Source organism: Micromonospora sp. NPDC000442 (genome assembly GCF_042898635.1).
Lineage (GTDB): Bacteria > Actinomycetota > Actinomycetes > Mycobacteriales > Micromonosporaceae > Micromonospora.
The window spans coordinates 1-230686 of record NZ_JBIAYZ010000006.1; the positions used below are offsets into that span (position 1 = coordinate 1).

206 protein-coding genes and 3 pseudogenes (1 of these 209 cut by a window edge) are annotated in these 230686 nt (G+C 70.8%); 139 read left to right on the plus strand and 70 right to left on the minus strand.

Features of this window, described 5'->3' with window-relative positions; all coding sequences use genetic code 11:
* Positions 1-506, plus strand: a 506-nt coding sequence (locus ACFY2A_RS11185) for a hypothetical protein (protein ID WP_387170745.1), incomplete at its 5' end; no start/stop codon positions are given.
* A 103-nt stretch (positions 507-609) separates the two neighbouring features.
* Here the strand turns inward: ACFY2A_RS11185 and ACFY2A_RS11190 are convergent.
* Positions 610-1452, minus strand: a complete 843-nt coding sequence (locus tag ACFY2A_RS11190; protein ID WP_387170747.1) for a YybH family protein — start codon at positions 1450-1452, stop codon at positions 610-612.
* A 40-nt stretch (positions 1453-1492) separates the two neighbouring features.
* The gene (locus ACFY2A_RS11195; RefSeq protein ID WP_387171294.1) at positions 1493-2509 is read right to left on the minus strand and encodes a sigma-70 family RNA polymerase sigma factor; all 1017 of its coding nucleotides are present in this window, start codon (positions 2507-2509) and stop codon (positions 1493-1495) included.
* Between the two features lie 329 nt (positions 2510-2838).
* Here ACFY2A_RS11195 and ACFY2A_RS11200 point away from each other — a divergent pair, with 329 nt between their 5' ends.
* The 3 genes from ACFY2A_RS11200 to ACFY2A_RS11210 all read left to right on the plus strand — a co-directional run bounded on the left by ACFY2A_RS11200 (position 2839) and on the right by ACFY2A_RS11210 (position 5789).
* Positions 2839-4140 (plus strand): TrkH family potassium uptake protein, encoded by a 1302-nt coding sequence (locus tag ACFY2A_RS11200; protein ID WP_387170748.1) that lies wholly within the window; start codon positions 2839-2841, stop codon positions 4138-4140.
* Positions 4133-4813, plus strand: coding sequence for a TrkA family potassium uptake protein (locus ACFY2A_RS11205; protein WP_363924687.1), 681 nt, complete (start codon positions 4133-4135; stop codon positions 4811-4813). Before ACFY2A_RS11200 ends, ACFY2A_RS11205 begins: the two co-directional genes overlap by 8 nt.
* A gap of 118 nt (positions 4814-4931) precedes the next feature.
* Positions 4932-5789, plus strand: a complete 858-nt coding sequence (locus tag ACFY2A_RS11210; protein ID WP_363924686.1) for a DUF4253 domain-containing protein — start codon at positions 4932-4934, stop codon at positions 5787-5789.
* Between the two features lie 12 nt (positions 5790-5801).
* On the opposite strand, the gene ACFY2A_RS11215 is transcribed toward ACFY2A_RS11210, so the two are convergent.
* Positions 5802-6647: an endonuclease/exonuclease/phosphatase family protein gene (locus ACFY2A_RS11215; protein WP_387170750.1), complete on the minus strand. Its 846-nt coding sequence runs from the start codon at positions 6645-6647 to the stop codon at positions 5802-5804.
* Between the two features lie 128 nt (positions 6648-6775).
* A complete protein-coding gene (locus tag ACFY2A_RS11220; RefSeq protein WP_387170752.1) occupies positions 6776-8170 on the minus strand; it encodes a short-chain fatty acyl-CoA regulator family protein in 1395 nt (464 codons plus the stop codon).
* 217 nt (positions 8171-8387) lie between these two features.
* Here ACFY2A_RS11220 and aceA point away from each other — a divergent pair, with 217 nt between their 5' ends.
* A complete protein-coding gene (gene aceA, locus ACFY2A_RS11225) occupies positions 8388-9659 on the plus strand; it encodes an isocitrate lyase (RefSeq protein ID WP_363924683.1) in 1272 nt (423 codons plus the stop codon).
* Positions 9656-11266, plus strand: coding sequence for a malate synthase A (aceB, locus tag ACFY2A_RS11230; RefSeq protein WP_387170754.1), 1611 nt, complete (start codon positions 9656-9658; stop codon positions 11264-11266). The genes aceA and aceB overlap by 4 nt, the downstream gene beginning before the upstream one ends.
* A 62-nt stretch (positions 11267-11328) precedes the next feature.
* Here the strand turns inward: aceB and sthA are convergent, their stop codons facing one another.
* From sthA to ACFY2A_RS11255, 5 genes are all read right to left on the minus strand, one after another.
* The gene (sthA, locus tag ACFY2A_RS11235; RefSeq protein WP_387170756.1) at positions 11329-12732 is read right to left on the minus strand and encodes a Si-specific NAD(P)(+) transhydrogenase; all 1404 of its coding nucleotides are present in this window, start codon (positions 12730-12732) and stop codon (positions 11329-11331) included.
* A gap of 131 nt (positions 12733-12863) precedes the next feature.
* Positions 12864-13835 (minus strand): ATP-binding protein, encoded by a 972-nt coding sequence (locus ACFY2A_RS11240; protein ID WP_387170758.1) that lies wholly within the window; start codon positions 13833-13835, stop codon positions 12864-12866.
* Positions 13836-13856: 21 nt separating this feature from the next.
* A complete protein-coding gene (locus ACFY2A_RS11245; RefSeq protein WP_387170760.1) occupies positions 13857-15005 on the minus strand; it encodes an LLM class flavin-dependent oxidoreductase in 1149 nt (382 codons plus the stop codon).
* The gene (locus tag ACFY2A_RS11250; RefSeq protein ID WP_387170761.1) at positions 14995-15387 is read right to left on the minus strand and encodes an SCO5389 family protein; all 393 of its coding nucleotides are present in this window, start codon (positions 15385-15387) and stop codon (positions 14995-14997) included. The genes ACFY2A_RS11245 and ACFY2A_RS11250 overlap by 11 nt, the downstream gene beginning before the upstream one ends.
* Before the next feature lie 99 nt (positions 15388-15486).
* Positions 15487-16446, minus strand: coding sequence for a TIGR03557 family F420-dependent LLM class oxidoreductase (locus ACFY2A_RS11255; protein ID WP_387170763.1), 960 nt, complete (start codon positions 16444-16446; stop codon positions 15487-15489).
* Positions 16447-16609: 163 nt separating this feature from the next.
* Here ACFY2A_RS11255 and ACFY2A_RS11260 point away from each other — a divergent pair, with 163 nt between their 5' ends.
* From ACFY2A_RS11260 to ACFY2A_RS11270, 3 genes are all read left to right on the plus strand, one after another.
* On the plus strand, positions 16610-16972 hold the full coding sequence (locus ACFY2A_RS11260; RefSeq protein WP_387170765.1) for a metalloregulator ArsR/SmtB family transcription factor: 363 nt from the start codon (positions 16610-16612) through the stop codon (positions 16970-16972).
* Positions 16969-17466 carry an SRPBCC family protein gene (locus ACFY2A_RS11265; RefSeq protein ID WP_387170767.1) on the plus strand — a complete coding sequence of 166 codons (498 nt, stop codon included), beginning with the start codon at positions 16969-16971 and terminating at the stop codon, positions 17464-17466. Before ACFY2A_RS11260 ends, ACFY2A_RS11265 begins: the two co-directional genes overlap by 4 nt.
* A 102-nt stretch (positions 17467-17568) precedes the next feature.
* On the plus strand, positions 17569-19830 hold the full coding sequence (locus ACFY2A_RS11270) for a catalase (protein ID WP_387170769.1): 2262 nt from the start codon (positions 17569-17571) through the stop codon (positions 19828-19830).
* Positions 19831-19912: 82 nt separating this feature from the next.
* Here the strand turns inward: ACFY2A_RS11270 and ACFY2A_RS11275 are convergent, their stop codons facing one another.
* The 5 genes from ACFY2A_RS11275 to ACFY2A_RS11295 form a co-directional block, all read right to left on the minus strand.
* Entirely contained in the window at positions 19913-22546 is a 2634-nt protein-coding gene (locus tag ACFY2A_RS11275) for a DUF6493 family protein (protein WP_387170771.1), read from the minus strand.
* Positions 22543-23880, minus strand: coding sequence for an SWIM zinc finger family protein (locus ACFY2A_RS11280; protein ID WP_387170773.1), 1338 nt, complete (start codon positions 23878-23880; stop codon positions 22543-22545). Before ACFY2A_RS11280 ends, ACFY2A_RS11275 begins: the two co-directional genes overlap by 4 nt.
* 60 nt (positions 23881-23940) lie before the next feature.
* On the minus strand, positions 23941-25167 hold the full coding sequence (locus ACFY2A_RS11285) for a multidrug effflux MFS transporter (RefSeq protein ID WP_387171296.1): 1227 nt from the start codon (positions 25165-25167) through the stop codon (positions 23941-23943).
* A 288-nt stretch (positions 25168-25455) separates the two neighbouring features.
* Complete coding sequence (locus tag ACFY2A_RS11290; RefSeq protein ID WP_387170775.1) at positions 25456-27141, minus strand: sodium:solute symporter family protein; 1686 nt, start codon at positions 27139-27141, stop codon at positions 25456-25458.
* A complete protein-coding gene (locus tag ACFY2A_RS11295; protein ID WP_363920269.1) occupies positions 27138-27491 on the minus strand; it encodes a DUF4212 domain-containing protein in 354 nt (117 codons plus the stop codon). The genes ACFY2A_RS11290 and ACFY2A_RS11295 overlap by 4 nt, the downstream gene beginning before the upstream one ends.
* A gap of 394 nt (positions 27492-27885) precedes the next feature.
* Here ACFY2A_RS11295 and ACFY2A_RS11300 point away from each other — a divergent pair, with 394 nt between their 5' ends.
* The 10 genes from ACFY2A_RS11300 (at position 27886) to ACFY2A_RS11345 (ending at position 38774) form a co-directional block, all read left to right on the plus strand.
* Positions 27886-28299, plus strand: coding sequence for a hypothetical protein (locus ACFY2A_RS11300; RefSeq protein ID WP_387170777.1), 414 nt, complete (start codon positions 27886-27888; stop codon positions 28297-28299).
* 176 nt (positions 28300-28475) lie between these two features.
* Positions 28476-29174, plus strand: coding sequence for a hypothetical protein (locus ACFY2A_RS11305; protein ID WP_387170779.1), 699 nt, complete (start codon positions 28476-28478; stop codon positions 29172-29174).
* 44 nt (positions 29175-29218) lie between these two features.
* Positions 29219-29737 (plus strand): sigma-70 family RNA polymerase sigma factor, encoded by a 519-nt coding sequence (locus ACFY2A_RS11310; RefSeq protein WP_363920276.1) that lies wholly within the window; start codon positions 29219-29221, stop codon positions 29735-29737.
* Positions 29727-30488, plus strand: a complete 762-nt coding sequence (locus ACFY2A_RS11315; protein WP_387170781.1) for a hypothetical protein — start codon at positions 29727-29729, stop codon at positions 30486-30488. The genes ACFY2A_RS11310 and ACFY2A_RS11315 overlap by 11 nt, the downstream gene beginning before the upstream one ends.
* Before the next feature lie 222 nt (positions 30489-30710).
* Entirely contained in the window at positions 30711-31472 is a 762-nt protein-coding gene (locus ACFY2A_RS11320) for a DeoR/GlpR family DNA-binding transcription regulator (protein ID WP_363920280.1), read from the plus strand.
* A gap of 57 nt (positions 31473-31529) precedes the next feature.
* The gene (locus ACFY2A_RS11325; protein ID WP_387170784.1) at positions 31530-32900 is read left to right on the plus strand and encodes an ABC transporter substrate-binding protein; all 1371 of its coding nucleotides are present in this window, start codon (positions 31530-31532) and stop codon (positions 32898-32900) included.
* Positions 32901-32956: 56 nt separating this feature from the next.
* Entirely contained in the window at positions 32957-33889 is a 933-nt protein-coding gene (locus tag ACFY2A_RS11330; RefSeq protein WP_387170786.1) for a carbohydrate ABC transporter permease, read from the plus strand.
* Positions 33886-34728 (plus strand): carbohydrate ABC transporter permease, encoded by an 843-nt coding sequence (locus ACFY2A_RS11335; RefSeq protein ID WP_387170788.1) that lies wholly within the window; start codon positions 33886-33888, stop codon positions 34726-34728. Before ACFY2A_RS11330 ends, ACFY2A_RS11335 begins: the two co-directional genes overlap by 4 nt.
* On the plus strand, positions 34725-35711 hold the full coding sequence (locus ACFY2A_RS11340) for a zinc-dependent alcohol dehydrogenase family protein (protein WP_387170790.1): 987 nt from the start codon (positions 34725-34727) through the stop codon (positions 35709-35711). The genes ACFY2A_RS11335 and ACFY2A_RS11340 overlap by 4 nt, the downstream gene beginning before the upstream one ends.
* A 222-nt stretch (positions 35712-35933) precedes the next feature.
* Positions 35934-38774, plus strand: coding sequence for a DEAD/DEAH box helicase (locus tag ACFY2A_RS11345; protein ID WP_387170792.1), 2841 nt, complete (start codon positions 35934-35936; stop codon positions 38772-38774).
* A gap of 239 nt (positions 38775-39013) precedes the next feature.
* On the opposite strand, the gene ACFY2A_RS11350 is transcribed toward ACFY2A_RS11345, so the two are convergent.
* The 3 genes from ACFY2A_RS11350 to ACFY2A_RS11360 all read right to left on the minus strand — a co-directional run bounded on the left by ACFY2A_RS11350 (position 39014) and on the right by ACFY2A_RS11360 (position 41084).
* Entirely contained in the window at positions 39014-39382 is a 369-nt protein-coding gene (locus ACFY2A_RS11350; RefSeq protein ID WP_387170794.1) for a hypothetical protein, read from the minus strand.
* 25 nt (positions 39383-39407) lie between these two features.
* Positions 39408-39833 carry a hypothetical protein gene (locus ACFY2A_RS11355; protein ID WP_387170796.1) on the minus strand — a complete coding sequence of 142 codons (426 nt, stop codon included), beginning with the start codon at positions 39831-39833 and terminating at the stop codon, positions 39408-39410.
* Between the two features lie 78 nt (positions 39834-39911).
* Positions 39912-41084 (minus strand): MFS transporter, encoded by a 1173-nt coding sequence (locus tag ACFY2A_RS11360; RefSeq protein WP_387170798.1) that lies wholly within the window; start codon positions 41082-41084, stop codon positions 39912-39914.
* Positions 41085-41125: 41 nt separating this feature from the next.
* Here ACFY2A_RS11360 and ACFY2A_RS11365 point away from each other — a divergent pair, with 41 nt between their 5' ends.
* On the plus strand, positions 41126-41581 hold the full coding sequence (locus tag ACFY2A_RS11365; RefSeq protein WP_387170800.1) for a MerR family transcriptional regulator: 456 nt from the start codon (positions 41126-41128) through the stop codon (positions 41579-41581).
* 136 nt (positions 41582-41717) lie between these two features.
* On the opposite strand, the gene ACFY2A_RS11370 is transcribed toward ACFY2A_RS11365, so the two are convergent.
* Together ACFY2A_RS11370 and ACFY2A_RS11375 are read right to left on the minus strand one after the other, a co-directional pair.
* Positions 41718-42524, minus strand: coding sequence for an SDR family NAD(P)-dependent oxidoreductase (locus ACFY2A_RS11370; RefSeq protein WP_387170802.1), 807 nt, complete (start codon positions 42522-42524; stop codon positions 41718-41720).
* Positions 42521-43369, minus strand: coding sequence for a fumarylacetoacetate hydrolase family protein (locus tag ACFY2A_RS11375; RefSeq protein WP_387170804.1), 849 nt, complete (start codon positions 43367-43369; stop codon positions 42521-42523). The genes ACFY2A_RS11370 and ACFY2A_RS11375 overlap by 4 nt, the downstream gene beginning before the upstream one ends.
* Before the next feature lie 246 nt (positions 43370-43615).
* Between ACFY2A_RS11375 and ACFY2A_RS11380 the strand changes: the two genes are divergently transcribed.
* The 8 genes from ACFY2A_RS11380 to ACFY2A_RS11415 all read left to right on the plus strand — a co-directional run bounded on the left by ACFY2A_RS11380 (position 43616) and on the right by ACFY2A_RS11415 (position 50876).
* Entirely contained in the window at positions 43616-44080 is a 465-nt protein-coding gene (locus ACFY2A_RS11380) for a universal stress protein (protein ID WP_387170806.1), read from the plus strand.
* Between the two features lie 31 nt (positions 44081-44111).
* A complete protein-coding gene (locus ACFY2A_RS11385) occupies positions 44112-44744 on the plus strand; it encodes a M23 family metallopeptidase (RefSeq protein WP_387170808.1) in 633 nt (210 codons plus the stop codon).
* Between the two features lie 35 nt (positions 44745-44779).
* Entirely contained in the window at positions 44780-45241 is a 462-nt protein-coding gene (locus ACFY2A_RS11390; protein WP_363920314.1) for a hypothetical protein, read from the plus strand.
* 199 nt (positions 45242-45440) lie between these two features.
* Positions 45441-46976, plus strand: coding sequence for an ABC transporter substrate-binding protein (locus ACFY2A_RS11395; RefSeq protein WP_363920316.1), 1536 nt, complete (start codon positions 45441-45443; stop codon positions 46974-46976).
* Between the two features lie 18 nt (positions 46977-46994).
* Positions 46995-47939: an ABC transporter permease gene (locus ACFY2A_RS11400; RefSeq protein ID WP_164447131.1), complete on the plus strand. Its 945-nt coding sequence runs from the start codon at positions 46995-46997 to the stop codon at positions 47937-47939.
* Positions 47936-48826, plus strand: coding sequence for an ABC transporter permease (locus ACFY2A_RS11405; RefSeq protein WP_387170810.1), 891 nt, complete (start codon positions 47936-47938; stop codon positions 48824-48826). The genes ACFY2A_RS11400 and ACFY2A_RS11405 overlap by 4 nt, the downstream gene beginning before the upstream one ends.
* Complete coding sequence (locus tag ACFY2A_RS11410) at positions 48823-49806, plus strand: ABC transporter ATP-binding protein (RefSeq protein WP_387170812.1); 984 nt, start codon at positions 48823-48825, stop codon at positions 49804-49806. Before ACFY2A_RS11405 ends, ACFY2A_RS11410 begins: the two co-directional genes overlap by 4 nt.
* The gene (locus tag ACFY2A_RS11415; protein WP_387170814.1) at positions 49803-50876 is read left to right on the plus strand and encodes an ABC transporter ATP-binding protein; all 1074 of its coding nucleotides are present in this window, start codon (positions 49803-49805) and stop codon (positions 50874-50876) included. Before ACFY2A_RS11410 ends, ACFY2A_RS11415 begins: the two co-directional genes overlap by 4 nt.
* 28 nt (positions 50877-50904) lie before the next feature.
* On the opposite strand, the gene ACFY2A_RS11420 is transcribed toward ACFY2A_RS11415, so the two are convergent.
* From ACFY2A_RS11420 to ACFY2A_RS11430, 3 genes are all read right to left on the minus strand, one after another.
* The gene (locus ACFY2A_RS11420) at positions 50905-52101 is read right to left on the minus strand and encodes an epoxide hydrolase family protein (protein ID WP_387170816.1); all 1197 of its coding nucleotides are present in this window, start codon (positions 52099-52101) and stop codon (positions 50905-50907) included.
* A 156-nt stretch (positions 52102-52257) separates the two neighbouring features.
* Complete coding sequence (locus tag ACFY2A_RS11425; RefSeq protein WP_387170818.1) at positions 52258-53205, minus strand: glycosyl hydrolase family 32; 948 nt, start codon at positions 53203-53205, stop codon at positions 52258-52260.
* A 76-nt stretch (positions 53206-53281) separates the two neighbouring features.
* Positions 53282-54307 carry a LacI family DNA-binding transcriptional regulator gene (locus ACFY2A_RS11430; RefSeq protein ID WP_363920330.1) on the minus strand — a complete coding sequence of 342 codons (1026 nt, stop codon included), beginning with the start codon at positions 54305-54307 and terminating at the stop codon, positions 53282-53284.
* 376 nt (positions 54308-54683) lie between these two features.
* On the opposite strand from ACFY2A_RS11430, the gene ACFY2A_RS11435 reads away from it, so the two are divergent.
* The 5 genes and pseudogenes from ACFY2A_RS11435 to ACFY2A_RS11455 form a co-directional block, all read left to right on the plus strand.
* Entirely contained in the window at positions 54684-56045 is a 1362-nt protein-coding gene (locus tag ACFY2A_RS11435) for an ABC transporter substrate-binding protein (RefSeq protein ID WP_387170821.1), read from the plus strand.
* Positions 56042-57010: a sugar ABC transporter permease gene (locus ACFY2A_RS11440; protein ID WP_363920334.1), complete on the plus strand. Its 969-nt coding sequence runs from the start codon at positions 56042-56044 to the stop codon at positions 57008-57010. The genes ACFY2A_RS11435 and ACFY2A_RS11440 overlap by 4 nt, the downstream gene beginning before the upstream one ends.
* On the plus strand, positions 57010-57837 hold the full coding sequence (locus ACFY2A_RS11445; RefSeq protein WP_210936882.1) for a carbohydrate ABC transporter permease: 828 nt from the start codon (positions 57010-57012) through the stop codon (positions 57835-57837). Before ACFY2A_RS11440 ends, ACFY2A_RS11445 begins: the two co-directional genes overlap by 1 nt.
* Positions 57838-57841: 4 nt before the next feature.
* Positions 57842-58990 (plus strand): serine hydrolase domain-containing protein, encoded by a 1149-nt coding sequence (locus tag ACFY2A_RS11450; protein ID WP_363920337.1) that lies wholly within the window; start codon positions 57842-57844, stop codon positions 58988-58990.
* Between the two features lie 109 nt (positions 58991-59099).
* A pseudogene (locus ACFY2A_RS11455) lies at positions 59100-59498 on the plus strand (inositol monophosphatase family protein); the annotation flags it as partial.
* A gap of 57 nt (positions 59499-59555) precedes the next feature.
* Here the strand turns inward: ACFY2A_RS11455 and ACFY2A_RS11460 are convergent.
* Entirely contained in the window at positions 59556-60017 is a 462-nt protein-coding gene (locus ACFY2A_RS11460; RefSeq protein ID WP_387170824.1) for a VOC family protein, read from the minus strand.
* A 667-nt stretch (positions 60018-60684) separates the two neighbouring features.
* Here ACFY2A_RS11460 and ACFY2A_RS11465 point away from each other — a divergent pair.
* The 4 genes from ACFY2A_RS11465 (at position 60685) to ACFY2A_RS11480 (ending at position 65727) form a co-directional block, all read left to right on the plus strand.
* Positions 60685-61752 carry a sugar ABC transporter substrate-binding protein gene (locus tag ACFY2A_RS11465; RefSeq protein ID WP_387170826.1) on the plus strand — a complete coding sequence of 356 codons (1068 nt, stop codon included), beginning with the start codon at positions 60685-60687 and terminating at the stop codon, positions 61750-61752.
* On the plus strand, positions 61749-63290 hold the full coding sequence (locus ACFY2A_RS11470; RefSeq protein ID WP_387170828.1) for a sugar ABC transporter ATP-binding protein: 1542 nt from the start codon (positions 61749-61751) through the stop codon (positions 63288-63290). The genes ACFY2A_RS11465 and ACFY2A_RS11470 overlap by 4 nt, the downstream gene beginning before the upstream one ends.
* A complete protein-coding gene (locus ACFY2A_RS11475; protein WP_363920347.1) occupies positions 63283-64326 on the plus strand; it encodes an ABC transporter permease in 1044 nt (347 codons plus the stop codon). Before ACFY2A_RS11470 ends, ACFY2A_RS11475 begins: the two co-directional genes overlap by 8 nt.
* Before the next feature lie 72 nt (positions 64327-64398).
* Positions 64399-65727, plus strand: a complete 1329-nt coding sequence (locus ACFY2A_RS11480) for an enolase C-terminal domain-like protein (protein ID WP_363920875.1) — start codon at positions 64399-64401, stop codon at positions 65725-65727.
* A gap of 230 nt (positions 65728-65957) precedes the next feature.
* Here ACFY2A_RS11480 and ACFY2A_RS11485 read toward each other — a convergent pair whose 3' ends face one another.
* Positions 65958-66653 carry a FadR/GntR family transcriptional regulator gene (locus ACFY2A_RS11485; RefSeq protein WP_387170830.1) on the minus strand — a complete coding sequence of 232 codons (696 nt, stop codon included), beginning with the start codon at positions 66651-66653 and terminating at the stop codon, positions 65958-65960.
* Positions 66654-66822: 169 nt separating this feature from the next.
* On the opposite strand from ACFY2A_RS11485, the gene ACFY2A_RS11490 reads away from it, so the two are divergent.
* Both ACFY2A_RS11490 and ACFY2A_RS11495 read left to right on the plus strand, forming a co-directional pair.
* Entirely contained in the window at positions 66823-67158 is a 336-nt protein-coding gene (locus ACFY2A_RS11490; protein WP_387170832.1) for an L-rhamnose mutarotase, read from the plus strand.
* 416 nt (positions 67159-67574) lie between these two features.
* On the plus strand, positions 67575-70577 hold the full coding sequence (locus ACFY2A_RS11495) for a glycoside hydrolase N-terminal domain-containing protein (protein WP_387170834.1): 3003 nt from the start codon (positions 67575-67577) through the stop codon (positions 70575-70577).
* A gap of 131 nt (positions 70578-70708) precedes the next feature.
* On the opposite strand, the gene ACFY2A_RS11500 is transcribed toward ACFY2A_RS11495, so the two are convergent.
* Positions 70709-72019 (minus strand): hypothetical protein, encoded by a 1311-nt coding sequence (locus tag ACFY2A_RS11500; protein ID WP_387170836.1) that lies wholly within the window; start codon positions 72017-72019, stop codon positions 70709-70711.
* Between the two features lie 581 nt (positions 72020-72600).
* On the opposite strand from ACFY2A_RS11500, the gene chvE reads away from it, so the two are divergent.
* From chvE to ACFY2A_RS11560, 12 genes are all read left to right on the plus strand, one after another.
* Positions 72601-73731 carry a multiple monosaccharide ABC transporter substrate-binding protein gene (gene chvE / locus ACFY2A_RS11505; RefSeq protein WP_387170838.1) on the plus strand — a complete coding sequence of 377 codons (1131 nt, stop codon included), beginning with the start codon at positions 72601-72603 and terminating at the stop codon, positions 73729-73731.
* Between the two features lie 79 nt (positions 73732-73810).
* Positions 73811-75358: a multiple monosaccharide ABC transporter ATP-binding protein gene (mmsA, locus tag ACFY2A_RS11510; RefSeq protein ID WP_363920359.1), complete on the plus strand. Its 1548-nt coding sequence runs from the start codon at positions 73811-73813 to the stop codon at positions 75356-75358.
* A complete protein-coding gene (gene mmsB / locus ACFY2A_RS11515; protein ID WP_363920361.1) occupies positions 75355-76602 on the plus strand; it encodes a multiple monosaccharide ABC transporter permease in 1248 nt (415 codons plus the stop codon). Before mmsA ends, mmsB begins: the two co-directional genes overlap by 4 nt.
* A 119-nt stretch (positions 76603-76721) precedes the next feature.
* On the plus strand, positions 76722-77978 hold the full coding sequence (locus ACFY2A_RS11520) for an ROK family protein (protein WP_387170840.1): 1257 nt from the start codon (positions 76722-76724) through the stop codon (positions 77976-77978).
* Positions 77979-78145: 167 nt separating this feature from the next.
* A complete protein-coding gene (gene araB, locus ACFY2A_RS11525; protein ID WP_387170842.1) occupies positions 78146-79816 on the plus strand; it encodes a ribulokinase in 1671 nt (556 codons plus the stop codon).
* Positions 79813-80505: an L-ribulose-5-phosphate 4-epimerase gene (locus ACFY2A_RS11530; protein ID WP_387170843.1), complete on the plus strand. Its 693-nt coding sequence runs from the start codon at positions 79813-79815 to the stop codon at positions 80503-80505. The genes araB and ACFY2A_RS11530 overlap by 4 nt, the downstream gene beginning before the upstream one ends.
* 122 nt (positions 80506-80627) lie before the next feature.
* A complete protein-coding gene (locus ACFY2A_RS11535) occupies positions 80628-81635 on the plus strand; it encodes an ABC transporter substrate-binding protein (RefSeq protein WP_387170845.1) in 1008 nt (335 codons plus the stop codon).
* Positions 81636-81813: 178 nt separating this feature from the next.
* On the plus strand, positions 81814-83355 hold the full coding sequence (locus ACFY2A_RS11540) for a sugar ABC transporter ATP-binding protein (protein WP_387170847.1): 1542 nt from the start codon (positions 81814-81816) through the stop codon (positions 83353-83355).
* Positions 83352-84422 (plus strand): ABC transporter permease, encoded by a 1071-nt coding sequence (locus tag ACFY2A_RS11545; protein ID WP_387170849.1) that lies wholly within the window; start codon positions 83352-83354, stop codon positions 84420-84422. Before ACFY2A_RS11540 ends, ACFY2A_RS11545 begins: the two co-directional genes overlap by 4 nt.
* Entirely contained in the window at positions 84419-85408 is a 990-nt protein-coding gene (gene yjfF, locus ACFY2A_RS11550) for a galactofuranose ABC transporter, permease protein YjfF (RefSeq protein ID WP_387170851.1), read from the plus strand. Before ACFY2A_RS11545 ends, yjfF begins: the two co-directional genes overlap by 4 nt.
* 27 nt (positions 85409-85435) lie before the next feature.
* The gene (gene araA / locus ACFY2A_RS11555) at positions 85436-86938 is read left to right on the plus strand and encodes an L-arabinose isomerase (RefSeq protein WP_387170853.1); all 1503 of its coding nucleotides are present in this window, start codon (positions 85436-85438) and stop codon (positions 86936-86938) included.
* Positions 86939-87321: 383 nt separating this feature from the next.
* Positions 87322-89418: an RICIN domain-containing protein gene (locus ACFY2A_RS11560; RefSeq protein WP_387170855.1), complete on the plus strand. Its 2097-nt coding sequence runs from the start codon at positions 87322-87324 to the stop codon at positions 89416-89418.
* A 411-nt stretch (positions 89419-89829) separates the two neighbouring features.
* Here ACFY2A_RS11560 and ACFY2A_RS11565 read toward each other — a convergent pair whose 3' ends face one another.
* Both ACFY2A_RS11565 and ACFY2A_RS11570 read right to left on the minus strand, forming a co-directional pair.
* Entirely contained in the window at positions 89830-91626 is a 1797-nt protein-coding gene (locus ACFY2A_RS11565) for a family 43 glycosylhydrolase (protein ID WP_387170857.1), read from the minus strand.
* Positions 91623-93275, minus strand: coding sequence for a glycoside hydrolase family 27 protein (locus ACFY2A_RS11570; protein ID WP_387170859.1), 1653 nt, complete (start codon positions 93273-93275; stop codon positions 91623-91625). Before ACFY2A_RS11570 ends, ACFY2A_RS11565 begins: the two co-directional genes overlap by 4 nt.
* Before the next feature lie 564 nt (positions 93276-93839).
* Here ACFY2A_RS11570 and ACFY2A_RS11575 point away from each other — a divergent pair.
* The gene (locus tag ACFY2A_RS11575) at positions 93840-94829 is read left to right on the plus strand and encodes a LacI family DNA-binding transcriptional regulator (protein WP_363920881.1); all 990 of its coding nucleotides are present in this window, start codon (positions 93840-93842) and stop codon (positions 94827-94829) included.
* A gap of 120 nt (positions 94830-94949) precedes the next feature.
* Here the strand turns inward: ACFY2A_RS11575 and ACFY2A_RS11580 are convergent, their stop codons facing one another.
* Positions 94950-96323 (minus strand): endo-1,4-beta-xylanase, encoded by a 1374-nt coding sequence (locus ACFY2A_RS11580; protein WP_387170861.1) that lies wholly within the window; start codon positions 96321-96323, stop codon positions 94950-94952.
* 478 nt (positions 96324-96801) lie between these two features.
* Complete coding sequence (locus tag ACFY2A_RS11585; protein ID WP_387170863.1) at positions 96802-99546, minus strand: beta-L-arabinofuranosidase domain-containing protein; 2745 nt, start codon at positions 99544-99546, stop codon at positions 96802-96804.
* Positions 99547-99885: 339 nt separating this feature from the next.
* On the opposite strand from ACFY2A_RS11585, the gene ACFY2A_RS11590 reads away from it, so the two are divergent.
* From ACFY2A_RS11590 to ACFY2A_RS11610, 5 genes are all read left to right on the plus strand, one after another.
* The gene (locus ACFY2A_RS11590) at positions 99886-101259 is read left to right on the plus strand and encodes an MFS transporter (protein WP_387170865.1); all 1374 of its coding nucleotides are present in this window, start codon (positions 99886-99888) and stop codon (positions 101257-101259) included.
* A 15-nt stretch (positions 101260-101274) separates the two neighbouring features.
* Complete coding sequence (locus ACFY2A_RS11595; protein ID WP_387170867.1) at positions 101275-102156, plus strand: GNAT family N-acetyltransferase; 882 nt, start codon at positions 101275-101277, stop codon at positions 102154-102156.
* Between the two features lie 81 nt (positions 102157-102237).
* Complete coding sequence (locus tag ACFY2A_RS11600) at positions 102238-103542, plus strand: M48 family metallopeptidase (RefSeq protein WP_387170869.1); 1305 nt, start codon at positions 102238-102240, stop codon at positions 103540-103542.
* 122 nt (positions 103543-103664) lie between these two features.
* A complete protein-coding gene (locus tag ACFY2A_RS11605) occupies positions 103665-104264 on the plus strand; it encodes a TetR/AcrR family transcriptional regulator (protein ID WP_387170871.1) in 600 nt (199 codons plus the stop codon).
* A complete protein-coding gene (locus ACFY2A_RS11610) occupies positions 104261-105889 on the plus strand; it encodes an isovaleryl-CoA dehydrogenase (protein WP_387170873.1) in 1629 nt (542 codons plus the stop codon). The genes ACFY2A_RS11605 and ACFY2A_RS11610 overlap by 4 nt, the downstream gene beginning before the upstream one ends.
* Positions 105890-105934: 45 nt before the next feature.
* Here ACFY2A_RS11610 and ACFY2A_RS11615 read toward each other — a convergent pair whose 3' ends face one another.
* Complete coding sequence (locus ACFY2A_RS11615) at positions 105935-107017, minus strand: glycoside hydrolase family 19 protein (protein ID WP_363920393.1); 1083 nt, start codon at positions 107015-107017, stop codon at positions 105935-105937.
* A gap of 323 nt (positions 107018-107340) precedes the next feature.
* Here ACFY2A_RS11615 and ACFY2A_RS11620 point away from each other — a divergent pair, with 323 nt between their 5' ends.
* From ACFY2A_RS11620 to ACFY2A_RS11695, 16 genes are all read left to right on the plus strand, one after another.
* Positions 107341-109452, plus strand: a complete 2112-nt coding sequence (locus ACFY2A_RS11620) for a cellulose binding domain-containing protein (RefSeq protein ID WP_387170875.1) — start codon at positions 107341-107343, stop codon at positions 109450-109452.
* A 194-nt stretch (positions 109453-109646) separates the two neighbouring features.
* Positions 109647-110477, plus strand: coding sequence for an alpha/beta hydrolase (locus ACFY2A_RS11625; RefSeq protein ID WP_363920885.1), 831 nt, complete (start codon positions 109647-109649; stop codon positions 110475-110477).
* Positions 110478-110593: 116 nt separating this feature from the next.
* A complete protein-coding gene (locus ACFY2A_RS11630; RefSeq protein WP_387170877.1) occupies positions 110594-111751 on the plus strand; it encodes an acyl-CoA dehydrogenase family protein in 1158 nt (385 codons plus the stop codon).
* A complete protein-coding gene (locus tag ACFY2A_RS11635) occupies positions 111748-112869 on the plus strand; it encodes an acyl-CoA dehydrogenase family protein (protein WP_387170879.1) in 1122 nt (373 codons plus the stop codon). Before ACFY2A_RS11630 ends, ACFY2A_RS11635 begins: the two co-directional genes overlap by 4 nt.
* 87 nt (positions 112870-112956) lie before the next feature.
* Positions 112957-113739 carry an ABC transporter ATP-binding protein gene (locus ACFY2A_RS11640; protein ID WP_387170881.1) on the plus strand — a complete coding sequence of 261 codons (783 nt, stop codon included), beginning with the start codon at positions 112957-112959 and terminating at the stop codon, positions 113737-113739.
* The gene (locus ACFY2A_RS11645; RefSeq protein ID WP_363920405.1) at positions 113739-114458 is read left to right on the plus strand and encodes an ABC transporter ATP-binding protein; all 720 of its coding nucleotides are present in this window, start codon (positions 113739-113741) and stop codon (positions 114456-114458) included. Before ACFY2A_RS11640 ends, ACFY2A_RS11645 begins: the two co-directional genes overlap by 1 nt.
* A gap of 15 nt (positions 114459-114473) precedes the next feature.
* Positions 114474-115352 carry a branched-chain amino acid ABC transporter permease gene (locus ACFY2A_RS11650; protein WP_387170884.1) on the plus strand — a complete coding sequence of 293 codons (879 nt, stop codon included), beginning with the start codon at positions 114474-114476 and terminating at the stop codon, positions 115350-115352.
* Positions 115349-116452 carry a branched-chain amino acid ABC transporter permease gene (locus ACFY2A_RS11655; protein ID WP_387170886.1) on the plus strand — a complete coding sequence of 368 codons (1104 nt, stop codon included), beginning with the start codon at positions 115349-115351 and terminating at the stop codon, positions 116450-116452. The genes ACFY2A_RS11650 and ACFY2A_RS11655 overlap by 4 nt, the downstream gene beginning before the upstream one ends.
* Positions 116453-116517: 65 nt before the next feature.
* Entirely contained in the window at positions 116518-117798 is a 1281-nt protein-coding gene (locus ACFY2A_RS11660) for an ABC transporter substrate-binding protein (RefSeq protein ID WP_387170888.1), read from the plus strand.
* 195 nt (positions 117799-117993) lie between these two features.
* Positions 117994-118605 (plus strand): TetR/AcrR family transcriptional regulator, encoded by a 612-nt coding sequence (locus ACFY2A_RS11665; RefSeq protein ID WP_387170890.1) that lies wholly within the window; start codon positions 117994-117996, stop codon positions 118603-118605.
* A gap of 64 nt (positions 118606-118669) precedes the next feature.
* Positions 118670-121459: a LuxR C-terminal-related transcriptional regulator gene (locus ACFY2A_RS11670; RefSeq protein ID WP_387170892.1), complete on the plus strand. Its 2790-nt coding sequence runs from the start codon at positions 118670-118672 to the stop codon at positions 121457-121459.
* A 166-nt stretch (positions 121460-121625) separates the two neighbouring features.
* On the plus strand, positions 121626-122597 hold the full coding sequence (locus ACFY2A_RS11675) for an ABC transporter substrate-binding protein (protein WP_363920887.1): 972 nt from the start codon (positions 121626-121628) through the stop codon (positions 122595-122597).
* 66 nt (positions 122598-122663) lie between these two features.
* Positions 122664-123464: an ABC transporter permease gene (locus ACFY2A_RS11680; protein ID WP_387170894.1), complete on the plus strand. Its 801-nt coding sequence runs from the start codon at positions 122664-122666 to the stop codon at positions 123462-123464.
* Positions 123461-124285 carry an ABC transporter permease gene (locus ACFY2A_RS11685; RefSeq protein WP_387170896.1) on the plus strand — a complete coding sequence of 275 codons (825 nt, stop codon included), beginning with the start codon at positions 123461-123463 and terminating at the stop codon, positions 124283-124285. The genes ACFY2A_RS11680 and ACFY2A_RS11685 overlap by 4 nt, the downstream gene beginning before the upstream one ends.
* Positions 124278-125078 (plus strand): ABC transporter ATP-binding protein, encoded by an 801-nt coding sequence (locus ACFY2A_RS11690; protein ID WP_387170898.1) that lies wholly within the window; start codon positions 124278-124280, stop codon positions 125076-125078. The genes ACFY2A_RS11685 and ACFY2A_RS11690 overlap by 8 nt, the downstream gene beginning before the upstream one ends.
* A 37-nt stretch (positions 125079-125115) precedes the next feature.
* Positions 125116-126003 carry a PaaX family transcriptional regulator C-terminal domain-containing protein gene (locus ACFY2A_RS11695; protein WP_387170900.1) on the plus strand — a complete coding sequence of 296 codons (888 nt, stop codon included), beginning with the start codon at positions 125116-125118 and terminating at the stop codon, positions 126001-126003.
* On the opposite strand, the gene ACFY2A_RS11700 is transcribed toward ACFY2A_RS11695, so the two are convergent.
* From ACFY2A_RS11700 to ACFY2A_RS11715, 4 genes are all read right to left on the minus strand, one after another.
* Complete coding sequence (locus ACFY2A_RS11700) at positions 126000-127526, minus strand: long-chain fatty acid--CoA ligase (RefSeq protein ID WP_387170902.1); 1527 nt, start codon at positions 127524-127526, stop codon at positions 126000-126002. The two genes, ACFY2A_RS11695 and ACFY2A_RS11700, sit on opposite strands and share 4 nt — an antisense overlap.
* 64 nt (positions 127527-127590) lie before the next feature.
* On the minus strand, positions 127591-128043 hold the full coding sequence (locus ACFY2A_RS11705) for a MaoC family dehydratase (protein WP_093402242.1): 453 nt from the start codon (positions 128041-128043) through the stop codon (positions 127591-127593).
* A gap of 16 nt (positions 128044-128059) precedes the next feature.
* On the minus strand, positions 128060-128941 hold the full coding sequence (locus tag ACFY2A_RS11710) for an amidohydrolase family protein (RefSeq protein WP_387170904.1): 882 nt from the start codon (positions 128939-128941) through the stop codon (positions 128060-128062).
* 24 nt (positions 128942-128965) lie between these two features.
* Positions 128966-129892, minus strand: a complete 927-nt coding sequence (locus tag ACFY2A_RS11715; protein ID WP_387170905.1) for an SDR family oxidoreductase — start codon at positions 129890-129892, stop codon at positions 128966-128968.
* Between the two features lie 83 nt (positions 129893-129975).
* Here ACFY2A_RS11715 and ACFY2A_RS11720 point away from each other — a divergent pair, with 83 nt between their 5' ends.
* Positions 129976-130443, plus strand: coding sequence for a MarR family winged helix-turn-helix transcriptional regulator (locus ACFY2A_RS11720; RefSeq protein ID WP_363920432.1), 468 nt, complete (start codon positions 129976-129978; stop codon positions 130441-130443).
* A gap of 50 nt (positions 130444-130493) precedes the next feature.
* Here ACFY2A_RS11720 and ACFY2A_RS11725 read toward each other — a convergent pair whose 3' ends face one another.
* From ACFY2A_RS11725 to ACFY2A_RS11750, 6 genes are all read right to left on the minus strand, one after another.
* Entirely contained in the window at positions 130494-132644 is a 2151-nt protein-coding gene (locus tag ACFY2A_RS11725) for a DUF6351 family protein (RefSeq protein ID WP_387170907.1), read from the minus strand.
* Between the two features lie 191 nt (positions 132645-132835).
* Positions 132836-133717, minus strand: a complete 882-nt coding sequence (locus tag ACFY2A_RS11730) for a PaaX family transcriptional regulator C-terminal domain-containing protein (protein ID WP_387170909.1) — start codon at positions 133715-133717, stop codon at positions 132836-132838.
* A 100-nt stretch (positions 133718-133817) separates the two neighbouring features.
* Positions 133818-134591, minus strand: coding sequence for an IclR family transcriptional regulator (locus ACFY2A_RS11735; protein ID WP_387170911.1), 774 nt, complete (start codon positions 134589-134591; stop codon positions 133818-133820).
* 31 nt (positions 134592-134622) lie between these two features.
* On the minus strand, positions 134623-135576 hold the full coding sequence (locus ACFY2A_RS11740; RefSeq protein ID WP_387170913.1) for a PDR/VanB family oxidoreductase: 954 nt from the start codon (positions 135574-135576) through the stop codon (positions 134623-134625).
* Positions 135573-135824 carry a hypothetical protein gene (locus ACFY2A_RS11745; RefSeq protein ID WP_363920443.1) on the minus strand — a complete coding sequence of 84 codons (252 nt, stop codon included), beginning with the start codon at positions 135822-135824 and terminating at the stop codon, positions 135573-135575. Before ACFY2A_RS11745 ends, ACFY2A_RS11740 begins: the two co-directional genes overlap by 4 nt.
* Positions 135821-136864, minus strand: coding sequence for a Rieske 2Fe-2S domain-containing protein (locus ACFY2A_RS11750; protein ID WP_387170916.1), 1044 nt, complete (start codon positions 136862-136864; stop codon positions 135821-135823). Before ACFY2A_RS11750 ends, ACFY2A_RS11745 begins: the two co-directional genes overlap by 4 nt.
* Before the next feature lie 143 nt (positions 136865-137007).
* On the opposite strand from ACFY2A_RS11750, the gene ACFY2A_RS11755 reads away from it, so the two are divergent.
* The gene (locus ACFY2A_RS11755; protein WP_387170918.1) at positions 137008-138300 is read left to right on the plus strand and encodes an MFS transporter; all 1293 of its coding nucleotides are present in this window, start codon (positions 137008-137010) and stop codon (positions 138298-138300) included.
* 85 nt (positions 138301-138385) lie between these two features.
* Positions 138386-138778 carry a RidA family protein gene (locus tag ACFY2A_RS11760; RefSeq protein ID WP_387170920.1) on the plus strand — a complete coding sequence of 131 codons (393 nt, stop codon included), beginning with the start codon at positions 138386-138388 and terminating at the stop codon, positions 138776-138778.
* On the opposite strand, the gene ACFY2A_RS11765 is transcribed toward ACFY2A_RS11760, so the two are convergent.
* Complete coding sequence (locus ACFY2A_RS11765) at positions 138779-139528, minus strand: ArsR/SmtB family transcription factor (RefSeq protein ID WP_387170922.1); 750 nt, start codon at positions 139526-139528, stop codon at positions 138779-138781.
* A gap of 511 nt (positions 139529-140039) precedes the next feature.
* Between ACFY2A_RS11765 and ACFY2A_RS11770 the strand changes: the two genes are divergently transcribed.
* The 3 genes from ACFY2A_RS11770 to ACFY2A_RS11780 all read left to right on the plus strand — a co-directional run bounded on the left by ACFY2A_RS11770 (position 140040) and on the right by ACFY2A_RS11780 (position 142424).
* On the plus strand, positions 140040-140339 hold the full coding sequence (locus ACFY2A_RS11770; RefSeq protein WP_387170924.1) for a hypothetical protein: 300 nt from the start codon (positions 140040-140042) through the stop codon (positions 140337-140339).
* A 191-nt stretch (positions 140340-140530) separates the two neighbouring features.
* Complete coding sequence (locus ACFY2A_RS11775) at positions 140531-141682, plus strand: helix-turn-helix domain-containing protein (protein ID WP_387170926.1); 1152 nt, start codon at positions 140531-140533, stop codon at positions 141680-141682.
* 175 nt (positions 141683-141857) lie between these two features.
* Positions 141858-142424, plus strand: a complete 567-nt coding sequence (locus ACFY2A_RS11780; RefSeq protein WP_387170928.1) for an NUDIX hydrolase — start codon at positions 141858-141860, stop codon at positions 142422-142424.
* Here the strand turns inward: ACFY2A_RS11780 and ACFY2A_RS11785 are convergent, their stop codons facing one another.
* Positions 142425-143846: a helix-turn-helix domain-containing protein gene (locus tag ACFY2A_RS11785; protein ID WP_387170930.1), complete on the minus strand. Its 1422-nt coding sequence runs from the start codon at positions 143844-143846 to the stop codon at positions 142425-142427.
* Positions 143847-144351: 505 nt separating this feature from the next.
* Here ACFY2A_RS11785 and ACFY2A_RS11790 point away from each other — a divergent pair.
* Positions 144352-144737: pseudogene (locus ACFY2A_RS11790) on the plus strand (hypothetical protein).
* Positions 144734-145021 carry a hypothetical protein gene (locus ACFY2A_RS11795; protein ID WP_387170932.1) on the plus strand — a complete coding sequence of 96 codons (288 nt, stop codon included), beginning with the start codon at positions 144734-144736 and terminating at the stop codon, positions 145019-145021. Before ACFY2A_RS11790 ends, ACFY2A_RS11795 begins: the two are co-directional and overlap by 4 nt.
* A 100-nt stretch (positions 145022-145121) precedes the next feature.
* Here the strand turns inward: ACFY2A_RS11795 and ACFY2A_RS11800 are convergent, their stop codons facing one another.
* Together ACFY2A_RS11800 and ACFY2A_RS11805 are read right to left on the minus strand one after the other, a co-directional pair.
* A complete protein-coding gene (locus tag ACFY2A_RS11800; protein WP_387170934.1) occupies positions 145122-145679 on the minus strand; it encodes a histidine phosphatase family protein in 558 nt (185 codons plus the stop codon).
* A 207-nt stretch (positions 145680-145886) separates the two neighbouring features.
* On the minus strand, positions 145887-146630 hold the full coding sequence (locus ACFY2A_RS11805; RefSeq protein WP_387170936.1) for a helix-turn-helix domain-containing protein: 744 nt from the start codon (positions 146628-146630) through the stop codon (positions 145887-145889).
* A 150-nt stretch (positions 146631-146780) separates the two neighbouring features.
* Here ACFY2A_RS11805 and ACFY2A_RS11810 point away from each other — a divergent pair, with 150 nt between their 5' ends.
* The 5 genes from ACFY2A_RS11810 (at position 146781) to ACFY2A_RS11830 (ending at position 151095) form a co-directional block, all read left to right on the plus strand.
* The gene (locus ACFY2A_RS11810) at positions 146781-146951 is read left to right on the plus strand and encodes a hypothetical protein (protein WP_387170938.1); all 171 of its coding nucleotides are present in this window, start codon (positions 146781-146783) and stop codon (positions 146949-146951) included.
* Positions 146938-148140: a helix-turn-helix domain-containing protein gene (locus tag ACFY2A_RS11815; protein WP_387170940.1), complete on the plus strand. Its 1203-nt coding sequence runs from the start codon at positions 146938-146940 to the stop codon at positions 148138-148140. Before ACFY2A_RS11810 ends, ACFY2A_RS11815 begins: the two co-directional genes overlap by 14 nt.
* Before the next feature lie 608 nt (positions 148141-148748).
* Positions 148749-149453 carry a hypothetical protein gene (locus ACFY2A_RS11820; protein WP_387170942.1) on the plus strand — a complete coding sequence of 235 codons (705 nt, stop codon included), beginning with the start codon at positions 148749-148751 and terminating at the stop codon, positions 149451-149453.
* A 110-nt stretch (positions 149454-149563) separates the two neighbouring features.
* Positions 149564-150610: a hypothetical protein gene (locus ACFY2A_RS11825; protein WP_387170944.1), complete on the plus strand. Its 1047-nt coding sequence runs from the start codon at positions 149564-149566 to the stop codon at positions 150608-150610.
* Positions 150607-151095: an NUDIX domain-containing protein gene (locus ACFY2A_RS11830; protein WP_387170946.1), complete on the plus strand. Its 489-nt coding sequence runs from the start codon at positions 150607-150609 to the stop codon at positions 151093-151095. Before ACFY2A_RS11825 ends, ACFY2A_RS11830 begins: the two co-directional genes overlap by 4 nt.
* A 107-nt stretch (positions 151096-151202) precedes the next feature.
* Here the strand turns inward: ACFY2A_RS11830 and ACFY2A_RS11835 are convergent, their stop codons facing one another.
* The 3 genes from ACFY2A_RS11835 to ACFY2A_RS11845 are packed head-to-tail and all read right to left on the minus strand — an operon-like array spanning position 151203 to position 154403.
* The gene (locus ACFY2A_RS11835) at positions 151203-152279 is read right to left on the minus strand and encodes an alcohol dehydrogenase catalytic domain-containing protein (RefSeq protein ID WP_387170948.1); all 1077 of its coding nucleotides are present in this window, start codon (positions 152277-152279) and stop codon (positions 151203-151205) included.
* Positions 152276-153694, minus strand: coding sequence for an aldehyde dehydrogenase family protein (locus tag ACFY2A_RS11840; RefSeq protein ID WP_387170950.1), 1419 nt, complete (start codon positions 153692-153694; stop codon positions 152276-152278). Before ACFY2A_RS11840 ends, ACFY2A_RS11835 begins: the two co-directional genes overlap by 4 nt.
* 43 nt (positions 153695-153737) lie before the next feature.
* Positions 153738-154403: a TetR/AcrR family transcriptional regulator gene (locus ACFY2A_RS11845; RefSeq protein WP_387170952.1), complete on the minus strand. Its 666-nt coding sequence runs from the start codon at positions 154401-154403 to the stop codon at positions 153738-153740.
* Between the two features lie 89 nt (positions 154404-154492).
* On the opposite strand from ACFY2A_RS11845, the gene ACFY2A_RS11850 reads away from it, so the two are divergent.
* From ACFY2A_RS11850 to ACFY2A_RS11870, 5 genes are all read left to right on the plus strand, one after another.
* Positions 154493-155641, plus strand: a complete 1149-nt coding sequence (locus ACFY2A_RS11850; RefSeq protein ID WP_387170954.1) for an acyl-CoA dehydrogenase family protein — start codon at positions 154493-154495, stop codon at positions 155639-155641.
* A gap of 24 nt (positions 155642-155665) precedes the next feature.
* Positions 155666-156838, plus strand: a complete 1173-nt coding sequence (locus ACFY2A_RS11855) for an acyl-CoA dehydrogenase family protein (protein ID WP_387170956.1) — start codon at positions 155666-155668, stop codon at positions 156836-156838.
* Positions 156835-157299: a MaoC family dehydratase gene (locus ACFY2A_RS11860; RefSeq protein ID WP_387170958.1), complete on the plus strand. Its 465-nt coding sequence runs from the start codon at positions 156835-156837 to the stop codon at positions 157297-157299. The genes ACFY2A_RS11855 and ACFY2A_RS11860 overlap by 4 nt, the downstream gene beginning before the upstream one ends.
* Positions 157296-158225, plus strand: coding sequence for an AMP-binding protein (locus tag ACFY2A_RS11865; protein ID WP_387170960.1), 930 nt, complete (start codon positions 157296-157298; stop codon positions 158223-158225). The genes ACFY2A_RS11860 and ACFY2A_RS11865 overlap by 4 nt, the downstream gene beginning before the upstream one ends.
* 111 nt (positions 158226-158336) lie before the next feature.
* Complete coding sequence (locus ACFY2A_RS11870; RefSeq protein WP_387170962.1) at positions 158337-158855, plus strand: GNAT family N-acetyltransferase; 519 nt, start codon at positions 158337-158339, stop codon at positions 158853-158855.
* A gap of 48 nt (positions 158856-158903) precedes the next feature.
* Here ACFY2A_RS11870 and ACFY2A_RS11875 read toward each other — a convergent pair whose 3' ends face one another.
* The gene (locus ACFY2A_RS11875; RefSeq protein WP_387170964.1) at positions 158904-160766 is read right to left on the minus strand and encodes an adenylyl cyclase; all 1863 of its coding nucleotides are present in this window, start codon (positions 160764-160766) and stop codon (positions 158904-158906) included.
* 242 nt (positions 160767-161008) lie between these two features.
* Between ACFY2A_RS11875 and ACFY2A_RS11880 the strand changes: the two genes are divergently transcribed.
* A complete protein-coding gene (locus ACFY2A_RS11880) occupies positions 161009-161719 on the plus strand; it encodes a class I SAM-dependent methyltransferase (RefSeq protein WP_387170966.1) in 711 nt (236 codons plus the stop codon).
* Between the two features lie 19 nt (positions 161720-161738).
* Here ACFY2A_RS11880 and ACFY2A_RS11885 read toward each other — a convergent pair whose 3' ends face one another.
* Both ACFY2A_RS11885 and ACFY2A_RS11890 read right to left on the minus strand, forming a co-directional pair.
* Positions 161739-162908 carry a 4-hydroxybenzoate 3-monooxygenase gene (locus ACFY2A_RS11885; protein WP_387170968.1) on the minus strand — a complete coding sequence of 390 codons (1170 nt, stop codon included), beginning with the start codon at positions 162906-162908 and terminating at the stop codon, positions 161739-161741.
* Positions 162909-162925: 17 nt separating this feature from the next.
* Positions 162926-164386: a benzaldehyde dehydrogenase gene (locus ACFY2A_RS11890; RefSeq protein WP_387170970.1), complete on the minus strand. Its 1461-nt coding sequence runs from the start codon at positions 164384-164386 to the stop codon at positions 162926-162928.
* A gap of 342 nt (positions 164387-164728) precedes the next feature.
* On the opposite strand from ACFY2A_RS11890, the gene ACFY2A_RS11895 reads away from it, so the two are divergent.
* The 9 genes from ACFY2A_RS11895 to ACFY2A_RS11935 all read left to right on the plus strand — a co-directional run bounded on the left by ACFY2A_RS11895 (position 164729) and on the right by ACFY2A_RS11935 (position 172732).
* Complete coding sequence (locus ACFY2A_RS11895; protein ID WP_387170972.1) at positions 164729-165547, plus strand: CoA transferase subunit A; 819 nt, start codon at positions 164729-164731, stop codon at positions 165545-165547.
* Positions 165544-166311 carry a CoA-transferase subunit beta gene (locus ACFY2A_RS11900; protein WP_387170974.1) on the plus strand — a complete coding sequence of 256 codons (768 nt, stop codon included), beginning with the start codon at positions 165544-165546 and terminating at the stop codon, positions 166309-166311. The genes ACFY2A_RS11895 and ACFY2A_RS11900 overlap by 4 nt, the downstream gene beginning before the upstream one ends.
* A 118-nt stretch (positions 166312-166429) precedes the next feature.
* Positions 166430-167176 (plus strand): protocatechuate 3,4-dioxygenase subunit beta, encoded by a 747-nt coding sequence (gene pcaH, locus ACFY2A_RS11905; protein ID WP_387170976.1) that lies wholly within the window; start codon positions 166430-166432, stop codon positions 167174-167176.
* Positions 167169-167738, plus strand: a complete 570-nt coding sequence (gene pcaG, locus ACFY2A_RS11910) for a protocatechuate 3,4-dioxygenase subunit alpha (protein ID WP_363920496.1) — start codon at positions 167169-167171, stop codon at positions 167736-167738. The genes pcaH and pcaG overlap by 8 nt, the downstream gene beginning before the upstream one ends.
* Entirely contained in the window at positions 167713-169137 is a 1425-nt protein-coding gene (gene pcaB / locus ACFY2A_RS11915; protein ID WP_387170979.1) for a 3-carboxy-cis,cis-muconate cycloisomerase, read from the plus strand. The genes pcaG and pcaB overlap by 26 nt, the downstream gene beginning before the upstream one ends.
* Positions 169134-169913: a 3-oxoadipate enol-lactonase gene (gene pcaD / locus ACFY2A_RS11920; RefSeq protein WP_387170981.1), complete on the plus strand. Its 780-nt coding sequence runs from the start codon at positions 169134-169136 to the stop codon at positions 169911-169913. The genes pcaB and pcaD overlap by 4 nt, the downstream gene beginning before the upstream one ends.
* Positions 169913-170293, plus strand: coding sequence for a 4-carboxymuconolactone decarboxylase (gene pcaC, locus ACFY2A_RS11925; RefSeq protein ID WP_363920502.1), 381 nt, complete (start codon positions 169913-169915; stop codon positions 170291-170293). Before pcaD ends, pcaC begins: the two co-directional genes overlap by 1 nt.
* On the plus strand, positions 170290-171078 hold the full coding sequence (locus tag ACFY2A_RS11930) for an IclR family transcriptional regulator (protein ID WP_387170984.1): 789 nt from the start codon (positions 170290-170292) through the stop codon (positions 171076-171078). Before pcaC ends, ACFY2A_RS11930 begins: the two co-directional genes overlap by 4 nt.
* A gap of 79 nt (positions 171079-171157) precedes the next feature.
* Positions 171158-172732, plus strand: coding sequence for a Na+/H+ antiporter (locus ACFY2A_RS11935; protein ID WP_363920506.1), 1575 nt, complete (start codon positions 171158-171160; stop codon positions 172730-172732).
* 52 nt (positions 172733-172784) lie between these two features.
* On the opposite strand, the gene ACFY2A_RS11940 is transcribed toward ACFY2A_RS11935, so the two are convergent.
* Positions 172785-174032: a helix-turn-helix domain-containing protein gene (locus ACFY2A_RS11940; protein WP_363920508.1), complete on the minus strand. Its 1248-nt coding sequence runs from the start codon at positions 174030-174032 to the stop codon at positions 172785-172787.
* Between the two features lie 84 nt (positions 174033-174116).
* Here ACFY2A_RS11940 and ACFY2A_RS11945 point away from each other — a divergent pair, with 84 nt between their 5' ends.
* On the plus strand, positions 174117-175205 hold the full coding sequence (locus ACFY2A_RS11945) for a ferredoxin reductase (protein ID WP_387170987.1): 1089 nt from the start codon (positions 174117-174119) through the stop codon (positions 175203-175205).
* 16 nt (positions 175206-175221) lie between these two features.
* Positions 175222-176379: a fatty acid desaturase family protein gene (locus ACFY2A_RS11950; protein ID WP_387170989.1), complete on the plus strand. Its 1158-nt coding sequence runs from the start codon at positions 175222-175224 to the stop codon at positions 176377-176379.
* A 131-nt stretch (positions 176380-176510) separates the two neighbouring features.
* On the opposite strand, the gene ACFY2A_RS11955 is transcribed toward ACFY2A_RS11950, so the two are convergent.
* Positions 176511-176753: a hypothetical protein gene (locus ACFY2A_RS11955; RefSeq protein ID WP_363920928.1), complete on the minus strand. Its 243-nt coding sequence runs from the start codon at positions 176751-176753 to the stop codon at positions 176511-176513.
* 102 nt (positions 176754-176855) lie between these two features.
* Positions 176856-177575, minus strand: a complete 720-nt coding sequence (locus ACFY2A_RS11960; RefSeq protein ID WP_387170991.1) for a spermidine synthase — start codon at positions 177573-177575, stop codon at positions 176856-176858.
* Positions 177576-177686: 111 nt separating this feature from the next.
* Between ACFY2A_RS11960 and eccB the strand changes: the two genes are divergently transcribed.
* Positions 177687-179063, plus strand: a complete 1377-nt coding sequence (eccB, locus tag ACFY2A_RS11965; RefSeq protein WP_387170993.1) for a type VII secretion protein EccB — start codon at positions 177687-177689, stop codon at positions 179061-179063.
* Between the two features lie 120 nt (positions 179064-179183).
* Positions 179184-179759 carry a dihydrofolate reductase family protein gene (locus ACFY2A_RS11970; protein WP_387170995.1) on the plus strand — a complete coding sequence of 192 codons (576 nt, stop codon included), beginning with the start codon at positions 179184-179186 and terminating at the stop codon, positions 179757-179759.
* Positions 179760-179877: 118 nt separating this feature from the next.
* Here ACFY2A_RS11970 and ACFY2A_RS11975 read toward each other — a convergent pair whose 3' ends face one another.
* The 4 genes from ACFY2A_RS11975 to ACFY2A_RS11990 all read right to left on the minus strand — a co-directional run bounded on the left by ACFY2A_RS11975 (position 179878) and on the right by ACFY2A_RS11990 (position 184874).
* Positions 179878-180597 (minus strand): DinB family protein, encoded by a 720-nt coding sequence (locus ACFY2A_RS11975; protein ID WP_387170997.1) that lies wholly within the window; start codon positions 180595-180597, stop codon positions 179878-179880.
* An 81-nt stretch (positions 180598-180678) separates the two neighbouring features.
* Positions 180679-182439 (minus strand): ABC transporter ATP-binding protein, encoded by a 1761-nt coding sequence (locus ACFY2A_RS11980; RefSeq protein ID WP_387170999.1) that lies wholly within the window; start codon positions 182437-182439, stop codon positions 180679-180681.
* Positions 182436-184187 carry an ABC transporter ATP-binding protein gene (locus tag ACFY2A_RS11985; RefSeq protein ID WP_387171001.1) on the minus strand — a complete coding sequence of 584 codons (1752 nt, stop codon included), beginning with the start codon at positions 184185-184187 and terminating at the stop codon, positions 182436-182438. The genes ACFY2A_RS11980 and ACFY2A_RS11985 overlap by 4 nt, the downstream gene beginning before the upstream one ends.
* Before the next feature lie 84 nt (positions 184188-184271).
* Positions 184272-184874 carry a class I SAM-dependent methyltransferase gene (locus tag ACFY2A_RS11990; protein WP_363920540.1) on the minus strand — a complete coding sequence of 201 codons (603 nt, stop codon included), beginning with the start codon at positions 184872-184874 and terminating at the stop codon, positions 184272-184274.
* A 103-nt stretch (positions 184875-184977) separates the two neighbouring features.
* On the opposite strand from ACFY2A_RS11990, the gene ACFY2A_RS11995 reads away from it, so the two are divergent.
* From ACFY2A_RS11995 to ACFY2A_RS12030, 8 genes are all read left to right on the plus strand, one after another.
* Positions 184978-186339 (plus strand): hypothetical protein, encoded by a 1362-nt coding sequence (locus ACFY2A_RS11995; RefSeq protein ID WP_387171004.1) that lies wholly within the window; start codon positions 184978-184980, stop codon positions 186337-186339.
* Between the two features lie 158 nt (positions 186340-186497).
* The gene (phoU, locus tag ACFY2A_RS12000) at positions 186498-187142 is read left to right on the plus strand and encodes a phosphate signaling complex protein PhoU (RefSeq protein ID WP_387171006.1); all 645 of its coding nucleotides are present in this window, start codon (positions 186498-186500) and stop codon (positions 187140-187142) included.
* Between the two features lie 215 nt (positions 187143-187357).
* Positions 187358-188434, plus strand: a complete 1077-nt coding sequence (gene pstS, locus ACFY2A_RS12005) for a phosphate ABC transporter substrate-binding protein PstS (RefSeq protein WP_387171008.1) — start codon at positions 187358-187360, stop codon at positions 188432-188434.
* Positions 188435-188519: 85 nt separating this feature from the next.
* On the plus strand, positions 188520-189512 hold the full coding sequence (pstC, locus tag ACFY2A_RS12010; RefSeq protein ID WP_363920546.1) for a phosphate ABC transporter permease subunit PstC: 993 nt from the start codon (positions 188520-188522) through the stop codon (positions 189510-189512).
* Entirely contained in the window at positions 189509-190423 is a 915-nt protein-coding gene (gene pstA / locus ACFY2A_RS12015; protein ID WP_387171010.1) for a phosphate ABC transporter permease PstA, read from the plus strand. Before pstC ends, pstA begins: the two co-directional genes overlap by 4 nt.
* Before the next feature lies 1 nt (position 190424).
* A complete protein-coding gene (gene pstB, locus ACFY2A_RS12020) occupies positions 190425-191285 on the plus strand; it encodes a phosphate ABC transporter ATP-binding protein PstB (protein ID WP_363920551.1) in 861 nt (286 codons plus the stop codon).
* Between the two features lie 181 nt (positions 191286-191466).
* Positions 191467-192216 carry a winged-helix domain-containing protein gene (locus ACFY2A_RS12025; protein ID WP_387171012.1) on the plus strand — a complete coding sequence of 250 codons (750 nt, stop codon included), beginning with the start codon at positions 191467-191469 and terminating at the stop codon, positions 192214-192216.
* Between the two features lie 2 nt (positions 192217-192218).
* Complete coding sequence (locus ACFY2A_RS12030) at positions 192219-192764, plus strand: hypothetical protein (RefSeq protein WP_387171299.1); 546 nt, start codon at positions 192219-192221, stop codon at positions 192762-192764.
* A gap of 35 nt (positions 192765-192799) precedes the next feature.
* On the opposite strand, the gene ACFY2A_RS12035 is transcribed toward ACFY2A_RS12030, so the two are convergent.
* The gene (locus ACFY2A_RS12035; protein ID WP_387171014.1) at positions 192800-193258 is read right to left on the minus strand and encodes a hypothetical protein; all 459 of its coding nucleotides are present in this window, start codon (positions 193256-193258) and stop codon (positions 192800-192802) included.
* A gap of 386 nt (positions 193259-193644) precedes the next feature.
* On the opposite strand from ACFY2A_RS12035, the gene ACFY2A_RS12040 reads away from it, so the two are divergent.
* The gene (locus ACFY2A_RS12040; RefSeq protein ID WP_387171016.1) at positions 193645-194001 is read left to right on the plus strand and encodes a DUF2267 domain-containing protein; all 357 of its coding nucleotides are present in this window, start codon (positions 193645-193647) and stop codon (positions 193999-194001) included.
* A gap of 134 nt (positions 194002-194135) precedes the next feature.
* Positions 194136-194597 (plus strand): type II toxin-antitoxin system PemK/MazF family toxin, encoded by a 462-nt coding sequence (locus tag ACFY2A_RS12045; protein ID WP_363920895.1) that lies wholly within the window; start codon positions 194136-194138, stop codon positions 194595-194597.
* A gap of 101 nt (positions 194598-194698) precedes the next feature.
* Here the strand turns inward: ACFY2A_RS12045 and ACFY2A_RS12050 are convergent, their stop codons facing one another.
* Positions 194699-195349: a flavodoxin family protein gene (locus ACFY2A_RS12050; RefSeq protein ID WP_387171018.1), complete on the minus strand. Its 651-nt coding sequence runs from the start codon at positions 195347-195349 to the stop codon at positions 194699-194701.
* Positions 195350-195439: 90 nt separating this feature from the next.
* A complete protein-coding gene (locus tag ACFY2A_RS12055; protein WP_363920561.1) occupies positions 195440-196087 on the minus strand; it encodes a GGDEF domain-containing protein in 648 nt (215 codons plus the stop codon).
* A gap of 255 nt (positions 196088-196342) precedes the next feature.
* On the opposite strand from ACFY2A_RS12055, the gene ACFY2A_RS12060 reads away from it, so the two are divergent.
* The 5 genes from ACFY2A_RS12060 (at position 196343) to ACFY2A_RS12080 (ending at position 200794) form a co-directional block, all read left to right on the plus strand.
* Entirely contained in the window at positions 196343-196582 is a 240-nt protein-coding gene (locus tag ACFY2A_RS12060; protein ID WP_099845908.1) for a DUF397 domain-containing protein, read from the plus strand.
* 138 nt (positions 196583-196720) lie between these two features.
* Complete coding sequence (locus ACFY2A_RS12065; protein ID WP_387171301.1) at positions 196721-197602, plus strand: helix-turn-helix domain-containing protein; 882 nt, start codon at positions 196721-196723, stop codon at positions 197600-197602.
* A gap of 227 nt (positions 197603-197829) precedes the next feature.
* Entirely contained in the window at positions 197830-198885 is a 1056-nt protein-coding gene (locus tag ACFY2A_RS12070; protein ID WP_387171020.1) for a substrate-binding domain-containing protein, read from the plus strand.
* Between the two features lie 2 nt (positions 198886-198887).
* On the plus strand, positions 198888-199094 hold the full coding sequence (locus tag ACFY2A_RS12075; RefSeq protein ID WP_363920567.1) for a hypothetical protein: 207 nt from the start codon (positions 198888-198890) through the stop codon (positions 199092-199094).
* Between the two features lie 164 nt (positions 199095-199258).
* Complete coding sequence (locus ACFY2A_RS12080; protein ID WP_387171023.1) at positions 199259-200794, plus strand: serine/threonine-protein kinase; 1536 nt, start codon at positions 199259-199261, stop codon at positions 200792-200794.
* 40 nt (positions 200795-200834) lie between these two features.
* Here the strand turns inward: ACFY2A_RS12080 and ACFY2A_RS12085 are convergent, their stop codons facing one another.
* Positions 200835-201530, minus strand: a complete 696-nt coding sequence (locus ACFY2A_RS12085) for a carbon-nitrogen hydrolase family protein (RefSeq protein WP_363920571.1) — start codon at positions 201528-201530, stop codon at positions 200835-200837.
* Between the two features lie 83 nt (positions 201531-201613).
* Here ACFY2A_RS12085 and ACFY2A_RS12090 point away from each other — a divergent pair, with 83 nt between their 5' ends.
* On the plus strand, positions 201614-202414 hold the full coding sequence (locus ACFY2A_RS12090; protein WP_363920897.1) for a DedA family protein: 801 nt from the start codon (positions 201614-201616) through the stop codon (positions 202412-202414).
* Between the two features lie 80 nt (positions 202415-202494).
* A complete protein-coding gene (locus ACFY2A_RS12095) occupies positions 202495-202935 on the plus strand; it encodes a protein-tyrosine phosphatase family protein (RefSeq protein ID WP_387171025.1) in 441 nt (146 codons plus the stop codon).
* Between the two features lie 78 nt (positions 202936-203013).
* On the opposite strand, the gene ACFY2A_RS12100 is transcribed toward ACFY2A_RS12095, so the two are convergent.
* Positions 203014-205287 (minus strand): ATP-binding cassette domain-containing protein, encoded by a 2274-nt coding sequence (locus ACFY2A_RS12100; RefSeq protein ID WP_387171027.1) that lies wholly within the window; start codon positions 205285-205287, stop codon positions 203014-203016.
* A gap of 178 nt (positions 205288-205465) precedes the next feature.
* Between ACFY2A_RS12100 and ACFY2A_RS12105 the strand changes: the two genes are divergently transcribed.
* A complete protein-coding gene (locus ACFY2A_RS12105) occupies positions 205466-206191 on the plus strand; it encodes a MerR family DNA-binding transcriptional regulator (protein WP_387171029.1) in 726 nt (241 codons plus the stop codon).
* Between the two features lie 232 nt (positions 206192-206423).
* Here the strand turns inward: ACFY2A_RS12105 and ACFY2A_RS12110 are convergent, their stop codons facing one another.
* Positions 206424-207287, minus strand: coding sequence for a hypothetical protein (locus ACFY2A_RS12110; RefSeq protein WP_387171031.1), 864 nt, complete (start codon positions 207285-207287; stop codon positions 206424-206426).
* A gap of 309 nt (positions 207288-207596) precedes the next feature.
* On the opposite strand from ACFY2A_RS12110, the gene ACFY2A_RS12115 reads away from it, so the two are divergent.
* The 13 genes from ACFY2A_RS12115 to ACFY2A_RS12175 all read left to right on the plus strand — a co-directional run bounded on the left by ACFY2A_RS12115 (position 207597) and on the right by ACFY2A_RS12175 (position 221665).
* Positions 207597-209033, plus strand: a complete 1437-nt coding sequence (locus ACFY2A_RS12115; RefSeq protein ID WP_387171033.1) for a D-alanyl-D-alanine carboxypeptidase family protein — start codon at positions 207597-207599, stop codon at positions 209031-209033.
* Positions 209034-209114: 81 nt separating this feature from the next.
* Positions 209115-210326 (plus strand): D-alanyl-D-alanine carboxypeptidase family protein, encoded by a 1212-nt coding sequence (locus ACFY2A_RS12120; protein ID WP_387171035.1) that lies wholly within the window; start codon positions 209115-209117, stop codon positions 210324-210326.
* Positions 210327-210417: 91 nt separating this feature from the next.
* Positions 210418-211209, plus strand: a complete 792-nt coding sequence (locus tag ACFY2A_RS12125) for a M15 family metallopeptidase (protein WP_387171037.1) — start codon at positions 210418-210420, stop codon at positions 211207-211209.
* Positions 211210-211314: 105 nt separating this feature from the next.
* Complete coding sequence (locus ACFY2A_RS12130) at positions 211315-211680, plus strand: hypothetical protein (RefSeq protein ID WP_387171039.1); 366 nt, start codon at positions 211315-211317, stop codon at positions 211678-211680.
* Positions 211677-212708, plus strand: a complete 1032-nt coding sequence (locus ACFY2A_RS12135; protein ID WP_387171041.1) for a poly(3-hydroxybutyrate) depolymerase — start codon at positions 211677-211679, stop codon at positions 212706-212708. The genes ACFY2A_RS12130 and ACFY2A_RS12135 overlap by 4 nt, the downstream gene beginning before the upstream one ends.
* Positions 212709-212839: 131 nt before the next feature.
* Positions 212840-213751 carry an ion transporter gene (locus ACFY2A_RS12140; protein WP_387171043.1) on the plus strand — a complete coding sequence of 304 codons (912 nt, stop codon included), beginning with the start codon at positions 212840-212842 and terminating at the stop codon, positions 213749-213751.
* Positions 213752-213864: 113 nt separating this feature from the next.
* Positions 213865-216693 carry a Na+/H+ antiporter subunit A gene (locus ACFY2A_RS12145; protein WP_387171045.1) on the plus strand — a complete coding sequence of 943 codons (2829 nt, stop codon included), beginning with the start codon at positions 213865-213867 and terminating at the stop codon, positions 216691-216693.
* Positions 216690-217163: a Na(+)/H(+) antiporter subunit C gene (locus tag ACFY2A_RS12150; RefSeq protein WP_387171047.1), complete on the plus strand. Its 474-nt coding sequence runs from the start codon at positions 216690-216692 to the stop codon at positions 217161-217163. Before ACFY2A_RS12145 ends, ACFY2A_RS12150 begins: the two co-directional genes overlap by 4 nt.
* Positions 217160-218734: a Na+/H+ antiporter subunit D gene (locus ACFY2A_RS12155; protein ID WP_387171049.1), complete on the plus strand. Its 1575-nt coding sequence runs from the start codon at positions 217160-217162 to the stop codon at positions 218732-218734. Before ACFY2A_RS12150 ends, ACFY2A_RS12155 begins: the two co-directional genes overlap by 4 nt.
* On the plus strand, positions 218731-219345 hold the full coding sequence (locus ACFY2A_RS12160) for a Na+/H+ antiporter subunit E (RefSeq protein ID WP_387171051.1): 615 nt from the start codon (positions 218731-218733) through the stop codon (positions 219343-219345). The genes ACFY2A_RS12155 and ACFY2A_RS12160 overlap by 4 nt, the downstream gene beginning before the upstream one ends.
* A complete protein-coding gene (locus ACFY2A_RS12165) occupies positions 219342-219638 on the plus strand; it encodes a monovalent cation/H+ antiporter complex subunit F (protein WP_387171053.1) in 297 nt (98 codons plus the stop codon). The genes ACFY2A_RS12160 and ACFY2A_RS12165 overlap by 4 nt, the downstream gene beginning before the upstream one ends.
* Entirely contained in the window at positions 219635-220012 is a 378-nt protein-coding gene (mnhG, locus tag ACFY2A_RS12170; protein WP_387171055.1) for a monovalent cation/H(+) antiporter subunit G, read from the plus strand. Before ACFY2A_RS12165 ends, mnhG begins: the two co-directional genes overlap by 4 nt.
* Before the next feature lie 453 nt (positions 220013-220465).
* A complete protein-coding gene (locus ACFY2A_RS12175; protein WP_387171057.1) occupies positions 220466-221665 on the plus strand; it encodes an RtcB family protein in 1200 nt (399 codons plus the stop codon).
* Here the strand turns inward: ACFY2A_RS12175 and ACFY2A_RS12180 are convergent.
* Positions 221637-222671: a hypothetical protein gene (locus tag ACFY2A_RS12180; protein ID WP_387171059.1), complete on the minus strand. Its 1035-nt coding sequence runs from the start codon at positions 222669-222671 to the stop codon at positions 221637-221639. The two genes, ACFY2A_RS12175 and ACFY2A_RS12180, sit on opposite strands and share 29 nt — an antisense overlap.
* Before the next feature lie 185 nt (positions 222672-222856).
* Here ACFY2A_RS12180 and ACFY2A_RS12185 point away from each other — a divergent pair, with 185 nt between their 5' ends.
* Positions 222857-224059, plus strand: a complete 1203-nt coding sequence (locus tag ACFY2A_RS12185) for an MFS transporter (RefSeq protein WP_387171061.1) — start codon at positions 222857-222859, stop codon at positions 224057-224059.
* A gap of 96 nt (positions 224060-224155) precedes the next feature.
* Here the strand turns inward: ACFY2A_RS12185 and ACFY2A_RS12190 are convergent.
* Positions 224156-224992 (minus strand): annotated as a pseudogene (locus ACFY2A_RS12190) (alpha/beta hydrolase); the annotation flags it as partial.
* Between the two features lie 9 nt (positions 224993-225001).
* On the minus strand, positions 225002-225619 hold the full coding sequence (locus ACFY2A_RS12195) for a TetR family transcriptional regulator (RefSeq protein WP_387171063.1): 618 nt from the start codon (positions 225617-225619) through the stop codon (positions 225002-225004).
* A 79-nt stretch (positions 225620-225698) separates the two neighbouring features.
* Between ACFY2A_RS12195 and ACFY2A_RS12200 the strand changes: the two genes are divergently transcribed.
* Positions 225699-226856 (plus strand): FAD-dependent oxidoreductase, encoded by a 1158-nt coding sequence (locus ACFY2A_RS12200; protein WP_387171065.1) that lies wholly within the window; start codon positions 225699-225701, stop codon positions 226854-226856.
* A gap of 29 nt (positions 226857-226885) precedes the next feature.
* Here ACFY2A_RS12200 and ACFY2A_RS12205 read toward each other — a convergent pair whose 3' ends face one another.
* Together ACFY2A_RS12205 and ACFY2A_RS12210 are read right to left on the minus strand one after the other, a co-directional pair.
* A complete protein-coding gene (locus ACFY2A_RS12205) occupies positions 226886-227731 on the minus strand; it encodes an NPP1 family protein (protein ID WP_387171067.1) in 846 nt (281 codons plus the stop codon).
* A gap of 108 nt (positions 227732-227839) precedes the next feature.
* The gene (locus tag ACFY2A_RS12210; protein ID WP_387171069.1) at positions 227840-228496 is read right to left on the minus strand and encodes a maleylpyruvate isomerase family mycothiol-dependent enzyme; all 657 of its coding nucleotides are present in this window, start codon (positions 228494-228496) and stop codon (positions 227840-227842) included.
* Positions 228497-228679: 183 nt separating this feature from the next.
* On the opposite strand from ACFY2A_RS12210, the gene ACFY2A_RS12215 reads away from it, so the two are divergent.
* A complete protein-coding gene (locus ACFY2A_RS12215; RefSeq protein ID WP_387171304.1) occupies positions 228680-229693 on the plus strand; it encodes a sigma-70 family RNA polymerase sigma factor in 1014 nt (337 codons plus the stop codon).
* Positions 229694-229705: 12 nt separating this feature from the next.
* Here the strand turns inward: ACFY2A_RS12215 and ACFY2A_RS12220 are convergent, their stop codons facing one another.
* Positions 229706-229882, minus strand: a complete 177-nt coding sequence (locus tag ACFY2A_RS12220; RefSeq protein ID WP_387171071.1) for a hypothetical protein — start codon at positions 229880-229882, stop codon at positions 229706-229708.
* A gap of 163 nt (positions 229883-230045) precedes the next feature.
* Positions 230046-230686: the 3' portion of a Gmad2 immunoglobulin-like domain-containing protein gene (locus tag ACFY2A_RS12225; protein WP_387171073.1), read on the minus strand. It continues 238 nt past the right edge of the window; 641 of the gene's 879 nt are visible here — the last part of the coding sequence; its start codon lies off the right edge, out of view; the stop codon is at positions 230046-230048.

Consider the following 230686-nt stretch of genomic DNA (forward strand, 5'->3'; position numbering starts at 1 on the left):
TCGAGCTGCTGCCCCCGGAGGCGCTCGCCAGCCTTGCGAGAGAGCCCTATTCCAAGGAGCTTCTCCAGGAGTACTTCCAGAAGGCCGACGTCTACTTTGTCGACAGGCCCCGCGATGTGGAGGATCGGAGCTCGGTCCAGGATCTGATCGACGGTCTCCGGGACAACCTCTATTACCGGGGGCCTGGCAACGAGCAGCTGAACAAACTGTTCTACAGAACACTCACCAGGCTGCCGAACTGGGTGCCACGTGCGGAGCACGGTGAGCGGGGCGACCAGGTGGAGTTCGTCGCCGCATGCGTCAGCGGCGGAACTCCGCGAAGCTCCGACGCGATCAACCGCCGGGAGGCGCTTGAGGAGTTCACGAAGACCGCCATTCGTCAGGACCTCTTCTCGTACTCCGACACCGGGGAGCGGTATCCGGACAAGGACCTGTCGAGGGTCATCGACGCCTGGGCCAGCGGCAAGATCGTGTATCTGTTCAACCCGGAGCAGCCCGGCCACTAGCGTCGCGTAGCGGGGTCCGGGCTGGCGGTGGACGGCGCACCGTTCTGTGCCACGGGGTGGGACAGCAGCGGTGCGCCGGCGGACGCACCGGGACCGGACCGGCTCAGGAAAGCAGATCGGTCCGGGCGGCACCGGTGGCGGGGTCGAACGGATAGGACAGGTGTTGGTGCACCAGCTGCCAGCCGCCGTCGCGTCGGGCAAAGATTCGGGTACCGCGCGACCAGCTCTCGACGGTCGCGTCACCGGGCGTGGTGACCCGTACCCGGTTCAGGCCCCAGGACACGGCGAGATCACCGTCAACCACGAGCGTCTGGTCCGGCACCTCCCAGCTCACCGCACCATCACCCGCCGCGTCGAGGCGGGCCCGGCAGATCTCGCGTACCGCCGGCTCGCCGACATGCCGCAGCGGTGCTTCGTGCTCGTACGACACGACGTCCGCGGCGATCGGCTCCATCAGGGCGTCGAGGTCCTTCGCCGCCGTCGCGGCGAACCATCGCTCGTGCAGCTCGTACAGTTCCCGCTCGTCGGCGACGGAATCCCGGTCGGACGCCGGGTCGAGGGCGAACGAATGATGCTCGTGGGTGACCACCCAACGCCCGTCGTGGCGGCGTAGGCCGAGGGTGAGGCGCAACCGCCGATCGGGCGCCTCGGCCAGGTCCTCCGCCGTGCCGCAGCGCAGCAGGGCGTACGCGAACGCCACGTCGTCGCCGGCGGTGACCTCCAGCGACTCGATGTCGAACGACGCACCCTGAGCCTGCCACCGGAAGAACGGCGGCCAGGTCTGCCGGTACGCGTCGAGACCACGCACGCCCCGCTGCGGCGGCGGCACGTCGAACATCACGATGTCCTCGGCGTGGTCGGCGAGCACCGTGGCGAGGTCCCCCTGGTGTACCGCCCTGGCCCAGCGTTCAATCAGCTCGCGAATCTGTTCCTCGTTGGTGGTCATGCTCGGCTCGGTCCTTCCGGGTCGATCGGGTCCGTCACCCCTACAACCCCGGGCGGCACGCGAACTCACCGCGGGTGGCCGATTCGTCTTCGCAAAGTCGGGCGGGCAGGCCGAACTCCGGGAACGGGGCGTCGAGGAAGGAGACCACCTCGCTGACCCGGCTGCCGTCCAGCGCCAGCAGATCCAGACCCGCCGGCCGGTAGCTTCCCTGGGCGTCGTCCCAGAGGTACGTGCCGAACGCCAGCTGCCCGTTCGCCGAGGCCGGCAGGAACCGCCAGCGGTGTGACAGCACCGCCTCGGCCAGGAAGCCCTCGATCGCGGTACGGCCCTGGTACCAGACCCGCTGCGGCGGCATCGAGTACCGCGCGTCCTCGGCCAACATCGCCACCAGGGTCTCGACGTCACCGGTCTCCCAGGCTGCCGCGTACCGCCGGGCGAGATCGCGCCGCGCCGGGCCGCCGAGCGCGCCGAGGGCTCGTTGCTGGGTCCGGTCCGGCAGCAGGCCGGCGAGTACCGCGCGGGCCCGCCGCAACGCGCTGTTGACCGCCACGACCGTGGTGTCCAGCAGGTCGGCGACCTCGCGGGCCGGGTAGCCGAGCACGTCACGCAGCAGCAGGACCGCGCGTTGCCGGGCGGACAGCTGTTGCAGCGCGGTGACGAACGCCAACTCCACGCTTTCCCGGGCGATCACCCGAGCCGCCGGGTCCAGGTGGTCGGCCCAGGCCATCAGCCGATCCGGGTACGGCTGCAACCAGGCCACCTCGGTCGTCGGAGTGGTGTCAGGGCCCAAGCCGGTGGGCAGCTCCCGACGCCGTCGCCGCCCGATCAGCGTCAACGCCCGGTTCGTCGCGATCCGGTACAGCCAGGGTCGGATCCCGGCGTGGTCGTCGAGGCGATCCAGACCGCGCCAGGCCCGATCCAACGTGTCCTGTACCGCGTCCTCCGCGTCGTGCAGCGAGCCCAGCATCCGGTAGCAGTGCGCCCGCAACTCGTCCCGCAGCGGCCCGACCAGACGGCCGAACGCCGCACCGTCACCGGCCCGCGCCGCCGCGAGCAGCTCCGCGGCCGACCCATCTGCCCGGCGCGGTCGCTGCCCGGGCGTCCGATCAGGCTCCACACCGGCACGGTACGCCGCCGGACCTCGATGCGCCGGTCACCCCCACCTGCCGGGCCCGGGGGCCCGGGACGGTTCGACCGTGGGAGGATGCGCCATGTGTTGATCGCTGCTGACCAGAGGCGACCGGTGGGCCGGTTCGTCGGACGGGCTGTCAGCACCTCGGATCGTTCGAGGCAAACGGGGCAAGGGTCGGGCGGCCGATCGTGCGTCCGCTAACCCGACGGCCCGCGTGGCAGCGACGTGGTGACCGGTTTCGGCATCCGGCGCAGATGATCGCCGTGGGCTTCGCCGGAGCGATAGTGGTGGGCACCGGTCTGCTGTCCCTGCCATGGGCGACGCGGTCGGGAGATCGCACAGAACTGGTGGACGCACTCTTCACCGCCACCTCGGCGGTGTGCGTCACCGGCCTGGTCACGGTCGACACCGGCAGCTACTGGTCCACCTTCGGGCAGGTGGTCATCCTGCTGCTCATTCAGATCGGCGGCCTCGGGATCATGACCCTGGCCACGCTGTTCACCGTGCTGCTGTCCCGTCGGCTCGGGCTACGTGCCCGCTTCCTCGCCCAAGCGGAAACCAAGAGTCTCAACCTGGGCGACGTACGCGGCGTCGTGCGCCGAATCGTCGTGTTCAGCCTCGTCAGCGAGGCAGTGGTAGCCACGCTGCTCACCATCCGGTTCGCCACCGCGTATCATCGCCCGTTGGGAACGGCGCTCTACGAGGGCGTCTTCCATGCGATCTCCGCGTTCAACAACGCCGGCTTCTCCACGTACGCGGACAGCCTGATGGGCTACGTCACGGACCCCTGGATCACGCTGACCATCACGGCGGCCGTCATCCTCGGTGGGCTGGGATTCCCGGTCGTGTTCGAACTGGTCCGTTCCTGGCGCCAGCCCTCGTACTGGTCGGTGACGACCCGGATAACCGTCGCGCTCACCGTCGCGCTGCTGGCGCTCGGCACCGTGGTGTTCACTCTCGCCGAGTATTCGAATCCGGGCACGTTCGGCCCACTCGGCGGTCCGCAGAAACTGCTCGCCGGGTTCTTCGCCTCCGCGATGACCCGTACGGCCGGTTTCAACAACGTCGACATCGGGGCGATGCGTCCGGAGAGCCTGCTCGCCAGCGACGTGCTGATGTTCATCGGCGGCGGCAGCGCGGGCACGGCCGGCGGTATCAAGGTCACCACCTTCGGACTGCTCGCCTTCGTCCTGTGGTCCGAGATGCGTGGCGAGACCCAGGTGAACGTGGGCCACCGCCGGATCCCTGCCAGCAACCAGCGTCAGGCTCTCGCGATCGTCCTGCTCAGCGCGGGCACGGTGGCCGTGGCCACCTTCACCCTTCTGGCCACCACCCCGTACCGGCTCGACGCGGTCCTGTTCGAGGTGGTGTCGGCCTTCGGCACCGTTGGCCTGTCCACCGGCATCACCGGTGACCTGCCGCCGCAGGCCGACGTGCTACTCGTTCTGCTGATGTTCGCCGGCCGGATCGGACCGCTCACCCTGGCCTCCGCGCTGGCGCTGCGCGATCGCAACCGGCGATTCGAACTACCCGAGGAGAGGACGATCGTTGGCTGACGTCCGTAACGAGCCGGTCGTCGTGATCGGCCTGGGCCGCTTCGGCAGCGCTCTGGCTCTTGAACTGGCCAAGCGGGGTACCGAGGTGCTCGGCATCGACAACCAGCCGAAGACCGTGCAGAGCCTCGTCGGGCAACTTCCGCACGTGATCACCGCGGATTCGACCGACATCGAGGCGTTACGGCAACTCGGTGTTGGCGACTTCCACCGGGCGGTCGTGGCGATCGGCACCGACATCCAGGCCAGCATCTTGACGACCAGCCTGCTCTCGGAGCTCGGCATCCCCGACATCTGGGCCAAAGCCGTGAGCGGGCAGCACCGCAACATCCTGACTCGCGTCGGCGCCCACCACGTCATCGCGCCGGAGCACGACATGGGTGAACGCACCGCCCACCTGCTCACCGGCCGCATTCTCGACTACGTTGAGGTGGACGCGGACTTCGCCGTCATCAAGACCAAGCCTCCGCACGACGTGGTCGGCATGCCGCTGCGCGAGTCGCGCCTCCGCAGCCGGTGGGGGGTGACCGTGGTGGCGGTGAAACCGGAGGTCGCCATCGGTGGCCGCCAACCAGGCTTCACCCACGCGACCCCCGACACCGTGCTGACCTACGGCGATCTGATCCTGGTCGTTGGTCCGGTCGACAACGTCGAACGATTCGCTGCCGCCGAGTAGGAGGGCGTCTGACGCCCGACCAAGACGGCGGCCCGGATCTTCGGCCGGGCCGACGACCCGGCGACGCGAGCGGCTTGTCGCCGTGCATTGTCGGACATGGCCACTATCCTCACGCGTCGTGACAGCACAGCTGAACGAGATGCCGCCCGACCTGCTGGAGTTGTTCGTGGCCGCCGCTGCGCGCCCGCGGACGTTGTCCGTGCCGCTTCCGCCCGGCCGGACGATCCGCGGCGACGGGGGCGACGCCGACCGGCCCACGCTGTGGCTCAGCGACGGCCCGGCTCCGGCCGGGCTGTGGTCGCGGCTGCACGCGGCGCACGCGCAGTCGGGGTTGTGGCCGTTGCTGCTGGACGGCTACGACGGTGAGCCGACGCGGCCGTGGGACGACGGCGAGTTCTGGCCCGAGCGCGGGTCCTCGCCCACCGAGCATGATCCGGAGCGGCTGCTCGCCGACTGGTGGGCGGGCCAGACGGCCCCCTACGACGGCGACGACCAGCTGTCAAACGACCGGCGGGTCGCCGTGACCGCCCCGTACGGGCAGGACTGGCCGGGGCTGGCACCGCCCGGCGAGCCGTGGACGACGCCGGAGCGGCACGCTGACCACTGGGCCGAGCAGCTCTCGCTGGCCCAACCGGCGATGCGCCTCGGGCTGGTTCCCGCCGAGCGGGGCAGCGATGCCCTGGCCGTCCTCGGCTGGCTGGGCGCGGTCAACCACACAAACGATCCCGGCCGGCTGTCGGCCGTGCTGCGCAGCTGGGAGGACCGGTTCGGGGTCCGGGTGATCGGGGTCGGCTTCGCCGAGCTGTATCTGAGCGTCGCCGCACCTCCGGAGGAGACCGCTGAGGCGTTGCGGGTGGCCGCCGAGCACTTCGCCTTCTGCCCCGACAACGTGTGGCAGGGGCAGCGGCCGTGCACCCTGGCCGCCTACGCCGAACGAATCGTCGACGCGCCGACCTGGGCGTTCTGGTGGGACTGACCCGGGTGCTCCTCAGTGGGCGGGTTCACCCTGACCGGGCAGCGTGAGCGTCACCAGGAAGGCCGCGTGGTCGGTCGTCCGTGCCATGCTGACCGACCTGGTGGATTCGATCCCCAGGTCTGCCGTGGCCATGAACTGCTGCACTCCGCCGTCGTGCCGGTGCCGGTAGTCCGCCGGTACGCAGGATCGCACGTCGGGCGTGCCGCCGTGACGCAGGTTGAGGTCGCCGCTGACCACGGTGGGTCGATAGCGACCGTCGCGGTGCAACTGCGGGATCGCCGTGCCGAGCAGGTGCGAGCACTGGGCGAGGGCCAGGGTTGAGCTGGTGTACGCCAGGTGTGTGGTGCAGGCGAAGAAGAGGGTCCGGGCCTCCACACAGAGCCAGGCCCGCTGCTCGGGGTCGGCCGGGTCCTGTGCCGGGTAGATCCCGGCGTGCACCTCGTGGTCGCCCGCCGGTGCCGCGATGTGCGTAAGCACCCCGACGCCGTACTGCTGCCCGTTGACGCAACGGTACGGCTCGCCGGTGCGGCCGTTTCGCGCCGGCTGGAAGGCGGCCGCGACCGTGCCGTCGTGCACATCCGTCATCGCCCGCTCCAGGGTGCCCACGTCGCCGGAGCAGATCTCGTTGAGGGTGACGACGTCGGGGGCCTCGGCCCGGATCACCTCGGCGGCCCGGGCCACCGAGCGGCCGGTGTAGCAGCCGGTGGCCATGCCACTGTTGCACAGGTTCAGCTGGAGCACCCGCAGTGGTGCCGGTGCGACCGGTGCGACGACCGAGCAGCCCGCCAGGACCGTGGCGACCGAGAGCAGGGCGACGGCGGCCGCCAGTTGCCGCAGAACTATCGGACGAGAAACCATGCACCAGCCCTGGCTCGCGGAGGGGCTGAAAGTGTATCCGTACCGGCGTGCTCCGCCGCCAGGTTTGTCACGGTCGGCGATCGGGACCGCCGGCTGGGTGATGGCGGCGGCGGGCGGCGGTACGGAGGTCAGGTCCGCAGCGGGTACGGGATGAAGGTGCTGCGGTTCTCGTCCACGTCCAGGTGTCGGCTGATCGGCGGGGCGGCCCGCTGCGGGCAGGTCATCCGCTCGCAGGTCTTGCAGCCCGGCCCGATCGGGGTCGCCGCCTCGGCCGCGTGCAGGTCCATTCCCGTGGAGTAGACCAGCCGGCTGGCGTGCCGCACCTCGCAGCCCAGCCCGATGGCGTACACCTTGCCGGGCTGGCCGTAGCCGCCGTGGTGGCGGGTGATGGTGCGGGCGATCCACAGGTAACGCTGCCCGTCCGGCATGGCGGCGACCTGGGTCACCACCCGCCCCGGTGCCCCGAACGCCTCGTACACCGTCCACAACGGACATGTGCCGCCGGTACGCGAGAACGGGAAGCCGGTGGCCGACTGGCGTTTCGACATGTTGCCGGCCCGGTCGACCCGGACGAAGGAGAACGGCACGCCGCGCGCCCGGGGCCGCTGCAACGTGCTGAGCCGGTGGCAGACCGTCTCCCAGCCCATCGCGTAGTGCTGGGTGAGCAGGTCGATGTCGTAACGGCGCTGCTCGGCGGCGGCCAGGAAGTGTTCGTACGGCAGGATCAGCGCCGCCGCGAAGTAGTTGGCCAGGCCGACCCGGGTGAGAATCTGGGTCTGCACGTCGTCGAACTCCTCCGACTCGACGATCTCGTCGATGACGTCGGCGAACTCCAGCAGCGCGATCTGCGCCGCCATCCGCATCGCCTCCTGCCCGGCGCGCAGCGACGTGGACAGGTGCAGGGTGCGGGTCTGCGGGCGGTACCGGTGCAGCTCACCACCGAGTGCGGCGGCGTCCTCGCGGGTGACGTGTACGCCGTGCCGCTGCGCCAGCCGGTCGCGGAGCAGGGCGCGGACCTCGCCGCGACGCAGCCCCATCCGCCCGGCCAGCCGCTCGGCCTCCTCGTCGAGATCCGGTACGTAGTTCTGCCGCCGGTAGAAGAACTCGGTGACCTGGTCGTGCGGGCTACGACCGATCCGCTCCCGGTCGCCGACCAGCTCGGCGAGCTGTTCGTCGGCCTGCTGGTAGCGCCGGTGCAGCTCGATGACCGCCGCGGCGACCTCCGGCAGCCGGGTGGCCAGTTCGGTGAGTTCGGTCAGACCGGCGCGTCCGGGCAGCGCCTCGCGTAGCCCGGCGACCAGCCGAGGGGTGTCGTGCGCGGCGAACACGGTCGGGTCGACGCCGAACAGTTCGGTGATGCGTAACAACACCGGTACGGTAAGTGGCCGGCTGTCGTGCTCGATCTGGTTGAGATAGCTCGGGGAAATGCTGAGGTGTCGGGCCAGTTCCGTCTGGCTCAGCCCACGCTCCTCGCGCATCCGGCGCAGCCGGGCCCCGGCGAAGGTCCTGGCGACGGCCCTCACCTCCCTGATCCGGCGACCTGATCCGGCCACATTAGCACTGCTGCGAATGGGCGCTTTCACAACTTCGCAGAATCGCCCGTTGACTTTTCAATAATTGGCTTTTTCCGTCCCTCGACCACTTCCGGCGTGCCATGTGACCGTGGGCTCCACACCCGGCGGCCCGGCGTCTCGCGCAGCGTCACCAGGTGACGACGGAATTCGAAGGGAATGAGCAACGATGGTTACCGCGGTCGAGCAGTTGCAGCACGAATGGGACACCAACCCCCGCTGGCGGGGTGTGCGGCGCAGCTACCGCGCCGAGGACGTGGTGCGGCTGCGTGGTGCGATCCAGGAGGAACACACCCTGGCCCGGCACGGCGCGAACCGGCTGTGGCGGCTGCTGAACAGTGAGGACTACATCCACGCCCTCGGCGCCCTCACCGGCAACCAGGCCGTGCAGATGGTCCGGGCCGGGCTCAAGGCGATCTACCTTTCCGGCTGGCAGGTGGCCGCCGACGCGAACCTGGCCGGGCACACCTACCCCGACCAGAGCCTCTACCCGGCCAACTCGGTGCCCGCGGTGGTGCGTCGGATCAACAACGCCCTGCTGCGCGCCGCGCAGATCACCACCGCCGAGGGCGACACCTCCGGCATCGACTGGCTGGCGCCGATCGTCGCCGACGCCGAGGCCGGCTTCGGCGGCGTGCTCAACGCGTACGAGCTGATGAACGCGATGATCGCGGCCGGTGCCGCCGGGGTGCACTGGGAGGACCAGCTCGCCAGCGAGAAGAAGTGCGGTCACCTCGGCGGGAAGGTGCTCATCCCCACCGGCCAGCACATCCGCACCCTGGAGGCGGCGCGGCTGGCCGCCGACGTGGCGGGCGTGCCGTCGGTGGTCATCGCCCGCACCGACGCCCAGGCCGCCACCCTGCTCACCACCGACGTCGACGAGCGGGACCAGCCGTTCGTCACCGGCGAGCGCACCGCGGAGGGCTTCTACCGGGTCCGCAACGGCGTCGAGCCGTGCATCGCCCGTGGCCTGGCGTACGCCCCGCACTCCGACCTGCTCTGGATGGAGACCAGCACGCCGGACCTGGAGGTCGCCCGGCGCTTCGCCGAGGCGATCAAGGACGAGCACCCGGACCAGTTGCTGGCCTACAACTGCTCGCCGTCGTTCAACTGGCGTAAGCATCTCGACGACGCGACCATCGCCAAGTTCCAGCGGGAACTCGGCCACATGGGATACAAGTTCCAGTTCATCACCCTGGCCGGCTTCCACGCCCTCAACTACTCGATGTTCGACCTGGCCCGCGGCTACGCGGCCGACGGCATGTCGGCGTACGTCTCGCTCCAGGAGCGGGAGTTCGCGGCCGAGCCGGCGGGCTACACCGCGGTCAAGCACCAGCGCGAGGTGGGTACCGGCTACTTCGACCTGATCAGCACGGTGCTCAACCCGGCCGCCGAGACCACCGCGCTGCGCGGCTCCACGGAAGAGGAGCAGTTCGCATGAGATACGAGATCATCGGCCCGATGGCCGAACGCTTCGACGAGGTCCTCACGCCCGAGGCACTGGAGTTCCTGGTCGCGCTGGACAGCGAGTTCGCCGCCCGCCGGGTTGCCCTGCTGGACACCCGCCGTGCCCGCCGCGACCGCTACGCCACCGGTCAGCTGCCCGACTTCCTGCCGGAGACCGCCGCTGTCCGCGACGACCCGACCTGGCAGGTGGCCGCGCCCGCATCCGGCCTGGAGGATCGCCGAGTCGAGATCACCGGCCCGCCGGACCGCAAGATGACCATCAACGCGTTGAACTCCGGTGCCAAGGTGTGGCTCGCCGACTTCGAGGACGCCACCGCGCCGACCTGGCAGAACGTCATCAGCGGCCAGCTCAACCTGATCGACGCCCTGGACCGCCGGATCGACTTCACCGACGCCCGAGGCAAGCGGTACGCGCTCGGCGACGACCTGGCCACGATCGTGGTCCGGCCGCGCGGTTGGCACCTGGTGGAGAAGGGGATCGTGGTCGACGGGCGGCCCATCTCGGCCAGCCTCGTCGACTTCGGCCTCTACCTGTTCCACTGCGCCCGGCGGCAGCTCGACGCCGGAAAGGGCCCGTACTTCTACCTGCCGAAGCTGGAGAGCCACCGCGAGGCGCGGCTGTGGAACGACATCTTCGTCTTCGCCCAGCGCTACCTCGGGCTGCCGCAGGGCACCATCCGGGCCACCACGCTTATCGAGACGATCACCGCCGCGTTCGAGATGGAGGAGATCCTCTACGAGCTGCGCGAGCACTCGGCGGGCCTGAACGCCGGGCGGTGGGACTACATCTTCAGCATCATCAAGAACTTCGGTCAGTGGCCGGACTTCCTCCTGCCGGACCGCGCCGAGGTGACGATGACCGTGCCGTTCATGCGCGCGTACACCGAACTGCTGGTGCGCACCTGCCACCGGCGTGGCGCGCACGCGATCGGCGGGATGGCCGCCTTCGTCCCGGCCCGCGACCCGCAGGTCAACGAGGTGGCGCTGAGCAAGGTGCGGGCGGACAAGCAGCGCGAGGCCGGCGACGGCTTCGACGGCTCCTGGGTCGCCCACCCCGGCCTGGTGGCGACCTGCCGGGAGGTCTTCGACGCGGTGCTGGGCGAGCGACCGAACCAGCTCGACCGGCGCCGCGACGAGGTGACGGTCACCGCCGCCGAGCTGCTCTCGGTGGACAAGACCCCGGGGCAGGTCACCGAGGCGGGGGTGCGGGCCAACGTCGCGGTGGCGTTGCGCTACATCGACGCCTGGCTCGGCGGCGCGGGCGCGGTGGCGCTGTGGAACCTGATGGAGGACGCGGCCACCGCCGAGATCGCCCGCTGCCAGTTGTGGCAGTGGCTGCACCACGGCACTCCGCTGGCCGGTGGGGGATCGGTGACCGAGGAACTGGTCCGCTCGATGCTCGCCGAGGAACTGGCCACGGTGACCGAGGGGCGCGAGGACGCCGAGCGGGAACGCGCCGAGCAGGCCGCGCGCATCGTCGAGGAGACCGCCCTCGGTGAGGACCTGCCGTCGTTCTTCACCACCAGCGCGTACGCCCGGCACCTGGGGCCGGCGCGGGAACTCGCCCTGACGGCCGGCTGAGTCGGCGTCAGCGCGGGTGGCGGCGCCGGTCGGGTTTGGGCCGACCGGCGCCGCCACATCCGTCAGCCGTCGATCCGGGTGATGTTGCGGATCTTGTTGGACGCGTCCAGGGCGGCGACCTTGTACGCCTCGGCCAGCGTTGGGTAGTTGAACACCGTGTCGACCAGGTAGTCCACCGTGCCGCCGCAGCCCATCACCGTCTGCCCGATGTGGACGATCTCGGTGGCGCCGGTGCCGAAGACGTGCACGCCGAGCAACCGGCCGTCCGTCGGCGAGACGAGCAGCTTCAACATGCCGTACGAGTCACCCACGATCTGGCCGCGTGCCAGCTCGCGGTAGCGGGCGATGCCCACCTCGAACGGCGTCGCGCTGTCGGTCAGCTCCTCCTCGGTCTTCCCGACGAAGCTGATCTCCGGGATGGTGTAGATGCCGATCGGCTGCAACTCGTGCATCGGGCGGTCCGGCTCACCGCAGGCGTGCTGAGCGGCCAACCGTCCCTGCTCCATCGATGTCGAGGCCAGCGCCGGGAACCCGATCACGTCGCCGACGGCGTAGATGTTCTCCACCGCGGTGCGGTAGCTCGCGTCGACCTCGATGCGACCACGCCGGTCCGCGGTCAACCCGGCCGCGGCCAGGTCCAGCCCGTCGGTCTGGCCCTGCCGGCCGGCCGAGTACATGACCGTGTCCGCGACGATCTTCTTGCCGCTCTTGAGGACGCACAACGCGGCGGTCTGGTGCTTCTCGACCGAGGCCACCTCCTCGCCGAAGCGGAACGTCACGGACAGGTCCCGCAGGTGGTACTTCAGCGACTCGACGACCTCCTCGTCGCAGAAGTCCAGCATCCGCTCCCGGCGTTCGACCACGGTGACCTTCGTGCCGAGCGCGGCGAACATCGAGGCGTACTCCATGCCGATCACGCCCGCGCCGACCACGACCATGCTGCGGGGTACGGCCTGGAGGTTGATGACACCGTCGGAGTCCACGATGGTCCGGTCGTCGAAGTCGACGCTCTCCGGCCGGGCCGGCCGGGTGCCGGCGGCGATGATGGCCTTGTCGAAGGTGACCTTGGACTCGCGTCCGGAGTCGCCGTCGACCCAGACCGAGTGGGCGTCGGCGAACCGTCCGGTGCCGGTGATGATGGCGACCCGGTTGCGGGCCAGCTGGTTGCGGATGACATCGGTCTGCCGGTTGATGACGTGCTGGGTCCGCGCGGCCAGATCGCTGACCGTGATCTCGTCCTTGACCCGGTAGCTGCTGCCGTAGAGGTCCCGCTGGCTGAGGCCGGTCAGGTAGAGCACCGCCTCGCGCAGGGTCTTGGACGGCACGGTGCCGGTGTTGATGCACACCCCGCCGAGCATGTCGCGTCGTTCCACCAGGCCGACCCGCCGGCCCAGCTTCGCGGCGGCGATGGCGGCCTTCTGACCGCTGGGCCCGGAGCCCAGCACCAACAGGTCGTAGTCATACACGATCACCAGCGTCGCAAGATGTCGCGCCCGGCGCCAGACCTGTCGGGTAGGCGGCAGGTGACGTTAACCAGGTTGGAACAAAGGCGACGAGCCGCCGGGCGCGACGCGGGCCGGCCCGGCAGCGCGCTGCCTCAGGCGTGGGGGGCGGCCCCGGCCAGCGCGGCCGGCCCCATGCGGAAGTCCGGATCGATCTGGGTGGTGAGGTCGATTCCGGCGCGGTCGTTGGCCCACGCCTCGGCGTTGCGCCGGTGGAACTCGTGGGCCCACCTGGTGAACGCCGCCCAGTCCTGCGCGGTGCCGTCGACGGCTTCGGCCATCCGGCCCAGTACGGCCCGGTTGGCGTCCTCGAGGTCGTGCAGCGGGCCGACCGTGCCGCGTTCGGCGCGGCGCACGTACGCCGACCGGTTCATCCAGGTCAGCAGGTCGGCGCCGACGTGCTCGCGGAGGAACTCCACATCGGTCGCGTCCTCGACCTTGTTGCCGATCACCGACAGGGCCACCCCGTAGTCGCGGGCGTAGCCGGCGTACTGGCGGTAGACGCTGACGCTGCGCACGGTCGGCTCACAGACCAGGAAGGTGCGGTCGAAGCGGGTGAACAGTCCCGAGGCGAACGAGTCGGCACCCGCGGTCATGTCCACCACCACGTACTCGCCGGGCCCGTCGAGCAGGTGGTTCAGCAGCAGCTCCACCGCGCCGACCTTGGAGTGGTAGCAGGCCACCCCCAGATCCTCGGCACTGAACTCACCTGTCGCCGCCAGCCGTACGCCGCCGACGGTGGCGACGCACTCGGCGTAGATCGGGTTCTCCTCCGCCACCCGCAGCAGCCGCGAGCCCCGTCCCGGGGGAGTCGTCTTCACCATCTGCGCGGCCGAGCCGATGCGTGGGTTGTCGCCGCGCAGGTACTCCTTGATGGCCGGCAGGTGCTCACTCAACGGCCGTATCGTGCCCGCCACGACCGGACCGCCGAGAGCCACCGCGAGGTGCTGGTTGATGTCGGCGTCGATGGCCAGCACCGGGCGGCCCTCGGCGGTGAGGTGGCGGGCGTGGAGCGCGGCGAGGGTGGTCTTGCCACTGCCACCCTTTCCGACGAAGGCGATCTTCATCGGCGCCCCTCCGGCCAGATGCTAACGGTAACCGTTTCCATGAATCGCATGGTAACGGGTCGCTTCGCTGTCCGACGCCGAACCCGCCGCCTGACTCGCCGAGGTCGGTGTGACCGGCTGCCGATCGCCGGCCGGGGCGAGGTCGAGCACGTCTGCGGCCAGCCGACGAAGGTTGGGTAGCCCGACCTCGGGCCCGCCGCCGGCCTCCACCATGAACAACAGATGGCGTACGCCGGGCAGCGCCGCCGCCCGGGTGACCGCCTGCCGGCAGCGGCCGGGTGCGCCCACCGGATGGATGTCGATCAGATGCTCGACGTAGCCGGCCGGATCCCGTTGCCCGGCCGGTGCGCCGTCCAGGCGGACGTACTCCCGGGTGCCGGCCAGCAGCGGGGGGAGCCCGGTGGCGACCACCCGCGCCGCCGCCGCGTCGGTCTCCGCCACCTGGGCGAGATGGGCGCTGGCATGATCGATGCTGGCGAGGTCGTGGCCGTGCGCCTCGGTCACCCGCGCGTAGCGGTCGAGCAGCTCCGCCTTCTCGGCGAGGTCGGCGTGCAGGCCGAGCAGCAGCGGCAGGCCGTGCCGGGCGGCGAGATCGACCGTGCCGGTCGAGGTCGCCGCGACCCAGACGGGCAGCCGGCCGCGCGGTCGCGGCACCACCGGGACGGCACGGAACGGAAAGCGATGGTTCCCGGCCACCGCCGGTTGCCCGGACAGCCACCGGGTCAACAGCTCCAGCGAGTCGTGGAACCCGTGCGCGAACCGCTCCGTCCCGGTGCCGAAGACCTCCAGATCCACCCAGGGGCCACCCCGACCGACACCGAGCCGGAACCGTCCACCGGACAGCTCGTGCAGCAGTGCCGCCTCCTCGCCCAGCGCCACCGGGTGCCGGTTGGACAGGATGCACGCGGCGGTGCCCACCTCGATGCGGCGGGTGGCGCCGAGCAGGTGCGCGGCGAAGGTGATCGCCGACGGGCACACCCCGTAGGAGATGAAGTGGTGCTCGGCGATCCACACCCCGGCGAAGCCGGCGGCCTCGGCCGCGTGGCCGTAGCGGTGGGCGGTCGCCAGCGCCTCGGCGTGCGATTCACCGGGGCGTTGCCCGGCGAGCAGGAACAGGTGCGCGCGTACGCCCCGACCGGCCCGCCGGGCCTCGCTCGGATCAGCAGTCACGCAGCTCGGGAGACTGGTTGAGCAACTGGCCCCGCATCGAGATGAACCGGCGGTAGGTGTCGGAGTCGACGGCGGACGGCCGGAACGCCGCGACCCGGTGGCAGTTCTGGAAGGCGAGCTTGACGCCGAAGTGACGCTCCAGGCTGGACCGGATGGCGTCACTGGCCAAAGCGCGCAACAGTTGACCCCGTTCCGCCTCGCTGGGCGGGGGCACCTGGTTGTCGGCGAACTCGGCGTCGGAGGACGCCAGCTCCGACGCCACCCGGCTGACGGTCTGCCAGGCGTACGGCAGTGACTCGCGGACGCAGGCCACGAATGCCTCGTCGTCAACGGGGCCGGACTCGGCGGCCCGCAGCAGGCTCGGCGACACGGTGAGAGACATGCTCCTCCTCAGCTAACGATCACGGTTGTCATTACCGCTACGCTGGGAGCACATCACGTCACTGTCGGCAGTGTCAATGCCTGCCGGGGGTGGCGCCGGTCAGCCGAGGGCGCGCAGCCGGGCGGCGAGGGTGTCCTGGAAGAAATCGAGGAAGCCGTCGGGGTCGGGACCGGCGTTCTGCAGCACGATGTGGTCGAAGCCCGCTTCGACGTACGTCCGCACCGCCTGGACGTGCACGTCCGGGTCGGGACCGACGGCGAACTGCTGCCGGATGTCGTCCTCGGTGACGGTGCGCGACGCCGCGTCGAAGTTCACCGGGTTCGGCAGCTCGCTCATCACCTTCCAGCCGGTGACCGCCCAGCGGCTGGTCTCCCAGGCCGCCCGCACCGCCTGCTGTTCGTCGGGCGCCCAGGCGAGCGGGACCTCGGCGTAGCGGGGGCCCTGCCCGCCGAGTCGCTTGTAGGTCTGCACCAGATCAGCCTCGGGTTCGGTGGCGAACAACCCGTCGCCGAGTTCCGCGGCGACGGTCACGGACGCCTCACCGCTGGCGGCGACGGCGATGACGGGCAGTTGTTCGGGCAGGTCGAACACGCGCGCGTCGTCCAACTGAAGATGCTTTCCCTCGTACGAGCGGTAGCCGCCGGACCAGAGCAGCCGGATGATCTCCAGCGCCTCGCGGAGCCGTTCGTGTCGCCCGCGGACCCCGGGGAAGCCCTGGCCGACGACGTGTTCGTTCAGGCGCTCGCCGGCGCCGACGCCGAGGGTGAACCGGTTGTCGGACACCAGGGCGAGCGTGGCGGCGGCCTGGGCGATGATCGCCGGGTGGTAGCGCACGCTCGGGCAGGTGACCCCGGTCGCCAGTTCGATCCGGTCGGTCCGGGCGGCGATCGCCCCCAGCACGGTCCAGGTGAACGACGAGTGGCCCTGGCTGTCCAGCCAGGGATGGAAGTGGTCACTCATCTCGACGAAGTCGAACCCCACCTGCTCGGCGCGGACGGCCTGCCGGATGATCTCGTTCGGCCCGAAGCCCTCGCTTGACAGCTTGTATCCGATCCGCATCAGATCTCCCGATCATGAACCCAGCCCTGTCCTGCCACTTTGCACCAGCGCGCCCCTTTTGGGAGAGGAAACAGGGGAGTGCCGCTGTCGTTGCCCGACGACGGGGCGGGGAAGTCCGGCGTCGGTCACGACAAACACGTAACTCATCGGTTACGCTTTAGCGGTGGACGACGTGGCCGCCGCGATCGCGGACCCGGTCCGGCGGCGCATCCTCGAACTGCTGCGTGAGCATCGGCTGCCGGCCGGGCGGATCGCCGAGGAGTTCGAGATCAGCCGCCCGGCGATCAGCCGGCACCTGCGCGTACTGCGCGACTGCGGCCTGGTCCGCGACACCGTCGTCGGCCGCCGGCGGTGCTACGAACTGGATCCGACCCGGCTCGCCGAGCTGGTCCGGTGGCTGACCCCGTTCACCCGGACCGACCTCTGGGAACGTCGCCTCGACGCCCTGGAGACCGAGGTCTACCGTGCCCGCCGCGACCGCCGTACCGGCGACTCGCCATCCTCCCCACAGGAGCGCACCGCATGACCCGCATACCGACCGGCCGACTCTTCGGCGCCGACAACGGCGTCGACCTGGTCCTCACCCGCACCTTCCCCGCCCCCATCGACGACGTGTGGGCCAGCCTCACCGAGCCCGAACGCACGGCACGATGGTTCGGTCCCTGGGAGGGCGACGCCGCGCCGGGCCGCACCATCCGGGTGCAGATGGCCATGGAGGAGGAGGCGCCCTGGTCCGATCTGCGGATCGACGCGTGTGAGCCGCCCCGGCGGCTGGCCGTGTCCATGCGTGACGAGTACGGCGACTGGGTGCTGGAACTGCTGCTGACCTCCCACGGCGAGCAGACCGAGCTGCGCTTCGTCCATCACCTCGACGACGCCACCGGCATCGGCGAGGTGGGGCCGGGCTGGGAGTACTACCTCGACTGTCTGGTGGCCGCCCGCGACGACACGGCGCTGCCGTCGTTCGACGACTACCACCCGCCGATGAAGGCGTACTACGAGCAGCTGCGGCCGGAGTGATCGAAGATACCCACATCCGCGCCATTCGCTCCGTTTTGCTCGGTCTACCCCGGGTACCGCCCTGGCATCTGGCTCTCGTGCCCCAGGGAGGTACCCGTCGAGATGAATGCCCGCAACCCCGCCAAGGCGGTCAAGGATGTCGTGGAGGCCGCGGCGGAGAAGGTGACCGATGCCCTCACCCCGCAGGTGCCCGGCGCGCCGGGCAGCGCCCCGCCGTCGCTCGACGAACCGACGACGCCACACGAGCCGCTGCCGCCGAAACCCGAGCAGGGCGCCCCGCAGACCCGTACGCCGACCGGCGCCGAGACCGGTGCGCCGGTCACCGCCAACGGCCAGCAGGGTGCCTTCCTCACCACCGCGCAGGGCACCCGCCTACGGGACACCGACCACTCCCTCAAGGCCGGCCCGCGCGGGCCCGTCCTGCTCCAGGACCACCACCTGCGGGAGAAGATCACCCACTTCGACCACGAGCGCATCCCCGAGCGGGTGGTGCACGCCCGCGGGGCGGGTGCCCACGGCGAGTTCACCGCGTACGGCACCGCCGAGGCCGTCACCCGGGCGGGCTTCCTGCGGAAGGGGCGGACCACCGAGGTCTTCGTCCGCTTCTCCACGGTGCTCGGCTCACGGGGCTCGGCCGACACCGTCCGCGACACCCGGGGCTTCGCCACGAAGTTCTACACCGACGAGGGCACCTTCGACCTGGTCGGCAACAACATGCCGGTCTTCTTCATCCAGGACGCCATCAAGTTTCCCGACATCATCCACGCCGGCAAGCCGCACCCCGACCGCGAGATCCCGCAGGCCCAGAGCGCGCACGACACCTTCTGGGACTTCGTCTCCCTGCACACCGAGGCGCAGCACCACACCATGTGGAACATGTCCGACCGGGGCATCCCCCGCTCGTACCGGACCATGGAGGGCTTCGGCGTCCACACCTTCCGGCTGGTCAACGCCGCGGGCGAGACGGTGCTGGCCAAGTTCCACTGGAAGCCGAAGCTGGGCGTGCACTCCCTGGTCTGGGAGGAGGCCCAGTTGCTCGGCGGCATCGACCCGGACTTCCACCGGCGGGACCTCTACGACGCCATCGAGGCCGGCGCGTTCCCCGAGTGGGAACTCGGCCTCCAGGTCTTCCCCGACACACCCGAGGAGACCTTCGCCGGCATCGACCTGCTCGACCCCACGAAGATCGTGACGGAGGAACTCGCACCGGTGCAGCCGGTCGGCAAGCTCACCCTGAACCGCACCCCGACGAACTTCTTCGCCGAGACCGAGCAGGTCGCCTTCCACGTGGGACACCTGCCACCGGGCATCGACGTCACAAACGACCCGCTGCTCCAGGGGCGGCTCTTCTCGTACGTCGACACGCAGTTGACCCGCCTGGGCGGACCGAACTTCGCGCAGATCCCGATCAACCGACCGCACGCCCCGGTCAACGACATGCTGCGCGACGGCTTCCACCAGCACGCCGTCCACGCGGGCGTCGCGCCGTACCGGCCGAACTCCCTGGACGGTGGCAACCCGTTCCCGGCCGGCGCGGACGACAACCCGTTCGTCGACGTGCCGGTGCAGGTCACGCCGGCACCCAAGGTACGCGCCAGCCCCGCCTCGTTCGACGACCACTTCAGCCAGGCCCGCCTGTTCTGGCTGAGCATGTCCCCGGTCGAGCGGGAACACATCGTCCGGGCGTACACCTTCGAACTGGGCAAGTGTTACCACCAGGCGATCAAGGAACGGCAGCTCCAGTGCCTGGCCAACATCGATCTGGTGCTCTGCGCCCAGGTCGCCACCGGCCTCGGTCTGCCCGCACCGGAGCCGACCGTGCCGGTGGCCGACGTCGAGCCCAGCCCCGCGCTGTCCCAACTGGGCCGGCAGTGGCCGGCCGACGGCCGGATGGTGGGCATCGTCGTCGACCCCGACGCCGACCTGGACAGCATCCGGGCGGTCCGCGAGGCGGTCTTCGCCGCCGACATGGTGCCGCTGCTGATCGCGCCGCACGGCGGCACCATCGGCGACCTGCCCGCGCAACGCAGCTTCGCCACCGGCCGCTCGGTCGAACTCGACGCGCTCCTGCTCGCCTCGGCGCCCGCACCGGCCCCGGACGCGATGCCGGCCCGCGACGCCAAGGCGGGCGCGGCCGGCTCGACCGCCGTCGACCCCCGGGTGCTGCTGATGGTCGAGGAGTGCTGGCGGCACGCCAAGGCCATCGGCGCGTGGGGCACCGGCGTCACGGTGCTGGAGCAGGCCGGCGTCACCGGCTCGCCGGGCGTGGTCACCGCCGACTCCGCGACCGACGTCCTGGCCGCCGTCCAGCAGCTGATGCCCCACCACCGAGTCTGGGACCGATTCCCCGCCGCACTCGCCTGACCGCGCCGCCCCGACAGAAGATCCTGGTCCGTGAGCGCCCCCAGGGGCCCTCACGGACCAGGATTTCTGTGGATCCGGTACGTCAGGTCTCGGCCAGTGCCTTGTTCAGGCGGCGGGCTTCGGTCAGCAGGCGGTTTGATCCTCCCCGCCCGGCGATGTCGGCCAGGCCGGGCACGTCGATGCGTACCCCCGTGGCGGTGGCCGTCTCCGCCGCCAGCGTGAGCAGGTCCGGTAGGCCGCGCGGTGGCGTGGGCGCGGCCAGCACCGCCGGGAGCGCGGCGGCCAGCAGCCGCCACACGGTCAGCGGCGCACCCGCCTGCGCGGCGTCGCGCAGCGGTTCGACGACCCGGGACAGCTTCACCAGTTGCCGGGCGGCAAGCGTGCCGAGTTGCTCCCCGGTGCCCGCCGCGTCGAAGTCATCGGCGGCGGTGAGGGCGAGCAGCGCGTCCACCGTCGCCACCCGGTCCGGGCCGTGCCGGGCGCCGAGACCGTAGGCCACCGCCAGGTCGAGAGCCACCCCGCCCGGGCCACCGATCTCCGCGAGCAGCGGCAGCACCGCCGCGCCGTCGCGCTCGTCCATGTCCGCGGCACCGGCGACCAGCGGCAGGGCGTACGCGGTGACCACGCCCCGGTGCCCGGGCAGCAGCGACGGCCACAGGTGCACCCAGCCGGAGTGGTCGCCGCCGAGGGGGGTGGCCGGCGCGGTCAGCAGCCCGTACCGGTCGGTCGCACCGGCGGGTGGTGCCAGCTCGACCAGGAGCCGCTCGGCCGGCATGTACGCCCACTCCCAGTGGCGGCTGCCCCGGCGCGGGTCGCGGGTGACGGTGCGGGACCGGATGACCGGCTGCGGTAGGCCGCCGTCGCGCAGCCAGGTGGCGAGCCGTCGGCCGGCTGCCGTGCCGAGCGCCGTCGCCTTCGCGGCGACCGACTCGTCGACGCGGGTCGGCAGCCGCAGCAACGCCTGGGTGAGGTCCCAGTGACCGGGCTCCCGGTCACCGAGCGCGGCGAGCCGTTCCACGAGGGCCATCGGATCGAGCAGACCGTTTGTCGAGGTGGGCAGGGCCAGCAGGCCGGACTGTCCCGGCCCGTTGAGGTACGCGCCGATCTCGGCCAGCCGGGCACGCAACAGCCGGTGGACCGGAGGCACCTTGGGGTCGGTGACCGCCAGCTCCGGTGTCGCGTCGGGCCGGTGCACCGCCGTCAGGAGTTTCTCCCACCGCTCCCGCCGCCGGTCGGGGCGGCTGACACCGGCGGTGCGGAACACCTCGACCACCGTCTCGCAGAGACAGAGCGGATCCCAGCGGTGCTCGTTGGCCCACGACCAGTGTCGTCGCTCGATCACCGGGTCGAGAGCGGCGGGTACCCGGGGCCCGTCGGTCGCGGTGAGCCGGACGAGCCCGTCGAGGATCCGCTCCAGCGGTGCCCCCTGGTACGGCGTGCCGAGCAGCGCGGCGACCTCCTCGGTCAACTCGTCCAGGTCGCTGATCGGGTCGGGAGCGGGTGCGGGCGGCGCGGGCGGGGGCAGGTCGTCGCCGCGCGGCCGGGTCAGCGCCGGGCTTACCGGTGCCGGGTCGAAGCCGTGCCGGGCAGCCAGGGCGGATGCCCGTTCCCGCAGCTCCACCGCGGGATGCTCGGCGGCAACCGCGATCACCTCGGCGATCTCGTCGGCCCGGTCCCGGTGTCGGCGGGCGAGTTGGTCGAGCCAGGTGAGCTGAGTTCTGACAAGTGTCTTGTCGGGCCGCGTGAGCATCTGCCGGGAGGCGTCGAGGATCGACTCCAGCTCCAACTCGGGCAGCTTCCGCAGCGCCTTCTGGGCCATCGTGGCCACCGGCGCGGGAGCGTCGACGAGCAGGCGCAGGTATCCGGTGACCCGGGCGGTGACCTCGGTGGCGGTCGGCGCGAGCTGGTCCAGCAGGGTGGTGAAGGCGCGCAGCGCGGCGGGCCGGTCACCGCGCAGCAGCCGACTGATCGAAGCGTCGAGCAGCATCACCCGGTCGACCACCCCCTCGGCGGCGAGCTGGGCAAGGGCAGCCGGCAGGGCGGGCTGACCCGGGTCGTTCCAGTTGTCGTGGGCGGCGATGAACATCATCTGGACGCCGATGCCGTCCACCTCGAACAGCCGGGGCAGCATGGCGGCCAGGAACGGATCGTCGCGCAGCCGGTCGACCACCGGCGCCGGCTGGCCCTGGTGGAACCGGTCCGGGGATTCGATCCCGGTCAACCACAGTTGCACGCACCGGTCGTCGGTCGGCGGCGTGCCGCCCTCGGCGTGCAGCAGCGTGGCGACGAAATGCCATCGGCCGACCCAGGTGTCCGGGCGGAACCGGGCGGCGATCCGGTGGGCCAGGTCGACCAGCCAGTCGACGCCGCGCTCCTGCGCCACCCGACGGACCAGCTCGGCCGCGCGGGGACCGTGCGGGTTGACCGAGGGACGATCGAGGATCGCCGCGGCCTGAGCGGCGGTCGGCAGGCAGCCGACCACGGCGACCGCCAGGGCGGTACCGGTGCCGGCCGACCACCAGGTGTCCCGGTCACGCTGCTTGAACCAGGCGGCCAGCTCGACGCCGATCTCCCGGCGGCGCTGCTCCGGCAAGCCCGCCAGGGCCGCCGCGACCGCCTCGGCGTCGCTGCTGCTCACCAGGGCGAACAGGTCGCTCGTGCCGCCGGCCGCCAACTCCCGCCGACGTCGTACCGTGCTCTCCGTCGACCGCGTCACACCCGCTCCTCGACCCGCTCGGTGGCCAGCATCCGGGTGGCCAGGGCATGCCGGCACGGCCCGCGTTGCCCCCGGTGTTTCGCCCACCAGGGACAGGTGCAGGTCAGCCCGCCGTCGGGGAGCTGGCGGACCCGGTACACCTGGTCGCCGCTGCGTACCGTCGCTGCCGTGCCGTCGGGCTGCACGGCCCCGGCGTCGAGCAGCGCCCGCGCACCGACCAACCGGGGGTTGTCCCGCTCGGCGCGGCCCGCGTCGTACGGCATCACCCGGTGAAAGTACGCCGCCTCGGCCACGTCGTAGCCGACCCGGCCGGCGGTGCCGAGCTGGGCCAGCGCGCCCCGGACCCGCCCCGCGTCGATGCCGGCCTGCTCGGCCAGCCGGTCGGGCTCGATGGTCGGATCCCAGGACAGCAGGGCGGAGACGAGGTCGGCGTCGTCGACGACATCGTCTCCGGCGAGTGCGGCGAGAGCGGCACCCTCGCCGGAGAAACCCCGGTACGGCTCGGGGGAGAGGGTCAGCGACAGGCGCAGCGCGCCGGTGTCCAGTTCCCAGACGCTCGGTGCCGGGGCGGCGCCGGGAGCCACCGTCGGCCCGTACACCCGGAGGGTCTTCGCGAAGCGCAGCATCGGTTGCAGCGCGACCAGCCGGCCGGCCCCGGCCAGGCAGACCGCTCCGGCGACGGGTCGGGAGGTCAGCCGCAGGGACCGGCCGGCCGGCACCACCCAGAGCACCGACCGGTCGCTGCCCCTGGGCAGCCGGCGCAGGAAGGCGGTGGCCTCGGCCGCCGGCAGCTCCGCCCGGGGCTCGAACCGGGCGGCGAGGACCTGCACCTCGGCGAAGCCGCGCAGCCAGCGTGCCGGCAGCGGAACCTTCTTCTCCACCACCGAACCGTCCAGAGTGGAGACGGTGAGATCGTCGGGGCCGACCGACAGGTGCAGCGGATCCAGACCGCCGACCCGGGCCAGCGCCTCGCGCAGCGGGGTGTTCACGTCGACGTTCGTGGTGCCGTGCTCGGACACCTCACCGTCGAGGCCGGCGGGCAGCGCGTCGAGCCGCGCGTACACCCCGCAGCAACCGGAGAAGGACTCGAAGCGGAGCCGGTCGCGGCTGCCGGTGACCACCGGGTCGAGGCTGGCCGGACTGGCCGGCCGGTGGTATCGGGTGCGGGCCACCTCGGCCACGGCCAGCAGACCCACCGCGGCCGCCTGCCCGGTGGTGAGGAAACCGGTGAAGAAACGGGGATTCGGCGCCGGACCGCCGCTGGTCTGGAGGGCGAGTGACCGCTGCGCGAGGGTGGAGGGGGCGAGATACCGGTACGTCTGGACTGCGTTCACGCCGCCGCACGGTAGAGCAACCCACCGACACCGGTGCGCCGCCGAGCCGTGCCGGAGTCCTCAGTGTGCGGCGACGGCCATCGCCTCCACCGGCTCCGGAACGGCCAACTGGCCGGGGCGGACCACCACGAAGAGCACGACCAGAGCCGAGACCATCCCACCGGCGATCACCAGAGCCATCGCCACGGCTCCGGTGCCGAACACACCCACCAGGGGAGCGGCCACCGCCCCGATGCCGAACTGCACCGCGCCGAGCAGGGCGGAGGCGGTGCCGGCTGCCTCGCCGTGCCGGGTCAGGGCCAGCGCGGGAGCGTTCGGCAGCGCCAGGCCGGCCGCCGCGAGCACCACCCAGAGCGACGCGAGCAGGGCCGCCAGGCCACCGATCCCGGTCGCGGCGAGGCCGAGCAGCATCAGGCTGGCGGCGGAGCCCACGATCAGGGCGATCACCAGGATCCGCTGCGGGGACCAGCGACGCAGCAGGCGTACGTTGCCCTGGGTGGCCGCGATCAGCCCGACCGCCCCGGCACCGAAGGCCAGCCCGAACTGCTGCTCGTCGAGCCCGTAACGCTCCTGCAGGACGAACGAGGAGCCGCCGACGTAGGCGAACAGGGCCGCCATGGCCAGCCCGGCCACCAGCACCAGCCCGACAAAGGCGCGGTCACGCAGCAGCGAGCCGTAGAGCCGGACGGTGGGCAGCACCCCGCCGCGCTGGCGCCGCAGCGGTGGCAGCGTCTCCGGCAGGCCCAGCATCGCGATCAGCAGCAGCAGTACGCCGAATACCGCGAGGGCGGCGAACACGCCGCGCCACTGCGTCCACCGCAGCAGTTCGCTGCCGAGGGTCGGCGCGAGGATCGGGGCGGCGCCCATCACGAGCAACAGGCGGGACAGCAGTTGGGCGAAGGCCTTGCCGCTGAACAGGTCGCGGACCACGGCCATGGCGATCACGGCAGCCGCTGCCGCGCCCAGGCCCTGGACCACCCGCAGCGCGCCGAGCACGGTGATGTTCGGGGCGAGAGCGCAGCACACGGACGCGACGATGTGCAGTGCGGTGCCGGCGATCAGCGGTGTCCGCCGACCGACGGCGTCGGACAGCGGGCCGATCAGCAGTTGTCCGAGCGCGAGGCCGATCAGCGTGCCGGTGAGCGTCAGTTGGACCGCCGCCGAGGTGGTGCCGAGGTCGTCGACGATCGAGGGCAGCGCCGGAAGGTACATGTCGATGGTCAGCGGGCCCACCGCGATCAGCGAACCGAGGACGAGGATGAGGCGGAGGCGCTGGCGGCGGCTCATCAGGTCGCCCGGCATCAGCGCGGCCGGCGGTGCGGCGGTGTCGACGCCGCTCACCGGGAGGTCTCCCGCCGGCCGCAGGACGGTGCGGGATGTGGTGCGATGCTCATACCTCGCTCCAACCCACCTCCGGTCTGCTGATTCCCACTTGATCCAGAGGTAAGCCACCTCACACCTCCGGTTCCGGTCGTCGGACCGACGGAGCGGACCGTCGCGGGTGGCGACGGCCGATCGCCGGCCCCAACGTCGATGGTGGGACCGGCGACCGGTGGTTATCGATCTGAAGGTGGCTCAGGCGGCGTCGGTGGCGGTGCCGGCGGTCACCTCCCGCCGGGCGGCCGGGTAGCGGATGCTCTCCACCATCTCGACGATGTCGTCCGGCGGTGGCGCGGTCATCTTCGACACCACGACGGTGACGACGATGTTGACGATCGCGCCGATGGTGCCGATGCCCTCGGGGCTGATGTCGAAGATGTGCGGGTTGGCCGCGGTGCCGAACACCGGCAGCGTGTAGATCATGTAGCTGGCGGTGAACAGCAGACCGGTCACCATGCCGGCCGCCGCGCCGGTGGCATTACATCGTTTCCAGAAGATGCCGAGCACGATGGCCGGGAAGAAGGTCGACGCGGCCAGGCCGAAGGCGAAGGCGACCACCTGCGCCACGAACGCGGGCGGGTTGATGCCGGCGTAGATGGCGACCAGCACCGCAAGGCCCATGGCGATCCGACCGGCGAGCAGTCGCTGCTGGTCGGTGGAGTCCCGCTTGACCCGGCGGAAGTACAGGTCGTGCGAGAAGGACGACGAGATCACCAGCAGCAGGCCGGCCGCCGTGGACATCGCGGCGGCCATGCCGCCGGCCGCCACCAGACCCACGATCGGTGCCGGCAGGCCGGCGATCTCGGGACTGGCGAGGACCAGGATGTCGTTGTTGACGATCAGGTCGGCGCCGGAGGTCGGGCTGTTGCTGACCGTGTTGATGGTCGTCGCGCCGTCGCTGACCGTGACCAGCCCCGTTGCCGCCCAGTTCTCGATCCAGCTGGGCAGGGCGTTGGCCGAGACGCCGTTGACGTCCTGGAGCAGGTTCAGCTTGGTGAAGGCGCCGACCGCCGGGGCGGTGGTGTAGAGCAGGGCGATGAAGAACAGCGCCCAGAACGCCGAGTAGCGGGCACCCCGTACGGTCTTCGTCGTGTAGAAGCGGACGATGACGTGCGGTAGACCGGCGGTGCCGATCATCAGTGCCATCGTCACCAGGAACACGTCGATCTGCGGCCGGGCCGCGAACGCCTCGGTGTACTGGTTCAACCCCATCTCGACGCTTATCGCGTCGAGTTCGGCGAGGATCTGCCCGAACGACACCTGCGGGATCGGAATGCCGGTCATCTGCTGGGCCACCGCGACTGCGGGAATCAGGTAGGCGGTGATCAGCACCGTGTACTGCGCCACCTGGGTCCAGGTGATGCCCTTCATGCCACCGAGCACCGCGTACAGGCCGATGATCACGGCGGCGAGGATGACGCCCTGGGTCACGTCCAGCTTCAGGAACCGGCTGAAGACGATGCCGCCACCGCGCATCTGCCCGACCACGTAGGTGAAGGAGATGATGATCGCGGCCACCGCGGCGATGGTGCGTACGGTTTCCGAGTACCGGTCACCGACGAACTCGGGGACCGTGAACTTGCCCCACTTGCGCAGGTAGGGAGCGATCAGCAGGGCCAGCAGCACGTAGCCGCCGGTCCAGCCCATCAGATAGATGGTGCCGTCGGAGCCGAGGAACGCGATCAGGCCGGCCATCGAGATGAACGACGCGGCCGACATCCAGTCGGCCGCCACGGCCGCACCGTTGGCGATGGTGGGGATGCCCTGGCCGGCGACGTAGAAGCCGGCGGTCTCCTTCACCCGGCTGCGCCAGGCGATGTAGAGGTAGACGGCGAACGAGCCGACGATGAAGACGAGGGTCCAGATCTGGATCTGACTCATTTGCCAGCCCCCTCGGTCTCCTGCTCGTCAACACCGAACTGGTTGTCGAGGCGATCCATCATCTTCGCGTACACGAAAATCAGAATCACGAAGACGTAGATCGATCCCTGCTGGGCGAACCAGAACCCGAGCGGGAATCCGGCGATGACGATGTTGTTGAGCGGTTCGACAAGCAGGATTCCGAAGCCGAACGAGACGATGAACCAGATGGCCAGGAGAATCACCATGAGCCGCAGATTGCGGCTCCAGTATTCTTTGCGCCAGCCGTTGTCCGGCGGGGAGGCCGGTGGTGGTGCCGCCGGTGGCGGTTCACCGCCACGGGTCTCCTTATCGGGGGTTACCTCGGTCATGTCTGGAGCCTCCTAGTCGGTATGGAACCGGTAGATCCGGCGAGGGGCCTGCGACACGGCGCCCGGTTGGTGGTGACGCGGTGCTGGTGCCGTGGCCCGACCCGCGCATCCGCGTCGCCGTACTGCTCGACGTGGTTGTGCGGTCGGTCACACCTTTGGTCTGGGAAGCGAACGTGATGCAGCCTGGCCAGGCAAGAGTTGATCCGGTCAGGTGTGGCTTCGGGTCGCTGAGCGGTCCGTTGGACTCCGCGAACGGTCGAGCGGCCCGAACCGGAGTGCGGAATCATCCCGTTTCGCGGTTTTCGCGGGCCCGGCCTGTCCGCCCACCGACCCCGCCCGACCGCTCACCGATCTGCCCGGTCGGTCAGCGGTGCCGAGCGCCTAGCATCCGGACATGGCCGACACCGCATCCACCGCCGCCCCGGTTCGCCGGCGCGTCTTCCACGCCGGCAGTCTCGGCATGATCGTCGGCGGCGTGCTCGCGCTAGTCGGCTCGCTGCTCCCCTGGGTCATCACGCCGTTCGGTTCGCTCTCCGGCGCAGCCGGTCCCGGTCTCTGGACGCTGAGCATGGCATTCCTGGCCGTCGCCGGTGCCCTGCTGCCGTACCGCAGGGTGGCCATCGCGCACAGCCTGATCCCCGGGCTGGTCGTCGCGGCCATCGTCGGATGGCAGGTGGCCCGCCTGATCAGCCTCAGCGCCAGCACCGACGCCTGGGGGCAACTGATGCCCGGCATCGGCCTGGTCATGGCCGCCGGTGCCGCGGTGGTTCTGATCCGCACCGGCATGCGCCTGGTCAAACTGAGCTGACGGCCGGTCACACCGCGTCGACAGCGGGGCGCGGCCGGCCGGGTCGACCCCGCTGCACGACGATCCGGCCGACCCGTGAAACCTTCCGCCGCCCGTACGCGTCATCCCGCTGAATCGACCGAGGACCACCCGCCACCCGGCGGCTGGCCCCGGTGCTGATCAGCTCGGGAGGAATCGTGTTGCTGGGTAGGTGGCTCGCCGCTGCGGGCCTGGTGGTGCTGACCGGTGCCGCCGTCGGGGCGTACACGATGGGCCCGGCCGCTGGCGACGGGCCGGCAGGCGGGGTGGCGACGCCCGCTGACGGTCCGGTGGGAGCGGCCGTGGGGGAGACCTCACCGTCCGGTGGGGCCCCGGCGGCGGTTGGCGTCCAGCCGCCCAACGGCGCGGCGGTGGCCGCCACGCCACGGCCGACGGCGACGGCGGACCCGCTGCTGTCCGGCAAGCGTCGGATCACCATCGTCCGGGTCGGCGCCTTCGAGTCGGGGCTGGCGCTGCTCGACGGTGGCCGGTTGGCCGAGGTGGACGACGACCGGGGCCGGCAGGTGTTCGTGCCGTCGCCGGTGGGTCCGGGACAGTTCCTCATCAAGGCGTACCACGGTGGTGGCACCGGGCAGCCGGTCTGCTGGCAGGTCCGCAACCCAGGCGACAGCCGGCCGCTGTACGTGCGGGGAGCCACCTGCCGGGCCGACGACCCGGCCCAGCGCTTCGAGATCACCGCCGTGGCCGACGGTGGTCCCCGTGAGTACCTGATCAGCAACCGGTGGGCCTACCTGCGGGACTCCGCACGATCCGGCCTGATCCTGGAGGAGTTGGGGGATGCTCCTCCGGCGAGTAGCTTCCGGTTCAACGACACCGGACCGGCACCCCGAAGGTAAGGCCGGGGCCACGACCAGCAGCGACAGTACGGGTGGGAACGTGAGTGAAACGCGACGCTGAGGAGTTCGACGCCTTCTACTCGGCGTCGGCGCAGCGGGTACTGGGCCACCTGTCCGCGATGACCGGCAGCCGGGCCGAGGCCGAGGACGCGGTGGCGGAGGCGTACGCCAGGGCCTGGGACCGCTGGGCGTCGGTACGAGAGTGCGACAGCCCGGAGGCGTGGGTCCGCCGTGTCGCGTACCGGATCGCGGTGAGCGCGTGGCGCAAGACGGTGAACCGGCTCCGTGCCCACCGCCGGGAGGTGGCCGGCCAGCAGGTCGAGATGACATCCGTCGATCACGTGGCGGTGGTGTCGGCGCTGCGGCGCATCTCTGCCGAGCAGCGGCGCGTGGTGGTGCTGCACCACCTGGTGGGGCTGAGCGTGACCGAGATAGCGGCGGAGATCGGCAGCAACGTGAACACCGTCAAGACCCGGCTGGCCCGGGGGCGCCGGGCTCTCGCCGTGCACCTGAGCGACGGCGCGTACGAGACCACCGGCGGGGGAGGCAGTAATGGGTCCTGAGCCGCATCTCGACGAGGCCCTGCGCGCGTTGGCCGGGCACGGTCGGCAGGGGAAGGTGCCGGCCGCGGTCGACATCCGACGCCGGGGCGACACCCGTCGTCGCCGTCGACGGGCCACGTCCGCCGCGCTGGGTGCCGTACTCGTCGGTCTGCTCGGCGCCGGCGCGGTCCTGGCCCGTCCCTTCGGGGGGCCGGACTCCCTGCCCGTCGGGCCGGCCGGACCGACGACGACGTCGACCACCGCGTCGGCCGGCCCCGACCCGGCCGGAACGTCCGGACCGCCGGGCGGTCCGTCGAGCAACGATCCGCTGCTGTCGGGACGGCGGCAGGTGACAATCGTCCGGGCGGCTGAGCAGAGCGGCGGGCTGTCGCTGCTCGCCGACGGCCGCCTGGCCGAGGTCGACGGGGACGAGGGCCGCCAGCTGTTCGTGTTCACGCCCCAGGGCCCCGGCACCTACCTGGTCCGGGCCGCGGAGCGGGGCGACGAACCGACCGACGTCTGTTGGGAGGTGCGGTCGTCGGGCAGCGAGCCGTTGCGGGTGGTCGCGGCCGCCTGTGCGCCGGAGGAGCCGAGGCAGCAGTTCACGGTCGTCCGGGACGGGCAACGCGGTGGCGAGCCGACGTACGCGATCAGCAGCCAATCGGCCTACCTGCAGAACTCACCGACCCGTGGCGTGATCATGGAGGAGTTGGGCGACGCACCGCTGACCACGCGGTTCCGGCTGGTCGACAACGGAGCCGCGCCGGGATGACCGGCCGGTGCCCGAGCGGGCAGCACGGGTGCCGGTCGGGCAGACCGGGCCATCAAACGGGCAACGCAATTGTGGTGGTTTGCCACCTGTGACGGTTATGGGCTGCCCGTTCGGCGGTGGTAGCCGGTCACCAAATCCACTGGATTGAACGGCAGGTGACCGGGGTCACCTGCCGTTCATCGGTGTTACAAAAAAGCACCCGAGCCGAACGGAGGTGTGCAGGTGGACGCGACCCAGCGCCGACAGCACATCCTCACCTTGGCTCGCCGTCAGGGTGACGTCGACGTGCGCAAGCTCGCCGCCGACCTGGGTGTGGCGCCGGAAACCGTCCGACGCGACCTGAGCCTGCTGGCCCAGCAGGGGCTGGTGCGCCGCACCCACGGCGGGGCGTATCCGGTGGAGACGGCCCGCTTCGAGACGACCCTGGAGACCCGGGCCACCCGGATGGTCGTGGAGAAGCGACGGATCGCCGCCGCGGCGGTGGAACACCTCGGCGACGCCGAGTCGGTGTTCATCGACGAGGGCTACACCCCGCAACTGATCGCCGAGGCGCTGCCCACCCACCGCCCACTGACGGTGGTGACCGCCTCCCTGCACACCGCGGCGGCGCTGGCCGCGTACCCGAGCCTCACCGTGCTGTTGCTCGGCGGCCGGGTCCGTGGTCGCACCCTGGCCACCGTCGACCACTGGGCCACCCGGATGCTCGCCGGCTTCGTCATCGACCTGGCCTACGTCGGCGCCAACGGCATCTCCCGCAAGCACGGACTCACCACGCCCGACCCGGCGGTGGCCGCCGTGAAGGCTCAGGTGATGGCGGTGTCCCGGCGGGTGGTGTTCGCCGGGGTGCACACCAAGTTCGGTGGGCACAGCTTCTGCCGCTTCGCCGACGTCGCGGACGTCGACACCATCGTCACGGACACCGCACTGCCGGCGTCCGAGGCGCACCGCTACTCACTGCTCGGCCCGGTGGTGCTGCGCGTCTGAGCGCCGCCGTCCGACCCACCGTTCCCTCACCATCACCCACCACCATGGAGGTTCGCTGTGCCTGAAACACGAACTCCTCGTCGACGGCGTGGACCCGCCGCGCTGGCCGCCGTCCTCGCCGTCACCTTGGTCTCGACCGCCTGTTCCGGAGCTGGCGGTGGTTCCTCCAGCGACGGCACCGCCATCACCGTGCTGATGGTCGGCAATCCGCAGATGGAGGACCTGGCCAAGGTCACCGCCGACAACTTCACCAAGGACACCGGAATCGAGGTGCGGTTCACGATCCTGCCGGAGAACGAGCTGCGCGACCGGGTCACCCAGGACGTCGCCACCCAGGGCGGCCAGTACGACGTGGCGACGATCGGGGCGTACGAGGCACCGATCTGGGCGCAGAACGACTGGCTGCACGAACTCAGCTCGTATGCGGACGCCGACACCGCGTACGACAAGGGTGACCTGCTGGAGCCGATGGTCGCCTCGCTCTCCGGCGCCGACGGCAAGCTCTACGCCGCCCCGTTCTACGGCGAGTCGTCGTTCCTGATGTACAACAAGGAGCTCTTCGCCGCCGAGGGCCTGACCATGCCGGAGCGGCCGACCTGGCAGCAGGTGGCCGAATTCGCCGAGCGGCTCGACGACGACGACGCGGCCGGCGTCTCCGGCATCTGCCTGCGCGGGCTGCCTGGCTGGGGTGAGCTGTTCGCGCCGCTGACCACTGTGGTGAACACCTTCGGTGGCACCTGGTTCGAGCAGGACTGGACGCCGAAGGTCAACGCACCCGAGTTCACCGAGGCGACGAAGTTCTACGTCGACCTGCTGCGCGAGCACGGCCAGCCTGGCGCGCCGCAGTCCGGCTTCACCGAGTGCCTCAACACGTTCGGGCAGGGCAAGGCGGCCATGTGGTACGACGCCACCTCCGCCGCCGGCCCCCTGGAGGACCCCAACGCCAGCACTGTCGCCGGCAAGGTCGGCTACGCGTACGCGCCGGTCAACAAGACCGAATCCGCCGGCTGGCTGTGGGCGTGGGCCCTGGCCATGCCGAAGACCACGAAGAACGCCGACGCCGCCTGGAAGTTCATTTCCTGGGCCACCGGCAAGGAGTACGAGAAGCTGGTCGGCTCGTCACTCGGCTGGTCCCGGGTGCCGGCGGGCAAACGCCAGTCCACCTACGAGATCGCCGAGTACCGGCAGTCCGCTGAGGCGTTCGCCGACATCACGCTCAAGTCCATCCAGGAGGCCGACCCGGTCAGCCCCGGGGTGCAGCCGCGACCCGCCCTCGGCGTGCAGTTCGTCGGCATCCCCGAGTTCGCCGACCTGGGTACGAAGGTGTCGCAGGAGGTGTCGGCCGCGATCGCCGGCCAGTCCACGGTCGAACAGGCGCTCGCCGCCGGCCAGCGGTTGGCCGAGGAAGCCGCCAGCAACCACCGGTAGCCGCCCGCCGGGGCCGGCCGACCGGCCGGCCCCGGCCCTGCCCCCGAGGCGGATCGATGACCACCACCAGCACCACCGGTGCGGACTCGCCCCCGCGACCCACCGTTCGTCCCACCCGTGGCGACCGGAGGCACCGCTGGGCCCGCCGGGCCCCGCTGCTGCCCGCCCTGGTCTTCGCCATCGTGGTGACGCAACTGCCCTTCCTGTTCACCCTCTACCTGTCCACGCAGAGCTGGAACGCGCTGCGGCCGGGCAGCCGCGAGTTCATCGGCCTGGCCAACTACGCCACCGTGCTCACCGACGGTCGGCTGCGCGCCGCGCTGCTCAACACGGTGGTGCTCACCGCCGCATCGGTGATCGCCTCCGTGCTGCTCGGCCTCGGCCTGGCCATCCTGCTCGACCGCAGGTTCCCCGGTCGGGGCGTCGTCCGCACCCTGCTCATCACCCCGTTCCTGGTGATGCCGATGGCGGCGGCGCTGCTGTGGAAACACGCCATCTACAACCCGTCCTACGGGCTGATCAACGGCATCCTCGGCGGCAGCACCGACTGGGTGTCGCAGTACCCGATGGTCTCCGTGGTCGCCGCGTTGGTCTGGCAGTGGACCCCGTTCATGATGCTGATCATCCTGGCCGGGTTGCAGAGCCAGTCCCTGGAGACGCTTGAGGCGGCCCGGGTCGACGGGGCCGGCCCGTGGCAGACCTTCACCCGGATCACCCTGCCCTACCTGCGGCCCTACCTGGAGTTGGGCGCCCTGCTGGGATCCATCTACCTGGTGCAGACCTTCGACGCGGTCTTCACCATCACCCAGGGTGGCCCGGGTCGGGCCACCACCAACCTGCCGTACGAGATCTACCTGACCACCTTCCGCAAGTTCGAGTACGGCGAGGCCGCCGCGGCCGGCGTCGTGGTGGTGATCGGCACCATCATCGTCGCCACCTTCGCGCTGCGGGTGATCTCCAGCCTGTTCCGGATGGAGGACGCGCGATGACCCGTACCGCGAATCCGGCCCGGCGCAGCGCGGGCCTGACCGGGGCGATCTGGACGGTGCTGGCGTGGCTGGCCGGGCTGCTGTTCTTCCTGCCGGTGGCGTGGATGGTGCTCACCGGTTTCAAGCGGGAGGTCGACGCCGCAAGCAACCCGCCGTCCTGGTTCTTCACCCCGGTGCTGGACGGCTACCGGCAGGTCTTCGACCGGGACATCACCCCGTACCTGCTCAACTCGGTGATGGCAAGCGTGCTGTCCACCGTGCTGGTGCTCGTGCTGGCCACCCCGGCGGCGTACGCGCTGTCGATCCGGCCGGTCGAGCGCTGGCGCGACGTGCTGTTCTTCTTCATCAGCACCAAGATGCTGCCGGTGGTCGCCGCGCTGCTGCCGATCTACCTGCTCGTGCAGGACCTCGGCATGCTGGACAACGTCTGGACCCTGATCGTGCTCTACACCGCCATGAACCTTCCGCTCGCGGTGTGGATGATGCGGTCGTTCCTGCTGGAGGTGCCGGCGGCGCTGATCGAGGCGGCGGCGATGGACGGCGCCAACCTGCTCGTCACCATCCGGCGGATCCTGCTACCGATCGTGGCGCCCGGCCTGGCCGCGACCGCGCTGATCTGCTTCATCTTCAGCTGGAACGAGTTCTTCTTCGCGGTCAACCTGACCGCCACCCGGGCCGGCACCTCGCCGATCTTCCTGGTCGGCTTCATCACGTCCGAAGGGCTGTTCCTGGCCCGGCTCTGCGCGGCGGCGACAATCGTGTCGCTACCGGTCGTGCTGGCCGGCTGGATCGCCCAGAAACAACTCGTCCGAGGACTCTCCATGGGGGCGGTCAAGTGAAGGCAGCAGTAATCGTCACGCCGGGCCAGATCAGCGTCGAGTCGGTACCGGACCCCACGCCCGGTCCCCGGGACGTGGTGGTCGAGGTCGCCGGATGCGGGATCTGCGGCACCGATCTGCACATCATGGACGGCGAGTTCGCGCCCGCGTACCCGATCGTGCCGGGCCACGAGTTCGCCGGCACCGTGGTCGCCCTCGGGCGGGACGTCACCGAACTGCGCGTCGGTGACGCGGTGGCCGTGGATCCGTCGCTGCACTGCGGCGAGTGCTACCAGTGTCGCCGCGCCCGGGGCAACCTCTGCGAACGGTGGAACGCCATCGGGGTCACCGTCTCCGGCGGGGCGGCCGAGTACGCGCTCGCGCCGGTACGCAACTGCGTGGTGCTGCCGTCCGGTGTCGCCCCCGCCGACGCCGCCCTCATCGAACCGCTCTCCTGCGCGGTGCGCGGCTTCGACGTGCTGCCCCGCCGGCTGGCCGACCATTACCTCATCTACGGTGCCGGCACCATGGGCCTGATGATGCTGGAGCTGGCGAAGCGCTGCGGTGCGGCAACCGTCAGCGTGGTCGACCTGAACCCGGACCGCCTCGCCACCGCCGTCGCGTTGGGCTGCTCGGCGAGCGCCGCCAACGCCGACGAACTGGACCGCCCGCGCGGCTGGGACGTGGTCATCGACTGCACCGGGGTCGAGGCCGCCATCTCCGACGGCCTGGGGCGGGTCGCCCCCGCCGGCACGTTCCTCCAGTTCGGCGTCTCCGAGTACGCCACCCGGGTGCCGGTCGAGCCGTACCGCATCTACAACAAGGAGATCACCGTCACCGGCTCGATGGCCGTGCTGCACAGCTTCGACCGCGCCGCCGAGCTGTTCGCGGCCGGCGTCCTGGACCCGCAGGTCTTCATCAGCCACCGCTTCCCTCTGGCCGCCTACGCCGACGCGATGTCGCAGTTCCGCTCCGGCATCGGTCGCAAACTCCTCATCACCTGACCCACCCCACCACCCTCGGCCCGCCCCTCCCGCCGCTGCCGATCATGCAGTTGTGGCACCGGAAATACGGTGAATGCACCACTTTCGTAGGTGCCACAACTGCATGATCAGCCACGTGTCGTGGTCGGGCGCGCGGCGTGGTGAGGGACGCGGCGTGGTGAGGGACGCGGCGTGGCGAGGCGTGTGGCATGGTCGGGCGGGCGGCATGGTCAGCTGTGCGGCATGGGCGGGTGGGCGGCGGGGTACCGGGCCGGGGTGCGGATGGACAAGACCGAGCGTGAAGAACTCCGTCGGCTCGTGGCGGACTTCAGACGGTGGGGTCAGCTCGCCACGACGGCACAGAACTGGCACCGGGCGGTCCAGCGTGCGGCCAGCAGCGCCGAAGAGGTCATGCGGGCCCGCAGCGTCCTGGTCGACCGGTCCGGCCAGCCAGCCTGGCGCGTACTCCCGCTGGGGGAGAACGACCGCGACATCGTCCGACGGCTACGGGAACGAGCCAAGCTTCCCGCGACGACGAACGCCGACCGTGCCCTGCTGCGCCTGCTCACCGATGACGCCCCCCGCGCCGCCGCCGACCTCGCACCGATGCTCGACGTACGCCGCTACCTCACCGGGCCGGCGAGGAAACAGTCGGCGGCCACCGCGGCGACGTTCCTGCGTCACCGGCACGCGGAGGTCATCGCCGCCGAGGGCCCCGAGCGTCTGGCGCAGCTCGGCGTCCACACCGCACCCCCTGACCCGGCCCGGGACAGCCTGGACGATCTGCTCGACCCGGTCCTTCGCTTCGCGCTCCTCGCCGAGCGAAGCGACCGGGAGCCAGCTGGGCGGTCCGGGTCCGAGCCTGGACGGTCCGGCTCCGAGCCAGCTGGGCGGACCGGCCCTGCGTCCAACGAGCAGACCGGCCCTGCGCCGGAGCTGGCTGGGTGGACCGGTCCGGAGCCGGAGCTGGTGGACCGGTCGGTCTTCGGGGGCCTGCCGGCAGCCCTGGCCGCCATCGACAAGGTCATGGCCGGCGAAGCCCCGTACCGGTCGGCGGCCCGTGAAGCGGGCGAGAAGGTCAGACATGCCGAGGTGCGACGGATCCTGCGGGACATGCCGGTGGAGGCGTTGCGGACCGTCACCCGCGACCGGTTCCGACTCGGGCCGCTTGCCGACGCGGGAGTCACCACGGTGCAGGACGTGTTGCAGCGCGGCGCGTCGCTTCAGGCGCTTCCGGGTGTTGGTGAGACCTCGGCCCGGCGGATGCTCGGCGCAGCCCGCACCCTCTGGCAGGCCACGTACGACGACACGCCGGTTCGTATCGACGTCGACCACCGCCACCCGGAGGCCACGCACCTGCTGCGGTGCCTCGCCGAGTGGGACGCGCGCCGACGGACGCGCGGTGCGGCAGCCGACCTCGAACGGGCCGCCGAACTCGCGCCGCTGGGCAGCGCCATCGACCGTAGGACCAGCCACCTTCTCGTGGTGCCGACCCGAGGGCTTGTCGCCACCGGCCTGCGCGAGAGCATCCAGATCGTCATCAGGCGCGCCGAACTGCTCGGTGGGGCGCCGCCGGCCGGTCGGCGGCGCCGGCGTGTCGATCCGTGGGAGGACTTCCTCAAACGACCCGCCGACTACCTCGCCATGCTCGCCGAGCTGGGATTCACCAGCGGCGACGAGAACGCGGTGCACGGCGATCTCCCAGACGAGATCATCCAGGCGGTACGCGACCAGGCGCTCGACGGCGCACACCTGACCGCGTCCCTGCGCGGTTATCAGAGCTTCGCCGCGCGCTTCGCCCTGGTCCAACGCAAGGTCATCGTCGGGGACGAGATGGGCCTCGGGAAGACCGTCGAGGCGCTCGCGGTCCTGGCGCACCTGCACAGCCGGGGAAGTACCCACTTCCTGGTGGTGTGTCCCGCCGCCGTGGTGACCAACTGGGTCCGCGAGATCGGCGGCAAGTCGACGCTTCGTCCACACCGGGTGCACGGTCCGGAACGCGATGCCGCGGCCCGCACCTGGCTGCGGGACGGGGGCGTGGCGGTCACCACCTACGAGACCCTCGCCTGGTGGGAGCCGCAGCTGCGGGAACTCCCTGACCTGGCGTGCGTCGTGGTCGACGAGGCCCACTACGTCAAGAACCCGCAGGCGCAGCGGTCAGTCAGGACGAAGGAGCTCGTCGCGCGCGCCGACCGGGCCATCCTGCTCACCGGTACGCCGCTGGAGAACCGGGTCGACGAGTTCCGCAACCTCGCCTCCTACGTACGCCCCGATCTCACCGTCGACGCCACCGACCTGTCACCCCCGCGGTTCCGGCGGCAGATCGCCCCGGCGTACCTGCGCCGCAACCAGGACGATGTGCTCGACGAACTGCCCGAACTCATCGAGGTCGAGGAGTGGCTGCCGATGTCCTCGGCGGACACCGGCCGCTACCGCGAGGCGGTCGAGCGGGGCAACTTCATGCAGATGCGCCAGGCGGCCATGCTTCAGGCCGCCGAGTCCACGAAGGTGCAGCGCCTCGTCGAGATCGTCCGGGAGGCGGCGGAGAACGAGCGCCGAGTCATCGTCTTCTCCCACTTCAGGGAGGTACTCGACGTGATCGCCCGTACCCTTCCCGGCCCGGTCTTCGGCCCACTGACCGGCTCGGTACCGGCCAACCACCGGCAGCGGATGGTGGACGACTTCTCGGCCGCCCGCCACGGCGCTGTCCTGGTGGCCCAGATCGTGGCCGGTGGTGTCGGGCTGAACATCCAGTCGGCCTCCGTCGTGGTCATCTGTGAACCTCAGCTCAAGCCGACCACCGAGGCGCAGGCCGTCGCCCGGGCGCACCGGATGGGGCAGGTCCAGTCGGTGCAGGTGCACCGGCTGCTCTCCGAGGAGGGCGTCGATCAGCGGATCACCGAACTGCTGGCGGGCAAGCGACGCATCTTCGACGAGTTCGCCCGGCTCAGCGACCTGGCCGACGCCAGCCCGGAAGCGGTGGACCTCTCCGAGGCCGAACTCGTCCAGGAAGTGGTCGCAGCCGAGCGCCAACGCCTCCTCACCCCCGCGCCCAACCTCCCGCCCCAGCACGCGCCTTCGTAACTCACGTCGCCGAACTGTGGCAGTAAAGGTGCCAGCCACCCGGCGTGTCGGCTACCGCGACTGCCACGGATCCGAAGTGTCACCGTCCTCGGTCCAGCGTGTCTGCCTGAGGGTGGTGGTGAGGAGGTTGCGGGCGGCGGTGGCCACGGCACAGTCGGGGACTCGCTAACGAAAGGTTTCCAAGATCTCGTTCCTGGGTTGACCGACAGTAAGCGAGGCGCTGGCGGTGCCGACGCAGGTCAGTCGACTCGGAGTGAATCAGTGATCGCTTCGGCGAGCGCCGGGTTGCTGGACACGGCGACGAGGACTACCTGCTGGTCGGGGACCACCACCACCTGCCGCGTCCGGCCATCCGGCAGCACGTCGCCGCCCCGGAGGACGGGGTGGCCGAATGCTTCGCCCGCTTCGGTCGCCAGCTGTGCCACCGGGTCGAGATCGAGATTCGCGCGCCTTATCTCGGCGTAGTCGACGCGAGGTCTCGGCAACACGGCGCAGCCCGCGATCACATCGACATCCACGATGTAGGTGTCGCGCATCGGCGTACCGCATTTGGTGGCATTGCGCGGCCACGCCGCCGGCACCGAGATCCGTACCCCCTTGCTGGCCACCTCTTGCTGGGGAGTTGGACCGTGGTCACGTATGGCCGCAGTCACCACCGTGGCGAGGGCGAGAACCGCCCCGATCGCGACGGCGGCGACCGCCATCCGTAAGCCCCGGCGGCTCCTCAGGTCGAGGCTCATTCATGCCCCCCGCCAGTTGTCCGGCTGTCATTCGGAAAGAGCCGGCCTCGCGTGTCACTGCGGGAGCAGAGTTCCTGACGAAGGTCTGCGAGACGACGAGACCTGGCGAGGCGGAGTTCCACGGGATGTCCAGGAAGGCCATCAGGAACCCGACAAGCTTGTCTTCGTCGTAGATCAGTCTCGGCCAGGCGTTGTCGGGAAAGACGTACGCCTCGGCGAGCGACTTGACCACCGGCCCGACCAGGTCCTCCTGGTCGGGCCGCACGGACAGCGCCAGCGCCGCCCGGTAGTTGTCTCGCGTGACCCTTTCCAACCGCATGCGGCGGACCATAGTGGGCGGGCGAGGGCATTGGCGACCCGGTTCCGCCAGCCCCGAACGCCCCGGTAGCCGCTCGCCTCACGATTTCAGCAGCGCGCCTGACGAGGGTCCGCGCGACGACGTGGCCCGGGTGAGGCGGGTGGCGACGATTGTGGCGGCCAGGACGGAGACGGCGGCGACCGGGCCGATCCAGGCCGGGCTGAGGCCGACGGCGAGCACCGTGCCGCCGAGCGCGGCGCCGAGGGCTCCGGCGGCACCGGCGACCGAGATGTTGACGGCGGCGACCAGGCCGGTGGTGGCCGCGTCGACCTGACCCATCAGCCAGGTCTGGACCAGCGGCACGACCAGGAACGCTGCCGCGCCCAGCAGGGCGAGCCCGGCCAGCGCCAGCGGGGCCACCGGCAGCAGCAGCGGCTGGACCAGCAGGATCGCCGTCAGCGCGCCGACGGCGAGGGGCAGCCGGCGGGCGATCGCCTCGGGGCGTACCCGGCCGGCGAGCAGGTTGCCGGCGATGGTGCCGAGGCCGTAGCCGACCAGACCGACACTTACCCAACCGGGGCTCAGCCCGGTGACGGTGCGCAGCATCGGCGCGACATAGGTGAAGGCGGCCACGAACCCGGTCAACGCCAGCAGGGTGACGCCGAGCCCGGCGTAGATGCCGGCGCGGAGCAGCGCACCGACGCTGTCCCGGATGCCGGCCGGTGGCGGGTTGGGAATGCGGGGGCAGAAGACGAGCACACCGAGCAGCCCCAGCGCGGCCATGCCGGCCACGGCCACGAAGGTGACCGGCCAGCCGTACGCCGCACCGATCAGGCTGCCCAGCGGCAGGCCGAGCACGGTGGCCAGGGCGAACCCGCCGAACAGCCGGGCCACCGCGACGGTCTGCCGCTCCGGCGGCACCGAGGCCATGGCCACCTGGGAGGCCACCGCCATGAACAGCGCCTGGGCCAGCGCCGAGCCCAACCGGGCCGACAGCAGCATCGGGTACGAGGTGGCCATGGCGCTGGCCACCGCGGACGCCGTGGCCAGCGCCATGGTGCCGGCGAGCAGTTCCCGGCGGGGTAGCCGGCGGGTCAGCACGGTGGCGACCGGGCCGCCCACGGTGACCACGATCATGTACGCGGTGACCAGCTGTCCGGCGGCGGCAACGGAGACGTCCAGGTCGGTGGCGACCTGGGGGAGCAGGCCGACAAGCACGAACTCGGCGGTGGCCACGGCGAACGAGCAGACGAGGAGCACATAGACGATCACAGGCGGACGCTAAAGCCTCACACCGACGTTAGAGTCAAGCGATGCGGATCGGAGAGTTGAGCGCCCGGACCGGCGCGTCGGTGCGGATGCTGCGGTACTACGAGGAGCAGGGTCTGCTGACGCCGGTACGCACCGAGTCGGGCTACCGGATCTACCAGGAATCCGACGTCGACCGGGTCGCCCGCATCCGGTGCATGCTGTCGGCCGCGCTGCCGTCCGGAGTGGTCGGGCAGGCGCTGCGGTTCCTCCTGGACGGTCGGGCCACGATCCCCGACGAGCCGGCTGATCGTGCCCGACTGGCCGACACCCTTCAGGGCGAGTTGGACCTGCTGACCGAGAAGATCGAGTCGCTGCGGTCCAGCCGGGACCTGCTCGCCACCATCGTCGCCGACGTACGCGGTGACGTGGTGGGGCCCGGCCATCCCGGTGACCCGGGCGGCGCGGTGGCCCGCCGGTCGGTCCGCAAGGCTGGCCCGGCGGTCGGTCTCGCCCGCTGAGCTGCCGCTCCGGCCCGCTCGGCCGGGAGGCCGCAGACCGTGCCGCTCAGGCCCCGTTCGGCGGCGGCGTGGCGAGCCCGGATCGTGCCGCTCAGGCCCCGTTCGGCGGCAGCGTGGCGAGCCCGGATCGTGCCGCTCAGGCCCCGCTCGGCGGCGTGGGCAGCCGCAGGCCGTGCATGCCGCCGTCGACGGCGAGCACGCTGCCGGTGGTCGATCCGGACAGCGGACTGGCCAGGTACGCGACTGCGGCGGCCACCTCCTGCGGGGTGGTGAGGCGACCGGTGGGCTGGCGGGCCTGCAACGCGGCCAGTTCCGCCGCCGGATCGTCGGCGGCGTCGAGCAGCCGACGCACCCACGGGGTGTCGGCCGTGCCCGGGTTGACGCAGTTCACCCGGATGCCGGCGGTTACGTGGTCGGCGGCCATCGCCAGGGTGAGCGCCTGCACCGCTCCCTTGCTGGCGCTGTAGAGGGCCCGCTGCGGCAGCCCGAGCCAGGCGGCGATGGAACCGATGTTGACGATCGCGGCGTGCGCGGAGGCGCGCAGGTGTGGCAGCGCGGCCCGGGTCACCCGGACGATACCGACCACGTTGACGTCGAGAACCCGGTGCCATTGCTCATCGTTGTCGGCCTCGATGGTGCCGATCGCACCGACGGCGGCGTTGTTGACCAGGACGTCGAGGCCGCCGAACGCGGCATGGGCGGCGGCGATCGCGGCCCGCACGGACACGTCGTCGGTCACGTCGGCGGTCAGGCCGAGCAACGGCTCGGGTATCTGCTGCGGGTTCAGGTCCAGGCAGGCCACCCGGGCGCCACGCTCGGCCAGCAGGGTGGCGGTGGCCAGGCCGATGCCGGAGGCACCGCCGGTGACCACCGCCGCCAACCCGGCGAACTCGCCCGCGCCGGCGGCGGCTCTGCCGGCGAACGCCTGCCCGTCGCCGGTCACGCCGGTGCCAGCGTCTGCCGTTGCCGGCCCAGGCCGTCGATCTCCAACTCGACCACGTCACCGGCGACCAGGTACGGCTTGGGTTCCGGCTGCCCGAGGGCGACGCCGGCCGGGGTGCCGGTGTTGATGACGTCACCGGGGTAGAGCACCATGAACTGGCTCAGGTAGCGGACGATCTCGGCCACCGGGAAGACCATGTCCTTGGTGGTGCCGTCCTGCCGGAGCACACCGTTGACCCAGAGCCGCAGGCCGAGGTCCTGCGGATCGGGGACCTCGTCGGCGGTCACCAGCCACGGGCCGAGCGGGTTGAACGTCTCGCAGGACTTGCCCTTGTCCCACTGGCCGCCCCGGTCGAGCTGGAACTCCCGTTCCGAGACGTCGTGCGAGATGGCGTACCCGGCGACGCAGTCCATGGCCGCCTCGGCCGACGGCAGGTAGCGCGCCTTGCGGCCGATGACGACGGCGAGTTCGACCTCCCAGTCCGTCCTGGTGCTGCCGCGGGGCACCAGCACGGGGTCGTCGGGACCGACCACCGTGTCCGCCGCCTTGAGGAAGACCACCGGCTCGGCGGGCAGGGCGGCCCCGGTCTCGGCGGCATGGTCGCGGTAGTTCAGCCCGATGCAGACGATCTTTCCGGGGTGCAGTGGGGGGCCGATCCTTAGCCCGGTGCCGTCGATCGGCGGCAGGTCGTGCGGGACGATGCCGGCCAGCCGGGCCGGGCCGTCGGCCGCCAGGAAGGCGGCGTCGACGTCGCCGATGACCCCGCTGAGGTCACGGAGTTGGGCGGCCTCGTCGAGCAGTGCCGGCGTTTCCTGCCCCGGCGGACCCACTCGCAGCAGCTTCACCGTCACCCCCAGATACCGCGTCACCGACGAGCCGGCAAGACATGTGATGTCTATCAGGTGATCGTGACGCCTCACAAGGGCCATGATCGACGGTGTCGTCCTCGTCGGTCGAGGTCGCACGGCCCGACCGGGTCGCAGGTCCCGCCCGGCGCAGGGCCGTACGACCTGTCCGGAGGGGACTCCGGCCGCTGGTCCGTCCCACGTCCGCACGCTGCACTGGAAGCAGGACGGAGAGGAGTGAGGACGATGTCGTATCTGATTGTTGTCGGCGTCGATGGTTCGGACGGTGGGCGACGTGCCCTGCAATGGGCGGTCGGTGAGGCGGCCGAGCGCAACGGCACCGTGCAGGCGGTGACCGCCTGGCGGTGGGACGGCCTGGACGGTGGCGCGATGGTCGCGCCGAACCCGGTCGAGGAGGAGGAGCGGGCCACCGCCCTGCTGGCCCGGGAGATCGGCGAGGTCACTCGGGGCACGTCGACGGCACCGGTTTCGGCCGAGGTCGTCGAGGGGCGGCCGGCCGACGTGCTGACCGCCGCCGCCCGTGGCGCCGACCTGCTGGTGCTGGGCAGTCACGGGCACGGCCGGCTGCGGCACACCGTGCTCGGCTCGGTCAGTGAGGAGTGCGTACGCAAGGCGACCTGCCCGGTGGTGGTGCTCCCGGTGCCGGTTCCGGCGCCGAGCGGCCCCGCCGTGCCGGCGGTGCCGGCCTGACGGCGGCCGACGGGGGTTGCCGGTCTCTGACATGCTCTGGGCCGTGACGACCGGCCACCCCCGTTCCCACCGCCGCGCCCGCCGGATCCGGTTCGGGCTCCTGTTCAGCCTCGGCATCGTGATCGCCCTGGCCGTGGCGGCCGTGATCGTGCTGCGCCCGCCGGGGCCCCGCCCGCTGTTCCAGATGCCGGTCGCCTGCGGGGAGACCTGGCAGGTCGGCACCTACCCGGGGCACGGCGACTACGACGTGGACTTCTTCCCGCTCTCCGGCGACCCGTGGGGACAACCGGTGCTCGCCTCCTACGAGGGCACCGTCACCGTGGCCGGGATCAACGGATCGCTGGGTGGTCGTACCCCGGACAATCCGGACGGCCCGCGGGGTCGTGGTGGTGGCTACTGGGTGAAGATCGACCACGGCGGCCGGTGGGAGACCCAGTACCTGCACCTGCTGGAGCCGCCGCTGGTGCAGGCCGGCCAGCGGGTCGTCCAGGGCCAGCAGATCGGCCGGATCGGCAGCACCGGCAACTCCGGTGCCCCGCACCTGCACTACGAGCAGCGGCGGGGCTGGGAGAAGGTGGAGACCTACTTCGACGGTGCCCCGTCGGGCATCACTCAGGACGACGCCGAGTACACGCTGCGGCTGACCAGCAACAACTGTCCGTAGCGGGCGATGTCGTACCCACCTGATGGGGTACGGCCATGGGTGTTCTCTATGACTACTTCCGCGCGGCGGACGACGCCGCCGCGATCGGGTTGATGGCGGAGCTCGACGGCGGCCCGGTCGCCGTGTCGGGGGGGCGCCCCGGGGTGGACGCGATCGACCTCAAGGGCATCGAGCCGGCGGTGACCCTCGGCAAGCTGGTCGGCTTCGTGCGCGGGCTGGCCTGGTCCACCGACCTGATCGAGCAGCGGCTGATCTGGAGCGGCGGCGACGAAGGGCCATGGTTGATCGTCCTCGACGACGCCACCAGGGACACCCTGGCGTCGATCACCGCCGCTCAGTCGCCCGAGCTGTCGGCGCGGTGGGGGCAGATCGAGGAGCTGGCCTGGGGTGACCCGCTGCCGCCGGATGAACTGCTGCCGGTGATCGAGGAGATCAGCGCCCTGGCCCGCCGCGCCCGGGCCGCCGGCCACCACCTCTACTGCTGGTGCTGCCTCTGACCGCCCGGGTCACAGCTTGACGGCGAACGTGTCCGCCCGCCGGTCCGAGCCCTGCCGGCCGGCGGGTTTGCGGTTAGCGTGGGCGAGCAGGGAGGCGGCGACCAGGGCATTTTGCCATGTTTTGTGTTGACATCGATTGGTCGGGGGACCAGACTCGCAAGATCTTTCGACTGCCGGGGAAGAATCCAGGGGGAGGACCATGTCCAGGACCAGATTCAGGTTGGCCGGCGCGACGATCGCCCTGATGCTCGCCGCCGTGGCGGGATGCAGTGGGGGCGAGGGCGTCGACGTCGACGGCAACGACACGGCGGGTGCCGGAGGCGTGCTCAACGCCGCGATCGGCGGCGAGCCCGACCAGCTCGACCCGCACAAGACCTCCGCCTACTACAGCTTCCAGGTGTTGGAGAACGTCTTCGACACGCTCGTCGAGCCGGACGCCAACCTGGAGATGAAGCCTTCCCTGGCCACCGAGTGGACCACCAGTGAGGATCAACTGACCTGGACGTTCACCCTCCGCGAGGGCGTGAAGTTCTCCGACGGCTCGCCGCTGACCGCCGAGGACGTCGTCTACTCCTACAACCGGATCATCGACGAGAAGCTGAACAACGCGTACAAGTTCGGCACCGTGAAGTCGATCGAGGCCACCGACCCGAAGACCGTGGTGGTGACCCTCAACGCGCCGACCCCGAACCTGCTGGCCAACCTCGGTGGCTTCAAGGGCGTGGCGATCGTCCAGAAGTCCAACGTGGAATCCGGTGAGATCACCACCAAGCCGGTCGGCAGCGGGCCGTTCGCCGTGGAGAACTACAGCTCCGGCGACAGCATCCGGCTGGTCCGCAACGACAACTACTGGGGCGAGAAGCCCAAGCTGGACGGCGTCCGGTTCACCTTCGTCAGCGACCCCACGGTCGCCCTGCAGAACCTGCGTGGCGGCGAGGTGCACTGGACCGACAACCTGCCACCGCAGCAGGTGCCGGCGCTGCTCGACGGGGACGACCCGGCGGTGCAGTCGGTGCCGTCGACCGACTACTGGTACCTCGCGCTGAACCAGGCGCGCAAGCCGTACGACGACGTCAACGTCCGTCGGGCGATCGCCTTCGCGCTGGACCGTGAGGCGATCACCAAGGCCGCCAAGTTCGGGCTGGCCACGGTCAACCAGACGGCCATCCCACAGAACAGCGCCTTCTACTACGAGTACGCGCCGTTCTCGCACGACGTGAACCAGGCCAAGCAACTGCTCGACCAGGCCGGGGTGAGCGGCCTGACCATGGACCTCATGGTCACCAGCGAGTACCCGGAGACGGTCACCGCCGCCCAGGTCATCGCCTCGCAGCTGGAAGCCGTCGGGATCACCGTCAAGATCCGTACGCTGGACTTCGCCCAGTGGCTCGACGAGCAGGGCGCCGGCAAGTTCGACTCGTTCATGCTCGGCTGGCTGGGCAACATCGACCCCGACGAGTTCTACTACGCCCAGCACCACAGCGACGGCACGTTCAACTTCCACGAGTACGCCAACCCGAACGTGGACCGGCTGCTCGACCAGGCCCGAACGGAAACCGACCAGGCCGCCCGCAAGCAGCAGTACGAGCAGGTGGCCAAACAGATCGTGGACGACGCCAGCTACATCTACCTCTACAACCCCGACGTCGCCCAGGGCTGGTCGAAGCAGGTCAGCGGCTACGAGGTACGCACGGACCGGGCGATCCGGTTCCGCGACGTGGCTCTCGCCCGGTGACCCGGCGGGGGACCTCAGGTGGCCCGCTTCGTCATCCGTCGGCTGTTGCAGTCGGCCGTGGTACTGCTCGGCGTGACCCTCGTGGTGTTCCTGCTGCTCCAACTGGTGCCGGGTGACCCCGTCCGGGTCGCCCTCGGCACCCGCTTCGACCCGCAGACGTACGAGGCGCTGCGGGCCCGGGCGGGGTTGGACCAGCCACTTGTGGTGCAGTATTTCGACTACCTGCGGCGGGCGCTGACCGGCGACCTCGGGGTCAGCTTCCGCAGTGGACGCCCGGTCACCGCGATCGTGCTGGAGCGGCTGCCGGCGACCCTGTCGCTGGCGGTCACGGCGGTGGTGTTCGCCATGGCGATCGCCTTTCCACTGGGGATCGTCTCGGCCATCCGCAGCGGCTCGCTTGTCGACCACGCGGCCCGGGTGTTCAGCCAGTTCGGTGTCTCGGTGCCGGATTTCTGGATGGGGATCATGGGCATCCTGCTCTTCTCCGGGGTGCTCGGGTGGCTGCCACCGTCGGGGTACGTCGCGCTCACCGAGGATCCGGGGCGCTGGGCGTCCCACGTGGCGCTGCCCGCCGCCACGGTCGGTCTGGTCACCGCCTCGATCCTCACCCGGTTCATCCGCTCGTCGATGCTGGAGGTGCTCTCCGAGGACTACGTGCGCACCGCGGAGGCGAAGGGTCTGCGTACCCGGGTGGTGGTGTTGCGGCACGTGCTGCGCAACGCCCTCATTCCGGTGGTGACCGTGGTGGCGGTGCAGTTGGCCAGCCTGCTCGGCGGGGTGATCGTGATCGAGGTGCTGTTCGCCTGGCCCGGCATCGGGCGGCTCACCTACGACGCCGTCGCGGCCCGGGACTATCCGGTCCTCCAGGGCGCGGTGCTGCTGGTGGCGGCGCTGTTCCTCCTGGTCAACCTGTTGGTCGACATTCTCTACGCCCGTCTCGACCCGAGGATCACGGTCAAATGAGCGAGCAGACGGTCAACCGTGAGGGTCAGCTGCGTCGGGTGCTCGCCGTGCTGCGGCGCGATCCGCTGGCCCTGACCGGCAGCCTGGTGCTGGTGGTGCTGGTCGTGGTGGGCGTGGGCGGCTCCTGGCTGGCGCCGTCGGGAATCAACGAGGTGAACGTCGACCAGATGCTTGAGCCGCCGAGCTGGGCACACCCGTTCGGCACCGACGAACTGGGCCGTGACGTGCTCAGCCGGGTCATGGTCGCCGCCCGGGTGTCGTTGCAGGTCGGCCTGGTCAGCGTCGGAATCGCACTGGTGGTGGGGGCGACCCTCGGGCTGTTCGCCGGCTACTACCGAGGCTGGCTCGACAACGTGCTGATGCGCTGCATGGACGTGCTGTTCGCGTTTCCGGTGCTGCTGCTGGCGGTGGCGATCGTGGCGGTGCTCGGCCCGGGACTGGTCACCGCGATGGTGGCGATCGGGGTGGTCTACACACCGATCTTCGCCCGGGTGACCCGGGCCGGCGTGCTCTCGGTGCGGGAACAGGTCTTCGTCCGGGCCGCGGTCTCGGTCGGCGCGTCCGACCTGCGGATCATGCGTCGGCACGTGTTGCCGAACATCGCGGCACCGCTGATCGTGCAGACGTCGCTCTCGCTGGCCTTCGCGATCCTCTCCGAGGCGGCGCTGTCATTCCTCGGCCTCGGCGTCCAACCGCCCGATCCGGCCTGGGGCCGGATGCTGTTCGACGGGCGCGGGTTCGTCACCGATGCCTGGTGGCTGGGCTTCTTCCCCGGTGCGGCGATCTTCCTCACCGTCCTGGCGTTCAACCTGGTCGGTGACGCGCTGCGGGACGTGCTGGATCCCCGCCAGCTCACCGTCAGCGAAGCCAGGAGGAGCACCGCATGAAGCCGGTACTGGCCGTCGAGGACCTCACCGTCACCATCGGCACCCGGCGTGGTCCGGCCCGCGCCGTCGCCGGCGTCGACTGGTCGGTGCGGCCGGGGGAGACCCTGGCACTGGTCGGCGAGTCCGGCAGCGGCAAGAGCATGAGCGTGCTCGCCGCGACCGGGCTGGCGCCGCGCACCGCCCAGGTGACAGGGCGGGTGCACCTGCTCGACACGGAGCTCACCGGGGTGACCGAGGAACGCCGTCGGCGACTGCGTGGGCGGCACATCGGGTTCGTCTTCCAGGATCCGATGACCTCGCTCAACCCGGTGCTCACCGTCGGCCGGCAGGTCACCGAGGCCGCCGAGGAACACCTCGGGCTGACCCGGCGGGCCGCCCGGTCCCGCGCCGTCGAACTGCTGGACATGGTCGGCATCCCGTCGGCGGGGCAGCGGGTGGAGGCGTACCCGCACCAGTTCTCCGGCGGCATGCGCCAGCGGGTGGTCATCGCCATGGCGCTGGCCTGTGAGCCGGACCTGCTGATCGCCGACGAACCGACCACCGCCCTCGACGTCACCACCCAGGCCCAGATCGTCGAGTTGGTCGCCGACCTGCAACGGCGCCTCGGCACCGCGGTCGTCTGGATCACCCACGACCTCGGTGTGGTCGCCGGCATCGCCGACACCGTGGCGGTCATGTACGGGGGCCGGATCCTCGAACAGGGGCCGGTCGACGCCGTCTTCGGTGCCCCGTCGCACCCGTACACCAAGGCCCTGCTGGCCGCCCGTCCGGACCCGGCGGCCGGCAGCGCTGAACTGGTCACCATCGCCGGTGCGCCGCCCAGCCCGTTGGAACTGCCGCCGGGCTGCGCGTTCTGGCCCCGCTGCCCGGTGCGGGGGGACGCCCGCTGCGAGCACGAACTTCCGCCGCTGGTACCGGTCTCGGCCGGCCACCAGGTCCGCACCTTCTACCCGCAGCCGAGCGACGGGGAGCGCCGATGAGCGAGCGGCAGCGAGCGGATCATCAGCACCGTACGGTCGTGCCGGCCGACGGCACGGCGCACGCTGCGGTGCCGAAGCAGCGGGAACCGGGCGAGGTGGTGGCCGAACTCGACGATCTGGCGGTGTGGTTCCCGACGCCGGCCGGTGTCGTGCGGGCCGTCGACGGCGTGTCGTTACGGGTACGGCGGGGGGAGACGCTGGGGCTGGTCGGCGAGTCCGGCAGCGGCAAGACCACCGCCGGGCTCGCCCTGCTCCGGCTGGTGGATCCCACCTCCGGTACGGTCCGGGTCGCCGGCCAGGACGTCACCCGGTGGTCCCGGCGGCGGCTACGTACACTGCGTCGTCGGGTGGCCATGGTGTTCCAGGACCCGCAGGCGTCCCTGGATCCCCGGCTCACCATCGGAGCGAGCATCGCCGAGCCGCTGATCGTGCATCGACTCACCGACGGCGGTGCCGCCCGTCGCCGCCGGGTCGACGAACTGCTCGACATGGTCGGGTTGCGCGGCGACCTGGCCGACCGGCATCCCCACGAACTCTCCGGCGGCCAGCGGCAGCGGGTCGGCATCGCCCGTGCCCTGGCCGGCGAACCGGACTTGATCGTGCTGGACGAACCGATCGCCTCGCTCGACCTGAGCGTGCAGGCGCAGATCATGAACCTGCTCCGCCGGCTGCAACGGGACCTGGGCCTGACCTATCTCTTCATCGCCCACGATCTGGCCGCCGTGGAGCACATGAGCGACCGGATGGCGGTGATGTACCTGGGGCGGATCGTGGAGAGCGGCACACCGGCGCAGATCTGGCGGAATCCGGCCCACCCGTACACTGCGGCGCTGCTGTCCGCGGTGCCGGTGGCCGACCCGCAGGCCGAGCGGGAACGCCGCCGGATCATCCTCAGCGGTGACATCCCCAGCCCGGTGGACCCTCCGGGCGGCTGCCGGTTCCGTACCCGCTGCCCGCAGGCCCGGCCGGAGTGCGCCGAGACCGATCCGGTGCTGGCCGAGGTCGACCCCGACCACCGTGCGGCGTGCCTGTTCGCCAAGGAGGCCGTGCGAGCCATGCGCGCGGTGTGACCACGGTGCCCGGCCGGCGTTCGGCGGTTCAGGGCGTCCGCAGCGGCCGGAACGCGGCGCGTACCTCGGCGGAGAAGAGTTCGGGCTCCTCCCAGGCCGCGAAGTGGCCGCCACGGTCGACCTCGTTGAAGTACGCGACGCCGGGGTAGACGGTTTCGACCCAGCTACGTGGGGCAGCCCAGATCTCGCCGGGGAACGCCGTGAAGGCGACCGGGACAGCGACCGGTGGCGGCGGCTGGCCGGCCGCGTCGGCGGCCGCCTGGAATCGTCCGAACTCCCAGTACCACCGGGCGGAGGAGGCACCGGTGCCGGTGAGCCAGTAGAGGGTGATGTTGTCGACGACGGAGTCCCGGGTGAGCCCGCCCACCGGCTCGCCGTCGACGAACGCGCGGGAGATCTTGTAGTAGCTGTCCGTGTCGTGGTCCAGCATCCACGCCGCCAGCCCGACTGGTGAATCGAGCAGCGAGTAGCCGATCGTCTGCGGTCGGGTGGACTGTTCCAGGAAGTAGCCGAAACCGTCAGTGGTGAACGTGGTGAGCGCGGCGTGCGCCATGCGTTCCTGTTCGGACTTCGCCGGCAGTTGATCCTTGAGACCGATCGCCGCGGCGAGCAGGTTGACGTGGATGCCGACCAGCCCGTCGGGTGCCTGGCGGCCCATCGCGTCTGTGACCGAGGCGCCCACGTCGCCGCCCTGCGCGACGTAGCGGGAGTAGCCGAGCCGGTCCATCAGCTGTGCCCACGCGCCTGCCATCCGGGCGGAGTCCCACCCGGGCACCGTCGGCTCACCGGAGAGGCCGTAGCCGGGCAGCGACGGCAGCACCAGGTGGAAGGCGTCCTCGGCCCGCCCGCCGTGCGCCGTCGGGTCGGTGAGTGGGCCGACCACCCCGAGTAGCTCGACGACCGAGCCTGGCCAGCCATGCGTCATGATCAGGGGCAGCGCGTCCTCGTGCCGGGACCGCACGTGGATGAAGTGAATCTCGACGCCGTCGATCTCGGTCGTGTACTGCGGCAGCGCGTTCAACCTGGCCTCACCTGCGCGCCAGTCGTGCTCGGTGGCCCAGTAACGGGCCAACTCCTGGATCGTCGTCAGCTGCACGCCCTGAGAGCGGTCGGCGACCAGCTCTCTCGTGGGCCAGCGGGTGGCCGTGATCCGGCGACGCAGGTCCGTGAGTGACTCTTCCGGGGTGTCGAGCTGGAAGGGTCGGACTCCGTTGTCGTGGGGCATGCTCACCACCTGTCGGGTCGGATCGAGCGGCACCGGCCGCGGCCGGTGCCCGTACGCGCTCATCCTCACATCGGCGTGACGACGTTGGGACCGGAACAGGATTTGTGGACGGCGCGCCCCCTCTGCCCGAACCCGGTGGGAGGCGGCGCCGGCACTTCAGCTACCGACGGGTGCCGGGTGCCGGGCGACCAGGCCGACGGCGGGGTCGTAGCGGACCGGGACGGGATCGCTGATTTCCCCGACGAACTCGCCGTCGGCGTGCTCGACGAAGCCGATGAGGGACCAGCCGTCGCCGTCGGGGACCAGGCGGGGTGCGTACAGGTGCGGTTGGGTGATCGGCCGGGCGGCGGCGATGTCCCAGGGTCCGCGCACGGTGGGCCCGGTGGCGACCCAGAGCCGCGACTCGGGTTCCCGGCCGGCGGCGAAGGTGTTGGTGCAGAACAGCAGCAGCGGCTGCCCGTCGACGACGGCGACCTGCGGCACCTCCAGGTGACCGAAGCCGGCCGGGGTGGACAGCGGTGGTTGGACCGTCCAGTTCACCAGGTCCGGGGAGGTCGCGTGGCCGACGACGCCGCGCGCGTCGCCCGGTCCCTGGTTGGTGCGGGCGGTGATCAGCATGTGCCAACCGTCGCCGTCGGGGTCCGGGAAGACCCACGGGTCGCGCCAGGCCTGCTCGTACCACACCTCACGGTCGAGCAGCTCGTACCAGGTCGGGTCGGCCTCCAGTAGCGGTGTGTCGCCGTGCCGGTGCCAGCTGACCAGGTCGTCGGAGACGGCCAGGCCGATGCGCTGGACCAGGCCGTCCTCGGCCCGGCCGACCCCGGTGTAGAAGAGGTACCACCGCTGGTCCGGGCCGCGGACCGTGCAGCCGGTCCAGGTCGCCAGGTCGTCCCAGGCGGGTCCGTCGGCGGGTACGAGGGCGTCGGCGCGCAGCTGCCAGGAGCGCAGGTCGGTGGAGACCGCGTGGCCGATCGAGGCGCGCCGGTGGCGGCGGTGCGGGTCGAGCAGGGCCCGGGAGGCGCGCAGGAAGAACGCGTGCCAGTTGTCGTCGTCGTCCTGGGCGTACCAGCTGTCCCACACCCAGTGGTCGGGCAGTCGAAGCATGGCCGGCAACGTACCAGTGAATCGGTTTAGCGACTACCGCGGGTGCGGCCTGTGCAGTCAGCGGGACGGGTTGGGCTCAGGCGGCGGGCGTGGCCACGGACCGCCGCCGCCGTAGCGGCATCGGGACGAACGACGCGCCGCCGTCACCGCCGTCGAGCAGCACCTCCACCGCACGGCGGCCCATCTGTTCGTGTGGCAGCGCCGCCGTGGACAGCCCCGGCCGCAGCCACGCGGCGATCGGGTCGTCGTCGAAGGAGATCACCGAAAGGTCGCCGGGAATGCTCAGGCCGGCCTCGCCGAGCGCCTGGTACGCGCCGAAGGCGAGCCGGTCGTTCATGCAGATCACCGCGGTGGGGCGGGTCGGGCGGTCCAGCAGCGTACGCATGGCCGCGTAGCCGTGCTCCGGCAGCCACTCCGGGCAGAAGCCCTCGGTGAGCAGTGCGACACCGGCGGCGGCGAGGGTGCTCCGGATGCCGCGTAGCCGGGCATCGGCGGCCAGCGAGATCTCCGGGTCGAGTTCCTTCTGCCGGTTGCGGCCGATCAGGGCGATCCGGTCCCGGTGGCCCTGCGCGAGCAGCGTCTCGGCGACCATCGCGCCGGCACCCTCGTCGTCGGGCAGCACGCAGGGCAACGGCTCCGGACTGGTCGCGTTGAGCAGCACCACCGAGCCGCCGAGGATGGCCGGCGGCACCGCCAGCCGGCGGGTCGCCATGGCCGCGTAGATCACGCCGTCGACCTGGCGGTCGAGGATGGCCTCGATGGCGTACCGCTCGAACGTCGCGTCGCCCTGCGTCTCGGTGATCAGCAGGACGTGGTCGCGCTCGCGGGCGGCGTCCAGCGCGCCGCGGATGAGGCCACCGGCGAAGCGGGTGGTGGCGACGATGTCGGAGACGAACGCGATGGTGGCGGTCTTGCGGGTCCGCAGGCTGCGGGCGGCCACGTTCGGTCGGTAGCCGAGTTCCTCCGCGGCCGCGAAGACCCGCTGGTGCGCCTCGGCGGAGAGCCGGGTGCCCTCGCGCCCGTTCAGCACCATCGACGCGGCGGTCTTGGACAGACCGGCCCGTCGCGCCACGTCGGCCAGTGTCGCTCTCTCACGGCCCATTGCGTCCTCCGATCACGGCGGTCGTCCCGACGCCGCCGTCGTCCCATCATGATGGGTCGAGTCGATTCCGTGGTCACCGGCGGTGTGTCCGGCCTGGCTGGGCGGCCGGTGAACCAGTTGTTTCCAGACCGTTGCGAACTCGTCCTTGACAGTCCCCGGCGACGCGCGCATGCTCTGCTAAATCAGTTTAGCGACGTGGTTTCGCCTCTGCGGTGGACGCCTTCGCGTCTTCCGACGTCATATTGGGTACCGCGGGCCGCGAGCCGGAGTTCGGCACGCGACGTGCGACACGTGGTGGCCGGCGGGCCGGGCTCGTGGCGGTCGCCACGGACGGCCGTCAACCGGTCCGGCGCGCGGATGAGTCAAGGAGCATGAGGTGCCGGAGTTCTCGACGAGATTCACCCGACGCCGGTTGGCACTGCTGGTGCCGCTACTGGGCGTCAGTATCGCCATCACCGGCTGTAGCGCACCGGGTTCGGAGGAGACGCCCGCAGGGGACTCCGACGCTCCGGTGAGCATCGAGCTGGGTAGCGACCCGATCACCCTGGAAATGTACGCCGAGACCGGCTTCCCGCTGGCCAAGGCCCTCGCGGACGAGTTCACGAAGCAGCACCCGAACGTCACGTTCAACGTCCGCGAGGACCAGTTCACCGTGATCACGGAGAACGCGCCCCGGGTGCTCGCCTCGGACAACGCGCCGGACGTCATCCGGCTGCCCACCATGGTCGACCTGGTCAAGGACGGGCTGCTGAAGAACCTGGACCCGTACTTCGACGCGTACGGCTGGGACAAGTTCCCCGCCTCGTCGCTGGTCCAGCTGCGCCTGTCCGACGGCGGCGCGGTGCGCGGCAGCGGCTCGCTGTACGGCATGGGCCTGGGCTACAGCGTGACCGGCGTCTTCTACAACAAGAAGCAGGCCGAGCAGGTCGGCATGACCCAGCCGCCGGCCACCATCGCCGAGTTCGAGGAACTGCTGGCCAAGGCGAAGGCGGCCAACCTGCTGCCGATCATGCAGTTCAACAAGAACACCGCCGGCATCAACTTCCCCCATCAGGCACTCCAGAACCAGTACGGCGACCCGACCGCCATCGCCGACTGGATCTTCCAGAAGCCGGGCGCGACCTTCGACACGCCGGCGGCGCTGAAGGCCACCCAGACCATCCAGAAGTGGGCCGAGGCCGGCTACTTCCCGAAGGACGCAAACGCCATCGACTACACGGCGATGATGGGCGAGTTCCAGAAGGGCAACGGCCTGTTCATGTTCAACGGCGACTGGGAGTCGGGGAACCTGGACAAGAACATGGCCGGCGAGGTCGGCTTCTTCCTCTTCCCGGGTGAGACCGCCGACGCCAAGCGGGTCGCGATGTCCGCGCCGAACACGTTCGGCGTCGGTGCCAAGGCCAAGAACCCGGACGCCGCCGCCTTCTTCCTCAACTGGGTGCACACCAACGACAAGGCCCGGGAGATCTCGGTCACCATCGGTGGTTCGCACCCGGGCGGCCCCGCCGACCTGGCCCTGCCGCCGGTGTCGGAGGGGACCGTGCTGGCTGAGACGCTCAAGGCGTCGCAGCAGCTCGGAGCGGACAACGGCGCGGTCGACTTCACCGCGAACGCCACCGGCGGCATCTTCGCCGCGGCCATCACCCCCGAGATGCAGAAGCTGATCGCCGGCCAGCAGACCCCGGAGGGGTACGTGAAGGCGGTCCAGGCCGAGTACGAGAAGGAACTGTCCCGATGACGTCTGCCCTCGGCAGCGCCTCGGCCGGGTCGGACACCGCGTCCCGACCCGGCCGGGGGGACACCCGGTCACCCGCGCGGCCCCACCGGAAGCGGTGGGGCCGCACGGTCCGGTGGTCCGGCTGGCTCTGGGTCCTGCCCGCACTGATCATGTACGGCATCTTCGTGCTGCGTCCGCTCGTGCTGACCATGCAGTACTCGCTGTACCACTGGAACGGCATCGGTGCGGCCCGCTGGGCGGGGCTGGACAACTACCTCACGGTCTTCACCGACCGGGACCTGCTGAAGATCATCTCGAACGCGTTCATTCTGATCATCTTCTTCAGCTTCATCCCGGTCCTGCTCGGCCTGCTGGTGGCCAGCCTGGTCCGGCGGATCACCACCGGGCCGGCCGGCACCATGGTCCGGACCGTGCTGTTCCTGCCCCAGGTGATCCCGCTCGTCGCGGCCGGCATCGCCTGGAGTTGGGTGCTCTCCACAAACGGCCTGGTCAACCAGGCGCTGCGGGCTGTCGGGCTGGACGGCGTCACCCGGGCCTGGCTCGGCGAGTTCAACACCGCGCTGCCGGCGGTGGGCGTGATCGGCACCTGGGTCATGCTCGGCCTCTGCACGATCCTGCTGATCACCGGAATGAGCAAGATCGACCCTTCGCTCTACGAGGCCGCCCGCATCGACGGTGCCGGCCCGGTGCGTGAGTTCTTCGCGGTCACCCTGCCCAGCCTGCGCCAGGAGATCGGGATCTGCCTGACCGTGACCATCATCGCGGCGCTGGCCAGCTTCGACATCGTCTACATCTCCACAAGCGGTGGCCCGGGGATCCAGACCACCGTGCCCGGCCTGGAGATCTATCGGCTCGCCTTCTCCCAGCGTCAGGTCGGCCTCGCCTCGGCCCTCGCGGTGGTGCTGATGGCGCTGGTGCTGGTGTGCGTACTGCCGATCCAGCGGCTGACCCGGGGAGAGAAGTGATGAACCTGACCACCCGCAGCGAGCGGCTGACCGGACGCATCTTCCTGATCGCGCTGGTCGTGGTCACCCTGCTGCCGTTCCTGAGCATGCTGTCGGCGGCCCTGCAACCACGCGGTACGGTGCCCACCGGCCTGGCCTGGCCCACCGATCCGCAGTGGGGCAACTTCGTCGACGCCTTCACCGCCGCGAACATGGGCGCCCTGCTGAAGTCGAGTGCGCTGATCGTGGCCGGAGTGGTGCCGGTCGGCGTACTCATCGCGACCATGGCCGGCTTCGGCCTCGGTCACCTGCGGGTGCCCGGTGGCCACCTCGCCTTCGGGCTGCTGCTGCTCGGCCTGACCCTGCCCTTCGAGGCGGTGGTCACCCCGCTGTACTACCAGATGCGGGACCTGGGCCTGCTCAACACCCGATGGGCGATCGTCCTGCCGTTGATCGGCCTCTACATGCCGTTCGCGGTCTTCTGGATGCGTGCCCACTTCATAAACGTGCCCCGGGAACTGTCCGAGGCGGCGCGGGTGGACGGCAGCAACACCTGGCAGCTGTTCTGGCGGGTCCACGTGCCGCTGGCCCGGCCGGCGATCGCCTCGCTGACCATTCTGTTGTTCCTGTGGACCTGGAACCAGTTCCTGCTCGCCATCGTGCTCGTCGACGATGCGACGAAGCGGACCATGGCCGGCGCTCTCGGCGCCTTCCAGGGGCAGTGGGGAACCGATCTGGTGCTGCTCTGCGCTGGCTCACTGCTCATCCTCACGCCTACCCTCATCGTGTTCCTGATCTTCCAGCGACAGTTCATCAAGGCCCTGCTTCAGGGCTCCGTGAAGGGATAGCGGGTTGAGCGACACCCAGATCCACGGTGACGTCGACGAGGGCTTCGGCCGGGTCGCCGACGTGTTTCGGGACAACTTCGCCCACCGGCAGGAGGTGGGCGCCGCGGTCGCCGTCTACCTGCGCGGCCGTAAGGTCGTCGACCTGCACGGTGGGCTGGCCGACACCCGGTCGGGGCGCCCCTGGGCCGCGGACACGCCCGCCGTCGTCTTCTCCTGCACCAAGGGGATCATGGCGATCTGCGCGTACCTGCTGGTGCAGGAGGGGCGGTTGGATCTCGACGCTCCGGTCACCCGCTACTGGCCGGAGTTCGGTCAGCACGGCAAGGCGGAGATCCCGGTCCGGTGGCTGCTCACCCACCAGGCTGGCCTGCCGGCGCTGGATCAGCCCTTCTCCCGCGAAGAGGTGCTCGCCTGGGATCCGGTGATCAAGGCGATCGAGGCACAGGCCCCACTGTGGAAGCCGGGCACGGCGCACAGCTACCATGCGATCACCTACGGCTGGCTGATCGGCGAGGTGATCCGGCGGATCACCGGTGAGCTGCCAGGTGTCTACTTCGCCCGGGCCCTCGGCGAGCCGCTCGGCCTGCGTACCTGGATCGGCCTGCCGGCCGCCGAGCGGGACGCGGTCGCCTGGATGCTGGCGCCGATCGGCGAGCCCGTCCCGGCCGGCGATCCGGTCGCCGAGCGCGGCATCACCATGGGCGGTGCCTTCGCCTTTCCGGCCGACGAGAACGGCCTGGTCAGCTTCAACGACCCAGCCATACAGGCCGCACAGATCCCGGGCGCGGGCGCGGTCAGCACGGCCGAGAGCCTGGCCCGGCTCTACGCCGCCTGCGTCTCCGAGGTGGCCGGTGCGCGGCTGCTCAGCCCCGCATCCGTCGATGACGCCGTCACGGTCCAGGTCAGCGGACAACAGGTCTACGGGCTCCCCGATGCGGGACACCGCTGGGGTACCGGTTTCCTGGTGCACTCGGAACCACGCCCGATGGTCGGCGCGCGCAGCTTCGGCCACGACGGTGCGGGCGGGCACCTGGCCTTCGGCGACGACACCCACCAGGTCGGCTTCGGTTACGTCGTCAACCAGATGGGCGGCTTCGACGACGAGCGGGCCAACCTGCTCTCCGCAGCGCTCCGGGACTGCCTCGGGCGATAGGTGACCGACGCGGGTGGCCCCGGCGCACCCGCTCGACTGGGCCGGGGCACACCCGCGACCGGGACCGACGTACGGTGGTCGGACGTCGCCTGTCGATGCTGATCTCGCGATCCGGGCGGCGCAGGCCGGTGCCGAGGTGGTGCGCTCGCACCACGGCACAGCGGTGGCACAGTTCGCGAAGTCGGGTTGGGACTTCGCCACCACCGCCGACATCGAGGCGGAGCAGGCCATCCTCGGCGTGCTGCGGTCCGCGCGACCCGACGACGTCGTGTTGGCCGAGGAGAGCGGACGGAGCGGCTCCGTCGGGGACGGGCGCGTCTGGCTTGTCGATCCGCTCTGCGGGACGCTGAACTTCGCCGTACACACCACGCTGGTCTCGGTGAACGTGGCCCTGCGGGTCGGCACGGAGGTCGCGGTGGCGGCCGCCGTGGACCCGTTCGCGCAGGAGGTCTTCTGGACCGACGGGCTCGTCGCGGCGGCCGACACGGGTACGCACGCCGAGCTGTTGGCGTTCATCGCGGCGCAACGGGATTCGGCGTAGCACCCGGAATCGTCGCAAGCCCCGTCAGTCGAGGCAGAACTCGTTGCCCTCGGGGTCGGTCAGCACGATGAAGCCCGCCTCAAGCGGTGGTGCGGGCTCGACCCGGCGTACCTGGGTGGCGCCCAACGCGACAAGCCGATCACACTCGGACTGCAAGGCCGCCATCCGTTCCGCTCCGGTGAGCCCGGGCGCGGCCCGCACGTCGAGGTGCACCCGGTTCTTGACGGTCTTGTCCTCCGGGACCTGCTGGAAGAACAGCCGTGGACCGTGCCCCTCCGGGTCCTCGATTGCCGACCGGGTGTTGCGCTGCTCGGGCGGTACGCCGATCCGGGCGAGGAAGTCGTCCCACGCGGCCAACGGGTCGGCGCCCTCGGGCAGGTCGACTCCGGGCGGGCCGGGATGCACGTAGCCCAGCACGTCACGCCAGAACGTCGACAACGCCGTCGGGTCGTGGGCGTCGAAGGTGACCTGGATGTGGCGGCTCATCGGGTTGCTCCAATCGGTTCGCGTCCAGGCCACCACCCTGGCAGACAGGGCTGACACATTTGGCGCGACCACGGTGTCCGGCGGTACCGCTGACAGCTCAGATTCTCCTGATCGCGTCCGAAACAAGCTAGCAATGTCATCGCCATCGATGTTAGCGTTCGCACATGGCACCTCCGCACCAGGAGGGACAGACACAGCCGCGCTGATGTGATCGCCAACATTGCCGGCCCGATGTCCCCGCCTCGCGGGTTGTCGCCGGTCGCGTCAGCTGCCGCCCGCAGGCTCTTCGTCGCAACGCATCTGATGTCTGCTGCGCTCCGAGCGCTCTCTTGTGGCGCTATGACGGAATCTTGGCCGTTGACGTCACATGTCTGTAACCCCTAACGTCTGATGTCTGAGCCACGTGGTCCACCGCCCCGCCATCGTGTTCTGGAGGGATCGCCATGTCCCGTTCCCCTGTGAAATGGGCAGCGACACCGACAGTGGCAGATCACCGAGCAGGGCGAACCGGCGGTACCGAATCGCCAACCGGACGGCAGCACGAATCTGCTGTGGATCATCGGCTCGGCATGAACCCTTCGCACGTCACGTCCGACACGTGCTTCGTCACGGCCCGACCCGGCCAGGGCGAGCACGTGGGGTGACGCCTGGATATGGAGGAACGACAATGAAGAACAGGGCACTGACGAGCGTGGGGCTGACGCTGCTGCTCGGTGCGTCGGCCACCTTCGCGGCCGGCTGTGGTGACGGCACGGCCGACGGGACCGGATCGGGCGGCTCCCAGGTCATCGGGGTCGACTACCCCCGCTCCGACACGGACTTCTGGAACTCCTACATCAAGTACGTCCCGCAGTTCGCCGACGAGCTGGGTGTCGAGGTCAAGACCACCAACTCGCAGAACGACATCGCCAACCTGATCTCGAACACCCAGACCTTCATCAGTCAGGGCGTCAAGGGTGTGGTGATGGCACCGCAGGACACCGCCGCCATCGCGCCGACCCTGTCCCAACTGGACAGCAGGAAGATCCCGGTGGTCACCATCGACACCCGGCCGGACACCGGCAACGTGTTCATGGTCGTCCGTGCCGACAACCGGGCCTACGGCATCAAGGCGTGCCAGTTCCTCGGTACCAAGCTCGGCGGCAAGGGCAAGGTCGTGATGCTCCAGGGCGGCCTCGACTCGATCAACGGCCGGGACCGCACCGAGGCATTCAACGAGTGCATGCAGCAGCAGTTCCCCGAGATCACCGTCTTCGGCGAGGCCACCGACTGGAAGGCCGACGTGGCGGCGTCGAAGCTACAGACCCGGTTCGCCTCCGACCCGGACGTCAAGGGCATCTACATGCAGTCCTCCTTCGCCCTGTCCGGGACCCTCCAGATCCTCAAGCAGCGGGGTCTCCAGGTGCCGCCGAGCGACCCGAAGCACGTCTTCGTGGTCTCCAACGACGGCATCCCCGAGGAGCTGAAGAACATCGGTGAGGGTCTGATCGACGCCACCGTCAGCCAGCCGGCCGACCTCTACGCCAGGTACGGGCTGGAGTACGTGCAGGCGGCGATCGAGGGCAAGACCTTCCAACCCGGCCCGACCGAGCACGGCAGCAACATCATCCAGGTGCGCGACGGCCTGCTGGAGGACCAACTGCCGGCACCGCTGGTGACGTCGGACGGTGCGCCGATCGCGGGAGAGCCCACCCTGAAGTTCGACGACCCGTCCCTGTGGGGCAACAACCCATGAGCGTCGTCCCGCACGGGCCGACCGACGGGCTGGTCGGTGCCGACCAGCCCGTCGTGGAGGCCGTGAACATCACCAAACGGTTCGGGTCGACGGTGGCCCTGGCCGACGCGGGGATCGTGGTCCGCCGTGGCGAGACCCACGCTCTGGTGGGGCGCAACGGCGCCGGCAAGTCCACCCTGGTCAGCATCCTCACCGGGTTGCAGGCCGCCGACGACGGCGCGGTGGCCTTCGACGGGCGTCCGGCACCGCCGCTGGGCGACCGCGACGCCTGGCGCAAGCGGGTGGCCTGCGTCTACCAGAAGTCCACAATCATCGGCACGCTCACCGTCGCGGAGAACCTGTTCCTCAACCGGCACGCCCGCGGTCGGGCCGGGTTGATCCGCTGGTCGCGGCTGCGTCGGGCGGCGGAGGAGTTGCTGGCGGAGTGGTCGGTGGAGGTCGACGTACGTCAGCCCGCATCGACGCTCTCCGTCGAGCAGCGGCAGTTCGTCGAGATCGCCCGGGCGCTCTCCTTCGGTGCCCGGTTCATCATCCTCGACGAACCGACCGCCCAACTCGACGCCGCGGGCATCAACCGTCTGTTCGCCCGGATCCGGGAGCTGCGGGCGCAGGGCGTGACGTTCCTGTTCATCAGCCATCACCTTCAGGAGATCTACGAGATCTGCGACCAGGTGACGGTCTTCCGCGACGCCCGGCACATCGTCACCGCCCCGGTGGCGCAGCTGAGCCGACCGGCGTTGGTCGCCGCGATGACCGGCGAGGACGTGACCATGCCCGAGGCCGACCACCGGTCGCTGCCCGCCGACGCGCCGGTGCTGCTCGCCGTACGCGACCTGGTCACCGCCTCCGGCGCGGAGCTGTCCGTCGAGGTCCGGGCGGGCGAGGTGGTGGGCATCGCGGGCGGCGGTGGCAGCGGCAAGGTCGAGATCGCCGAGGCGATCGTCGGCCTGGCCCGGCCGGCGGGCGGGACGGTCGTCGTCGACGGGCGGGCGCTACGGCCCGGCAGCGTGCCCGACGCCCTCGACGCGGGTGTCGGGCTGGTGCCGCAGGACCGGCACCGCGAAGGGCTGGTGCCGCTGCTGTCCATCGCCGAGAACGTCACCATGACCGTGCCGGACCGGATCGGTCGGCGGGGCCTCATCTCGCCGGCCCGGCGTGACGCGCTGGCCCGGGACACCATCACCGACCTGGCGATCAAGGCGGCCGGGCCGCAGGTTCCGGTTTCCGAGCTGTCCGGCGGCAACCAGCAGAAGGTGGTGATGGGCCGGGCGCTGGCCAGCGATCCGAAGCTGCTGGTCCTGATCACCCCGACCGCCGGGGTGGACGTGCGCTCCAAGCAGACCCTGCTCGGTGTCGTCGAGGAGGTACGCCGTCGCGGTACCAGTGTGCTTGTCGTCTCCGACGAACTCGACGACCTGCGGATCTGTGATCGCGTACTGGTCATGTTCCAGGGGCGGGTCGTCCGCGAGACGGCCCACGGCTGGAGCGACAACGAGCTGGTAGCCGCCATGGAAGGGGTGGATCTCCACCATGTCTGAGACGCTCTCCACCACCGCGCGGCCGGCCGCCACGCCGCCACCGCCAACCCGGGATTCCTCGTCGCGGAGCCTGGCCATCGCCCGGCTACGTGACCTGGCGCTGGTGCCGGCGATCATCGCGGTCGCGATCGTCGGGTCCATCGTCAGCCCGGTCTTCCTCAGCACCGACAACATCATCAACGTGCTGCAGAGCATGTCGGAGATCGCCATCGTGGTCCTCGCCCAGACCATCGTGCTGATCACCGGCAAGATGGACCTGTCGCTGGAGTCCACCTTCGGTCTCGCCCCGGGCATCGCCGCCTGGCTGGTGGTGGATCCCGCGTTGACCCGGGGTCTCGGTCTCGACGTGCTGCCGGACGCCTGGTCGGTCCCGGTGGTGCTGCTCGTCGGCGCCCTCGTCGGCGCCTTCAACGGGCTGCTCATCGTCCGCTTCGGCCTCAACGGCTTCGTCGTCACGCTGGGCATGCTTATCGTCCTGCGTGGGCTGCTCACCGGCATCTCCGGTGGTCAGACCTTCTTCATGCTGCCCGAGTCGATGACCTATCTCGGCTCCGCCACCTGGGTCGGCGTGCCGGCCTCGATCTGGCTGTCACTGCTGCTGTTCGCCGCCGGGATCGTCGTTCTCGGTTACACCCGGGCGGGTCGGGCGTTGTACGCGATCGGCGGCAACGCCGACGCGGCCCGGGCGGCGGGTATCCGTACCGACCGGGTGCTCTGGCTGGCCCTCATCGTGGCCAGTGTGCTCGCGGCGCTCGCCGGTCTGCTGATCAGCGGCCGGCTGGCGGCGGTGCCGTCGGCCCAGGGCAGCGGCGCCATCTTCCAGGTCTTCGCGGCGGCGGTGATCGGTGGCGTCAGCCTCAACGGCGGCAAGGGCAGCGTCTTCGGCGCCTTCACCGGCGTCCTGCTGCTGTTCATGATCATTAACGTGTTGACCCTGGCCGGGGTGCCCGCGCAGTGGACGAACTTCCTCAACGGCACCGTCATCCTGGTGGCCCTGGTGGTCTCCCGCATCACCGGAGGCAAGGCGCAGACGTGAGGCGGCCCGCCCGTCGGTCGGACCCATCGCGAGGCAGGCAACCAGGCCCACCTGCTCGACCCTCAGGAGTTACTGGTGAGTGAGCGCATCTCGTCCGTAGAAACCATCGACGTACGGTTCCCCACGTCCCGGCATCGCGACGGGTCGGACGCGATGAACCCGTTCCCCGACTACTCGGCCGCGTACGTCATCGTGCGGACATCGGCCGGTGCCGAGGGACACGGGCTGGTCTTCACCGTGGGCCGGGGCACCGACCTCCAGGTCGCGGCGGTGCAGGCACTCGCCCCGATGGTGGTCGGCCAGCCGGTCGACGAGTTGGTCGCCGATCCGGGGGCGCTGGCCCGCCGGCTCGTCGGCGACAGCCAGATCCGCTGGCTCGGGCCGGAGAAGGGGGTCGTGCACATGGCCGCCGGTGGCCTCGTCAACGCGGTGTGGGACCTCGCGGCCCGGCGGGCGGAGAAGCCGTTGTGGAAGCTGCTCGCCGACCTCACCCCGGAGCAGTTGGTCGCCCAGGTCGACTTCCGTTACCTGCGCGACGCCCTCACCGAGGACGAGGCGGTGGCGTTGCTGCGGGCCGCCGAGGGCGGGCGGGCCGAGCGCGAGCGGCGGCTACGGGCCGAGGGCTATCCGGCGTACACCACCACCCCCGGCTGGCTGGGCTACGACGACGAGAAACTGGCCCGGCTCTGCCGGGAGGCGGTCGAGGCCGGCTACCGACTGATCAAGCTCAAGGTGGGCGGGAACCTGACCGACGACGTACGCCGGATGGGCATCGCCCGACGGGCCGTCGGGCCGGACGTCCGGATCGCGGTCGACGCGAACCAGATCTGGGGCGTGCCCGAGGCGATCCGCTGGATGCGGGAGCTGGCCGAGTTCGACCCGTACTGGATCGAGGAGCCGACCTCGCCGGACGACGTGCTCGGGCACGGCGCCGTACGCAAGGCGCTCGCCCCGGTCAAGGTGGCCACCGGCGAGCACGTGCACAACGCGGTCATGTTCAAGCAGTTGCTCCAGGCTGACGCCGTCGACGTGGTGCAGATCGACGCCTGCCGCGTCGCCGGAGTCAACGAGAACCTGGCGATCCTGTTGCTCGCCGCGAAGTTCGGGGTGCCGGTCTGCCCGCACGCCGGGGGAGTGGGGCTGTGTGAGCTGGTGCAGCATCTGGCCATGTTCGACTTCGTCGCGATCAGCGGCAGCACCGAGGGGCGGGCCATCGAGTACGTCGATCACCTGCACGAGCACTTCGTCGACCCGGTACGCGTCAGCGGCGGACGATACCTCGCCCCCGACGCGCCCGGCATGAGCGCCCGGATCCTGCCCGACTCGTTGGCGCAGTACCGCTTCCCGGGCGGCCCGGCGTGGGCGGACGCGCCGGTGATGGCGGGAGTGCCGACGGCATGATCACTATTTGGGTCGGGGTGCGCGGCACCGTGCTGGGCTGTCGCTGCCATCCCGATGAGGCTGCCGAGTTCCTCGGCTACGCCGCCGTTCGGCGTGGATCGTCTGATGTCTGTCCCGGCTTGACCGGTCTGCCTGCTCCGATCCGGTTGCCCGAGGTTCCGCCGGACGCTGGCACCGGCCCGGCCGCCGCTGGCGGCGCGGGAGCGACACGAGGCCCCCGACGGTGGCGCCTAACCGTCCGCCGACTTCGCGGCGAGCACCGTACGCAGCCACGCCTCGGAGGTGTTGACATGCAGCAGGGCGCTGGCCTGTGCCAGCAACTGGTCACGCGCCCGCAGTGCGAGGTAGATCGTGTGGTGCTCCTCGATGGTCTGGTGCGCCGAGTTGCCCTCTATCAACCCGCGCCACACCCGGGCCCGCAGCGTACGACCGGAGAGCCCGTCGAGCAGCGAGGTGAGGGTCTCGTTGCCGGTGGTGGCGATGACGGTGTGGTGGAAGGCGGTGTCGAACTGGATCAGCTTCTCGGCGTCGTCGGCCGCCGCCCGCATGTCCTCCAGGATCCGGCCCAGCTCGTCGAGGTCGGCGTCGGTCATCCGCAGTGCCGCCAGGCCGGTCGCCATCGGCTCCAGCATCCGGCGTACCTCCATGACCTCCAGGAGCGTGTCGTCACGCAGCAACTCCACCGCGACGCCGAGCCCTTGCAGCAACAGCCGGGGGGCGAGGCTGGTCACGTACGTCCCGTCGCCGCGTCGCACGTCGAGCACCCGAGCCGATTCGAGCACCTTGACCGCCTCCCGGACTCCGCTGCGCGAGAGCCCCATCTGGGCGGCCAGTTGCGGCTCCGGTGGCAGCCGCGCCCCCGGGGGCAGCTCACCGCTCTGGATCATGCTCCGGATCTTCGCGATCGCGTCGTCGGTAAGTGCCATCCGCGCCCCCTTCGGACCGGTCAGCCGGACGCCGGCCTGGACCCGATGCCCGTGGCCGGCACCGGCGACCCTCACCACTATAGAGACATCGGACGTTTGCCGGCGACGCTGCTCGCTCGCCGGGTGGCTGCCGGGACCAGGATCAACCGACCTCACCGGAGGGTGTGACGTGCGACGTTACGGCATGGTGATCCGGCTCAGGCCGGAGCACCGGGAGACCTACCTGCGGCTGCACGCCGAGGTGTGGCCCGGTGTCGAGCAGACGCTGCGCGAGGGGAACATCCGCAACTTCACCATCTTTCTCCACGGCGACCTGTTGTTCGGCTACTACGAGTACGTCGGCGACGATCACGCTGCGGACCAGCGCCGGATGGCCGACGACCCGGAGACGCAGGCGTGGTGGAAGCTGACCGACCCGTGCCAGGAATCGCTCGCCGAACCCGGCTCGGGGCACTGGTGGGCCCCGATGCAGGAGATCTGGCACCTGACCGAGGAGGCGCCCTGACCCGTCCAGGCCGGAACCGGCCGTAACGCTTACCGGTGCACGGCTGCTCGTGCTCGCCGCGTCAGCGCCTGAGCGCGTCGCGACGAATCGGCACCGACCGCCGATCCGCCGGTCGCTCCGGCTACATCTGATGAATATCGTGGAGCGGAGCTCTCGCCCGGTGTGTGGTCCGGTTCGACCGGGCGGCCGATCCGGTGTCGCAGCACTGTGCCCTGGATCGTAGAACGCCTGGTGTAGCGGCATTGTCTGGCCGGTGGGCGGGCTGCGGACCGCCGACGCGAGACTTAAATCGACCGTTGCCTATCGCGCTGACCGGCGGTAACATTCGCGAAACACATCAGACGTCTGGGCCGTTCTGGGCCTGCCGGCGATCAGTGAGGCTTCGCACGGCCGGATCGGTCACGGTTGGAGGATCGATGTCAGACCTGACTCGACGGCAGGCCCTCAAGATCGGCGCGGCGGGTGCGGGTGGTGCCCTGCTGCCGGTGCCGTGGACCGCCGCGGCCCGAGCGGATTCGGCGGCACCGCCACAGGTGCTGGCCGCCGGTGACCTGGCGCTCTGGTATGACGAGGCCGCCGGCACCGACTGGCTGCGGGCGCTGCCGGTCGGCAATGGCCGGCTCGGCGCCATGGTCTTCGGCAACGTCGACGCGGAACGGCTACAGCTCAACGAGGACACCGTCTGGGCCGGCGGGCCGCACGACCCGAGCAACCCCCGTGGTCTGGGTGCGCTGGCCGAGATCCGGCGCCTGGTGTTCGCCAACCAGTGGACCCAGGCCCAGAACCTGATCAACCAGAACATGCTCGGCAATCCGGTCGGGCAGTTGGCGTACCAGACCGTCGGCAACCTCCGGCTGGCCTTCCCGACCTCCGGCGGGGCCTCGCAGTACAACCGGCAGCTGGACCTCACCACCGCGACGACAAGCGTGTCGTACGTGATGAACGGCGTGCGGTACCAGCGGGAGACCTTCGCCAGCGCTCCGGACCAGGTCATCGCGATGCGGCTGACCGCCGACCGGACGGGCTCGATCACCTTCACCGCCACGTTCGACAGCCCGCAGCGAACCTCCGTCTCCAGCCCGGATGGCACCACGATCGCCCTCGACGGCGTCTCCGGCAACCAGGAAGGCGTCAACGGCGCGGTGCGGTTCCTGGCGTTGGCCAACGCCACCGTCAGTGGTGGCACGGTGAGCAGTTCCGGTGGCACCTTGCGGGTGACAGGTGCGACAAGCGTGACCCTGCTCGTCTCGATCGGCACCAGCTACGTCAACTACCGCAACGTCGGCGGCGACTACCAGGGCATCGCGCGTCGGCACCTCAGCGCGGCGCGGGCCAGCAACTACGACCAGCTGCGCAGTCGGCACGTCGCCGACTACCAGGCGCTGTTCGGGCGGGTCAGCCTCGATCTGGGGCGCACCTCCGCCGCCGACCAGCCGACAGACGTCCGGATCGCCCAGCACAACAGCGTCAACGATCCGCAGTTCTCCGCGTTGCTGTTCCAGTTCGGTAGGTACCTGCTGATCTCGTCCTCCCGGCCGGGCACCCAGCCGGCCAATCTCCAGGGCATCTGGAACGACTCGCTGACCCCGGCCTGGGACTCGAAGTACACGATCAACGCCAATCTGCCGATGAACTACTGGCTGGCCAACACCACGAACCTGTCCGAGTGCCACGAACCGGTCTTCGGCATGGTCAGGGATCTCGCGGTGGCCGGCGCCCGCACCGCCCAGGTGCAGTACGGCGCCGGTGGCTGGGTCACCCACCACAACACCGACGCCTGGCGGGCCACCTCGGTCGTCGACGGTGCCTTCTGGGGCATGTGGCAGACCGGCGGCGCCTGGCTGGCCACCCTGATCTGGGACCACTACCTGTTCACCGGGGACATCGAGTTCCTCCGGGCGAACTACCCGGCGATGAAGGGCGCGGCGCAGTTCTTCCTCGACACCCTGGTGACCGAGCCGAGCCTCGGTTACCTGGTGACCAACCCGTCGAACTCGCCGGAGATCGGCCACCACACCGACGCCAGCGTGTGTGCCGGCCCCACGATGGACAATCAGATCCTGCGGGACCTCTTCGACGGGTGTGCCCGGGCGAGCGAACTCCTCAACACCGACGCCACCTTCCGGGCGCAGGTGCGGGCCACCCGGGACCGGCTCGCGCCGAACCGCATCGGATCGCGCGGCAACATCATGGAGTGGCTCTACGACTGGGTCGAGACCGAGCGGTACCACCGCCACATCTCGCACCTCTACGGGCTGGCGCCCAGCAACCAGATCACCCGGCGGGGCACCCCGCAGCTGTTCGAGGCGGCCCGGCGCACCCTGGAGATCCGGGGCGACGACGGCACCGGTTGGTCGCTCGCCTGGAAAATCAACTTCTGGGCGCGGATGGAGGAGGGCAACCGGGCCCACGACCTGATCCGCTTCCTCGCCACCCCGGCCCGGCTCGCGCCGAACATGTTCGACCTGCATCCGCCGTTCCAGATCGACGGCAACTTCGGCGCCACCGCCGGCATCGCGGAGATGCTGCTGCACAGCCACGTCGGTGAGCTGCACATCCTGCCGGCGCTGCCGGCGGCCTGGCCCAGCGGACAGGTAAGCGGACTGCGCGGCCGGGGTGGTCACACCGTCGGCATCACCTGGAGCAACGGCCAGGCCACCGAGATTCTCGTCCGGCCGGACCGGGCCGGCACCGTCCGGCTGCGGGGACGCATGTTCACCGGCAACCACACCGTGGTGGACGTCGCCGACGGCACCCCGGCGCGGACCACGAAGGTCGAGAACGACCTGATCGAGCTCACCGTCGCGGCCGGGCGCACCTACCGGGCCACCGGGTCCGGCGGTACGCCCACCGCACCGCCGCTGGAGCAGAGCTTCACCAACGTCAGCACCACAAACGACAACAACACCGGCGCCGGGAACTTCGACGGCAACGGAGCCACCCTCTCCGCGCAGGCCCTGGCCCAGGCCGGGGTCACCCCCGGCAGCACGCTGAGCCGCAACGGGGTCACCTTCCGCTGGCCCAACGTCGCACCGGGCGGTGCCGACAACGCCATCGCCTCCGGGCAGTCGATCGGTCTGACCGGCACCGGCCGTACGCTCGGCTTCCTCGCCACCGGCACCTACGGGGCCGTGTCGGGCACCGCCGCGGTGGTCTACGCCGACGGCACCCGGCAGACGTTCACGCTGAGCACCCCCGACTGGTACGGCGGCCCGCACTCCGGTGGCACCGCGGCCGTCGTGATGGCGTACCAGAACCGGCCCGGCAACCAGCGGCACAACACCGTCGCCTGCGTCTACTACGTCGGGGTGGCGTTGCAGAACAAGCCGGTGGCCCGGGTGGAACTGCCGAACATCAGCGCACGCCCCGCGGCCAACGTACCGACCATGCACATCTTCGCGATCGCGATCGGCGCCTGACGGTCGAGGGCGGGCCTGCCGGATCGCAACCGACCCGACGGACCCGCCCCGGCGGGCTCGCCGGCCACGACATCCCTGTCGCGGCCGGCGGGCCCGGTCTGCTCAGTACGTGCCGGATGCCCGGCCGACACTCACTTCCGCTGGGCCAGCAGCCACTGCAGGATGCTCCGGTCGTCGTACGTCGGGCCGTAGGCGGCGTGGTAGTCGGGCAGCGTGAACGCCTCGTTGCCGTACTCGGTGTAGTGCAGCAGCTCGGCGATCTGCTTGGACGTCTTGCCCTGCGCCTCGTACGCCGAACGCAGCGCCGCCCGCGAGTTGCGGGCCAGCGAGATGTTCAGCAGGTGGTCGTTGACACCGTGGGTGATCCACAGCGGGATCTCGGCGGCGGCGATGTCCGTCGCCTGGCTAGCGCTGACCTGGAACCCGCCGGTGACCAGGCCGGCGGTGAACAGGTCGGGACGCTTGGCGAACGCCTCCCACAGCAGCCGCGAACCGTACGAGACGGTGGTGGCGTACACCCGCTCGGTGTCCACCGCGTGGTCCTTGCTGAACTGCTCGACCAACTTGACCAGCAGCTCCGCCTCGGCCACGTCGCCCACCCGCTGGTTCTGCGGGGCGAGCACGATGACGTCCTCCCGGCTGCCGGTGACGTCCGGCTGGAGCCAGGCGGTCGCCGGGATGTCGGCGGCGATCTGCACGCCCGTGTTGTCGCCGTCCCAGCCCATGCCGTGCCCGGGCAGGACGACCATCAGCGGGTACTTCCTGCCGGGCTGGTAGTTCTTCGGCAGGTGGTAGTGGTACGGCAGCACCATGCCGCCACTGAGGTACGAGCCGTAGCGGAACTCGTCGACCAGCAGGTTCACCGGTGCCTCCGTGACACCGTGCGAGGTACGGGGCGCGCCCTTGGCCAGCACCGGCCCGGCACCCTTGCCCTTGCCCGGCTGGGCGTGCACGTCCTTGCGTTGGGTCACCCGGGTCGGCAGGTCCGGGTTCACCTTGACCGTGCACAGGAAGGTCGGGCACTTGGAGACGATGACCGTCCAGCCGGCGTTCTGGTCGGGGTCCAACTCGACGATGACGTACCGGCCGGACACGGACCGGCGGTCGGCGCGGACGGTGGCGCTGCTGTTGGTGTAGGTGTGGGTGATCTTCCGCTCGGTCAGCTTGGGCAGATCCTCGATGGGGTTGAAGCGGAAGTTGTAGCTGGTGTCGGAGACCGCGAAGGTCGAGTTGTCGAGCTTGCGGGGGTTGACCGTCGCGCCGTACTCGACGGCGACGGCCGAGACCTTCTGGCCGTAGCTGTAGACCGTGGTGATGGGGGTGACGCTGCGGATGCCACCGGTGCCGCCGCCGTGATCCCTGGTCGCGGCATAGGCGGCGGTGCCGGACGTGGCCAGCAGCAGCACCGCAGCGACGGAGACGAGCGTCCTGCGCATTCTCATCGGCCCTCCTCGTTGGACGCGTCCGTCTGGTCCGGCTCGCGCCGGAGCGGCTCTGCCGAGCTGCGAAACAGCGGGCGCTAAACTGATTTAGCAGAGCATCGGTGCCGACCCGATGGATGTCAAGGCCACCCTCGTAACGGTGCCGAAACCGAGTGTTCACATCGCGGCGACGGTGCAGCTCGCCGATGGTCGACCTCGGCGCCCCGTGAACCTCGTTGATCATGAGGTTGACGGCGTGTTTGATCTCCAGTTCTGCCGCTAACCTCATGATCAACGGCTGGGGTGGGGTCGGGTGTGGACGGCGGGCGGCGCGGGCTGTTCGCTGACCCTGGCTTGCCGTATTCTCTGACGTCTATGACCGCCGTCCGGTAGACCTGCGCGACCCCGCGGTCGCATCGCGTGATCGCCGCTGTGACCTGCGACGACTCGGCCGGATGGAGGAGTGGGGCGTTCGTTACGAGACCGTGACCGCGGTATTTCCGACCAGGTGTTGACCTAGGCATTGTGAGCGCTAACACTTGGGCCCCAAGTGCGACCCGCGCAGCCGGTCCGACGGCGCGAGTTCCAGATTGGGGAAGCCAGTGAACAGAAGAGTCCTGGCCGCTCTCGGTAGCGCCGCCCTGGCGCTGAGCATGGCGGCCTGCAGCGGTGAGGGCGCCGGCAGCGGCGGAAACGACAGTGACAAGCCCGCCGACCTGACCATCGGCGTGTCGATGCCGACGCAGACCTCCGAGCGGTGGATCGCGGACGGCAACTCGGTCAAGGAGAAGCTCGAAGCCAAGGGCTACCAGGTCGACCTCCAGTACGCCGGCGACGACATCCCCACCCAGTCCCAGCAGGTCGACCAGATGATCACTCGGGGCGCCGACGTGCTCATCATCGCGGCGATCGACGGCACGGCGCTGAGCGGGCAGTTGCAGGCGGCGGCCGACGCGGACATCCCGGTCATCGCCTACGACCGGCTCATCCGGGACAGCCCGAACGTCGACTTCTACGTCAGCTTCGACAACTACAAGGTCGGTGTCGCCCAGGCGACCGCGCTGCTGGTCGGCCTCGGCGTGCAGACCAAGGACGGCGCGAAGGGCGAGGCGAAGGGCCCGTTCAACATCGAGCTGTTCGCCGGATCGCTTGACGACAACAACGCCCACTTCTTCTTCGACGGCGCGATGGACACCCTCAAGCCGTTCATCGACGACGGCACCCTGAAGGTGACCTCCGGGCAGACCAACATCGAGCAGGTGGCGATCCTGCGCTGGCAGCAGGAGGCCGCGCAGAAGCGGATGGAGGACCTGCTGACCGCGAGCTACAACAGCGGCACCAAGGTCGACGGCGTGCTGTCGCCGTACGACGGGCTGTCGCGGGGCATCATCACCGCCCTGCAGAACGCCGGCTACAAGGGGGCGGACTTCCCGGTGGTGACCGGCCAGGACGCCGAGATCGCCTCGGTCAAGCTGATCGACGACGGGGTGCAGAGCTCCACCATCTTCAAGGACACCCGCCTGCTGGCCGAGCAGGCCGTCGTCGCCGGCGAGGCGTTCCTGACCGACAAGACGCCGGAGGCCAACGACACCGAGACGTACAACAACGGTGTCAAGGTCGTCCCGTCGTACCTGCTGCCGGTGCAGACCGTGTTCAAGGACGACATCAAGCCGGTCCTGATCGACTCGGGCTACTTTACCGCCGAGGAGGTCGCCGCCGGCCAGGCCGGCTGACGGCTCCGCCGGGCTCGGCGGCGCGATCCGCGGCCGAGCCCGGCACCACCGGACACCCACGACGACCTGGAGGCTCAGGATGGTGAACACGGACGACAACATCCTCGAGATGCGTCGCATCACCAAGACCTTCCCGGGCGTGGCCGCGCTCCAGGACGTGACACTCGCCGTACGCCGTGGGGAGATCCACGCCATCTGCGGTGAGAACGGCGCCGGAAAGTCCACCCTGATGAAGGTGCTCTCGGGGGTCTATCCGTCCGGCAGCTACGACGGCGAGATCCTCCTCGACGGCAAACCGGTGCACTTCAAGGGCATCCGGGACAGCGAGAGCCGGGGCATCGTCATCATCCACCAGGAACTCGCCCTGGTGCCGTACCTGTCGATCGCCGAGAACATCTTCCTCGGCAACGAGCAGCGCGGGCTCGGCGGGCTGATCGACTGGAACCGCACCAACGCCGAGGCGGCGAAACTGCTCGCCTCGGTGGGGCTGGCGGAGAACCCGGTCACGCCGGTGGTGCAGCTCGGCGTCGGCAAGCAGCAGCTGGTGGAGATCGCCAAGGCCATCTCCAAGAAGGTCCGGCTGCTCATCCTCGACGAGCCGACCGCCGCGCTCAACGACGTCGACTCGGCCCACTTGCTCAACCTGATGCGCCGCCTGCGCGACGAGGGCATCACCTGCATCATGATCTCGCACAAGCTCAACGAGATCACCTCGATCGCCGACTCCACCACCGTGCTGCGGGACGGGCGGACGGTGGAACGGCTCGAGATGGCCGCCGGTGAGATGACCCAGGAGCGGATCATCCGGGGCATGGTCGGCCGCGACATCGACAGCTTCTACCCCGACCGGGTCTCCACGCCGGGGGAGGAGGTGCTGCGCATCGAGAACTGGTCGGTGCGGCACCCGACCCAGGACCGCCTGGTCGTCGACGGCGCGAACCTGGACGTTCGCGCCGGCGAGGTGGTCGGCATCGCCGGACTGATGGGCGCCGGGCGCACCGAGCTGGCGATGAGCGTCTTCGGGCGCTCGTACGGTCGGGACATCACCGGCCGGTTGTTCGTGCACGGCCGGGAGGTCAGGGCGCGCAGCGTCGCGGAGGCCATCCGCAACGGCATCGCGTACGCGACGGAGGACCGCAAGCGCTTCGGCTTGAACCTCATCGAGGACATCCGGCGCAACATCTCGGCCGCCGGATTGCGCCGGCTCGCCCGCCTGGGCTGGGTGCACGACAACGAGGAGATCAAGGTCGCCGAGACCAGTCGGCGCGACATGAACATCAAGGCGCCGAGCGTGATGTCGGTCGTGGGCAAGCTCTCCGGCGGCAACCAGCAGAAGGTCGTGCTGTCGAAGTGGCTGTTCACCGACCCGGAGGTGCTGATCCTGGACGAGCCGACCCGGGGTATCGACGTCGGGGCGAAGTTCGAGATCTACACGATCATCAACCGGTTGGTGGCCGACGGCAAGGCCGTCATCATGATCTCCTCCGAACTGCCGGAGCTGCTCGGCATGTGTGACCGCATCTATACGTTGTCGGCCGGGCGCATCACCGGCCAGGTGCCGGTCGCCGAGGCGACCCAGGAAAAGCTCATGGAACTCATGGCGAAGGACAAGGAAAGCGTCGGATGACCAGCACCAGGCCCTCCTCGGCGGAGAAGCAGTCGGCCGAGAGCGCTCCGGCCGCCGCACTGCACGTCGGCACCAGCGACCCCCGTGCGCTGATCATGAACAATCTGCGACAGAGCGGCATCTTCGTCGCCCTCGTCGTCATCGTCGCCCTGTTCGCCTTCCTGACCGACGGTCTCTCGTTGAGTCCGGGCAACATCACCAACATCGTCCTTCAGTACTCCTACATCCTGGTGCTCGCCATCGGCATGGTCATCGTGATCATCGGCGGGCACATCGATCTTTCGGTCGGTTCGGTGGTGGCGCTGACCGGCGCGGTCTCTGCCGTGGTGGTGATCCGGCAGGGACAACCGTGGTGGGTCGGTGTGCTTGCCGCCCTGGCGGTGGGGCTCGCGGTCGGCGCCTGGCACGGCTTCTGGGTGGCGTACGTCGGCATTCCGGCCTTCATCGTGACCCTCGCCGGCATGCTGCTGTTCCGTGGCCTCACGCTGCGGGTGCTGGACAACATCTCGCTGTCGCCGTTCCCCGCCGAGTACAACCGGATCGCGGCCGGATTCCTCAACGGACTCATCGGTGGCGACGGTTACGACGCCTTCACCCTGCTCATCGGCGGCATCGCGGTGGCCGGGTACGTGGTGAGTGGCTTCCGTACCCGGGCGGCCCGCGTCCGTTACCAGCAGCCCGTCGAGTCCTTCGCGTTGTTCGTCGCACGGATGGCGCTTGTCGGTGCCGTGGTCATGTGGTTCGCCTGGCAACTGGCCCACGCGCGTGGTCTGCCGATCGTGCTGATCATCCTGGCCGCCCTGGTGCTCGTCTACGGGCTGCTCACCCGGCGCACGGTCTTCGGTCGGCAGGTCTACGCGATCGGTGGCAATCTGTCCGCGGCGATGCTGTCGGGCGTGAAGGTCCGTACCGTGAACTTCTGGATCTTCGTGAACATGGGCTTCCTGTCCGCGGTGGCCGGCATCATCTTCTCCTCCCGCTCCAACGGTGCGCAGCCCGCGGCGGGCAACATGTTCGAACTCGACGCGATCGCCGCGGCGTTCATCGGCGGCGCGGCGGTCACCGGCGGCGTCGGTACCGTCGTCGGTGCCATGGTTGGCGGGCTCATCATGGCGGTGATGAGCAACGGGATGCAGCTGATGGGTGTGGACCAGTCGTTGCAGTCGGTGGTCAAGGGCCTGGTACTGCTGGTCGCCGTGGCCTTCGACGTCTACAACAAGCGCCGCGCCGGAACGAGCCGCTGAGCGAGGCGTCAGCTCCGGGCGCGGGCCGGGGCCGGGTCGGCGCTTGACGTCGGGTCAGGGTGTGGAAACACTTCCTCGGGTCAGCTCCGCGTCGCTCGGAGCTGACCCCGGAGGTCGGAGTGGTCCAGGAGGAGATTCGCCGGCGCAACGCCGGCACGCTGCTGCGCCAGGTGCATCTCCGTGGCCCGCTGTCCCGGGCCGAGCTGGGCGAACGGATGGGCCTGAACCGCAGCACCATCATGGCGTTGACCACCGAGCTGAGCCGGCTCGGCCTCGTCGGTGAGGAGTTGCCGGTGGACACCGGCCGCGCCGGCCGTCCGTCACTTGTGGTGCGACCGGCGTCCGACCGCTGCTACGTCCTGGCCTTCGACGTCGCCGTGGACCGGTTGGTCGCCGCCCGGATCGGGCTCGGCGGGCGGATCCTGGACCGACGGGAGGCGGTGCGTCCACGCGCCGGGCCGGACCTGCACGACGTGGTCGCGGTCCTCGCCCGTTTCGGTCGTCAGCTGCATCGGGCGGCACCGGCGGGCGCCAACTGCGTGGGCGTGGGTGCGTCGTACTGCGGCATGATCCGGCCGGGTGACGGGATGGTGCGGTATGGGCCCGACCTGGGCTGGGTCGACCAGGCGTTCGGCGACGAACTCGGCCGCCGTCTCGGCCTCGGCCTGCCGGTGGCGGTGGGCAACGAGGCCCACCTCGGCGCGCAGGCGGAGCAGCAGCGCGGCGCGGGAGTCGGCCTCGACGACCTCGTGTACCTGCACGGTGACGTCGGCGTCGGCGGCGGAATCATCGTCGGCGGGCGGCTGCTGGGTGGCGACAGCGGCTACGGCTGCGAGTTGGGGCACATGGTGGTCAATCCGTACGACGGCCGGCCCTGTGGTTGCGGCTCGTACGGCTGTCTGGAGGCGGAGGTCGGGGAGCGGGCCCTGCTCGACGCCGCCGGTCGGCCCGCCGAGCTGTTCGGGCGCGACGCCGTCCGGTCGGTGGCCGACGACGCCGACCGTGGGGATCCGCTGGCGCGGGAGGCGCTGCGCCGGATCGGCGACTGGCTCGGCATCGGGGTGGCGAATCTGATCAACCTGTTCAACCCGGGTCTGGTGGTCTTCGGCGGGATGCTGTGCGACCTGTACCCGGGCGCCGCCGCGCAGGTTCGCGGTCGCATCGCCCGTCACGTGCTGCCGGTGGCCCGGGAGACGGTACAACTGCGCACCGCGGCCCTCGGTGACGACGCCACCCTGGTCGGCGCGGCGGAACTCGGTTTCGCCCGACTGCTCGACGATCCGCTGGCGGTGCTGACGGCACCGGTGCCGCCGGGCGCCGGCGTGCCGTCGTCCGCGCCGCCGGTGCCGGGTTTCCGGCGGCGACAGGAGGTCTGAGCAGGGCGGTCGGTGCCGCAACTGCGGTCGAGGCGGTGGGACGGGGTAGCCGATCGGCGGGTGGGCCTGCGACCATGCAGTCCGTTACGGAGCTGTTGCCGGGAGGTGTCTTGACGACATCGGATGTGAGCGTTAACACTGAGGTCCGTCATCGGCCGGAGGTGAAGATGAGCGGTGTGGCAGCGGGCGACAAGTACGTCGTCGGCGTCGACTACGGCACCCTGTCGGGGCGGGCCCTGGTGGTCCGGGTCCGCGACGGTGCCGAGCTGGGGACCGCGGTGCACGAGTACCGCAACGCGGTGATCAGCTCAGCGCTGCCGGACGGGGGTACGCCGCTGCCGCCGGACTGGGCGTTGCAGGACCCGGAGGACTACCGCGAGGTGCTGCGCCACGCGGTGCCGGCGGCCGTGGCCGCCGCCGGAGTCGATCCGGGCGACGTCGTCGGCATCGGCATCGACTTCACCGCCTGCACCGTGCTGCCGACGCTGACCGACGGTACGCCGTTGTGTGAGGTGCCGGAGCTGCGTCAGCGGCCGCACGCCTGGGTGAAGCTCTGGAAGCACCACGCCGCCCAGCCGCACGCCGACCGGATCAACGCGTTGGCCCACGAACGTGGCGAGCCCTGGATCGGTCGCTACGGCGGCAAGATCTCCGCCGAGTGGCAGTTCGCCAAGGGCCTGCAGATCCTGGAGGAGGACCCGGAGGTCTACCACCGGGCCGAGCGGTTCATCGAGGCGGCCGACTGGATCGTCTGGCAGTTGTGCGGCGTCGAGACCCGCAACGTCTGCACCGCCGGTTACAAGGGCATCCGCCAGGACGGCAGCTATCCGTCGGCGGACTACCTCACCGCGCTCAACCCCGGTTTCGGTGACTTCGTGGCCAAACTGGACGGCCCGCTGATGCCCCTGGCCGACCGGGCCGGCGGACTCACCGCCCGCGCCGCGGCCTGGACCGGGCTGCCGGAGGGGATCGCCGTCGCGGTCGGCAACGTCGACGCCCACGTGACCGCGGCCGCCGCCCAGGCGCTCGACCCGGGCCGACTGGTGGCGATCATGGGTACGTCGACCTGCCATGTGGTCAACGGCACCCATCCCGCGGAGGTTGCCGGGATGTGCGGGGTGGTCGACGGCGGCATCAGCTCCGGTGCGTGGGGCTACGAGGCGGGGCAGAGCGGCGTCGGCGACATCTTCGGCTGGTTCGTCAAGCACGCGGCCCCGGCGGGCGTCGACTCGCACGAGCGGCTCACCGAGCTGGCCGCCGCGCAGCCCGTCGGCGCGCACGGCCTGGTCGCCCTGGACTGGTGGAACGGCAACCGGTCGCTGCTGGTCAACCACGACCTCAGCGGGCTGATCGTCGGGCTGACCCTGGCCACCCGTCCGGAGGACATCTACCGGGCCCTGCTGGAGTCGACCGCGTACGGCACCAGGATGATCATCGAGGCGTTCGTCGAGGCCGGTGTGCCGGTCGACGACCTGGTGATCGCCGGTGGCCTCACCTCGAACGAACTGCTGATGCAGATCTACGCCGACGTCACCAACCGGCCGTTGGGCATCATCGGTTCCGCGCAGGGGCCGGCGCTCGGCTCGGCGATCCACGCCGCCGTGGCCGCGGGCGCCCACCCCTCGATCCAGGAAGCGTCGCGGGCGATGGGTCGGATAGCGGCGGCGGTCTACCAGCCGGACCCGGACCGGGTACGCGCGTACGACGCCCTCTACGCCGAGTACCGGGCGTTGCACGACCACTTCGGTCGCGGCGCCAACGACGTGATGCTGCGCCTGCGGGCGATCCGCAACGCGGCCGTGGAGTCGACGACCTCGCCGCAGGAGGTGTTCGCGTGAACGTCGAAGTGAGCCGACAGATCAGCGAGCTGCGCGAGAGCGTGGCCCGGCTACACGGCGAGCTGACCCGGTACGGTCTGGTCGCCTGGACGGCCGGCAACGTCTCCGCCCGGGTTCCCGGTCACGACCTGATGGTGATCAAGCCGAGTGGCGTCGACTACGACGACCTGTCGGCCGACAACATGGTGCTCTGCGACCTCGACGGCGTGCCCGTCGAGGGGGAACTGTCGCCGTCGAGCGACACCGCGGCGCACGCCTACGTCTACCGCGCCATGCCCGAGGTGGGCGGCGTCGTGCACACCCACAGCACGTACGCCACCGCCTGGGCGGCGCGGGGCGAGTCGATCCCGTGCCACCTCACCGCGCAGGCCGACGAGTTCGGCGGGGAGATCCCGGTGGGCCCGTTCGCCCTGATCGGCGGCGACGACATCGGCAAGGGGATCGTCAGCACCCTCACCGGGCACCGTTCGCCCGCGGTGCTGATGCGCAACCACGGCGTCTTCACCATCGGGCGCAACGCCCGGGCCGCGGTCAAGGCCGCGGTGATGTGTGAGGACGTCGCCCGAACCGCGCACCTGACTCGCGCGCTCGGGCAACCGGTGCCGATGGCGCAGGCCGACATCGACGCCCTCTACGACCGCTACCAGAACGTCTACGGCCAACGTTCTTCGCCTCCGGCGAACTCCTGACCGACCCGGTGATCCGGGTCGCCTGGCACCAACTGACGCACAGGATCCGCACCACCAGCGCCGGCTGCTCGTGTACTTCTGCGGCCGGCGTGGACAACCGCACCCCCACCCGAGGAGATCCGATGAGGAACATGCGAATGCCCATGGCGCGTCGGCGCGCCATCGCGGTCGTCGCCGCCGTGCTGCTCGCCGGCGGCGTGGCGGCCTGCGGCAACAGCGACACCGGCAGCGGCGGCGACGGCGGCGACGACGGCAAGCTCGTCCTGGGCTTCTCCCAGGTCGGCGCGGAGAGCGGCTGGCGTACGGCCAACACCAACTCCATCAAGGAGGCGGCGGCCGAGGCCGGCATCGAGCTGAAGTTCGACGACGCGCAGCAGAAGCAGGAAAACCAGATCAAGGCCATCCGCAACTACATCCAGCAGAAGGTCGACGTGATCGCCTTCTCGCCGGTGGTGGAGTCGGGCTGGGACACGGTGCTCAAGGAGGCCAAGGATGCCGGCATCCCGGTCATCCTGACCGACCGCGCGGTGGACTCCGCCGACAAGTCGCTCTACAAGACCTTCCTCGGCTCGGACTTCGTCAAGGAGGGCCGGCTCTCCGGTGAGTGGCTGGTGGAGAACAAGAAGGACGCCACCGGCGACGTGAACATCGTCGAGTTGCAGGGCACCACCGGCTCGGCCCCGGCCAACGACCGGAAGAAGGGCTTCGCCGAGGCGATCGCGGCCGACCCCAAGCTGAAGGTCATCGCTTCCCAGTCGGGTGACTTCACCCGGGCGGGCGGCAAGCAGGTGATGGAGCAGTTCCTGAAGGCTCACCCGAAGATCGATGTGCTCTTCGCGCACAACGACGACATGGGTCTGGGTGCGCTGGAGGCGATCACCGCGGCGGGCAAGGAGCCGGGTAAGGACATCACCATCATCACCATCGACGCGGTCAAGGACGGCATGCAGGCCCTGGCCGACGGCAAGTTCAACTTCATCGCGGAGTGCAGCCCGCTGCTCGGCCCACAGCTGATGGACCTGGCCAAGAAGGTGAAGGCCGGCGAGGAGGTGCCGCCGCGGATCGAGACCGAGGAGACCACCTTCACGCAGGAGCAGGCCAAGGAGGCCCTGCCCAACCGCAAGTACTGATGACGCACGGGGCCGCCGCACCGGTGTGGCGGCCCCGCCGCGTCGCCCATTCCCGATGGACTGGGCGTCCGGCCCGACGTCCCGTGTCACGCCGCCCGCCCGGCCCGCTGGCCGGCGGGCGGCGTGCCGGGGCAACTGGCCCTTCCGCATCGATGAAAATTAGAAGAGGATCGATGGGATGACGGATAGTCGTCCGGTCCTGACGATGACCGGGATCAGCAAGTCCTTTCCCGGGGTGCGTGCACTCCACAATGTCGACTTCCGGCTCCTTCCTGGCGAGGTGCACGCCCTGATGGGCGAGAACGGCGCCGGCAAGTCGACCCTGATCAAGGTGTTGACAGGCGTCTATGGCATCGACGAGGGCAGCGTCACCCTCGACGGCGAGCAGGTGGCCTTCAACGGACCGATGCAGGCCGCCGCGGCCGGCGTCAGCACGGTCTACCAGGAGGTCAATCTCTGCCCGAACCTGTCCGTGGCGGAGAACATCTTCATCGGCCGGGAGCCGCGCCGCTTCGGTGCCGTCCGCTGGGGCGAGGTGCGGCGGCGGGCCCGACAGCTGCTGACCCGCCTGGACCTCGACATCGACGTCACCGCGCCGGTGGCGAGTTACTCGCTGGCCGTGCAGCAGATGGTCGCGATCGCCCGGGCGATCGACGTGCAGGCCCGGGTGTTGATCCTGGACGAACCGACGTCCAGCCTGGACGCCGGCGAGGTCGCCCAACTGTTCCGGATCATGCGGCAGTTGCGTGACGAGGGCATCGCCATCCTCTTCGTGACCCACTTCCTCGATCAGGTCTACGGCATCGCCGACCGGATCACCGTGTTGCGCAACGGCACGTTGGTGGGGGAGTACCCGATCGACGAGCTGCCGCAGCTGGCGCTGGTGGAGAAGATGATCGGCAAGGAGCTCGACGTCCTCGAACGGATCGAGGAGCAGCCCCGGCCGGCGACCGCGGCGATCGAGAGCGGTGCCCCGTTCGTCCAGGTGTCGCAGCTCGGCCGCAGGGGTGCGGTCGCCCCGTTCAGCCTGACCATCCACGCCGGTGAGGTGGTCGGCCTGGCCGGGTTGCTCGGCTCGGGGCGTACCGAGGTGGCGCGGCTGTTGTTCGGTGCGGATCGGGCCGACCGTGGCGAGGTCCAGGTGGACGGCGCCCGGACGGGCCTGCGCAACCCGGTGCAGGCGATCGAGCAGGGCATCGGCTTCTGCTCGGAGAACCGTCGGGCGGAGGGGATCATCGGCGACCTGTCGGTCCGGGAGAACATGATCCTGGCCATGCAGGCCGCCCGCGGCTGGCTGCGCCCGATCCCACGTCGCCGCCAGGACGAGCTGGTCGACCGGTACATCAAGGCGTTGAGCATCCGCCCGGCCAACCCGGACATGCCGGTGCGCAACCTCTCCGGCGGCAACCAGCAGAAGGTCCTGCTGGCCCGCTGGCTGATCACCGAGCCGCGACTGCTCATCCTCGACGAGCCGACCCGGGGCATCGACATCGGCGCGAAGGCCGAGATCCAGAAGCTGGTGGTGCAGCTCTCCGACGGTGGCATGGCGGTGCTGTTCATCTCCGCCGAACTGGAGGAGGTACTGCGCCTGAGCCACAAGATCGCGGTGATGCGCGACCGGGAACTGGTCGCCCAGCTCGACAACGACGACACTGTGGACGCCGACCGCGTCATGCAGACCATCGCCAGCGGAACCGAGCGTGAGGAGGCGAGCCGATGAGCGACGCCGGGAACCGCTTCCGTACCATGCTCGGCCACCGGCTGTTCTGGCCGGTCGCCGTGCTCGTGGTGATGTTGGCGGCCAACACCATCTACCGTCCGGGGTTCCTGGCCGTCGAGGTCAACAACGGGCACCTGTACGGGACCCCGATCGACATCCTGCGGTTGAGCGCCCCGCTGATCCTGGTCGCGCTCGGCATGACCCTGGTCATCTCCACCGGTGGCATCGACCTGTCGGTCGGCTCGCTCTGCGCGATCAGCGGCGCCATCGCCTGTCTCTACATCAGCCGGGCGCCCGACCAGAACAACCTGGTCACCGTGCTGACCGCGCTCGCGATGGCGCTCGGGGTCGCGCTGGTGCTCGGCGCCTGGAACGGAGTCCTGGTCTCCGTCATCGGCATCCAACCGATCATCGCCACGCTCATCCTGATGGTGGCCGGCCGGGGCCTCGCGCAGCTGATCGCCGAGGGTCAGATCATCACCATCAACTCCGGTCCGTACCGGGCGATCGGGCTGGGGCACCTGTTGACCCTGCCCTTGGCGATCTTCATCGCCCTGGCCGCGGCCCTTCTCGTCGCGGCATTCACCCGCCGCACCGCGCTCGGCATGATCGTCGAGTCGGTGGGCGGCAACCGGGAGGCCAGTCGGCTGGCGGGCATCCGGTCCGGTCGGGTCGTCTTCCTCGTCTACGTCGTGAGCGCCGCCTGCGCCGCGATCGCCGGGTTCATGATGACCGCCAACGTCTCCAGCGCCGACGGCAACAACACTGGCCTGTGGGTGGAACTGGACGCGATCCTCGCGGTCGTCATCGGCGGCACCTCGCTCGCCGGTGGCCGGTTCTACCTCGGCGGCACCATCCTCGGCGCCCTGATCATCCAGACCCTCACCACCACGGTGTACGCCATGAACATCTCCCCCCAGACGGCGCTGCTGTTCAAAGCGGTCGTCGTCATTGCCGTCTGCCTGATCCAGGCCCCGGCCTTCCGGGCGAAGTTCGGCCGTCGACGGCCCGGGGCGCCGCCGCCGCAGTCGTCGCCGCAGCGGCAGAAGGAGCAGGTGCCGGCATGAGCACGACGTCACTAACCACCGGCCCGAGTTGGGCCAAGCTGCCTCGGCGGCACATGCCGGTGCTGGCGACGTTGGCGTTGCTGCTGGTGATGTACGGCATCGGTGTGTCCCAGTACCGGGCGTTCTCCAACATCCAGGTAGTTTTCAACGTCTTCATCGATAACGGTTTCCTACTCGTCATCGCCGTCGGGATGACCTTCGTGATCCTCACCGGTGGCATCGACCTGTCGGTCGGCTCGGTGGCGGCGATGACCGCGATGGTCTCGGCCTGGTTGCTGCAGTCCGGGCTGCCCGCGTTGCTGGTGCTGGTGATCGCCCTGCTGATCGGGCCGACGCTCGGGTTCCTGATGGGCTGCGCGATCCACTTCTTCGACATCCAGCCCTTCATCGTCACCCTGGCCGGGATGTTCTTCGCCCGTGGCATGTGCACGTTCATCAGCAACGCGTCGATTCCGATCACCGACGGGTTCTGGACCACGATGTCGCAGTACCGGATCGGCGACCCTCGGGGCAACTTCGTCTCGATCAGCGTGCTGGTGGCGTTCGCCGTGGTCCTGATCGCCGCGTACGTGCTGGCGTACACGCGACTGGGGCGCAACGTCTACGCGATCGGCGGCAACCCGCAGTCGGCACTGTTGATGGGGCTGCCGTTGGGTCGGACCCGGATCGCGGTCTACACCATCAGTGGCCTGTGCGCGGCGATCGGCGGGATCCTGCTGTCCTTCTACACGTTGTCCGGCGCCCCGCTGATCGCCATCGGGATGGAACTCGACGTGATCGCGGCCGTGGTCATCGGTGGCACGGTGCTCACCGGTGGCTCGGGGTACATCTTCGGCACGGTGCTCGGTGTGCTGGTACTCGGCGTGATCCAGACCTTGATCACCTTCGACGGCAGCCTCAACTCCTGGTGGACCAAGATCGTGATCGGAGGCCTGCTCTTCGCGTTCATCCTGCTCCAGCGCCTCATCGGCATCCGCTACAAGTGACCGCCCCTCTCGCGGAAGGCAACTCCCATGGCAACACACCCTGAACCCGAGGTCTGGTTCCTCACCGGAAGCCAGGCAATGTACGGCGAGGACACGCTCCGGCAGGTGGCCGACCAGTCCCGTCAGATCGCCGCGCTGCTCGACGAATCGCCGCACATCCCCGCCCGGGTGGTCTGGAAGCCGGTCCTGACCACAAGCGCCGACATCCTGCGGACCTGCCGGGATGCCGCGACGCAGGGGGCGGTCGGGGTGATCGCCTGGATGCACACCTTCTCGCCGGCGAAGATGTGGATCTCGGGCCTGGACGCGTTGCAGACGCCGCTGCTGCACCTGCACACCCAGGCCAACGTCCTGCTGCCGTGGGACGAGATCGACATGGACTTCATGAACCTCAACCAGGCCGCGCACGGCGACCGGGAGTTCGGGTACATCCAGACCCGGCTCGGGGTGGCCCGCAAGACGGTCGCCGGGCACGTCTCGGACCCCCGCGTGGTCTCCCGCGTCGGGGCCTGGACCCGGGCGGCGATCGGTTGGTCGGCGATGCGTTCGCTGCGGCTGGCGCGCTTCGGCGACAACATGCGCGACGTGGCCGTCACCGAGGGGGACAAGGTCGAGGCGGAGCTGCGCTTCGGGGTCTCGGTCAACACGTACGGGGTCAACGACCTGGTGCGGGTGGTCGACGACGTGGCCGAGGCGCAGATCGACGATCTGGTCAAGGAGTACGACGACACCTTCCGGGTCGCCGCCGAACTGCGACCCGGCGGTGAGCGGCACGATTCGCTGCGGTACGCCGCCCGGCTGGAACTGGGTCTGCGTACCTTCCTGGACGCCGGTGGCTTCCGCGCCTTCACCACCAACTTCGAGGACCTGGGCGGGCTGCGTCAACTGCCCGGCATCGCGGTGCAGCGACTCATGGCCGACGGCTACGGCTTCGGCGGTGAGGGGGACTGGAAGACCTCGGTGCTGGTGCACACCCTCAAGGCGATGGCCGCCGGCACCGAGGGCGGCACCTCGTTCATGGAGGACTACACCTACGACCTCACCCCGGGTGAGGAGTTGGTGCTCGGTGCCCACATGCTCGAGGTCTGCCCGTCGATCGCCGGTGACGTGCCGAACGTGGAGATCCATCCGCTGAGCATCGGTGGTCGGGAGGATCCGGTCCGGTTGGTCTTCGACGCCGCGCCGGGGCCGGCAGTGGTGCTCGGCCTGGCGGACATGGGCGAGCGTTTCCGGCTGGTGGCCAACGAGGTCGACGTGGTCTCTCCGCCGCATCCACTGCGCCGGTTGCCGGTTGCCCGGGCGGTCTGGCGGCCACGACCGCACCTGCCCGGTTCCGCCGAGGCGTGGATCACCGCTGGCGCTCCGCACCACACCGTGCTGTCCCAGGCGGTGGGGGTGGAGGAGTTGCACGACCTCGCCGAGATGAGCCGTACCGAACTCGTCGTCATCGACGCCGACACCGATCCCCGGCGGTTCGCCGACGAACTGCGCTGGAACCAGGCGTACTACCGGCTGGCCCGGGGGTTCTGACCACCATCCGACGCTGGCGTGGCGGACCGGCCGCAGCGGCCCCGTAGGCCACGCCAGCGACTGCCCGCGCCTGCGCGTGGCAGGGTCCCCGGCCGGTGCGCCACCCCGTCGGCCGGGGACCGCGAGCAGACTCCTGCGAGCCGTACGTGAGTCGTCGGTGTTACGTCTTGACGAAGCCCGTGTTATCGCTCACAGTCGTAGTGAAGACGGACGATATCTGTGGCCGTCCGGGACGCGCCACGTTGCTGTGAAGCTGGTGGTCACCTGATCTCTCCCTTGGGCAGAGCGGTCATGTTAGCGATCACACGCCGTACCGGAACAGCGACGGCGTAGGCCGCAGAGGGACCGTCCTGTTCGTTCTGCTCGCATCCTGAAGGAGAATCATGATTGCCAATGGTGAGGTCCCACGGACCGCGCCGGGCCGGCGCGGCTGGCTGTCGCGCGCGGCGGCCATCCTGGCGGCGATGGTGGTGGGCGGTTCCCTCGCCGCGGTGGCGCCATCGCCCGCCGCCGCGGCCACGGTGGACACCAACGCCTGGTACGTGCTGGTCAACCGCAACAGCGGCAAGGCGCTCGACGTCTACAACCAGGCCACGAACGACGGGGCGCGGATCACCCAGTGGGCGCGCAACGACGGGAACTGGCAGCAGTGGCAGTTCGTCGACTCCGGCGGCGGCTACTACCGGCTGCGCTCGCGGCACTCCGGCAAGGTGCTCGACGTGTACAACTTCTCCACGGCCAACGGTGCGTCGATCGTGCAGTGGAGCGACCACAACGGGACCAACCAGCAGTTCCGGCTGGCCGACTCGGCCGGTGGCTACGTCCGACTGATCAACCGCAATTCCAACAAGGTGTTGGAGGTGCAGAACGCCTCGACCGCCGACGGCGGCAACATCGTGCAGTACGACGACTGGGGCGGCGCCAACCAGCAGTGGCAACTCGTCCGCGTCGATGGCGGCGGTAACCCCACCGACCCGCCCCCCGGCGGCAGCTTCACCAACCCCGTCGTCTGGCAGGACTTCGCCGACGTCGAGGTCATCCGGGTCGGCGAGGTGTACTACATGACCGCCTCCACCATGCACTACTCGCCCGGTGCCCCGATCCTGCGCTCGTACGACCTGGTGAACTGGGAGTTCGCCGGGCACTCGGTACCCCGCCTGGACTTCGGCACCAAGTACGACCTGCCCGCCGGGCAACAGGCGTACGTGGAGGGCATCTGGGCCTCCACGCTGAACTACCGGCCGAGCAACCAGACCTACTACTGGGCCGGGTGCATCAACTTCGCCCAGACCCACATCTACACCGCGACGGCCGTCGACGGTACCTGGAGCCGGCACGCGACCCTGCCGCAGTGCTACTACGACGCCGGGATGCTGATCGACGACAACGACACCATGTACGTCGCGTACGGCAACGGCACCATCAGCGTGGCTCAGCTCTCCGCCGACGGGCGCAGTCAGGTCCGGGCCCAGCAGGTCTACCAGACCCCGTCGAGCATCGGCACCCTGGAGGGCGCGCGCTTCTACAAGCGCAACGGTGCCTACTACATCTGGCTGACCCGCCCGGCCAACGGCCAGTACGTGCTCAAGTCCACGAACGGCCCCTTCGGGCCGTACGAGCAGCGCCAGGTGCTGCTCAACATGCAGGGCCCGATCTCCGGCGGCGGGGTGCCCCACCAGGGCGGGCTGGTGCAGCTCCCGAACGGTTCGTGGTACTACATGGCATTCACCGACGCGTACCCGGGCGGCCGGATGCCGACCCTCGCGCCGATCACCTGGACCGCGGACGGTTGGCCGCAGGTGCAGACGGTAAACGGGGCCTGGGGGGTCAACTACCCGAACCCGCTACCGCTGCGTCCGGTCAAGCCGCTCACCGGCGTCGACACGTTCGCCGGCACCACCCTCGGCCCGCAGTACGAGTGGAACCACAACCCGGACAACAGTCGGTGGTCGGTGAACAACGGGCTTCGTCTACAGACCGCCACCGTGACCAACGACCTCTACCGGGCACGCAACACGATCACCCACCGCATCCAGGGGCCGACCTCGACGGGCACGGTCGAGATCGACTACTCGACGATGCGCGACGGCGACCGCGCCGGCCTGGCCATGCTGCGGGACGTCTCGGCGTGGATCGGCGTACGGCGGGACAACGGTGCCACCAGGGTGGTCATGACAAACGGGCTGAACATGAACAGCAACTGGGACACCAGCAGCACCGGCAGCGAGATCGCCAGCGCCGCGGTCTCCGGCGGACGGATCTGGCTGCGGGCCAACGCCGACATCCGGCCTGGCACCGGCCGGCAGGCGCGTTTCTCCTACAGCACCGACGGGGTCACCTTCGTCCCGCTGGGCAACGCCCTGACGCTCAACAACAACTGGACGTTCTTCATGGGGTACCGGTTCGCCGTCTTCAACTACGCCACCCAGGCGCTGGGTGGAGCGGTGACGGTGCGCCGGTTCGAGTTGGCCACGCCGTGAGATAGCGGTGACCGGCCCGACACCGTACTTGTCGAGGCCGGTTGGTCACCCACAGGCTGGGGCCTGTCGTCTGCCCGCCGAGCGGACGACAGGCCCCTTCTCGTCCGGCCTCCACACCGCCTCGTTCAGCTCGCCACTGGACCGCTACCGGAGCCGGGGGTGCGGGCGTTCCCTGATCGGTGCCGGCAGGACGTGCCGGCACCGCCGTCCGGCAACGGCTGTTGCTGACGCGCGCAACCCACCTCGCGCCCTACGGACCCTCCGCCACCGCGTGGCGACGGGACCTACAGGACGTGCGCAACCCACCCTCCGACCGGATTCCGGGGTAGGGCAACCCGGCCACCGGCGAGGACCGGAGACGCGGATGCCGGGTGGGAGGACCCCACCCGGCATCCGTCCGCGCGCCTAGGATCAGGCGGCGCGGGACCACTGCATGCTTGACGCGGAACTGCACGTCCGCTGCTCCAGGGCCGCGCCCTGAGCGGTGGAGCCGCCGGCCACGTTCAGGCACTTGTTGCTGTTGACGTTGACCAGCTGGTGGTAGCCGTCACCGGTCGACCGCCAGCTGAACACCTGGTTCAGTCCGTCGTGGCAGGTGTACTGGATGATCTGCGCCCCGTCGGCGGTGGAGACGTCGCGCACGTCGACGCATTTGCCGCTGTGCACGCTCTGGAGCCGTACGTTGCCGTTGCCGGCGTCGAGGAAACGCCACTGCTGCCAGGCGTTGCCGTTGCTGCTCCACTGGCCGATCACCGCGAGGTTGTCCAGGTTCGGCTGCTGGACGTCGACGACCTGTCCGCTGTTGCGATTGATGATCCGGTAGGCCGTGGGGGCGCTACCGCCACCGGCGAACTGCCACCAGTTGACGTTGAACAGGTTGCCGCTGCCGCCGGCGAAACGCAGGTAGAGATCGCGCGTACCGGTGGCTCCACTCACCCCGCAACTGGTGGTCGTCCAGTTCTGCCAGCCGCCGGTGCCGGCCACCGTGCAGGTGCCCACGAGCGGGCCGCTGGCGCTGTCCAGCCGTACCTCGATGCGGCCGCCGCTTGTTGCCGAGGCGACCCGCGCGGAGAAGGTGGTCGCTCCGGTGCCGAAGGCGACCCCCTTGACCTTGATGTGGTCGCCGTTCTCGATCCAGCCGACGTTCATGCCGCCCTCGCTGGACGGCTCGGTCTCGATGCCGGACCCCCAGGCGATCGTCTCGGCCTCTTGGCGCACGTACGGGTTCAACGTGCCGACCTGTGGAGCCCCGGCGGTGGTCATGTTCATGGTGGGGATGGTTCCGTTGGAGTTGTAGGTGAACTTCTCCACGGCGACCGACCGGGTGTAGCCGCCACCGCCGGGCAGCGCACCGTTGTGGTAGAAGAAGTACGACCCACCGGCGAAGTCGATCACGCCGGGGTGGTTGGTGAAGCTGGAGCCCTGCCGGGGCATGACCGTTCCCCGGTACGTCCACGGGCCGGTCGGTCCGGGTGCCGTCGAGTAGCCGATGAACTCCGAGCAGCACTCCGCCGCGAACACGTTGTAGTAGAGCCCGTTTCGCTTGTAGACCCACGGCCCTTCCTCGTAGAGGGTGGGCCGGCTGGCATTGCCGCTGCGGGTACCGAAGCCCGCGGTGGTCAGCGGGATCTGGGTGGGGCCGCCGGAAAACGAGATCATGTCGGAGTTGAGCCGGACATACCAGAGGTTCGGGTTGCCCCAGTACAGGTACGCCTGCCCGTCGTCGTCGATGAACGCGTGCGGATCGATCTCGCCGTTGCCGACGAGCGGACGGCCGAGTGCGTCGCGGAACGGCCCGGTCGGGCTGTCCGCGACCCCGACCCCGATGACCATCTGGCCGTTCGAGCGCTGCCGGACGGGCACGTACCAGTAGAACTTCCCGTTCCGGGCGATCACGTGCCCGGCCCATGCGTTGGCGTCCGCCCAGGCGAACGTGGCCAGGCTCATCGGGGTGCCGTGGTCGGTCCAGTTCACCATGTCGGCCGACGAGAAGACCCGCCAGTCCCGCATGGTGAAGTAGGTGGAGCCGTCCTCGTCGTGGCCGGTGTAGAGGTACACCCGGCCGTTGTGCAGCATCGGCGCCGGGTCGGCGGTGTAGATGTGCTGGACGATCGGGTTGTCGGCCCGCGCGACGCCGGGTAGCAGGGCGATCGTGCAGGCCACGCTCGCGAGCACGGCGACGACGCGGCGGAGCGCCGCCGTGCTCATGCCCGGCTCCACCGCTGGTTGGCGTTGCCGTGGCAGGACCAGAGGATCACCGCGGTCCCGTTGGCCGTACCGGCGTTGTTCACGTCCAGACACAGCGACGGGAAGCGGCCGTTGCTCACCGTCCCGTTGCCGTTGAGCGTCCACTGCTGGTTGGTGCCGCCGTTGCAGTCCCAGACCTGCACCCGCGTGCCGTTGGTCGCGTTCGTCGGTACGTCCAGGCACTTGCCGAGGATCCGCAGCGTCTGGCCGTCCTGGGTGATCTGCTGGTTGGGGTTGCTGTGGCAGTCCCAGATCAGGGTCCCGGTGCCGTTTGCGGTGTTGGAGTTGTCGAGGTCGAGGCAGCGTCCGGCCGATTCGCTGCGCAGCCGGAAGGTGCTCGGCACCGGCGGGTTGGTGGTGCCGCCACCGCTGACCCGGTACACCACCGTGCCGTGTGCCGGAACGCTCGCGGAGATCGTCCCGGTGCTCGTGGAGGTGCCGTTGGTCCACGCGTTGAGCAACGTGAACGAGCTGCCGGTCTTGCCGATCGCCGCCGCCGTGGTGGAGATCGTCGTGGTGGAGTTGCCCTGGTTGAACAGGGCGACCGCGACGTCACCGTTGGCCAGGCGCTTGGCCAGGACCCGCCGGGTGCCGTCGTGGGAGACCTGGACGGCCTGGAGCCCCAACGTGTCCTGGTTGATCGCGACCAGGTTCTGGTTGCGCAGGATGTCAAGCGTCGCGGTGCTGGCCGAGCGCAGGTCGTTGCCCATCATCAGCGGCGCCGCCATTATCGCCCACAGCGCGAAGTGGCTGCGCATCTCGGTGTCGTTCATGCCACCGTTGCCGACCTCCAACATGTCCGGGTCGTTGAATCCGCCCGGTGCGGCGTAGCCGGCCAGCGGCACGTTCACGTTGACGATGTTCTGGATGCCCATCGGGTAGCCGTTGGTCTGGCCACTGTCCCAGGTGTTGGTGATGTCCTCCGTGGTCCGCCAGAGGTTCGCCACGTCGCTCCAGTTGCGTTGCGGCCCGGTCTTCTCGTGGATGCTGTTCGAGTTGATGCTGTAGACGATCGGCCGACCGGTGGCGGCCAGTGCGTCGCGCATGATGCTGAACCGCGCCACCTGGTCGTTGATCGTGCCGGTGGGGGAGCACCAGTCGTACTTGAGGTAGTCCACGCCCCAGGCGGCGAACTGCCGGGCGTCCTGGTACTCGTGTCCGAGGCTGCCGGTCGCGCCCGGGAATGAGTTGAAGTACTGGGCGCAGGTCCGATCCAGCGGAACCTGGTAGATGCCGAACAGCAGGCCCCGGGAGTGCAGGTAGTCGCCGAGGGCCTTCATGCCGCTCGGGAACCGCTGCGGGTGGGCCTGGAGGTTGCCCTGCGCGTCCCGGTTCGGATCGAACCAGCAGTCGTCGACGACGACGTACTTGTATCCGAGGTCGCGCAGACCCTGGTTGACGATCGAGTCGGCCATCTGCCGGATGAGGGTCTCGTTGATGTTGCAGCCGAACGTGTTCCAGGTGTTCCAGCCCATCGGCGGGGTACGGGCGACGCCGTTGTTCAGCGCCTGTGCCGGCCTGGGGGAGATGACCCCGTCGGCGAAGCTCGCGGTGAGCGTCACCGCCAGGATGCCGAGGGCGGCGGTCAGCCACCTTCTTGCGCTACGCACGTTGAATTCCTCCTTGTCGGTGCGGTGATCGGTTCGGCCACCGGTAGCCGGTATCGCGGCGGTCGGCGCGGTGCGGCCGTGGAACTCTGCTGGCGTGCCGGGCACGCGCGTCGTCGTTCGGGACGCCGGTGTGCAGGGCCCGGATGGCGCCGGTCGTCACGCTGTTTCGGGCCTGCACGGCTCCCGCCGTGACGTGTCGGCAGGTGCCGTTCCGATGACAGGAATGTTATCGCTATCATCAATGCCTGTAAATTGTCTGTTGCTCGTCCAGCAGCCCCTCGGAGCGACACATCTGCGTCGGGCCGAACGGGGCAAAGGGAGGGTGTGACCGCTAACAGAAAGCAACGGAAGAAGCTGTGCGGCGGACGCGGACGGGCCGGCGGTCACCGGGGCGACTGCTGGCGCTAGACTGTGCGTGATCTAGCGCTCTCCACCCGGACGGCACGGGCCGGCGTGGGCACCGCGCGAGGGGATTTTTGTACCTGAGCCGTGCCAGTCATCGCCGACGGGCTGCGGCGAGTGACTGGATTGCGGGGAGTTGAGATGGCCGTACGCGATCCTGCCATGACGGACGTGGCCCGCCTCGCCGGTGTTTCCCATCAGACGGTCTCGCGAGTGCTGAACGGGCACCCGAACGTACGCGAGCAGACCCGCCTGCGTGTCCAGGCGGCCATCGCCGAACTCGGCTACCGGCCGAACCGGGCGGCCCGCGCACTGGTCACCGGCCGGTCGCAGGTGATCGGGGTGGTCGCGCAGAACACCACCCTCTACGGCCCGGCCTCGCTGTTGGCCGCACTGGAGCAGACGGCGGCCGAGTCCGGTTTCGCGGTCAGCGTGGGCAGTGTGCGTGACCTCGACCATCGGTCGATCTCTGCGGTGGTCGAGCGGCACCTGGCCCACCGGGTCGCCGGCATCGTGGTGATCGCGCCGGTGGAGTCGGCCGGCGAGGCGCTGGAGCGCCTGCCCAAGGACGTGCCGCTGGTGACGGTGGACGGGGACCCGCATCGACCGATGCCGCTGGTGACGGTGGACCAGGCGGCCGGTGCCCGGGCCGCCACCCAGCACCTGCTCGACGCCGGCCATCGTACGGTCTGGCACGTCTCCGGTCCGTCGGACTGGTTCGACAGTGCCGGCCGCATCGAGGGTTGGCGGGAGGCCCTGACCTCGGCCGGCGCGGAGATCCCGCCGCTGGTGCCGGCGGACTGGTCCGCGGCGGCCGGCTACCGGTGTGGGCAGATGCTGGCCCGGATGCCCGACGTCACCGCGGTCTTCACCGCCAACGACCACCTGGCCCTCGGGGTGCTGCGGGCCCTGCACGAGCACGGCCGCCGGGTGCCGGACGACATCAGCGTGGTCGGCTTCGACGACGTGCCGGAGGCCGCCTACTTCATTCCGCCGCTGACCACCGTGCGGCCGGACTTCGGCGCGGTGGCCCAGGCGAGCCTGGAGATGCTGCTCACCCAGATCGAGTCGGTAAGCGGCGGTGCCCTGCGCCAGACCATCGCCCCGACCCTGGTGGCGCGCCGAAGCGTCGCCCCACCTCCCCGCCGCTGACCTCCTCCGACGAGTTGATCAAGAAGTTTGGTCGCGTCCAGCTCGACGCCCGACCAAAACTTCTTGATCAACGAGCACCCCTACCCCGGGCCGGGCCCGGGGTAGGGGTAGGGGGTGGGGTCAGGTTGCGGTACAGGTGGGTGTGCCGGAGGGGCCGACGCCGGTGCCCTGGAAGCCGAACTCGGTGCTGCCGCCCGCGCCGACCTGGCCGTTGTAGCTCACGTTGCTGAAGTTCACCGTCCCGGTGCTGCCGCTGGCCTGCGCGTTCCAGGTGCCGGTGACCGCCGCGCCGCCAGGCAGCGTGATCCGCACGGTCCAGCCGCGGATCGCGGCGCTGCCGGCGGTGACCCGGACGGTGGCCACGAAGCCGCCGTTCCAGGAGTTCAGCGACACCGAGGCCGAGCAGGCACCGCCGCCCGGCGGAGGTGCGGTGGTGGTCGGCGGCGCGGTGGTCGGGTTCGGCCCGCTGACGCTGTTCAGCGCGTTGAGCACCGAGGTGTACGCGGGCTTCTTGTTGCCGTTGCCGTCGAACAGCAGCGGGTTGTCATCTCGCCAGGAGGCGGCGTCCCAGACACCCCATACCGTGATCCCGGTGCAGCGCGTCACGGCCAGGCAGGCCCGGGTCACCCGCTCGTAGATGCTCGCCTGGTTGGCACCCTGGGCGACGTCCAGCTCGGTGATCTGCACGTCCACGCCGAGGTCGGCGAAGCGTTGCAGGTTGGCCTGGTAGTCGCTGGCGAGGGTGGTGCCGAGGTGGGACTGGAAGCCGACGCAGTCGATGGGGACGCCGCGTTGCTTGAAGTCGCGCACCATGTTGTAGATGCCTGTCGACTTCGCGTTGATGCCGTCGGTGTTGTAGTCGTTGTAGCAGAGCTTGGCGGCCGGGTCGGCCGCGCGGGCGGCGCGGAACGCGGCCTCGATCCAGTCGTTGCCGGTGCGTTGCAGGTTCGAGTCCCGCCGCGCGCCACTGCCACCGTCGGCGAACGCCTCGTTCACCACGTCCCACGAATGGATCTGCCCCCGGTAGTGGGTGGCTACCCGCGTGACGTGGTTGATCGCCGCGTTACGCAGCGCGGTACCGGACAGGTTCTGTGCCCAGCCGGGCTGTTGCGCGTGCCAGAGCAGGGTGTGGCCACGGACGGACATCCCGTTGGCCCGGGCGTGCGCGACCAGCCGGTCACCCGCGCTGAAGCTGAAGGAGTTCTGCTGGGGCTCGTTGGCGTACCACTTCATCTCGTTCTCGGCCACGATCGAGTTGAACTCACGATTGAGGATCGTGGCGTAGGCGGAGTTGGAGAGCTGGAACGAGTTGGTGGCGGCGCCGAAGTAGCGACCGCTCTGCGCCGCTGCCGCACCGAGGGTGCTGGCGGCGGCGTGCGCGGAGGGCGCGACCAGCGCGGTGGAGACGAGTAGCGCGGCACCGGCCGCGACGGACATCAGCACGGTACGCGGTCGGATGCCCACGACCCTGCCTCCGGTGGTTCTGGGTTTCATCGACGTGCCCCTTCGATGGTGGTGGTTCGGGGTGCCGCCGCGGATCAGCTTTCGACGGTCGTCGTCCCGGCCCGGATGGCCGGATCCGGGCACGGCGAGGTAGACCCGAACGCGGATCGTGCGGGTTGCGCGGTTGGTTGAGATGTAGCGGTCGCCGATGACAGCGGCCGTTTCTGGGTGACGCGGCGATCGGTGCCGTCGAGGCGTGCCCTTCCGCGCGGATGGACAGCGCGCGGCGTCTCGCGGATGCCGGCCCGGACAGGCCGCCGGGCGGGTCGGCGGGAATGGCCGCCTCGGCCCGGTGGCCGGTGACGTGAAACAGGAGCGTGCCCGTGCTCCTCGCCGAAGCTAGCATGTTATCGATAACATGCTCAAGCGATGACCGTGGATGTAATGGCGGTCCGAGGCGACGGCCGAGGCCGCCGGAAACGACCCGTGGTGGGTCCCGCCCGGCGGCCTCGGCGATGTTGGGTCAGGCTCAGATGAAACGCCAACGGTGGTCGCCCGCGCCGTTGTCGTCCCAGATCACGATCTGAGTACCCTGGCTGGACGAGGCGCCGGTGACGCCGAGGACCCGCCCACCGTTGGCGGACTGGATCCGGAAGTAGCCGTTCGCGGCGTACCGCAACCGCCACCGGTTGCTGGCCGCCCCGTTGTCCGCCCACTGCACCACGCGGGCGCCGTTGCCGCTGCTGCCGTTCTCCACGCCCAGCACCTTGCCGCTGTGGGAGTTGCGCAGCCGCAGGTAGCCGCCACTGTCCACGATCGCGGTCCAGAGGTGGTCGGCGGTGCCGGTGTCGCCCCACTGGATCACCAGGCCGCCATCGGCGGTGGACATGTTCTGCACGCCCAGGACGAGGCCGGTGGCCAGGTTCTGGATCCGACGGGCACCGTTGGGCACGAACCGCCACTGGTTGTCCGGCGTGCCGTTGTCCGGATCCTGGACGACCCGGGCGCCCTGCGCGGTGGAACCGTTGAGGGTGGCCAGGAGCTTGCCGGTGTGCCCGTTACGGATCTTGTGTGACCCGTCGCCGACGTCCACGATCGTCCACCGGTGGTCGGCCGTGCCGGTGTCGGACCATTGCAGGACCTGTGCGTTGTCGGCGGTCGACATGTTCTGCACGCCGAGCACCTTGGCACTGTTGGCGTTGCGGAACTTCACCGCGTTGCCGTCGACGACCAGCTGCCAGTCGTGGTCGGCGGTGCCGTTGTCGCCCCACTGCAAGGCCGGTGCCCCGTCGGCGGTGGACATGTTCTCGATGCCGAGCACCAGGCCACTGGCGACGTTGGCGAGCCGGAACGTCGCCGTCCCGGTGCCCGGGGACTGGCCGTTGGCGTTCCAGTAGACGGTGTAGTTGTGCCCGTGCGCGTCGTAGAACGGGCCCAGGTTGACCGTGGAGCCGTTGGCGGTGGCGGTGAAGGTCAACGCCGAGGTGCTGGTCCGGTTGACCGAGGTGGTGGCCAGGGCGGGCAGGGCGGCCAGCGCGGTGTTGCCGTAGTTGCCGGAGAGCACCGCGGGGCCGTAGGTCAGTGCCACCACGTTCGGGTCGTCGTTGGCCGGCTGCACGATCACGCGCATCGGTAGCCGTACGGTCACCGTGTCGCCTGAGGTCCAGGATCGGGTGAGGGTGGCGTACGTGCCCGGGGTGGTGCTGATGTTCTGCGCGGCGCCGTTGACGCTGATCGTTGCTCCCTGCGTCCAGGCCGGGATGCGGATCCGCATCGTCCACGATCCGCTGACGTCGCCGGTCACGGTGAGGGTCGCGGTGTCGCTGACCGGGTAGGTGGTGCTCTGGGTGACCGTGATGCCGCGCTGCGACCAGGTCAGCACCGAGGGCAGGAACAGGTTCACCGTGAGCGTGGTGTCGTTGTGGAAGTAGATCGAGTCCATCAAGGTGGTGTTGGTTTCCAGTTGCGAGCCCTGGCAGCACCAGAAGGAGTTGTAGTCGGTACTCCAGGTGCCGCCGCCCCACGCCGGTCCCACGCCTCGCCGCCCGCCGGGATTCAACGGCGTGAAGTACGTGATGTGGCCGTGGTTGTCGGCCGGGTTCTGCGCCCCGACCAGGTGGTTGAGCAGTGCCCGCTCGTAGAAGTCGAAGTACGCCACCCGGTTCGGGTCCAGCAGCCACAGCTCCCGGGTCAGCTTGAGCATGTTGTACGTGTTGCACGCCTCGCAGGTGTCGTTGCGTAGGTAACCGGCGATGGCGTTGGGTGCCCGGAAGTGTTCGGCCTGGCTGTTGCCGCCGATGACATAGGTGTGCGCGTTGACCGTCATGTTCCACGCGTTGCTGGCGATGTCCCGGTACCGGGTGGTGCCGGTGGCCTTGAACTCGCGGGCCGCGCCGATCCACTTTGGTACCTGGGTGTTGGCGTGCAGCCCGTTGAGCTGGTCGGAGTTGGCCGCGAGCGGGTTGAACACGGCGTTGTGGTCGAACCGTTGGGCGGTGGTGAGCCAGCGGGTGTCGCCGGTCTGCTGGTACAGGTCGGTCAGCACGGCGTTCATCCCACCGAACTCGGTGCCCAGCATCGCCTGCATCTGCGCGGAACTCAGTCGGCTGGTGCGCCAGTCCACCCAGCCGGCGAACGCCAGCAGGACGTCGCGGGCCTGGTTGTTGCCGATGTACCGCCACACGTCGAGCAATCCGGCGAGGGTCTTGTGGATGGCGTAGTACGGCACGTTGCCGTTGTTGAGCGTGCGGTTCTCCACGGCGGTGAAGTCGGACTCGGGAAAGCCGCTGAGGTACCCGGCGTTGAAGCCGGCGGCGCCGTTGTTGGCCTGGCACTTGGCCAGCTCGGCCACCATGTGGTTGGCCTTGTCCCGGCAGGTGGTGTCGCCGAGTACGGCCCACAGGTACGACCAGGCGGTCAGGAAGTGCCCCTGGGAGTGGGTGCGGAACGGGAAGTTGGGTGCCTCCCAGCCGCCGAGGGCCGCGGCACCGGCAGTGGAGAGCCGGTGGTTGGCGCGGAAGTTGTAGAGCAGCCGGTTGACGTCGACGAAGCGCAGGTAGTTGACCGTGCGGTTCTGGTTGTCCAGCCAGCGGCTGGCGGTCAACCGCACCTGGCCCGGCTCGAAGGCGTACGCGGAGACGCCGAGGTCGGGTCGCACCGGGGGCAGCGCCGCACTGGCGGTGCCGTTGGCCAGCGTGGGGCCGACGGCGGCGGCGACGGCCGCCGCGCCGGCGGCCCGGAGTACGTGGCGACGGTTGAGGGACGGGTAGGGCATCACGACCTCCGTGGTGGCATGGGGGAGCGCCGCCCGACCCGGCGGGGGTGGTGGCCGACCGGGCGGCGAGGAGCGGTGCGATGACGTCGACGCGCGGCGCGCAGCGTGCGTCGACCGGACCCGGCGCGTTTCGCTGCGGTGGCGGCTCATGCCAAGCCCATCAATGTTATCGCTAACATACGTGGCTCGCTATGTGCTCCGCAAGACGTTGGGAACGGGCCGGCCTGGCGACGCGGATTGACCCTCGACCCGATCGAGGCCGGAGGGTGCCGAAGGTAGCCGGCCGGGCTCCGCACCGAGACCCGGTCGGAGGGTCGGCGATGGCGGGGGTTCGTGGTGGTGGCGACGAGCGGTGACCGGGCGACGGTGCCGGGCGCGTACTGGGTGTGGCTGGGCGGCGCCGCGCTGAGTCTGGTCGGCGTGCAGGCGATGGCCTTCGCGATGGCCTGGGCGGCGGCCGGGCAGGGGGCTCGGTTCGCCGCCCTGGTGCCGACCGCGATCGTGCTGCCCCGGGTACTGCTGCTGTTGGTGGGCGGTGCGGTGGCCGACCGGGTCGGCGCCTGGCGCGTCCTGCTCGCCTCGACCGCGGCGATGATCGTGGTCACCGTGGCGCTGGCAGGAGCCGCGTGGTCACCGCTCGACCTGCGGCTGCCGCTGCTGCTCGCCGCGCTGGCGATCGGGTCCGTGGACGCCTTCCAGCTGCCGAGTTCGGGCTCGATGCCGCGGCGGCTGGTACCGCCGGAGGTGCTGGCCCGTGCGATGTCGGCCCGGCAACTCGCCGGGCAACTCGCGCTGTTCGCCGGTCCACCACTGGGTGGCGTGCTGCTCGGCGTGGTCGGGCTCGCCGGGGCGGCCCTGACCAACACCGCCACCTTCCTGGCGATGCTGGTGGTCCTGCTTGTCATCCGGCCTGCCGCCGAGCAATCGCCGGACACCGGGCCGGACTGCGGCGGGTCGACCGATGCCGAGGTGGCTCACGGGTGGTCGCCGGACGCCGGGCCGGACTGCGGGCGGTCGCCGAACAACGGCCCAGGCCATGGGCCGTCGCCAGACGCCGGGGTGGCTCACGGGCGGTCGCCGGTGTCGGCCGCGTTGGACGGGCTGCGCCTCGCCTGGTCGATGCCGGTGTTGCGGGCGGCGCTGCTGGTGACCGGCGTCGTCGCCGGATTCCTTCTGCCGGTCGGCCCGCTGCTGGTGCCCCTGCTGGCCCGGGAGCGGGACTGGTCACCGTCGGTCACCGGCGCGGTCGTCGCGGCCATGGCGCTGGGCACCGCCATCGTGGCGGTGGGGGTCCTGCTGCGCGGCGCGACCTCCCGTCCCACAGCGGTGGCTGCCGTCGGCCTGCTGGTGGCCGCCGCCGGCGTGGTCGTGCTCGCGGTCGCCCGCGCTCCGCTGCCGGCCGTCCTGGCCGGTGTGCTCGTCGGTGTCGGCGCCGGCTGCTTCGCCACGCACATCGGCCCACTGGTCCTGGCCGCCACACCGCTCACCCACCTGGCCCGGGTGCAGTCCGTGCTGGTGCTGGTCCAGAGCCTGCCGTTGCTGGTGACGGCCAACGCGTTCGGCCTCGTCGTCGAGGTCGCGCACGTTGCGGCGGTGCTGTACGGCTGCGCGGGGGTCCTCGCCGTGACCGGGTTGATGGCTCTGGCCGGGCCGGCGCTGCGCCGCTCGTCCCACAGATCCCTCCCGGCGGCTGTCGGCCGCTCGAATATCTGACTAAAGTCAGCAATCGTGGATCGTGCACTTGTGGACGTGGTGCGGCGCTTCAACCGCACGGTGACTCAGCGCGTCGGCGCGCTGGACGACAGCTATCTCGCCCGTGACCGGCCCCTGGCGCAGTCGCGGCTGCTCTGGGAGGTCGGTCCCGACGGCGCCGAGGTCGCGGCCCTGCGGACCCGGCTGGATCTCGACGCCGGCTACCTCAGCCGGCTGCTGCGCATCCTGGAGGGGGCGGGCCTCGTGCTCGTCGGGCCCGGTGAGGGCGACGGCCGGGTACGCACCGCGCGTCTCACCGAGGCCGGCCGCGCCGAGTGGGAGTTGCTCGACGGCAGGTCCGACGAACTGGCCTGGTCGGTCCTGGCGCCGCTGACCGACGGCCAACGCGCCCGGCTCACCACCGCCATGGCCGAGGTCGAGCGCCTGTTGATGGCGTCGCTGATCACCATCGAACCCTGCCATCCCGGTGAGCCGCGTGCCCGCGCCTGCCTGCGGGCGTACGCGCGGGAACTCGCCGCCCGGTTCGACTCCGGCTTCGAGCTGGGTCAGGGCGGCGCCGACGAGCAGGAATACGTGCCTCCGGCCGGCCTCTTCCTGGTCGCCACCCTCTCGACCGAGGCGGTGGGCTGCGGTGGACTGCGGCTGTCCCCGGGCGAGCCCGCCGAGATAAAGCGGCTCTGGGTGTCGGCCTCGGTGCGCGGGCTCGGCGTCGGGCGTCGCCTGCTGGGCGAGTTGGAGCGGCACGCCGTGGCGGCCGGCGCGGCCAGCATCCGACTCGACACCAACCGCACTCTCACCGAGGCGATGCGGCTCTACCGCGCCGAGGGTTACCAGGAGATCCCGCGCTACAACGACAATGCGTACGCCCACCACTGGTTCGCCAAGCCGCTGCCCTGAAACGCGCGCTGGCACGGACCCGCCGAGGCCCGGCGATGGTGCGCCGTTGACTGGGATACCGCAGCTGATCACACTGTCGCGGTGCCCATCGCGCGTGACCACATCATGTCCGAGCCCGGCATCGGCTCCTGCCCGGATTGCGCCAGCACCGAGCTGCGGACCGTCGTCGACCAGCCACCCTGGTGCGGGCGTTGTGAGTGGAACCTCGACGTCGCCGCTTCGGGTGCCGCCGGCCGTCTCGGCCGATCTCTCGAACGGCTCGATCGTCGTGCCGGGTTCCGGGCGGACCGCCGCCTTGCCCACATGGCAACGCAGTTGGGTGCTTCCCACTCCTGGCTGACGCCTGCCTTCCTGCTGCTCGGGCTGGTCTCTTTCGCGTTGGTGCTTCTTCCGTTAGGTGCGTTGGCTGCCGCCGTGTGGCTGCTGATCAACGGCGTGGGGCCGTTGATTCTGCCGCTGCTGCTCGCCGCCGTGGCCTACGTGTTGCGTCCCCGCCTGGGCAGCGTCCGACAAGTGGTCAAAGGCGCTTACCGGTTGACTCCGCAGCGACAGGCGGCGCTGCACCGTCTGGTCGAGCGGGTCGGCGACTCTGTCGGCGCACCAAAGCCCGACCTCATAGTGCTCAACGACGACTGGAACGCGGCGGCGGCAGTCGTCGGGGTGCGCAGGACCCGACTCCTGCTGCTCGGTGTCCCGCTGCTCGTGGGCCTGTCGCCGCAGGAGATGGTGGCACTGATCGGTCACGAACTCGGGCACTTCCGCTGGGCGGACTCGCGCCGGCGTCTCCTGACGCAGCCGGCCCGGACCTTCTTCGGCATGCTCGCGACCGCGACCCGGCCTCCACACGGAGACGCGCACGACAGGGACGTGGCGGGCATCTACGCCCTCTTCTACACACTCTGGCAGTTGGTTGGAGGTGCCGTCAGCTGGCTGCTGTTCGTCGTACACCTCTTGATGAACACGCTCGATGCCCGGGAGGGGCGTCGAGCGGAGGTGCGAGCCGACGCGATGGCGGCGAGTGCGGCGGGCAGCACCGCGGCGCTCAGCATGATCGACGTCTTGGCGTTGTCGCCTCTGCTGGCGCCGCTCGTCACCGCGCATGGCACACCTGGAGTCGCGATGGACGTCTGGCGGCGGTCCATCGCCACCACTCGTGCGGAGCAGGTGGTCCGGCTGCCGGTGCTGCGTCAGCTCACCATCCGCGAGCACGCGTCACTGCTCGCCAGTCATCCGGCACCGGGACGGCGGCACCAGGTGATCTCGGGAATGCCCCACCAGGACGCCTCGGTCGTGGTGACCCCGGACGAGGCGGCCACCCTCGATGCCGAGCTGCGGCCATTCGTCGAGGCGCTGCGCAAGCAACTCGCGCAGGCGTACGACCTGTGACCTCAGAGCGACCGGCAATAGGACTGGCGGGGCTGCGGCACGCCCTGGCACTTCGGCTGGCGGCGTTGTCGTCGCCGGGCGGGTGCTTGCCGGCAAGAAATGAATGATGGTTCAATCCTTCGGTGGCCTACCGGAGCACGGAGCGGGTGCGGGCGCGGCTGACCGCCTCGCGGGAGCGGATCGTCGACGCCGCTCTCGGCATCCTGGCCGAGCACGGCTACACCGGCTGCTCGGTCGCGGCCGTCGCCGCGCGGGCCGGGCTGGCCACCGGGAGCGTCTACCGGCACTTCCCGGCCAAGGCCGACCTCTTTGCCGAGGTGTTCCGCACGGCCAGCCAGCGCGAGATCGACGCCGTCACCCGGGCCGCCGCGGTCCAGCGCACGGCCGCCGCTCGGGTCCGGGCGGTCATCGAGACCTTCGCCGGCCGCGCCCTACGGTCACCACGGCTGGCGTACGCCCTGCTCGCTGAGCCGGTCGATCCGGCGGTGGAGGCGCAGCGGCTGGTCTTCCGGCGCGCCCACGCAGCGCTGCTGGCCGGCTACATCGCCGACGGCGTGACCGCCGGCGAACTGCCGGCGCAGAATCCCGAGCTGGCCTCCACCGCCGTGGTCGGTGCGCTGGCCGAGGCGATGGTCGGCCCGCTGGCCGCCGGTGTCGCCGGATCGGACACCATCGGCGGCCTGATCACCTTCATCCACCGCGCGTTGGGAGTTCCGTCGTGAGCACGCACGAGGTGTTCAACCAGGTTCCGCCGTTGGTCGGCCACGACACGGCGGACGAGCCCGCCCTGCTCGACGCGCTGGCCCTGGAGGGGGCCGGCTGGGCCACGGCCGAACTGCACGAACTCGGCCGGCTGGCCGGCACCGAACAGGCAATCGAGCACGGCCGGCTGGCCAACGAACATCCGCCGGTGCTGCGTACCCACGACCGCTACGGACACCGGGTCGACGAGGTGGAGTTCCACCCCTCCTGGCACGAGTTGATGCGTACCGCCGTGGCGCACGGCCTGCACGCCGCTCCCTGGGGCGACGAGCGGCCCGGCGCGCACGTCACCCGGGCCGCGAAGTTCCACGTCTGGCGACCCGACGCCGGTCACGGTTGCCCGATCTCGATGACGTACGCGGCGGTGCCGGCGCTGCGGCACGCCCCCGACCTGGCTGCTCGCTACGAGCCGCTGCTCACCGCCCGCAGCTACGACTTCGGGCTGCGGGAACCGCAGCGCAAGCAGGGGCTGCTGGCGGGCATGTCGATGACCGAGAAGCAGGGCGGGTCGGACGTACGGGCCAACACCACCACGGCACGCCCGACGTCCGACGGCAGCTACCGGCTGGTCGGGCACAAGTGGTTCACCTCGGCCCCGATGTGCGACCTCTTTCTCACCCTCGCCCAGGCGCCGGGCGGGCTCACCTGCTTCCTGGTCCCGCGGGTGCTTCCCGACGGCACCCGCAACCCGATGCGCTTGATGCGACTCAAGGACAAGCTCGGCAACCGTTCCAACGCCTCCAGCGAGGTGGAGTACGACGACGCGGTAGCCTGGCGGGTCGGCGACGAGGGCCGGGGCGTCCGCACCATCATCGACATGGTGAACCTGACCCGCCTGGACTGTGTGATCGGTGCGGCCTCCGGGATGCGGCACGGCGTCGTCACGGCCGTGCATCACGCCGCGCATCGGCGGGCCTTCGGCCGGTACCTCGTCGACCAGCCGCTGATGCGCAACGTCCTGGCCGACCTGGCGGTGGAGTCCGAGGCCGCCACGGTGCTGATGATGCGCCTGGCCGGCGCGACCGACCGGTCGGTACGCGGCGACGCGGCCGAGACGGCGTTCAAGCGGATCGCCCTCGCCGTGGGCAAGTACTGGGTCTGCAAGCGGTGGCCCGGTCACGCCGCGGAGGCCCTGGAGTGCCTGGGCGGTAACGGCTACGTGGAGGAGTCCGGGATGCCGCGACTGTTCCGCGAGTCGCCGCTGAACTCCATCTGGGAGGGCTCCGGGAACGTCGCCGCGCTGGACGTGCTGCGGGCGCTGACCGGCCAGCCCGAGGTGATGGCGGCGTTCCAGTCGGAGGTGGACGCCGCCGCGGGTGCCGACGCCCGGCTCGATGCCGCGGTCCGCCAGGTGCGGGTGGCCCTGGCCGATCCGGCCGATCTGGAGGTACGGGCCCGTCGGGTGGTCGAGCAGTTGGCGCTGGTGTTGCAGGGCGCGCTGTTGGTGCGCCACGGTCACCCGGCGGTCGCCGACGCCTTCTGTGCGTCCCGGCTCGGCGGCGATCGGGGGCAGGCCTACGGCACGTTGCCCGCCGCCGTCGACTTCGCCGCGATCATCGACCGGGCCACCCCGAAGGTGGGCTGACCGGTCCGGCGCCGCCACGGTGGGCGGCGGCGCCGGAGCCGGGGATCAGCAGTAGAGGTTCGCTCCGGCGGGCACCCCGAGGATGCCCACGAACTGCTGGTACCGGGTTACCCGACTCTGCACCTGGGCGGGGTTGCCGCCGTTGCACTCGATCGAGCCGTTGATGCTGCGGATGGTCTGCCCGAAACCGGCCCCGGTGACCATCGCGTGGTGCGCGGTCATCGTGCCGGGCCCGTTCTGCGTCATCCAGTACCAGATGGCGGTCTTCCAGGCCACGGCGGCGTCGTTCTGCACCAGCCACGGGTTGGTCAGCAGGGGCAACCCGAGGGCGTTGCCCGCCGCGTTGTAGTTGAAGTTCCAGCTCAGCTGGATCGGCCCACGCCCGTAGTACGCGGCCTGCCCGGCCGGGCAGCCGTACGACTGGCCGCTGTCGCAGTAGTGCGGGTAGTTCGCGGTGTTCTGCTCGACGATGTGCACCAGGCCGCCGGTCTCGTGGTAGACGTTCGCCAGGAAGGCCGCCGCCTCCTGACGCTGCACGGTGGCCCCGCCGGTGCGCGCGAACGCCGGGTAGGCGCTCAGCGCGTTGATCAGTCCGGAGTAGGTGTAGAAGCTGTTTCGGCCCGGGAACATCTGGTTGAACTGGGCCTCGCTGACCACGAAGGCACCCGGGTTGGTCGGTGGCGGGCTGCTGGTGGGCGGCGTGCCCGAGCAGGTGTACGGGTCCCAGTACCAGGTGCTGATGATCGGGTCGTAGCCGGGATTGTCGTGTTCGGCGATGTAGTACTGGCCGTTGGTGTACCGCACGATGCTGCCGGCCGGGTACCAGGTGCCGGCGATCCAGTTCGGATGGTCGCAGGATCCGCCCGAGGGCGGCGGGGTGCTACCGCCGCAGGCACCGAGGTCCTGCCAGACGCCGGTGTTGCCGGGTGGAGCCTCGCTCTGGGTCCACCATTTCGCCTGGTAGTTGCGGCCGTTGTGGGAGACCTGCATGCCTGAGGTGTAGACCGCGGCGGACTGCCACGGGGTGGCACAGGCTGCGGCGGAGGCGGCGGTCGACGGGATGACCGCCAGCAGCGCGCCGGTGAGTGTCAGTGCCGCGAGCGCGGCCAGGGCGCGCAATCTCGACATGGGATCACTCCTTTCCAGGGGGAGCGGGACGTCGAAAGCCGGAACGCCCATCGACATCCGTGATAGTAACACCTACTGTTTGTAAACCTTACTATTAGTTCCGAGCAGTGAACCGGGCGTTGAGCCGGGCCGGTTGCTGTGGGATTCTTGGACGCCGATGCGTTGTCGCGCGTGTGAGTGACCGTCGCCCGATGGGCAACCGGGGCCGCCACGGCTCCGGGGGACGACGGCCGAAGACGGATTCGTCTCCGATCCACCGGCCCCGAGCCCGGTACGTAGGGCTCGGGGCCGGTGGATCTCCGCGTGACCAACGAAGGAAGATCATGCAAATCTCGGACAGGCACGGCGTTCGACCCCTGGCCCCACCCCGGCGATCATCCCGACGCGCGCTGGCCCTTGTCGTGGCGGGCCTGCTGCTCGGCTCGGCCGTACTGGTCGGCATCGACCAGCCCAGCGCGGTCGCGGCGACCACGCCGGTGGAAGTGACAGTGAACGCGCGGGCCGGGCTGGCCACCGTGCCGGACACCGCCCTCGGCGTCAACCACGCCATCTGGGACTCGCAACTGGGCACCACCGACACGTCGGACCTGCTGCGGGCGGCCGGCGTGCAGATGATGCGTTATCCCGGCGGCTCCTACGCCGACATCTACCACTGGCGGGACCACACCGCGCCCGGCGGCTACGTCGCCCCCGGCACCGACTTCGACACCTTCATGGCCGGCGTGCGGCGGGCCGGCGCCCAGCCGATGATCATCGCGAACTACGGCACCGGCACCCCGGAGGAAGCGGCCGAGTGGGTCCGGTACGCCAACGTGACCAAGGGCTACGACGCCCGGTACTGGACGATCGGCAACGAGAACTACGGCAACGGGCACTACGGGTCGGCGTGGGAGGCCGACCATCACCCCGACAAGAGCGCCACCTACTACGCGAACCTGGTGGTCGCGTACGCGGACGCGATGAAGGCCGTCGACCCGAGCATCAAGGTCGGTGCGGTGCTCACCATGCCGGCGAACTGGCCCGACGGGCTGACCGCGGGTGAGGACCCGGGCCCGTGGAACCAGACCGTGCTGTCCATCGCCGGCCAGAAGATCGACTTCGTCGACTTGCACTGGTACCCGGGCGGCAGCGCCGCCGAATCGCTGCCCCGGACCAGCCACATCACCGACGCGGTCCACCTGCTGCGGGAGCAGATCACCAGGTACGCCGGCCCGAACGCCGGTCGCATCGGCATCAGCCTCACCGAGGTGAACGTCACCTCCCAGGGGATGACCAGCCAGCCGGCGGCGCTGTTCCTCGCCGACGCGTACAGCGGGCTGTTGGCCAACGGGGTGTTCACCGTCCACTGGTGGAACGTGCGCAACGGCATCGGGCAGGTGTCGACAGTGGCCGGGCAGACCGACTACGGCGACTTCGGCATGCTCTCCAGCGGCACCTGCACCTCGGACGGATCGGTCTGCGAGCCGCCGTTGAACACACCCTTCGCCGCGTACCACGGACTGTCCATGATGAGCCGCTTCGCCCGCACCGGTGACCAGTTCATCCGGGCGGCCAGCGACGACGCGCTGGTCGCCGCGCACGCGGTACGCCGGGCCAACGGCGAGGTCGCGGTGCTGTTGGTGAACCGGGATCCGGACAACGCCCGGGAGGTCGTCATCGACTATGCCGGCTTCGCCCCGTCGGGCGGGGAGCCGACGGTACACACCCACACCAACGGTGCCACCGCCATCACCACCAGCCGGTCGGGCAGCGCGACCAGTCGGACCCTGCCGCCGTACTCCCTGACCACGCTCGTGGTGGAGTCGGCTGACCCGGGCACCGGGCGGCCCGGTGCACCGGGGCAACCCACGGCCGCCGAGGTCACCGACCGAACCGCGACGATCTCCTGGCCGGCGGCGACCCGGGGCGCGAGCCCGATCGCCAAGTACGAGGTGTACCGGCAGTACGGGGCGGTCAGTGAGCAGCTCGGCGAGACCTCGGGCACCTCGCTGACCGTCGGCAACCTCGTCCCGGGCGGCAGGTACACGGTCAACGTGCTGACCCGCGACACCGCGGGCCGGATCTCGTGGGCCTCACCGCCGTTGACCTTCACCACCGGCAGCCCGGCCACCAGCACCTGCGGCGTCCGCTTCACCCTCACCACGGACTGGGGCAACGGCTACGTGGCGAACGTCGACATCGTCAACGACGCCGACACCGCGATCGACGGCTGGACGCTGACCTGGACCTGGCCGACGACCTGGCAGCGGGTGGGCAGCGGCTGGAGCGCGAACTGGGAGCAGGTCGGCGCCACCGTCCGGGTCACCGGCACCGACGACAACCGTCGGATACCAGCCGAGGGTGGCACGAGCGCCGGCTTCGTCGGCGAGTACAGCGGGCCGAACGTCACACCGACCGCGTTCCGGCTCAACGGCGCCCTCTGCACAATCCTGTGAGGCCACCGGCGGCGTCGGTGGGGCCGCTGTGCTCCACCGACGACGCCGCGACTGGTGATTTTGCCGATGCGGTGCCGGCGGGGCGCCCCAAACACTGATCGCAGTCGATACCACTCCAACCCAAGGGAGTATCCGACGTGCGATCTACCACCACCACCCGTCCCCGTTCCGTCTCCCTCCTGGCCCGGCTGGCGATGGCCGCCGTCGTGGCCGCCGGTGGCGTCGTCGCCACCTCGTCCCCGGTCCAGGCCGCCAACCCGTACGAGCGGGGACCGGCACCGACAAACGCGGTCCTGGAGGCCAGCCGCGGCCCCTTCGCGACCTCGTCGACGAGCGTCTCCTCGCTGGTCAGCGGCTTCGGCGGCGGCGTCATCTACTACCCGACGACCACCACGGCCGGCACCTTCGGCGCGGTGGCCATCTCGCCCGGCTACACCGCCTCCTGGTCGAGCCTGGACTGGCTGGGCCCGCGGATCGCCTCGCACGGCTTCGTGGTCATCGGCATCGACACCATCACCCGGTTCGACCAGCCGAGCAGCCGGGGTCGGCAACTGCTCGCCGCACTGGACTACCTGACCGAACGCAGTTCGGTGCGCGGGCGGATCGACGCGAGTCGGCTGGCCGTGGCCGGGCACTCGATGGGCGGTGGCGGCAGTCTGGAGGCCGCGGCGAGCCGACCGTCGTTGCAGGCCGCGGTGCCGCTGGCGCCGTGGAACCTGACCAAGAACTGGTCGAGCCTGCGGGTGCCGACGCTTATCGTCGGCGGCGAGTACGACACCGTCGCCTCGGTCTCGTCGCACTCCGAGCCGTTCTACAACAGCATTCCGGCGTCGGCGGAGAAGGCGTACCTCGAACTCAACGGCGAGGGCCACTTCTTCCCCAACTCGGTCAACACCCCGACGGCCAAGCAGATGGTGGCTTGGCTGAAGCGGTTCGTCGACGACGACACCCGGTACGAGCAGTTCCTCTGCCCGGGGCCGAGCGGCCTGGCGATCGAGGAGTACCGCGACACCTGCCCGCACTGAGGTCGACCGGGGCGGTCGCGTCGCGTCCGCCCCGGGTCGTCCGGCCGCCGGTCTTCCGTCCCGTGGACCGGCGGCCGTATATTGCATCGGGAGTGCAATAACCTTGGAGGTGGCGAGTGTCCGACCACACGGCCGACGGGCTGCGCGGGCTGGTCGCCGCGTTCCTGCGGACGCACGACCCGAGCGGTGACCGCACCGGTTTCCTGCGCGCCCGCTTCGACGCCGGCCTGGCCTGGGTGCACCACCCGCCCGGTCGCGGTGGCCTGGGCGCACCGCCGCACCTTCAGGCGGTGGTGGACGACGCCTTCGCCGAGGCCGGCGCGCCCGACAACCAGCCCCGGCGCAACAGCATCGGGCTCGGCATGGCCGCACCCACCCTGCTGCGGCACGCCAGCGAGGCCCAGTGCCGGCGCTGGCTGCGACCGCTGTGGACGGGCGAGGAGGTGTGGTGCCAGCTGTTCAGCGAGCCCGACGCCGGCTCCGACCTGGCCAGCCTGCGCACCCGGGCGGTGCCCGACGGTGACGACTGGGTGGTCGACGGCCAGAAGGTGTGGACGTCCCTGGCCCACGAGGCGCGCTGGGCGATCCTGCTGGCCCGCACCGACCCGGCCGCACCGAAGCATCACGGCCTCACCTACTTCGTCTGCGACATGGCGGCGCCGGGGGTGCAGGTGCGGCCACTGCGACAGGCCACCGGCGAGGCGGAGTTCAACGAGGTCTTCCTGACCGGGGTCCGGATACCCGACGCCCACCGCATCGGCGAGGTCGGGCACGGCTGGCGGATCGCCCGCACCACCCTGATGAACGAACGCGTCGCCATCGGCGGCCGGCCGCTGCCCCGGGAGGGCGGGATGGTCGGTGTGCTGGCCCGGCTGTGGCGGGAACGACCGGACCTGCGCACCGGTGGCCTGCACGAGGAGGTCCTGCACGCGTGGGTACGCGCCGAGGCCGCCCGGCTGGCCGCGCTGCGCCTGCGCCAGTTGATCGCCGCCGGCCAACCCGGCCCCGAGGGCTCGGCGGTGAAGCTGTCCTTCGCCGAGCTGAGCCAGCGGATCAGCGGCCTGGAGGTGGAGTTGCGCGGCGCCGAGGGGCTGCGGCACGACGACTGGACGATGCGTCGACCGGAGGCCCCCGACCTGCTCGGCCGCACCGCCACCTACCGTTACCTCCGCGCTCGGGGCAACTCCATCGAGGGCGGCACGTCGGAGATCCTGCGCACCATCATCGCCGAGCGGGTGCTCGGGCTGCCCGCCGAGCCCCGGGTGGACCGATGACCGACCTGCTCTACGACGCCGACGAGGAGGCGCTGCGCGGCAGCGTCCGGGCGCTGCTGGCCGCGCACGCACCGTGGCAGCGAACCCTCGCCGCCGTCGACACCGACGAACCGTACGACGCGGCGCTGTGGCGCCGACTGGTCGACCAGACCGGGGTGACCGGCCTGGCCGTGCCCACCGAGCTCGGTGGCGCCGGAGCCGGTTTCCGCGAGGTCGCGGTGGTGCTGGAGGAACTGGGCCGGGCGGTCGCACCGGTGCCCTTCCTGGGCACCGTCGTGGCCACCCGGGCGCTGCTCGCCTGCGGCGAGTCCACCCTGCTGCGCCAGGTAGCCGCCGCCGACCGCGACGTGGCGTTGGCGGTCGGTTTCGCCACCACGCCCGAGGCGGTCACCGGGACGGTCACGGTCGGCCCCGGACCGACACTCTCCGGCCGGGTGGTCGGGGTGGCCGACACCGCGCCGCACTGCCTGCTGCTGGTCCCGGCCGGCGACGGGTTGTACGCCGTCGACGCCGCCGAACCGGCGGTACGCAGGACGCCGGTGGTGTCCCTGGACGCCACGCGACCCGTCGTCGACCTCGACTTCAGCGCCGTACCCGCCCGCCCGGTCGCCGTGGGCGCGGTGGCCGCCACGGCGGTGACGTCGGCGTTGACCGCGGGCGCGGCGCTGCTCGCCTCCGAGCAGGTCGGGGTGGCGCAGTGGTGTCTGGACACGACGGTGGACTACGTGCGGCAGCGCCGGCAGTTCGGCCGGCCGGTCGGTTCGTTCCAGGCGGTCAAGCACCGGCTGGCCGACCTCTGGGTGGAGCTGACCGAGGCCCGGGCGGTGGCCCGGTACGCGGCGGCCAGCGCAGCCGGCTCCGAGGCGCCGCTGGCAGCCGCACTGGCCCAGGCGTACTGCGGCCCGATGGCGGTCCGGGCGGCGGAGGTCTGCGTCCAGTTGCACGGTGGGCTGGGCTTCACCTGGGAGCATCCGGCCCATCTCTACCTCAAGCGGGCCAAGAGCACCGCGATCGCCTTCGGCACCGCCGACCGGCACCGGGCCGCCCTGGCCCGGCTGGTCGATCTGCCCGCGCCACCCCTCGTCCGGCCCGTCCCGCACGGCGGTGCCGACCGGTGACGATCGGCCATCGAAGGTGTTGACGAAACACGCGAGAAATGTACACTCCGAGTGTAATAATGTGGCGGCGACGCGAGGGGTGGGCTGATGGCGGACGGTCTCGCACTGCACCAGGTCGGCGTCCGCTTCGGCGGCCTCACCGCCCTCGACGACGTCTCGCTGGAGGTCGGGCCGGGCGAGGTGGTCGGGGTGATCGGCCCCAACGGGGCCGGCAAGACCACGCTGTTCAACGTCGTGTGCGGCTTCGTCACCGCGCACACCGGCACGCTCACCCTCGACGGCCGGCCCCTTCGACCACGACCGCACCGGCTGACCCGGCTGGGCATCGCCCGGACGTTGCAGGGCACCGGCCTGTTCGCCGGGCTCACCGTGCTGGAGAACGTGATGGCCGGGGCCACCCACACCGCCCGCACCGGGCTGATGTCGGCCCTGCTCGGGCTGCCGAGCAGCGACCGCGACGAACGCCGGCTGCGCGAGCACGCCCACGCCGTCCTGGCCGACCTGGGCATCACGGCGTACGCCGACGCCGCGCCGGACACCCTTCCGTTCGCGGTACGCCAGCGGGTCGCACTCGCCCGCGCCCTGGCCGCCCGCCCTCGGCTGCTGCTGCTCGACGAGCCGGCCGGCGGCCTCGGCGCGGACGACGTGGACACCCTCGCGGAGCTGATCCGGCAACTGCCGCACCGGGCCACCGACCCGTGTGCGGTGCTGCTTGTGGAACACCACATGGACCTGGTCATGGCGGTCTGTGACCGGATCGTGGTGCTCGACTTCGGGCGGGTCGTCGCCACCGGGCCGCCCGAGGCGATCCGCGAGGATCCGGCCGTGGTGGACGCCTACCTCGGTGCGGCCGTGGACGAGGCCGCGTAGTGGGCGGCGACCTCCTCACCGCCGAAGCCCTGGCCGCCGGCTACGGGCCGGTGCCGGTGCTGCGCGACGTCGACCTGCGAGTGCCCAGCGGCACCATCGCCGCCGTCATCGGTGCCAACGGTGCCGGCAAGACCACCCTGTTGCGCACCCTGTCCGGCATGCTGCGCCCGACCGCCGGTCGGATCCTCCTCGACGGCCGCGACCTGCGCGGCACCCCGGTCGAGCAGCTCGTCCGGCGCGGCGTGGCGCATGTGCCGGAGGGGCGCGGCGTGATCGGCGAACTCACGGTGGAGGAGAACCTGCGCCTCGGCGCATTGTGGCGGCGGGACCGCACCGCCGCCGCCCGCGCCCTCGACGAGGTCTACCAGCTGTTCGAGCCGCTGGCCCGGCGTCGGCGTCACCTCGGCCATCAGCTCTCCGGCGGCGAGCGGCAGATGCTGGCCCTCGGCCGGGCCCTCGCCGGCCGACCCCGCCTGCTGCTGCTGGACGAACCGTCGCTCGGCCTGGCACCACGGGTGGTGGCCCAGACCATGGCGTTGCTGCGCCAGCTGCGCGACGACACCGGGCTGACCGTGCTGCTGGTCGAGCAGAACGTGCGCAGCGCCCTGGCCGTCGCCGACCAGGGCATCGTGATGTCGCTCGGCCGGGTCGCCCTGGCCGCCCCGGCCGCCCGACTGCGCGACGACGCCGACCTGCGCCACGCCTACCTCGGATTCTGAAACGCAAGGAGGACCGTGGACCGCTTCCTCTTCCTCACCCTCGACGGCCTGTCGAGGGGCGCGGTCTACGCCGCGTTCGCGCTCGCCCTGGTGCTCATCTGGCGGGCCGGTCGGATCGTCAACTTCGCCCAGGGCGCGATGGCGGTGGCCGCCGCGTACGTCGCGTACAGCGTCACCGCCGCCACCGGCTCGTACTGGCTCGGCTTCGGCGCGGCGCTGCTCGCCGGGCTGCTGCTCGGCGCGGTCGTCGACGTCGCGGTGATGCGGCTGGTGGACCACCGGTCACCGCTCAACCCGGTGATCGTGGCGCTCGGGCTGGTCCTGCTGATCCAGGCGGTCCTCGGCATGGTGTACGGCAACGAGTACCTGCCGTCCCGGGCGCCGTTCAGCCGGACCGCGCTGACGGTCGGCGGCACCGCCGTGCTGTCCCCGTACGACCTGTTCGTCTTCGCCACCGTCGGGGTGGTCGGCGCGGCCCTCGTCTGGATCTTCACCCGGACCGCGATCGGGCTGCGGATGCGCGCCGCGGCGTTCGCACCCGAGGTGTCCCGGCTGCTCGGCGTGAACGTGGGCGGCATGCTCACCCTCGGCTGGGCGCTGGCCTCGGGTGTCGGCGCGCTGGCCGCGATGTTGGTCATTCCCACCGGACTGGGGCTGCATCCGTACGCGATGGACCTGGTATTCGTCTCCGCGTTCACCGCCGCGGTGCTCGGCGGGCTGGACAGCCCACCGGGCGCGGTCGTCGGCGGTCTCGGTGTCGGCCTGCTGCTGTCCTACGTCAGCGGGTACGCCGGCGGCGACCTCATTCCGCTCGCGGTGCTCGCGCTGCTGCTGACGGTGCTGCTGTTACGCCCCGGCGGGCTGTTCGCCCCGGTCACCGCGAGGCGGGTGTGAGCGCCACCCGGGCGGCGGCGTCCGTCCGACCCGCCGCCATCGATCCCGCCCGCCGCGGCCGGTCGCTGCCGACCGTGGTGCGTCACCTCGTCGTCGCGGCCGGCGTCGCCCTGCTGGTGCTGATGGTCAGCTACCAACTCGACTCGTTCCGCAACTTCCAACTGGCCACCGTGGCGGCCTACCTCTGCGCCACCGCCGGCCTGACCGTCCTGACCGGGCTCTGCGGGCAGCTCTCGCTGGGACACGGTGCGCTGATGGCCACCGGCGCGTACACCCTCGCCCTGGTGCAGAACGCCTTCGCCGAGCGGGGTCTCACCGCCGGTGGACTGCTTGTCGTGTCCCTGGTGGTGGCGGTGCTGGCCACCGTCGTCGTCGGCGCGGTCGTCGGGGTCGCCGCCGCCCGGCTGCGTGGGCCTTACCTGGCCGGGCTCACCCTGGCCGTGGCGGTGGTGGTGCCGGCGTTGACGGTCACCTTCGACGGCGTCTTCAACGGCGAGCAGGGCCTGGCGGTGCCGGTGGCGCCCGCCCCGGCCGGGCTCGGCAGCTACTTCCCGCATGAGCGCTGGCAGCTCTGGGTGGCCACCGTGGCGACCCTGCTCTGCCTGGTGCTGCTGGCGAACCTGGTGCGCAGCCGTTACGGCCGCTCCTTCCGGGCGGTACGCGACGACGAGGTCGCCGCCCGGCTGGCCGGGATCCACGTGGCGCGTACCCAGGTCGTCGCGTTCGTGATCAGCGCGGGCAGCGCCGGCCTCGGTGGCGCCCTGCTGGCGGTGCTCGCGCAGAGCGTGTCACCCGGCGCGTTCGGCCTGACCTTGTCGCTGTTCCTGCTGATGGCCGTGGTGATCGGCGGTCTCGGTCGACTCGCCGGGGCGGCCTGGGGTGCCTTCCTGCTGGTGGCCCTGCCCGATCTGACGCACTCGCTGACCAACCTGTTCACCCTCTCGCCGGCCACGGCGCAGCGGCTGGAGGGCAACCTGCCGCTGGCGATCTTCGGCAGCACGTTGATCGCAGTCATGATCGCCGCGCCCGGCGGCGTACAGGGGCTGTTGTCCCGGCTGGTCCGGGCGTTGCGCGCCCGCTGGCCGGTCGGGCGTTCGTAACCGTCACACCTGCTCACCCCAACCATCCATTTCGCACAACCGGTCCGATGAAAGGTCGGTGTCCCATGCGAAGCACGACACGGCGCGGTCTCGTGATCGCCACCACCCTCACCCTGCTGCTCACCTCCACCGCCTGCGGCTCCGACGACGGTCCCGGTTCGGGCGCGCCGGTGCCCGGCGTCACCGACACGGAGATCGTCGTCGGCACCCACATGCCACTTACCGGTCCGGCGTCCGCCGGCTACTCGAAGATCGCCCCGGCGACGAAGGCGTACTTCGACTACGTCAACGCCAACGGCGGCGTGCACGGCCGCAAGATCACCTACAAGGTCATGGATGACGGCTACAACCCCGCCACCACCCAGCAGGTCGTCCGGCAACTCGTGTTGCAGGACAAGGTCTTCGCCATCCTCAACGGCCTCGGCACGCCGACCCACACCGGCGTGCTGGACTTCCTGCACACCAACCGGGTACCGGACCTCTTCGTCGCCTCCGGCAGCCGCAGCTGGGACCAGCCCGACCGCTACCCGAACACCTTCGGCTTCAACCCCGACTACACGGTCGAGGGCAAGATCCTGGCGAACCATGTGAAGACCGCCATGCCCGGCCGCACGGTGTGCTTCCTCGGGCAGGACGACGACTTCGGCCGTGACGCGTTGGCCGGCGTGGAGACGGTGCTCGGTGCCGACGGCGTGGCGGCCCGCCAGACCTACGTCACCAGCAACACAAACGTCGCGCCGCAGATCGGTGCGTTCAAGGCCGCCGGCTGCGAGGTGGTCATCCTCGCCACCGTGCCCGGCTTCACCGCCCTGTCCGTCGGCACCGCCGCCCGGCTGGACTTCCGCCCGCAGTGGGTGGTGTCGAACGTGGGCGCCGACCTGCCGACGCTGTCCCGGCAGCTCGGCGAGGCCGCCGCACTGCTGGAGGGCCTGATCGGTCTGAACTACCTGCCGATGCAGGGCGACAGCGACGATCCGTGGATCCAGCTGTTCACCAAGGTGAACGCGGAGCACAACGGCGGTGCGGAGTTCGACGGCAACACCGTCTACGGGATGGCGGTGGGCTACCTGTTCGTCCAGGTGCTCCAGGCCGCCGGCAAGGACCTCACCCGGGAGTCGTTGGTCGAGGCCGTCGGCAGGGGTGGTTACCAGGGGCCCGGCGTGGCGCCGTTGCGGTTCTCCGCCACCGACCACTCCGGGTACGGTGGCGGCCGGCTGAGCCGGGTCGAGGGGGGCGAGCAGCGCTACTTCGGCCCGACGTACGAGACCGACGAGTCCGACGGGCCCGTCAACGAGTACACCGCACCGCCGGTGGCGCCACCGGCCAACGGCGTGCCGAGCGCCTGATCCGCCCGCCCGGTGTGCACCGTCCGGCCCGGGCCCCGGGCGGTGCACGCCGGCGAGGTGCGCGACCCTCGCCGGCCCGCCGCGACCGCAGCGGCCCCGGGGCGCGCTCGACGAGGCTCGTCCGGGCAGGGTCTCAGCAAACGCCTAGACTCGGCTCGCACGAACGCTACGCCAGGGGTGAGGGGGACGGCGGGGATGGTCAGTGCCGAGACGGCCGGTCGGGTCGACGGGCGCACCGCCCGGGCCGAGCGCACCCGGGCGGCGATCGTCGAGGCGCATCTCGCGCTCATCTCCGAGGGTGACCTGCGTCCGACCGGTGAGCGCATCGCCGAGCGGGCCGGCATCTCGCTGCGTACGCTCTGGACCAACTTCAAGGACATGGAGACCCTGTTCGAGGCCAGCGGGGCGGAGCTGCTGCGCCAGCAGGACGCCGCGTGGCGGCCGATCTCGCCCACCTTGCCGCTGGCCAAGCGGGTCGACGCGTTCTGCCGGCAGCGGGCGAAACTGCTGCAACTGATCGCGCCGTCGGCTCGGGCGGCACAGATGCGCGAACCGGTCTCCGCACAGTTGCGCCGCAACCGGCTCAAGCACATCGCCCGGGTACGCGACGAGGTCGAGCAGCTGTTCGCCGACGAACTGGACCGCGCCGGGTCGGCCCGGGGCCAGGTGGTCAACGCCGTGGTGGCGGCGAGCACCTGGCCGGCGTGGTCGACCCTGCGCGACGGCCTCGGGCTGGGCGTGGACGCCGCCCGGGCGGTGATGGCCCGCACCGTCGGCGCGCTGCTCGCCGAGCCGGCCGAGCGCTGACCGGGCCGCTGCCGCCCGACATTTCCCTCTTCTCAAGCGTCGACAGGTAGGCGAGACTCGATGCATGGTTCATGCATCGACGGTGCAAATAGATGTGCTACGGGGCCGGCAGGCGGAGTGCCGGGAGATCCGCAGCCTGCTCGCCGCACCGGCCGGGACGGCGCTGCTCCTGCACGGCGAACCCGGCTGCGGGCGTAGCACGCTGCTGGCGTACGCCCACCGGTACGGTCGGGGCCGCCGGCTGCTCGCCGCCACCGGTCTGCCCGACGAGGCGATGCTGCCCTACGCCGGGTTGCAGCGGCTGCTCGATCCGGTGCTCGACGGCATCCATGCGCTGCCCGAGCGGCAACGGCAGGTGCTGCGCCGGGCGGTGGCCGGCGAAGGCTGTCGCGACCGGGACCAGCTCGTGCTCTCCCAGGCCGTTCTCGGCCTGCTCGCCGAGGCCGCCCACGACGGCCCACTGCTGTGCACCATGGACGATCTCGACGTGGGCGACGCCCCGACGGCGCGGTTGCTGACCCTGGTGGCCCGGCGACTGCCGCACCTGCCCGTCGTCCTGCTGCTCACCGCCGGCAGCGACAGCGGAGCGGACCTGATACCCGGCCGCCGGCTGCTGCCGCTCGACGAACCGGACAGTCACGCCCTGCTGGCCGCTCGCCGCCCGGGGCCGCCACCCCCCGGCCGGGTGCTGGCCGGGCTGAGCGCTCTCGCCGCCGGAAACCCGCAGGCCCTGGTCGACCTGGCGGACTCGCTGACCCCCGGCCAGTGGCACGGGGTGGAACCCCTGCCCACGGCACCGCCGGCCGACGGCGGCCTCGGTCGGGCGTACCGCGGCCTGCTGTCCCGCCTGCCCGGCGACACGCGACGCGCGCTGCTGCTGGCCGCGCTCGCCGCGACCGCCCCCGCCGAGCGAGATCCGGCCGACCACGGTCGCGCCGTGGATCCGGTCACGCTGGGCCGGGCGCTGCAAGCGGCCGGCGGCAGCGTCGCGGCGCTCGCGCCGGCCGAGGCCGCCGGTCTGATCCGGCTCACCGCACCGGGTGGCGTCACCTTTCCCCGGCCGCTGGCCCGCGCCATGGTCGAGGCCACCGCCTCGCTGACCGCGCGCCGTGACGCCCACCTGCTGCTCGCCGCCGCGCTCGACGGCACCGGAGCCCGGTTGCGTCGGGCCCTGCACCTGGCAGCGGCAACCGACGGACCGGCACCGGCGCTGGCCACGGAGTTGGCCGACGCGGTCGGCGACCACGCGGACCGGTCCGCCGCGGCGACGGCGCTGGCCCGGGCCGCCGAACTCAGCGACGATCCGGTGCTCGCCGCCAGCCGGCAGGTCACCGCCGCCCGCTACGCCTGGCAGGCGGGCGAACCCGACCGGGCCCGCGCGTTGCTGCACCGCGTCGCGGACGTGCCGGTCGCCTCTCCCACCGGAGGGCTCGCCGACCTGCTGCGGGGCGAGATGCGACTGCGCTGCGGCTCGGCACCGGCGGCGTTGCCGATCCTGCTGGCCGCCGCCAACGCACTGGCCGAGGTCGACCGCGAGTCGGCACTGGTCGCGCTGGTCCGAGCCGGCGAGGCCGTCTGCTTCTGCGGTGACCAGTACCGCTACGCCGAGGTGGCCCGCCGGATGGCGGCACTTCGCCGCGACGGAGATCCACCGTGGGCGGGCCTGCTGACCACCCTGGTCGCCGGGGTCGCCGCCACGCTGCGCGGCGACCACGCCCACGGCGGTCCGCTGCTGCGTCGGGCGGTGGTGCTCGGCGACCGGTTGACCGGTGCCGCGGCAACCCCGACCGCGTTGACCGGTGCTGCCGTGGCCGGCCTGCTGGTCGCGGTGGACGCCGGGGCGTACCGGCTCGCCGACCGGGCCGTCGAACTGGCGACCGACCGGGGCGAGGTGTCCCTGCTGCCCAGAGCACTCGAACTACGGGCGATGAGCGAGTACTGGCTGGGCCGCCACGAGGCCGCGACGAGGAGCTGCCGGGAGGGGCTGCGGGTGGCGCGGGCCGCCGGCCAGCACACCAGCGCCGGCGTACATCTCGGCCTGCTCGCCGTGCTCGCGGCCGTGCGGTCCGACCGCGACGCCAGTCTCGGCCACGTCGCCGAGCTGGGCGACGCCGCCGTACCGGGCAGTCGCCCGCACGCCCTCGCCGAGTGGGCCCTCGCGTTGCTGGACCTGGCCGACGCCAGGTACGCCGACGCCGCGGACCGCCTGACCGCGCTCGCTCGGCCCGGTACCGGGCGCGGTCAGGTCCTCGTCCAGGTGATGGCCACGCCCCACCTGGTGGAGGCCGCCGCGCAAGCCGGTCGGCACGCCCGGGCCCGCGCCGCGCTCGCCGTCTTCGACCGCTGGGCCGGCAGCACCGCCAGTCCGCTGCGCCGGGCGCTGTCGGCCCGCTGCCACGCGTTGCTGGCCCCGCGCGGTAGCGCCGAGGCCGAGCAGCAGTTCCGAGCCGCGCTGTCCCTGCACCCGTCCGACGCCGCCACCTTCGAACGGGCGCGCACCGAGCTGCTCTTCGGTCGGGAACTCCGCCGCGCCCGCCGCCCCCGCGAGGCTCGCGGTCACCTGCACCGGGCCCGGCAGACCTTCATCCTGCTCGGTGCCGAGGTGTGGGCCCGGCAGAGCACCGTGGAGCTGCGCGCGGCGGGGGAGTCCGTCGGTGCGCCGGACCCGCACGCGGTACGGCTGCTCACCGGTCAGCAACTGCGCATCGCCCACCTGGTCGCTGCCGGTGCCACCAACCGGGAGGTGGCCAGCCAGATGTTCCTGTCCACCCGGACCGTCGACCATCACCTGCGCAACATCTACCACCGGCTCGGCATCCGCTCCCGCACCGAGCTGGTCCGCGCGTTGAGCTGACGTGTCCAAACCGATATTCAACTGATCCATGACGGGCGTCAGAATTTCTTGACATTTGAGGGTGGTTGGCTGACGATGGCCAACACGGCCGGGTGATCTCACTCACATCGACCCGCCGTCGGTGTTGACGCGCCCACCACCCCCCGCCCCAGGAAGGGCCTTGTCGATGAAGAAGGTATTCACGCTCGGGCTGATCGCCAGCGTAGCGATCGCGCTCGCTGGATGTACGGACTCGGATGCCACCCCCTCGGGAGAGAATAGCGGCGAACTCCGCCAGGTACGGGTCGCGGCCCTGCCGATCACCGAGACCGCCGCGTTGTGGGGCGGCATGAAGGCCGGCATCTTCGAAAAGCACGGACTTTCGGTCGAGGTGCTGCCCGCGCAGGGCGGCGCCCAGGCCATCCCCGCGCTGATCAACGGCGACATCGACTTCGCCATCGGTCAGCCGTTCGGCCCGTTCCGGGCCGACCTGCAGGATCTCGGCGTCGTGATCATCGGCAACTACGCGTCGTCCTACGCCGAGGGCGACGACATCAACGCCGTGGTGGCCTCGGCCAAGTCGGGCATCACCCGGCCGGCGGAGCTCGCGGGCAAGCGAGTGTCGGTCAACAGCCTGGGTGCGGCCGGCGATGTGACGATCATGGCCGCGGTGGAGAAGGACGGCGGTGACCCGTCCACCATCAAGTTCGTCGAGGTCGCCTTCCCCGACGTCCCGGCGCAGCTCGAAGCAGACAACATCGACGCCGCCTGGGTGCCGGAACCCTTCGTCACCCAGCTGCGCAACCGTGGCGACACCTTCGTCGTCGCGCCCTACCAGGCGGTCGCCCCCGGGCTCGCGACGCTCACCGCCATCACGACGAAGAAGCAGATGGACTCCGAGGCCGAGTTGGTCGCCGACTTCACCGCGGCGATGAAGGAGACCCTCGCGTGGGCGCAGGACTCCGCCAACGAGGCCGCCGTCCGCCAGGCGATCAAGGACAACCTGGAGCTCCCGGAGCCGGTAGCGGACTCGGTGAAGCTGCCGGAGTTCGGTTGGGAGCTTGACCGGGCGAGCCTGGAATCGCTGGCCACGCTCGCCGGCAAGTACAAGGTGCTCGATCAGCAGCCCAACTTCGATCGCCTCATCCAACAGCAGTAGCCGGCGCGGTCCCGCCCTTCCCGGTGACCGGCCGGGAAGGGCGTCGCCGCCGACCACGGGAGCAACATGCACGTCTTGTCCCTCCGGCGTCCCCGCTCGTTGCGCAAGGTGATGCTGGGCGTTGTCGGGCTGACCGGGTTCCTCGTCATCTGGCAACTGGTCCCGACCCTGGGCCTGATCAACTCGCAGTACCTGCCGTACGTCACGGACGTGTTCGCCCGGCTCGCCGAGGAGTCCCGCGACCTCGCCTTCTGGCGCCGGCTCGGGTACACCATGACCTCCTGGGCGATCGGGCTGGCCGTGGCCACCGCCGCCGCGGTCGTCCTCGGTACGATCGTCGGCCTGGTGCCCTTCCTGCGCCGCGCCACCCACACGGTGGTGGAGTTCCTGCGGCCGATCCCGTCGGTGGCGCTCATTCCGCTCGCCGTGCTGCTGTTCGGCATCCAGATGCAGGCCGCCCTGCTCATCATCATCTACGCGTCGTTCTGGCAGGTCTTCGTGCAGGTGATCTACGGCGTCGCCGACGTCGACGCGGTCGCCCGGGACACCGCCCGCAGCTTCGGACTCACCCGCCGCGAGCGGTTGTCGTACCTGGTGCTGCCGACCGCCCTGCCGTACCTCATGACGGGCGTCCGGCTCGCCGCCGCGGTCGCCCTCATCCTCGCCATCACCGCCGAGATGGTGATCGGCAATCCCGGTCTGGGACGGATGATCGAGCTGTCCCGGTCCGCCGGTGACTCCGTCGGGCTGTACGCCTTCGTGGTGGTCACCGGGCTGCTCGGGCTTCTGGTCAATCTCGTCTTCCGATTCATCGAGCGGCGTTCGTTGTCGTGGCACCAGTCCGTACGCGGTGAGGAGGTCCTGTGACCGCGCACACCGTCCGCATCGCCCAGCGCTCGCGCGGGCGCGGCCTCGGGCGCCGCGTCGCCGCGGGTTTCCTCTACCCGCTCGGCCTGCCCTTCCTGCTGCTGGTGGTCTGGGGACTGGCGTCGTCCTCGTCGACCAACCGGTTCTTCCCCGGCCCCCTGACGATCTTCGAAGCCTTCCGGGAGACCTGGATCGGGCCGGCGTTCGTCGACGACGTGCTGCCGAGCCTCTACCGGCTCGCCCTCGGCATCGCGGCCTCGATCGTGATCGGCATCGCCGCCGGCACCCTCATCGGGCTGTTCCGCTGGCTACGCGAACTGCTCGAACCGCTGCTGGAGTTCTTCCGGGCCATCCCTCCGCCGGTGCTGATCCCGGTCGTGATGCTGCTGCTCGGCATCACCGACACGATGAAGGTGGTCGTGATCGTCTCCGGCGCGATCTGGCCGATTCTGCTGAACACGATCGACGGTGTCCGGGCCACCGACAGCGTGATGTCCGAGACCGCCGACTCGTTCCAGATCACCTGGTGGGAACGGCTCTGGTACCTCGTGCTCCCGGCGGCCAGCCCGCGGATCATGACCGGGGTCCGGCAGGGCCTCTCGGTCGCGCTGATCCTGATGGTCATCTCGGAGATGTTCGCCTCGTCCGCCGGACTGGGCTATCGGATCGCCTACTTCCAACGCAACTACCTCATCGCCGAGATGTGGAGCGGCATTCTCCTGCTCGGCCTCGTCGGCGTGCTCCTCGCCGCGACCTTCGGTGTCGTCGAGCGACGGGTGCTGCGCTGGTACCACGGAATCAGGGAGGTCAACCGTGCCTGACCGGAGCACGCTGCTGCGGGTGGAGCACCTGCGCAAGGTGTACGAGTCCACGAACGGCGATGTCGAGGCGATCGGGGACATCAGCTTCACCATGCGCTCCGGTGAGCTGGTCTGCATCGTCGGGCCGTCGGGCTGCGGCAAGACGACCCTGTTGAAATGCCTCGCCGGCCTGCTCCGGCCCACCAGCGGCCTGGTCGAGATGGACGGACAGCCGGTGACCGGTCCGAGCCCGGCGATGGCCGTCGTGTTCCAGGAGTACGGCCGGAGTCTCTACCCGTGGTTGACCGTCCGAGGCAACGTCGAGCTGCCGCTGCGTCACAAGCGGCTGTCCCGCTCGGCCCGCGACAAGCTCGTCACCGACGCCATCGAGGCGGTCGGGCTGGCGCACGCGGCCCGCAGTCACCCGTGGCAGCTCTCGGGTGGCATGCAGCAGCGGGTGGCGATCGCGCGGGCCATCGCGTACCAGCCCGAGGTGCTGATCATGGACGAGCCGTTCGCCGCGGTCGATGCGCAGACCCGCGCGGACCTGGAGGATCTCGTCCGCGAGCTGCACGCGAGCCGCAAGATTTCGGTTCTCTTCGTCACCCATGACATCGACGAGTCGGTTTACCTGGGGGAACGGGTGCTGGTGTTGTCCGCGTCGCCGACCTGGGTACAGGAGGATCTGTCGGTCGACCTCCCGCCGGAGCGCGACCAGATCACCACCCGGGCGCTACCGCGCTTCACCGAGCTGCGTACGCATGTCTACGACCAGATCCAGCGTGCGAAGCGCGGGCAGACCGTCGCCCCGTGACCGTGCCGCGGGGTGGATTCGCTCGAGAGGGAAAGCTGTGCGCAGTCGTCAGCCGAAGCAGCTGCTGCTCGCGTTCTTCGGCGAGCACGTCGTCGACGATGCGGTGGGCCCGATTCGCGCCAGCGTCCTGATCGGGGTTCTCGAAGGTGCCGGCGTCGCCGCACCGGCGACGCGGGCGACCCTCGACCGGCTGGTGCAGACCGGCATGCTCGACCGCAGCAAGAGCGGTCGGGAGATCCTGTTCTCGCTGACCGAGCACGGGGTGGCGGTGTTGCGGGAGGCCACCGAACGGGTCCGTGGTCCGCGCCCGTTCGACCCGCAGGGCACCGGCTGGACCCTCGTCACGTTCACGATCCCCGAGGGGCAGCGGACCCTGCGCCACCGGTTGCGTTCCACCCTCACCTGGGAGGGTTTCGCGCCGCTACGCGACGGGCTCTGGCTCGCACCCGGTGAGGTCGACCTCGCCGGGTCGCTGGAGCCGCTGTGCCGGGACCTTCCCCCCAAGACGGTAGTCGCCTTCCACGCCCGGGAACTCCCCGGCTTTCCGATCGCCGACAGTGTCCGCGCGGCGTGGGACATCGAGGCGATCCGGCGGGAACACCTGGCGTTCATCGAGGTGTGGGGCGAGCCGGGCGCGGCGACCCAGGCGGCGAGCGCGCTGACCGTACGCACGATGCTGGTGGCCGACTGGCTCGCGTTGCTGCGCGCGGACCCGAGGCTGCCCCGCGAGTTCATGGACGAGCAGTGGCCGGCCGGCCGGTCGACGCAGGTCTACCGGCGGATGCACCAGCGGCTGGCCGCGGCGTCCGCCGAGGAGTTCGCCGCCCTGGTCGCCGGTGGCAGCGGTGCGGTGGCCAGGAACGTGGGCGGTGTCGCGGCGAGGTCAGGCGGCGATCCGGCGCGGCGCAGCCGGACACCGCACTAGCCGGCGAACCGGTCCCGCAGGTCGGCCTTGCGCACCTTCCCCGACGCGGTCCGGGGAAGTTCGTCGACGACGATCACGTTCTTGGGCACCTTGTAGCGGGCGACCCGGCCGTCGAGGAACTGTTGCACCGTGGCCGTGTCGACGGTGGCGTCCTCCCGTACGGTCATGATCGCCCACGGCACCTCGCCCCACCGCGCGTCCGGTACGCCGATGACCGCCACCCCGGTCACCCCCTCGATCTCGCCGAGCAGGACCTCGATCTCGGCCGGGTAGATGTTCTCGCCCCCCGAGATGATCATGTCCTTGAGCCGGCCCGAGATGTAGAGGTAGCCGTCGGCGTCGAGGTATCCGAGGTCGCCGGAGCGGAACCAGCCGTCCGGGGAGAACGCCTCGGCCGTCGCCTCCGGCAGCAGGTGATAGCCGGGGAAGACGTTCGGACCGCAGATCTGGATCTCACCGATGCCGTCGTCGGCGATCGGCTCGCCGTGTTCGTCGGCGATCCGCACGCTTGTGAAGAAGTGGGGCAGGCCCACACTGCCCTGCTTGGCGCGGGTCATCGTGGGGGGCAGCGACGTCGCGCCCGGCGACGCCTCGGTCATGCCGTAGCCCTGCGAGAACGACAGGCCACGTTCCTCGTACGCGTTGAGGATCCGGGTCGGCACCGCCGAGCCGCCGCAGGTGAGCTTGCCCAACGTCGACAGGTCGGTGGTGGCCCAGTTCGGGTGGTCGGCCATCAACTGGTAGGTGGTCGGCACCCCGCTGAGCATGGTGACGCCGTGCCGCTCGATCTGGGCGAGCGCGCGTCCCGGCTCGAAGCCCTTCTCCAGCACGAGCGTGGCGCCCTTGAGGATGACCGGCAGAGCCCCCATGCCGAGGGACGCGACATGGAACAGCGGCGAGATCATCAGCGCGACGTCGGTCGACACGACGTCGTAGTCGACCACGCAGTTGAGCGCGACCCAGGTGAGGTTGCCGTGGGTCAGCACCGCACCCTTGGCCCGGCCGGTCGTGCCCGAGGTGTAGATGATCGCGGCCGGGTCGTCCAGGCCCACCTCGGCGGCGGCAGCGTCGGACATCGCGGTCGTGCTCAGCAGCCGGGTCAGTCCCGGCCGGTCGGCCGTACCCTCGCCGGTGACGACGACGCGCGGGGACGGCCCGGTGCCGATGGCGGCGACCACCCGCCCGTCGAACTCCGGATCGTGGATCAGCACCCGCGCGCCGCAGTCGGTGAGAACGTGGGCGACCTCGGGCGGTGCCAGCCGGGTGTTGACCGGAACGAAGACAGCACCCAGCCGCGCCGCGCCGAACATCACCTGGAGGAAATCCGGGCTGTTCTCGCCCAGATAGGCCACCGCGTCGCCCCTGCCGACGCCGAGACGCCGCAGCAGCGCGGCGACCCGGTCGGTGCCGTCGGCGAACTGGCGGTACGTCACGCGGTCGCCCTCGCCGTGGACGAGGGCGACCTTGTCGGGGGATTTGAGCCGGCGCTTGGCCAGCCAGGCGCCGATTCCTTGTTCGTGCATCAGCGGTCTCCCGGTGGTGGAGGATGGTGCGTCGATGCGTGACCGGTCGGCCTGCCGGTGGCCCTCAGGCGTAGAAGCGGTACAGGCCGCGGGCCACCACTGCGGGCTTGGTGCCGCCGTCGATCTCGATCGTCTGGTCGACGGCGATCTGGTAGCCACCGGCCACCTCGACGACCTCGGCGACGGTCGCGGTCATGCGTACCCGCGAGCCGACCTTGACGGGGGCCGGGAAGCGCACCTTGTCGAGGCCGTAGTTGACCTTCGTGGTGACCCCCTTGACGTCGAGCAGTTCGGTCCAGAAGGGCACCGCCAGGGAGAGCGTGAGGAAGCCGTGGGCGATGGGCGCGCCGAAGGGGCCGTTCTTCGCCCGCTCGGGGTCGACGTGGATCCACTGGTGGTCGTCGGTGGCGTCGGCGAAGAGGTTCACCTGATCCTGGGTGACCGTCCGGTAGTCGGTGTAGCCGAGGTCGGTGCCGGCGAGGTCGGCGAGCTGTTCGTAGGTGATCGTCGTCGTCATGAGCTTCCTCTCGTCGTCAGCTGGACAGGCGCAACAGCCGGACGGCGTTGTCCTTCAGGATGCCGGGGAGCACCTCGGGCTTGAGGTCGGTGCCGCGCACGTCCCGTAGCCAGCGGTCGGGGGTGAGCAGCGGGTAGTCGGTGCCGAACAGCACCCGGCGCTTGAGCAGCGAGTTGGCGTACCGCACCAGCTCGGCCGGGAAGTACTTCGGGCTCCAGCCGGACAGGTCGATCCAGGTGTTCGGCTTGTGGGTGGCCACCGACAGCGCCTCGTCCTGCCAGGGCACCGACGGGTGGGCCATGATGATCTGAAGGTCTCCGAACTCGGCCGCGACGGGATCGAGCAGCATCGGGTTCGACAGGCCGAGCCGGAAGCCGTAGCCGCCCGGCATGCCGGCACCGATGCCGGTCTGCCCGGTGTGGAACAACGCCGGCACGCCCGCCTTTTCCAGCAGCCCCCACAGCGGCGCGTACTCCTCGTGACTCGGATCGAAGCCCTGCACCGTGGGATGGAACTTGAAGCCGCGTACGCCTTCCTCCTCGATCAGCCGGCTGGCGAGGTCGAGCGCCGCCGCCCCGGTGCGCGGGTCGACGGACCCGAACGGGATCAGGACGTCGGCGTGCTCGGCCGCGGCGCGGGCGATCTCCACGCTCGACAGCGGCTGGTGCGCCAACTGGGTGCGGGCGTCCACGGTGAACACGACGGCCGCCATCTGGCGTTCCCGGTAGTACTGCGCCACCGCCTCGATCGCCGGGCGCGGTCCGTCGGCCTTGAAGTACTTCGAGACCGCCGCCACCAGGTCGTCGGGCAGCGAGTTGTGGCCGTGCTCGTCGACCTCGATGTGCACGTGCATGTCGATCGCGGTGACGGCGTCGAGGTCGATGGCGGGTTGGTACATGATGGGGAACTTTCCTCCGGCGGGTCAGGAGCCTGCGGTCTTGAACTCCTCGGGGAGTTCCGGGAACCGCTCGCCGACGCTCTGCGTCGCACCGGCGAACGTCGCCGGCCAGGCTTCGAGCAGAGCATCGTACGTCCAGCCGCCCTCGCGGTGGGCGGTCAGCGCCGCCTCCGGGTGGGTCCAGACCTGGAGCCGGTCGCCGCCCACCCCGATCACCTGACCGGTGATGCCGCCGGCCGCGTCGGAGCCCAGGAACGCGATGAGGCCGGCGACGTCGTCCGCCGTGCCGAAGCCGAGATCGTGCCGGAAGAACGCCGGCATCGGCTCACCCTTCTCGGCCGCCTGCACGGCGGCGGCGAAGTAGGGGACGGTGGCGGTCATGGCGGTCGCGGCCACCGGGACCACGGTGTTGGCGGTGATGCCGGCGCGCTTGAGCTCCAGCGCCCAGGTGCGCGTCATGCCGACGATGCCCGCCTTGGCGGCGGCGTAGTTGGTCTGGCCGAAGTTGCCGCGCTGGCCGGTGGGGGAGCCGATGCAGATGATGCGGCCACCCTCGCCCGCTGTCCGCATGTGTTGCACCGCCGCGCGCACGGTGGTGAAGGTGCCGCGCAGGTGCACGTTGATGACGGTGTCGAAGTCCTCGTCGGTCATCTTCCACAGCACGGTGTCGCGCAGCACACCGGCGTTTGTGACCAGGATGTCGAGTCGACCGAAGGTCTCGACGGCGGTGGCGACCAACTGCTCGGCGGTCTCGGTCGGGCCGACCGGAGCGACCACCGCGGCGGCCCGGCCACCGAGCGCCTGGATCGACGCGACGGCGTCGGCCGTGGTCTGGGCGTCGACGTCGTTTACCACCACGGCGGCGCCCTGCCGGGCGAGTTCCTGCGCGTACGCGAGGCCGAGACCGCGTCCGGAACCGGTGACGATGGCGACCTTGCCGTCCAGGGACATGGAGAACTCCTTCGTGTCCACCCGATCTGAGCACGGACCATTGAAAATGTCAATCATTGAGGAAACGCGCTACCATCGTCGCCATGTCCGCTAGCGGGAAGACCCGGCTGCCGGGGCGGGACGCCCTGCGGGACAGCGTGCTCGGCGGTGACCTGGTCTTTCTGTTGGCCCGCGCCAACGCCCTCACGCTCGCGGCGGCCAACGCCGCCCTCGCCGAGCACGGGCTCAAGGCGCGCTCCTACTCCGTGCTCGCGCTGGCCGCGGACGGGGCCCGCCCCACGCAGCGGGAGCTGGCCGAGTTCCTCCGCCTCGACCCGAGCCAGGTCGTCGCCCTGGTCGACGGGCTCGAACAGCGCCAGCTGGTGGAGCGCCGCACCGACCCCGCCGACCGGCGGGCAAACGTCCTCGTCGCGACCGACGCCGGCCGGGACCTTTTCGCCCGCGCCCAGCAGGCCGCCCGCGCCGTGGAGCGGGGCCTGCTGGCCCCGGTGACCCCCGAGGAGCACGAGCGGCTGGCCGGTCTGCTGCGGTTGCTCGCGTTTCCCGACTGAGCGCGGGCGGGAGGCTCGCCCGGGCGAGCCTCCCGACCAGGTGCTGCCCGTCAGAAGCGGATCCAGGTGCCGGCGAGCGGGCGCTGCCCGACGCCCGGTTTCGACCAGTCACAGACGCCGCCGGGGAAGACCGTACGCAGCCGCTGCCACTGCTCGGCGGTGAAGCGCACCCCGTACCCCGACTTGCGTAGCGGCTGAAGCTGGCACTTGAGCACCGCCGAGGTGGTCGGCCCGCCCGCCACCACTCGAGGATTGCGGTGGTACGGGTAGAGCTGGTTGCACCGGCCGGTCGGGTCGAGGGTCAGCCGCTCCACGATCCGCTCACCGTCGGGCGTGACGCAGCTGTCGGCCAGGCCGCGTGGCCGCGACAGCCGGGTGAGCGCCACGGCGTGCAGGTGCGGACGGGCCGCCGCGAGCCTGCCGCGCGCAGTCAGCCAGGCGTCCATGTCGGCGAGCGCCTGTTCCTGGATCGCCGCGCTGGCCGCGCCCGGCGGGCCGGTCACGCTGACGTGGTTGTCGGCGTTGCCGTTGGCCCGCACCAGCCGCTCCCGCATCGTCCAGGAGCGGAACCGGTCGTGGAAGTCGCCGGTGGGGTCGGTGTAGCCGCGCGTCTCGATGATCGGTGTCCAGCGCAGCCCGCCGTCGAACTGGTTGACCCGGCCGGTCGCGTACGCCCTGCTGATCGCCGCGACGTTCGCCGAGGTGCGCTGCGGCGTGCGGTTGCCCTCCACGTCCAGTCCGCCGATGCCCTCGTTGAGCCGGACGAACTGCTCCGGGCTGATGACGCCCGCCTTGAGCGTCGCCAGGCCGTACTGCACGCCGACGGTGTCCGGGATGATCGGCCGGCCGGCACCGGTCCTCGGGTCGACGCCGTAGACGTTCGAGACGAAGTCCGCCATGGCGCAGCGGATGCCCTCCGGGTTGGTGTCCGGGTGGTAGCGCCGGTCGGCGGGGATGTGGGCGGGGCAGGCGGTCGGCCAGTCCACACTGTCGAAGAACTGGTAGCCGAAGCAGGTGTTCGGGCTGCCGAAGCCGCTGACGGCGTGCTGCTGGGCCGCCGACAGCCCGGCGTCGGTGGCCGCCTGGGAGATGAACCGGCACTCGTGGCCGGAGATGGTGGTGGAGCGCTCGTCCGGGTAGCCGATGCTGCCGATGACGCCGTCCAGGATGCCGGGGTAGGCGTTCGAGATCAGCAACTGCTGCATGGTGCCGGCCGATCCGCCCCACCCCATGGTGAAGGCCGGTACGCCGAGCGTCTCGATGAAGTGTTCCTTGACCATCATGGCCGTCTCGGCGGACGTGACGTCGTTGCAGTTGTGCGCGTACACGTTGAATGTCGCGCTGGCCACCGCGTAGCCGCGGCTCAGCAACGTGTGGTCGAGGACGCCGCCGGTGCTGGTGGCCTGGGTGTGGCCGATGCCGCAGGCACCGCCGAAGGTGTAGACAAGCCGCTCGTTCCAGCCACGCGTGGTCGTCCACGGGCTCGGGGCCGGTGAGCCGGGCTGGTGCAGCATGGCGATCTCGTACACCGCCCGGTTGATGGTGCCGCGTTCGATCCGCACCACGTACGGGACGGTCCGGCCGGCCGTGGTGGTGGTGCTGGCCACGTCCGCCGGCAGCGGACCGTCGGGCAGGTCGACGAAGCTGCCGGCGGTGCTGCGGTACCGGTAGCTGACCTGCGGCTCGGCGACGTGGCAGTCCTCGTCGACCGGGCCCAGGTGCCACGGACTGCCCGAGGCGGTGCAGAACAGCGGGATGTGCGGCCCGGAGAAGACCGGGCCGGCGGCCGGATGGTTGACAAGCGTCAGGCTGGCGCCGGGGCGTCCCCAGCCCGGCCCGTGCGCGCGGACCTCGATCCGGTTGCGGCCCAGCTTCAGCCGGTCCACCAGGCCGAGCAGGGTCCGCTTGTCGCCCGCCGGCCGGAAGCGGCCGGTCACGTCCCGGCCGTCGAGGCGGACCTTCACCCGGTGCGGTGCGACGGTGCGCGGCACGGCGACCCGCACCAGGGCGTCGCCGCCGCTGACCATGTCCGCGCGACCGGAGACGACCGACACGTCGAAGCCCCGGTCGCCGCCCTTGCCGGCCCCGGGCGCGGCCCCGGCCGGTGCGGAGCTGCTGACCAGTGCGGTGGCGATGAGCGCGGTCAACGCCACCCGGAGGGGTCGGTGCCGGGTGCTCCTCCGAGATCGGTGGGTGGGCATGGCGGGACCCCTTTCAGCCGGGGACGGGCGGCTGGGCCTCCGGGGTCGAAGGCACGGAGAAAACGTAATGCGAAAACTGACCGGCAGTCAATGGAAGTGCAATGCATCGATGCCGCAAACCGGCAGGGTGCCTTGGTGACGGTCGGGCCGGAATGTCCGATATGGAGTCAGGTGCGGCGGAGTGGAGCGGTTCAGACCGGTTCGAGTCGCTGGACGAGGTCCTCGAAGCGCTTCTGGGCCAGCGGCGCCAGCGCCTCGGAGATGCTCAGGAACATCGCCCGTGCCTCGGCCCGTGGAAACGACTGAGGCAGGAACTCGGCTGGCAGGTCAGGGTCGGTGCCGACAAGCGCCCGCCAGTCGCTGACCAGCCGGGTACGGGCGACGAGCGCCTCCGCCGGCAGCACCGCACCGGCGCAGGCCCGGTCGGCCAGCTCGCGGTAGCGGTGCAGGAATTCCTGGTAACCGGCGGCCACCTCGTCGATTCGCCAGGCGGCCTCCAGCCGCGCCCTGCCGTCCGGCAGCAACTCCAGGTCCGTGGAGCGCAGGAGCACCGCGTCGGTGACCCCGAGTTCGCTGAGCTGCTCGCGTGCCTCGTGGAGCCGGTCGTGCGGCGTGACCCAGGTGGCGTCGTACAGCGGCCAGAACGTCAACCAGCGCAACCGGGCCCGGATCAGGCGTCGCTGGTTCGCGTCCTCCAACGGCACGGTGAACGCGATGAGCGTCCAACTGCCGTCCCAGGTGCTCCCGTCGGTGGTGGCGAAGATGCGTCGGGCACCGCGCTGGAGGATGTGCCAGGCCGGCTCGGTCAACCGGTAGCTGGTCCGCCGGCCCTCCTTGGTCCGGTGCAGCATCCCCCGCTGGGTCAGCCGGGCGAGCGTGGCGCGGGCGTTGGCAGGCGCGATGCCGAACTCCGCGAGGACCGCCACCAGACCCCCGGACGGCAGCGGAGCACGACCGGCGTGCCAGTGGTCGCCGAGCAGGGTCACCAGCAGACGCTGGGCGCGGGCCCGCCCGACCGCCGCCCGCTCCGACGGCGACCCCGGCGGCGACAGCTCGCCCAGACCGTCGCTCATCACGACGACGCCCCGGTGGCGATCGCGTCGGTGTGGGGCTGACCAGAGCGCATCAACACCCGGACACGTTACTGCGCCGGGTGACGGCGCGGTACTGGCCTCACCCGGCCGACCGCCGTGGCCCGTACGACGTGCCGAGCGACCGGGAGATCGTCCGGCCGGCCGCCTGGACCAGCGGGGCCAGCGCCACCGGGTCCGCCCGGTGCTGGGCGACCACCAGTGAGATCGCGGCGACCACCGCGCCCTCCGGTCCGTAGATCGGGGCGGCCACCGAGAGGGCGTCCATGGTCACCTGGCGGTCGCTTACCGCGTACCCGGTGCGGCGCACCTCGGCGAGCCCGCGCCGCAGCCGTCCGGGGTCGGTGATGGTCAGCGGGGTGTACCGCTCCAGCGGCGCGGCCAGCACCTGTTCCTGGACCTCGGCCGGTGCGTACGCGAGCAGCACCAGCCCGACGCCGGTGGCGTGCAACGCGAAGCGACCACCGACCCGGGTGAGCACCGGCACCGCGTGCCGCCCGGCGATCCGTTCGATGAAGACCAGTTCGACGTCCTGCCGGACGGCGAGCTGGACGTTCTCGTGGGTCACCTCGTACAGGTCCTCCATGGTCGGCAGCGCCAGTTCGCGCAGCCCGAGCCCCCGGGGAGCGAGGGAACCGACCTCCCACAGCCGCAACCCGATCCGATACCGCCCGTCGTCACCCCGCTCCAGCGCACCCCAGGCGACCAGCTCGGCGACCCGCCGGGACGCGGTGGGCAACGGCAGTTCGGCCCGCCGGGCCAGCTCGCTGAGGGTCAGCGCCGGGCTGGTCGGGGTGAACGCGTCGAGCAGGGCCAGCACCTTGCTGGTGACCGACCGTCCGGGCTGCGCGTCCATCCCGCCATCATGCCGACCCCCGGCCCGCCGGTCACAGCTCCAGCGTCAGCCGGGGCGTGACGGACCGGGAAACGCAGATCATCATGGTGTCGCCGACGGCCCGTTCCGCCTCGGTGAGCAGGCTGTCCCGGTGCTCCGGCACACCGTCCAGGACGGGTGTCTCGCAGGTGCCGCAGGTGCCCTCCCGGCACGAGGACAGCACCTGCACCCCGGCCGCCTCCACCGCCTCCAGGATCGACGTGCCCGGCGGTACGGTCAGGGTCCGGCCGCTGAGGGCGAGTTCGACCTCGACGGCGGCGTCCACGGCCTCGGTCGGAGCCAGCGGGGTGAAGCGCTCGACGTGCAGGGCCCCGGGGGGCCACGTCCGGCAGCGTTGCTCCACCGCCGCGATCAACGCCTCCGGCCCACAGCAGTAGACCAGCCCGTCGACCGGCCGTCCCAGCAGCTCGTCCAGGTCGAGCAGGCCGGTCTCGTCCTGCGGGTACAGGCTCACCCGGTCGCCGTACTTCTCCCGCAGCGCGTCGGCGAAGGCCATCGTGGCGCGGCTGCGTCCGCCGTACACCAGCCGCCAGTCGGCTCCGGCGGCGTCGGCGGCGGCGACCATCGGTCTGATCGGCGTGATGCCGATGCCACCGGCGACGAACAGGTAGCGCGAGGCCGTCACCAGCGGGAAGTTGTTCCGGGGTCCGCGTACCCGGACTGTCGCGCCCGGGGTGAGCCGCTCGTGCACGTGCCGCGAGCCGCCGCGTCCCTCCGGCTCCAGCTGGACCGCGACCCGCAGGGTGGCGCGGTCGGCCGGGTCGCCGCAGAGCGAGTACTGGCGTACCAGCCCTGGCCCGAGTTCCAGGTCGAGGTGCGCGCCGGGGGACCAGGCGGGCAGGTCGCCGCCGCCGGGGCGGCACAGGCTCAGGACGGCGACGCCGGTCGCCGCCCAGTCCCGGTCGGCCACCACCAGCTCCGCGCCGTCCAGGTCGTCGTCGGTCATGCCGGCACCGCCGACCGCGTCGGGGCGGGCGACACCGGCGTCCCGCTGGCGGCCTGGGGCGCTGGCGGGACCACCTCCGGCGACTGATGACCGTACGGGTGGGCGAGCAGCCACTCCCACAACTCGACCGGTTCCTCGGCGACGCGTTCGGCACCGCAGTGGCAGATTCCGCGCAGCGTGTCGGTGCCCGGCATCCAGTGGATCCGGTAGATCCGGTCGCCGGTGAGCATGCTGGCCGGCTCGGTCATCGGGGCGCCCCCACCGTCCCCGCCTCGACCATCCGCGCGATCAGCCGTCGGGCGGCGAGCCCGCCGGTGTCGATGTTGATGCTCAGCTCCTGGTACTTGTCCGGCTCGGACGCGATCACCTGCTCCAGGGTGTTCAGCGCCGTCACGTCCTGCATGACCACCGTGTGGTTGCTCTGGTGCAGGTACTCGCTCACCGACTCGTCGTCGATGGCGAAGTCCCGGGCCACCGCCCAGAAGTCGTAGGTGGTGTTCTCCGTCGACGGGGTGATGGCGTACACGATCTCGGCGTGGAAGGCGTCGCTGTCCTCGCCCTCGGCCGGCGGGTAGAGGCCCTGCGGCGCGATCCGGCTGTGCAGCAGGTACAGGCACGGCGGGTGGAACTCGATGTCCTGCCAGCGGGTGATCCGGCCCTGGATCCCTGTCGACTTGGCGTAGAACGGCGGGCACTCGGCGTCGTCCATGTGCCGGCTGACGTAGACGATGCCGCGTTCCTCGTCCACCTCGGTGGTGATCGGCGTGTTCGCCACCTCCGGCGTGCCGATGTAGCCGCCGTGCAGGTAGGTCTCGTGCGACAGGTCCATCAGGTTGTCCACCAGCAGGCTGTACCGCGCGTTCAGCGGCTCCATCCCGCGGACGACCGCGTACCGGGGGTCGTCCAGCCAGGGCGCGCGGGGAATGGTGGTCGGGTCCGCGCGGTCCCGGTCGCCGATCCACACCCAGATCAGCGAATCCTGCTCCACCACCGGGTACGCGGCGACCCGCGCGGTACGCGGGATGCGTTGCTGGCCCGGCACGAAGACGCAGGCGCCGGTCTGGTCGTAGGTGAAGCCGTGGTAGCCGCAGACGATCGTGTCGCCGTCGAGGCGGCTCTCGGAGAGCGGATAACGCCTGTGCACGCACCTGTCGGCGAGCGCCACGGCCTCCCCGGATTCGGTGCGGTAGAGGACCAGCGGCTCACCGAGCACGGTGCGGGCGAGCAGATCCCGCCCGACCTCGTTGCTGTAGGCCGTCACGTACCACTGGTTGCGGGCGAACGCCATCGTGACCCAACCTCTCTCGGGACGGGAGCGGGGTGCGGTCGGATGATCCCGTGACCCGGCCGCTGATCGGCAGCGTCTATTTCACTCAGTGAAAGGCCGTGCGGCCTTTCGCCGGTCGCCGCGACGCTGCGATGATCGGCGGCGTGACGGGGGTCGAGGAACCAGTGCGTACGGATCAGGGGGCGACACACCCCGCCGACGAGGGCGGGTTGGGGGGTCGGTTCTGGCGGCTCTGGTCCGCGTCGGCGGTGTCAAACCTGGCCGACGGGATCGTCAAGATCGCACTGCCGTTGGTGGCCGTCGGCTACACCCGCTCACCGGTGCTGGTGGCCGGCGTCGCAGCCGCGTACAGCCTGCCCTGGCTGCTGTTCGCGCTGCCGGCCGGCGCCCTCGCCGACCGGCTCGACCGGCGGCGGGTGATGCTCGCCGCCAACACCCTGCGCGCGGCGCTCATCGGCGCACTGGCGCTTGTGGCGGCCTTCGACGCCGGGTCGATCTGGCTGCTCTACCTGGTGGCGCTCGGCCTCGGCGTCGCCGAGACCCTCTACGACACCTCCGCCCAGTCGATCCTGCCGCAGGTGGTCACCCGCGACCAACTGCCCCGGGCCAACGGTCGGCTCGCCGCCGTGGAACTGGCCGCCAACCAGTTCGTCGGCCCGCCGCTCGCCGGTTTCCTGGTCGCCGCCGGAGTGGCCCTGGCACTCGCCGGGCCGGCGGTGCTGTGGGCGGTGGCCGTCGCCGCGCTGCTCCTGGTCGCCGGCCGGTTCCGGATCGAGCGCGACGAGCCGACGACGATCCGCGCCGACATCGTCGAAGGGCTGCGTTTCCTCTGGCGGCGCCGGCTGCTGCGCACCCTGGCCACGATGGTCGGGACCAGCAACTTCATCACCAGCGGCATCTTCGCCGTGCTTGTGCTCTACGCGGTCGGCCCGGACTCGGCAATCGGCCTCACCGAACCCGGGTACGGAGTCCTGCTCACCACCATCGCCGCCGGCATCGTGCTCGGCTCGGTGGCCACCGGCTGGATCGAACAGCGGCTCGGGCGGTCCCGCACCCTCGCGCTCTCCGTGCTGGCGATGGCCGCCGTCGTGGGCGTACCGGCGCTGAGCACCAACCCGTTCGTGATCGGTACGGTCTTCTTCGTCGGCGGGATCCTGCTCGCCACCTGGAACGTCATCACCATCTCGCTACGCCAGCGGATCACCCCGGACCGGCTGCTCGGCCGGGTCAACAGCGGCTACCGGATGCTGGCCTGGGGAAGCATGCCGGCCGGCGCGCTGGTCGGGGGCCTGCTGGCCGAGGCGTTCGGCCTCCGCGCGGTCTTCGCCATCCTGGGGTCGCTGACGCTGACCCTGCTGCTCGGCATGTTCGTGGTCACCGACGCCAACATCGAAGCCGCCGAACGCGACGCCGCACCGTCCGAGGTACCCGGTTGACCACGGCATTGGAGCCGTCTCGGACGATTCGTCATTGCGTCGAATCGTTCGGGCCGCGTGCGGTGGTAGGGCTAGCGTCCACGCCGTGCAGACCTATCAGATTCAGACGATCGACCCTGCGGTTCTGCCGGATCCCGGCCCGGCCTACACCCACGGCACGGTGGTCTCCGGAGCCCGCCGAACCGTGTTCGTCAGCGGTCAGGTGCCGTGGGCGGAGCAGGGCGTCGTACCTGCCGACTTCGACTCACAGTGCCGTCTGACCTGGCGTAACCTGCTGGCCGTGCTGTCCGAGGTGAGCATGGGGGTCCGGAACCTGGCCAAGGTGACCATCTACCTCTCCGACCGCAGCCACCGTGCGGCCAGTGGCCGCATCCGTCAGGAGATTCTCGGCGACCACGTCCCCGCCCTCACCATCATCATTACCGAAATCTACGCGGAGGAGTGGCTGCTGGAGATCGAGGCGATCGCGGTCGACTGATCACTCGACGTTCGTATCCAGCAGCTGCCAGCCCAGTGGCGTCACCTCGTGCCGGGCGCGTCGGGCCGAGCGAACCGTGGCCACCAGCCCGGTCCGGCGCAGCCTCGCCAGGTGCGCCGAAGCGGTTGCCGGTGACACCCGCAGCACCGCGGCGACCTCCGCAGTACCGAGTCCGGGCCGGTCGGCCAGCAACCGCAGGACCGCCGCGCGATGCGGGCCGACCGATCCGGCCAACTGCCCGTCCGGGCCCGTGCTGCGTCCCCCAGCACGCCAGAAGTCGGCAGCGGCCCGGGCGGGATAGAACAACATCGGCTGCTGCCGTTCGTTGAGCTGCCGATGGACGTCATCGAGGAACATGCTCGGCACGAGGACCAGCCCTCGGCCGTTTAGCGGGTAGTCCGCTGCCGGCGGACCGGCGAACTCCAGATACGGGTACTCCCAGCGGATCAACGGAGGGCACAGCGTGTCGAGCATCGCCGCCACGCCGCGCTGGACCGCCATTCGCGCCCGCGCCGACACGTCGGCCGAGAGCTGTGCCTGCATACGCGGCCAGTCGGCCGCGAGCACGGCGCGGTGCAGTGCCACGAACGAGCGGGCTAGGGCTCGCCGACTCTGGTGGGGATGCTGGATCAGATCGTCGACCAGCGCTGGTCTGGTGCGTAGCACGCTGGCGAAGGCGAGCGTGTCAGCTGCGACCGGTGCGGCCGGATCGCCGAGTGCGGCGGCGATTTCGTCCTGAAAGGACTCCACCGACGTCGACGGTTGTGGGGTCAGGAAATCAGGCAGGTGCCGGGGATGCGCGCCACACAGCACCAGCGCGGGTCGGGCGGCGGGCGGGAGCAATCGTGAAACAGCATGTCGCCAGGCGGCCAGAGCAGCGGGTGGCCGGGGCAATGCCAGGCTGCGGGCAGCCTTCAACGTTTCCTGAAATGGCATGATCGCGAAGCGAATCCGCCCGAGATCCGGGCCGGAGAAAACCAGCCGAGGCATGCGCCAACGGTAGCGATCCATCGCGCTGGTAGAACAGCACCAGCGCACCCGCGTCTTCGCCCCGCTGCATCCTGACGAATCGGCTTAGACCTCGGGCTGCCGAAGCGAGAGGCCGGGCCCGCCCGCAGGCACCCGTCGGGCAGCGGTTGAAGGTTTGTCGGGATCGGTCCGGCAAAACTCGGGCGGTGCCTGGTGGGTTGTGGAGTGTGCGTCGGTGGAAGCGGTCATGCTGGGACTGCGTGGCACGACGATGTGATTGAGGGGTTCTCGGGTGTCACTCTCCGGCTGGTTGGCCTGTCCGCCGTGCGCCACGTGTCTGGCACTGGGCACCGCGTACCGGCTGGGCGACCAGCGAATCAGCTACTTCCAGGACGGCTACACCGCCAACTCCGACCAGCCGGAGTTGACCCGGGCGTTGTGGAAGTTCCTGGCCGACCACGCCACGCACCCCCTGCGGGTGCTGCTGCCCGATACGCCGGGCTACGACGACCTGGACCAGTTCCGGGAAATCGGCGGCGACGAGCGCTGCGACGTTTCCTTCGCCGAGTACCTCGACGGGTGGCCCGGCTGAATCCAGGCCCACCACCGCATCGTCCGGCACGGCAACCAGTACAAACGCCGGCCGTAGTCAGTGTCCCTGTCAGTCCGGTGTACCGTCGGTGGTGGCGTGGTCGCCGGTTGTCGTGCTGGCTGCCTGCCGAATCTGATCGTTGTTCGGGAGGGATCGTTGTGCCTCGCCGAGCCATACCTGCTGACCCGTCGGTGGGTGAGCGCATCCGGGCCCGGCGCGAGTTGCGGGGCTGGAGCATCCGGTACGCCGCGAGTCGCGCGAGCATCTCGCATACGACCTGGTCACGTATCGAGCGCGGTGTGCAGCGCACCGATCGGTACATGGTGGTCGATCTGGCCGCAGCCCTGGAATGTTCGGTTTTCGACCTGACCGGCCAGCCGTACACGCCGGCTGATCGGCACCTTGATGGTGCGCGTATCGACGCCGAGCGGGTGTGGCGGGCGATGATGGCGCATCCGTTCGATGGGCCGCCGAGCGTCGGGGCTGCCACTGTGGAGCAGTTGGCTCGAGAGTCCGCGCTGGTGCGGGATCTGTACGGCCGGTGCGACTACGCCGGGGCCCTGCGTCGGCTGACGGATCTCGTGCCGGCCCTGCACGGCGTGACTGATCAGCGGTCGGCGTACCGGTTGATGGTGCCGGTGTACGGGGTGGCAATGGGTTCGTTGCTGAACGTCGGCTACTCGGCCCACGCCTGGTTGGCGGCGGAGCGTTCGGCCGAGGCTGCGCACCTGCTTGATGATCCGGTTGCGGCGGGGGTGGCGGCGGCGAATCGGGCGCGGGTGTCGGCATACACCGGCGCGTACGGCCCGGCCCGGGCGTACTGCGATCGGGCCGGAGCGGACCTGGAAGGCAGCGGCGCAGACACCGCGTTGGATGTGCTCGGGTTCCTGCACCTCGCCCGCGCGCATCACCTCGCCGGCATGAAAGATCAGGCCGCCGCCGAGGATCACCTCGACGAGGCGGCGCGGATCGCCGCGCACACCGGGGAGACAACGAGCTGGGACCTGTTGTGGGGACCGAGCAACGCGGCGTTGTGGCGGATGGCCTACCTGCTCGACACCCGACGTCCGCAAGAGGCGTTACAGGCGGCTGCCCAGGTGGCGGTCGGGGATTTGCCGGCGGTGCGGCAGGTGTACTACTGGCTGGACATGGCCCGCGCGATGGTGGCGGCTGATCGGGAGCGAGACGCGGTGCGGATGCTGCTGGCAGCCGAGCGGGTCGGTGCCCAGCACACCCGGTCATCGACGGCGGCGCGAGAAATCGCCCGCGGACTGCTGCGCCGCGGGCTTGTCTCCACCGAACTGCGGGGCCTGTGCGAACGAATGGGAGTCACCGGCCAGTAGTGGTGCGTAGGTGTGCCATCACGCACCGTGCCGTCCATAGCGTTCCGATCAGGACACGACGGCAGAAGTACCCGCTGCGTCGACTGTGTCCGTCGGGTGGCGGCGTCAACCCGAGTGCATCTCGACGGGAATGAGGACGGCAGCGTTCCACCCCGTCGGTCGGGATACTGGCCGGATGGTGGAGGAGCAGGGCATCGGGTCGACGCGGTGGACGATCCACGGTGAGCGGGTGGTAGACGGTAGCCGGCGGGCGCGGCTGAGTGTCGCTGATGTGGAGTTGCCGGACGGGGTTCGTTTCGAGCAGTACGTAATTCGGGCGCCTCGGTCGGCGATGGTTGCGGTGCTTGACGGTCGGGAGCGGCTGTTGCTGATGCGGCGGCATCGGTTCGTGTTTGATCGGTGGGTGTGGGAGCTGCCCGGTGGCTACGTCGATGAGGGGGAGGACCCGGCGGCGTGTGCGGTCCGGGAGGTTGAGGAGGAGACCGGTTGGCGTCCGGGTGCGGTGGAGCCGCTGCTGTCGTTCCAGCCGTGGGTGGCGACTGCGGATGCGGAGAACCTGCTGTTTCTCGCTCGGGACGCGGAGCACATCGGTGCTCCGGTGGACGTGAACGAGGTAGAGCGGGTGGCTTGGATTCCGCTGGAGGAGGCCCGGCACCTCATCTCTCAGGGTGAGATCGTGGGTGCCGGTACGGTCATTGCGGTTTTGGAACTGGTCGCGCGTAAGGCTCACGGCGAGTTGTAGTCAGCGGCGCTGTTTGAGAGCAGCGTCGATGCGGTTGATGAGGTGACGGGCTGTCGGTCGGCGGCGGTATGGCAAGAGGTTCGTTTGCAGGTCACGTACGTAGCGGACGGCGCGGGCGGACTTCAGTTGCGTGGTCAGGGCGAGGGCTTGCCCGCCGATGACGCTGGCGCGGTCGGGTTCGCCGTGGCGGGCTTGGATGGTGGCCAGGAGTGCGAGGTTGAAGGCTTTGCCGCGTACGTAGCGTTCGTCCATGCGTAGGGATCGGGTGGCGAAGCGTTCGGCTTGGCGGTGTTGGCCGAGTGCGGTGAAGCAGTGGCCGAACTTGGCTGACAGGTATGCCTCGTCGAAGTAGCCGAGCCACTGCGGGTCGCCGCTGCGGTCGGCTCGGTCGAGGGCTTGTTCCGCCTGGTGTAGTGCGGTGGCACAGGCGACCGAGTCGCGGGCGGCGGCGTGGGCGTGGGCTTCCATGACCAGCGCTTCGGCGGCCAGCACGGTGATTCCGGCGCGGTGTGCGGTGTGTCGGGCTGCGCGGGCGAGGTCGACGCCGGTGGCGGTGTGGCCGAGGTAGGTGGCCTGGTGGCTCATGGCGGCGAGGATTTCGGCACCCAGGCCGGGATCGTCGGCGGTGCGGGCCAGGTCGAGGGCATGGGTGAGGTATCGCTGGGCGAGGCCGTGTTCGGCCATGTCGTACGCCTGCCAGCCGGCGAGCTGCGTCAACTCCGCGACGGCGGTGAGCAGCTTGCGGCCGATCTGCGGGTCGTATCGGCCCTGGGTCAGCAGAGGCGTGACCTCCTGATGGAGGTAACGGGTGACGTTGTCGCGGGCGTGGCCGCCGCCGTACTGGTTGTCGAGTCGCCGGTAGGTGGCGGTCATCTCGCGGATGGTGTCGATGTCAGGCTGGCCGACCGTTTGGCGGCCCTCCTGCGCGACGGTTTGCGGGCTGGTGGCGGTGAACCAACGCAGCGCGGGCAAGGTGTACGCGGCGGAGCTGAACACAATCTGACGGAGTACTTCTCGACGGTTCACGTCGCCTTCCCATAGCTGCACGGCAGCGCGCACATCCTCACGCCAGGAGCGGTTGGCCGGCACATCACTTTGCCGGCCGTCCCGACGATCGGCCATGTCAGGGCGACATGACCGCTGGCCCGGCGCGAGGCCGAGCGTCATCCGTGACTCGTCGGGCATACCGCAGCCGTCGGCAATCCGCTCCAACACTTCGATCGACGTCACCTTCCGGCCGGCGATGATCCGACTGACGTAACCCTGCTCCAGGCCAACGGCGGCACCGATGCGGGTTTGGCTCGCGCCCGTGTGCCTGGCGAGCAGCCGGAACAACGCACCAACATCGCGTGCAGCCAGTGCCGCACGTATGTCCTCGCGTGACCAGAGGTCATCAGGAATCCGAAGTTGGTCGAGCAGCACAGCGGCTCCCAGCGTCGTGAGTCGACTACTCATGGTGCTCAACGTGGAGCCTATGGTCGTTCTCCGGGCTGGTCGAGGCAGCCCATGTCACCGTGACATGACCAGCCGACATGGCCGCCGCAGCTAGTCCGGCGGAATCGTCTCGCACATGAACTTCGACGCCGACCACGCGCCGGGCCTGGTGTGGGCAGGCACCCTCTACGGCCCAGAAGCTCTCACCCGGTCCGCCCTCGTGACGCTGAGCGAGGGGGCGGGACTGTGACCCTCCGATCGCACCTGTATGGGCTGATGCGATGGCTGCTGCGGCGTCCTGAACCGCCACCACCGCCGGGGACCGGACAGCGGTACCAGAATGTCGAGCAGGCGGCAGCGCAGCAACGGCTACTCGATCATGCGGCACGCCTGCGGCCCGACGGCAGCCCTGAGTCGGCGTTGGAGACGCCCGGCAAGCCAGCCAGCAGGCCTGAGCCAGGGAAAGTTCGGTGAGCCGAGCGATGGCGGATTCATCCAGCCGGTCAACTTCCAGCAGCCGGCGCGTCTCGTACGACGAGTACCTGTCGGCTACCGCGTTGACTTCGCCCGACGGCATCGGCCGGTCTGGTCCTGGCAGCGCTGGCGGCGCGTCTGTCGTTGCGGAGCCGATCTGCCGTGTCGTGCCCGGCACCGCATCCCCATCAACCGTGGTCACTGGCCACAGGAAGGCGAGTAGTAGTGATCGGCGGTCCGGAGCGAACGATCCTCGCGGTGCATGTTCGAGGGCTCGACGGCATGTGCGTTGGCTGCCGGATGTGGTGGTCGCGGCTGGCACCGTACCCCTGCTGGCAGGTGGACTGGGCGACCAGCCGGCAGGCCCACGCGAGCGTCGCGCGGTTCCTGGGGGGAGTGCGGTGACCACCCACGGTCCGGTCCTGCCGATCTGGAGCTGCGGCGGCTGTGACCTGCCATGGCCTTGTCCGACGCGGCGACGCGAGTTGCGCGCGGAGTACGCGGACGCGCCGGTGTCGCTGGCCCTCTACCTCGGTGGCTATCTCGTCCAGGCGGCCGAGGACATGCCCTGGGCGCCTGCTGGTGCGCTGCACCGCCGCTTCGTCGGGTGGACCAGACAACCGCCGGACGCACCGCAGCGAATGACAGCAGCCGTGCCGGCCGAATCGGGCCGAGACGAGCCCCGGTAGGCCGGGTGACCTCGGACGGATCCTGAGCGGCCCGCTTGCCGAGGGCGCACACCGCAGAGGGCGGAAGCGGTTTGGTGCGGGGGCTCCGAGGGCGTTTCGTTCAGGCTGACCGAATCGGTGCGCGGCACAGACGGACCTTGGTGAATCGACCTCTATCAAATTCCAGTCGTGCTCCGTCGCAGTGACCAAAGGGCGCACCCCACGACGAGTGGTCGTGATGGGGAAGGCAGCTCACCAGTGTCGGTTCGATGCAACCGCCATGGGAAACCACGAGCGCGCCACTGCCTTCGGGCACAGCCATGATCGCTTCGGTCCAGATTTCCCGGTGAACTTGGGCCACTGCCGCTAGCCCGCCGCCACGTTCGATGAGCTCTGCGTAGGTGACATAGGGCTGCGGCCAGGTCCACTGGTCGTGGTGGCCAACCTCGTCCGGCACGTATCCGGAGGGCATGTCGATGGCGTCATCGACGGCGTAGCCCAAGGCAAGGGCGGTCTCAATGGCTCGCGGCGATGTACTGGTCAGGACGTAGGTAAAGGTGCCGAGTTTCGATCCGACGAGGCGAGCGAGGGCGACACCATCCGCAGACAGGTGCGAACCCCGCCCCCGACCGGACCCTTTCTTGGTCAGGGAATGCCGTCGAATCTCCAGCCATCGCACGGCGTCAAATCTATGCGCTCTGCCTGGTCGCTGATGCCCCTCACCAACGGCGGATCTCCTCGTGGGCCCGGCCGGATGCCGACGGAAGGTCGCCAGCAGGCCGAGGCCGGGCGACGCGGCCTGCCTGCGGGCAGCCCTGACGAGCGAAGAGATCAATTCGGCGGGTGATCGGGCTGACACCGCGAACCTTCGTGGCCAGAGCACTGGCTACGTCGCCGTCGTGTTGTATCGGTCGAGTGTTGCCTTGGATGTCGAGGCGTCGCGGAAGATGAGTTCCCACGGGCCGGTGTTGACGTCCATGTTCTTGCCGAACCCGACCCACTTTCCGGCCATCCGTCGCCCCGTCGGCTCGGCCAGAAGTTGGATCGCACCGTGATAGCGGGCACCCCGGTAGTAGCCGGCCGGGTCGGTCTGCTCCACCCAGGTGCCGGTGATGACGGACCCGTCCACGGTCAGGTCCATGGAGAGAGACGAGGCTGCCGAGCCGGGCAGGCTACGTGCGGTCAGCCGGTCGCCGTGCTGGAGGACTACGACGAAGTGCTGTCCGGCGAAGGAGTCTCCCCGGCCGCTGGAGTAGTACTGGTAGCGGCTGAGCCAGACCCCCTCGTATGACTGGTGAACCGTGGTCGGCCTTGGCGTCGGCGTGGCCAGGCTGGACATGGGGGATGTCAGGTCGTGGCCGCCGTGCGCATCATCTGTGATCTGTCCACCGGGAACAGAGGCGAAGCCCAACAGCGAGATGGGTAGTCCGGTGACGACCTCCAGCGCGCGGGCGTAGACGGGTCTGGGGGCGGCGATCACGCCGGACTCCCATCGTTGGACGAGCCTCTTGTTGGCGTCGTTGGGCTCGCCGACGCGATGGCCGGCGGCCTGGAGCGCGCGGGCGAAGTCGTCCTGGCTCATCCGCATTCCGATGCGGATGGCTCGCAGGGCGGTGTTGGGGGCATTCATGACCGACACGATAGCGCTATGTCGTCTTTATGTCGCCACCAATGTGGCCTGATTGTCGGGCTTTGTGCCGTCGCGCTCGGTGACATCAGGACGTCACTGTGGACCCGCGACGGCAGACTTGCCGCCGCGCGTCTGCCGACGGAGGTGGGGATGCAGGGTGACGGCGACGAGCCAGGGGTGAGCCGGGGCGAGCAGATCCAGGCAGTTGAGCGGGAAGCGGCCAAGCGGCGGCTTCTCGCCGAGGCTGAGGCGGAGCGGATCCCGGCGGAGGAGATCACCCGGGCGATACCGGACCGGCGGTGGCGTCGTGGACAGCGTTGAGCTGTTGCCGGTCGGGCGGCGGGTGGCGTACTGGCGGGGGCGGCGGAAGCTGTCGCAGCAGATGTTCGCCGACCGGCTCGGCAAGTCGAAGAGCTGGGTCGACAAGGTTGAGCGGGGAGTCCGATCGTTGGACAGGCTCTCCACTCTCCAGGAGATTGCCCGGGTGCTGCGTATCGACATCGCCGTCTTGGTCGGGGGGAACACCGAGCCGGCCGAGGTGACACATCGCGCCGAGGGCGTCGAATCGATCAGGACTGCGCTGTCCCGGTACGAGATTCCGCTGGGCATGCCGGCGGGCCTGCGGCCGGTGTTGCCGGTGGACCGGATGCTGCGGGAGGTGGGGCACGCGTGGACGACCTTTCAGTACGCCCGCTACCAGCAGGTGATCGACATGGCACCGGACCTGCTCACCAATGCACAGCGCACCTACTCCCAAGCCCCGGTCACGGGTAGAACCCCGCTGGTGGAGGCGTACCGGATCACGGCCGCCCTGCTGGTCAAGCTCGGCGACGCCGAGCTGGCGTGGATGGCCACTGACCGGGCGATGCTCGCCGCCACCGGGGACCGGGAACTGGTGGCAGCCGCAGCCGTCCAACTCGGTCAGGTGCTGCGGATGTCAGGGCGTACGCGGGAGGCGAAGTCGGTGATGCTCGCCGCCGCGTACCGGATCGCCTCACCCGTGATCGAGAGCGGTGCACCGGCGGAGCTGTCCCTGTGCGGAACGCTGCTCATCCAGGCCGCGCTGGCAGCCGCACAGCACGGAAACGAGCCGGCTGCCACCGAGCTGATCGACGAGGCCGCCAGCATGGCCGAACGGGTCGGCGACGGGCACGACCATCACCACACCGGGTTCGGACCCACAGCCGTCGCCCTGGCCCGTACCGCAGCAGCCGTCGAGTCCGGCGACGCCCGTGCTGCGATCGCCTGGCACGAGAAGGCCTCCAGGCGGCCCGGATGGCGGTGGCTACCCCCCGAACATCGCGCTGCGCACCTGCTCGATGTCGCCCGTGCCTACCTCCACGCCGACGATGCGACCACCGCCGCACGGGTGCTTGTCGAAGCCGAGCGCACCGCACCGGCAGAGATCCGAGACCGGCCCGCGGGCCGGGAGCTACTCACCGAGATCGCCCGTGACGCGTGCGCCCCGAGCACGATCACGCAGCTCGCCGTTGCCCTCGGGGTGGGCTGACCAGTGACGGCACCATTCCTGTCTCTCGCCCAGCCCGCAACCGACTGATCCTCATCGCAGGGCCGACGGTGGGACAGGGTTGAGACTTGGGGATTGCGGCTCCGACGGGGCCAGACGACTCCAGGTCGAGTTGCCGAACGGCTGCTCCACCGAGGTGTGGGGTCGACGGCCGACGGGTTGGCGGCGCGCTGGTGAGCGCGATGACCGGAGGTGGGACAGCCGCCGTACATTTCGGGCTATGCGTTGGGCGACCCGCTCCGCCGGTGCCTAAGGACGAGATCGGCTACCACAACAGGGATTACCGCCACCGCACCAACCAGGACCTTAAGACCGACGGACGCGTCCCAGGCGAAGCCCAAGACCACGAGGGCGAGCAGGATTAGGAAGTAGGCGACCTTCAGGTAGCGCGGCATGACCGTCACCGTAGCGCGGCGAAGTGCACTGACCGCAGAACCGCCCTCGATCGCGATAGTCTTCCGTCGGCATTTGTCGTCTCTGCGGAGCCGTTTCCCCGATGCCACGTCTGACGCGATAATGCGCAGCACGTGACCCTGGGGAGGTGGCGATCGCCCGTGCCTACTCACGAACGCCGCAGGCGTCTGCGCCAGGTGATCAAGCAGGCGCTGACGCCCAAGAATGCGGAGGATCGCACCACACCACCAGCGCGGACGCGACCCGGGGGCATCGACGTAGAGACCGCCCGCAAGATGCTGTTGATCGACTTCGAGCAGGCGTTCATCCTGCACAACGACTACAAGGACGCCGAAAGGGATCTCTATAAGCTCAGTCTCCGTATCCTGGCTTTTCCGGTTCTGGTCGCTGGTGCCCTGGTGTCCGCTAAATTGATCTCCTCGGTGGGGCAGGTCGGCACGGTGCTGCGGCTACCGATCATCTATGCGGCGGCGGTGATCGCTGGAGTGTTGAACACGATCGTCCTGCGGGCCTATGTCGTCACCGATCGGGTGCAGACCGAAGCGAAACACCAGGTCAACCGGCTGCGAAGCCTCTACCTGCACGCGCTTGCTGCCGAGTTTCCCGAAGGATGGAAACCGGTGTGGGGGTCGACCAACCCATACCTGGAGAGTCGGCGCAAGCTGAAGGCCGCAGCACTTACTTCAGTGGTGATCGGATCGCTCAACGCCGCGTACGTCGCTGTCGGTGCCGACCGTCTCATCACGTATGGAACAGACATCTCCTGGACGCCCCTGCTGTCCGCGGCGTTCGCGCTGATCTACTTCCTCTTACAGATGGAGTTCACGTGGGAGGTACTCCAGAGGGTGCAACGAAAACGGTCAGTGGGAGCGGGCGGGTGAGGCGTTTCTCTACGGGTGCTGACCCCGTCGGCTACGACTTCGGAACGACGGTCGAACTTCTCGCCCGATACGGTCATCCGATCTTGATGGCCCTTAGCCAACTACGCACTATGGACTTTCTGTTTCCCCGGATGTCCCGGCTGTATCAGGATGCCCTCGACTCCGAGCTGCTGTTCCGGCAGACGGTGCCGGCGGCCGCGGTTGGTGCCCGCATCGGTGCCGATCCGGGGGTGCTGGCCGAGTACCTGAAGATCTACGCACTGGGTCAGACCCTCATCCTCAACAACATGGACCGCCACCTCGACCTTTCGGCTTCCTACAGCATCCGCGACCCGGCCTTGCTGCTTGCCGACGTCAACTCGACCATGTGCCTTTCGGTGACCAGCCTGCTGACGATGGTTCGCGAGGCGTCGCTCACACCAGCAGGCGTTCGGGCACTACCGGTGATGGCCGAGGTGACGGCGGAAATCGTCCAGTCCATGTACGACAACTACGCCGCCCGCTTCGACCCAGCGCCGCTCGAAGACGGAGACAGCCTTGTCAACTGGTATCGGATGGATGTCAGGTCTCGACACCTCGGATCTGGCTTCTATTCGTCTGGCCTTCTCGGACTGCTTGCCTATCTCGGGAAGACCGTGCCGGACGGCTTGGCCGACGGGGTCCGCGACATGCGTCGGTTGAGGCAGCGGGTGGACGAACTGGCGGACCTGTTCGAGGACACCGTTACTGGGCTGGTGAGCTACCCGGTCGCCAAGGGGCTCGCCGAGCCGACGCTCAACGCGCACCTGCGCCATTCGATCAGCAAGCTCTGGACCCGGGCGCAGCAGGTCATCGGCAGCCACGGCAGGCATGCTGGTGTGCTCAACCGGGCGCTGGCCGACGATCCTGAGCTGAACGAGACGCACAGCGCCATCTTGGAGATGCTGGTGTCGGGTGGCATCATGCGGGAGTGCTACCGGGAGGCCGATGCCCTCTGGCGTGAGATCGCGCTCGGCCTCGATGCTCTGGATCCTCGGTTCGGTGAGCCGCTCCTGGCGATCATCGACCTCAAGCGGGCGCTGCTCGACCGCCTGGCGATGAATGGCTGGCAGAACAACCCACCTCCGCACACGTTCCAGGACATGATCGAAGCAGCGGGATTGGAAGCGACGACATGACGAGTGCCGAGAGCCGGCTCGAAAACTCTGCCAAGGCTGTCATCCTCGATGGCGACAGGGTGCTCCTGCTGAAGTATGTGGACCACCAGATGGGGCTCGGGGTCTGGTACTCGCTGCCCGGCGGCCGGCAGCAGTACGGCGAGACGTTGACCGAAACTCTGATCCGTGAATGCCAGGAGGAGATTGGCGCGGACGTGGTGCCAGGGCGTCTGCTCTTCGTTCGTGAGTACATCCACGCGCGCCACGACCTGGCCGGGAAGGGGCGCGATCAACACAAGATCGAGTTCTACTTTCTCGCGGAACTCAAATCGGAGTTGTCCGCCGACTACCTGGCCGCAGACGATGTCTCCGACGAGGGCCAGCAGGGGATGCGCTGGTGCAACCTGCCCGACCTGCGGCACCTCAACATCTTCCCCACCGGTCTCCGTAAGCTGGAGGACGTGGTGAACATCAGCACGGACACCTACTGGGGCGACACTTACTGACGGAAGATCTCCAGGCCGCCGGAGACGCAGTCTGCGATGGCGGTCCCCAGACCTGCTCGCGGAGCACGATGCTGCGGAACGGGATTCCGCTGGCCGACCGGGGCGCCTCAGTCGAACAGGACCACCGTGCGGGCACCTTCGCCCCGGGCCATCCGGGCCAGCGCCTCCGGTGCGTCGTCGAGGGTGATCCGGTCGGTGACCAGGAAGTCGAGGTCGAGGGTGCCGTCGAGCACCGCGCGGGCCAGCTCGGGCACGTCGCGGTCGGGGTCGGAGGAGCCGTACACCGAGGAGCGCAGGGTGCGGGCGGAGTGGAAGATCTCCAGGGCGCTGAGGGCGACCATGTCGTCCTTGCCGCCCATGCCGACCACGATGACCTGCCCGCCGCGACGGGTCGCCCGCCAGGCGGCGCGGATGGTGGCGGCCCGACCGACGCACTCGACCGCGTGGTCGACGCCGCGCCCACCGGTGAGCGACCGTACCGCGCGGCTGAGGGTGTCGTCGGCGAGCAGGAAGTCGGTGGCACCGGCCGCGTACGCCAGTTCGGCCTTGGCGGGTGCGACGTCGACGGCGATGACGGTGGCGGCACCGGCCGCGCGGGCGGCGGCGACAGCGGAGAGGCCGACGCCGCCGAGGCCGATGACGGCTACCGAGTCGCCGGGCTGCACGTCGGCGGTACGGCGGATCGCGCCGACGCCGGTGAGCACCGCGCAGCCGAGCAGCGCGGCGGTGGGGAAGGGCAGGTCCGGCGGTACGGTCACCACGGCCTGCTGCGGCACCACCACCTGCTCGGCGAGCGCCCCGAGGCCGAGGGTGACGTGCAGGGGCGCGCTGCCGATGGTGTGCCCGACGGCGGCGGCCGGGTTGCCGGAGCGTTCGCAGAGCCACGGCTCGCCGTGCCCGCAGTACCAGCAGTCGCGGCACGGGGGTGCCCAGTTGAGCACCACGTGGTCACCGACCGCGATCCGGTCGACGCCGTCGCCGACCTCGACGACGACGCCCGCGGCCTCGTGGCCGAGCAGCAGCGGGTACGGCGCGGCGATGGTGCCGTCGACCATGGACAGGTCGGAGTGGCAGACGCCGGCCGCCCGGACCGCCACCCGTACCTGCCCGGGGCCGGTGCCGGGCAGCTCGACCTGTTCCACCCGGGGCGGCGTGCCGACGCCCCGGACCACCAGGCCCCTCACCGCTGGATCGCCTTCACTTCGCAGAACTCCTCAAGCCCGTGTACGCCCAGCTCGCGGCCGACGCCGGACTGCTTGTAGCCGCCGAACGGGGCGAGCGGGTTGAACGGCGCGCCGTTGATGTCGACGGCACCGGTGCGCAGCCGGCGGGCCACCCGAAGCGCCCGCTCCTCGTCGCCGGACCAGACCGCACCGGCCAGCCCGTACCGGGAGTTGTTGGCGACCCGCACCGCCTGGTCGTCGTCGTCGACCGGGATGACCGCCAGCACCGGCCCGAAGATCTCCTCCTGGGCGAGGGCGCTGTCGGGGTCGACGTCGGCGATGACCGTCGGGGCGACGAACCAGCCGCGCTGCGGAACGGGGGAGTCGGGTCCACCGGCGATGAGCCGGCCGCCGTCGGCCAGACCCCTGGCGATGTGGTCGCGTACCCGGTCCCGCTGGGCGGCGGAGACCAGCGGGCCGAGCCGGGTGGCCGGGTCGAGCGGGTCACCGAGCCGGTAGCCGTCGGTCGCCTTGGCGGCCAGGTCGAGGGCCTCGTCGTAGCGGTCCCGGTGCACAAGCATCCGGGTCCAGGCGGTGCAGGTCTGGCCCGAGTTGAGGAACGCGTTGCCGACGCCCACCTTCACCGCTGTGGCCAGGTCGGCGTCGTCGAGGATCACGTTCGCCGACTTGCCGCCCAGTTCGAGCGACACCCGAGCGATCCGGTCGGCGGCCAGGTGCGTGATCCGCCGGCCGGTGGCGGTGGAGCCGGTGAAGGAGACCAGGTCCACGTCGGGGTGCCCGGCGAGGGCCTCGCCGACCACCGGCCCGGTGCCGGTGACCAGGTTGACCACGCCGGGCGGCAGGCCGGCTTCGTCGATGGCGTCGAAGAGCAGGTACGCGGTCAGCGGGGTCAGTTCGCTCGGCTTCAGCACCAGCGTGCAGCCGGCGGCCAGGGCGGGCGCGAGCTTGGCGACGATCTGGTGCAGCGGATAGTTCCACGGGGTGATCGCCCCGACCACACCGACGGGTTCGCGTACCACAAGGGAGTTGCCCACGGTCTGCGGCGCGGGCGGGTGGGCGGCCAGGTCGACGTAGCTGCGCAGCACGGTCAGCGGCAGTCCGGCCTGGACCCGGGTGGCGACCTTCAGCGGCGTGCCGAGTTCAGCGGCGACGGTGTGCGCGATGTCGTCGACGCGGGCGGTCAGGGCGGCGTGCAGCCGGTCGAGGTGGGCGGCCCGGTCGGCGGGATCGGTGGTCGACCAGCCGTCGAAGGCGGCCCGGGCGGCGGTCACGGCCCGGTCGACGTCCTCGGCGGTGCCGGCCGGGACCGTGCCGAAGACCGCCTCGGTCGTCGGGTTGTGCACCTCAAGCGACTGTCCGCCGGCCGCGCGCACCCAGCGTCCGTCGAGGTAGAAGTCGGTCCGTACGGATTCCATGGGCTCCTCACCTCGACTAAAACTAGCGGTGCAAGTTTGAACTCTAGTACGCCGAGCCGCCCGGCGGGAGGGGTGGCAGCGGGCCGACGACGCGTTCGTACGTGTGCGACAGCCCGTCGATGAGCGCCTCCAGGCCCAGCGCGAAGGCGCCCTCGTCGACCTGGTGCTGGTGCTCGGCGAGGCGGTGGGCCTGGCTCAGGTGCGGGTACTGCTTCGCGTAGAGCCCCGGATCCTTCACGAAGCCCTGGGCGAAGGAACTGAGCGCGGAACCCATCACGAAGTAGCGCATGAGCGCGCCGATGTGCGTCGCCCGGGCGGGCGGCCAACCCGCCGCGACCAACCCGCCGTAGACGGCGTCGGCCATGGCCAGCGCCGCCGGGCGTCGACCCGGGCCCTGGGCCAGGTGCGGCACGATGTTTGGATGGGCGGCGAGCGCGGCCCGGTAGGAATGCCCCCAGCGTCGTAGCGCCTCACGCCAGTCGACCTCGCCGAAGAACGACACGTCGACCTGGCCGGTGATGCTGTCCGCGACCGCGTCGAGGATCTCGTCCTTGGTGGCGAAGTGGTTGTAGAGCGAGGGTCCGCGTACCCCGAGGGCGGCGGCGAGCCGACGGGTGGAGAACGCGTCGAGCCCCTCGGCGTCGATCAACGCGGCGGCGGCCTCGACGATCCGCGCCCGGCTGAGCAGGGCTTGTCGCGGCCGGGGCATGGGCGTCCTCCTTCGGGTTAGTGGCTCGCGGGGAACTTTGCCACACCGGGGTCTGGACAGCATAAAACTTGCACCGCTAGTTTAGCGCCATGGACCTTCACCTCTCCGCCGAGCAGGTCGCGGTCCGTTCGCTCGCCGCCGACTTCGTCAACCGCGAGGTGGTGCCGCACGCGACGGCCTGGGACCGGCGCGAGGCGGTCGACCCCGGCATCGTCGGCAAGCTCGGCGAGGTCGGCTTCCTCGGCCTCACCATCGCCGAGGAGTACGGCGGCTCCGGCGGCGACCACCTCGCGTACTGCCTGGTGCTTGAGGAACTCGGCCGGGGTGACTCGGCCGTCCGTGGCATCGTGTCGGTCTCGCTCGGCCTGGTCGCCAAGTCGATCGCCACCCATGGCACCCCGGGGCAGCGGGAACGGTGGCTTCCGCCGCTCTGCTCCGGCACCGCGCTCGGCTGCTTCGCGCTCACCGAGCCGGACAGCGGCTCGGACGCGGCGGCGCTTACCACCCGCGCGGTCCGCGACGGCGACGACTGGCTGCTGACCGGCCGTAAGACGTTCATCACCAACGGGACCACCGCCGACGTGGCGCTGCTCTTCGCCCGTACCGGCGGCCCGGGCCACCGGGGGATCACCGCGTTCCTGGTGCCGACCGACAGCCCGGGCCTCACCCGGTCGGAGATCAAGGGCAAGCTGGGCCTGCGCGGTCAGGCCACCGCCGAACTCGTCCTCGACGCCGTCCGGGTGCCCGACACCGCCCGCCTCGGCGACTGCGGCACCGGCTTCAAGCTGGCGCTGGCCACCCTCGCCAAGGGCCGGATGTCGGTCGCCGCGGGCTGCGTCGGCATCGCCCAGGGCTGCCTGGACGCCGCCGTCGGCTACGCCGGAACGCGTACGCAGTTCGGCAAATCGATCGCCGGACATCAGCTCGTGCAGCAGTTGCTCGCCGGCATCGCGGTCGACACCGCCGCGGCGCGGCTGCTGGTGTGGCGGGTCGCCGACCTGATCGACCGGGGCGAGCCGTTCGCCACCGAGGCGTCGATGGCCAAGCTGTTCGCCAGTGAGGCCGCCGTCCGCGCGGCCAACGACGCCATCCAGGTCTTCGGCGGGTATGGCTACATCGACGAGTACCCGGTCGGCAAGTACCTGCGCGACGCCCGCGTCGCCACCCTCTACGAGGGCACCAGCCAGATTCAACAGTTACTCATCGGGCGGGCGCTCACCGGCGTCAACGCCTTCTGAACCCGCGAGAGGAAGCGTGCGCACATGGACTTCGGGCTCTCCGACGAGGAGCGGGCCATCCGCGACACCGCCCGCGACTTCATCACCCGGGAGGTCATGCCGCTGGAGCAGGAGCTGCTGCGCCGCGAGCGGGCCCACCAGCCCGGCCTGGAACGCTCCGAGCTGAGGGAGTTGCAGCTCAAGGCCCGAAAGTTCGGTTTCTGGGGGCTGGCCACGCCAGCGGAGTACGGCGGCATGGATCTGCCCGCCGTCGTCCAGTCGCTGATCTGGACGGAGATCGGTCGCACCTTCGTGCCGTTCCGCTTCGGCGGCGAGGCGGACAACATCCTCTTCCACGCGACCGAGGAGCAGCGGCAGGAGTTCCTGCTGCCCACCATCGAAGGGGAGCGGAACTCCTGCTTCGCCATCACCGAGCCGGGCGCCGGCTCCGACGCCGCGAACATCCGGTTCCGGGCCCGCCGCGACGGCGACGACTGGATCCTCAACGGCGAGAAGACCTTCATCACCGGCGGCAACGAGGCGGACTTCGCCATCGTCATCGCGGTCACCGATCCCGAGCGGGGGGCCCGGAACGGCGGGGCGACCGCGTTCCTGGTGGACCGGGCGATGGGCTGGCGGTCGGAGTTCATCCCTACCATGGGCGAGGGCGGGCCCGCCTCGCTGTTCTTCGACGACGTACGGGTACCGAACCGCAACATCCTCGGCGAGGTGGGGCAGGGTTTCGCCCTCGCCATGCAGTGGATCGGCAAGGGGCGCTACACCATCCCCTCGCACGCCGTCGGCATCGCCGAACGCGCGTTGCGGATGGCCATCGACCACGCCAACACCCGGGAGACCTTCGGGGCCAAGATCGGCACCAACCAGGCCATCCAGTGGATGATTGCCGACTCGGAGACCGAGCTGGAGGCGGCCCGCTGGCTCATCCTGCGGGCCGCGTGGACGGTTGACGCCGGCCTGGACCCGAGGCACGCCTCCTCGATGGCGAAGCTCTACGGTGCCGGCATGGTCAACCGGGTGGTCGACCGGGTCATGCAGATCCACGGCGGGATGGGCTACACCCGCGAGCTGCCAATCGAACGCTGGTACCGGCAGGTGCGGCTGTACCGGATCTTCGAGGGCACCGACGAGATGCAGCGACTGATCATCTCCCGCGACCTGCTGCGCGGGTACACGAAGCTCGGAGGGCATCTGGGATGAGGCGCTTCGCCAGCATCGACGAGTTGGCCGGCGCGGTCGGCGAGCGACTCGGGCCGGGCCCGTGGTTCCCCATCGACCAACGCCGGGTCGACAGGTTCGCCGACGCCACCGATGACCACCAGTGGATCCACCTCGACCAGGAACGGGCGGCGGCCGGACCGTACGGCGGCACCATCGCCCACGGCTACCTGACGCTCGCCCTGCTGCCCGCGCTGGTCGGCCGCCTGTACCGGGTGGACGGGGTGCGGATGGGGGTCAACTACGGCCTCAACCGGGTCCGTTTTCCGGCGCCGGTACGCGTCGGCAGCTCGGTGCGGGTCGTCGCCACGATCGACGAGGTCAGCCCCTTCGAGGGCGGGGCGCAACTGGTGGCCACGGTGACAGTGGACGGGGACGGCGGCGGCAAGCCGGTCTGCGTGGCCGAGACGGTGAGCCGGCTGTATGCGGACCCGCCCCGATGACGGCGCTCTCCCCGGCGACAGTGCTGGCCGGAGCCGCCGACCGGCACGCCGACACCGTCGCCGTCGTCGACGGACGGGCTCGCGTCACGTACGCCGAACTGTGGTTGGAAGCCCGCTGCTACGGCGCGGGGCTACGGGCCGCCGGGGTGCGCGACGGTGACGCGGTGGCCCTGCTCGCGCCGAACGTGGTGGACTTTCCCCGGGTCTACTACGGCGCCCTCGCCGCAGGTGCGGTCGCTGTGCCGGTCGGCGTGCCGGTCGGTCCGCAGGCCGACCACCTGGCCCGAGACGCGAGGCTGCTGGTCTGCCACACCTCGCACCTGGCCGCCGGGCGGCGGCTCAGCGCCCGGGCGGGGGTACCACTGCTCACGGTCGGCCCGAGCCGGGGCCTGTCCGGCGCACCCCGGTTGGAAGATCTTTGTGACACCCCACCCGGCGGCACTGCCACGTTCGCGGACCCCGACGTCGACCCGGCCGCCGAGCCGGACGGCACCGACGTGGTGCTCGGCTGTCTACCGTTGGGCGGTCGGTTCGGCCAGGCCGTCGCGCTGACCGGCACCTTCCGGGCCGGGGCGACCCTGGTGCTGCTGAGCCGCTTCACCGGCCCGGCGGCGTTGGACCTGATGCTGCGCGAGGAGGTCACCGTCTTCCACGGCACGTCGGCGATGTACGCGGCCCTGCTCGACGCGGCGCGGGGCCGCCGGGCGTTGCCCCGGCTGCGTCGCTGCGTGAGCCGGGCCCCGCTGCCGCCGTCCCTGCGACAACGCTTCACCATCACCTTCGACACGGTCGTCCACGCGGCGGAGGGGGAGCGCGACTCGCCCGTGCCGGACCCATCCGCGGGCAGGTCGCGCCCGGCGCGGCGGCTCCGCTCGCGTCGCCTGGGCTGCCACGGCGACCGGTACCGGCGGGGGCCCGGAAGCTAGCGCGGTGGCCAGTAGCTCTCGCCGCGCCAGGTCGCACCCGGCCCGACCCGGCGACCGGCGCGCTTCCGATCGCCGTGCGGGCCGTCCGACGCCCTCGCCTACGATTCGGCCATGATCCGAAACGAGCCGGTGACGGCCGAGGTGCGACTGCGCCCGATGACGGCGGACGACGCCGACCGGGTACTGGCGATCTACCAGGCCGGGCTGGACGGTGGGAACGCCAGCTTCGAGACGGTCGCGCCGTCCTGGGCCGACTTCGACGCCGGTCGGTTGCCGGCGCACCGGCTGGTGGCGGTCGATGCGGACGGGACGCTCATCGGCTGGATCGCCGTGTCGCCGACCTCTGCCCGAGCGGTCTACGCCGGGGTGGTGGAGCACTCCGTCTACGTCGACCCGGCCGCCCAGGGCCGGGGCGTGGCCCGGCTGCTGCTCGACGCGCTTATCGAGTCGACCGACGCGGCGGGCATCTGGACGATCCAGTCCGGCGTCTTCCCCGAGAACACCGCCAGCCTGGCGCTGCACCGGCGGGCCGGGTTCCGGGTGGTCGGCACCCGCGAACGGGTGGGCCGCCACCACGGCCGCTGGCGTGACGTCGTCCTGCTGGAGCGCCGCAGCCCGGTCGTGCACTGAACCGCGTCGGCGGGGGCCGGCGAGCCGCCGGCCCCCGCGCCTGCGGTGCTACGGGTACTGCCTCAGGTAGACCGGAGCGCCGACCCGGTCCATGTCGGCCGCCTCGCCCACGCCGTTGACGACGTGGTCGATGGTGCCGGCGCTGAGGTTGACCGTCATGATGTGGTGCAGCCGGACGCCGGGGCGTACCGGCACCTCGAAGCCGTTCTCGGTACGGATCGACGGATCGTTCTGGTTGAACACGTACACCCCGCCACCGTGCAGGGTGTGGTGGCGGACCCGGTCGCCGACCTTGTAGCCGGCCCACCCGTTGACCTTGCCGTTGTGCCAGTCCGCCTGCGTGGGCGGGTCGTACGGCAGTTCGTTCTGGTAGAGGATCGTGGTGCCGTGCTCACCGTTCCACACCGTGTTGTACCGCTGGAAGTGCTCGACGAACAGGCCGGTGGCGGTGACGTGGTCGCCGTTGACGACGACGCCGTAGCGACCCGTGTTGGTACGCCAGCGGTCGGTGTCGCCGTTGACGCCTTCGGTGAAGCCCTCGACACCGTGGTCACCCCGCCACACCCAGGTGTGGTCGATCAGGACGTGGTCGCTGTTGACCTCCAGCGCGGTGTCCGTCCGGCCGATGTGCGGGCCGCCGACCCGGAAGTACACGTCGGACAGCGTGATCGGGTTGCGCGGGGTGCTGTGGTTGCGGCCGTGCTTGCGGCCGACCCGCAGCAGCACCGGTGATTCCTTCAGGCCCGCGTCGATTGTGACCCCGGCGACGACCACGCCGGGCACCCCGGCAACGTTGAGCGGCACCGCGCCGTTCACCGCGGTAAGCGTGGCGTGCCCGATACCGAGCACGATCGTGTCGGGCCTCCGGACCTCGATGCTGCGGGCCACGTCGTACACCCCGGGGGTGAGCAGCAGGTGCCGGCCCCGGGCGAGTTCACGGTTGATGACGTGCACCGGATCGGACGGTCGGGCGACGAAGAAGTCGCTGATCGGGATGGTCCGACCCGGCGTCATCCGGGTACCCCAGGTGATGCCGCGCGTGTCGCGGCGCACGGCCGGCACCCGGACCTGGTACTTCCCCCTGGCGTCGACGAACAGGTACGGCTTCTCCCGGCTCAGCGGGGTGGTGTCGAGCGTCGTGTACGGCGGGTCGGGGAACCCGGCGTCGTCGGGAGCGCCGACCACCCCGGCGAACACCTGGTTCCATACGGCGTTGGACCAGCTCTCGACCTCACTGTTGCGGGTGAGCCACTGCTGCTGGGAGCCGTTGGTGGTGGCCGGCAGCCGGGAGTCGGCGATGAAGCCGCCGCTTGCGTACTGCGGCCCGTTGGTGCAGTAGTCCATCAGCGACAGTCCGCCGCCGCTGATGTCGAGCCGCCGCATCGACACGGCCTGCGACACGGCCCAGAAGTTGGCCGTGGCGCGGCAGTCGTCCTGGCCGGCGGCGTTGATGCGCAGGGACAGGTTGCTCAGCGTGCGCCAGAAGTTGACAAGCGCGATGCAGTTGGCGGTGCCGCCCTCGGTGAGGCAGCGGTTGTACGTCTCGACCTTGCCGTTGATGACCACGTCGGTGGGGGAGGCGCCCAGGCCGGAGATCTCGGTGTAGTAGCCGACCTTGATCTGGAGTGGCTGTTCGGCGGTGCCGTACTGGCCCGGCCGGAACAGGTAGGCGTGTCGGTTCGTGCCCATCTCGTTGTCGACCTGTGCGGCGTGCGCCGCGTCGAGGGTCGCCTGGATCTGGCTGACCGGCATGCTCGGGTCGAAGATCGTGACATTGGGCCCGAAGGTGGGGTTGGCCGGTCGGGGCGGGCCGGCGCTGACCGGCGTGTTCGTGGCGACCGCGGCGGTGGTCAGCACCAGCCCGAAGGCAAGTGCCCGACCGAGTCGCCGGTGTGGTGGTGGGGTCGGCATGCGTTCGTCCTTCCGATCGGGCACGGTGCGGTGTCCGTTCCGACGACGTGGGAGACCACGGTGGCGGGAGAGGATCACGACGCTGTGAGAGCGCTCTCTCGCCGAGATGTTTCTACCCCCTAACGCCGCCGCGCGCCATGCCTGGAGCGGATCGGGCTGCGGCCGACACCGTCGGATGCCCGCCGCTCGATCACCTAGTCGGAGGGCAGGGCGTCCGACGGTCCGGAAGGTACCCTCGGCCGGTGTTCTCGCCTCACGGCCCGTCGCTACGGGAGCTGTGCGTCCAGGCGCTCTCCTCGGTGGAGCGTGGCTACGACCTGCTGGCGCCGAAGTTCGACCACACCCCGTTCCGTACGCCGGACAGCGTTCTTCGCGCGACCGCGCTAGCGCTGTCCGAAGTCGGGTCGTTCGACCACGGGCTGGACGTGTGCTGCGGCACCGGCGCGGGAATGCAGGTCCTCAGCTCCCTGTGTCGGGACCGGATCACGGGCGTGGACTTCAGCGCCGGGATGCTCGCGCAGGCGCGCCGCACATTCCCGGACGCCACCTGGGTACGGGCCGACGCTCGGGCCCTGCCGTTCACCGAGGGGTTCGATCTCGCGGTCAGCGCCGGCGCGCTCGGGCATTTCCTGCCGGAGGAACGGCCCGCGCTCTTCGCCGGGGTCCACCGGGCGCTGCGGCCGGGTGGGCTGTTCGCCGTTCCGATCGGTACGCCGTCGCCGCGTACCTCCGTCGCGCACTGGGTCACGCGCGGATTCGACCTGACCATGCGGGTCCGCAACGCCGTGTGGCGTCCACCGTTCGTGATGTATTACCACACCACCAGCCTGTCCGCGCTGCGTGACGACCTGACGGCGGTCGGCTTCACCGTGACGGACACCGCCCTGACCGGTCTGGGGCAGCACCGCGACGGCAGGCCACGGTTCCGGCTCATCCTCGCGCGCAAGCGCTGAGGTCCCTCACCTGCCGCGCTCAGACCTCGGGTAGGCCGATGTAGTTCTCCGCGAGGCTTGTCGCGTACGCGGGGGAGGTGGTGACGTACCGCAGGGTCGCCGACTGGAGCTTCGCCTCGTACGGGTCGTCGGCGTTGAGCCGGTGCAGCATCGAGGTCATCCACCAGGAGAACTGCTGCGCCCGCCACACCCGGCGCAGCGCGGTACGCGAGTAGCCGTCCAGCAGGTGGGTGCTGCCGTCGGCGTACCAGGCGGCGAAGGCGTCACCGAGCAGTGCGACGTCCGCCAGCGCCAGATTCATGCCCTTGGCGCCGGTCGGCGGCACGATGTGCACCGCGTCGCCGGCCAGGTACAGCCGCTGCCACTGCATCGGCTCGACCACCAGGCTGCGCAGCGGGGTGATCGACTTTTCCAGCACCGGCCCCTCGTTGAGCGTCCAGTTCGGCACCGTCTCCAACCGGGTACGCAGCTCGGCCCAGATCCGCTCGTCCGGCCAGTCGGCAATGTCCTCGTCGGCCGGCACCTGGAGATACAGCCGGGAGATCTGCGGCGAGCGCATGCTGTACAGGGCGAAACCGCGCTCGTGGTGGGCGTAGATCAGCTCCTCCACCGCGGGCGGGGCGGCGGCGAGGACGCCCAGCCAGGCGAACGGGTAGGTGCGCTCGTAGGTGGTCAGCACCCCGTCGGGCACGGCCGGGCGGCTGATCCCGTGGTAGCCGTCGCAGCCGACCACGAAGTCGCAGTGCAGTTCCTCCTCCCGGCCCTGGTGCCGGAAGTGGATCACCGGAGCGGTGTCCAGGCCGGACAGCCGATCGGCGGGGGAGTCGAACAGGATCGTCCCGCCCGCCGCCAGCCGGGCGGCGATCATGTCCTTGACCACCTCCTGCTGTCCGTACACGGTGATCGCCCGGCCGGTCAGCTCGGTCATCGGCACCCGGTGCGACTCGCCGTCGAAACGCAGCTCGATGCCCTCGTGCCGCATCCCCTCCCGGTCCAGGCGCGCCCCCAGGCCGGTGTCCCGCAGCAGGTCGACCGAGCCCTGTTCGAGCACGCCCGCGCGCAACCGGTGCTCCACGTACTCGCGGCTGCGGCTCTCCACCACCACCGAGTCGATCCCGTGCCGGTGCAGCAGGTGCGACAGCATGAGACCGGCCGGTCCCGCTCCGATGATGCCGACCTGGGTACGCATCCATGCCTCCTTGGGGCCTAGAACGGGTAGCGGGTGATGTCGCCCTGCATCGTGAGCCACTGGGTCTCGGTGAACGCCTCGATGTTCGCCGCCGCCCCACCGAAGCGGGAGCCGGTGCCGGACGCGCCGACCCCGCCGAACGGCGCCACCGCCTCGTCGCTGACGGTCTGGTCGTTGATGTGCACGATGCCACTGGGAATGCGCTCGGCCAGCGCCATCGCCTTCATCACGTCGCGGCTGAGGATGCCCAGCGACAGGCCGTACTCGCTGGCGCCGGCAAGTGCCGCCGCCTCGTCCAGGTCGGAGAAGCTGAGCACCGGGGCGACCGGGCCGAAGACCTCCTGCGCGTACGCGGGAGTGGCGGGGGTGACGTCGGCGAGCACCGTCGGCCGGTAGAACAGCCCGTCGTAGATGCCGCCGGCGGCCAGCCGGGCACCCGCGTCCACGCTCGACGTGACCAGCGCGTGGATCTTGTCGCGTTGCGCCTCGTCGATGATCGGCCCGAGCGCCACCTGCTCCTTGGCGGGGTCGCCGACCGGCAGATGGTCGGCCTTGGCGGCCAACTCGGTGACGTACCGCTCGGCAACACTCTCGTGCACCAGGTGCCGGCCGGTGGTCATGCAGATCTGCCCCTGGTGCAGGAAGGAACCCCAGGCCCCGGCCGAGACGGCGAGGTCCAGGTCCGCGTCGTCGAGCACCACCAGCGCGGAGTTGCCGCCCAGTTCCAGGTGCGCCCGCTTCAGGTGCCGGGCCGCGGCCTCGCCGACCTTGCGGCCCGCGGCGGACGATCCGGTGAAGCTGATCACCCGTACGCGCGGGTCGGCGACAAGCGCCTCGCCGGTGGAAACTCCGCCCGGCAGTACGTGCAGCAGGCCCTCGGGCAGCCCCGCCTCCTCGAAGACCCGGGCGATGGACAGCCCACCGCAGACCGCCGTGCGCAGGTCCGGCTTGAGCACCACCGCGTTGCCCAGCGCCAGCGCCGGAGCCACCGAACGGATCGCCAGGATCAGCGGTGCGTTGAACGGCGAGATGACGCCCACCACGCCGACCGGTAGCCGGCGGGCCAGGCTCAGTCGGGGCTGGGCGCTCGGGATGATCTCACCGAGCGATTGCGAGGGCAGCGTGGCGGCCTCGTAGCACTCCTGCGCGGCGGTGCCGGTCTCCAGGCCGCCCTTGGGCGGGATCGACCCGGACTCGCGGACCACCCAGTCGCCGACCTCGGCGGCGTGCTGCTCCCACAACGCGCCGGCCCGGCGTAGCACGGCGGCCCGCTCGGTGTAGCTGGTGGCGGCCCAGGCCCGCTGCGCGGCGGCGGCCCGGATGCTGGCCCGCGCGACGTCGTCGGCGTCGGCCACTCCGATCTGGCCGATCTCCTCGCCGGTGGCGGGGGCGCGGACGGTGGCGGTGCCGCCGGAGGCCCGCACCCAGCCGTCGCTGTAGATCCGGCCGTGCCAGGTGTCGGTGTCGAGCAGGGGCATGGTGATCCTCCTTGCGCCGCGGGTGGGACAGCCACGGGCGGTGGCCGGCGGGATGATTCCGGCCACGCCTGATACGTGCGGCGGCCCGGTGGTCGCCAGAGCCGGCCGCGTGCCTGGCTTGTTCGCTTGCCGAACAAGCGTTCTCATCTAGGACATTTGCACGGGACTCCGCTCGCGTCAACGGATCACCGCAACATTTCTGCGTCAGGTCGGACGCGTGAATCCAGCCGGCCGGCGTGCGTTGACGAACGTCGCCAACGCCGATTACGTTCGAGATAAGTACGTCGGTCCGCATACCGAACAGCGGTCGGCGGGTGTGCGACACAGGAGGCAGGGAGGCTCATGGCGAAGCTCGTCTCGCTGGCCGACGGCGTCGCGGAGCTGGTCCGCGACGGGGACACGGTGGCGCTGGAGGGATTCACCCACCTGATCCCGTTCGCCGCCGGCCAGGAGATCATCCGGCAGGAGCGGCGCGACCTGACCCTGGTGCGGATGACCCCCGACGTCGTCTACGACCAGCTCATCGGTGCCGGCTGCGCCCGCCGCCTGGTCTTCTCCTGGGGCGGCAACCCCGGCGTCGGGTCGCTGCACCGCTTCCGCGACGCCGTGCAGAACTCCTGGCCCGTCCCGCTGGAGTTGGAGGAACACAGCCACGCCGGGATGGCCAACCGCTACGTCGCCGGTGCCTCCGGCCTGCCGTTCGCCGTGCTGCGCGGCTACACCGGCACCGACCTGCCCCGGCACACCGGCAACATCCGCAGCATCGACTGCCCGTTCACCGGGGAGACGCTGACCGCCGTTCCCGCGCTGAACCCCGACGTGACGGTGGTGCACGCCCAGCGTGCCGACCGCGCCGGCAACGTGCAGATGTGGGGCATCACCGGCGTGCAGAAGGAGGCGGTGCTGGCCGCCCGCCGCTCCCTGGTCACCGTCGAGGAGATCGTCGACGAGTTGACCCCGGTGGCCGGCCAGGTCGTGCTGCCCGGCTGGGCGATCACCGCCGTGGCGCACGTTCCCGGCGGTGCCCATCCCTCGTACGCGCAGGGCTACTCGGTGCGGGACAACGCCTTCTACGTGGCCTGGGACGAGATCAGCCGGGACCGTGACACGTTCCAGGAATGGATCGAACGGCACGTGCGCAACGCGGAGGTGCAGGCATGAGCGAGCAGTACACCGCCGACGAGATGATGACGGTGGCGGCCGCCCGACAGCTACGCGACGGCACCGCCTGCTTTGTCGGGATCGGCCTGCCCAGCACCGCGGCGAACCTGGCCCGCGCCACCCACGCGCCGGATCTGGTGCTGATCTACGAGTCCGGTTGTCTCGGCGCCAAGCCGGACCGGCTGCCGCTGTCCATCGGTGACGGCGTGCTCGCCGACACCGCCGACGCGGTGATCTCGGTGCCCGAGGTCTTCAACTACTGGCTGCAACCCGGGCGCATCGACGTCGGTTTCCTCGGTGCCGCTCAGCTCGACCGGTACGGCAACATCAACACCACAGTCATCGGTGGCGACTACACCGACCCGAAGGTCCGCCTGCCCGGTGCCGGTGGCGCTCCCGAGATCGCCGCCTCCTGCGGCGAGGTGGTGGTGATCGTCCGGCAGAGCCGGCGTACGTTCACCGAACGCGTCGACTTCGTCACCTCGGTCGGCTACGGCGCCGGCCCCGGTGACCGGGAACGGCTCGGCCTGCGCGGCGGTGGACCCCGTACCGTCATCACCGACCTCGGCGTCCTCGAGGCCGACCCGGACAGCTGCGAACTCACCCTCACCCGGCTGCACCCGGGCGTCACCGTCGAGCGGGTCCGCGAGGCCACCGGCTGGTCGCTCGCCGTCGCCGAGGACCTGAGCACCAATGAGCCGCCCACCGCCGAGGAACTCACCGTGCTGCGTGCCCTCGAAGCGACGATGCGGGCGGCGGCGTGAGCGGGCGCTGCCCGGCCACCGCGGTCGCCGGACCGCAGGGCGGTGCGATCGCCCTCGGGTTTCCGCTCGACGCCTCCGGGTCGCGGATACTCGGATCGACTGAAGGGGAGGAGCGGCCGTGACCCAGGACGCCGAGCGGAAACTGATCCTGCCGAGCTACCGGCGCGACGACGTCGACGCCCATCCGCCACTGCTCAGCCCCGGCTACCGGTCGACCGTGGTGCGGGCACCGCAGCAGCCGTTGACCTACCTGCCGCAGCGGCTCACCGAGGTCACCGGGCCGCTGCTCGGCGAGGGCCGGCTCGGCGAGCTGGACCACGACCTGACCCGCCAGCACGACGGTGAGCCCCTCGGGCAGCGCATCATCGTGCACGGCCGGGTCCTCGACGGCGACGGCCACGCGGTGCCGCACACCCTCGTCGAGATCTGGCAGGCCAACGCCGCCGGCCGCTACCGGCACGCCGCCGACACCTGGCCGGCGCCGCTGGACCCGAACTTCACCGGCGTCGGACGGGCCCTGACCGACGCGGACGGCCGCTACCGCTTCGTCACCGTGCAGCCCGGTGCCTACCCGTGGCGCAACCACGACAACGCCTGGCGGCCCGCGCACATCCACTTCTCCCTCTTCGGCCGGGCGTTCACCCAGCGCCTGGTGACCCAGATGTACTTCCCCGGCGACCCGCTGTTCTTCCAGGACCCGATCTTCAACTCGGTCCGCGACGAGCGGGCCCGCCAGCGGATGGTGGCCCGCTACGACCACACCACCACCCGCCCGGAGTGGGCGCTGGCCTACGAGTTCGACATCGTGCTGCGGGGCCGGGAGGCCACCGTGTTCGAGGACGAGGACGAGGACGACGATGAGTGAGTCGCTTGGCGTCACGCCCGCCCAGACCGTCGGGCCGTACCTGCACATCGGCCTGCGCTGGCCCGACGGGCCGTACGTGGTTCCGGAGGGCACGCCCGAGGCGTTCTGGCTGCGTGGCCGGATCGTCGACGGCACCGGCGCGGCCGTGGTCGACGCGATGGTGGAGAGCTGGCAGGCCGATCCCGACGGGCGCTTCGACCACCCCGACGATCCGCGGGGCGCCCGGCCACCGACGGTCCCCGGCTTCCGGGGTTTCGGCCGGGCCGAGACCGACACCGAGGGCCGGTACGCCCTGCACACCGTCAAGCCGGGGCCGCTGCCCACCTTCGACGGCGACACGGAGGCGCCGCACCTGACCCTGTCGGTGTTCGGGCGAGGGCTGCTGCACCGCCTGGTCACCCGGGTCTACTTCCCCGGCGAGGCGGCCAACGCCACCGACCCGGTGCTGCGTACCGTCGACCCGCAGCGGCGTGACACGCTGCTGGCCCGACCGGGCTCGGACGGGTTCCAGTTCGACATCCGCCTTCAGGGAGAGCATGAGACCGTCTTCTTCGCCGTCTGAGGCACTGCTGCGCGGGCTCTCCGGCACACCCGACGTCGACGCCGAAATCGGCGACCACGCCCTGCTGCGGGCGCTGCTGGACGTCGAGGCCGCCCTGGCCCGGGCCGGCGCCGACGTCGGGCTGGTGCCTGCCCCGGCCGCCGACGAGATCGTCCGGCAGTGCCGCGCCGAACGGTACGACCCGGCCGCTCTCGGTGCCGCGGCCGAGGCGGCCGGCAACCCCGTCGTCCCGCTGGTGCGGGAGCTGACCGCTGCGGTCGCCGAACCGGCCCGCCCCTGGGTGCATCACGGCGCGACCAGCCAGGACGTGCTCGACACCGCCCTGTCGCTGGTGGCGGTCCGCGCCGCCGAGCCACTGCTGCGGCACCTCGCCGACGCCGCCGACGCCGCCGCCCGGCTGGCCCGGACCCACCGCGACACCCTGATGGCCGCCCGCACCCTCGGCCAGCAGGCCGCACCGACCACCTTCGGGCTCAAGGCGGCCGGCTGGCTGGTCGGCCTGGTCGAGGCGCGGACCCGGCTGGCCAGGGCGCGCGCCGACCTGCCCGCGCAGCTGGGCGGGGCGGTCGGCACGCTCGCCGCGTACGGCACGGCCGGGCCGGCGATGGTCGACCGGTTCGCCGCGCACCTGGGCCTGGCGGCGAGCCCGCTGCCCTGGCACACCCGCCGTCAGCCCCTGCTCGACCTAACCGCGGCCCTCGGTGGGCTGCTTGCCGCCACCGGCAAGATCGCCCTCGACGTGGGCCTGCTCGCGCAGACCGAGGTCGGTGAGGTGGCCGAGGGGGGTGCGGGGCGGGGTGGCTCCTCGGCGATGCCGCACAAGCGCAACCCGGTGGACTCGGTGCTGGTCACCGCCGCGGCCCGACGTGGCCCCGGGCTCGTCGGCACGTTGTTCGCCGCCGCCGGCCAGGAACACGAGCGGGCCACCGGTGGCTGGCACGCCGAGTGGGAACCCCTGCTCGACCTGACGCACCTCGCAGGTGGGGCGGCTGCCCGCACCGCCCGGATGCTCGCCGACCTCGACGTACGTCCGCAGCGGATGCGGGTCAACCTGGACGCCAGCGGCGGCCTGCTGCTCGCCGAGTCGGTCGCCGCCCGCCTGGCACCGGCGCTCGGCCGCGCCGCCGCCCACGACCTGGTCCGCCGCGCCGCCGGCCGGCCCGACTTCCGGGCGGCGCTGCTGGCCGACGCGGACCTGCGCGCCTACCTGTCGGAGCCGGACGTCGACGCCGCACTCGACCCGGCCGGCTGGCTCGGCAGCGCCGGGCAGCTCATCGACCGCGCCCTCGACCTGCACCGCGAGGCGGCCCGAGGCCAGGGCCCCACCGCCGGCCCGCGCCACGAGGCGGCGCGAGGCCCGGCCGCCACCGCCGGCCCGCATCGGGAGGCACAGCCGTGACCGGCGGGCTGCACGCCACCGTGGACGGCCCGTCGGACGCACCGGTGCTGGTGCTCGGCAGCTCTCTCGGCACCACCGGCGCGATGTGGCAGCCGCAGGTGGCGGCGCTGGCCGAGCGGTACCGCGTGGTCCGCTACGACCATCTCGGCCACGGCGGTTCGGCGGTGCCGGCCGGGCCGTACACCATCGACCTGCTCGGCCGGAAGGTGCTGCGGCTGCTGGACGACCTGGCCGTGATCCGGGTCCACTACGCCGGGCTCTCCCTCGGCGGGATGGTCGGCATGTGGCTGGCCGCGCACGCCCCCGAGCGGATCGACCGCCTCGCCCTGTTGTGCACCTCCGCGTCGCTCGGGCCGGCGGACGGCTGGCGGGCCCGGGCCGCCGCCGTGCGTGCGGGCCGGCTGGACAGCATCGCCGACGCGATCGTCGAGCGCTGGTTCACCCCTGCCTTCGCCGAGAGTCGTCCGGACACCGTCGCCGCCTACCGGGACATGTTGGTCGGCACACCCGCCGTCGGGTACGCGGGCTGCTGTGAGGCGATCGCCGCGATGGATCTGCGTCCGGACCTGGCCGCCGTCCGCGCCCCGACGCTGGTGATCGGTGCGGCCGACGATCCGGCGACCCCACCGGAGCAGGCCGCTGCCATCGCCGAGCGGATCCCGTCGGCCCGCCTGGTGGTGCTCGACGGCGCGGCGCACCTGGCCAACGTCGAGCAACCCGAGGCCGTCACCCGACTGCTCGTGGACCACCTCGATCCGGAAGGCGCGGTGCGCTGATGACCGACCAGCAGCGGTACGAGGCCGGCATGGTGGTACGCCGGCAGGTGCTCGGCGACGCGCACGTCGACCGGGCCATCGCCGGCACCGACGAGTTCACCACCGACTTCCAGGATCTGATCACCCGGTATGCGTGGGGTGAGATCTGGACCCGGGAAGGGCTGGACCGGCGTACCCGCAGCTGCATCACCCTCGCCGTGCTGGCCACTCTGCACCACGACGAGGAACTGGCCATGCACGTACGCGCCGCCCTGCGCAACGGCCTGACCCCCGACGAGGTGGGGGAGGTGCTGCTCCAGGTGGCCGTCTACGCTGGCGTACCGGCGGCGAACCGGGCGTTCAAGGTGGCCCAGGAGACTCTGCGGCAGGAGGCCCAGTGAGCGACGAGGCGACGGCCCGCCCCGGCGAGTTCGTCCAGTCGCTGGAACGCGGTCTCGCCGTGATCCGGGCCTTCGACGCCGAACACCCGCAGCTCACCCTCAGCGAGGTGGCCCGGGCCACCGGGCTGACCCGGGCCGCCGCCCGCCGCTTCCTGCTCACCCTGGTCGAACTCGGCTACGTACGCACCGACGGGCGGCTGTTCTCCCTGCGCCCACGCATCCTCGACCTCGGCTACGCCTACCTGTCCAGCCTGAGCCTGCCCGAGGTGGCCCGGCCGCACATGGAGGCGCTGGTGGCGCAGGTGCACGAGTCCTGCTCCGTGTCGGTGCTCGACGGCGACGAGGTCGTCTACGTCGCCCGGGTACCCACCAAGCGGATCATGACGGTGGGGATCAGCGTCGGCACCCGGTTTCCCGCGTACGCCACGTCGATGGGTCGGGTGCTGCTCGCCGCGCAGCCGGCCAGGTGGCTGGACGACTATCTCGCCACGGCGCAGCTGCGCCCGCTGACCCGGCGCACCGTGACCGACCCGGCCAAGCTGCGCGGCATCCTGACGAAGATCACCACCCAGGGGTACGCCCTCGTCGACCAGGAGCTGGAGGAGGGGCTGCGCTCACTGGCCGCCCCGATCCACGGCGACAACGGCTCGGTGGTGGCCGCGGTCAACGTCTCCGCCCACGCCAGCCGCGGCTCGTTCGAGATGGTCCGCAAGGAACTGCTGCCGCCGTTGCTGGCCACCGCCAAGCGCATCGAGGAGGACCTGAGCGCCGGCCCCGGTCGCTGAACCCGAGCCCGGGCGGGCGAATCGGCCCGGGGCGGCCCGTCGGCGTACCACCATGTGGGGGGCGACGAACGGGGGGCGAGTGCGCGAGCTGCTGCTGGTCATCACGCTGGGCGTCGTCGTGCTGGTCGGCACCACCATCGGCGGCCGGTACCGGGTCGCCCCACCGGTGCTGCTCATCTGCCTGGGTGCCCTGGTGGCGCTGCTGCCCCCGTTCTCGCACGTCGTCCTGGCACCCGAGGTGGTGCTGCTGCTGTTCCTGCCGGCGATCCTGTACCGGGAGAGCCTGGTCACCAGCCTGCGCGAGATCAGGGCGAACATCGTGGTCATCGCCCTGCTGGCGGTCGGACTGGTCGGGGTCACGATGGTCACGGTGTCGCTTGTCGTGCAGCGCTTCGGTGTCGATCCGGCGGTTGCCTGGGTGCTCGGCGCGGTGCTCGCCCCGACCGACGCCGCGGCGGTGGCCGGGCTGGCCAAGCGGATGCCCCGCCGCCTGCTGACCACCCTGCGCGCGGAGAGCCTGGTCAACGACGGCACCGCCCTGGTGCTGTTCGCCATCGCGCTCGGTCTGCTCGGCGGAGGCGCCGCACCGAACGCCTTCGAACTCGTCGAACGGATCGGCCTGTCCTTCCTCGGCGGCATCGCCGCCGGCATGGTGGTCGGCACGGTGGTGATCCTGATCCGCAAGCGCATCGACGACCCGCTGCGGGAGGGCGCGCTGAGTGTGCTCACCCCGTTCACCGCCTTTTTCCTCGCCGACAGCATCCACGAGAGCGGGGTGCTCGCGGTGGTGGTCGCCGGTCTGATGCTGTCCTACGCCAGCCCTCGGGTGATCCGGGCCCGATCCCGGATCCTCGCGCTGTCGTTCTGGGACCTGACCACCTTCCTCATCAACGGTGGACTCTTCGTGCTGGTCGGCATGCAGATCCCGCGTGCGGTGCAGAACGTCACAAGCGTCTCCCTCGGCCGGGCCGTCGTGATCGCGCTCGTGGTGGCCGTGGTGCTGGTGCTGGTGCGGATGCTGTGGCTGCACCTGATCGCCGGTGTGGCCCGGCTGGTGGACCGGCGCGAGTCGCAGCTCGCCCGCCGGGTCAACTGGCGGGTGCGTACGGTCGCCGGCTGGGCCGGTTTCCGGGGTGCGGTCTCGCTGGCGGCGGCGCTGGCCGTGCCGTTGACCGCGCAGGACGGCAGTCCGGTGCCGGAGCGGGATCTGATCATTTTTGGTGTCGCCACGGTGATCCTGGTGACCATGCTCGTGCAGGGCACCACTCTGCCGTTCCTGATGACCTGGGCCGGGCTGAGCGGTGATCCGGAACGGGTCGAGGAGTCGCGGCAGGCGCAGCTGAACGCCACCCGGGCCACGCTCGACGCACTGCCCGACCTCGCCGACCGGGTGGGCGCCGAGACGGCGATCGTGCAACGGCTCCGGGCCGAGTACGCGGGCCATCTGGACGCGGTGCAGTCCGAGCCGGAGGACGACTCGTTGACCGCCCGGGAGGTCGAGCGTCAACTGCGGCTGGCCGCCCTCGAACACAAGCGACGCGAGATCACCGGGATGCGCGACCGGCGGGAGATCGACGACACTGTGCTGCAGGAACTGCAGGCCCGGCTGGACGTCGAGGAGATCCGCCTGCTCGGCCCGATGCCCTCCGAGTGACCGCTTCTCTGGTTGCCCCTGCCCTCGACGGGTGCCACGGCCGGTGGTCCGCTCACCCGGCCGTCGCCCCGCCGGCCGGAAGCGCGAGCGCGACCGTGAGGTCCAGCAGACTGCGCGGATCGGTGAGGCGGTCACCGTAGAGTTCGCGCAGTTGGCCCATCCGGTAGCGCACGGTCTGCGGGTGCACGAAGAGGTCGGCGGCGACGTCGTCCCGCCGTCCCTGGTGCAGCAGCCAGGAACGCAGCGTTTCGGTGAGCCGTTCGGCGGTGGCGGCGGGCAGCTCGGCGAGGGGTTGCAGGACCCGGCTACGCAGGTCGGCGAGCGCCTCGACGTCGGCGCTGAGCAGCAGCTCGGCCAGATGCTGTTCGGTGTCCAGGGGCTCGCCGTCGGTGGGCTGGGCGATACCGAGCGCGACCACCCGGACCACCCGTCGGTACGAGGAACAGACCCGGGCCCAGGGACGGCAGGGGCCCAGCACCGCGCGGCGTCCGTGCAGCACCCGGGCGAGCTGCCGGCGCCGGTCACCGTGCATGTCCGGTACGAGCAGCACCGCGGTGTCCTCGCCGGGCTCGCCGGGCGGCAGCTCCTCGCTGCTCTCCAGGGTGTGTTCGCCCAGCAGGGCGAGCGCCCCGCGCAGCTTCGCCTGCGGCAACAGTGCCACGGTGAGGGTCTGTGGCACCGGCCAGTCGGCCCGCTCGGCGCTGCGCAGCAGCACGTCCTCCGCCTCACCGGCGAGCAACTGCTGGGTGAGCCGTTCCAGGTTCCGCCGTCGCGCCCGGCCCACACTGGCCAGCTCGTCGGCATGCCCGGCGACACTCGCGGCGGAAAGCTCGTCGATGTAGGCGAACATCAGCTCGGCGAACTCGGCGACGGTGGCGGCGGGCAGGCCGGTGGCCACGGTGGCGGCGGCCAGCTCCCGCCAGGAGACCCGGGCACCCACCCGGTACGCGGCCAGCAGCGCGTCGACGCTGCGGCCCGACCGGGCCTCGCCGCTGCCCAGGGCGTACGCGGCCTCCAGCGCCGGGACCAGCGGGGTGCTCGGGTCGTTGACCTGCGGACGGTCGGCGGATTGGGACTGTTCGAGCAGTTGCAGGAAGGTGCCCAACGCGATCTGCACCGCGTTCTCAATCTTGTCCCGCATCTGTCCGGTCAGGGTCCCGGAGTAGCTGGGCACCTCGGCCGTGATCGCGGTGACGGTCTGCCCGGCCACCAGTGGCAGCCGGTCGCGCAGTTCGCGGGCCACCCGCTGGTCCAGTTCGATGCGGGCCGCCCGATTGGTCGTTCCGGATGGTTCCGCCACGGTTGTTCTCTCCGCACAAAAGGGGTGGATCGCTTTACCTTCGCAGACCAAGAGTTTATGCCAGCGGGCGGCGACCATCGTCGTATGACCGCCACCGTCCCGCCACCGGACACGAGATCTTTTCGGCGCCGCCTGTGGCGGCTCGCCGAGACGGTGACCACGCCGGCACTGCCCAGCGACTACCTCGACCTGATCGCCCCGCTTCGCGCCGGTGCCGACCTGCGTGGCCGGATCGTCGCTGTGCACCCGGAGACCCGGGACGCGGCGACCCTGCTGATCCAGCCCGGCCGCAGCTGGCGCGGACACGTCCCCGGCCAGTACGTCCGGCTCGGTGTGGATGTCGACGGGGTGCGCCAGTGGCGGGCCTATTCGGTCACCTCAGCCCCCGGCCGGCGCGCCGACCCGATCTCGGTGACGGTGAAGGCGATCCCCGACGGCGTGGTCAGCAACCACCTGGTCCGCCGGATCCGACCGGGCACGATCGTGCAGCTCGACCAGGCGCGCGGCGACTTCGTGCTGCCGGAGCGGGCACCGTCGCGGGTGCTGTTCCTCACCGCGGGCAGCGGCATCACCCCGGTGGCCGGGATGCTGCGCTCGGGGGCCCTGGACGGCAGCGACGTGGTGCTTGTGCACTCGGCGCCCACCGCCTCTGACGTGGTCTTCGGCGGTGAGCTGCGCGCCCTCGCCGAGCGCGGCGCCATCCGCCTGATCGAGCGGCACACCGAGGTCGAGGGCCTGCTGGACGTGACCGAACTCGACGCCCTGGTTCCCGACCACCTGGAGCGCCAGACGTGGGCGTGTGGCCCGCTCGGGCTGCTCGACGCCGCGGAGGAGCACTGGTCGGTTCGCGGCCACGCCACGCGGCTGCACACCGAGCGGTTCCGTCCCACCGTGATCACTGCGGGTGACGGCGGAACCGTCACCTTCACCCGCTCGTCGGTGACCGTGGCGGCCACCGGCGCCACCCCGCTGCTGGATGCCGGCGAGAACGCCGGGGTGCTCATGCCGTCGGGCTGCCGGATGGGCATCTGCTTCGGCTGCGTGCTGCCGCTGCGTCAGGGCGCCGTCCGCGACCTGCGCAACGGCCAACTGACCACCGCCCTGCCGGGCGACGGCGTACGCGTGCAGACCTGCGTGTCTGCCGCCGCCGGCCCGTGCGAACTCGAGATCTGATCGGAGAACGACCGACGTGACTGTGATCCAGAAGAAGGCCGACAACCCGATCGCCCACCTCACCGCCGAGGACATCGAGACCCTCGGCAAGGAACTCGACGCCATCCGGGAACGCGTGATCGCCTCCCGGGGCGAGCGGGACGCCGCGTACATCCGCAAGGTCATCTCGACGCAGCGGAAGCTGGAGATCGGCAGCCGCGTGGTGCTGCTGTTCTCGCTCTTCCCGCCGGCCTGGATCGTCGGCACCGCCGGGCTCTCGGTGGCGAAGATCCTGGACAACATGGAGATCGGGCACAACATCCTGCACGGCCAGTGGGACTGGATGCGGGACCCGAAGATCCACTCGACCAGCTGGGACTGGGACCACGTCGCACCGGCCGACCAGTGGAAGCAGTCACACAACGAGCTGCACCACCGCTACACGAACGTGGTCGGCAAGGACAACGACCTCGGCTACGGCATCATGCGGGTCGACGAGGACCAGCCCTGGCACCCGGCTCACCTCGGGCAGCCGCTGTACAACTTCCTCAACGCCTGCTTCTTCGAGTACGGCATCGCCGCATACGACCTCGACCTGGGGAACAAGCTCAAGAACGGGGGCCACAAGGACCCCGAGTTCCGCACCAAGGTCCGCGCGGTCGGCCGGAAGATCCGCCGCCAGGTCCTCAAGGACTACCTGCTGTTCCCGCTGCTGTCCGGCCCGTCGTTCCTGCACACCCTGGCTGCCAACTTCACCGCGAACCTGATCCGCAACTGGTGGAGCCACTCGGTCATCATGTGCGGGCACTTCCCGGAGGGGGTGGAGACCTTCGAGAAGACCTCGATCGAGGGTGAGACCCGGGGGGAGTGGTACGTGCGGCAGATGCTCGGCTCGGCCAACATCAGCGGCAGCCGGCTGCTGCACATCATGACCGGCAACCTGTCGTACCAGATCGAGCACCATCTCTTCCCCGACCTCCCGAGCAACCGTTACCAGGAGATCGCGCCGGAGGTGCGCGCGCTGTTCGACCGGTACGGGCTGAAGTACACCACCGGCTCGCTGCCCCGGCAGGTCTTCTCCGCGTGGCGGAAGGTCTTCCGGCTCGCCCTGCCGAACCGCCGCCAGCCGGCACCCCCGGCCACCTCGCTCGAGGACCCCGTCGACCACCCCACCCCAACCCTCGTAGCCGCCTGACCGCCGCGCCGCGACCTCGCGCCGCCGCCGCCGTTTCGGACAACTTCAGGGTTGTTGGCCCCGCTGACCCAGCAACAACCCTGAAGTTGCTCACCACGAGCGTCCCTGGTGGTGGGGTGGGTGGGTCGGGGTCAGCGGCGGTTGGGGTAGTTGTGGGCGGACTGGCGGCCCTTGACGAAGGCCAGCACGATCACCACGGCCAGCGCGATGAGGCCGATGATGACCAGCCAGCGGACCGCTTCGAGGAGCAGCCCGAGCAGGACCAGCGCCCCGGCGACCACGCCGACGACCCAGAGCATGGCACGCATCTCCACCTCCCAACCGGCCGCCCGGCCGGTCCGGGCGCGATTGCCGAACCGGCTACCCGTTTCCACCCGGATGATGCCGTCTGTGTGGGTGCACAACCCGGCCGCACTGGGCGCGCGGCGCTCGGAGACTGTGGGGGAGGTGCCCGAAGGAGCGCGTCAGGGCGGGCCTCAGCCGGGAAGCTGCCCCAGGTAGACGGTGTTGGCCGACTCGCCACCGGTAAGCGGGTTGGCGAACCGCACCACGTGACTGTGGTGGGTGGGGAACACGGCGGCCAGGTTGGCTTCGAAGTCCGGGTCCGGTGGGTCGTCCGACCAGAGCGCGAAAACGCCGCCCGGATGCAGCAGCCGCGCCAGCCGGCGCAACCCGTCGGGCCGGTAGAACGCGGCGTGGCTCGGATGCAGCGGGTGCCGGGGGGAGTGGTCGACGTCCAGCAGCACCGCGTGGAAACGACGCCCGGCGTCGTCGGGGTCGAGACCGTCCGGCCCGGCCACCCGGGCGAAGAAGTCGGCCCGCACCAGCCGGGTACGCGGGTCCGTGGCCAACCCCGCGGCGAAGGGCAGCAGGCCGCGCCGGTGCCAGTCGATGACGTCCTCGACCGCCTCCACCACCAGCAGGGAGGCGACCCGGTCGTCCGCCAGTGCGGTCCGGGCGGTGTAGCCGAGGCCCAGCCCGCCGACGACGACGTCGAGGCGGTCACCGGCCAGCGGCGCCAACCCCAACCGGGCCAGCTCGACCTCACCGGCCGTGAACAGGCTCGACATCAGGAACTCGTCGTCGAGCTTGACCTCGTACACGTCCAGGTCGAGCCGGGGATCGCGACGTCGGCGCAGACTGATCTCGCCGATCGGTGTCGGTCGCCAGGCCAGTTCCTCGAAACGTACGCTCACCGCCGGGATGCTACCGGCCGGTGAGCCGCCGCGAGCGGCGTGACGCACGGTCCTCGGGACATCGACGCAGCGCATATCCTGTGCCCCGATCGTCTCGCCGGAGGGAAAGCGATGCCGTCGCGGCAGGATCAGCTGCACTCGTACCAGTTCAACGTCCAGCGGACGGTGGCCGCGCTGGTGACCCGGGAGACCGATCCGGCGCAGTCACCGATGCGCCGGCTCGCCGGAGCCGGGATGGCCAGCGTGCTGGTGGCGGTCATCGGGCTGGGTGCCGCCGCCCTGTACGGCCTCTTCACCGGCGGCGGCACGAAATGGCGCGACGCCGGTGTGGTAATCGTCGAGAAGGAGTCCGGCGCCCGGTTCGTCTACCGGGACGAGAAGCTGCATCCGGTGCTCAACTACGCCTCCGCGCTGCTCATCATCGGCGCGCAGCGGCCGAGGACCGTACTGGTGTCCCGCCGGTCGATCGACGGGGTGCCCAGGGGGCTGCCGTTGGGCATCCGCGACGCCCCCGACTCGCTGCCTCCGGCGGCCCGGCTGGCCACCGCACCGTGGACGGTCTGCTCGGTGCCCCCGACCGAGCACGGAGCAGTGGCACGGTCGGTGCTGCTGGTGGGCGTCGACGGCACCGGCAGCCGACCGCTGGGCCGGGACGCACTGCTGCTGCGTGATCCCGACGACCGGCTGCACCTGCTCTGGCAGCAGCGGCGTCACCTCATCCGGGACACCGACCGGGTGCTGGCCGCGCTCGCGACCACCCGCTCGCGGTCCGTCCCGGTGGCCGCCGCCCTGCTCAACTCGGTGCCTGCCGGCCTCGACCTGGCCCCACTCAACCCGCCGCACCTGGGCCGGCGGTCCACCCGGGTCGCCGAGGCCCGGATCGGTGACGTGCTGGTGGTGCGCAACTCCGGCGGCGGGCGGCAGTACGCGGTGGTGCTGCGCGACGGGCTCGCCGGCATCACCGAGCTACAGGCCAGCCTGCTGCTCGCCCGTACCGGTCAGCGGGAGCCGGAGCAGATCAGCCTCGGCCGGTTCGCCGCCCTGCCGCAGCTGCCCGACCTCGTCCCCGCCGGTCCCGATGCGCCGCCGGCTGCCCCGCCCCGGCTGGCCACGCCGGACCCGTCGAACATCTGCGCGCGGGTCGGCGACGACACCGGCGCGGTCGAGCTGCGGCTGGGTGTGGAACTGCCGCCGCTGGCCCGGGCGGCGGTACAGCCGACCGACGCGACGACCGCTGACCACGTGCTCGTGGAGCCGGGACGAGGCGCGGTCGTCGAATCGGTCGCCACGCCGGGTGCCACCGGCGGCGCGATCTCCGTGGTGACCGACCTCGGCCGCCGGTACGCGCTCGCCGGCCCCGAGGTGACCGGCATGCTCGGCTACGCGGACGTGCAGCCCGTCCGACTGCCCGCAGGCGTGGTCAGCCTCGTACCCGCCGGTGCGTCGCTCGACCCGGATGCGGCCCGCCAGCGCGCCGCCCCTGCCTGACCTGCTCGGACGCGCGCCGCGGAAGTGGTAGGAAATTTCTCGGCGCGGGCTGTCGAATCCGGTGACTCCCGCTCGTCGCACTGACGACAGCACGGCAGACCAACACCAAGGAGCAACCAGATGCGTACCCTGATCGCCACCGCGTTCGTCTCGCTCGACGGCGTCATCGAGGCACCCGGCGGAGAGCCGGGCTACCGCAACTCGGGCTGGACCTTCAACGACATCGCGTTCGACGAGGCCGCCTACGAGATCAAGGGCCGCGAACAGGACGAGGCCACGGCCATGATGATGGGCCGGGTCAGCTACCAGGCGTTCGCGCCGGTGTGGCCGGACATGACCGTCGAGTTCGCCGGCTACAACGCGATGCCGAAGTACGTCGTGTCCACCAGCCTCAAGGAGCAGGACCTGGTGTCCAACTGGGGGGAGATCGTCATTCTCCGGTCGCTGGACGACGTCGCCGCGCTGAAGCAGACCGAGGGCGGTCCGATCAGCATCCACGGCAGCGCCACGCTGAACCGGAACCTCTCCGACGCCGGCCTGATCGACCGCTATCACCTGCTGGTCTTCCCGGTCCTGCTCGGTGCGGGCAAGCGGCTGTTCTCCGACACGGACCGGGACAAGCAGAACCTCAAGCTCGTCGAGAGCCAGTCCTACGCCAACGGCATCCAGAAGCTGGTCTACGACGTCGTCCGCTGATCCGATCACGCCTTGCCGGTGACTCCGGTCCCGAGGTCGAGAGCTCCGGACCGGAGTCGTGGCGTGGGCGCGGGTCGACGTCGCCACCTCGGCGGCGACGTCGGTGGGTGTGGCAGCCCTAGGCAGCGTCCTGCGCCACGATCAGGTCGAGGTCGCGGACGCAGAAGCCGTGGTGCTCGTAGGTCTCGTTGAGCACCGTGCCGAGGCACTGCCGCACCGAGCGGCCCCGGGCGTACGGAGGCCAGACATCGTCGTCGGGCACCGGCGCTCGGGCGGCGAGTTGCACAGCGGTGACCTCGTCGAGCCAGGCTTCGAGTTCGGCGGCCTGGGCGTCACGCACGCTCACGATCTCGTCAAGATCCGGGTCGAGTGAGAGGTCGAGCCCGTGCGCGCTGCGGTACGGCTCGACGGTCGGCCCGATGCCCATCGGTGTGAACAGCTCCGTCGAGCCCAGGCAGCAGCGGCGGAACCACGAGTCGTGGACGAAGACGAGGTGACGCATCGTCTGTACCGCCGACCACTCGTCGTTCACGCTGCGGCGCTCGATGCCGGGCGTACGACGGATCCGCTCGATCGTGGCGGCCCAGGCGGCATGGAGCTGACGCGACGCCTCGCGCAGCTCGGCAGGGTTTTCGGAGCGGATCAACACCCGCACCGGATGGAGTCGGTCGAGTTCTGCCTCGACGTACCCGGTGACCTCGACACCGTTCACCACGAGGTTGCTGACGAGTCCGTCGATCACGGCATCCCGCATGACGACGCCCATCAGGCGTACCCCGGTCAGATCGCACTCGCGGAACTCCGCACCGTGCAGATCCTCGTCCACATACCGCCTCATGCTCCGCATGCTAGGCCCGAGCACCGACAAGCCAGGGGCCCTGGAGCGCCTCCCACGGCGCAGCCGAACCGGGACGACCGCTCAGCCGTGCCAGGAGTGCCAGAGGGCGGCGTAGGCGCCACCGGAGCTGACGAGTTCGTCGTGGCTGCCGAGTTCGGTGATGCGGCCGTCCTCCAGCACCGCCACCCGGTCGGCGTCGTGCGCGGTGTTGAGTCGGTGGGCGATGGCGATGACGGTACGCCCGTTGACCACGGCGGCGAGTGCCCGCTCGGTGCGTCGGGCGGTCGTCGGGTCGAGCGCGGCGGTCGCCTCGTCGAGGATCAGGGTGTGCGGGTCGGCGAGCACCAGCCGGGCCAGCGCGAGCTGTTGGGCGTCGGCGGCACCAAGTTCGCGGGCACCGTCGCCGAGTTGTGTGTCGAGTCCGTCGGACAGGTCGGCGTACCAGTCGGCGCTCACGGCTGCCAGTGCGGCGCGCATCTGCGCGTCGGACGCGTCGGGTGCGGCGAAGGCGAGATTGTCGCGCAGCGTACCGATGAAGACGTGGTGTTCCTGGGTGACGAGGGCGATCCGGCGACGTCGCTCGGCCGGGTCGAGGTCGGTGACCGCAACGCCGTCGAGGCTCACCAAGCCTTCGCGTGGCACGTCTATACCGGCGAGCAGCCGGGCGAGGGTGGACTTTCCCGCGCCCGAAGGGCCGACGATGGCGAGGCGCTCTCCGGGGCGCACCACCAGGTCGATCCCGTGCAGCACGTCGGGGCCGTCGGCGTACGAGAAGTGGGCGCCGCGCACGACGAGTTGCCCGGACCGGGCGGTCGCCGGGCCGCGCGGTCGCGGTGTCCCGGCGGTGACCGGGGTGGCGGCGGGTTCGCTCTGCTGGCCGACACCGAGCACCCGGGCGAACGAGGCGAGGCCGCGTTGGGCCTGTTCCATCCATAGCAGCAGTCGATCCAGCGGCTCGATCGCCTGCTGAAGGTAGAGCGCCGCGGCGACCACCTCGCCGAGGGTCACCATGCCACGGTCCAGCAGAAAGCCGCCGAACAGCAGCACCACCGCGATCGGAAGTGCGTAACTCGCCTCCACCACCGGGAAGAAGACCGACCGCAGCGCCAGGGTGGCCCGGCGGGTGGCCCACACCCGGCCGATGCGCTGCCTGCCGTGCGCGATGCGGTCGGCACCGAGGCGGAGCGCCTCGACGGTGCGGGCACCCTCCGCGGTCGTGGTCAGCGCCTCGGTCAGCTCGGCTGTCGCGGCACCTTCGGCAAGGTACGCCGGCCTGGCGCGACGCAGGTACCAGCGGGCGACCGCGACGATCGACGGTAGCCCGGTCAGGGCGACCAGCCCGAGCAGCGGGTGCAGCAGGAAGATCGCGCCGAAGAGCAGTGACAACTGCGTTCCGGCGATGACCATGACGGGCACCACATCCCGCACGGTGGTCCCGACAGTCGTCACGTCCACCGAGCTGCGGGTGGCGAGTTCGCCGGTGCCGGCCCGCTCGATGACGGCGATGGGCAGGTCGAGCGTTCGCGCGACGAACGCCTCGCCGAGCCGGGCGACGGCGCGTTCGCCGAATCGGTGACCGGCGTACTGGGCGTACCGGGTGAGCAGCCCGTGGGCCAGCACGCAGCCGCCGATCGCGAGGGCCAGGCGGTCCACCGCGGCGGCGCCGCCACCGGCGGCGACCTCGTCCACGATCCGGCCCAGCAGCCACGGCGTGGCGAGCCCGGCGACCGCGGCGGCGCCGTGCAGCACCAGTACGACGGCGACCGCGCGACGGTCGGCGGCGATGAGGCCCAGCGCGGCGCGGCGGACGACCTTTCGGTTCGCGACGGGCAGCCCGCTCACCGAAGTGACCTGTCGGCGTCGGCGGACTCGCTGTCCCGGGACACCAGGGCCCGGTAGCTCGGGTCGCGTTCGAGTAGCTCGGTGTGGCTGCCGGCGGCGATGATCCGATCGTGGCGCAGGTGTGCGACCAGGTCGGCGCGACCGAGCAGCAGCGGTGAGGTGGTCAGCACGACCGTGGTTCGTCCGGCCCGCGCCGCCCGGAGCCGCTGCGCGATGCGCGCCTCGGTGTGCGCGTCCACGGCCGAGGTCGGGTCGATGAGGATCAGCACGTCCGGTTCGGCGAGCAGAGCGCGGGCCAGGCGTACGCGTTGCCGCTGGCCGCCGGAGAGGGTCCGGGCCCGCGTACCGACCGGCATCGCCAGCCCGTCGGGGTGGGCGTCGACCACATCCTCCGCCGACGCCGTGCGCAGCGCCGTGCCCAGGTCGGTGTCGCTGGCGCCCGCCCGGACGCGCAGGACCTCGCGCAGGGTCCCGGCGAAGAGGTAGGAGTCGTGGTCGGCGACGAGGATCCGGGCCCGCACCTCGTCCAGCGCGATGCTGGTCAGCGGTACGCCACCCCAGGTCACCTCGCTGGCGACGAACCGCCCCAGCCGGTCGGCCAACGCGTTCGCCTTGGCCGGGTCGTCGGCGGCGACGGCCAGCAGTCGCCCGGCGGGCACGGTCAGCCCGGTCGCGGGATCGTGCAGGCCGGCGGGCCGGTCCGGCGGGGGAGGGGCCTGCGTCCCGCCGATCGGCGCCGGGGGGCCGGCCTCGTCCGGCCTCAGGTTGAGCAGTGCGACGATCCGGCGGGCGGCAACCCGCCCCCGGATCACCTGGTAGCTGCCTTCGAGCAGGAACCACACCGGCACGATGAGCACCGCCACGTATCCGTAGACGGCCACCATCTGCCCGATGGTGATGTCACCGGCCGAGGCCATCCGCGCCGCCAGCCACACCACGGCGGCCAGGAACACGCCCGGAATGACGATCGTCAGCGACTCGATCCAGCTGTTCACTGCGCCGACCCGGTACCCCTCGGCCAGCAGCCGTTGCGAACGGGCCGCGTACCGGCGGGCGAACAGTCCCCGCCCACCGACCCCGGCGAGCACGCGCAGCCCGGCCACGATGTCGGCGGCGCGGGTGGTGAGCAGGCCCTGCTGGTGACGGTAGACCGACTCGACCCGTTCGAGGCGGCGCAGCAGCGGCCCGACCAGCAGGACCACCGCCGGCACGCCGAGCAGCACGAACACCGCCAGCAACGGGGACACCGACCACAGCAGAAGGGCGACGAAGACGTACGCGAGGACGGCTCCCACGCCCGGCCCGGTCATCGTCAGCACCGCAGAGGTGTGGGTGATGTCTGCACCGCCCACGGTGGCGACCTCCCCGGCGGCGAGCCTGCGGGGCAGCACGGCACCGATCCGGGACAGGTGCCGCAGCAGGACGGCGGCGGACCGGGCCGACGCGTCCTCCCGGACGAACGTCATCGTGCGGTGCCGCATGATGCCCAGGCACGCCAGGACCATCCCGGCGACCACGATCGCGGCCACCCACCGCAGCAGCGTCCGGTGGTCGGCGGGGCGCAGCCCGTCGTCGATGGCACGGGCGACGAGGTACGGCCGGACCGACAACCCGAGCATCCAGGCCGTGCCGATGAGGCCGCCGCGCAGCACCCGCCACGGCTGACAGCGGACCAGCCACCAGATGTACCTCAGTGGCCCCCTCGTGTCCGGCGTGCCCGGCTCGGCATGAGGGAGCTGTGGGGGCATCCGTACAGGTTACGATCCGCCTCAGGACGCCTCCACGCCAATATCCGCCGCAGTGGCGGACTCGCCGGGCCGGGGGAGCGGCGATCAGGCGGGACGGCGCAGGATGGTGACGGCGAAGTCCGCGTCGTCGCGCCACGGGCGCAGGTCCCAGGTGGCGAAGCGGTGTTCCAGGCGCAGCCCGGCACCGACCGCGTCGGCGTCGAAGTCGGTAAGCGGATACCCCCGGTCGGTGCCGAATCCGACCGCGACCACGCCGTCCGGCCGCAGGTGCGCGGCGACCCGGCTGAGCACCTGACGCTCGGTGCCGGCGGCGACGAAGGCCAGCACGTTCCCGGCGAGCACCGCCGCGTCGAACGGCTCGCCCTCGCCGGCCGTCGCGAGATCCAGTTCGGCCAGGTCGGCGACGAGCCAGCGGGGCGTCGGATGATCGGCGCGGGCCGCGTCGATCAGAACCGGGTCGGCGTCCACCCCGACCACCGTGTGCCCACGCGCGGCCAACTCGGCGCCCACCCGACCGGTGCCGCAGCCGGCGTCGAGGATCCGGGAGGCCGGCGGCACCAGCGTGTCGAGCAGCCGGGCCTCCCCGGCCAGGTCCGCACCTTCGGCCGCCAACTGCCGGAACCGGTTGACGTACCACTGCGAGTGCTCGGGACCGGTGTCGGTGGCCCAACGGGTCGGATTGTTCATGTCTGCACCGTATCCGGGCCGGCTCAGGGAAGCCGTCCGGCGGCCGGAACAGACGAACGGTAGGTATCCGGAGGCCATCTCGCGCGCTACCATGTCGTGACTCATGGTGAACCGAACTGTTCCGCCGGCGAGGCCGGGCCTGGCTGTAGGCGCTGATGCCGTCGGCGAACATGGTCGGCTGTGGGAGTTGGCCCGCACCACCCTCGACGGCAATTGGGCGGGCGGACACACGGTGCCGTCACGCACCCTGTACCCGCACCAGTGGAGCTGGGACTCCGCCTTCATCGCGATCGGCTGGGCCCACCTTCGTCCGGACCGCGCCTGGTCCGAGCTGACCAGCCTGTTCCACGCCCAGTGGCGCGACGGCCGGGTGCCGCACATCGTGTTCAACCCGGCCGTGTCCGGCAGCGCCTACTTTCCCGGGCCGGGATTCTGGTCGTCGTCGTCCGTCGAGGGGACGCCCCCGATGGCCACGTCCGGCCTGGTGCAGCCGCCCGTGCACGCACTGGCCGCCTGGCACGCGTACCGTCGCGTGCCGTCGGAGGAAAGCCGTGCCGCGTTGCGCCGGCTCTATCCGCACCTGGTGGCGCAGCAGCGCTACCTCGCCACCTGCCGCGATGTCGGTGGCGCCGGGCTGGCCAGCATCGTGCACCCGTGGGAGTCCGGACTGGACAACAGCCCGGCCTGGGACGCACCGATGTCCGCGGTGCCGGCGGAGGCGGCGGTGCTGCGCGCGTACCGGCGTCGCGACACCGTGCACGCCGATCCCGCCCACCGACCCACCGACCTGGACTACGCGCGGTACGTCACCATCGTCACCGCGTACCGTGCTGGCGGTTACCGCGACGACGGCCTGGCCGACCGGCATCCGTTCCTGGTGGAGTGTCCGTTGTTCAACGCGGCGATGGGCGCCTCGGAGTCGGCGCTCGCCGGGATCGCCGAGGTGATCGGCGCCGACCCGGGCCCGCACCGGGAGCGGGCGGTCGCGATCACCGAGGCCGTGGTGACCCGGTTGTACGACCCGGACAGCGGCACCTTCCACCCGCGTGACCTGCGTACCGGCCGACTGACGCCGGCCCGTACGGTGCTCGGCCTGGCCCCGCTGATCCTGCCCGGCCTGCCGGCGCGACAGGTCGAGGCGGTGCTCGCCGAGGCCCGCTCGGCCCGCTTCGGTGTCGCCGCCCGGATGGACCGGCCACTGCCCAGCCACGACCGCACCGGCACCGACTTCGAGCCGCTGCGTTACTGGCGCGGCCCGAGCTGGATGAACGTCACCTGGCTGATCCGGCGTGGACTGCTGAGGCACGGACACGACAGGTTGGCGGCCGGACTGCGCTCCTCGATGATCGACCTGGTTGCCGCGGCCGGTTGCCACGAGTACTTCCATCCGGACACCGGTGCCGGCCTGGGCTCACCGGCGTTCAGTTGGACGGCGGCCCTGCTGCTGGACGTGCTGGCCGACTGACCGGTGCGGCGAGACCTGCCGGTGCCCTGCCCGGGGTGGCGCGGCGGGTGGCGCTGCGCGGGGGGCAGGTAGGTTGCTGTCCAGGGTCGGCCGGCTGCCGCGCCGGTTTCCGGCGGAACCGTGACCGGGTGACCCGGTTGGACGGGAGGGACGCGCACATGAGCCGGGACAGCTTCGACGAGCAGCTCGACCGGCTCACCGGCGTACTGGCGTTGATGAGCCGGGACGCCGGCGCGGCGATCCGGGGAGCCAGCACCGCGCTGCTGGAGGCGGACCGGGGTGCGGCCGAGGCGGTGCTCGCCGGTGACGCCGTGCTGGACGCCCGGCGGGCCGAGGTGGAGGCGATGATCCCCGAGGTGCTGGTACGGCACCAGCCGGTCGCCTCGGACCTGCGCCTGGTGGTGTGCGCGCTGCGGATCGCCGGTGCCCTGGAACGGATGGGTGACCTCGCGGTGCACGTCGCGAAGGTCGCGCTGCGCCGGCACCCGATCGCGGTGGTCCCGGAGCCGGCGATGCCGGTGATGACGGCGCTGGCCGAGGCGGCGGCGCGGGTGGCGGACAAGTGCGCGGTCGTGCTCGCCACCCAGGACCGGCTCGACGCGATGCAGCTCGGGCTGGACGACGACGAGGTCGACGCCGCGCAGGAACGCCTGCTGTCGCTGCTCGTCTCCGGCTGGCCGTACGGGGTGGAGTCCGCGATCGACCTGGCCCTGCTCGGCCGTTACTACGAGCGCTACGCCGACCAAGCGGTGAACGTCGCCCGCCAGGTCGTCTACCTGGTGACCGGCACCATCCGGCTCTGACGAGGCGCGCGAGGGCCAGCAGGCGGCGTACAAAAATCCGGACATCCGGTACGGCGCGTTCGCAACGTCACATCCCGGCTCCCAGGTGGCCACCACCGAGCCGGCAAGTTCACTTTTCGTTCACCTGGGTCCGGGAGTCCGGCTACCTGCGCCTCCTAACTTGACTCGCGTACGGCCCGGACGGGCTGATGCACCCCGATAGAGAGGCTTACCTGGTGAACCGCAACGTGCTTTCGCGGCGCGTCCTTGCTGGCGTCGCGCTTGCCGCGCTCGCGCTTACCGGCTGTGGTAGCAACGACAACAGCTCGGAGCCGGGCGGCAGCGGCGGCGACAGCGCCTACGCCGACCTGTCCGGCGAGTTGAAGGCGTCGGGCGCCAGCTTCCCGGACGCTTACTACCAAGAGGTCATCGAAGCCTTCAAGAGCGAGGCCTCCGACGTGACGGTCAACTACAACTCGACCGGCTCCGGCACCGGCAAGAAGCAGTTCGGTGAGGGTCTGGTCGACTTCGCCGGCACCGACAGCCTGGTGAAGGACACCGACGGCGTGACCGCCGGCTCGTTCCTCTACGTGCCGACGGTGGCGGCCCCGATCACGGTCTCCTACAACCTTGAGGGCGTCGACAAGCTCCAGCTCAGCCCGGAGACGCTCGCCAAGATCTTCCAGACCGACATCAAGACCTGGGACGACGCGGCCATCAAGGCCGACAACCCGGGTGTCGAGCTGCCCAACACGCCGATCACCGTCGCGCACCGCTCGGACGGCTCCGGCACCACCAGCAACTTCACCAAGTACCTCGACGCCGCTGCCGCCGGCACCTGGAAGCTCGGCAGTGGTGACACGGTGGCCTGGCCGGCCAGCACGCAGGGCGGCGAGAAGAACACCGGTGTCGCCCAGATCGTGCAGCAGACCAACGGCGGCGTGGGCTACGTCGACCTGAGCGACGCCAAGGCCACCGGCCTCAAGTTCGCCGCCATCAAGAACAAGGACGGCCAGTTCGTCGAGCCGTCGCTGGAGGGCACCACCGCCGGCCTGGAAGGTGCCGAGATCGCCGAGGACCTGAGCTACAACCCGCTCAACGCCGCCGGTGCCTCCGCCTACCCGATCACCGCGCCGACCTTCATCATCGTCAAGACCTCCTACGACGACGCGAACAAGGCCGCGCTGGTCAAGGGCTTCCTCACCTACCTGCTCAACGACGGCCAGGAGTTGGCCGAGGAGGTCGACTTCGCACCGCTGCCGGCCTCCCTCAAGGAGAAGGCGCTGGCCCAGGTCGAGAAGATCCAGGGCTGATCAAATCAAGATCGCTAGGGCGTTCCAGCTGGGGACGGGATCACGTCGATCCCGTCCCTAGCGGGGTACCTGAGCTGGAGTGAAGATGACCTTGACGAACAATCCCCCCGCCGCCAAGCCGACGTTGACCCAGCGCGGCAGCAGCGCCCTCGGCGACCGCGTCTTCTCCTGGTGGACGCTCGGCACCGGCCTGCTGGTGCTGGCCATCCTCGGGCTGATCCTGATCACCACCGTCCGGGAAGCCTGGCCCGCGTTCGACGCGATGGGCCTGCGCTTCATCACCGAGCGGGTCTGGGACCCGAACCCGGCCACCGGGGACGCCATCTTCGGCGCGCTGTCGTTCGCGTACGGCACCGCGGTCTCGTCGCTTATCGCGTTGCTGTTCGCGGTGCCGGTCTCGGTCGGCATCGCGCTGTTCCTGACCGAGTTGGCACCGCGTCGGCTGCGCGGCCCGGCGGTGACCGTGATCGACCTGCTGGCCGCCGTACCGTCGGTGGTCTTCGGCCTCTGGGGCATCCTGGTCGTGGCACCCGCCCTGGTCCCGATCTACCAGTGGATGCACGACGTCCTCGGTGGCATACCGCTGCTCGGCCGCCTCTTCGGCCCGGTGGCCAGCGGCCGGAATTTCATGACCGCCGGCCTGATTCTCGCGATCATGGTCACGCCGATCATCACCTCGATCACCCGCGAGGTGTTCAGCACGGTGCCGCGTGCCGACAAGGACGCCGCCCTCGCCCTGGGCGCCACCCGGTGGGAGATGATCCGGGGCGCGGTCTTCCCGCACAGCTTCGGTGGGGTCGTCGGCGCGGTCATGCTCGGCCTGGGCCGGGCGATGGGCGAGACGATCGCGGTCGCCCTGGTCATCGGCGGCGCCACAAACATCACCGCCAACCTGTTCGCCCCCGGCAACTCCATGGCCGCCGTCATCGTGCAGCAGTTCGGTGAGTCCACCGGCACCTTCACCGCCGCGCTGATCGGCCTCGGCGTCGTGCTGTTCGCGATGACGGTGCTGGTCAACCTGCTCGCCCAGGTGGTCGTCCGTCGGGCCGAAGCCCGGATGAAGGGAAGCGTCGCGTGACTCTCACCGCACCACCCGCCGCCCGCCCGGCCGCCGGCGGACCCGATTTGACCCGGGCGGCGCTCTCCGGCCGCCGTCGGTTCACCAACCACCTCGCCACGGCGGCCATCTGGTTCGCCGTGCTGCTCGCCGTCATCCCGCTGGCCCTGGTGACCTACACCGTCGTCGCCAAGGGCGGTGGGGTGATGAGCCTGTCGTTCCTGAACGAGGACATCCCCAACTCCTACCGCCGCGAAGGTGGTGGGATGGGCCCGGCGATCGTCGGCACGCTGCTCATCACCGGGATGGCCGCGTTGATGGCGATCCCGCTCGGCGTCTTCGGGGCGATCTACCTCAACGAGTACGGCAAACAACGGCCACTGGCCCGGATCATCCGGCTGATGTCCGACGTGATGACCGGCGTGCCGTCGATCGTGATGGGCCTGTTCATCTACATCTCCTGGGTGTTGCTCGTCGGTGAGCAGACCGGCTTCGCCGGCGCGTTGGCGCTGGCCTGCCTGATGCTGCCGGTGGTCATCCGCAGCAGCGAGGAGATGCTCCGGCTGGTCCCGGACGAGTTGCGGCAGGCGAGCATGGCGCTCGGTGCCCGCAAGTGGAAGACCACGCTGACCGTGGTGCTGCCGGCGGCGATCTCCGGGATCACCAGCGGCTCGCTGCTGGCCGTCGCCCGCGCGGCCGGTGAGACCGCCCCGATCATCATCGTCACCGGCATCGTCTTCTCGCCCAACTGGAACCTCTTCGACGGTTCCAACACGGCGCTGCCGGCGCAGATCTTCCGCAACGCCAGCCAGCCCTTCCCCGCCGCACAGGACCGGGCCTGGGGTGCGGCCCTGACGCTCATCGTGATCGTGCTCGGCTTCACGATCATCGCCCGATTCATCTCCAGCCGGTTCGCCATCAAGGAGCGCTGACATGGCCAGCAACGACACCAACCTCACCACCCGCCCGTCCGTGGCGGTGCACGCTCCCGGCACCACGACCTCCGGTGGCGAGTCCGCCGCCTCGGTGATGCAGCTGCGCGACGTCAGCGTCTACTACGGCAGCTACGAGGCGGTCCGCGGCACCAGCATGCCGATCCAGCAGAATCAGGTCACCGCGATGATCGGGCCGTCCGGCTGCGGCAAGTCCACGGTGCTGCGGGCGCTCAACCGGATGAACGACCCGATCCCCGGGGCCCGGGTCAGCGGCGACGTCCTCTTCCACGGCCAGGACCTGTACGCCAAGGACATCGACCCGATCCAGGTGCGTCGGCGCATCGGCATGGTGTTCCAGAAGCCCAACCCGTTCCCCAAGTCCATCTACGACAACGTCGCGTACGGGTTGCGGATCAACGGCATCAAGGGCCGCCTCGACGACCACGTCGAGGAGGCGCTGACCAAGGCCGCGCTCTGGGACGAGGTCAAGGACAAGCTGCGCAAGAGTGCCCTGGCGCTCTCCGGCGGCCAGCAGCAGCGGCTCTGCATCGCCCGGACGATCGCCGTCAAGCCCGAGGTGATCCTGATGGACGAGCCCTGCTCGGCCCTCGACCCGATCGCCACGGCGAAGATCGAGGATCTGATCTTCGAGCTGACGAACGACTACACCATCGTGATCGTCACGCACAACATGCAGCAGGCGGCCCGGGTCAGCCACTACACCGCGTTCTTCACCGCCGAGGTGGACGAGGCGCAGGAGCGGCACGGGCGGTTGGTCGAGTTCAGCCAGACCGGCAAGCTGTTCACCAACCCCGCGGACAAGCGCACGGAGGACTACATCACCGGTCGCTTCGGCTGAGGCCGAACGCGACGGTCGACGGTGGGTCGCCGTCGTTCGAGGGTGACCCACCGGGCGTGGCTGGCTCGTCGTGACGCCCGGCCGTGCCCTGCCGACCCGTCGCCGACCTGTAGTGCGGGGGAACGCCCTGCGCGACCGAGGGTGTCGCGGCGGGCCTGAGCTGAACCGGAGCCGGTGTGCGATGAACAATCTCGTCGAGGCCACCAGGGGTGACCATCGATCCGATGGGCGTTTCGTGCTGCTCGTGGTGGACGACGAGGAGAGCGTCGGTGCCGCGTTGGTCGCCCAGTTGGCCGACCACCGGGTACGCGGCCACCACTTCGCGCACGCCGCCGAGGCGCTGCTGGCCGCCGGGGCGCTGCAACCGGACGCGGCCGTGGTCGCCGCCGGGCTGGCCACCATGAGCTGCACCGAGTTGGTGCGGCTGCTCGCCCGCCGGGCCGGCATCCCCACGGTGGTCGGGGTGGGCGACGAGGACGGCGGGGTGGCCGCCGCCGCGCTCAAGGCCGGTGCCACGGCCTGCGTACGGCGTCCCTACCGGGCCGAGGAGGTGCTGCCGATCCTGCGGGCCATCCGCCCGGACACCTCCGGCGCCCTCGATCCGCCGATCGAACTGGGCGGGCTGCGGGTGGACCCGGCGACGTTCGAGGTGAGCCTGGACGGTCGGACGGTGGCGCTGCCGCTGAAGGAGTTCCGACTGCTCTACTTCTTCATGACCCACGCGGAGCGGACGGTCACCCGCGAGCAACTGCTCGCCGCCGTCTGGGGTGGTATCTCCGACGACACGTCGAACACCCTGACCGTGCACATCAAGCGGCTGCGCCGGCGACTGGCGCTGGACGGGGACCAGGCACCGATGATCGTGACCGTACGCGGCCTGGGCTACCGGTTCGTGCCCGCCCAGGCCACCGCAACGCCGTCGACGACGTGAGCATGTCGGCGCTGCCGCCGTACCCGCCGTCGGGGACGTCGACGGAGGGGATGGTCCTGGTGGCGGTTCCGCTGGCGTACGTCCCGCACGTGGCCCGGTTGCTGGCCGACCTCGACGCCCGGCACCGGGTGGGGCCGGCGCCCCGACGGCGGGCCGATCTGATGCCCCGCCAGCCGGAGTCGGACTGGACGGTCGAGGATCTGCGCCGGCTCAGCCAGGGGCGCAGCGCCACCCACCGGACGGTCTGCGCCGTGCTCGACGCGCTCGCCGCCGAGCCGGAGCGGCGGTTCACGGTGGGGGATCTGGCCGAGGCCACCGGACGGCCCCGCAAGAAGATCATCGGTGCGATGGCGGGGTTGACCCGGCTGCTGAAGGCCCACTACGACTACGCCGGCCGGGGATTCCCGTTCGACCGGGTGCCCGGGCGGCCGGAAACCCCTCGGGAGCTGTGCTACACGATGGACCGGGTACGCGCCGCACGCTGGCGGGAGGCACAGCACCGAGGCCCGGAGGCAGCCGGGGGAGTGGGCGCGCAGCCGGACCCGTGACCAGCCGCCCGGCGTGCCTCGGCTCCCGGCGTGCCTCAGCCTCCGGCGACGGGGGTGGCCGAGCCGCGTCGGTTTCCGGCCGCAGCCTCCAGGCGACGGACCTGCTCGATCACCGCCACCACGACGGCGTGTCCCTCCGGCGACAGGCGGGCGTCGACCAGCCGCCGGGCCACCTGCCGGACGTACGGGTCGGCCAGCAGGTGGACGAGGTCCTCGTCGGGAGGATCCCGGTCGGCCGATCGCCCGGCGAAGAACGAGGGTGGGCGACCGAAGAAGGCGGCTATCGCCTCCACCACGGACCGTCGCGGGTCCGGTGCCCGGCCCTGGCGCAGGTTGTTGAGGTGGGTGTGGGAGATCCGGCAGCCGCGCCGGGTCAACTCGCCGGCGACGTGGCGGACGCTGTACGGCCTGCCGGTCGGATCCGGGGTGGTGCGGAAAAGCCAGTCGAGACGCTCGGCGAAGGTCTCGCCGGGGTGGCCGGGCTCCTCAGGCATGGAGGCTCCTCGCACAGCGGAACACCATATTTACACGAGGACTGGATGCGGAATCCAGCATTGACAGGACTCCTTACTGTCCGCGTACGATGACTTTCGCCTGGCGACCTGAGCGGCCGGACAGCTCCGGTCCGGCGGGTTGCCAGCGTGGTCTTTCGGGCCGGCACACGTGGTGGCGAACGGGGGCGCGACGTGTGCGTGCGAGCCGTACCCGGCGGCCGAGAGACCTCCGGGCGGCGCTCGTCCCGCCGGCCTCGCTCATGGTCGGTTCCTGGCGGGCCCGCCCGGGCACGGTACGAAACCGACCCGGACCCGGCCGCCGCCGACGGGCGTTTGTCCGGTGCCGGCAGGGGTATCCAGCGCGGCGCTGACGACAGGAGGGCGCCGTGCGGTTTCCGCTGTTCGTCGCCGCGGTGTCACGTCGTTCCGGGCTGGCGCCCGAGCCCGCGGCCATCGTCGCGCGCGCGGTTCTACAGACCGTCGTGGAGCGGATGACCGGCTCGCCGCCGACCGACCCGACCGGGTACCTGCCGGGCGAGCTGACCGACGCGGTGTCGCCGGGCGGGCCGGCTGACTTCCTGCGTCGAGTCGGCGAGCGGGCCGGAGTCGACGAGGGTACGGCGGCTGCCGGGGCCGCGGCCGTGTTCGCCACCCTGCGCGAGACGGTGACCGTCGGCGAGTTCCAGGAGATGGTGGCGCGACTGCCGACCACTGGCGGTGGCAGCGACCCGATGGTCGGGTGAGGCGCGACCGGCACGCCCGACCTGATCGTCGGGTGAGGCGCGACCGGCACGCGGCGGAGAAGGGCACACTCCCTGCCGACCAGGGGACCGGCGGCAGCGGATAGGCTGCCGCCGTGGCAGGTCTGTTCAGGAGTATGGCGTCGCGCGTCGGCGCGGTTATCCCGAGGCCGCGCGCGGCCGGTCCGTCCCCGGCCAGGCTCGCGCGACCGCGTCAGGTCAGCGCGTTGCAGCGCCGCGAGCTGTCGTACGCTCCGGAGCCCGACGGTCAGGCCGACCCGGGGGAGATCGTCTGGACCTGGGTGTCCTACGAGGACGACCCCCGGCAGGGCAAGGATCGGCCGGTGCTGGTGGTGGGCCGGCACAGCCGGACGCTGTTCGGGCTGATGCTCTCCAGCCAGCAGGATCGCCACGGCGACCGGCACTGGCTGGCCCTCGGGCCGGGTGACTGGGACCGTGACCGGCGTCCGAGCTGGGTGCGCCTGGACCGGGTGCTGACCATGCGGGAGGACAGCATCCGGCGGGAGGGTGCGGTGCTGGATCGGACCCGCTTCGACCGGGTGGGTCAGGCCCTGCGCGCCGGGTACGGCTGGCGCTGACCGCCCGGCTCGCCGCGGCGCCGCTGGCCTCAGCCCGACGGCTGAGCCGGGCCGGGCCGGTGACCTTAGTCCGACCGCTGGGCCGGGTCGGGCCGGTGGCCTCAGCCGGACCGCTGGGCCGGGTCGACCGCGTCGTCGCGGGCGTCCGGCGGCGGGTACGGCTGTTCGGCGAGCAACCGCGCCAGGTGGGCGCTGTTGAGCGCCAGCGCCTTCGTCGTCCGACCGGTGGTGTCGGGCTTGGGGCGCGCGTCGATGTAGTCGGTCTTGTGCAGGGCCTCGCCGACCCAGTACGTCGCGCCAGCCGCCGGGCAGGTGAAGCCGACCTCGTTGAGCGCCTGCTGCACCTGCCCGATCGTGTGGTGCGCGCCGTCCTCGTTGCCGACCACCGCCACCCCGCCGACTTTGCCGTAGGTGAGCAGCCGGCCCTGGTCGTCGGTCTCGCTGAGCTCGGCGTCGAGCCGTTCCAGGACCATCTTGCACACGCTCGACGGTTGGCCGAGCCAGATCGGCGTGGCGATCACGAGGATCTGCGCGGCCATCAGCTTCGCGCGGATCTGCGGCCAGGCGTCGCCATCCCCCTCGTCGGGGGAGACACCGAAGCGGACGTCGTGGTCCACCACCCGGATCAGTTCGCCGGTGACCCCCTGCTCGCCGAGAGCGTCGAGCACCTCCTGGCCCAGCACCTCCGAGCTGGACCGGGCGGGGGAGCGTTTCAGGGTGCAGTTGAGGACCAACGCCCGGATGTCCGCCATGATCGTCCCTTCGCCGTACGAGCCTGATCCCGGCGGAGTACCCACCTGGGGCTCGGCGACGCGTGGGCCGGGGTCGCAACCAGGGTGGCGTCAGCACTCGGCGAGGTACGCGGTGTCGCGCAGGGCCCGGCCCGGACGGCCGATGCCGAGCGCCTTGGCCTCGTACATCGCCGCGTCGGCGCGGTTGAGCGCCTCGGTGAGCTGGCTGTCCTGCACGGGTGCCAGACCGACGGAGGCGGTCACCCGGAGGGTGACGGCGCCCATCGGGATCGGCGCGGCCAGCATGTCGTACAGCCGCCGGGTGGCGTGGTCGATCCACCGTCGGTCGAGGGTCGGGCTGGCCAGCAGCCCGGCGAACTCGTCGCCGCCGAGGCGGGCCACCAGGTTGTCACCGGCGAAGGTGGACAGTCGCTCAGCGACGCTGACCAGCACCTGATCGCCCGCGGCATGTCCGTACCGGTCGTTGATCTGCTTGAAGTCGTCGAGATCGAGGACCACGGCGATCAGGTGGCAGCCCGAGCGGTCGGTGAGCAGCGTCGCGGCGAGGCGGTAGAAGGCTCGCCGGTTCGGTAGGCCGGTCAGCGGGTCGTGGCTGGCGGCGTGCCGCTCGGCGGTGAGTTCGGCCTGGAGACGCCCGATCTCCGCCTCGGCTCGCACGGCCCGGCGTCCCAACTGCCAGGAGGAGAGCAACGCTCCCGCGGCGCAGATGCCGGACGCGACGGTCAGCGGATCCGGCACCACCATCTCCCTTCTCCGCGACACACGCCCGGCGCCGATCGGCGGACGCTGCCAGACACCTCGTTTCCCCTGATGGTCGTCAGGTTCGCGGGACAGAACGTGAGCAGGTCGGCGTCACGCACGTGCGTTATCATCCCCGGTGTCCATTGCAGATGCAATAGCAGATGCACGTGCATAACGAGCCGACACCGTCCGTCAAGCCGCTACCGCTCCTCCCACGGCACCGGCGCCAATCGGAGAGAACAGAAGCCCCTCATGCAGCAGCCGCCCAACGGTGTTCCCGTTAACCACTTGCCTCCCCTCGCCTGGCAGAAGAGCCGGCGCAGCAATCCCAGTGGAAACTGTGTCGAGCTGGCGGAACTGCCCGGTGGGGCGGGCATCGCCCTGCGTAACTCCCGGCACCCTGAAGGACCCGCACTGATCTACACGGTGGACGAGATCGCCGCGTTCGTGCTCGGGGCCCGGGACGGTGACTTCGATCACCTGATCGGCTGACCCCGCATCCCATCGACGGGATTCGTCTCGCACGGGATGGGCGGTTCACCTCACTGACGGTTCATGGCATGCTTACACGTCGGCCGAGCCGGTCCACCGGTTCGGCCACTGACGGCATGCGGAGGACGGTAGGTGACCATGGTTTCCGCCGAGGAGGGCCCGGCGGCCGGCCCGACCGTGCTGCGGATGCTGCTGGGTGCTCAACTGCGACGGCTGCGGGAGTCGCAGGGCGTCACCCGGGAGAGCGCCGGCTGGGAGATTCGATCCTCCGAATCGAAGATCAGCCGGATGGAACTGGGTCGGGTCGGCTTCAAGGAGCGCGACGTGGCCGATCTGCTCACGCTCTACGGCGTCACCGCCGAGCAGGAGCGGGCGGCGCTGCTCAAACTCGCCCGCGACGCGAACAACCCGGGCTGGTGGCACCGGTACGGTGACGTGCTGCCGGGGTGGTTCCAGTCGTACCTCGGCTTGGAGGCGGCGGCCGCCCTCATCCGTAGCTACGAGGTCCAGTTCGTCCCGGGCCTGTTGCAGACCCCGGAGTACGCCCGTGCCGTGGTGCTGCTCGGTCACAGCACTGCCGGTCCCGAGGAGATCGACCGTCGGGTGGATCTGCGGATGCGCCGACAGGAGCTGTTGTCCCGGCCGCGCCCACCGCGCCTGTGGGCGGTCGTCGACGAGGCGGCGCTGCGCCGGCCGATCGGTGGCCCCGAGGTGATGCGCGGCCAGCTTGAGGCGTTGCTCAGGGCGACGCGTACGCCCAACGTGCGGCTTCAGGTGATCCCGTTCGCCGCCGGTGGACACGCCGCCGCCGGTGGTGCCTTCACCATTCTGCGCTTCGGTGATCAGGACCTGCCCGACATCGTGTACATCGAGCAGCTGACCAGTGCCATCTACCTGGACAAGCGCGAAGACCTCGACTTCTACGCGGTGGCCATGGAGCGGCTCTGCGTCGAGGCCGAGCCACCGGAGCGTACGCCGGAGATCCTCGAACGAATGATCGCCGACCTGAACCCCCACTAACCACAAACCCGTCGCGCACCTAACCACCCTCACCCCGTCTTCTTCGTCGATCTTGCACTTTTGGTCGCCAATATGCCTTATTTATCCAGTTTTGTGGCGACGAAAAGTGCAAGATCCGCGAGGTTGGTGGGTGGGGTGGGGTGGGGTGGGGGTGTTGACGGGGTAGGGGAGTGGGGTTATGGTCTGGATCGATTCAGATGCTGGATCGATCCAGAAGGGGTGTGGGGATGAAGCCGACGTTGCGGGCGGTGGCTGAGGCCGTCGGGGTCTCGCGGAGCACCGTCTCCAATGCCTACGGGCGGCCGGACCAGCTCTCACCCCAGTTGCGCCAGCGCATTCTGGAGACCGCACGGCAGATGGGGTACCCGGGGCCGGACCCGACCGCCCGGTCGCTGCGGCGCGGCTTCGTCGGTGCCGTCGGGGTGCTGTTCACCTCCCGGCTGTCGTACGCGTTCACCGACCCCTTCGCCGTCCGGTTCCTGACCGGCGTCGCCGAGGCGGCCGAACGCCACGACAGCAACCTGCTGCTGATACCGCTGCCCGACGACGCGGTCGGCGCGCGCACGGCGGTGGAGAACGCCGCGGTCGACGGGTTCTGCGTCTACTGCGCCGGTGACGAGGAGGGAATCCTCGACACGATCCGCGGCCGGGGCCTGCCCTTCGTCACCACCTCCTCGCGTCCCCGGGCCGACGATCTCTGGGTCGGCATCGACGAGCGCGCCGCCGCCCGGTCCGCTGCGGCACACCTGACCGCGCTCGGTCACCGCCGCGTCGCCCTGCTCGGCCACGACGTCCTGCCCGACTCGCCGGCCGGGCCGCTGCGGGTCGCCGATGTGGCCGATGTGCCGCACCCCACCACGCGGGACCGACTGGCGGGTTTCGCCGACGCCTTCGCGGCGGCCGGCGTCGCCTGGCCCGACCTGACCGTGCTCACCGCGACCGACAACACCCGCGGCTCTGGCGCCGCCGCCGTCAGCGCGTTGACGCACCTGCCCGAACCGCCCACCGCAGTGCTGGCCTGCTCCGACGTGCTCGCCCTCGGTGCGCTCGACGCTTTGCGTGCCGACGGCGAGCGGGGGCGGCACGTCTCCGTGACCGGCTTCGACGACATCGCCGAGGCCACACCGGCTGGCCTGACCACCATCCGCCAACCCGGCGAGGCGAAGGGCCGCAGCGCCGCCACGCTGCTGTTCGACCCGCCCGTGGACGCCGCCGCGGGCCAGATTCTGCTGCCTACCACGCTCGTCGTCCGGAGCAGCTCCGGACCTGCCCCGAGGAGTTGACCATGGAACAGCCAACCGGCTTCGTCATGGCCGTCGACGCGGTCACCCGCCATGTCATGTCCGCCCGGCCGGACGCACCGGTCCGACCCGACGTACCCCGGCCGGCGCGGCTGGTGGTCACCCGCCGGCTCGCCGCCGGGGCGCTGCGCCGACTCGCCGACCAGATCCAGCCCCGTCCGGTACCCACCCCGCCCGCCTGCCGCACGTAGGGCACGTGTCGACGCCCCTGGCCCACCCGCACGACCAGGGGCGTCGGCATCCGCCGGAGGGCGCGCTGCTGCGGCTTGGGGCGACCGGTTCACCAGCGGGCACGACCGGACCGTGACCCGGGTGGGTGGTGCGCCGGGTGGTGCAGCAGGCAGACTGGAGGCCCATGTCGCCGTTCACCCCCAGCCTGCGGTTGCACGACCGCTACGTGCTGCACGACCGCATCGGCCTCGGCGGAATGTCCGAGGTGTGGCGCGCCGACGACGAGGTCCTGGGCCGGTCGGTCGCGGTGAAGGTCCTCGCCGGCAGGTTCGCCGTCGACCCGGACCTGCGCGCCACCCTCCGGCGGGAGGCCCGTGCCGCCGCACGCCTGGCCCACCCGCACGTCACCCAGGTGTACGACTACGGCGAGGCGGCCCTGGCCGACGGCAACGTCGTGCCGTACCTGGTGATGGAGCTGGTCGAGGGGCGGAACCTCGCCGACCGCCTGGCCGACGGCCCGCTGCCCTGGCGGCCGGCCCTGCGGATGGCCGCGGAGGTGGCCGCCGCCCTGGCCGCCGCGCACCGCCTGGGTGTGGTGCATCGCGACATCAAACCTGGCAACGTCATGCTCACCGACAACGGTGCCAAGGTGCTCGACTTCGGCATCGCCGCACTCGCCGGTTCGCCGCCGCCCGGCACCCGCCCGGCGGGCGGCGCCCTGATGGGTACGCCCGCGTACCTCGCGCCGGAACGGTTGAGCGCCGACCCACCGCATCCGGCCAGTGACGTGTACGCCCTCGGCGCGCTGCTGTACCGCACCCTCACCGGTGACGTCCCGCTGCCCGTGCGCAGCTGGCAGGACGCGGTCAGGGTGCACGCCGACCGCCCGGCCGTCGCACCCCCGCGGGTTCCGGGCCTGCCGGCCGACCTCGCCGAGCTGGTGCTGGCCTGTCTCGACCCCGATCCGGAACGACGCCCCACCGCCGGCCGACTGGCCAACCGGTTCCGCGCCGCCGTCACCGGCTCGGCGGCGGCCACGGGCGACGTACCGGTCACCGGGCCGGCGGCCGACGGCGGGCAGCAGGCGACGGAGACCACCCGGCCGGTGCGTCACCATCCACCGACCCTGATCGAGCCGACCACCCGCCCCGCGACCGTGTCCGGCGTGGCACCACGATCCGCGACGCGCGGAGCACTGTCTGGTCGTGGCCGCCCCCGGCCGACACCCGGACGGCCGCCGGGCCGGCGCGGGCACAGCGGCCCGCCAACTGGTGCGCTTGTCACGTTCGCGCTGGTCCTGCTTCTGGGGATGGGCGCGGCACTCGTCCTCGGCGACCGGAGGGACGGGCAGCCGACGGCCAGTCCCACCACGCCGCCGGCCGCCCCGCCGCCCTCGTCCGCGCCCGCCGCACCACGACCCGACGCCAGTCCGCCGGCCAACCGTCCGGAGCCGGTGAGCCTGGGACGGGCGGCGGTCGAACTCATCGCGTTGCTCACCGAGGCGCAGCTCACCGGAGAAATCGACCGTAAGGCCGCCGACCGGCTGCGTAAGGAGCTGACCGAGCTGGCCGGGGGCAGGCCGAAGGACCAGGAGAAGCGACTGGAGGATCTGCGGGAGCGGCTCGACGACGAGGTGGAGCGCGGCCGACTCCCCGCCGACCTCGCCGACCAGGTGGACGACGTGCTGGACCGGTTCGAGGCGACCCTGCCGGAGGACTGACCCCGCCCGGCACCGACCAGGGCTGCCGGGTCGGCCGGGGTCAGGTCAGCGTCGTCTGGACGAACTCACCCGGCGCGGTCCCGGCGCGGGCGAGGACCGCACCGTCCGGCGCCCAGATCGTCGATCGTCCCGCCGCCTCGGCGTAGCCGCCACCGGTGGAACCGGCGAAGCTGGCGACCGCGACCACGACCCGGTGGGTGTGGCAGATCCGCGCCGCCCGCTGGTCCGGCACGTGCGCCTCCGTGGCGGCGTCGACGATCGAGGCCGCGTACACGTCGACACCGGCAGCGCAGGTGCGTGCCGCGTGTTCGACGACCCCGGTGTCCTTGCAGATCGCCAGGCCGATTCGCCAGCCGTCGACGTCCAGCACGACCGGTTCCGCCCCGGGGCGGAACCGGCGGGCCTCGACGTCACCGAGCCACATCTTGCGGTACGCCACCCGGGTCCCGGTGCCGTCCACGGCGAGGGTGGCGATGTGCTCTCCGGCCACCGGTGCGCCGACAAGCGCGAGCGTTCCCGCCGCCGCGCAGGCGGCGACCAGCGGCGCGAGGCGGGGGTCCGACGGGTCGACCGGCGCGGCGTCGAGTTCGTAGCCGGTCAGCGACAGCTCCGGGAAGATCACCACCCGGGCCGCGGCGGTACGGACCATCGCCGCGTGCGCCGCCACGTTCGTGTCGACGTCGTACGACACGCACCGGGGCTGGGCGACGGCGACGGTCAGCGGAGGGCGCGACACCCGCGCAGCTTAAGCGCTGTGCTGCGAAAAAGTCGACGCCGGTGGGGCGACTCTCAGGTGAGGTTCGTAGCGTGTGGGCCATGATGCATGTCCGGTACGCCTCGCCCTCGGTCGTCGGCCAGTCCGCACCACCCGAGGACGGCCTGGTCGGTTTCGTCACCGACCTGGTGGAGCGGCTCGGCGGCCCGGGTGCGGGGCTGGCCGTGGCGTTGGAGAACCTGTTCCCCCCGATTCCCAGCGAGGTGATCCTGCCGCTCGCCGGGTTCGTCGCGGCGCAGGGGCGGATGAGCGTCATCGGGGCCATCTTCTGGACGACGCTCGGTTCGCTGCTCGGTGCTCTCGCGCTCTACTGGGTCGGAGCCGCGCTGGGCCGGGAGCGGACGCGGGCCATCGCGGCGAAGCTGCCACTGGTGAAGCTCAGCGACATCGACCGGACCGAGGAGTGGTTCCTGCGGCACGGCGTCAAGGCCGTCTTCTTCGGACGGATGATCCCGATCTTCCGAAGCATGATCTCCATTCCGGCCGGGGTGGAACGCATGCCGCTGCTCACCTTCGCGGTCTACACCACGTTGGGCAGTCTGATCTGGAACACCACCTTCGTGATGGCCGGCTTCTTGCTCGGCGACAACTGGCACCTGGTCGAGGGGTACGCCGGCATCCTGCAGAACCTGGTCATCGTCGCCACGGCGCTGGGGCTGGTCTGGTTCGTCGTCACCCGGTTGCGTCGCTCGCGCCGCGCCGGCGGCCTGCGGTCCAACGACAGCGGCGCCGGCCTGACCGACGCAACGCCCACCGGGGTGCCCGACCCCGACGGGCGGGGCACCATCTACCGCAGCGTCTGGTCGGACGGTCAGCATCGGACCGACCGGGACCTCAATCGCTGAACGGTGCCGTGCCGTCCGATTGGTACGGTCGCCCGGACGGTGGCTGGCGGGGACTGCCGCGCGGAGAAGGGATCGTCGTGATGGGGGAGCGACAAGCCTGGGCGGACGAGGTCGGTGTGGTGGAGCTGCCCAGCGGGGTGCGGGTGCGTGGCCGCCGGATCGGTGACCCGGCCTCACCTGCCGATTTCAGCCTGCTGCTCGCCCCCGGTCCGGTGCCCGGCTGGGCGCATCGGCGGGTCCGGTGGCCGGATTTCTGGGTTCCGCTGGATCGGGCGGACGCCCTTGACGCGTTCGGTGAGGCGCTGCGCCGTGGGTACGCCGGCGAGCGGGTGGAGGTGGCCTGCCGGGGTGGCACGGGGCGGACCGGCACCGCGTTGGCGGCGCTGGCCATCCTCGACGGGTTGGCGGCCGAGCGTGCGGTCGACTGGGTACGCGGCGCCTACCGTCCGGGTGCGGTGGAAACTCCCTGGCAGCGGCGTTGGTTGCGGCGGGTGGCCACATCGTCGGCCCAGCAGCGGTGACACCCGGCCAACCCGCTCGACGGTCAGGCCACGGGTGCCGGAGCCGGCAGGCGGGACGCGTACCGGCTCCGGCGGTGGTCAGGCGGCGACGTAGTCGCGCAGGTGGCGGGCGGTGAGCGTACCGCCGTGCGCCACCAGGTCGGCCGGCGTGCCGGTGAACACGATCCGGCCGCCGTCGTGACCGGCACCCGGACCGAGGTCGATCAGCCAGTCCGCGTGGGCCATCACCGCCTGGTGGTGCTCGATGACGATGACCGTGTTGCCGGCGTCGACGAGCCGGTCGAGGAGCGCGAGGAGCTGGTCGACGTCGGCCAGGTGAAGTCCGGTGGTCGGCTCGTCCAGCACGTAGGTGCCGGCCTTGTCGGCCATGTGGATGGCCAGCTTGAGCCGTTGTCGCTCGCCGCCGGAGAGCGTGGTCAGCGGCTGGCCGAGGGTGAGGTAGCTCAGCCCGACGTCGGCCATCCGGTCCAGGATGACCCGGGCCGGACCGCTGGGGAAGAAGTCCCGGGCCTCGGCCACCGACATGCCGAGCACCTCGCTGATGTTGCGGCCGCGCAGCCGGTAGGTGAGCACCTCGTCGGTGAACCGGCGACCCTCGCACTGCTCGCAGACGGAGGCGACGCCGGCCATCATCGCCAGGTCGGTGTAGACCAACCCGATGCCCTTGCAGGTGGGGCAGGCACCCTCGGAGTTGGCGCTGAACAGGGCGGCCTTGACCCCGTTGGCCCTGGCGAAGGCGGTGCGTACCGGGTCGAGCAGGCCGGTGTAGGTGGCCGGGTTGCTGCGCCGGGAGCCACGGATCGGGGCCTGGTCGACGACCACCACACCGTCGCGGCCGTGCAGTGAGCCGTGCACCAGGGAACTCTTCCCGGAGCCGGCCACCCCGGTCACCACGGTCAACACACCGAGCGGAACGTCCACGCTGACGTCGCGCAGATTGTGCAGGTCGGCGTGCCGGATCGCGAGGAGCCCCCGGGGCGTACGGACGGGTTCCCGCAGCCGTACCCGGTGGTCCAGATGCCGGCCGGTGGGCGTGTCGGAGCGGCGCAGGCCGACCACGTCCCCGGTGTAGCAGATCCGGCCACCGGCGGCACCGGCGCCGGGACCGAGATCGACCACATGGTCGGCCACCGCGACGGTCTCCGGTTTGTGCTCGACCACGAGCACCGTGTTGCCCTTGTCCCGCAACCGCAGCAGCAGGTCGTTCATCCGGGCGATGTCGTGCGGGTGCAGGCCGACGGTGGGCTCGTCGAAGACGTACGTGATGTCGGACAGGCTGGAACCGAGGTGCCGGACCATCTTGACCCGCTGCGCCTCACCACCGGAGAGGGTGGCCGACTCACGGTCGAGGCTGAGGTACCCGAGACCGATCTCGACCAGCGAGTCCAACAGTTCCCGAAGGTTGACGGTCAACGGGGCGACCGATGGGTCGTCGATCCCCCTGACGAACTCGGCCAGGTCGCTGATCTGCATGGCGGCGCACTCGGCGATGTTGTGGCCGGCGATGCGGGAGGAGAGCGCCGCCGCGTTGAGTCGGGTGCCGTCGCAGTCGGGGCAGGTGGTGAAGGTGACCGCCCGGTCGACGAAGGCCCGGATGTGCGGCTGCATGGACTCCCGGTCCTTGGCGAGGTAGAGCCGGCGTACCTTGACGATCAGACCCTCGTACGTCAGGTTGGTGCCACCCACCTTGATCTTCGTGGCGGGCTTGTGCAGGAAGTCCTGCCACTGCCGCGGCGTGAAGTCCTGGAGCTTGACGTCCGGGTCGAACAGACCCGAGCCGACGATGGTCTGCCAGTACCACGAGTCGACGGCGAAGTTCGGCACGGTGATCGCGCCGTCGTTGAGGGACTTCTCCACGTCGACCAGTTCGTTGACGTCGAGATCGGAGACCCGGCCCAGGCCCTCGCAGGTGGGGCACATTCCCTCGGCCAGGTTGAAGCTGAAGGCGCCGGCCCCGCCGACGTGCGGGGCACCCAGCCGGCTGAACACGATGCGCAGCATGGCGTACGCGTCTGTGGCGGTGCCGACGGTGGAGCGCGAGTTCGCGCCCATCCGCTCCTGGTCGACCACGATGGCCGGGGTGAGATTGCGCAGTGAGTCCACGTCGGGCCGGGAGAGGCTGGGCATGAACGACTGGAGAAAGGCACTGTAGGTCTCGTTGATCAGCCGCTGGGACTCGGCGGCGATGGTGCCGAAGACCAGCGAGGATTTGCCGGACCCGGAGACGCCGGTGAAGACGGTCAGCCGGCGCTTGGGGATGTCGACCGAGATGTCATCGAGGTTGTTCTCCCGCGCTCCGCGTACCTCGATGATGTCGTGGTTGTCGGCGGCGGACCGTGCTGGCTGCTGCATGCGAACCCTTCGCGAGATCGTGGACGGACTCCCGCCCGGGAACTGGCTTTCGATGGCTTGGCCGGGTTCAATTGTCCCATTAACCTGCTTGTGGAGACTTTCACGACAGGTGATGCCTGGTCGCTGTCCGGTAGCTGGCGAGAAGTCTCAAACAGACGTGAGAGGCTAGGCTGAACCGGTGGTGGATCGTCGGGGCAGTGGACGGCTGCGTGCGGTGGATCTCGCCGCGACGGCGGGTGTCTCCGTGCAGCAGGTGCGCAACTATGTCGACCTTGGCGTGCTGCCCGCGGTGGAGCGGACCCCGAGCGGCTACCGGATCTTCACTGATGCGCACGCGCGGGCTCTGACGGTGGCCCGGGCGATGGCCGACGGGCACGGCTGGACGCGTACCCGCGAGATCATGGCGGCGGTTCACCGGGGTGACCTGTCGACGGCGCTGGCGTCGCTGGACGCCGGACACGCCGAACTGGACCGCGAACGGGCCGAGATCCGGATGGTGCTCGGTGCCTTCGAGACCGTGGTCGCCAGTCCGCGCCGGCACACCGCCGTGCCACGCCGGGCGGTACGCGTCGGCGTCGTCGCCGATCTGGTCGGGGTCCGCACCTCGCAACTGCGCTCGTGGGAGGCTCGCGGCCTGCTGCGCCCGGTCCGCGAGGCGGGCACCGGCTACCGGGTGTACGACGAGGCCGAACAGCGTGCCGCCCAGGTGGTGGCGCTGCTACGCCGGGGCGCGTACCCGTTCGAGATCATCACAGCGGTGCTCGACGAGATGCGGACCACCGGGAGCCCGCAACGGGTCCGCGCGGAACTGGCCCGCCGCGAGCAGGAGCTGCACCGCCGCAGCCGGCGGCGGCTGGCCGCCTCGGCGACCCTGCACGACTATCTACGCCACGTGGCCGGCTGACACCTGCGGCGCTGAACAGGACGCCGCACTGCGGTCGGGAGACCGGCGGCGGGTGGTACTGGCCGGGACAGGCACATAGGCCGAAGACGGTGATGTCACCCAGACATGAACATGTCCGAGTGACATCACCACCCGAAGGCAATCTCTCCAGCAGAAGCTCACTCAACGTGGTGATCGAGGGTGGATCGGCCCCCGTCAGCACCCGCTCGCTTTGCTCAGGTACATCACGTGGTCAGCCCGCCGAGCAGGGCCTGGCCAGGTTGACCAGATCGGCGGGCCGGCTACCGTCGACCCGGCCGATCGCGGTGGCGATGCGGTTGATCGCCGCGACGCGCCGGTCCTCGAGCGGGCCGATGATGGCATTGCGGACGAAGTTCGGGCCACCCTGAGGGTTGGCCGCCTGCCGGGCGAGCCGGGCGTCGGCGTCGGCGATCTGGCTCTCCAGGTTGGCGAGTTCCCGCTGCACCTCCGCTGCGGCCTGAGCCGGCACTGCCGGGAGCCGGTCGGCCACCGTCGGGCAGCTCACCCGCTGTGCCACGCCGGCCCCCGCGTTCCCGTTACCGGCATTCCCGTTGCCATTACCCGCGTTGCCGTTGCCCGCGTTGCCGTTGCCCGCGTTGCCGTTGCCCGCGTTGCCGTTGCCTGCGTTTCCGTTGACGGCGCTGGGCACCCCGGCGGCGTTGAGTCCACAGGTGGCGAGGCTGGCCAGGTCGGGGCGCTGCCCGCCGACGCGGTTGATGTTGATGCCGATGCGATCGAGGGCGGCGGTTCGCTTGCTGGCCAGCGGGCCGAGGATGGCGTTCTGAATGAAGTTGGCGCCGCCCTGGGGGTTTGCGGCCTGCTGGGCGAGGCGGGCGTTCGCCTCGGCGATCTGCTTGTCGAGGTTGGCCAGTTCCTGTTCGACTCCAGCCACGGCGGCGGCGGGCACGTTGGACAGCTTGTCCCGTACCGTCGGGCAGTTCGCCGTCTGCGGCTCCGCAGCGTCGTCGGCGGAGGCCAGCGTCAGGCCGCCTCCCAGGAGCACCACCGCCAGGACACCGACGCCGCCGAGCTTCAAGGCAGCGTGCTTGCGGTGCTGCTGCGTACGCCTGACCATGCTTCTCTCCTCATGATTGACCGCCCGACGGGTCGGCCCGCCGGCTGGTGCGCAATGGGGTGCCCGGAAAGACGATCGGCAGCGGCGGCCGGCCCCGCCCCGCATGCCGAGGACCTCACGGGTGACGTCGGACCAAGCTGCGGGAGCGCTCCCGTCGCAGGTCCGGGCGTTTCATGTGTTCGGTCGTGGATACGGGGGGTGCGGGCGATCGGTTCAACAATTCCCAGTGAAGATCGCCGCCCGCAACCATGCCGACCCGGCCGGGCGGGGTGGGCGACACCGAAGATCCTGCCGTTAGTCTGCGTGTTCATGAGAATCCGGGCCCTGGCCGCCGGTTGCGCAGCCCTCGCCGTCGTGACGCTTCCCGCGACGCCCGGTGCTGCGGCGGTCACTGTCGGTGCTGGATCGTCCACCTCGGTCGCCGTACCGGCTGCTGCCGTGACGCCGTCAGCCGCGCCGGGGCCCGCCGCGTCGGCCCCGACGGCCGTGCCCTGCCCGAAGGCGGTGGCACCGAAGGTCGTCCGGTCGCCGAAACCGACGCCACCGCCGCCCGTGCCGGAGCACCGGGTGGTCGGCGGAGATGCGCTCGCCACCCCCGGGTTGATCGTGCCGCCCGGAGTGGCGGCGCCGCCCGAGGTGACGGCGACCTCGTGGCTGGTGGCGGATCTGGACACCGGTGAGGTGCTGGGTGGCTGCGGTCCACACGAGTACGCGACTCCGGCCAGTGTGCAGAAGCTGCTGCTGGCCGCGACCATGCTGCCGAAACTGGATCCGGCCCAGGTCGTCACGGTCACCCGGGAGGATCTGGACATCGCCCCCGGCAGTTCGGCCGTCGGACTGTTGCCGGGCGGCCGGTACCGGGTGGAGACGCTCTGGCTGGGGCTGCTGCTGCAATCCGGCAATGAGGCGGCGAACGCCCTGGCCCGTCTCGGCGGTGGCACCGCCGGCCTGGCCGGCGGAGTGCGGGCGATGAACGAGCGGGCCCGCAGCCTCGGCGCGTGGCAGACCCACGCGGTCACCCCGTCCGGGCTGGACGCCCCCGGGCAGTTCACCAGCGCGTACGACCTGGCCCTGATCGCCCGGGTCTGCTTCGCCGATCCGGTCTTCCGCCGGTACGTGCTCACGGAGCGCACCCGCATCCCGGCGCAGACGGCGTTGCGGGGCAGGGGCTTCGAGATTCAGAACGAGAACCAACTGGTGTACCGCTATCCCGGTGCGCTGGGTGGCAAGACCGGCTTCACCGACTATGCGCGGCACACCTACGTCGGTGCGGCTGAGCGGGACGGTCGCCGACTGGTCGTCACGCTGCTCGGCGCCGAGCCCCGGCCGAAACGCGGCTGGGAACAGGGCGCCGCGCTGCTCGACTGGGGCTTCGCATTGCCCCGGCAGGTCAGCGTCGGCCGGCTGGTGGAGCCGGGGGAGTTGGACGCTGAACCGTCCTCGGCGGTGCCGGCCGACGCGGCACCGCCGCCCGGCACCGTCTCAGCTCAGCCGACCGGCGTCGCCTCGGTCGACGGTGGGCCGGGCGCGGGGATGTTCGTGGCGCTGGCCGTCGGAGCGCTCGCCGTTACCCTGGCGATCCTCGCCGCCCGACGAACCCCCACCACCTCCACCGCGCCCGACTCCGACCCTGCACCGCTCGCTGTCCGCGCCCCACCGTATGGATCTCGGCGTAGGACGGCCCGATGGGGGCCGTCCCGGCCGATGGTCCGGGACGGGAGCGGGAGCGGGAGCGGGAGCGGGTAGGGTGCTGGTCGATTCGCCGGACTCGTCGGAATTCACCCGTTAGTGTCGCTAGTTGTGAGAGCTTCCGCACTTACGGTGGCGGTGACTGCCACACTGCTGACGACGCCACTGGTGCCCGTCGCCGACGCCCACGCGGCAGCGCCGGTTCCGTGCCCGCGCTCGGCGCCGCCGGCTCCCGGTCCCACACCACCGGTGACGCCCTCCCCGGACCCGGTGCAGCGAGCCATCGGCGGAGCCCGGCTGGCCACGCCCGGTCTGGTCGTGCCTCCGGGTGTACCGAAACCGCCGAAGGTGGCCGCCGCCTCGTGGCTGGTGGCCGACCTGGACACCGGCGAGGTGCTCGGTGGCTGCGGTCCACACGAGTACGCGACCCCGGCCAGCGTGCAGAAACTGCTGCTGGCCGCGACCATGCTGCCGAGACTGGATCCGGCCGCCGTCGTCACCATCACCGCGGGTGATCTCGACATCGAACCGGGAAGCTCCGCGGTGGGGCTGGTGGCGGGCGGCCGGTACCGGGTGGAGACGCTCTGGCTGGGGCTGCTGCTGCGTTCGGGAAACGAGGTGGCGAACGCGCTGGCCCGCCTGGGTGGCGGCGCGGACGGCATGGCCGGCGGGCTGCGGGCGATGAACGAGCAGGCCCGCCAGCTCGGTGCGTACCAGACCCACGCGGCGACCCCCTCTGGACTGGACGGTCCCGGGCAGTTCACCAGCGCGTACGACCTGGCCCTGATCACCCGGGCCTGTTTCGCCGACGCGCGTTTCCGGCGCTACGTGGCCACCCGGGAGGCGGCCATCCCGGCCCAGCGGAGGCAACGCGCCAAGGGCTTCACCATCGACAACGACAACCAGCTGCTTTACCACTATCCCGGCGCGTTGGGCGGCAAGACCGGCTACACGGATCTGGCCCGGCACACCTACGTCGGTATCGCCGAGCGGGACGGACGTCGGCTGGTGGTGACGTTGCTGGGTGCGGACGTGATCGACAAGCGGGGCTGGCAACAGGGCGCCGCCCTGCTCGACTGGGGATTCGAGTTGCCCCCGGCGGCCTCGGTGGGAGTACTGGTGAGCCCGGGCGCGGCCACCGCCTCGGCCCCACCTGCCTCCGTACCCCCGCAGGCGCTGCCCGGCGGCGCGTCCGGCGCGGAGACAACGCGGTCGGCGACTCTGGCCGGTCGCCTGCGGTCGGCCTCCCTGATCGGCCTCGCCGTCGGGGTGACGCTGCTAGCGGGCGGTCTGGTCGGCCGACGTCGCTGGCGGCACCGCACCGCCGGGACGCGTGCCGGTCGACGTTGAGGTGACGCGGCGACGGTGCTGGCCGAGGGGCGACCCGGTGCGGACGGCGCGTACGCCGCCGCGCCCGGCATCGTCGCGCTCCCTTGCCCGGGTGAGCCTGACGGTGACGGTGACAATGGCGGTCATCGCCGGTGGCTGCGGACAGGACGACGAACCGGAGCCGGCACCTGCACCACCCGCGCCGTCGGTGTCGCCGGGCCTCGTCGTGCTGTCCGATGTCGACCATCGCATTCTCACTGACATCCGGTACGCCACGACGTACAACTTCGTCGGCCGCCGCGTCGACGGCTATCAGGAACCGCTGTGCCTACTCACCGTCCGCGCCGCCGAGGCATTGCGCAGCGTGCAGGACGCGGCGCTCGCGGTCGGGCGCAGGCTCAAGGTGTACGACTGTTACCGCCCACAGCGGGCCACCGACGATTTCCTGAACTGGGCCCGAGAGCCGGGGCAGGACACCATGAAGGCCGAGTTCTACCCTCGCGTGGCCAAGGCGGAGCTGGTGGATCGCGGCTATCTCGGCGTACCCAGCGCACACAGCCGGGGTAGCACCGTGGACGTCACCCTGGTCGACGTGCCGCCACCCGAGCAGCACCGTTTCGAACCTGGCCAGCCGTTGCTGGACTGCACCGCCCCACGTACGCAGCGCTTCGCCGACAACAGCGTCGACATGGGCACCGGCTTCGACTGCTTCGATCCGTTGTCGCACAGCGACTCGGACCGCGTCGGTCGCACCGCACGGGAGAACCGGCGGCAGCTACGGCAACTGATGACCGACGGTGGTTTCGTCGGCTACGACCGGGAGTGGTGGCACTTCCGACTCCGCGACGAACCCTGGCCGGACACCTACTTCGACCTGCCGGTGACCCGCTCCTCGACCGACTGACCCCGTCGATGGCGCGAAGGCCGTCGACCGACGCCGCCTAGCGGAGTCTCCCGTCCCGGTAGCAGTAACGGAAGATTTCACCACTTCGGGCGGAGGGGTGGGGCTATGCCCTGGGCAGAATGGCGCGCGGTCCGGGCGACCTGCCAGACCGACGAGGCAGGTCGTCGGCTCAACCGGGAGGCCCTCGTCCGGGCTGGCTACCGATACGCCGAGTCGGTCGTGCAGTACGACGCGCCACTCACCGTCGACGACATGGTCGGTGGTGTCTTCTCCGCCCTGTCGGCCGACCAGCTGCCCTCGGCATCCGGGCGGGCCGCGTTCACCGCCGAGGTCCGCGACGCCCTCGCCGGCACCATTGTGCGGGCTCACGAGGTATGGGTTGCGCTCATGTTGGCGGTGACGCAGGTCACGCTAGCGTCGCCGTACGCCGACACCACCGCCGGCGCTCACCGATCACAGGGAGCGTCATGATCAGACCTGTCTCGCGGCTGCTCGCCGCCGCCGTCGCGGCCCTGCTGCTCACGCCGGTGGCACCCGCCCACGCCGCCGGCAGCCCGCACACCAAGGCGCCTGTGTCCGGGAGCCTGTCGACCTACCGCATCTCGGGTGTGTACGTCGCCGGCGTCTCCTCCGGCGCCTACCTGGCCAACCAGATCCAGGTGGCGTACTCGCGACGGATCAGGGGAGCGGCGCTGTTCGCCGCCGGACCCTACTACTGCGCGCAGAACAACGTCGCGCAGGCGCTGTACGGCTGCGGCGACAACATCTACCCGACCCACCTGAGTGCCCTCCAGGCGTACACCCGGACCTGGGCCGGATATGGCTGGGTCGACCCGGTCAGCGGACTCTCCGGCGAGCCGGTCTACGTTTTCCACGGTGGATCCGACGGCACCGTGAAGCGGTCGGTCAGTGACGACCTGGTCCGCTATCAGCAGCACTTCGGCGCCAGCGTCCAGCACGACAGCGGCTCGGCGGCCGGACACGGCTGGGTCACGCCCTACGGCACGGTGGGCTGTACGGCCACTGCCGCGCCGTACCTCAACGACTGCGGTACCGACCCGCAGCAGACCTTCCTGCGCAAGCTCTTCGGGTCGGTCCAACCGCCAAACACCGGGCCGCTCGGCGGCACGCTTGTGCGGTTCAGCCAGAACAGTTTCGCGGTGGGCGGCTGGGCCAACGGCCTGAGCATGGACGGCAACGGTTTCGCCTACGTCCCGTCGTCCTGCGCGTCGGGGACGAGTTGCCGACTGCTGGTGGCGCTGCACGGCTGTCTCCAGGGCCACAGTCGGGTCGGCACCGCCTTCGTGGACCGGGCCAACCTCAACCAGTACGCCGACACCAACGCCACGATCGTGCTGTACCCGCAGGCCATCGCCGTGCCCAGCAACCCGAACGGATGCTGGGACTGGTGGGGTTACCTCGGTGCCACCAACTACCCGATCAAGGGCGGCGCCCAGGTGGAGACGGTGATGAACATGGTGCGCCGGCTGGGCGGCTGAGCGCGCCCTTCGTCGCCCCGTAGGCTGTCGCCCATGTTTGCCGTACGTCAGCACGCCGACGACGCACGGTGGGTGGCCGCACCGGCCCCGGTGGTCGCACCGGGGCCGGTCGCACGATGAGTGGTAGGCCCGTGCCGGCTCCGCGAGGCGGGCCGGCCCGCACCACCCGTGGTGCCGCGCTGTTCGAATTCTGCGGCCGGCTCGCCGCGTCCCGCACCTTCGAGATCACCATCGTCGGGTTCATCCTCGCCAACGGGGCGGTCCTCGGCCTGGAGACCTACCCTGACCTGGGCCCGGCCGGCACCGCGCTGCACGCGCTTGAGTGGGCCTTCCGGGTGGTCTTCGTCATCGAGATCACCATCCGGATCCTGGCGTACGGTCGCCGCCCGCAGGACTTCTTCCGGCACGGCTGGAACGTCTTCGACTTCCTGGTGATCGCCGCGATCTTCATCCCCGGCCTGCGCGGCGACTCGGCGCTGCTGCGGGTGGTCCGGGTGCTGCGGATCGTACGGCTGGTGCGGTTCTCACCCGGCCTGCGCACGATCGTCTCCGCGCTGTGGCGCAGCCTGCCCGGCATCGGTGGATTCTTTGCCCTGGCCGTGGTGACGCTCTACGTGTACGGCATGGCCGGCTGGTTGATCTTCGGCGAGGTCTATCCGGAGCAGTACGGTGACATCGGCCGATCCCTGCTGACGCTGTTCGTGCTGCTGTCGTTGGAGACGCTGCCGGACCTCATCGAGCAGGGGATGGAGCTCTCGCCCTGGACGGTGCTCTACTACGGCAGCTATGTGGTGATCACCGTGAACCTGCTGCTCAACATCCTGGTGGCGGTCTTCGTCAACTCGATGGAGGAGGCGCGTCGGCTGGAGATGACCGAGGGACTGGGCCCCGGCTACGACTCCGACGGCGACGGCGTGCCCGACGAGGTGGACCGGATCGCGATCAGTCAACGCCTCGACGACTTGCGTACGCTCATCGTCGAGCTGGAGCGGGAACTGCGCATCGACCGCGACGACGGACGGCCGCGGCGTGTCGGAAGGTAGTGACCGCCGTCGAGCGGTACGCGTCCGCGTTTGATCAGAATCACGACGGATGCGGATAACGGGCGTCACCGGATAGGGTCGTTACACCGTCTGATGATCTCTGGGGAGGCTGTGTGCTGGCACTCGTGGCGGTCCATGCGCTGACAGCTGTGATCGCCCCGGGGCTGGTACGGCTCTGGGGGCGCAACGCCCTCTACCTGGTGGCGCTGGCACCGGGCGCGACGCTGATCTGGGCGCTCACCCACACGAACGGGGTCCGCGACGGCACGCCGGTGGTCGAGACGGTGCCGTGGGTGCCACAACTCGGGCTGGAACTCGCCCTCCGGATGGGCACGCTGTCCTGGCTGATGGTGGTCCTGGTCGGTGGGGTCGGCGCGCTGGTGCTGGCTTACAGCGCCCGCTACTTCCGCACCGACGATGCCGGTCTCGGCCGCTTCGCCGCCGTCTTCGTCGCCTTCGCCGGTGCGATGCTCGGCCTGGTGGTCTCCGACGACCTGCTGCTGCTGTACGTGTTCTGGGAACTGACCACCGTCTTCTCCTACCTGCTGATCGGTAGCGACCCGGCGAAGCGGGCCAGCCGGCGGGCCGCCATGCAGGCCCTGCTGGTGACGACGCTCGGTGGCCTGGCGATGCTCGCCGGGTTCGTCATGCTCGGCCAGCACGCCGGCAGCTACCGCTGGTCCGAGATCGCCGGGAACCTGCCCGACGGCGGCTACCTCGCCGTCGCCGTGGTGCTGATCCTGCTCGGCGCGCTCAGCAAGTCGGCGATCTTCCCGTTCAGCTTCTGGCTGCCGGGCGCCATGGCGGCACCGACCCCGGTCAGCGCGTACCTGCACGCCGCCGCCATGGTGAAAGCCGGCGTGTTCCTGGTCGCCCTGATGGGGCCGGCGGTCGCCGGGGTCACCCCGTGGCGGCCGGTGCTGCTGACCGCCGGCTTGATCACCATGTTCCTCGGCGGGTGGGCGGCGTTGCGCCAGGTCGACCTCAAGTTGCTGCTGGCCTACGGCACGGTCAGCCAGCTCGGCCTGCTGATGGTGATCCTCGGTGGCGGCACCCGCGACACCGCGTTGGCCGGTGCGGCGATGGTGCTCGCGCACGCCCTGTTCAAGGCCACCCTGTTCCTCACCGTCGGGCTCATCGACCACGCCGCCGGTACGCGGGACCTGCGTGAACTCAGCGGGCTGGGTCGGCGGGCACCGGCGCTCGCCGTGGTGGCCGGGCTCGCGGCGGCGTCGATGGCGGGTCTGCCGCCGATGGCCGGGTTCGTCGCGAAGGAAGCCGCAGTCGAGGCGCTGCTGCACGGTGGCGGGCCCGATCTGGTGGTGCTGGCCGGCGTGGTCCTCGGCTCGGCGCTGACCGTCGCGTACACGCTGCGGTTCCTCTGGGGAGCCTTCGCCAGCAAGCCGGAGATCGCGCCGTCCGAGGTGGCGACCGTGTCCTGGCCGTTCCTCGCCCCGGCGGCGATGCTGGCCCTCGCGGGCGCCGCGGCCGGACTGCTCGCCCCGGCGGTGGACCGGCTGCTCGCCCCGTACGCCGATCTGTATCCGAGCGCCGAGCCGGGCTACCACCTGGCGCTCTGGCACGGGCTGACCCCGGCGCTGGGGCTGTCGGTGCTGGCGGTGGCCGGCGGCGTCGGGCTGTTCCACCTGTTGCGCCGCGAACGGGTGCGGGCCACGCTGCGGCTGCCCTTCGACAGCGCCACCGGCTACACGCGGGTCATCGGTGCCGTCGACCGGCTGGCGGTGGAGCTGACCGGTGCCACCCAGCGTGGTTCGTTGCCGTTCTACCTCGGCGTCATCCTGGTGGTGCTGGTGCTGCTGCCCGGCGGGGCACTGCTGATCGGTGCGCCCTGGCCGCAGCGGTTCCACGTCTGGGACACCCCACTACAGGGCGTCGCCGCCGCCGTGGTGATCGTGGCGGCGGTGCTGGCGGCCCGCGCCCTGCGCCGCCTCACCGCGATGATCCTGGTCGGTGTCGCCGGCTACGGCACCGCGCTGCTGTTCATCCTGCACGGCGCACCCGACCTGGCGCTGACCCAGTTCCTGGTGGAGACCGTCACCATCGTCATGTTCGTGCTGGTGCTGCGCCGCCTGCCGGTCAAGTTCTCGGAGCGGCCGATCCGCTCCAGCCGGCGCGGTCGCGTCGCGATCGGCGTCGCCGTCGGCGCGGTCACCGCCGGCATGGCGTACGTCGCCACGGGCTCCCGCCAGGCCATTCCGATCTCGGTGGGGTTCCCCGACGAGGCGGTGTCGTACGGCGGTGGCAAGAACATCGTCAACGTGGCCCTGGTCGACATCCGGGCCTGGGACACGATGGGTGAGATCGCCGTGCTGGTGGTGGCCGCCACCGGCGTGGCCAGCCTGATCTTCCGGCGGGCCGGCGACCTGCACCGGCGGGCCGACATCCCCGGCAGCGGCCGGGCGGAGTCCACCCGGCCCCGCTGGCTGACCACCGGTGCCACCACCCGGGCACAGTCGGTGGTCCTCCAGGTGGTGACCCGGCTGCTGTTCCACGCCATCGTGCTCTTCTCCATCTACCTGCTGTTCAGCGGCCACAACGCCCCGGGCGGCGGCTTCGCCGCCGGCCTGGTCGCCGGTCTCGCGCTGGCCGTGCGCTACCTGGCCGGCGGGCGTACCGAACTCAACGGCGCGGCGCCCGTCGACGCCGGTGTGGTGCTGGGTGCCGGGCTGTTCGTCGCCGTCGGTACCGGCGTGGGCGCGATGCTGCTGGGCGGCGAGTTCCTGCAGAGCGCGGTCCTCGACTTCCACCTGCCGGTGCTGGGGCACGTCCACTTCGTCACGTCGGTCTTCTTCGACGTCGGTGTCTACCTGATCGTCGTCGGTCTGGTGCTGGACATCCTGCGCAGTCTCGGCGCGGAGATGGACCGGCAGAGCGAGACCGAGACCGAGACCGCCGAGAGCCGGGAAAAGGAGCTGGTGTGAGCGCCAACCTCACGTACGTGATCGTGGTCGGCGTGCTCGTCGCCGCCGGTGTGACGCTGCTGCTGGAACGCAGCCTCACCCGGGTGCTGATGGGCGTCATCCTGCTCGGCAACGGCGCCAATCTGCTGCTGCTGACCGGCGGGCGGGCCGGTGGAGCGCCGATCGTCGGCACCACCGATCCGGAGCAGATGAGTGATCCACTGCCCCAGGCGATGATCCTCACCGCGATCGTCATCACCCTCGGCATGACGGCGTTCCTGCTCGCGTTGGCGTACCGCAGCTGGCACCTCAACGGACACGACGAGGTGCAGGACGACGTCGAGGACCGCCGGATCATGGATCTCGCGATCCGCGACGAGGGGCCGGGCACCGCCGACATCGAGGGCGGCACCGGTGACGGTGACGACGACGAATCGGCCGGCGATGCCCGGCCCGTCGCCAACGTGGTGGAAGCAGGTCGGGCCGGATGACGTACCTCGTTCCGCTGCCGGTGGTGATGCCACTGCTCGGCGCGGCACTGACGCTGCTGCTGCTCGGTCGTCCGCACGCCCAGCGGTGGGTCAGCCTCACCGTGCTCACCGCCACCGTGGCGGTGTCGGCGGCGCTGCTGGTGCAGTCCAGCCTGCACGGCCCGCTGGTGGTGGAGGTCGGTGGCTGGGTCGCCCCGTTGGGCATCGTGCTGGTCGCCGACCAGTTGGCCGCGCTGATGCTTGTGGTCTCGGCCGCGGTGACGCTCTGCGTGCTGGTCTACTCGATCGGCCAGGGTATGGCCGACGGCCACGAGGAGACCCCGCTGTCGGTCTACCACCCGACCTACCTGGTGCTGACCGCCGGTGTCTGCAACGCGTTCCTCTCCGGTGACCTGTTCAATCTCTACGTCGGCTTCGAGATCCTGCTGGTCGCCAGCTACGTCCTGCTGACCCTGGGCAGCACGGAGAACCGGATCCGCGCCGGCACCACCTACGTGGTGGTGAGCCTGCTCTCCTCGGTGATCTTCCTGATCGCGATCGGCCTGGTCTACGCCTCGACCGGCACGCTCAACCTCGCCCAACTCGTCGAGCGGCTGGACACCCTGCCGGACGACCTGCGCCTGGTGTTGCAGGGCATGCTGCTGCTGGCCTTCGGCATCAAGGCGGCGGTGTTCCCGCTGTCGGCCTGGCTGCCCGACAGTTATCCGACGGCACCGGCCCCGGTCACCGCGGTCTTCGCCGGCCTGCTCACCAAGGTCGGCGTGTACGCGATCATCCGTACCGAGACGTTGCTGTTTCCCGGTGGACGCACCGCCACGCTTCTGCTGGTGACGGCGGTGCTGACCATGGTGGTTGGCATCCTCGGCGCGGTGGCCCAGTCGGACATCAAGCGGCTGCTGTCGTTCACGCTGATCAGCCACATCGGCTACATGCTCTTCGGGGTGGGGCTCACCTCGTCGCTCGGCCTGTCCGCGGCGATCTTCTACGTGGTGCACCACATCACCATCCAGACCACCCTCTTCCTCGCCGCCGGCCTGGTCGAACGCCGCGGCGGCAGCAGCGCTCTGGACCGGCTCGGCGGTCTGGCCCGACTGTCGCCGCTGCTCGCCGTGCTGTTCTTCGTGCCCGCGCTGAACCTCGCCGGGATCCCACCGTTCTCCGGGTTCCTCGGCAAGCTCGGCCTGATCCAGGCGGGCGTCGACGACGGTGGTGTGCTGGCCTGGATCCTGGTGGCCGGCGGACTGATCACCAGCCTGCTCACCCTCTACGCCATCGCCCGGGTGTGGAACCTGGCCTTCTGGCGGACGCCGCACGCGGACATGCCGGCCGACGACGACGCCGAGCAGGCGGCCCGCACCGAGGGCGCGGTGGAGCCGGACCGGGGTGGCGGCGGGCAGCCAGGCGCTGTGCTGCCCAAGCTGATGATCGCGCCGACGCTCGCGCTTGTGGTGCTCGGCCTGGTGTTGACGGTGGTCGCCGGCCCGTTGTTCGACCTCAGCACCGACGCCGCCGACGACCTGCTGCGCCGCACGCCCTATGTCGATGCCGTCTTCCCGGGAGGTGCGCCGTGAGGCCCGAACCGATGACCCCGGCGGAGCCGACCGACCCACCGCGCCCGCCGCTGACCCCTGCGGCCCGGCGACGTAACCAGGTCATCGCGGTTACCGCGCTGGTCGCCGTCTGGGTGCTGCTCTGGGGCACGCTCTCCTGGGCCAACATCATCAGTGGCCTGATGGTCGCCGCCGTCCTGCTGGCCGTCTTCCCGCTGCCGCCGGTGACCTACGTCGGCCGCATCCACCCGCTGCCGATGCTCCGCTTCTGGCTGCATTTCCTGCGTGACCTCGTGGTGGCCTCGGCGCAGGTCGCCTGGCTGGCGCTGCGGGTCGGACACACCCCGCAGAGCGCGATCATCGCGGCGCGACTACGGGTCAACACCGACCTCAATCTCACGCTCACCGCCGAGGCGCTGTCGTTGCTGCCGGGCAGCCTGATCCTGGAGGCCGACCGGCGGACCGGCACGCTCTACATCCACGTACTCAACGTGGCCAGCCGGGACGAGGTCGAACGATTCCGCCGAGGCGTGTTCGAGCTTGAGGCCCGCATCGTCGAGGCCATCGGCTCACCCGAGGAGTTGCGCCGCATCCGGGAAAATCCGGCTGACCGGGAAGGAGTACCCGCATGACCGCGGTTGCCGTGACCGTCACCGTGCTGCTCGCCGTGGCCGGCGGGCTCACCCTCACCAGGGTCATCCGCGGGCCGTCGATTCTCGACCGGGCCGTGGCCACCGATGTGCTGCTGGCCATCATCGTCGCGGCGATCGCCACGGAGGCCGCCTACAGCCGGGACGCCACCGCGTTGCCGGTGCTTGTCGTCCTGGCCGTGCTCGGGTTCGTCGGTTCGGTAAGCGTCGCCCGCTTCGCCGCCCGACGCCACGACGCGTCCACGGCGAGCACGTCGGACCGGAGCCAGCCGTGAGCCTCGATGTGGTGTTCGACGTGGCGGCCTCGGTCTGCCTGATCGCCGGGGCGGTGCTCAGCCTCGCCGCCGGGGTGGCCCTGGTGCGCTTTCCCGACCTGCTCACCCGGATGCACGCCGCGGCCAAACCGCAGGTGCTCGGGCTGCTGCTGGTGCTGGTCGGGTGCGCGTTGCGACTGCGCACCGGGGTGGACATCACCACGCTGGTGCTGGTCGGTGCCTTCTCCCTCGCCACGGCCCCGGTTGCGGCCCACATGGTCGGTCGGGCCGCGTACCCGCACGAGGACATCCGTACCGACCTGCTGGTCACCGACGAACTCGCCGCCCACCTGGACCGTATCGCCGACGAGCGGGAGCCCTCGGCACCGGCCTGACCAGGCCGTCGACGGCCGTCGACGCGACGGCGTCGGCTGCCGTCCAATATCCATTGCGGGCGGAGCGGACCGTCCCTAGCCTTTCCGGCATCAGGTCGATCACGACGGGAGCCGGAAGGAGTAAGCCGTGCGAGAACTGAACCGCAGCCAGGTCGGTCGGCGCTTGTGGTGCCCCGCCGGCAGACCCGCCCTCCCGACGACCAGCAGGTAGTCCCGGCGCTCGGCACGCCGGCGCAGGGCAGACCCTGACCGGCACGGATTCGCCGACGATCCCGCGACCACCCCAACCGATCCGGGGCTGATCCCGGCTTCTCTCACACCAACCTGCCACCCGCGCCCGCGCGGCCGTTGATCATGCAGTTGTGGTCTCTCCAAATTGGGACAAAAGCCGCATATCGCCGACCACAGGTGCATGATCGGCGGGCTTCGCCTCAGGACCAGGAGAACTTCACCATGGGCTTCAGCCTGCTCGCGGGAACGCGGGCGCCGGTGCGGGTGTGGACCGACCCGTACGGCATCGAGCCGCAGGCCGCCAAGCAGCTGCGCAACATCGGCGCGCTGCCGTGGGTGCAGGGCGTCGCGGTCATGCCCGACGTGCACTTCGGCAAGGGCGCCACGGTCGGCTCGGTCATCGCGATGCGGCAGGCGGTCTCACCGGCGGCCGTCGGGGTCGACATCGGCTGCGGCATGTCGGCGGTGCGTACCTCGCTGACCGCCGCCGACCTGCCCGACGACCTCGCCGGGCTGCGCCGGGCCGTCGAGGACGCCATTCCGGTCGGTTTCGCCCAGCGGGACGAGCCGGTGAACCCGCGCCGGGTACGGGGGCTGGAACAGCGCGGCTGGGATGACTTCTGGCGGCGCTTCACCGACCTCGACCGGCGGGTGGCGCAACTGGAGACGCGGGCCCGCCGGCAGCTCGGCACCCTCGGTGGCGGCAACCACTTCATCGAGGTCTGCCTGGAACAGGGCGGCGTCGACGCCGGGCGGGTCTGGCTGATCTTGCACTCCGGGTCGCGCAACATCGGCAAGGAACTGGCCGAGCGGCACATCGCGGTGGCCCGCCGGCTGCCGCACAACGCCGACCTGCCGGACCGGGATCTGGCGGTGTTCCTTGCGGGCACGCCGGAGATGGACGCCTACCGCCGGGACCTGTGGTGGGCGCAGGAGTACGCGCGGCGCAACCGCGCCGTCATGCTCACCGTCCTGATGAACCTGATGCGGGACCGGTTCCCGCAGGTCAGCTACGACGAGCCGATCAGCTGCCACCACAACTACGTGGCGGAGGAGACCTACGAGGGGGTGGACGTGTTGGTGACGCGGAAGGGTGCCATCCGTGCCGGCCTCGGTGACCTGGGCATCATCCCCGGCTCGATGGGCACCGGCTCGTACATCGTCCGTGGCTCGGGCAACGATTGGAGCTACCGCTCGGCCTCGCACGGGGCGGGCCGGCGGATGTCCCGGGCCCAGGCGAAGCGGACCTACAGCACCGCCGACCTGGCGGCGCAGACGTCGGGTGTGGAGTGCCGCAAGGACGCCGGGGTGGTCGACGAGATTCCCGGCGCGTACAAGGACATCAACGAGGTGATGGCGCAGCAGGATGACCTGGTCGAGGTGGTCGCCCACCTCAAGCAGGTGATCTGCGTGAAGGGCTGAGGTGCGGTCGGCGCCCGTCGGGGGGCGGGCGCCGACCGTACCCGTCGTCCGCCGCTGCGATCTCCGCGTGCCAGTCCGGGGCCTGCGCTTCGGCGAGCCGGTGCCAGGTTGGCGGGCCGCCCCGCAAGGGCCAGGCGCGGGTCGTGCCGTAACTGGTCCCGACGTTCCGTAGCTCGCGGGCGAAACGGCGGTGCACGGCGGCGAGGGCCTCCGCCGCGCCGGGTGTACCGGCCGCCACCTGGTGGCGTACGGCCTCGGTGGTCGACGCGTAGCGGTGCACGGCAGTCTCGGTGTCACCGTCGACCTGGTGCTGGCTCGTCAAGGAGAGTCGGAGCAGCGGCGGCTGTCCGCTCTCGGCGAGCGCGGCGACGAGCCGATCGTGACCGTCCAGCACGACGTGGCAGTCGAGCCCGCTGATCCACCAGAGCAGGACTGGCGGGAGGACACCCTCCCGGAACTGCTTCCGATACGCCTTGACCCGCGCGGAGTCGGGGCTCGCCAGCGGGTGGAGCGGCAGGATCTGCCGGTGCCGGTCCCCACCGAACCAGTCGATCCAGCCCCGGTCGTCTGGCAACGGAACAGGTGCCCAGGTCGCGTCGTCGCCGGGGTGGGCGACCTTGCCGCCGATCACCCAGCGACCCGCGTGCAGCGGGCCGTCGGCGGTCCCGGTAAGCGCGGTGGCGAAGTGATGAGCCCACCGTGCCAGCCAGGCACCGCCCGCGTCTGCGGTGCCGAAGGCCGCCGCCCGGGCCGCGCGGATCGGTGGCACCGGCGGGTGGTGGTGCCCCGTCGAGGCGTACGCGACGCCGAAGCGGTCGTCAGCCACGCTGGCCAGCAGCAGGACCGCGTCGCCGTGCCGCAGCACGAGCAGGCCGCACCCGGTCGCCTCCACCCGCAGCGCCGGTCGGGTCGGCTCTCCGACCTCGAGGACCAGCGCCTCCCACGCCCCCTCCGCGCTCGACGCGGGAAGGTTGGTCCTGCGTACCACGGACTTCGTCTCGGTCACGGACCCATCATCGGTCACCCAGGAAAGCGGCCGCCCACCGATTGCGTCCGAGGGAAGCCGTCCATGTCGGAACAAATTGGACGACCGTCAAAAACGGCTTGACGGCCCACATATTCTGATCCTCCGTACTTTCGGCGGACCGTGAGTCGCGAGGGGCCCTGCCCTCTCGACACTCAGGAGCCGCAATGCGCCGGGCGCCCGCCGTCACCTTCCTCCTCGGCACCGTCTTCCTGGACATGCTCGGGCTCGGCCTGATCGTGCCGATCATGCCGGCCCTGATGACATCGGTGACCGAGGACGCCGCCGCCGCTGTCTTCTGGTCCGGGCTGCTCGGCTCGGTCTACGGCCTGTTGCAGTTCGTGGTCTCGCCGCTGCTCGGGCGGCTGTCCGACCGCTACGGTCGGCGTCCGGTGCTGCTCGCGTCGTTGACCTGCCTCGGCGTCGACTGGCTCGCCCACGCCGCGTCGCCGAGCCCGTGGACCCTGTTGGTGTTCCACGCCGCCGCCGGTGCGTGCGCGGGAACATCCACCGTGGTCAACGCCTACATCGCCGACGTCACCGAACCAGGGTTGCGGGCGCAGGCGTACGGGTTGATCGGCGCCGCGTTCGGGCTCGGCTTCGTCGCCGGTCCGGTCCTCGGGGGCTTGCTCGGCGCTGTCGACGTACGCCTGCCGTTTGCTGCCGCCGCCCTGCTGTGCTTCGCCAACGTCGCGTACGGCTGGTTCGTCCTGCCGGAGTCACGACCCGGCGATCCGAGCACCCCGCTGACCCTACGGCTGGCGAACCCGGTCGGCGCCGTCGCCGCCGTCCTGCGCCGGCCGGTGCTCGGCCGTCTCGCCGGTGCCCGCTTCTGCGCCGACGTCGCCCGGATGACGCACCAGTCGACCTGGACGTTCTTCCTCACCCACCAGTTCTCCTTCAGCACCACCCAAATCGGTGTCGTGCTGGCCGTCTCCGCGCTCGCCGCCGTGGTCTACCAGGCCCGAGCTGTCGGGCCGGTGGTGCGGCGTTTCGGCGACAAGCGCGCCGCGGTGACCGGTGCCCTTCTCGGCTTCGCCTCGCTGTTCGGCACGGCGTTCGTGTCAGCGCCGTGGCTGCTCTATCTCCTGTGCGCGGTCGGCGTGCTCGGCTCGCTAGCCGGTGTCGCCGCACAGTCCTGGATCTCCCGCACAGTCCGGCCCGACGAGCAGGGCACCGTGCAGGGCGCGCTGACCGGCATCGGCGCCGTCGCGGAAACCGTCGTACCGGTCACGGCCGGCGCGGCGTTCGGCTGGTCGCTGACGTACGCGTCACCGGGCTGGGTCTATCTTGGCGCGGCCGTCTTCGCGGCCGGGGCGGCGCTGCTGCTGGCCGCGACGCCCGACCTCCCGCCGAGGCCGATTGAGTAGCTCCCTACGGAGGGTGCCCGTGGCCGGCCACGATGGCTGTCGTCCTGGTCCGACGTGTTCGTGATTCGTGGCCGAGTGTGTCCGGTCAGGTGTCGGTGGCCGCCACAGCCAGCGCAGCGCGTCGGGCAGGAGGACGCCGCCGTGGTTGGGGCTGTGCCCACCGTCGCCGAGTACGAGCCGGAAGTCGTAACCGGCCTCGGCCAGGGCAGCCGCGACACGCAGGTTGTGGGCGAGCCAGTTCCGGTGCGGCTCGTTCCAGTGCAGATCCCGATGACCGGCCTGCATGAAGATGCGTATTGGCTTGCGGGCGACGCTGGCGATGAGTTCCGGGTACGGATTCCCGCCGGGCATCTGCACGAAGCTGGACAGGCAGCAGAGCACCCGCCGGAACTTGTCCGGGCGTAGCCAGGCGGCGGTGAACGCGGCATTGCCGCCGCTGCTGCCGCCACAGATGGCCCACCGGTCCGGGTCCGCTGCGATCGAGTAGCGTGTCGTGACCTGCGGGATGATCTCGGTAAGCAGGAACGTGGCGAGGCGGTCGTCGAACGCGTCGTACTCGACGTTGCGGTTCTTCGTTTGCTCGGCGTCGACGAGGACACCAGGGTCGACGAACAGGCCGACGGTGACCGGGATGTCACCGTGGTGGATGAGATTGTCCAGGACGATCGCGCCACGGACCTCCCCAGTCGGATCCAGGTACCACTGCCCGTCAAGGAACACGATCAGCGACGCCGGCCGCGCAGGGTCGTACTGGGCCGGCAGGTGGATCCAGAATCTCCGTGACGTGCCCGGATAGATGTTGCTGTGCTTCCAGTCGAACTCGATGGTCTGACCTGTCGGCGTGCCCGGGCGTCGGTGGGAGTCGGGGCCGTGGTGGTAGCGGACGTCCGACTGATCGATGGCGAGGGAACGGAACGGCACCTCAACGGTCATCCGGCGACGCTACGAGCCGTCGTCACGTCCGGCAACGGCATTCACCGTCGTTGCGGTCGTCAGGGCCGTGATGGCACGGCGGATGCGGTCGGCCGCCGCCGGGTCGTCTCCGTCGGTGAGAGCGATGTGGTGCAGGACTCCGACCACCGCCACCGCCAGCGCCTCGGTGTCGGCGGCTGTGGGCAGCCGTCCGATGTGCTGCTCTGCGGCCAGGTTTCCGGCGACCGCGCGTTCGAGTGCTGGCAGCGCGGCGTTCCCACTGCCCAGCACCGCTTCGACGGCCTCCGTCAGGGTCGGCCGGTAGGCGAAGAGCCGGGTGACGGCGACCAGCGTGATCATCGGGGTGGCGAGCATCGCCTCGCTGAGATTCGCGTCGACGGTGCCGGTGCCGGCGCGCTCTGCAAGCCCGGCGGCGTTGGCGGCGATCTGGAAGCTCCGGTCGACCGCGTAACCGGTCAGGAAGTCGTCGAAGTTGGCGAAGTGGGCGAACAGCAGCCCCGTGGCGACGCCGGCCTCGCGGGTCACGGCTCGGCTGGTGAGCTGGCTCGGCCCCGCTGCCGCGATCACGCGCTCCGCGGCGGCGAAGAGGTGCTGCCGAGGTTCGGTGATGGCGACTCCGCGTGGCATGCCGGCAGTCTACGCAACTTGCGTTCGGATGAGCATGCGCTCATCATGTTTGAGCAACCGCTCATACCTGGGGGTCCGAATGAAGCGAACGGTGATCGTCGGTGCCGGCATAGCCGGCCTCGCCACCGCCCTGCGACTGGCGCGCGACGGTTGGCAGCCGATCGTCGTGGAACGTGCCCCGGCCCGGCGCAGCGGCGGTTACCTGGTGAACCTGCTCGGCGGGGGCTACGCCGCCGCCGAGCGGCTCGATCTGGTTCCCGCCCTCGCCGAGCGCGCGCTGGGCCTGTTCACCACCGTGCTGGTCCGAGCGGACGGTCGGCCGAAGCTCACGGTGCCCTCAGTCGTTGCCGAGGCCGCACTGGGCCCCCGCACCATGACGGTGTTCCGGGGCGATCTGGAGGACACGCTGTACGAAGCGGTCCGCGACCGGGCCGACCTCCGCTTCGGCACCACCGTCGAGTCCGCCGACCAGGACACCGACCGGGTGGTGGTCCGGCTCAGCGACGGCACGACCGAGGAGGCCGAGCTGCTCATCGGCGCTGACGGCGTGCACTCCGCGACCCGGACGACGCTGTTCGGTTCCGGTCATCGGGCCGACCTGCCGTACGTGGTGGCGGCCTTTCCGCTCCGGCGTCCGCCCGAGGCCGTGCCCGCGTCGTCGGCCACCACGTTCATCGGTCCCGGACGTACGGCGGCGATCGTCAACCTGGGTCCGGAACGCTCCTCGGCCTTCTTCACCTACCGCTGCGCGGACCCGGACCGGGAACTGGAACGCGGGCCGGTGCCCGCGCTGCGCGCAGCCTTCGGGGACCTGGCCGGCGGCGTACCCGAGGCGCTGCGTGACCTGGAGGCCGACCCGGCCAACGCCTACTTCGACCGGGTCAGCCAGGTGGACCTGCCGCGGTGGAGCACCGGCCGGACGGTTCTCCTCGGTGACGCGGCCTGGTGCGTCAGTCTCTTCGCCGGGCACGGCGCGGCCCTGGCGCTCGCCGGTGCCGACCGGCTCGGTACCGCCCTGGAACGGCACGGCGACGACGTCCGGCCAGCGCTTACCGAGTGGGAGACCGGCCTGCGTGCCGAGGTCGTCAAGCGGCAGGCGCTCGCCCGCCGGGGCATGTACCAGTACGCCCCACCGAGTCACCTGCACGTCTGGCTGAACGAGGTCACCATCCGGGCGATCACCCTGCCCGGCATCCGTGACCTCGTCCGTCGCGGCATCGAACGCCAGAACCGCTGATCGTACGGCCGGTCCCGGCGCGCGGCCGGTCAGCCGTACGGGTCGAAGGGGATCCCGGCGGGCTTGGCGGCGTTGAGCAGGTACTCGAACGAGCCATCCTTGATCTTGATGGTGGCGGCGCCGAAGTTGGCGTCCATCAGCCGGGTGCGCAGCTCGGTGCTGGGCCAGCCGTTCCAGTCCACCACCGGCGGGTAGTGCCAGACGTGGTAGTGGTTCTCCGGCGGCTCGTCGTTGTTGTTGGCGAGCCGGAAGAAGTGCGTCGACGCGCCGTCCTTGTGGTAGACGACCTTCGGGTGGGTGCCGTCGAACCGTACCTGGGCGCGCGGGTAGGTGCGCCGGCTGCCGTGTTGGGTGGTGCTCACGTACTCGACCCGGTTGGCTGCCTGGTCGACCCAGGAGATGACGTGCTCCCAGTCGTGCCGGTGGCCGCCGAGACCACTGCCGTGCACGACGGCCTGGTCCTTCTCGAAGTAGCTGGCGTAGACGATCGCGCACCAGCCGTTGTTGCACTTGGCGCGGGCGTACGTCTGCGACATGTCCAGGTCGGAGCGGTCGCGGCAACTGCCGTTGATCGCTCCGGTGGTCTTCAGCCCGCCGTTGACCGTGCCGTCCGGGCTGATCGCCGACACGGCGTAACAGCCGTCGGTGTCGTAGTCGTAGGCGGGCGAGAACGACGACTCGTAGCCGCCGGCGTTGTGCGGCAGGTTGGGCAGTGAGTTCGCGTGGGCCGGTGCCGCCGGGACCAGGACGCCCAGCGCGGCCAGCCCGGCGACGAGTCGGGCCGGCCAGCGCCGGTCGGACCGGGGTGGCCGGTCGGCGGGCTGGCCGGGGACGAGTGCCGGCGGTGGAGCTGACGGCGATGACACGGTTCTCATGGCTATCTATATCGCACGGTGGAGTGCGCGGGTCAACGCCGAACACGAGGACGACTCATTAACGGCGCGTGGTGCCCTCGGTGTCACCGAACCGCTGGCCCCGTCGGATCACGGCGTGGCGCACCGGCTGAGCAGAAGTGGGACACCGTCGCCGGTCAGGTCCGTGCAGTAGGCCCGACGCCCGGTCATCGCCATCGTCAGGGCGAGCGTGGCACCGGACACCAGCGGTCCGGAGCCGGTGGTGAAGGGCCCGTCGGTCGCCGCCAGACGCAACCCGCGGATCCGGCCCTTGGCCGGCACGGTGAGGTCGGAGCCGGCGAAGTACTCGGCGACCCGGGTGACCGTCTCGATCGGGTACGGGTGGTCCAGCCCCAGCGGGCGGCGGATGTCCTCGCCGTGCACGACCTGCTCACCGAGCATCGCCAGCACCGGCAGGGGCGGCTTGGTGGTGCTGGTGACGACCCGACGGAACCGGGCGAGGGTGTCCTCGGGGGTGCCGCCAAGTTGCTCTCTGAGCCGCATGAGCACCTGCCGGTCGAAGTCCCACCGGCACCGGACAACGCCCAGCATCCAGCGCGTGGGGGTGAGACTCGCCGCCGCGGTGAGATGGGCGAGGACCTCACGCACCGTCAGTCCCGTACACAGCGACGGGGTGCTCCACCGGTCAACGGTCAGGCCGGCGAGATCGTCGGCCAGCGCCGCCCGTTCCGCGTGGACCAGCGACCAGACGGCGGCGCGGTCGTGTCGGGCAGTTTGCTCGGTCATGCGGTGGACCTCCTGTGGTGGCCGCCGTCGCGCCGGGCCCGTACGGTCGGGGCGCTGCGAACGGGGTAGTCGTGCCCTGCCGAGAGAGAAGACTCCCGGCGTCGGGCAGAATCGTCGCTCGTGACCGACCCTTCTTTCGAACAGGTCGCCGGGATGTCGCCCGAGGCCGAGGATCCGGATCTCATCCGGGCGCGTGCCGGGGACGAGGCCGCGTTCGGCCGGCTGGTCGCGCCGCTGCGTCGGGAGTTGCACGGGCACTGCTACCGGATGCTCGGCTCCCCGCACGACGCCGACGACGCCCTCCAGGAGGCCCTGCTGCGGGCCTGGCGGGGAGTCGGCCGCTACGCGGGTCGCGGATCCCTGCGGTCATGGCTCTACACCATCGCCACCCGCACCTGCCTGGACGCCGTCGAGACGCGCCGTCGGCGTGCCCTGCCCGTCGATCTCGGGCCGTCCAGCGACCAGGCCGTCCTCGGTGTCGCCCGGACCGAGGTGGCCTGGCTGGGCCCGTACCCGGACACCGGGATCACCGCCGGACCGCTCGGTCCGCACGCCCGCTACGAGCAGCGGGAGGCGGTCGAACTCGCCTTCGTGGCCGCCCTGCAACACCTGCCCGGCAACCAACGGGCCGCGCTGCTGCTCTTCGACGTCCTCGGCTACTCCGTCGCCGAGATCGCCGCGATGATGGCCACCTCCACCACGTCGGTGAACTCGGCGTTGGCGCGGGCCCGCAGGATCGTCGCCGAGCGGGTGCCGGCGCTGTCGCAGCAACAGACGCTGCGCGACATCGGTGACGCCCGGCTGCGAGAGGTGGTCACCGCGTTCGCGGCGGCGTTCGAACGCCGTGACGTGGACGCCCTGGTGGCGCTGCTGACCGAGGACGTCACCTGGTCGATGCCGCCGCTCGCGGAGTGGTACGCCGGACTCGACGCCGTCACCGACTTCGCCGCCGAGGTACCGCTCGGCATCTGCCCCAGCTGGCGGTCCCTGCCGACAAGCGCGAACGGCCAGCCGGCCGTCGCGTTCTATCTGGGCGATGATCGGACCAGGGCCCACCACGGCTGGTCGATCACCGTACTGACGCTGCGCGGCGAGCGGGTCGCCGGCATCACCTCGTTCGTCGGCGCGGACCACTTCACCCGGTTCACCCTGCCGGTAAGCGTCGCCGAGGAAGCCGGCGCCCGCGCGGCCCGGTGAACGAGCTGGCCACTAGATCACCAGGGTGTCGTCGCGCCCGGTGCGGCGGCGGACGTGACCGCGCCACCCGGCGAGCAGGGCGATCGCGGTCCAGCCGGTGACGCCGAGCACGAGCGCGGTCAGCTTGCCGCCGGAGTCGACCCGGTCGGCGTCCTGGAGGGTGAGCGGCCCGTCCGGGTCGGTCAGCACGGTGAGCCTGTCGCCGACCCGGTAACCGGGGTCACTGCCCTGGCCGTCCAGGCACCCGCCATCCCGGCTACGGCGTTCGCAGACACGTCGGAGATCGTAACTGGGCTCGTCGAGATCGAATCGCCGGCCGCGACCGACCTCCGCCCACCGCTGCGGAGCGGGCTCAGCGCGTCGCGGCCAGGGTCACCGGTACCGCGACGACGTTGGTGCGGGAACCGTCGTCGGCGGACACCTCGTACACCTCGATCGTGCCGGCCTGCTCGGTCGGCAGCCGGTATCGCACGGTGACCCGGTAGGCGCCCCGGCAGCCGGTTCCGCAGGTGGCGGTGGTGAAGGCGGTGGCGAGTTGACGGCCGGCGGCGTCGAGCACCCGCACGTTGACGGTCGCCTCGAACACGTCGGCGCTGCCGGTGACGGTGACCGGGCTGGTCACCCGGTCGCCGATGACCGGTCCGGTGACCACGACCGGTGGCAGCAGGTCGGCGTGGTCGACGCGACCGGTCGGTGCGGCGGTGCCGAAATCGACCCCGCGCACGGTGGGGAACTGGGTGAGGGTGTAGACCACCTGCGCCTCACGTAGCCGGGCGGTGAACGGGTCGGCCACGGCGGCCAGCCGGACACTTGCGACACCGGCGACGATCCGGCTCACCTCGGCACCGTCCGGCAGCAGGGTGACCAGGCCGGCGTCGGCTTCCCGCCGGGTGGGTCCTGCGGCCAACTCGGCCAGGGCCAGCCGGGAGGTGGCCACCGTGGCGGGTCGGGTGCGTCGGGTCGGGACGAGCCGCCCGTCACGGACGTACCACA

What these genes read in the sequence shown, in the direction of transcription:
- ACFY2A_RS11850 (WP_387170954.1), top strand. Translation starts at nt 154,493, where the DNA reads ATGGACCTTCACCTCTCCGCCGAGCAGGTCGCGGTCCGTTCGCTCGCC.
- ACFY2A_RS11805 (WP_387170936.1), bottom strand. Translation starts at nt 146,630, where the DNA reads ATGAATGCCCCCAACACCGCCCTGCGAGCCATCCGCATCGGAATGCGG.
- ACFY2A_RS11250 (WP_387170761.1), bottom strand. Translation starts at nt 15,387, where the DNA reads ATGTCTCTCACCGTGTCGCCGAGCCTGCTGCGGGCCGCCGAGTCCGGC.
- ACFY2A_RS11680 (WP_387170894.1), top strand. Translation starts at nt 122,664, where the DNA reads ATGCACGTCTTGTCCCTCCGGCGTCCCCGCTCGTTGCGCAAGGTGATG.
- ACFY2A_RS11190 (WP_387170747.1), bottom strand. Translation starts at nt 1,452, where the DNA reads ATGACCACCAACGAGGAACAGATTCGCGAGCTGATTGAACGCTGGGCC.
- ACFY2A_RS11865 (WP_387170960.1), top strand. Translation starts at nt 157,296, where the DNA reads ATGACGGCGCTCTCCCCGGCGACAGTGCTGGCCGGAGCCGCCGACCGG.
- ACFY2A_RS11475 (WP_363920347.1), top strand. Translation starts at nt 63,283, where the DNA reads ATGTCTGAGACGCTCTCCACCACCGCGCGGCCGGCCGCCACGCCGCCA.
- ACFY2A_RS11290 (WP_387170775.1), bottom strand. Translation starts at nt 27,141, where the DNA reads ATGAGTCAGATCCAGATCTGGACCCTCGTCTTCATCGTCGGCTCGTTC.
- ACFY2A_RS11735 (WP_387170911.1), bottom strand. Translation starts at nt 134,591, where the DNA reads ATGGACGCGCAGCCCGGACGGTCGGTCACCAGCAAGGTGCTGGCCCTG.
- aceA (WP_363924683.1), top strand. Translation starts at nt 8,388, where the DNA reads ATGGTTACCGCGGTCGAGCAGTTGCAGCACGAATGGGACACCAACCCC.
- ACFY2A_RS11365 (WP_387170800.1), top strand. Translation starts at nt 41,126, where the DNA reads ATGCGGATCGGAGAGTTGAGCGCCCGGACCGGCGCGTCGGTGCGGATG.
- ACFY2A_RS11345 (WP_387170792.1), top strand. Translation starts at nt 35,934, where the DNA reads ATGGGCGGGTGGGCGGCGGGGTACCGGGCCGGGGTGCGGATGGACAAG.
- ACFY2A_RS11405 (WP_387170810.1), top strand. Translation starts at nt 47,936, where the DNA reads ATGAGCGAGCAGACGGTCAACCGTGAGGGTCAGCTGCGTCGGGTGCTC.
- mmsB (WP_363920361.1), top strand. Translation starts at nt 75,355, where the DNA reads ATGACCAGCACCAGGCCCTCCTCGGCGGAGAAGCAGTCGGCCGAGAGC.
- ACFY2A_RS12135 (WP_387171041.1), top strand. Translation starts at nt 211,677, where the DNA reads ATGATCAGACCTGTCTCGCGGCTGCTCGCCGCCGCCGTCGCGGCCCTG.
- ACFY2A_RS11390 (WP_363920314.1), top strand. Translation starts at nt 44,780, where the DNA reads ATGGGTGTTCTCTATGACTACTTCCGCGCGGCGGACGACGCCGCCGCG.
- ACFY2A_RS12070 (WP_387171020.1), top strand. Translation starts at nt 197,830, where the DNA reads ATGAAGCCGACGTTGCGGGCGGTGGCTGAGGCCGTCGGGGTCTCGCGG.
- ACFY2A_RS12060 (WP_099845908.1), top strand. Translation starts at nt 196,343, where the DNA reads ATGCAGCAGCCGCCCAACGGTGTTCCCGTTAACCACTTGCCTCCCCTC.
- ACFY2A_RS11430 (WP_363920330.1), bottom strand. Translation starts at nt 54,307, where the DNA reads ATGGGCCGTGAGAGAGCGACACTGGCCGACGTGGCGCGACGGGCCGGT.
- ACFY2A_RS11395 (WP_363920316.1), top strand. Translation starts at nt 45,441, where the DNA reads ATGTCCAGGACCAGATTCAGGTTGGCCGGCGCGACGATCGCCCTGATG.
- eccB (WP_387170993.1), top strand. Translation starts at nt 177,687, where the DNA reads ATGCCGTCGCGGCAGGATCAGCTGCACTCGTACCAGTTCAACGTCCAG.
- ACFY2A_RS11470 (WP_387170828.1), top strand. Translation starts at nt 61,749, where the DNA reads ATGAGCGTCGTCCCGCACGGGCCGACCGACGGGCTGGTCGGTGCCGAC.
- ACFY2A_RS11725 (WP_387170907.1), bottom strand. Translation starts at nt 132,644, where the DNA reads ATGCCCACCCACCGATCTCGGAGGAGCACCCGGCACCGACCCCTCCGG.
- ACFY2A_RS11355 (WP_387170796.1), bottom strand. Translation starts at nt 39,833, where the DNA reads ATGCGGTTGGAAAGGGTCACGCGAGACAACTACCGGGCGGCGCTGGCG.
- ACFY2A_RS12110 (WP_387171031.1), bottom strand. Translation starts at nt 207,287, where the DNA reads ATGGTCAGGCGTACGCAGCAGCACCGCAAGCACGCTGCCTTGAAGCTC.
- ACFY2A_RS11665 (WP_387170890.1), top strand. Translation starts at nt 117,994, where the DNA reads ATGGTCAGTGCCGAGACGGCCGGTCGGGTCGACGGGCGCACCGCCCGG.
- pcaB (WP_387170979.1), top strand. Translation starts at nt 167,713, where the DNA reads ATGAGACCGTCTTCTTCGCCGTCTGAGGCACTGCTGCGCGGGCTCTCC.
- ACFY2A_RS12165 (WP_387171053.1), top strand. Translation starts at nt 219,342, where the DNA reads ATGACCGCGGTTGCCGTGACCGTCACCGTGCTGCTCGCCGTGGCCGGC.
- ACFY2A_RS11315 (WP_387170781.1), top strand. Translation starts at nt 29,727, where the DNA reads ATGGGTCCTGAGCCGCATCTCGACGAGGCCCTGCGCGCGTTGGCCGGG.
- ACFY2A_RS11840 (WP_387170950.1), bottom strand. Translation starts at nt 153,694, where the DNA reads ATGGAATCCGTACGGACCGACTTCTACCTCGACGGACGCTGGGTGCGC.
- ACFY2A_RS11420 (WP_387170816.1), bottom strand. Translation starts at nt 52,101, where the DNA reads ATGCCCCACGACAACGGAGTCCGACCCTTCCAGCTCGACACCCCGGAA.
- ACFY2A_RS11640 (WP_387170881.1), top strand. Translation starts at nt 112,957, where the DNA reads ATGGCGGACGGTCTCGCACTGCACCAGGTCGGCGTCCGCTTCGGCGGC.
- ACFY2A_RS11560 (WP_387170855.1), top strand. Translation starts at nt 87,322, where the DNA reads ATGATTGCCAATGGTGAGGTCCCACGGACCGCGCCGGGCCGGCGCGGC.
- ACFY2A_RS11675 (WP_363920887.1), top strand. Translation starts at nt 121,626, where the DNA reads ATGAAGAAGGTATTCACGCTCGGGCTGATCGCCAGCGTAGCGATCGCG.
- ACFY2A_RS11990 (WP_363920540.1), bottom strand. Translation starts at nt 184,874, where the DNA reads ATGAACAATCCGACCCGTTGGGCCACCGACACCGGTCCCGAGCACTCG.
- ACFY2A_RS11745 (WP_363920443.1), bottom strand. Translation starts at nt 135,824, where the DNA reads ATGACCGAGCCGGCCAGCATGCTCACCGGCGACCGGATCTACCGGATC.
- ACFY2A_RS11380 (WP_387170806.1), top strand. Translation starts at nt 43,616, where the DNA reads ATGTCGTATCTGATTGTTGTCGGCGTCGATGGTTCGGACGGTGGGCGA.
- ACFY2A_RS11985 (WP_387171001.1), bottom strand. Translation starts at nt 184,187, where the DNA reads ATGCCCCCACAGCTCCCTCATGCCGAGCCGGGCACGCCGGACACGAGG.
- ACFY2A_RS12100 (WP_387171027.1), bottom strand. Translation starts at nt 205,287, where the DNA reads ATGCAGCAGCCAGCACGGTCCGCCGCCGACAACCACGACATCATCGAG.
- ACFY2A_RS11615 (WP_363920393.1), bottom strand. Translation starts at nt 107,017, where the DNA reads ATGTCGAGATTGCGCGCCCTGGCCGCGCTCGCGGCACTGACACTCACC.
- ACFY2A_RS11265 (WP_387170767.1), top strand. Translation starts at nt 16,969, where the DNA reads ATGACCCGCATACCGACCGGCCGACTCTTCGGCGCCGACAACGGCGTC.
- ACFY2A_RS11215 (WP_387170750.1), bottom strand. Translation starts at nt 6,647, where the DNA reads ATGGTTTCTCGTCCGATAGTTCTGCGGCAACTGGCGGCCGCCGTCGCC.
- ACFY2A_RS11620 (WP_387170875.1), top strand. Translation starts at nt 107,341, where the DNA reads ATGCAAATCTCGGACAGGCACGGCGTTCGACCCCTGGCCCCACCCCGG.
- ACFY2A_RS11970 (WP_387170995.1), top strand. Translation starts at nt 179,184, where the DNA reads ATGCGTACCCTGATCGCCACCGCGTTCGTCTCGCTCGACGGCGTCATC.
- ACFY2A_RS11895 (WP_387170972.1), top strand. Translation starts at nt 164,729, where the DNA reads ATGGCGAAGCTCGTCTCGCTGGCCGACGGCGTCGCGGAGCTGGTCCGC.
- ACFY2A_RS12075 (WP_363920567.1), top strand. Translation starts at nt 198,888, where the DNA reads ATGGAACAGCCAACCGGCTTCGTCATGGCCGTCGACGCGGTCACCCGC.
- ACFY2A_RS12155 (WP_387171049.1), top strand. Translation starts at nt 217,160, where the DNA reads ATGACGTACCTCGTTCCGCTGCCGGTGGTGATGCCACTGCTCGGCGCG.
- ACFY2A_RS11730 (WP_387170909.1), bottom strand. Translation starts at nt 133,717, where the DNA reads ATGAGCGACGGTCTGGGCGAGCTGTCGCCGCCGGGGTCGCCGTCGGAG.
- ACFY2A_RS12130 (WP_387171039.1), top strand. Translation starts at nt 211,315, where the DNA reads ATGCCCTGGGCAGAATGGCGCGCGGTCCGGGCGACCTGCCAGACCGAC.
- ACFY2A_RS12205 (WP_387171067.1), bottom strand. Translation starts at nt 227,731, where the DNA reads ATGAGAACCGTGTCATCGCCGTCAGCTCCACCGCCGGCACTCGTCCCC.
- ACFY2A_RS11705 (WP_093402242.1), bottom strand. Translation starts at nt 128,043, where the DNA reads ATGACGACGACGATCACCTACGAACAGCTCGCCGACCTCGCCGGCACC.
- yjfF (WP_387170851.1), top strand. Translation starts at nt 84,419, where the DNA reads ATGAGCACGACGTCACTAACCACCGGCCCGAGTTGGGCCAAGCTGCCT.
- ACFY2A_RS11460 (WP_387170824.1), bottom strand. Translation starts at nt 60,017, where the DNA reads ATGAGCCGCCACATCCAGGTCACCTTCGACGCCCACGACCCGACGGCG.
- ACFY2A_RS12095 (WP_387171025.1), top strand. Translation starts at nt 202,495, where the DNA reads ATGGGGGAGCGACAAGCCTGGGCGGACGAGGTCGGTGTGGTGGAGCTG.
- ACFY2A_RS11330 (WP_387170786.1), top strand. Translation starts at nt 32,957, where the DNA reads ATGACCACCACCAGCACCACCGGTGCGGACTCGCCCCCGCGACCCACC.
- ACFY2A_RS11270 (WP_387170769.1), top strand. Translation starts at nt 17,569, where the DNA reads ATGAATGCCCGCAACCCCGCCAAGGCGGTCAAGGATGTCGTGGAGGCC.
- ACFY2A_RS11870 (WP_387170962.1), top strand. Translation starts at nt 158,337, where the DNA reads ATGATCCGAAACGAGCCGGTGACGGCCGAGGTGCGACTGCGCCCGATG.
- ACFY2A_RS11385 (WP_387170808.1), top strand. Translation starts at nt 44,112, where the DNA reads ATGCTCTGGGCCGTGACGACCGGCCACCCCCGTTCCCACCGCCGCGCC.
- ACFY2A_RS11625 (WP_363920885.1), top strand. Translation starts at nt 109,647, where the DNA reads ATGGCCGCCGTCGTGGCCGCCGGTGGCGTCGTCGCCACCTCGTCCCCG.
- ACFY2A_RS11410 (WP_387170812.1), top strand. Translation starts at nt 48,823, where the DNA reads ATGAAGCCGGTACTGGCCGTCGAGGACCTCACCGTCACCATCGGCACC.
- ACFY2A_RS11710 (WP_387170904.1), bottom strand. Translation starts at nt 128,941, where the DNA reads ATGTACCAACCCGCCATCGACCTCGACGCCGTCACCGCGATCGACATG.
- ACFY2A_RS11855 (WP_387170956.1), top strand. Translation starts at nt 155,666, where the DNA reads ATGGACTTCGGGCTCTCCGACGAGGAGCGGGCCATCCGCGACACCGCC.
- ACFY2A_RS11830 (WP_387170946.1), top strand. Translation starts at nt 150,607, where the DNA reads ATGACGAGTGCCGAGAGCCGGCTCGAAAACTCTGCCAAGGCTGTCATC.
- ACFY2A_RS11715 (WP_387170905.1), bottom strand. Translation starts at nt 129,892, where the DNA reads ATGTCCCTGGACGGCAAGGTCGCCATCGTCACCGGTTCCGGACGCGGT.
- ACFY2A_RS11825 (WP_387170944.1), top strand. Translation starts at nt 149,564, where the DNA reads ATGGACTTTCTGTTTCCCCGGATGTCCCGGCTGTATCAGGATGCCCTC.
- ACFY2A_RS11425 (WP_387170818.1), bottom strand. Translation starts at nt 53,205, where the DNA reads ATGCTTCGACTGCCCGACCACTGGGTGTGGGACAGCTGGTACGCCCAG.
- ACFY2A_RS11545 (WP_387170849.1), top strand. Translation starts at nt 83,352, where the DNA reads ATGAGCGACGCCGGGAACCGCTTCCGTACCATGCTCGGCCACCGGCTG.
- aceB (WP_387170754.1), top strand. Translation starts at nt 9,656, where the DNA reads ATGAGATACGAGATCATCGGCCCGATGGCCGAACGCTTCGACGAGGTC.
- ACFY2A_RS11295 (WP_363920269.1), bottom strand. Translation starts at nt 27,491, where the DNA reads ATGACCGAGGTAACCCCCGATAAGGAGACCCGTGGCGGTGAACCGCCA.
- ACFY2A_RS12185 (WP_387171061.1), top strand. Translation starts at nt 222,857, where the DNA reads ATGCGCCGGGCGCCCGCCGTCACCTTCCTCCTCGGCACCGTCTTCCTG.
- ACFY2A_RS12030 (WP_387171299.1), top strand. Translation starts at nt 192,219, where the DNA reads ATGTCGGCGCTGCCGCCGTACCCGCCGTCGGGGACGTCGACGGAGGGG.
- ACFY2A_RS11635 (WP_387170879.1), top strand. Translation starts at nt 111,748, where the DNA reads ATGACCGACCTGCTCTACGACGCCGACGAGGAGGCGCTGCGCGGCAGC.
- ACFY2A_RS11720 (WP_363920432.1), top strand. Translation starts at nt 129,976, where the DNA reads ATGTCCGCTAGCGGGAAGACCCGGCTGCCGGGGCGGGACGCCCTGCGG.
- ACFY2A_RS11975 (WP_387170997.1), bottom strand. Translation starts at nt 180,597, where the DNA reads ATGAGGCGGTATGTGGACGAGGATCTGCACGGTGCGGAGTTCCGCGAG.
- ACFY2A_RS11415 (WP_387170814.1), top strand. Translation starts at nt 49,803, where the DNA reads ATGAGCGAGCGGCAGCGAGCGGATCATCAGCACCGTACGGTCGTGCCG.
- pstB (WP_363920551.1), top strand. Translation starts at nt 190,425, where the DNA reads ATGGCCAGCAACGACACCAACCTCACCACCCGCCCGTCCGTGGCGGTG.
- ACFY2A_RS11335 (WP_387170788.1), top strand. Translation starts at nt 33,886, where the DNA reads ATGACCCGTACCGCGAATCCGGCCCGGCGCAGCGCGGGCCTGACCGGG.
- ACFY2A_RS11945 (WP_387170987.1), top strand. Translation starts at nt 174,117, where the DNA reads ATGACCGCCACCGTCCCGCCACCGGACACGAGATCTTTTCGGCGCCGC.
- ACFY2A_RS11565 (WP_387170857.1), bottom strand. Translation starts at nt 91,626, where the DNA reads ATGAGCACGGCGGCGCTCCGCCGCGTCGTCGCCGTGCTCGCGAGCGTG.
- ACFY2A_RS11845 (WP_387170952.1), bottom strand. Translation starts at nt 154,403, where the DNA reads ATGCCCCGGCCGCGACAAGCCCTGCTCAGCCGGGCGCGGATCGTCGAG.
- ACFY2A_RS11700 (WP_387170902.1), bottom strand. Translation starts at nt 127,526, where the DNA reads ATGCACGAACAAGGAATCGGCGCCTGGCTGGCCAAGCGCCGGCTCAAA.
- ACFY2A_RS11255 (WP_387170763.1), bottom strand. Translation starts at nt 16,446, where the DNA reads ATGCGGATCGGATACAAGCTGTCAAGCGAGGGCTTCGGGCCGAACGAG.
- ACFY2A_RS11500 (WP_387170836.1), bottom strand. Translation starts at nt 72,019, where the DNA reads ATGAGAATGCGCAGGACGCTCGTCTCCGTCGCTGCGGTGCTGCTGCTG.
- ACFY2A_RS11575 (WP_363920881.1), top strand. Translation starts at nt 93,840, where the DNA reads ATGACGGACGTGGCCCGCCTCGCCGGTGTTTCCCATCAGACGGTCTCG.
- araA (WP_387170853.1), top strand. Translation starts at nt 85,436, where the DNA reads ATGGCAACACACCCTGAACCCGAGGTCTGGTTCCTCACCGGAAGCCAG.
- pcaG (WP_363920496.1), top strand. Translation starts at nt 167,169, where the DNA reads ATGAGTGAGTCGCTTGGCGTCACGCCCGCCCAGACCGTCGGGCCGTAC.
- ACFY2A_RS11240 (WP_387170758.1), bottom strand. Translation starts at nt 13,835, where the DNA reads ATGAAGATCGCCTTCGTCGGAAAGGGTGGCAGTGGCAAGACCACCCTC.
- ACFY2A_RS11890 (WP_387170970.1), bottom strand. Translation starts at nt 164,386, where the DNA reads ATGCCCCTGCTCGACACCGACACCTGGCACGGCCGGATCTACAGCGAC.
- ACFY2A_RS11670 (WP_387170892.1), top strand. Translation starts at nt 118,670, where the DNA reads ATGGTTCATGCATCGACGGTGCAAATAGATGTGCTACGGGGCCGGCAG.
- ACFY2A_RS12175 (WP_387171057.1), top strand. Translation starts at nt 220,466, where the DNA reads ATGGGCTTCAGCCTGCTCGCGGGAACGCGGGCGCCGGTGCGGGTGTGG.
- ACFY2A_RS11465 (WP_387170826.1), top strand. Translation starts at nt 60,685, where the DNA reads ATGAAGAACAGGGCACTGACGAGCGTGGGGCTGACGCTGCTGCTCGGT.
- ACFY2A_RS11660 (WP_387170888.1), top strand. Translation starts at nt 116,518, where the DNA reads ATGCGAAGCACGACACGGCGCGGTCTCGTGATCGCCACCACCCTCACC.
- ACFY2A_RS11875 (WP_387170964.1), bottom strand. Translation starts at nt 160,766, where the DNA reads ATGCCGACCCCACCACCACACCGGCGACTCGGTCGGGCACTTGCCTTC.
- araB (WP_387170842.1), top strand. Translation starts at nt 78,146, where the DNA reads ATGAGCGGTGTGGCAGCGGGCGACAAGTACGTCGTCGGCGTCGACTAC.
- ACFY2A_RS11535 (WP_387170845.1), top strand. Translation starts at nt 80,628, where the DNA reads ATGAGGAACATGCGAATGCCCATGGCGCGTCGGCGCGCCATCGCGGTC.
- phoU (WP_387171006.1), top strand. Translation starts at nt 186,498, where the DNA reads ATGAGCCGGGACAGCTTCGACGAGCAGCTCGACCGGCTCACCGGCGTA.
- mmsA (WP_363920359.1), top strand. Translation starts at nt 73,811, where the DNA reads ATGGTGAACACGGACGACAACATCCTCGAGATGCGTCGCATCACCAAG.
- ACFY2A_RS11810 (WP_387170938.1), top strand. Translation starts at nt 146,781, where the DNA reads ATGCAGGGTGACGGCGACGAGCCAGGGGTGAGCCGGGGCGAGCAGATC.
- ACFY2A_RS11860 (WP_387170958.1), top strand. Translation starts at nt 156,835, where the DNA reads ATGAGGCGCTTCGCCAGCATCGACGAGTTGGCCGGCGCGGTCGGCGAG.
- ACFY2A_RS12050 (WP_387171018.1), bottom strand. Translation starts at nt 195,349, where the DNA reads ATGGCGGACATCCGGGCGTTGGTCCTCAACTGCACCCTGAAACGCTCC.
- ACFY2A_RS12210 (WP_387171069.1), bottom strand. Translation starts at nt 228,496, where the DNA reads ATGACCGAGCAAACTGCCCGACACGACCGCGCCGCCGTCTGGTCGCTG.
- ACFY2A_RS12090 (WP_363920897.1), top strand. Translation starts at nt 201,614, where the DNA reads ATGCATGTCCGGTACGCCTCGCCCTCGGTCGTCGGCCAGTCCGCACCA.
- ACFY2A_RS11580 (WP_387170861.1), bottom strand. Translation starts at nt 96,323, where the DNA reads ATGAAACCCAGAACCACCGGAGGCAGGGTCGTGGGCATCCGACCGCGT.
- ACFY2A_RS12115 (WP_387171033.1), top strand. Translation starts at nt 207,597, where the DNA reads ATGAGAATCCGGGCCCTGGCCGCCGGTTGCGCAGCCCTCGCCGTCGTG.
- pstC (WP_363920546.1), top strand. Translation starts at nt 188,520, where the DNA reads ATGACCTTGACGAACAATCCCCCCGCCGCCAAGCCGACGTTGACCCAG.
- ACFY2A_RS12195 (WP_387171063.1), bottom strand. Translation starts at nt 225,619, where the DNA reads ATGCCACGCGGAGTCGCCATCACCGAACCTCGGCAGCACCTCTTCGCC.
- ACFY2A_RS11780 (WP_387170928.1), top strand. Translation starts at nt 141,858, where the DNA reads ATGGTGGAGGAGCAGGGCATCGGGTCGACGCGGTGGACGATCCACGGT.
- ACFY2A_RS11440 (WP_363920334.1), top strand. Translation starts at nt 56,042, where the DNA reads ATGACGTCTGCCCTCGGCAGCGCCTCGGCCGGGTCGGACACCGCGTCC.
- ACFY2A_RS11200 (WP_387170748.1), top strand. Translation starts at nt 2,839, where the DNA reads ATGATCGCCGTGGGCTTCGCCGGAGCGATAGTGGTGGGCACCGGTCTG.
- ACFY2A_RS12025 (WP_387171012.1), top strand. Translation starts at nt 191,467, where the DNA reads ATGAACAATCTCGTCGAGGCCACCAGGGGTGACCATCGATCCGATGGG.
- ACFY2A_RS11900 (WP_387170974.1), top strand. Translation starts at nt 165,544, where the DNA reads ATGAGCGAGCAGTACACCGCCGACGAGATGATGACGGTGGCGGCCGCC.
- pcaC (WP_363920502.1), top strand. Translation starts at nt 169,913, where the DNA reads ATGACCGACCAGCAGCGGTACGAGGCCGGCATGGTGGTACGCCGGCAG.
- ACFY2A_RS12080 (WP_387171023.1), top strand. Translation starts at nt 199,259, where the DNA reads ATGTCGCCGTTCACCCCCAGCCTGCGGTTGCACGACCGCTACGTGCTG.
- ACFY2A_RS11885 (WP_387170968.1), bottom strand. Translation starts at nt 162,908, where the DNA reads ATGCGTACCCAGGTCGGCATCATCGGAGCGGGACCGGCCGGTCTCATG.
- ACFY2A_RS12035 (WP_387171014.1), bottom strand. Translation starts at nt 193,258, where the DNA reads ATGCCTGAGGAGCCCGGCCACCCCGGCGAGACCTTCGCCGAGCGTCTC.
- ACFY2A_RS12065 (WP_387171301.1), top strand. Translation starts at nt 196,721, where the DNA reads ATGGTTTCCGCCGAGGAGGGCCCGGCGGCCGGCCCGACCGTGCTGCGG.
- ACFY2A_RS12045 (WP_363920895.1), top strand. Translation starts at nt 194,136, where the DNA reads ATGGCGTCGCGCGTCGGCGCGGTTATCCCGAGGCCGCGCGCGGCCGGT.
- ACFY2A_RS11585 (WP_387170863.1), bottom strand. Translation starts at nt 99,546, where the DNA reads ATGCCCTACCCGTCCCTCAACCGTCGCCACGTACTCCGGGCCGCCGGC.
- ACFY2A_RS11285 (WP_387171296.1), bottom strand. Translation starts at nt 25,167, where the DNA reads ATGAGCCGCCGCCAGCGCCTCCGCCTCATCCTCGTCCTCGGTTCGCTG.
- ACFY2A_RS11995 (WP_387171004.1), top strand. Translation starts at nt 184,978, where the DNA reads ATGGTGAACCGAACTGTTCCGCCGGCGAGGCCGGGCCTGGCTGTAGGC.
- ACFY2A_RS11485 (WP_387170830.1), bottom strand. Translation starts at nt 66,653, where the DNA reads ATGGCACTTACCGACGACGCGATCGCGAAGATCCGGAGCATGATCCAG.
- ACFY2A_RS11495 (WP_387170834.1), top strand. Translation starts at nt 67,575, where the DNA reads ATGTCAGACCTGACTCGACGGCAGGCCCTCAAGATCGGCGCGGCGGGT.
- ACFY2A_RS11540 (WP_387170847.1), top strand. Translation starts at nt 81,814, where the DNA reads ATGACGGATAGTCGTCCGGTCCTGACGATGACCGGGATCAGCAAGTCC.
- ACFY2A_RS12200 (WP_387171065.1), top strand. Translation starts at nt 225,699, where the DNA reads ATGAAGCGAACGGTGATCGTCGGTGCCGGCATAGCCGGCCTCGCCACC.
- ACFY2A_RS11740 (WP_387170913.1), bottom strand. Translation starts at nt 135,576, where the DNA reads ATGACCGACGACGACCTGGACGGCGCGGAGCTGGTGGTGGCCGACCGG.
- ACFY2A_RS11300 (WP_387170777.1), top strand. Translation starts at nt 27,886, where the DNA reads ATGGCCGACACCGCATCCACCGCCGCCCCGGTTCGCCGGCGCGTCTTC.
- ACFY2A_RS11750 (WP_387170916.1), bottom strand. Translation starts at nt 136,864, where the DNA reads ATGGCGTTCGCCCGCAACCAGTGGTACGTGACGGCCTACAGCAACGAG.
- ACFY2A_RS11445 (WP_210936882.1), top strand. Translation starts at nt 57,010, where the DNA reads ATGAACCTGACCACCCGCAGCGAGCGGCTGACCGGACGCATCTTCCTG.